General features: G+C 59.5%; 185 protein-coding genes and 3 tRNA genes (1 of these 188 cut by a window edge). 78 read left to right on the forward strand and 110 right to left on the reverse strand.

What is annotated here, in order from left to right; translation table 11 throughout:
* Positions 1-697: 697 nt before the first annotated feature.
* From I7X13_RS13615 to tsaB, 5 genes are all read right to left on the reverse strand, one after another.
* Positions 698-2,029: a serine hydrolase gene (locus tag I7X13_RS13615; RefSeq protein WP_317191576.1), complete on the reverse strand. Its 1,332-nt coding sequence runs from the start codon at positions 2,027-2,029 to the stop codon at positions 698-700.
* 67 nt (positions 2,030-2,096) lie between these two features.
* A complete protein-coding gene (locus I7X13_RS13620; RefSeq protein WP_198075923.1) occupies positions 2,097-3,362 on the reverse strand; it encodes a hypothetical protein in 1,266 nt (421 codons plus the stop codon).
* A gap of 112 nt (positions 3,363-3,474) precedes the next feature.
* Positions 3,475-4,818 (reverse strand): APC family permease, encoded by a 1,344-nt coding sequence (locus I7X13_RS13625; RefSeq protein WP_198075924.1) that lies wholly within the window; start codon positions 4,816-4,818, stop codon positions 3,475-3,477.
* Between the two features lie 98 nt (positions 4,819-4,916).
* Entirely contained in the window at positions 4,917-5,438 is a 522-nt protein-coding gene (locus I7X13_RS13630; protein ID WP_198075925.1) for a DUF2480 family protein, read from the reverse strand.
* Between the two features lie 69 nt (positions 5,439-5,507).
* On the reverse strand, positions 5,508-6,209 hold the full coding sequence (gene tsaB, locus I7X13_RS13635; RefSeq protein WP_317191577.1) for a tRNA (adenosine(37)-N6)-threonylcarbamoyltransferase complex dimerization subunit type 1 TsaB: 702 nt from the start codon (positions 6,207-6,209) through the stop codon (positions 5,508-5,510).
* 270 nt (positions 6,210-6,479) lie between these two features.
* On the opposite strand from tsaB, the gene I7X13_RS13640 reads away from it, so the two are divergent.
* On the forward strand, positions 6,480-6,794 hold the full coding sequence (locus I7X13_RS13640) for a suppressor of fused domain protein (protein WP_198075926.1): 315 nt from the start codon (positions 6,480-6,482) through the stop codon (positions 6,792-6,794).
* 50 nt (positions 6,795-6,844) lie between these two features.
* On the opposite strand, the gene I7X13_RS13645 is transcribed toward I7X13_RS13640, so the two are convergent.
* From I7X13_RS13645 to rpmH, 3 genes are all read right to left on the reverse strand, one after another.
* Complete coding sequence (locus tag I7X13_RS13645) at positions 6,845-8,539, reverse strand: S41 family peptidase (RefSeq protein ID WP_198075927.1); 1,695 nt, start codon at positions 8,537-8,539, stop codon at positions 6,845-6,847.
* Between the two features lie 30 nt (positions 8,540-8,569).
* A complete protein-coding gene (locus tag I7X13_RS13650; protein WP_198075928.1) occupies positions 8,570-9,019 on the reverse strand; it encodes a ribonuclease P protein component in 450 nt (149 codons plus the stop codon).
* Positions 9,020-9,192: 173 nt separating this feature from the next.
* Positions 9,193-9,351: a 50S ribosomal protein L34 gene (gene rpmH / locus I7X13_RS13655; protein ID WP_190928465.1), complete on the reverse strand. Its 159-nt coding sequence runs from the start codon at positions 9,349-9,351 to the stop codon at positions 9,193-9,195.
* Between the two features lie 143 nt (positions 9,352-9,494).
* Between rpmH and I7X13_RS13660 the strand changes: the two genes are divergently transcribed.
* On the forward strand, positions 9,495-11,228 hold the full coding sequence (locus I7X13_RS13660) for a M61 family metallopeptidase (protein WP_198075929.1): 1,734 nt from the start codon (positions 9,495-9,497) through the stop codon (positions 11,226-11,228).
* Positions 11,229-11,307: 79 nt separating this feature from the next.
* On the opposite strand, the gene I7X13_RS13665 is transcribed toward I7X13_RS13660, so the two are convergent.
* The 3 genes from I7X13_RS13665 to I7X13_RS13675 all read right to left on the reverse strand — a co-directional run bounded on the left by I7X13_RS13665 (position 11,308) and on the right by I7X13_RS13675 (position 12,819).
* Entirely contained in the window at positions 11,308-11,556 is a 249-nt protein-coding gene (locus I7X13_RS13665; protein WP_198069054.1) for a hypothetical protein, read from the reverse strand.
* 139 nt (positions 11,557-11,695) lie between these two features.
* Complete coding sequence (locus I7X13_RS13670; protein WP_198069055.1) at positions 11,696-12,637, reverse strand: PfkB family carbohydrate kinase; 942 nt, start codon at positions 12,635-12,637, stop codon at positions 11,696-11,698.
* Between the two features lie 108 nt (positions 12,638-12,745).
* A tRNA-His gene (locus I7X13_RS13675) sits at positions 12,746-12,819 on the reverse strand.
* Positions 12,820-12,989: 170 nt separating this feature from the next.
* Here I7X13_RS13675 and I7X13_RS13680 point away from each other — a divergent pair.
* Positions 12,990-14,399 (forward strand): DEAD/DEAH box helicase, encoded by a 1,410-nt coding sequence (locus I7X13_RS13680; protein WP_198075930.1) that lies wholly within the window; start codon positions 12,990-12,992, stop codon positions 14,397-14,399.
* Between the two features lie 126 nt (positions 14,400-14,525).
* Here I7X13_RS13680 and I7X13_RS13685 read toward each other — a convergent pair whose 3' ends face one another.
* The 3 genes from I7X13_RS13685 to upp all read right to left on the reverse strand — a co-directional run bounded on the left by I7X13_RS13685 (position 14,526) and on the right by upp (position 16,651).
* On the reverse strand, positions 14,526-15,245 hold the full coding sequence (locus tag I7X13_RS13685; protein ID WP_198075931.1) for a hypothetical protein: 720 nt from the start codon (positions 15,243-15,245) through the stop codon (positions 14,526-14,528).
* 127 nt (positions 15,246-15,372) lie between these two features.
* Positions 15,373-15,825 (reverse strand): small multi-drug export protein, encoded by a 453-nt coding sequence (locus I7X13_RS13690; protein ID WP_198075932.1) that lies wholly within the window; start codon positions 15,823-15,825, stop codon positions 15,373-15,375.
* A 115-nt stretch (positions 15,826-15,940) separates the two neighbouring features.
* Positions 15,941-16,651, reverse strand: a complete 711-nt coding sequence (gene upp / locus I7X13_RS13695; protein WP_198075933.1) for a uracil phosphoribosyltransferase — start codon at positions 16,649-16,651, stop codon at positions 15,941-15,943.
* 268 nt (positions 16,652-16,919) lie between these two features.
* Between upp and I7X13_RS13700 the strand changes: the two genes are divergently transcribed.
* The 5 genes from I7X13_RS13700 (at position 16,920) to I7X13_RS13720 (ending at position 23,724) form a co-directional block, all read left to right on the forward strand.
* Positions 16,920-18,935 carry a capsule assembly Wzi family protein gene (locus I7X13_RS13700; RefSeq protein ID WP_198075934.1) on the forward strand — a complete coding sequence of 672 codons (2,016 nt, stop codon included), beginning with the start codon at positions 16,920-16,922 and terminating at the stop codon, positions 18,933-18,935.
* Between the two features lie 75 nt (positions 18,936-19,010).
* The gene (locus tag I7X13_RS13705) at positions 19,011-20,855 is read left to right on the forward strand and encodes an ABC transporter ATP-binding protein (RefSeq protein ID WP_198075935.1); all 1,845 of its coding nucleotides are present in this window, start codon (positions 19,011-19,013) and stop codon (positions 20,853-20,855) included.
* A 38-nt stretch (positions 20,856-20,893) separates the two neighbouring features.
* Positions 20,894-21,403, forward strand: a complete 510-nt coding sequence (locus I7X13_RS13710; protein ID WP_198075936.1) for a hypothetical protein — start codon at positions 20,894-20,896, stop codon at positions 21,401-21,403.
* A gap of 34 nt (positions 21,404-21,437) precedes the next feature.
* A complete protein-coding gene (gene lpcA / locus I7X13_RS13715; protein ID WP_198075937.1) occupies positions 21,438-22,028 on the forward strand; it encodes a D-sedoheptulose 7-phosphate isomerase in 591 nt (196 codons plus the stop codon).
* Between the two features lie 160 nt (positions 22,029-22,188).
* Entirely contained in the window at positions 22,189-23,724 is a 1,536-nt protein-coding gene (locus I7X13_RS13720; RefSeq protein WP_198069062.1) for a YifB family Mg chelatase-like AAA ATPase, read from the forward strand.
* Between the two features lie 30 nt (positions 23,725-23,754).
* Here I7X13_RS13720 and I7X13_RS13725 read toward each other — a convergent pair whose 3' ends face one another.
* On the reverse strand, positions 23,755-24,441 hold the full coding sequence (locus I7X13_RS13725; RefSeq protein ID WP_198075938.1) for a DUF2306 domain-containing protein: 687 nt from the start codon (positions 24,439-24,441) through the stop codon (positions 23,755-23,757).
* A gap of 129 nt (positions 24,442-24,570) precedes the next feature.
* Positions 24,571-25,719, reverse strand: coding sequence for an acyloxyacyl hydrolase (locus I7X13_RS13730; protein WP_198075939.1), 1,149 nt, complete (start codon positions 25,717-25,719; stop codon positions 24,571-24,573).
* 199 nt (positions 25,720-25,918) lie between these two features.
* Here I7X13_RS13730 and I7X13_RS13735 point away from each other — a divergent pair, with 199 nt between their 5' ends.
* The 3 genes from I7X13_RS13735 to I7X13_RS13745 all read left to right on the forward strand — a co-directional run bounded on the left by I7X13_RS13735 (position 25,919) and on the right by I7X13_RS13745 (position 28,198).
* On the forward strand, positions 25,919-26,608 hold the full coding sequence (locus I7X13_RS13735; protein WP_198069065.1) for a porin family protein: 690 nt from the start codon (positions 25,919-25,921) through the stop codon (positions 26,606-26,608).
* A 202-nt stretch (positions 26,609-26,810) separates the two neighbouring features.
* On the forward strand, positions 26,811-27,410 hold the full coding sequence (locus I7X13_RS13740; protein ID WP_198075940.1) for a porin family protein: 600 nt from the start codon (positions 26,811-26,813) through the stop codon (positions 27,408-27,410).
* Positions 27,411-27,556: 146 nt separating this feature from the next.
* The gene (locus I7X13_RS13745; RefSeq protein WP_198069067.1) at positions 27,557-28,198 is read left to right on the forward strand and encodes a porin family protein; all 642 of its coding nucleotides are present in this window, start codon (positions 27,557-27,559) and stop codon (positions 28,196-28,198) included.
* A gap of 80 nt (positions 28,199-28,278) precedes the next feature.
* Here I7X13_RS13745 and I7X13_RS13750 read toward each other — a convergent pair whose 3' ends face one another.
* From I7X13_RS13750 to I7X13_RS13775, 6 genes are all read right to left on the reverse strand, one after another.
* A complete protein-coding gene (locus I7X13_RS13750) occupies positions 28,279-29,646 on the reverse strand; it encodes a dipeptidase (RefSeq protein WP_198075941.1) in 1,368 nt (455 codons plus the stop codon).
* A gap of 123 nt (positions 29,647-29,769) precedes the next feature.
* Positions 29,770-30,345 carry a hypothetical protein gene (locus tag I7X13_RS13755; protein ID WP_198075942.1) on the reverse strand — a complete coding sequence of 192 codons (576 nt, stop codon included), beginning with the start codon at positions 30,343-30,345 and terminating at the stop codon, positions 29,770-29,772.
* A 120-nt stretch (positions 30,346-30,465) separates the two neighbouring features.
* On the reverse strand, positions 30,466-31,056 hold the full coding sequence (locus I7X13_RS13760) for a hypothetical protein (RefSeq protein ID WP_198075943.1): 591 nt from the start codon (positions 31,054-31,056) through the stop codon (positions 30,466-30,468).
* Between the two features lie 118 nt (positions 31,057-31,174).
* Entirely contained in the window at positions 31,175-31,450 is a 276-nt protein-coding gene (locus I7X13_RS13765; protein ID WP_198075944.1) for a hypothetical protein, read from the reverse strand.
* 135 nt (positions 31,451-31,585) lie between these two features.
* Positions 31,586-32,233 carry a glycerol-3-phosphate 1-O-acyltransferase PlsY gene (gene plsY, locus I7X13_RS13770; protein WP_198069071.1) on the reverse strand — a complete coding sequence of 216 codons (648 nt, stop codon included), beginning with the start codon at positions 32,231-32,233 and terminating at the stop codon, positions 31,586-31,588.
* Positions 32,234-32,447: 214 nt separating this feature from the next.
* The gene (locus I7X13_RS13775; protein WP_198075945.1) at positions 32,448-38,045 is read right to left on the reverse strand and encodes a hypothetical protein; all 5,598 of its coding nucleotides are present in this window, start codon (positions 38,043-38,045) and stop codon (positions 32,448-32,450) included.
* Between the two features lie 334 nt (positions 38,046-38,379).
* Between I7X13_RS13775 and I7X13_RS13780 the strand changes: the two genes are divergently transcribed.
* Positions 38,380-39,411 (forward strand): Gfo/Idh/MocA family oxidoreductase, encoded by a 1,032-nt coding sequence (locus I7X13_RS13780; RefSeq protein WP_198075946.1) that lies wholly within the window; start codon positions 38,380-38,382, stop codon positions 39,409-39,411.
* Positions 39,412-39,491: 80 nt separating this feature from the next.
* On the opposite strand, the gene I7X13_RS13785 is transcribed toward I7X13_RS13780, so the two are convergent.
* The 19 genes from I7X13_RS13785 to I7X13_RS13875 form a co-directional block, all read right to left on the reverse strand.
* Positions 39,492-41,507 (reverse strand): alpha/beta hydrolase family protein, encoded by a 2,016-nt coding sequence (locus I7X13_RS13785; RefSeq protein WP_198075947.1) that lies wholly within the window; start codon positions 41,505-41,507, stop codon positions 39,492-39,494.
* A 4-nt stretch (positions 41,508-41,511) separates the two neighbouring features.
* Positions 41,512-42,522, reverse strand: coding sequence for a class 1 fructose-bisphosphatase (fbp, locus tag I7X13_RS13790; protein WP_198075948.1), 1,011 nt, complete (start codon positions 42,520-42,522; stop codon positions 41,512-41,514).
* Between the two features lie 93 nt (positions 42,523-42,615).
* Positions 42,616-43,083 (reverse strand): nuclear transport factor 2 family protein, encoded by a 468-nt coding sequence (locus I7X13_RS13795; protein ID WP_198069076.1) that lies wholly within the window; start codon positions 43,081-43,083, stop codon positions 42,616-42,618.
* A gap of 80 nt (positions 43,084-43,163) precedes the next feature.
* On the reverse strand, positions 43,164-44,528 hold the full coding sequence (locus tag I7X13_RS13800) for an MFS transporter (protein WP_317191578.1): 1,365 nt from the start codon (positions 44,526-44,528) through the stop codon (positions 43,164-43,166).
* A gap of 72 nt (positions 44,529-44,600) precedes the next feature.
* Positions 44,601-45,257: a beta/alpha barrel domain-containing protein gene (locus tag I7X13_RS13805; RefSeq protein ID WP_198075949.1), complete on the reverse strand. Its 657-nt coding sequence runs from the start codon at positions 45,255-45,257 to the stop codon at positions 44,601-44,603.
* Between the two features lie 12 nt (positions 45,258-45,269).
* The gene (locus I7X13_RS13810; RefSeq protein ID WP_198075950.1) at positions 45,270-46,280 is read right to left on the reverse strand and encodes a sugar kinase; all 1,011 of its coding nucleotides are present in this window, start codon (positions 46,278-46,280) and stop codon (positions 45,270-45,272) included.
* Between the two features lie 136 nt (positions 46,281-46,416).
* Positions 46,417-47,850 carry a glucuronate isomerase gene (gene uxaC / locus I7X13_RS13815; RefSeq protein ID WP_198075951.1) on the reverse strand — a complete coding sequence of 478 codons (1,434 nt, stop codon included), beginning with the start codon at positions 47,848-47,850 and terminating at the stop codon, positions 46,417-46,419.
* 148 nt (positions 47,851-47,998) lie between these two features.
* The gene (locus I7X13_RS13820) at positions 47,999-49,651 is read right to left on the reverse strand and encodes a UxaA family hydrolase (protein ID WP_198075952.1); all 1,653 of its coding nucleotides are present in this window, start codon (positions 49,649-49,651) and stop codon (positions 47,999-48,001) included.
* 140 nt (positions 49,652-49,791) lie between these two features.
* Positions 49,792-51,327, reverse strand: a complete 1,536-nt coding sequence (locus I7X13_RS13825; RefSeq protein ID WP_198069081.1) for a tagaturonate reductase — start codon at positions 51,325-51,327, stop codon at positions 49,792-49,794.
* Between the two features lie 55 nt (positions 51,328-51,382).
* Positions 51,383-52,498, reverse strand: coding sequence for a pectate lyase (pelA, locus tag I7X13_RS13830; protein ID WP_233454792.1), 1,116 nt, complete (start codon positions 52,496-52,498; stop codon positions 51,383-51,385).
* 91 nt (positions 52,499-52,589) lie between these two features.
* Positions 52,590-54,410 carry a RagB/SusD family nutrient uptake outer membrane protein gene (locus tag I7X13_RS13835; RefSeq protein WP_198075953.1) on the reverse strand — a complete coding sequence of 607 codons (1,821 nt, stop codon included), beginning with the start codon at positions 54,408-54,410 and terminating at the stop codon, positions 52,590-52,592.
* Between the two features lie 21 nt (positions 54,411-54,431).
* Complete coding sequence (locus tag I7X13_RS13840; RefSeq protein ID WP_198075954.1) at positions 54,432-57,707, reverse strand: SusC/RagA family TonB-linked outer membrane protein; 3,276 nt, start codon at positions 57,705-57,707, stop codon at positions 54,432-54,434.
* Positions 57,708-57,750: 43 nt separating this feature from the next.
* Positions 57,751-58,581, reverse strand: a complete 831-nt coding sequence (kduI, locus tag I7X13_RS13845) for a 5-dehydro-4-deoxy-D-glucuronate isomerase (RefSeq protein ID WP_198075955.1) — start codon at positions 58,579-58,581, stop codon at positions 57,751-57,753.
* Between the two features lie 93 nt (positions 58,582-58,674).
* The gene (locus I7X13_RS13850; protein WP_198075956.1) at positions 58,675-59,445 is read right to left on the reverse strand and encodes an SDR family oxidoreductase; all 771 of its coding nucleotides are present in this window, start codon (positions 59,443-59,445) and stop codon (positions 58,675-58,677) included.
* A 412-nt stretch (positions 59,446-59,857) separates the two neighbouring features.
* The gene (locus tag I7X13_RS13855; protein WP_198069086.1) at positions 59,858-60,814 is read right to left on the reverse strand and encodes a pectinesterase family protein; all 957 of its coding nucleotides are present in this window, start codon (positions 60,812-60,814) and stop codon (positions 59,858-59,860) included.
* Positions 60,815-60,879: 65 nt separating this feature from the next.
* Positions 60,880-62,508: a glycoside hydrolase family 43 protein gene (locus tag I7X13_RS13860; RefSeq protein ID WP_198075957.1), complete on the reverse strand. Its 1,629-nt coding sequence runs from the start codon at positions 62,506-62,508 to the stop codon at positions 60,880-60,882.
* A gap of 165 nt (positions 62,509-62,673) precedes the next feature.
* The gene (locus I7X13_RS13865; RefSeq protein WP_198069088.1) at positions 62,674-64,365 is read right to left on the reverse strand and encodes a sodium/sugar symporter; all 1,692 of its coding nucleotides are present in this window, start codon (positions 64,363-64,365) and stop codon (positions 62,674-62,676) included.
* 285 nt (positions 64,366-64,650) lie between these two features.
* Complete coding sequence (locus I7X13_RS13870) at positions 64,651-66,579, reverse strand: glycoside hydrolase family 88/105 protein (protein ID WP_233454793.1); 1,929 nt, start codon at positions 66,577-66,579, stop codon at positions 64,651-64,653.
* Positions 66,580-66,618: 39 nt separating this feature from the next.
* Positions 66,619-68,982 carry a glycosyl hydrolase family 28 protein gene (locus I7X13_RS13875; RefSeq protein WP_198075958.1) on the reverse strand — a complete coding sequence of 788 codons (2,364 nt, stop codon included), beginning with the start codon at positions 68,980-68,982 and terminating at the stop codon, positions 66,619-66,621.
* Positions 68,983-69,389: 407 nt separating this feature from the next.
* Here I7X13_RS13875 and I7X13_RS13880 point away from each other — a divergent pair, with 407 nt between their 5' ends.
* Positions 69,390-70,412 (forward strand): T9SS type A sorting domain-containing protein, encoded by a 1,023-nt coding sequence (locus tag I7X13_RS13880; protein WP_198075959.1) that lies wholly within the window; start codon positions 69,390-69,392, stop codon positions 70,410-70,412.
* Between the two features lie 265 nt (positions 70,413-70,677).
* A complete protein-coding gene (locus tag I7X13_RS13885) occupies positions 70,678-74,466 on the forward strand; it encodes a beta strand repeat-containing protein (RefSeq protein WP_198075960.1) in 3,789 nt (1,262 codons plus the stop codon).
* 271 nt (positions 74,467-74,737) lie between these two features.
* Here I7X13_RS13885 and I7X13_RS13890 read toward each other — a convergent pair whose 3' ends face one another.
* A complete protein-coding gene (locus tag I7X13_RS13890) occupies positions 74,738-77,260 on the reverse strand; it encodes a TonB-dependent receptor plug domain-containing protein (RefSeq protein ID WP_198075961.1) in 2,523 nt (840 codons plus the stop codon).
* Positions 77,261-77,654: 394 nt separating this feature from the next.
* On the opposite strand from I7X13_RS13890, the gene I7X13_RS13895 reads away from it, so the two are divergent.
* Positions 77,655-78,683, forward strand: coding sequence for a LacI family DNA-binding transcriptional regulator (locus tag I7X13_RS13895; RefSeq protein ID WP_198069093.1), 1,029 nt, complete (start codon positions 77,655-77,657; stop codon positions 78,681-78,683).
* Positions 78,684-78,752: 69 nt separating this feature from the next.
* Here I7X13_RS13895 and I7X13_RS13900 read toward each other — a convergent pair whose 3' ends face one another.
* The 6 genes from I7X13_RS13900 to uvrA form a co-directional block, all read right to left on the reverse strand.
* On the reverse strand, positions 78,753-80,534 hold the full coding sequence (locus tag I7X13_RS13900; protein WP_198075962.1) for a T9SS type A sorting domain-containing protein: 1,782 nt from the start codon (positions 80,532-80,534) through the stop codon (positions 78,753-78,755).
* A 236-nt stretch (positions 80,535-80,770) separates the two neighbouring features.
* Positions 80,771-81,601: a 50S ribosomal protein L11 methyltransferase gene (gene prmA, locus I7X13_RS13905; protein ID WP_198075963.1), complete on the reverse strand. Its 831-nt coding sequence runs from the start codon at positions 81,599-81,601 to the stop codon at positions 80,771-80,773.
* 113 nt (positions 81,602-81,714) lie between these two features.
* Positions 81,715-82,065 carry a hypothetical protein gene (locus tag I7X13_RS13910; protein ID WP_198069096.1) on the reverse strand — a complete coding sequence of 117 codons (351 nt, stop codon included), beginning with the start codon at positions 82,063-82,065 and terminating at the stop codon, positions 81,715-81,717.
* Positions 82,066-82,172: 107 nt separating this feature from the next.
* A complete protein-coding gene (tpiA, locus tag I7X13_RS13915; RefSeq protein WP_198075964.1) occupies positions 82,173-82,937 on the reverse strand; it encodes a triose-phosphate isomerase in 765 nt (254 codons plus the stop codon).
* Positions 82,938-83,024: 87 nt separating this feature from the next.
* Positions 83,025-83,906: a hypothetical protein gene (locus I7X13_RS13920; RefSeq protein ID WP_198075965.1), complete on the reverse strand. Its 882-nt coding sequence runs from the start codon at positions 83,904-83,906 to the stop codon at positions 83,025-83,027.
* Positions 83,907-84,113: 207 nt separating this feature from the next.
* The gene (gene uvrA, locus I7X13_RS13925) at positions 84,114-86,957 is read right to left on the reverse strand and encodes an excinuclease ABC subunit UvrA (protein ID WP_198075966.1); all 2,844 of its coding nucleotides are present in this window, start codon (positions 86,955-86,957) and stop codon (positions 84,114-84,116) included.
* 165 nt (positions 86,958-87,122) lie between these two features.
* Between uvrA and I7X13_RS13930 the strand changes: the two genes are divergently transcribed.
* The 4 genes from I7X13_RS13930 to I7X13_RS13945 all read left to right on the forward strand — a co-directional run bounded on the left by I7X13_RS13930 (position 87,123) and on the right by I7X13_RS13945 (position 92,101).
* Positions 87,123-88,517: an alpha/beta hydrolase family protein gene (locus tag I7X13_RS13930; protein WP_198075967.1), complete on the forward strand. Its 1,395-nt coding sequence runs from the start codon at positions 87,123-87,125 to the stop codon at positions 88,515-88,517.
* Positions 88,518-88,696: 179 nt separating this feature from the next.
* On the forward strand, positions 88,697-90,181 hold the full coding sequence (locus I7X13_RS13935) for an alpha/beta hydrolase family protein (protein ID WP_198075968.1): 1,485 nt from the start codon (positions 88,697-88,699) through the stop codon (positions 90,179-90,181).
* A gap of 109 nt (positions 90,182-90,290) precedes the next feature.
* On the forward strand, positions 90,291-91,346 hold the full coding sequence (locus I7X13_RS13940) for a ComEA family DNA-binding protein (RefSeq protein ID WP_198075969.1): 1,056 nt from the start codon (positions 90,291-90,293) through the stop codon (positions 91,344-91,346).
* Positions 91,347-91,480: 134 nt separating this feature from the next.
* Positions 91,481-92,101 (forward strand): nucleotidyltransferase family protein, encoded by a 621-nt coding sequence (locus tag I7X13_RS13945; protein ID WP_198075970.1) that lies wholly within the window; start codon positions 91,481-91,483, stop codon positions 92,099-92,101.
* A 20-nt stretch (positions 92,102-92,121) separates the two neighbouring features.
* Here I7X13_RS13945 and I7X13_RS13950 read toward each other — a convergent pair whose 3' ends face one another.
* On the reverse strand, positions 92,122-93,396 hold the full coding sequence (locus tag I7X13_RS13950) for an MFS transporter (RefSeq protein ID WP_198075971.1): 1,275 nt from the start codon (positions 93,394-93,396) through the stop codon (positions 92,122-92,124).
* A 134-nt stretch (positions 93,397-93,530) separates the two neighbouring features.
* Here I7X13_RS13950 and I7X13_RS13955 point away from each other — a divergent pair, with 134 nt between their 5' ends.
* From I7X13_RS13955 to nth, 3 genes are all read left to right on the forward strand, one after another.
* Entirely contained in the window at positions 93,531-93,941 is a 411-nt protein-coding gene (locus I7X13_RS13955; protein WP_198075972.1) for a hypothetical protein, read from the forward strand.
* 290 nt (positions 93,942-94,231) lie between these two features.
* Positions 94,232-94,870, forward strand: a complete 639-nt coding sequence (locus I7X13_RS13960; protein WP_198069106.1) for an RNA polymerase sigma factor — start codon at positions 94,232-94,234, stop codon at positions 94,868-94,870.
* A 382-nt stretch (positions 94,871-95,252) separates the two neighbouring features.
* On the forward strand, positions 95,253-95,930 hold the full coding sequence (gene nth / locus I7X13_RS13965) for an endonuclease III (protein WP_198075973.1): 678 nt from the start codon (positions 95,253-95,255) through the stop codon (positions 95,928-95,930).
* Between the two features lie 99 nt (positions 95,931-96,029).
* On the opposite strand, the gene I7X13_RS13970 is transcribed toward nth, so the two are convergent.
* Together I7X13_RS13970 and gldB are read right to left on the reverse strand one after the other, a co-directional pair.
* Positions 96,030-97,232 (reverse strand): glycosyltransferase family 4 protein, encoded by a 1,203-nt coding sequence (locus tag I7X13_RS13970; protein ID WP_198075974.1) that lies wholly within the window; start codon positions 97,230-97,232, stop codon positions 96,030-96,032.
* Between the two features lie 79 nt (positions 97,233-97,311).
* A complete protein-coding gene (gene gldB, locus I7X13_RS13975; protein WP_198075975.1) occupies positions 97,312-98,334 on the reverse strand; it encodes a gliding motility lipoprotein GldB in 1,023 nt (340 codons plus the stop codon).
* Between the two features lie 81 nt (positions 98,335-98,415).
* Here gldB and I7X13_RS13980 point away from each other — a divergent pair, with 81 nt between their 5' ends.
* Positions 98,416-99,108, forward strand: a complete 693-nt coding sequence (locus I7X13_RS13980) for a porin family protein (RefSeq protein WP_198069110.1) — start codon at positions 98,416-98,418, stop codon at positions 99,106-99,108.
* A 76-nt stretch (positions 99,109-99,184) separates the two neighbouring features.
* Here I7X13_RS13980 and I7X13_RS13985 read toward each other — a convergent pair whose 3' ends face one another.
* The 3 genes from I7X13_RS13985 to I7X13_RS13995 form a co-directional block, all read right to left on the reverse strand.
* Positions 99,185-100,792, reverse strand: a complete 1,608-nt coding sequence (locus I7X13_RS13985) for an Rne/Rng family ribonuclease (RefSeq protein WP_198069111.1) — start codon at positions 100,790-100,792, stop codon at positions 99,185-99,187.
* Positions 100,793-101,135: 343 nt separating this feature from the next.
* A complete protein-coding gene (locus I7X13_RS13990) occupies positions 101,136-102,056 on the reverse strand; it encodes a tetratricopeptide repeat protein (RefSeq protein WP_198075976.1) in 921 nt (306 codons plus the stop codon).
* A 128-nt stretch (positions 102,057-102,184) separates the two neighbouring features.
* Positions 102,185-102,526 carry an HU family DNA-binding protein gene (locus tag I7X13_RS13995; RefSeq protein WP_317170162.1) on the reverse strand — a complete coding sequence of 114 codons (342 nt, stop codon included), beginning with the start codon at positions 102,524-102,526 and terminating at the stop codon, positions 102,185-102,187.
* Positions 102,527-102,683: 157 nt separating this feature from the next.
* Between I7X13_RS13995 and mutY the strand changes: the two genes are divergently transcribed.
* The 6 genes from mutY to I7X13_RS14025 all read left to right on the forward strand — a co-directional run bounded on the left by mutY (position 102,684) and on the right by I7X13_RS14025 (position 114,067).
* Positions 102,684-103,766, forward strand: coding sequence for an A/G-specific adenine glycosylase (gene mutY, locus I7X13_RS14000; RefSeq protein WP_213019085.1), 1,083 nt, complete (start codon positions 102,684-102,686; stop codon positions 103,764-103,766).
* 141 nt (positions 103,767-103,907) lie between these two features.
* Positions 103,908-104,342, forward strand: a complete 435-nt coding sequence (locus tag I7X13_RS14005) for a single-stranded DNA-binding protein (RefSeq protein WP_198069113.1) — start codon at positions 103,908-103,910, stop codon at positions 104,340-104,342.
* Between the two features lie 156 nt (positions 104,343-104,498).
* Positions 104,499-105,083 (forward strand): gliding motility lipoprotein GldD, encoded by a 585-nt coding sequence (gldD, locus tag I7X13_RS14010; RefSeq protein ID WP_198069114.1) that lies wholly within the window; start codon positions 104,499-104,501, stop codon positions 105,081-105,083.
* Between the two features lie 9 nt (positions 105,084-105,092).
* Positions 105,093-107,192: an ATP-dependent DNA helicase RecG gene (recG, locus tag I7X13_RS14015; RefSeq protein WP_198075977.1), complete on the forward strand. Its 2,100-nt coding sequence runs from the start codon at positions 105,093-105,095 to the stop codon at positions 107,190-107,192.
* Positions 107,193-107,831: 639 nt separating this feature from the next.
* On the forward strand, positions 107,832-109,286 hold the full coding sequence (locus tag I7X13_RS14020; protein ID WP_198075978.1) for a hypothetical protein: 1,455 nt from the start codon (positions 107,832-107,834) through the stop codon (positions 109,284-109,286).
* A 215-nt stretch (positions 109,287-109,501) separates the two neighbouring features.
* Positions 109,502-114,067: a fibronectin type III domain-containing protein gene (locus I7X13_RS14025; RefSeq protein ID WP_198075979.1), complete on the forward strand. Its 4,566-nt coding sequence runs from the start codon at positions 109,502-109,504 to the stop codon at positions 114,065-114,067.
* Positions 114,068-114,146: 79 nt separating this feature from the next.
* Here the strand turns inward: I7X13_RS14025 and I7X13_RS14030 are convergent, their stop codons facing one another.
* The 9 genes from I7X13_RS14030 to I7X13_RS14065 all read right to left on the reverse strand — a co-directional run bounded on the left by I7X13_RS14030 (position 114,147) and on the right by I7X13_RS14065 (position 125,466).
* Positions 114,147-115,346: a fibronectin type III domain-containing protein gene (locus tag I7X13_RS14030; protein WP_198075980.1), complete on the reverse strand. Its 1,200-nt coding sequence runs from the start codon at positions 115,344-115,346 to the stop codon at positions 114,147-114,149.
* A 253-nt stretch (positions 115,347-115,599) separates the two neighbouring features.
* Entirely contained in the window at positions 115,600-117,390 is a 1,791-nt protein-coding gene (locus I7X13_RS14035) for an acyl-CoA dehydrogenase family protein (RefSeq protein ID WP_198069120.1), read from the reverse strand.
* Positions 117,391-117,579: 189 nt separating this feature from the next.
* Positions 117,580-118,119, reverse strand: coding sequence for a hypothetical protein (locus I7X13_RS14040; protein WP_198075981.1), 540 nt, complete (start codon positions 118,117-118,119; stop codon positions 117,580-117,582).
* A 30-nt stretch (positions 118,120-118,149) separates the two neighbouring features.
* The gene (locus tag I7X13_RS14045; RefSeq protein WP_198069122.1) at positions 118,150-119,334 is read right to left on the reverse strand and encodes an acetyl-CoA C-acyltransferase; all 1,185 of its coding nucleotides are present in this window, start codon (positions 119,332-119,334) and stop codon (positions 118,150-118,152) included.
* Between the two features lie 122 nt (positions 119,335-119,456).
* Entirely contained in the window at positions 119,457-121,862 is a 2,406-nt protein-coding gene (locus I7X13_RS14050; protein WP_198075982.1) for a 3-hydroxyacyl-CoA dehydrogenase/enoyl-CoA hydratase family protein, read from the reverse strand.
* Between the two features lie 84 nt (positions 121,863-121,946).
* Positions 121,947-122,426, reverse strand: a complete 480-nt coding sequence (locus I7X13_RS14055) for a MarR family winged helix-turn-helix transcriptional regulator (RefSeq protein WP_198069124.1) — start codon at positions 122,424-122,426, stop codon at positions 121,947-121,949.
* Positions 122,427-122,542: 116 nt separating this feature from the next.
* Positions 122,543-123,355: a carboxypeptidase-like regulatory domain-containing protein gene (locus tag I7X13_RS14060; RefSeq protein WP_198075983.1), complete on the reverse strand. Its 813-nt coding sequence runs from the start codon at positions 123,353-123,355 to the stop codon at positions 122,543-122,545.
* Between the two features lie 108 nt (positions 123,356-123,463).
* A complete protein-coding gene (locus tag I7X13_RS21760; protein WP_262895108.1) occupies positions 123,464-123,592 on the reverse strand; it encodes a hypothetical protein in 129 nt (42 codons plus the stop codon).
* A 74-nt stretch (positions 123,593-123,666) separates the two neighbouring features.
* Positions 123,667-125,466 (reverse strand): AMP-dependent synthetase/ligase, encoded by a 1,800-nt coding sequence (locus tag I7X13_RS14065; protein WP_198069126.1) that lies wholly within the window; start codon positions 125,464-125,466, stop codon positions 123,667-123,669.
* 199 nt (positions 125,467-125,665) lie between these two features.
* Here I7X13_RS14065 and I7X13_RS14070 point away from each other — a divergent pair, with 199 nt between their 5' ends.
* The 5 genes from I7X13_RS14070 (at position 125,666) to I7X13_RS14090 (ending at position 129,022) form a co-directional block, all read left to right on the forward strand.
* Complete coding sequence (locus tag I7X13_RS14070; protein WP_198075984.1) at positions 125,666-126,823, forward strand: formimidoylglutamase; 1,158 nt, start codon at positions 125,666-125,668, stop codon at positions 126,821-126,823.
* Positions 126,824-126,935: 112 nt separating this feature from the next.
* Positions 126,936-127,193: a cytochrome b5 domain-containing protein gene (locus tag I7X13_RS14075; RefSeq protein ID WP_198075985.1), complete on the forward strand. Its 258-nt coding sequence runs from the start codon at positions 126,936-126,938 to the stop codon at positions 127,191-127,193.
* 73 nt (positions 127,194-127,266) lie between these two features.
* Positions 127,267-128,064, forward strand: coding sequence for an N-acetylmuramic acid 6-phosphate etherase (gene murQ, locus I7X13_RS14080; protein WP_198076073.1), 798 nt, complete (start codon positions 127,267-127,269; stop codon positions 128,062-128,064).
* A gap of 59 nt (positions 128,065-128,123) precedes the next feature.
* Positions 128,124-128,363, forward strand: coding sequence for a hypothetical protein (locus I7X13_RS14085; protein ID WP_198075986.1), 240 nt, complete (start codon positions 128,124-128,126; stop codon positions 128,361-128,363).
* 74 nt (positions 128,364-128,437) lie between these two features.
* Positions 128,438-129,022, forward strand: coding sequence for a hypothetical protein (locus I7X13_RS14090; protein WP_198075987.1), 585 nt, complete (start codon positions 128,438-128,440; stop codon positions 129,020-129,022).
* Positions 129,023-129,092: 70 nt separating this feature from the next.
* On the opposite strand, the gene I7X13_RS14095 is transcribed toward I7X13_RS14090, so the two are convergent.
* The 3 genes from I7X13_RS14095 to era all read right to left on the reverse strand — a co-directional run bounded on the left by I7X13_RS14095 (position 129,093) and on the right by era (position 131,951).
* Positions 129,093-129,365, reverse strand: a complete 273-nt coding sequence (locus I7X13_RS14095) for a hypothetical protein (RefSeq protein ID WP_198075988.1) — start codon at positions 129,363-129,365, stop codon at positions 129,093-129,095.
* A gap of 158 nt (positions 129,366-129,523) precedes the next feature.
* The gene (der, locus tag I7X13_RS14100; protein WP_198075989.1) at positions 129,524-130,852 is read right to left on the reverse strand and encodes a ribosome biogenesis GTPase Der; all 1,329 of its coding nucleotides are present in this window, start codon (positions 130,850-130,852) and stop codon (positions 129,524-129,526) included.
* A gap of 202 nt (positions 130,853-131,054) precedes the next feature.
* Positions 131,055-131,951, reverse strand: a complete 897-nt coding sequence (era, locus tag I7X13_RS14105; RefSeq protein WP_198069132.1) for a GTPase Era — start codon at positions 131,949-131,951, stop codon at positions 131,055-131,057.
* Between the two features lie 215 nt (positions 131,952-132,166).
* Here era and I7X13_RS14110 point away from each other — a divergent pair, with 215 nt between their 5' ends.
* A complete protein-coding gene (locus I7X13_RS14110) occupies positions 132,167-132,853 on the forward strand; it encodes a hypothetical protein (protein ID WP_198075990.1) in 687 nt (228 codons plus the stop codon).
* On the opposite strand, the gene I7X13_RS14115 is transcribed toward I7X13_RS14110, so the two are convergent.
* Positions 132,810-133,826, reverse strand: a complete 1,017-nt coding sequence (locus I7X13_RS14115) for an AraC family transcriptional regulator (RefSeq protein ID WP_198075991.1) — start codon at positions 133,824-133,826, stop codon at positions 132,810-132,812. The two genes, I7X13_RS14110 and I7X13_RS14115, sit on opposite strands and share 44 nt — an antisense overlap.
* 104 nt (positions 133,827-133,930) lie before the next feature.
* Here I7X13_RS14115 and hemH point away from each other — a divergent pair, with 104 nt between their 5' ends.
* Complete coding sequence (hemH, locus tag I7X13_RS14120) at positions 133,931-134,977, forward strand: ferrochelatase (RefSeq protein WP_198075992.1); 1,047 nt, start codon at positions 133,931-133,933, stop codon at positions 134,975-134,977.
* A 131-nt stretch (positions 134,978-135,108) separates the two neighbouring features.
* Positions 135,109-136,302 carry a T9SS type A sorting domain-containing protein gene (locus I7X13_RS14125; RefSeq protein WP_198075993.1) on the forward strand — a complete coding sequence of 398 codons (1,194 nt, stop codon included), beginning with the start codon at positions 135,109-135,111 and terminating at the stop codon, positions 136,300-136,302.
* A 12-nt stretch (positions 136,303-136,314) separates the two neighbouring features.
* Here the strand turns inward: I7X13_RS14125 and I7X13_RS14130 are convergent, their stop codons facing one another.
* The 4 genes from I7X13_RS14130 to glmM all read right to left on the reverse strand — a co-directional run bounded on the left by I7X13_RS14130 (position 136,315) and on the right by glmM (position 140,426).
* A complete protein-coding gene (locus tag I7X13_RS14130) occupies positions 136,315-136,743 on the reverse strand; it encodes a PRC-barrel domain-containing protein (protein WP_213019086.1) in 429 nt (142 codons plus the stop codon).
* A 115-nt stretch (positions 136,744-136,858) separates the two neighbouring features.
* On the reverse strand, positions 136,859-137,542 hold the full coding sequence (locus I7X13_RS14135) for a hypothetical protein (protein WP_198075994.1): 684 nt from the start codon (positions 137,540-137,542) through the stop codon (positions 136,859-136,861).
* Positions 137,543-137,717: 175 nt separating this feature from the next.
* Positions 137,718-138,887 (reverse strand): cysteine desulfurase family protein, encoded by a 1,170-nt coding sequence (locus tag I7X13_RS14140; RefSeq protein WP_198075995.1) that lies wholly within the window; start codon positions 138,885-138,887, stop codon positions 137,718-137,720.
* A 141-nt stretch (positions 138,888-139,028) separates the two neighbouring features.
* Positions 139,029-140,426 carry a phosphoglucosamine mutase gene (gene glmM, locus I7X13_RS14145; RefSeq protein ID WP_198075996.1) on the reverse strand — a complete coding sequence of 466 codons (1,398 nt, stop codon included), beginning with the start codon at positions 140,424-140,426 and terminating at the stop codon, positions 139,029-139,031.
* Positions 140,427-140,501: 75 nt separating this feature from the next.
* Between glmM and mazG the strand changes: the two genes are divergently transcribed.
* The 7 genes from mazG to I7X13_RS14180 all read left to right on the forward strand — a co-directional run bounded on the left by mazG (position 140,502) and on the right by I7X13_RS14180 (position 147,977).
* A complete protein-coding gene (gene mazG / locus I7X13_RS14150) occupies positions 140,502-141,359 on the forward strand; it encodes a nucleoside triphosphate pyrophosphohydrolase (protein ID WP_198075997.1) in 858 nt (285 codons plus the stop codon).
* Between the two features lie 267 nt (positions 141,360-141,626).
* Positions 141,627-142,508, forward strand: coding sequence for a MotA/TolQ/ExbB proton channel family protein (locus I7X13_RS14155; RefSeq protein ID WP_211532025.1), 882 nt, complete (start codon positions 141,627-141,629; stop codon positions 142,506-142,508).
* Positions 142,509-142,597: 89 nt separating this feature from the next.
* Positions 142,598-143,230 carry an ExbD/TolR family protein gene (locus I7X13_RS14160; RefSeq protein ID WP_198069142.1) on the forward strand — a complete coding sequence of 211 codons (633 nt, stop codon included), beginning with the start codon at positions 142,598-142,600 and terminating at the stop codon, positions 143,228-143,230.
* A 53-nt stretch (positions 143,231-143,283) separates the two neighbouring features.
* A complete protein-coding gene (locus tag I7X13_RS14165; protein ID WP_198069143.1) occupies positions 143,284-143,820 on the forward strand; it encodes an ExbD/TolR family protein in 537 nt (178 codons plus the stop codon).
* Positions 143,817-144,644 (forward strand): energy transducer TonB, encoded by an 828-nt coding sequence (locus tag I7X13_RS14170; protein WP_211532026.1) that lies wholly within the window; start codon positions 143,817-143,819, stop codon positions 144,642-144,644. Before I7X13_RS14165 ends, I7X13_RS14170 begins: the two co-directional genes overlap by 4 nt.
* A gap of 642 nt (positions 144,645-145,286) precedes the next feature.
* Complete coding sequence (locus I7X13_RS14175) at positions 145,287-146,279, forward strand: PstS family phosphate ABC transporter substrate-binding protein (RefSeq protein WP_198075998.1); 993 nt, start codon at positions 145,287-145,289, stop codon at positions 146,277-146,279.
* Between the two features lie 54 nt (positions 146,280-146,333).
* Entirely contained in the window at positions 146,334-147,977 is a 1,644-nt protein-coding gene (locus I7X13_RS14180) for a tetratricopeptide repeat protein (protein WP_198069145.1), read from the forward strand.
* A 74-nt stretch (positions 147,978-148,051) separates the two neighbouring features.
* Here the strand turns inward: I7X13_RS14180 and I7X13_RS14185 are convergent, their stop codons facing one another.
* From I7X13_RS14185 to I7X13_RS14250, 14 genes are all read right to left on the reverse strand, one after another.
* Complete coding sequence (locus I7X13_RS14185) at positions 148,052-149,104, reverse strand: RluA family pseudouridine synthase (RefSeq protein ID WP_198075999.1); 1,053 nt, start codon at positions 149,102-149,104, stop codon at positions 148,052-148,054.
* Positions 149,105-149,176: 72 nt separating this feature from the next.
* Positions 149,177-149,818 (reverse strand): OmpH family outer membrane protein, encoded by a 642-nt coding sequence (locus I7X13_RS14190; protein WP_198069147.1) that lies wholly within the window; start codon positions 149,816-149,818, stop codon positions 149,177-149,179.
* A gap of 41 nt (positions 149,819-149,859) precedes the next feature.
* Entirely contained in the window at positions 149,860-150,537 is a 678-nt protein-coding gene (locus I7X13_RS14195; RefSeq protein WP_198069148.1) for an OmpH family outer membrane protein, read from the reverse strand.
* Between the two features lie 38 nt (positions 150,538-150,575).
* Positions 150,576-153,098 (reverse strand): outer membrane protein assembly factor BamA, encoded by a 2,523-nt coding sequence (gene bamA / locus I7X13_RS14200; protein WP_198076000.1) that lies wholly within the window; start codon positions 153,096-153,098, stop codon positions 150,576-150,578.
* 9 nt (positions 153,099-153,107) lie between these two features.
* Positions 153,108-153,854, reverse strand: coding sequence for an isoprenyl transferase (locus tag I7X13_RS14205; protein WP_198076001.1), 747 nt, complete (start codon positions 153,852-153,854; stop codon positions 153,108-153,110).
* Between the two features lie 132 nt (positions 153,855-153,986).
* Entirely contained in the window at positions 153,987-154,742 is a 756-nt protein-coding gene (gene porG / locus I7X13_RS14210) for a type IX secretion system protein PorG (protein ID WP_198069150.1), read from the reverse strand.
* Between the two features lie 48 nt (positions 154,743-154,790).
* A complete protein-coding gene (locus I7X13_RS14215) occupies positions 154,791-155,684 on the reverse strand; it encodes a DUF6089 family protein (protein WP_198069151.1) in 894 nt (297 codons plus the stop codon).
* A 139-nt stretch (positions 155,685-155,823) separates the two neighbouring features.
* The gene (locus tag I7X13_RS14220) at positions 155,824-156,717 is read right to left on the reverse strand and encodes an NAD kinase (RefSeq protein ID WP_198069152.1); all 894 of its coding nucleotides are present in this window, start codon (positions 156,715-156,717) and stop codon (positions 155,824-155,826) included.
* A gap of 80 nt (positions 156,718-156,797) precedes the next feature.
* Entirely contained in the window at positions 156,798-158,222 is a 1,425-nt protein-coding gene (locus I7X13_RS14225; RefSeq protein WP_198076002.1) for a BamA/TamA family outer membrane protein, read from the reverse strand.
* Positions 158,223-158,258: 36 nt separating this feature from the next.
* Entirely contained in the window at positions 158,259-158,933 is a 675-nt protein-coding gene (locus I7X13_RS14230) for a CBS domain-containing protein (protein WP_198076003.1), read from the reverse strand.
* 135 nt (positions 158,934-159,068) lie between these two features.
* On the reverse strand, positions 159,069-159,851 hold the full coding sequence (locus I7X13_RS14235) for an alpha/beta fold hydrolase (protein ID WP_198076004.1): 783 nt from the start codon (positions 159,849-159,851) through the stop codon (positions 159,069-159,071).
* An 11-nt stretch (positions 159,852-159,862) separates the two neighbouring features.
* Positions 159,863-160,459 carry an anthranilate synthase component II gene (locus I7X13_RS14240; RefSeq protein ID WP_198076005.1) on the reverse strand — a complete coding sequence of 199 codons (597 nt, stop codon included), beginning with the start codon at positions 160,457-160,459 and terminating at the stop codon, positions 159,863-159,865.
* Positions 160,460-160,533: 74 nt separating this feature from the next.
* Positions 160,534-161,064, reverse strand: coding sequence for a CvpA family protein (locus I7X13_RS14245; RefSeq protein ID WP_198069157.1), 531 nt, complete (start codon positions 161,062-161,064; stop codon positions 160,534-160,536).
* 92 nt (positions 161,065-161,156) lie between these two features.
* A complete protein-coding gene (locus I7X13_RS14250; RefSeq protein ID WP_198069158.1) occupies positions 161,157-161,618 on the reverse strand; it encodes a GatB/YqeY domain-containing protein in 462 nt (153 codons plus the stop codon).
* Between the two features lie 197 nt (positions 161,619-161,815).
* Here I7X13_RS14250 and I7X13_RS14255 point away from each other — a divergent pair, with 197 nt between their 5' ends.
* The 3 genes from I7X13_RS14255 (at position 161,816) to I7X13_RS14265 (ending at position 167,373) form a co-directional block, all read left to right on the forward strand.
* Positions 161,816-162,529, forward strand: coding sequence for a pyridoxine 5'-phosphate synthase (locus I7X13_RS14255; protein ID WP_198076006.1), 714 nt, complete (start codon positions 161,816-161,818; stop codon positions 162,527-162,529).
* A gap of 68 nt (positions 162,530-162,597) precedes the next feature.
* Positions 162,598-163,638, forward strand: coding sequence for a tRNA 2-selenouridine(34) synthase MnmH (mnmH, locus tag I7X13_RS14260; protein WP_198076007.1), 1,041 nt, complete (start codon positions 162,598-162,600; stop codon positions 163,636-163,638).
* Between the two features lie 141 nt (positions 163,639-163,779).
* Complete coding sequence (locus tag I7X13_RS14265) at positions 163,780-167,373, forward strand: T9SS type A sorting domain-containing protein (protein WP_198076008.1); 3,594 nt, start codon at positions 163,780-163,782, stop codon at positions 167,371-167,373.
* 81 nt (positions 167,374-167,454) lie between these two features.
* Here I7X13_RS14265 and I7X13_RS14270 read toward each other — a convergent pair whose 3' ends face one another.
* Positions 167,455-168,453, reverse strand: coding sequence for an AAA family ATPase (locus I7X13_RS14270; protein ID WP_198069162.1), 999 nt, complete (start codon positions 168,451-168,453; stop codon positions 167,455-167,457).
* A gap of 309 nt (positions 168,454-168,762) precedes the next feature.
* Here I7X13_RS14270 and I7X13_RS14275 point away from each other — a divergent pair, with 309 nt between their 5' ends.
* The 9 genes from I7X13_RS14275 to I7X13_RS14315 all read left to right on the forward strand — a co-directional run bounded on the left by I7X13_RS14275 (position 168,763) and on the right by I7X13_RS14315 (position 180,333).
* Positions 168,763-168,978: a PID-CTERM protein-sorting domain-containing protein gene (locus I7X13_RS14275; RefSeq protein WP_198069163.1), complete on the forward strand. Its 216-nt coding sequence runs from the start codon at positions 168,763-168,765 to the stop codon at positions 168,976-168,978.
* Positions 168,979-169,085: 107 nt separating this feature from the next.
* The gene (gene xrtX, locus I7X13_RS14280; protein WP_211532029.1) at positions 169,086-169,658 is read left to right on the forward strand and encodes an exosortase X; all 573 of its coding nucleotides are present in this window, start codon (positions 169,086-169,088) and stop codon (positions 169,656-169,658) included.
* On the forward strand, positions 169,651-170,157 hold the full coding sequence (locus I7X13_RS14285) for an XrtX-associated membrane protein (protein ID WP_198069165.1): 507 nt from the start codon (positions 169,651-169,653) through the stop codon (positions 170,155-170,157). The genes xrtX and I7X13_RS14285 overlap by 8 nt, the downstream gene beginning before the upstream one ends.
* A gap of 288 nt (positions 170,158-170,445) precedes the next feature.
* Positions 170,446-172,656 carry a T9SS type A sorting domain-containing protein gene (locus tag I7X13_RS14290; protein WP_198076009.1) on the forward strand — a complete coding sequence of 737 codons (2,211 nt, stop codon included), beginning with the start codon at positions 170,446-170,448 and terminating at the stop codon, positions 172,654-172,656.
* A gap of 148 nt (positions 172,657-172,804) precedes the next feature.
* On the forward strand, positions 172,805-175,036 hold the full coding sequence (locus I7X13_RS14295; protein WP_198076010.1) for a T9SS type A sorting domain-containing protein: 2,232 nt from the start codon (positions 172,805-172,807) through the stop codon (positions 175,034-175,036).
* A 277-nt stretch (positions 175,037-175,313) separates the two neighbouring features.
* Positions 175,314-176,573, forward strand: a complete 1,260-nt coding sequence (locus I7X13_RS14300) for a site-specific integrase (RefSeq protein WP_198076011.1) — start codon at positions 175,314-175,316, stop codon at positions 176,571-176,573.
* 22 nt (positions 176,574-176,595) lie between these two features.
* Complete coding sequence (locus I7X13_RS14305; protein ID WP_198076012.1) at positions 176,596-177,459, forward strand: hypothetical protein; 864 nt, start codon at positions 176,596-176,598, stop codon at positions 177,457-177,459.
* Positions 177,460-177,538: 79 nt separating this feature from the next.
* Positions 177,539-178,015 carry a helix-turn-helix domain-containing protein gene (locus I7X13_RS14310; RefSeq protein ID WP_198076013.1) on the forward strand — a complete coding sequence of 159 codons (477 nt, stop codon included), beginning with the start codon at positions 177,539-177,541 and terminating at the stop codon, positions 178,013-178,015.
* Positions 178,009-180,333 (forward strand): DUF3987 domain-containing protein, encoded by a 2,325-nt coding sequence (locus I7X13_RS14315; protein ID WP_198076014.1) that lies wholly within the window; start codon positions 178,009-178,011, stop codon positions 180,331-180,333. Before I7X13_RS14310 ends, I7X13_RS14315 begins: the two co-directional genes overlap by 7 nt.
* Positions 180,334-180,591: 258 nt before the next feature.
* Here I7X13_RS14315 and I7X13_RS14320 read toward each other — a convergent pair whose 3' ends face one another.
* Positions 180,592-181,008 (reverse strand): hypothetical protein, encoded by a 417-nt coding sequence (locus I7X13_RS14320; protein ID WP_198076015.1) that lies wholly within the window; start codon positions 181,006-181,008, stop codon positions 180,592-180,594.
* Positions 181,008-181,442 (reverse strand): hypothetical protein, encoded by a 435-nt coding sequence (locus I7X13_RS14325; protein WP_198076016.1) that lies wholly within the window; start codon positions 181,440-181,442, stop codon positions 181,008-181,010. The genes I7X13_RS14320 and I7X13_RS14325 overlap by 1 nt, the downstream gene beginning before the upstream one ends.
* A gap of 105 nt (positions 181,443-181,547) precedes the next feature.
* On the opposite strand from I7X13_RS14325, the gene I7X13_RS14330 reads away from it, so the two are divergent.
* Positions 181,548-181,793, forward strand: a complete 246-nt coding sequence (locus I7X13_RS14330) for a helix-turn-helix transcriptional regulator (RefSeq protein WP_198076017.1) — start codon at positions 181,548-181,550, stop codon at positions 181,791-181,793.
* An 806-nt stretch (positions 181,794-182,599) separates the two neighbouring features.
* Here I7X13_RS14330 and I7X13_RS14335 read toward each other — a convergent pair.
* On the reverse strand, positions 182,600-183,445 hold the full coding sequence (locus I7X13_RS14335; protein WP_198076018.1) for a hypothetical protein: 846 nt from the start codon (positions 183,443-183,445) through the stop codon (positions 182,600-182,602).
* Between the two features lie 445 nt (positions 183,446-183,890).
* Between I7X13_RS14335 and I7X13_RS14340 the strand changes: the two genes are divergently transcribed.
* The 4 genes from I7X13_RS14340 to I7X13_RS14355 all read left to right on the forward strand — a co-directional run bounded on the left by I7X13_RS14340 (position 183,891) and on the right by I7X13_RS14355 (position 188,113).
* Positions 183,891-184,943: a sensor histidine kinase gene (locus tag I7X13_RS14340; RefSeq protein WP_198076019.1), complete on the forward strand. Its 1,053-nt coding sequence runs from the start codon at positions 183,891-183,893 to the stop codon at positions 184,941-184,943.
* Between the two features lie 9 nt (positions 184,944-184,952).
* A complete protein-coding gene (locus I7X13_RS14345) occupies positions 184,953-185,720 on the forward strand; it encodes a LytR/AlgR family response regulator transcription factor (RefSeq protein ID WP_198076020.1) in 768 nt (255 codons plus the stop codon).
* Between the two features lie 154 nt (positions 185,721-185,874).
* Complete coding sequence (locus I7X13_RS14350) at positions 185,875-186,450, forward strand: RNA polymerase sigma factor (protein WP_198076021.1); 576 nt, start codon at positions 185,875-185,877, stop codon at positions 186,448-186,450.
* 85 nt (positions 186,451-186,535) lie between these two features.
* Entirely contained in the window at positions 186,536-188,113 is a 1,578-nt protein-coding gene (locus I7X13_RS14355; RefSeq protein WP_198076022.1) for a c-type cytochrome, read from the forward strand.
* 196 nt (positions 188,114-188,309) lie between these two features.
* On the opposite strand, the gene I7X13_RS14360 is transcribed toward I7X13_RS14355, so the two are convergent.
* The 10 genes from I7X13_RS14360 to mutS form a co-directional block, all read right to left on the reverse strand.
* Entirely contained in the window at positions 188,310-189,254 is a 945-nt protein-coding gene (locus I7X13_RS14360) for an alpha/beta fold hydrolase (RefSeq protein ID WP_198076023.1), read from the reverse strand.
* Positions 189,255-189,639: 385 nt separating this feature from the next.
* Positions 189,640-190,041 carry a hypothetical protein gene (locus I7X13_RS14365; RefSeq protein WP_198076024.1) on the reverse strand — a complete coding sequence of 134 codons (402 nt, stop codon included), beginning with the start codon at positions 190,039-190,041 and terminating at the stop codon, positions 189,640-189,642.
* Between the two features lie 331 nt (positions 190,042-190,372).
* Complete coding sequence (locus I7X13_RS14370; RefSeq protein ID WP_198076025.1) at positions 190,373-191,950, reverse strand: hypothetical protein; 1,578 nt, start codon at positions 191,948-191,950, stop codon at positions 190,373-190,375.
* Positions 191,951-192,014: 64 nt separating this feature from the next.
* Positions 192,015-192,185, reverse strand: a complete 171-nt coding sequence (locus I7X13_RS14375) for a hypothetical protein (RefSeq protein WP_198076026.1) — start codon at positions 192,183-192,185, stop codon at positions 192,015-192,017.
* 224 nt (positions 192,186-192,409) lie between these two features.
* Positions 192,410-193,132 carry a hypothetical protein gene (locus I7X13_RS14380; protein ID WP_198076027.1) on the reverse strand — a complete coding sequence of 241 codons (723 nt, stop codon included), beginning with the start codon at positions 193,130-193,132 and terminating at the stop codon, positions 192,410-192,412.
* A gap of 15 nt (positions 193,133-193,147) precedes the next feature.
* Positions 193,148-195,691, reverse strand: a complete 2,544-nt coding sequence (locus I7X13_RS14385; protein ID WP_198076028.1) for an N-6 DNA methylase — start codon at positions 195,689-195,691, stop codon at positions 193,148-193,150.
* A 38-nt stretch (positions 195,692-195,729) separates the two neighbouring features.
* Positions 195,730-198,276: a DEAD/DEAH box helicase family protein gene (locus I7X13_RS14390; protein WP_198076029.1), complete on the reverse strand. Its 2,547-nt coding sequence runs from the start codon at positions 198,274-198,276 to the stop codon at positions 195,730-195,732.
* 541 nt (positions 198,277-198,817) lie between these two features.
* A tRNA-Leu gene (locus tag I7X13_RS14395) sits at positions 198,818-198,900 on the reverse strand.
* 89 nt (positions 198,901-198,989) lie between these two features.
* A tRNA-Gly gene (locus I7X13_RS14400) sits at positions 198,990-199,065 on the reverse strand.
* Between the two features lie 131 nt (positions 199,066-199,196).
* Entirely contained in the window at positions 199,197-201,884 is a 2,688-nt protein-coding gene (gene mutS, locus I7X13_RS14405; protein WP_198076074.1) for a DNA mismatch repair protein MutS, read from the reverse strand.
* 250 nt (positions 201,885-202,134) lie between these two features.
* Between mutS and I7X13_RS14410 the strand changes: the two genes are divergently transcribed.
* Positions 202,135-202,668: an RNA methyltransferase gene (locus tag I7X13_RS14410; RefSeq protein WP_198076030.1), complete on the forward strand. Its 534-nt coding sequence runs from the start codon at positions 202,135-202,137 to the stop codon at positions 202,666-202,668.
* 41 nt (positions 202,669-202,709) lie between these two features.
* A complete protein-coding gene (locus I7X13_RS14415) occupies positions 202,710-203,120 on the forward strand; it encodes a hypothetical protein (protein ID WP_198076031.1) in 411 nt (136 codons plus the stop codon).
* Between the two features lie 95 nt (positions 203,121-203,215).
* Here I7X13_RS14415 and I7X13_RS14420 read toward each other — a convergent pair whose 3' ends face one another.
* Both I7X13_RS14420 and I7X13_RS14425 read right to left on the reverse strand, forming a co-directional pair.
* Positions 203,216-203,986: a TerC family protein gene (locus tag I7X13_RS14420; RefSeq protein ID WP_198069170.1), complete on the reverse strand. Its 771-nt coding sequence runs from the start codon at positions 203,984-203,986 to the stop codon at positions 203,216-203,218.
* 108 nt (positions 203,987-204,094) lie between these two features.
* Positions 204,095-204,586: a YajQ family cyclic di-GMP-binding protein gene (locus I7X13_RS14425; RefSeq protein ID WP_198069171.1), complete on the reverse strand. Its 492-nt coding sequence runs from the start codon at positions 204,584-204,586 to the stop codon at positions 204,095-204,097.
* Positions 204,587-204,690: 104 nt separating this feature from the next.
* Between I7X13_RS14425 and I7X13_RS14430 the strand changes: the two genes are divergently transcribed.
* Entirely contained in the window at positions 204,691-205,149 is a 459-nt protein-coding gene (locus I7X13_RS14430) for a GNAT family N-acetyltransferase (RefSeq protein ID WP_198069172.1), read from the forward strand.
* Here the strand turns inward: I7X13_RS14430 and I7X13_RS14435 are convergent.
* Positions 205,146-205,451, reverse strand: a complete 306-nt coding sequence (locus I7X13_RS14435; RefSeq protein WP_198069173.1) for a DUF962 domain-containing protein — start codon at positions 205,449-205,451, stop codon at positions 205,146-205,148. The two genes, I7X13_RS14430 and I7X13_RS14435, sit on opposite strands and share 4 nt — an antisense overlap.
* 111 nt (positions 205,452-205,562) lie before the next feature.
* Here I7X13_RS14435 and I7X13_RS14440 point away from each other — a divergent pair, with 111 nt between their 5' ends.
* Positions 205,563-206,042, forward strand: coding sequence for a PaaI family thioesterase (locus I7X13_RS14440; RefSeq protein WP_198076032.1), 480 nt, complete (start codon positions 205,563-205,565; stop codon positions 206,040-206,042).
* A 75-nt stretch (positions 206,043-206,117) separates the two neighbouring features.
* Here I7X13_RS14440 and I7X13_RS14445 read toward each other — a convergent pair whose 3' ends face one another.
* Entirely contained in the window at positions 206,118-207,125 is a 1,008-nt protein-coding gene (locus tag I7X13_RS14445; protein ID WP_198069175.1) for an NYN domain-containing protein, read from the reverse strand.
* Between the two features lie 387 nt (positions 207,126-207,512).
* Positions 207,513-208,253 (reverse strand): metal-dependent hydrolase, encoded by a 741-nt coding sequence (locus tag I7X13_RS14450; protein WP_198069176.1) that lies wholly within the window; start codon positions 208,251-208,253, stop codon positions 207,513-207,515.
* A gap of 282 nt (positions 208,254-208,535) precedes the next feature.
* Between I7X13_RS14450 and mfd the strand changes: the two genes are divergently transcribed.
* The 4 genes from mfd (at position 208,536) to I7X13_RS14470 (ending at position 214,665) form a co-directional block, all read left to right on the forward strand.
* Positions 208,536-211,955: a transcription-repair coupling factor gene (gene mfd, locus I7X13_RS14455; RefSeq protein ID WP_198076033.1), complete on the forward strand. Its 3,420-nt coding sequence runs from the start codon at positions 208,536-208,538 to the stop codon at positions 211,953-211,955.
* 9 nt (positions 211,956-211,964) lie between these two features.
* Entirely contained in the window at positions 211,965-212,654 is a 690-nt protein-coding gene (locus I7X13_RS14460) for a DUF6624 domain-containing protein (protein WP_198076034.1), read from the forward strand.
* Between the two features lie 9 nt (positions 212,655-212,663).
* Entirely contained in the window at positions 212,664-213,116 is a 453-nt protein-coding gene (locus I7X13_RS14465) for a GNAT family N-acetyltransferase (RefSeq protein WP_198069179.1), read from the forward strand.
* 70 nt (positions 213,117-213,186) lie between these two features.
* Positions 213,187-214,665, forward strand: coding sequence for a PAS domain-containing protein (locus I7X13_RS14470; protein ID WP_198076035.1), 1,479 nt, complete (start codon positions 213,187-213,189; stop codon positions 214,663-214,665).
* A gap of 65 nt (positions 214,666-214,730) precedes the next feature.
* Here the strand turns inward: I7X13_RS14470 and I7X13_RS14475 are convergent, their stop codons facing one another.
* On the reverse strand, positions 214,731-215,435 hold the full coding sequence (locus I7X13_RS14475) for a DsbA family oxidoreductase (protein ID WP_198069181.1): 705 nt from the start codon (positions 215,433-215,435) through the stop codon (positions 214,731-214,733).
* Positions 215,436-215,729: 294 nt separating this feature from the next.
* Between I7X13_RS14475 and I7X13_RS14480 the strand changes: the two genes are divergently transcribed.
* Positions 215,730-216,728, forward strand: coding sequence for an aldo/keto reductase (locus I7X13_RS14480; protein ID WP_198069182.1), 999 nt, complete (start codon positions 215,730-215,732; stop codon positions 216,726-216,728).
* Between the two features lie 94 nt (positions 216,729-216,822).
* Complete coding sequence (locus I7X13_RS14485; protein WP_198076036.1) at positions 216,823-217,308, forward strand: YdeI/OmpD-associated family protein; 486 nt, start codon at positions 216,823-216,825, stop codon at positions 217,306-217,308.
* Between the two features lie 9 nt (positions 217,309-217,317).
* On the opposite strand, the gene I7X13_RS14490 is transcribed toward I7X13_RS14485, so the two are convergent.
* On the reverse strand, positions 217,318-218,991 hold the full coding sequence (locus I7X13_RS14490) for a T9SS type A sorting domain-containing protein (RefSeq protein ID WP_198076037.1): 1,674 nt from the start codon (positions 218,989-218,991) through the stop codon (positions 217,318-217,320).
* A 209-nt stretch (positions 218,992-219,200) separates the two neighbouring features.
* Entirely contained in the window at positions 219,201-219,647 is a 447-nt protein-coding gene (locus I7X13_RS14495; protein ID WP_198069185.1) for a DUF2141 domain-containing protein, read from the reverse strand.
* 197 nt (positions 219,648-219,844) lie between these two features.
* On the opposite strand from I7X13_RS14495, the gene I7X13_RS14500 reads away from it, so the two are divergent.
* The 4 genes from I7X13_RS14500 (at position 219,845) to I7X13_RS14515 (ending at position 223,255) form a co-directional block, all read left to right on the forward strand.
* Positions 219,845-220,297 (forward strand): META domain-containing protein, encoded by a 453-nt coding sequence (locus I7X13_RS14500; RefSeq protein ID WP_198076038.1) that lies wholly within the window; start codon positions 219,845-219,847, stop codon positions 220,295-220,297.
* A 78-nt stretch (positions 220,298-220,375) separates the two neighbouring features.
* Positions 220,376-221,707 (forward strand): NAD(P)/FAD-dependent oxidoreductase, encoded by a 1,332-nt coding sequence (locus tag I7X13_RS14505; RefSeq protein WP_198069187.1) that lies wholly within the window; start codon positions 220,376-220,378, stop codon positions 221,705-221,707.
* A gap of 91 nt (positions 221,708-221,798) precedes the next feature.
* The gene (locus I7X13_RS14510; protein ID WP_198076039.1) at positions 221,799-222,266 is read left to right on the forward strand and encodes a DUF2721 domain-containing protein; all 468 of its coding nucleotides are present in this window, start codon (positions 221,799-221,801) and stop codon (positions 222,264-222,266) included.
* Between the two features lie 206 nt (positions 222,267-222,472).
* On the forward strand, positions 222,473-223,255 hold the full coding sequence (locus I7X13_RS14515) for an amidohydrolase (protein WP_198076040.1): 783 nt from the start codon (positions 222,473-222,475) through the stop codon (positions 223,253-223,255).
* Positions 223,256-223,487: 232 nt separating this feature from the next.
* On the opposite strand, the gene I7X13_RS14520 is transcribed toward I7X13_RS14515, so the two are convergent.
* Positions 223,488-225,794 (reverse strand): T9SS type A sorting domain-containing protein, encoded by a 2,307-nt coding sequence (locus I7X13_RS14520; protein WP_198076041.1) that lies wholly within the window; start codon positions 225,792-225,794, stop codon positions 223,488-223,490.
* A 107-nt stretch (positions 225,795-225,901) separates the two neighbouring features.
* Between I7X13_RS14520 and I7X13_RS14525 the strand changes: the two genes are divergently transcribed.
* Positions 225,902-227,200, forward strand: a complete 1,299-nt coding sequence (locus I7X13_RS14525) for a UDP-N-acetylmuramoyl-tripeptide--D-alanyl-D-alanine ligase (RefSeq protein ID WP_198076042.1) — start codon at positions 225,902-225,904, stop codon at positions 227,198-227,200.
* Positions 227,201-227,378: 178 nt separating this feature from the next.
* On the opposite strand, the gene rfbC is transcribed toward I7X13_RS14525, so the two are convergent.
* Positions 227,379-227,927, reverse strand: a complete 549-nt coding sequence (rfbC, locus tag I7X13_RS14530; protein WP_198069192.1) for a dTDP-4-dehydrorhamnose 3,5-epimerase — start codon at positions 227,925-227,927, stop codon at positions 227,379-227,381.
* Positions 227,928-228,086: 159 nt separating this feature from the next.
* Positions 228,087-229,202, reverse strand: a complete 1,116-nt coding sequence (locus I7X13_RS14535; protein ID WP_198076043.1) for a glycosyltransferase family 4 protein — start codon at positions 229,200-229,202, stop codon at positions 228,087-228,089.
* A gap of 151 nt (positions 229,203-229,353) precedes the next feature.
* Between I7X13_RS14535 and I7X13_RS14540 the strand changes: the two genes are divergently transcribed.
* Both I7X13_RS14540 and hflX read left to right on the forward strand, forming a co-directional pair.
* On the forward strand, positions 229,354-229,650 hold the full coding sequence (locus tag I7X13_RS14540; protein ID WP_198076044.1) for a c-type cytochrome: 297 nt from the start codon (positions 229,354-229,356) through the stop codon (positions 229,648-229,650).
* Between the two features lie 131 nt (positions 229,651-229,781).
* Positions 229,782-230,686, forward strand: partial view of a GTPase HflX gene (gene hflX / locus I7X13_RS14545; RefSeq protein ID WP_198069195.1) — the 5' portion only. It continues 427 nt past the right edge of the window; only the first 905 of its 1,332 coding nucleotides appear in the window; its start codon is at positions 229,782-229,784; its stop codon lies off the right edge, out of view.

Here is a 230,686-nt window from a genome sequence, read left to right on the forward strand (position 1 = left end):
TCATCCTGAGCCAAGATCAAACTCTCCATTGTAAAATATCTTCTACACCCAGGCGAACCTGGGCTGATGTCGAGTGCGAATCCGACTCGTATTGACGAGTTCAATGTATTCGTGTTACGCTTGTAATTTCTACTCCTCACATTGCTGTAAGAAGCCCTTACTATTTGTCTTTTCCAAACATTCAAAGAACGTGCATCAGCCCAGTTGGCGTGATAGTGCGACCGATAATCAGTCCGTTTTTCTTTCTTTTAAATCCCTCTCTTGCGATTGGGAGTGCAAAGGTAAGAAGAACTTTTTAATAGGCAAGCAAAAGGTGAAGATTTTTATTTTTCGCCGTTTCGCTTTTCAATTCATTTCCGCCTCCTATCGAAGCGGGGTGCAAAGGTAAGGCGCTTTTTTCGGCTTTCGCAAGAGCGGTCGAAATTTAATTTTCGCAGCTTCTGCGGAGCGGACACGGGAGGCAATACAAGACTGGCTGCCGTGAAGTTCCTGACCTGTCAAGTTTCTACTAGAGCAGCTGCTTTTCGCAGAACCCGATGCCCTGTTGGCGATTGGGAGTGCAAAAGTACGGGGATTTTTCCCGCGGGCAAGGGCTGCCGAACAACTTTTGTGGCTACGCAACGTATTCGGGCAGCTTTTGGCATGTCGCAGCATTTGGAATCAAGGACTTAGCGGGCGCTAACTTTTTTGAAAAAAGTTAGCGAATGGGCTCCGAGGCAAAAAATTCGGTGAGGGCTGGCCGATACTGGCGAGGGCGTTGGGCTTCGTATTGCTGGATGTGGCGCCCTAATTGGGCCAAAAAGGGCAGGCCGATACTCTCGTACTCGTAGGCGCCGTCGTTGATGATGCCGTCTTGGTTGACGTAGAGGACGGCGCTGAGGAGGAATTCGGACTGGTGGAGGGAATCGGCGAAGTAGGCGACATCGGCGAGGTAGCCGTGCGACATGCCGACGATGTTGTAGATGCGGAGGGCAGATTGGTGGGGAATTTCGGGGTTGCGGCCGTAGTAGAGGTATTTTTTGTAGGCGTCGAAATAGCGGGCGGGGGTGTAGGGATGGAAACCGGACTCGTGGGGGGTGGCGTGGAGGTAGCGGCGGAGGAAGGCGTAATCGTTGGGGGTAAGGTGGGGGCGCTGGGGGGTGGGGACGGATTCGGGGAAGAGGGTACTTTGGAGGAGGGCAGTGATATCGGGGAGCGGGAGGTGGTTGGCGGTGGTGAAATCGTAGGGCTCGGGGATGACACGGCGGCCGGCCTGGTGGGCGCGGCCTTTGAGGACGCGGCCGAGGGGGCTGCGGTAGGCGGTGGAGTTGTATTGGGCGGGCTGCTTATATATGGTGTCGCCCTGGGGGGTGTGGAAGCTGATGGGGTTGGTGTGGCGGTTGGCGGCGGTGTCGCAGGGGGCGAAGCGGCGGGTGATGCGGGCGTTAGGGTAGCCGAGTTCCTGGAGGCGCTGGTTGAGTGGGCGCTGGCCGAGGAATTCGTAGATGCGGTTGTAGGCGACGTTGTCGCTGACCAGGAGCATGCGCTTGATGTAGTTGCCGACGGTGGTTGTTCGGTCAGAATCGGCGGGGGCGGTGAAAGGGACGGGGGTCTGGCAACGCCAGGCAGTGCCGGTGGCCATGATGGTGCGGCGGTTAACGCCGGCTTGGTGGAGGTCGTTGAGCTTTTCGAGGGAGAGAACTACTACAGGAAGTTTGACCAAGCTGGCGGGATTGAAGTATTGCTGGGGATTGAGGTGATAGGTGTGCGGGATGAAAGTGGGACGGTTCTGGGCGTCGCGGTTGATTTGGGTATAGATGATTTGGAGCTCGTATTGGGGATTGGTGGCAACGCGCTTTAGCAGGGGATTGGTGTTTAGTAAGGAGTCTAGTAGTTGGGAGTCTGCTGGCGTTAACCTCCCCCCCCGGCCCCCTCTCCTTAGCAGAAGGGGAGTCAGACGAAATCCGTTGGCGGCCAAGGTTATTGTCAGTAAAAATGCTACTCCTATCATATAGTATATAGTGGCGCGAGATTGGCGGAGCGTTTTCATAGGATAGCAAAATAAAAAGGGCCGTGATGTTGCCACCACGGCCCTGTGGGGCTGTTTTACTGCGGAGTTAGTCGGCCAGGGGGACCAAGCGCTTGGCGAGGAGGAGGTTGGAGTCGGTTTGGCGCCAGTTGTAGCCGGTGCCGAAGGGGAGCGGTTTGGGTTTGTTCACCGTGTCGTGGTAGGCGGCGGTGAGTTCGGGCTGGTATTGCTTGGCGAAGAGGTTGATGGGACGCCGATAGGTGCCGTAGTAATTGAACTGCCAAGCGCCTTTCTGGAAGTATTTCATGGCGATGCCGGAATCGTCTTGCAGGATGTAGCGGCTGCGGCGAAGGACAGTGCGTCGGACTTTGTTGAAATACGACTTGTGCATGAGGTAGGTGGCCGACTTTACGTAGGTGGTGAGGGGACCGAGGTGACGTACGAACTCGAGCGGGGCGCTTTTGGAAGTGAGCTTCCAGTCGCTGAGGTCAGCGGAGAAGTAGTAGACGGTCTTAGGCTGGCCGTTGGGGTCGCGCAGCTTCATTTCGACGCCGGGGATGGATTTGGGGTCGATACGGGTAGTGTCTTTCGGTGCGTCTTGGAGCTGGCCGGCGGCATCGAGCTGGACCGGGCGGATGGCGGTGATTTGGTTGCCGGTGCGGGCAGCGAAGAGCATCATCAGGGGCAGGGCGCCGTCGAGTTCAACGGATTTCAGGTCCACGGCCATATCGTTGGTGCGGAAGAAACTGAAGTTGAGCACCGACCAGAGCGAGGTTTTGACGGCGGGCAGCAGCTTGGGGTTTTCGAGAGAAGTGCGGGCGGGGATGCTGCCCACGGGTTCGAGGCCCATCAGGACGTAGGTCTGGCTGGTGGGAAACATCGTGACGACGTTCAGAAAATCGGGGCCGCTGAAGGGGTAGAAGATAGTGGGGCTGCTAGCGTGCACCGAATCGAGCTCGGTATTGGCCCACTGCGTCATGCGGGCGGTGTGGGTGGCGCGGTACTTATCCCAGCTTTTGTCTTGGTCTTTGGCGAAGGCTTGCCAAGCGGGCGTGGCGGCCAGAGCAGCGAGGTCGCTGTGCTGGCTGGGCTGCAGGCCGCCGAGGAATAGAGCTACGTCCTGGGCGTAGGCCGTGTCGGGGGCGGTGAGGCGGTTGGGACGCGAGGTAGTAGCGGCGGTTTTAGCCGGCGTGGCGGCGGGCGACTTGGTGGAGTCGATGGCATCGGCCGTGGTGGCCATGGTTTCTTCCTTGGTGGAAGTCGCGGTTTCGGTTTTAGTGTTCGACTCGGAGCAAGCAGAAAGCAAGAGCAGAGCAGCGGGCAACAGCCGGAACGCAGCGGTGCGGAGGGACATCAGGTACAGGAATGATTGAGGGCGCAAGTTACGGCCGGTCGTTCTGACGGTGCGCCTCACCCCCCGCCCCCCTCTCCGATGGAAAGGGAGAGCCTGACGAGGCCGATATATTTTAATGGCTGCTTCGGCTGGAAGCTGGTTCAGCAGCCGGGCGGCCGAGGCGCGTGGTGATGAAATAGACCAATGCGCCAATAGCCAGCGTGGCCAGGCCATAGAGAGATTCCCACGGTTTGTCGCGCAGAATGAAAACCAATGTCCAGCCACTGAGGACCAGGAAAAGCAGTGGGGTGAAGGGGTAGCCCCAGGCGCGGTAGGGGCGCGGGACTTCGGGACGACGCCAACGAAAAATAAACAGACCGAGCACCGTGAGGAAGGTGAATAAGTTCAGAACGAAGCCAGCGTAGACCAATACGCCCTGGAAACTAGGCTTGAGGATGAAGGCCATGGTAATGCCGGTTTGAAGCAGCAGGGCGCGGATGGGAATGCCAGCCCGGCTTTTGGGAGCGAGAAAGTGCAGAGCGGGCAGGTCCTCCCCCATTGTCTGCACAATGCGTGGGCCGGCGAAAACCATTGAGCTGATGGTGGAAACCAACAGGGCTGCGATGACGCCGCCCATCAGCCGGCCGCCGAACGGACCGAAAAGCGAGGTGGCCGCCACAAAACCGACTTCGACCTGACCTTTCAAACCAGCTATTGGCGTGGAGCGCAGGAATACGTAATTCAACCCTACATATAATAGGAGTACCACGGCCGTACCAGTTAGCAGAATGCGCGAGAGGTTGCGCCGGGGGTTGTCGATTTCGCCGGTGACGTACACGGCCGCATTCCAGCCGGAATAGGCGTAGCTCACATACACCAAACTCACGGCGAAAGCGGGGCTGAGCAAGGCCTGCCAGCCGGCGGCATCGGGCGCGAAGCGGATAGGCTGCCCCTCTCCCACCACCATGCCGGCCCCGATGAACACAACCAGTACCCCAACCTTAAGGGCCGTAATGACGATTTGCAGCCGACTGCCGACGCGGGTACTGCTGCCGTGTACCAGCGTGAGGGCCAATACCACCGCCACCGATAGCCACTGCGGTTCCAAGCCCGGCCACACGCTTTTGGCGTACTGGCCCAGCGCCAGCGCGGCTAAGGCCGTGGGCGCCGCGAAGCCTACCGTGGCCGACACCCACCCCGACAGGAAGCCCAGCGCGGGATGGTAAATCTTGCTCAAATAATGGTATTCGCCGCCCGAGCGGGGCATGGCCGCCGCCAGCTCGGCGTAGCTCACGGCCCCGCAGAGCGCAATGAGGCCGCCCACCAACCACAGCATCAGCAGCGCGAAGCCACTTTCGATGCCCATTACCTGGAAGCCGAGACTGGTGAAAACGCCCGTGCCCACCATATTGGCAATGACGATGGCCGCGCCGGTGAGGAAGGGTATTTTATAGGGTGTACGGGTAAGCTCGGGCATGGTGCAAAGATGCAAACCAGTTGCCCCAAGAATTCAGTATAAAAAGAACGTCATGCTTCGACTCCGCTCGGCATGACGTTCTATTGTTCCAGTTTCCTTTATTGCGCTACGGCTTTCGGCTTTTTGTACAGCGGCACGGTGCTGCACGGCTCGCCATACATGATGCTGCTGGTGACGGGCAGCAGTTTTTGCATGATTGCCACGTAGGCGAAGGTGGGCACGGGCTTATCGCCGCAGCCTTTTACCACCACTTTGGCGTCGCGGTATTCTTCAGTGTCGATGGCAGCAATGGCTTCTTCGAAGAGCGACTGTTCCAGCGCATCGAGGTTACCGAAGACGTAGCGGTGAGCGTGGCCCTGCAGCTTGGTAGCGAGCAGCATGTAGGCCCAGGTGGGCACAATGGCATCGGCGGAGCAGATGATGGCGACGTTTTTGTCGTCATACTGCGTCCAGTCGTTGGTTTTGACGAACTCGCGGAAGTCCTTCTCGCGCAGCATCAGGCCGTGGAAGAGGTTGTCCTTAATATCATACACCACCCGCTCGCCGGGGTGAATGAACTCTTCCAAGTTGAGGGTAACAAGCCCGGAATTGGCAACGCGGTTGACGAAAAGGGGTTCCATGTAGTTTTTCGAATTTAGATAGAATGTCATGCTGAGCGGAGCGCAGCGAAGTCGAAGCATGACGGATAACTACTTCGCTTTTGGCGTCGTGGTGTACACTTCTTTCAAATAAAATGGCTCGTAGTAAGCCACGTCCTGAAATTCCTGCCGGTGGAATGCAGCTACGCCCAGTTGCCCCACCGAAATGGCTGAAGGCTCAATCCCCGCCAGAAATCCAGCGTTGGGATGCTCCCCCAGCACCGCCTGAAACTTCGCAGCACCATGACCGAAGAACAACACGGAACGGTGGGCCAATTGTTCGGCCAGCGTGTCAGCGTCGAGGATGAGCGGCGCGGGAGCTAGTACTTCCTGCCCCTCATGCGTGTAAAGCGCCGCGTACACCTCCTGCCGCCGGGCATCCAGCATGGGGCAGTACAGGTATTTTTCGGGCCGGGCCGTGACGGCTGCTACTTGCGCCGTCATTGCCCGCAACGTGCTTACAGCCACCAACGGAATATCGAGCGCGAAGCACAGGCCTTTGGCCGCGGCCCCGCCAATGCGCAGGCCGGTGTAGGAGCCCGGCCCGTCGCTCAGGGCCACGGCGGCGAGGTCGGCCAGCTGGTAGCCGGTATTGGCCAGCAGCTGCTCCATGAGCACCGTGAGGTGGGTGGAGTGCGACTTATCGAGCCGCAGTTCCGACTGACCGAGCAGGGAGCTGTCGTCAAGGCGGTGCAGGGCCACCGAGCAGACGGGGGACGAGGTTTCGAGAGAGAGAAGAATAGTACTGCTCACTGTAGCTTTGAAATTTCCGGCAAAGTTCGACAATGTATAATCTGGAATTGCTAAAGCAGGATTTGGAATCGACTTGGGGCTCAAGCACCGATAGGAAACTTCAGATACCTGACCCGCACAGAAAAATGGGGGAAGATTTTTCTGTCTTGGAATTTCCGCCGTCCGAGAAAACAGGCTGCTGGATTTACTCTACGTTGGGCATGTCAATAGACACACCAGATTCGCTAATAGAATTGCATGTCCTTTCCAACAAGCAAGATTCCTCTTTGATTGAACTGCCTAACCATTACCGCCTCATTTCATCGCAACGACACTTCGCTAGGTTTGCATCAGAGCGTCAATTTCGGCAAGCCTTGGCAAGATGATTCTTCCTGTAACCACGGCTTCATTTCGCTGCCGTATTTATTCGGAGAAGATTTAGAGATTTTCAATTTTGATAATAGGCATCTGAACAATCTATGGCTGCTGCCAATTACTAAAAGCGAGCGAGACTACAAGATGGAATTTGGTTGGGACGCATTAGAGGAGCGTTTTGACGATTGTGGACTAGATTATCTCAATCCGCAACGCCCAGCTTGCGCATAAAAAAGCAGGCACCTTTCAGCGCCTGCTTTCCTATTTAACGCAGTTCAAAATTACTTCGTACCAGCCGACTTGCGGGCGCTGGCTGCCTGGCCGGTGGGCTTCAGCAGGGCGGCGTAGCGGTTTGGGTCGTTGAGCACGGCCACAGCGGCAATGATATTCGGGTCGTCGTCGAAGCCGGCTTCGGTGCGACCCTTCTCGAAGTAGTAGCGCGACACGATTTCCTGCTCCAGCAGCTCCTTGATTTCGGGCTTGAAGCGTTGCAGGTCGTTGGCCTTGTTCACGGTCACTTTCTTGCGGATGGCTTCGAGTTCCAGCTTTACGTCGTCATAGTGCTTTTCCTCCTTCACCTTCTTGCTGAGGTCGGTGAGGGCCTTTTCGGCGTCGGTGCTGTAGCTGATGTTCTTGCCCTGCAGATAGGTCACGAACTTCTGGTAGTCCACGTCCGAGAGCTTGAACTGGCGGGCGGCGGGAATGGTGGTATGTTCGGCGCGGTAGCGGGTGGCGTAGTCAAAGAGGTAGCTTTTCTGGAGCAGGATGCGGGTGATATCCGCAATTTCGCGGTCCTGCACCTCAATGTCGGGCGCCACGCCGCCGCCGTCGTACACGGTGCGGCCGGCGGTGGTTTTGAAAGCCGTGCGCAGCGAATCGGGGAATTTGCCCAGCGTGCCGTCGTCGGCGCGGTGTGCATAGTCGATTTCCTGAATGCAGCGGCCGCTGGGGATGTAGTACTTGGCGGTCGTCACCTTCAGCTGCGAGTTGTAGCTGAGGGGGCGCGTGGCCTGCACAAGGCCTTTGCCGAATGTGCGCTCCCCTACGAGCACGGCGCGGTCGTAGTCCTGCAGCACGCCTGACACGATTTCCGACGCCGACGCCGAGCGGTTGCTCGTGATAATGGCAATGGGAATCTGGGTATCAAGCGGCACGTCGAGGGCCTTGTAAGTTTTGTTCCACTCCGTCACCTTGCCCTTGGTGCTCACCACGTCAAGGCCTTTGTCGATGAAGAGGTTGGAGATATTTACGGCCTCATTCAACAAGCCGCCGGGGTTGTCGCGGATGTCAAACACAATTTTCTTCGCGCCCTGCTCCTTGAGCTTGGTCACGGCCGTGCGTACTTCTTTGCCCGCGTCCACGGTGAAGCCGCCGAGCTGAAAGTAGCCCACATCGCCGGAAATCATGCCGGTGTAGGGCACATTGTCGACCTGAATTTTATCGCGGGTAATGTCGATTTCGATGGGCTTGTCCTGGCCGTAGCGCGTCACCATCAGCTTCACCATGGAGTTGGCCTGGCCCTTGAGCAGCTTGCTGATGTCGGCATTCGACTTCTTATCGACTACCACGCCGTTGATATCGAGGATTTCGTCGCCGGGGAGCAGGCCGGCTTTTTGGGCCGGGTAGCCTTCGTAGGCACTTTGCACCACGGTTTTGCCGTTGCGCTTCACCACCGAGGCCCCGATGCCGCCGTACTGCCCGGTGGTCATGGTGCGAAAATCCTCGATGTCGTCCTCCGGAATGTAGTTGGTGTAGGGGTCGAGCGAGCGCAGCATGGCGTCGATGCCCGTTTTCACCAGCTTAGCGGGCGTCACCTCGTCAACGTAATAGGTGTTGACTTCCTTGAAGAGCGTGGCGAAAATATCCAGGTTCTTGGCAATTTCGAAGTACCGCTCGTTATCGGAAGCGGCGCGGAACGATACCAGGCCCAGCGTGCCCACAGCCAGGGTAGCGAGTAGCTTTTTACGGATAGTCATACGGAATACGGGTAGCGGGTCAACAAGAATCTAGGGGGCCGGCGGTGAAGCGGGTGCTTCAATCGTCGTGCCCAGCAAACGATGGAACGCGGAAATTAATTTTTTTTCCACCAACGTTAGCGGACTTTTTTCCTTCCCCGTGAAGATAATACCCAGCAGAGCGATTTCGTGCCCGCCGGGTTGCTCCGTCAGCCGATATTTATTGAGCCGATACGCCTCGCGGATGAGCCGCTTGAGCCGGTTGCGGTCGACGGCCCGCTTGAAAGTGCGCTTGCTCACGCTGATGAGCACCTGCGGCGGGGCCGTGGTGGGCGCGGCCGCTTTTATCCAAACGATGCGCAACGGGTAAACGCCAAAAGAGGAACTCTGCTTGCTGAACAGCTCCTCGATGAGCTTTTTGCGGCACAGGTGTTCTTCTTTTGGGAAGATGTATTTTCTGTTAGCTGTTAGCTCGTGGCTATTAGCTGTTAGCTCGTTCACGTTGCGTATTGGTTGCGGCAGTTTCGCCAGCAGAAGTTGCTTTGAAAACGCCTAAAATAGCGAAGCCGCATTGCAGCGACAGGAATAACGCTGTCTCAGCAATGCGGCAATCTGCTAGCTAAAGGCTAAGGGCCGAATTACGGCTCCCGCTTTCAGCTAACGGCTAAAAAAGACTAGCGCTTGTGCTTGCCTTCGTCGGATACGGTGAGGCGCTTGCGGCCTTTGGCACGACGACGGGCCAGTACGTTACGGCCGTTGGCGGTTTCCATGCGGCTGCGGAAGCCGTGCTTGTTCACGCGCTTACGTTTCGAAGGTTGGAAGGTACGTTTCATATCAAAGAATCTTAAAAAGACGAGTTTCGAGTTGGGCCGGCAAAGGTACGGGCTTTGGTTGGAAAAGGCAAGGGCCTCAGCCACTTTTACGCGGGGGACGTTAGCGGGCAGTAGCTTTAGGCCCGTTTAACCCCGTTTTGGCGATGATTCACTACCGCGTTTCCTACGAAAACCCGCTCACGTTTTACCTGCAAATCCAGCTCACGCTGGATGTAGCCGCCAACGCCACCGCCCCGCTGGAGCTTCAGCTGCCCGCCTGGCGCCCCGGCCGCTACGAGCTGCAAAATTTCGCGCAGAAGATTCAACGCGTGGTGATTGAGGACGCCGCTACCGGCCAGCTTCTCCCCTACCGCAAGCTCACCAAAGACCGGTGGGAGGTGCCCAATGCCGCCGGCCGCACCGTCCGGGTGCGCTACAATTTCTACGCTCATCAGATGGATGCCGGCGGCTCCTGGCTCGATGAGACGCAGCTGTACCTAAACCCGGTGCAGGCGCTGATGTACGCCGAAGGCCGGCAGCTGGAGGAATGCGAATTGAAGCTGGCGCTGCCGGAAGGCTGGCAGCTGGCCTGTGGATTGAAGCAAACCGCGCCGAATGTGCTTTCCGCGAAAGATTTTGACCAGCTGGCGGACTCACCGCTCATTGCCAGCCCCACGCTCACGCATCAGCAGTACGAAGCGGGCGGACTGCCCTTCCATGTCTGGGTGCAGGGCGAGGCGCTGGTGAACTGGCCCAAGATGCTGGCTGATTTCAAAGCGTTTTCGGAAGAACAGCTGACGATGTTTGGCGGCTTTCCGGTGGCGGACTACCACTTTCTGAATCAGTTTCTGCCCTACAAGCACTACCACGGCGTGGAGCATCACAACTCCACGGTGATTACGCTGGGGCCGGCCGAACTGATTATGAGCGAGGGCCTGTACAAAGAGTTGCTGGGCGTGAGCTGCCACGAGTTGTTTCATACCTGGAACATCAAGAGCATTCGGCCGGCTGAGATGCAGCCTTACGACTACAGCCGCGAGAATTATTTCCGCACCTGTTTCATCGCCGAGGGCATCACCACTTACTACGGTGAGTACCTGCTGGCCCGCAGCCACGTGCGCACGCCGGCGCAGTATTTTGAGGAGTTGAACACCGTGCTGCGCAAGCACTACGACGATGCAGGCGGCGAAAATCTCTCGCTGGCCGACGCCAGCATGGACCTCTGGCTCGACGGCTACAAGCCCGGCGTGCCCGACCGCAAGGTATCGGTGTACCACAAAGGCGCGCTGGCGGCCATGCTCCTGGATTTGACCATCCGGCAGCTTTCCGTCCACGCCCGCAGCCTGGATGACGTGATGCGGCGGCTCTACGAGGAGTTCGGCAAAACCGGCATTGGTTATACCGAGGCGGACTACGTGCGCATCGTGAACGAAGTAGCTGGGCGCGACATGCACACCTATTTCGACAAATTCATCTACGGTACCGCGCCGCTACAGGAGCCGCTCGACCGGGTGCTGCACACGGTGGGCTGCCAGCTGCTGGTGGGCGAGAATGCTTCCGCTTCCGAAGGCCATTTCGGTTTCCGCACGGTGGTGAAGAACGAGCGCACGGAGGTAACTGCCATCTGGCCCAACTCGCCCGCCGCGACAGCCCTGACCGTTGACGATGAAATAGTGGCCGTAAACGGCCGCCGGGTAGACATGAACCTGCAAAGCCTGCTCAGCACCGGCGAAGCGGCTTACGAAGTGAGCGTGTTCCGCCAAAACCGGCTGCTGACGGTGACGCTGGCCGCCACGCCGGGCGTCAGCTTTGGGCAGCGCTACGCCATTGACCGGCTGGAAACGGCTGATGCAGCGCAGCAGCGCGGGTTTCAGCAGTGGCTGGGGTGGGAGTTTTAACACATTGATTCCAAAGCGCGAAAAGCCCCACCGGACGAATCCAGTGGGGCTTTTTCAATTATTGGCAAAGGATAATAGCTTAGTGCTTCGAGTCGCCGCCCTTGCCTACACTGCCCTTATCTACCGACATGGGCTTGTTGCCTTGGGGGTTGCTGCGGGTGTTGTGCACGCCTTTGCCGGCGCTGTTGCCGTCGGTGGTGTTGCCGTGGGCCGATACGTTGGTGGTGTTCGGGGATTGCACTTGGGTGCTCTTCCGTTTCGTATTAGCTGCTGGGTTAACGGACGTTTTATCGTTCTGCAGGTCGGTGTCTTTCTTGGCGAGTCCCATGGCGAGTTCAAGATTAGGTGGACGATGGAAAGGTGTACCCTTCTGCGACAAAAAAGTTGCGCCCCGGGGCATGCGTCGTAACGCATTGCCCCGGGGCGCATTCATTAAAATCAACCCGCCGGAACGGTGTCGGGCGTGCTTAGGCGGGCTGAGTGGTCAGTACCGAAGCCGGCATCACCTTCACCAGCTCGGCAAACTGCGCTTCGCGGGCCTCCACTTCCTCAGTCGAGAGATTCAGCAAACGCTCGGTGCCGAACTTTTCGACGCAGAACGAAGCCATGGCTGAACCGTGAATCACGGCACGCTTCATGTTTTCGAAGCTGATGTCGTCGGTAGCGGCCAGGTGGCCGATGAAGCCGCCCGCAAACGTGTCGCCGGCACCGGTCGGGTCGAATACTTCTTCCAGGGGCAGTGCCGGGGCATAGAAAATCTTGTTCTTGTGGAAAAGCAGTGCGCCGTGCTCGCCTTTCTTGATGATGAGGAATTTCGGCCCCATGGCCATGATTTTCTTGGCGGCCTTCACAAGCGAGTACTCGCCGGAGAGCTGGCGGGCTTCCTCGTCGTTGATGCTCAGCACGTCCACCATTTCGATGGTGGCGATAAGCTCTTCGAGGGCAATGTCCATCCAGAAATTCATCGTGTCCATCACAATCAGCTTGGGGCGGTTCACGAGGCGCTGGATGACGAGGCGCTGCACCTGCGGGGCCAGGTTGCCCAGCATGAGGTATTTGCAGTCCTGATAGGCATCCGGAATGATGGGGTCGAAATCGGCCAGCACGTTGAGCTCGGTCACGAGGGTTTCGCGCGAGTTCAGGTCCTTGGAGTAGATGCCCGACCAGAAGAACGACTTTTCGCCTTGCTTCACTTGCAGGCCTTCCACGTCTACGCCGTGCTCTTCGAGCAGCAGGATGTCGGACTGCGGGAAGTCATCGCCCACCACGGCCACCAGCTTCACGGGCTTCAGCGAATAGGAGGCCGAGAGGCTGATGTATGTGGCGGCGCCGCCGATGATTTTATCGGTTTTGCCGAAAGGCGTTTCCAGGGCGTCGAATGCAACGCTGCCGATGACGAGCAAGCTCATGTAAGTAAAATGTGGTGAATAAAAACGTCCAAATTAAAGCCGCATTAAAACGGATTCATTGCAAGCAACAAAAAAGTCCCCGGATAATTCCGGGGACTTTTTCTGATGGGTAAATAATGGGGCTCGAACCCACGACCTTCGGAATCACAATCCGACGCTCTAACCAGCTGAGCTATATCTACCAGGTTTGTTTTGGTGGTGCAAAGATAGAAAAAGAAGTGGAATGCGGCAAAAAAAGTTCTTCGTTGAGCAGTTGGTGCTTTCGAAAGAATGCCATGCTTCGCTGCGCTCTATACGACGTTCTTTTCTTTCGGCAGAAGAAAGCCAGCCGCAAAACCCCGACCTTTGCGGAATGGAACCCAATACCACCCCGTCGTTCAACGATTTCAAACTCAACAAACAACTCCTTACCGCCGTGGCCGCGGCGGGCTTCACTGAGCCAACGCCGGTGCAGGTGCAGACTATTCCGTTGCTGCTGGCCGGGCACGACGTGCTGGGCATTGCCCAAACCGGTACGGGCAAAACGGCCGCTTTCGGCCTGCCACTCCTAATGAAAGTGAAATATGCCCAGGGCACCAACCCTCGGGCGCTGGTGCTGGCCCCCACCCGCGAGCTGGCCATGCAGATTGAGAAGCACCTGAAAGCGCTGGCGGTGAACACCGACCTGCGCATTTTTGCTATTTACGGCGGCCTGGGACCGAAAACCCAGATTGAAACCATTGCCGAAGGCCTCGATGTACTGGTGGCCACGCCGGGCCGGCTGCTGGAAATTTACCTGAAAGGCGCCGTGCGCCTCACCGAACTGAAAACGCTGGTGATGGACGAGGCCGACAAGATGATGGACATGGGCTTCATGCCCCAGATTCGGCGGATTCTGGAGATTATCCCGCGCAAGCGGCAGAATGCCCTGTTCTCGGCCACCATGCCCGAGCGGGTGACGACGCTGAGCGAGGAATTTCTGGAGTTTCCGGTGCGGGTGGAGGTGAGCCCGCCGGCCAAAACGGCCTCCACGGTGAGCCAGGTGCTGTACGAAGTGCCTAATTTGCTCACCAAAATCAATCTGCTGCACTTTCTGCTTTACCGCGACGCGGAGACGATGACGCGGGTGCTGCTGTTTTGCCGCACCAAACAGCACGCCGACCAAGTGGCGCACTTTCTGGAGCGCAAGGCCCCGGCCGGCGAGGTGCGCGTGATTCACGGCAACAAGGGCCAGAATGCGCGGATGAACAGCATGGATTCGTTTAAAGCTGGCGAAGTGCGCTACATGGTGGCCACCGACGTAGCCGCGCGCGGCATCGACGTGCCGCAGGTGACGCACGTTATCAATTTTGATGTGCCAATTGTGCACGACGACTACGTGCACCGCATTGGGCGCACGGGCCGGGCGCAGCACACGGGCGCGGCCATCACCTTCGCCAACGAGGCCGAAATGGTGCACGTGGCCGAGATTGAGCAGCTCATCAACCAGAAAATTGAGTTGCTGCCGCTGCCCGAAGAAGTAAAGGTCGAAGAAACGCCGTTCGAGGAGAAGCAGAAAATGGGCCGCGAGCTCGACGACCGCCGCAAGAAGCTGGACCCGACCTTCAAAGGCGCTTTCCACGAGAAAAAGGAGTGGATTAAGCCCGGCGTGACGATTGACAAGCGCACCGGCAAGCCCTTTGTGGAAGGCCAGAAAAAGAGCACGAAAGGCTCGAAGGCCTTTGTAGGCAAGAAAGGTGGCTCGAACCCCGGCGTGAAGGCGCTGAAGCGGCGGGGACGGTAGGATGGGCTACTCCTTAAAGAGCTGTGGATGGCGCTTCTTTTGGTCTTCGTTTATCCGGTCCCAGGCCTTTTTGGTTATCACAACCAAGTCGTTCTTCGTGCAACCCCAGATAGAAATATATGCTTTTTAAATCACGTAGTATTGGTTCCAGCGAGGAAATTTCTCGTAGAGCATCAGCGTGCAAATATCTGTCGCAGTGATGTATGCGCCCGTTGAGGGCAGGTGGCTATGCATGGCTGACGTTTGTGCTTCGCCTTTGCCGTAATTAATGGCAATGATGTTCTTGTGCAGGCGAGTCATGCCAACGATGCTGTTATTTTTATCGAAATCAATTCGATAGTCATTACCAAAGACGACTACGCCTGACACTTGGGGTCCAGTCAGCGCATACACTTTCCGACCGGCCTCCGTGATGAGGGGAATAAGATTGAGGTTGGTATTCTTGAAATGTTTGAACAACGTGTCCTTGCTGACAACATCAAGCGCTTTGCGCCTGATGGCAAACAGATTCTTTTCAAGCTCATTGAGCGGCCGTGGCACACTGTCAATTTGCGCCGTTTGAGTGCTGAATGTGCTATCAAATGAGATGACAGCCAAGGTTTCCGGCTCGTCGCCCCTTGAGAAAAAAACACACCTGCCACCGGTGGCAATGGGATAAGAAAGGTAGCCACCTGAGTATTGCCTTTTGGTTTTCAGTTTTGCCAGGAAAATATCTGTTCCGTACCAAGAAGCTGCTTCCGAACGGTAAAGAAGCTTGCCTTCGGCAACAATTTCCTTGGGTGTCTTCTGACCTGAAGCGTGCAAGCTGCACCACAAACACAGAAACGCCAGTAACATTGCTCTCATAGCAAAACGGTCTGAGGGGGAAAATCGCTAAGGTAATTGCATTTCGCAGCCTCAATGCTTTACAAATGCCTAGCGGGCCTGCTTTGCACACGCCCTTCAGCCGAACGTACCAGCAAGCCTACTGTGCCTACTTACCGTGGTGTAGTAAATGCCCAAAGTGGATGCTGACGAAGGTGAGGGCCGCGCCCCAAAACACCGCGCTCAGAAACATGTGCAGCAGGATGCGCTGCCGCGGCACGCCCAGCAGCGTGGCGATGACCGTGCCGCCGATGGGCGACAGCAGAATGGGCGTGAGGAAGGCAATGCCACCCATCCCAAACTTGCGGAACACCTTGATGATATTGCGCGACTTCTTCGAGAAAATGGGCTCCCGGCGCAGGCGGCGCTGCTTCTGGCGGTGCTGCATCCAGACGCGGCCCACGCCGGAAAAGATGAACACACTGGTCATCATGCCGGCCACGGTGAGGGCCAGCGTGGGCCAGAAGTGCAGGCCCATGGAAGTACCGGCCAGTGGGCCGCCCAAAAACTTGACCGTGCTCAACAGGAACACGGACGCGCATTTAATGGCGGGGTGAAGCACGACGAAACGAAAAGGCAGGCGGGTGAGGGGGAAACGGCAACGCGGGGTGGGCGCCTTGCAAAGATACCCCGTTTGGCGGGGTAGGGTTCCATTATCAACTCCGGGAGATTGGGCGCTACAGCTTGCTGCCGTAGCTCAGGTCGCCGGCATCACCCAGACCGGGCACGATGTAGGCGTGCTCGTTTAGCTTTTCATCGATGGCAGCTACCCACAGCGTGGCTTCGGGAATTTCGCGGGCCACGTAGGCCAGGCCCTCGGGTGAGGCGATGACGGCGGCAATGTGCACCTGGCGCGGCGTGCCGAAACGGAGCATGGCGCGGTAGGTTTGCACGAGGCTTTTGCCGGTGGCTAGCATGGGGTCGGCCAGGATGAGGACCCGCTCGTCGAGGCTGGGAGCGGAGAGGTAGTCGACCTGCACCTGCACCTGGGCGGTGCCTTCGATGCGGTAGGCGGCCACGAAAGCGCTGGGCGATTGGTCGAAATAATTCAGGAAACCTTGATGAAATGGTAACCCGGCGCGCAGCACGGTGGCCAGAATAGGGAAGTCGTGGAGCAGTTTGCCGGTGGTTTCGGCCAGCGGCGTCTGGATGGCTTTGTCGGTGTAGCTGAGGTGGGCGCTGATGCGGTAGGCGATGATTTCGCCCAGGCGCTGCAGGTTGCGGCGAAAGCGGAGGCTGTCCTTTTGCACGTCTTTGTCGCGCAGCTCGGCCAGGAAGTGGTTGGCAATGCTGGGCTCGGCGCAGACGACGTGGATGCTGGCCCGGGCCTCGGCAGCATCGGGAGTAGCGGGGGCCGAAGCGGCGGAGGAAGAAAGCGGCGTGGCCATGCAAACGGGATTTTGGTGAAGATGGCCAGCCAAACGACTGGGCCGACACCCCGAAGTTGGCACAAAAACGGGCGGCAGGCAAGAAAGCAGGCCGGAATTCGTCTGCAACCTCCCAAGTCCATGGCGGGTTTGGGCAGGAACTGAAGCAGGACGACGGCCCCGCTTTTCCACCCACCAACGGCTTGCTGCGTAGGTTTGTTAAAAAATGGTGACGCCCGGCTTTTATCCCGGAAGCAGGACGTCGGTTTTATTCGGATTATCTGATTTTATGCCTAAATCTCTGCTACTAACGGCTATTGCGGCGCTACTAGCTGGCGCGGCAGCGGCCCAGACGCCGGCTGTGCCCCCCACTGAAACGCCCACGCCTGCTCCCGCCGCTACCGAAAAATCGCCTTGGCTGATTTTCGACCAGCCGCTGGATACAGTAGCTACCCCAAGTAGCAGGCGCCAACCCCGGGCAAAAGCGGGGCGCCCCGTCGCCGCGCCCCAGGCCCCACGTGCTGCTGCGCCGCGCCCGGCCCAGGTTTCGCGCAACGGGTTCGAGGCTACGCAGGGCACGACTTACGTGCCGCTCGACCAAGACACTTACCGGCTGATTGACCGCTACGCCATCAAGTTTGGCTCCGACTCGCTGCGCGACCCGCACACCAGCGTGCGGCCCTACACCCGCGCCGGGGTGGCCCACCTCGGCGAGCGCATTTTGAGCTCAGACAGCGCCCAGGCCTACCGCGCCGGCAGCCTCTCCCGCGCCGACCGCTTCAACGCCCAATACCTGCTGAAAGACAATTGGGCCAACTCAGCTCAGGGTGCCGACCTCAACCAGAGTACCCGGCCGTTCCTCAACTACTTCTACCGCGACCAGACCGATTTTTACCACGTCGACAACCCCGATTTTACGCTGCGCGTGAACCCGGTGGCGCTGCTGGCCATCGGCAAAGACAACAAGAACACCAACGGCACGAGCTACGTGAACACGCGTGGCGTGCAGATTGAGGGCACCATCGACCAGCGTTTGGGCTTCTATGCGTTTCTGGCCGATAACCAGGAGGGCGTGCCGCAGTACGTGCGCAACCGCGTAGAGCGCGACACCATTGTGCCGCACGAAGGCTATTTCAAGCCCTACAAAGTGGCGCAGCTGGGCCAGAACAACCAGTATGATTTCTTTTCGGCCCGCGGCTACGTGACCTATGCGGCTACCAAGCACATCAACGTGCAGCTCGGGCATGACCGGAATTTCATCGGCAATGGCTACCGCTCGCTGATTCTGTCGGACTACAGTGCGCCGTATTTCTTTCTGAAACTGAACACGCGCATCTGGAAATTCAACTATCAGAACCTGTTTGCGGAGCTGGCGGCCCAGAAGCGCAACGCCGACCAAGTGTACCCCAAGAAGTACCTGGCGCTGCACCACCTAAGCCTCGATGTGACTGATAATTTCAACATCGGCGTGTTTGAGTCGGTGATAGCCGGCTCGGCCAGCAACCGCTTTGAGCTGCAGTACCTAAACCCGATTATCTTCTACCGGGCCATCGAGCAGAATGTGGGCTCGCCCGACAACGCCATGCTGGGCATGGATTTCAAGTGGAACATTCTGCACACGGCGCAGCTCTACGGGCAGGTGGTGCTGGACGAGTTTAAGCTGAGCGAAATCCGCGCCGGCAATGGCTGGTGGAGCAACAAGCAGGCCGTGCAGGTAGGCGCCAAGTACATCGACGTGGCCGGCATCCGCAACCTCGATTTGCAGGCTGAAGTCAACTACATCCGGCCCTATACCTACCAGCACGTGTCGTATTACACGGCTTACACCAACTACCAGCAGCCCCTCGCCCACCCCATGGGCGCCAACCTGACGGAGGTACTGGGCGTGCTCAGCTACCAGCCCCTGCCCCGCCTGAACCTGGTAGCCAAGGCCATTTACACTGAGCAAGGCCTGGATTATGGATACGATGCCGCCGGCAGTATCATCACCGTTGGTCCACTTAGCAACGATGTTCCCGGCAGCGCCCTTACTACGGGCCGCCTGGCCAACTTCGGCGGCAACCCGCTCGTGCCCTACAACTCCCACCCGATGGACTACAACAACCGCACCGGCCAGGGCAATAAAAGCCGCCTGCTCCACACCGATTTCACGGCCACCTACCAGCCTCGCCTGAACCTGTTTCTGGATGCCAAGCTTATTGCCCGACACCAGACCTATTCCCTTACCCCGGCCGCCAACGTGAACGAGGTGTACGCCTCGCTGGCCGTGCGCTGGAACATTGCCCAGCGCCTGCATGAATTCTAAGCTGCGTTAGCCGCTGCCGAATTTGAAGTAACCGCTGCGTTTCGACGTCCTTCTTTCGGCTCGTCGCCATTATCTATGAAGACTTATTTAAGAATCCTTCAGTACGCCCGGCCGCTGCTGGCATTTCTGCCGCAGTATCTGCTGTACACGGTGCTCACTATTTTTTTCAGCATCGGCAACTTCACGCTGATTATCCCGCTGCTGAGCGTGCTGTTCGATAAAACAGACAAGGTGCCCATGCGCGCGCCCGACCACCTGCCCAGCTTCAAGCCCACCATTCAGTGGGTGACGGACACGTTCAACTACTTCTTTGCCGATGTGCTCACGGCGCACGGCAAAATGGGGGCGCTGGCCTTCGTGTGCGGCGTGGTGGTGGTATCGGTGCTGCTGAGCAACGTGTTTCGCTACATGAGTCTGCGGCTGCTGGCCAAGGTGCGGGCCCGCGTCATCCGCAACCTGCGGCGCGACTTGTACCACCGCATCATCAGCTTGCAGTTGGGCTTTTTTGCGGGCGAGCGGAAGGGTGATTTGATGTCGCGCTTCACGGCCGATGTGCAGGAAGTGGAGACTTCGGTAGTGAACACCTTCACGGCCGTAATCAAAGAACCGCTCACCATCATTGCCTATTTCCTGGTGCTATTCCACATGTCGGTGCCGCTCACGCTGTTCACGCTGGTGCTGCTGCCGGTGTCGGGCGGCATCATTGCTACCATTGCCAAGCGGCTGCGCACCCAGGCCAAGCAAAGCCAGAAAACGCTGGGCACGATGCTTTCGGTGATTGACGAGACGTTGGGCGGCATCCGGGTTATCAAGGCATTTAATGCGCAGGAGTACATCAAGGGCAAGTTTGAGGACCAGAACGACCAGTACGCCCGCACCTCGCGCAACATTGATAACACCCGGGATTTGGCCTCGCCGTTTTCGGAGTTTGCCGGGGTTTCGGTGGTGGCCGGGCTGCTGTATTTCGGTGGCACACTGATTCTGGGCGGGCAGTCGGCGCTAGATGGGGAGACGTTTATCGGCTACGTGATTCTGTTTTCGCAAGTATTGACTCCCGCCAAAGCCCTGTCCAGCTCCTTTGGCAACATCCAGCGCGGGCTGGTGGCCGGCGAGCGGGTGCTGAGCATCATCGACACCGAGCCCGCCATCCGCGACCGACCCGACGCCACCGTGCTGCCGCCCTTCGAACGCGAAATCGAGTTTCACAACCTGAGCTTCAGCTACGGCGAAACGCCCGTGCTCTACGACATCAACCTCCGCATCAAAAAAGGCCAGACCGTTGCCTTGGTGGGCGGCAGCGGCGGCGGGAAAAGCACCTTAGCCGACCTGTTGCCCCGCTTCTACGACCCCAGCGCCGGCCAGATTCTCATCGACGGCCACGACCTGCGCGCCTGCTCGTTGCACTCGGTGCGCGACCAGATGGGCATCGTGACGCAGGAAAGCATCCTGTTCAACGACACGATTTTCAACAACATCCGCTTCAACACCGCCGCCTCCGAGGCCGAGGTGATGGAAGCCGCCCGCATAGCCAACGCCCACGAATTCATCATGGCCAGCCCCGACGGCTACCAGACCGTCATCGGCGACCGGGGCTCGCGCCTCTCGGGCGGGCAGCGGCAGCGCCTGAGCATTGCCCGCGCCATTCTGCGCAACCCGCCCATCCTCATTCTCGACGAAGCCACCTCGGCCCTCGACACTGAGAGCGAAAAACTCGTACAAGAAGCCTTGCAGCGCCTGATGCAGAACCGAACCTCGCTCGTCATCGCCCACCGCCTGAGCACCGTGCAGCACGCCGACGAAATCGTAGTGCTCCAGCACGGCCGCATCGTGGAGCGCGGCACGCACGACGAGCTGCTGCGGCGCGAAGGCGGCGTGTACCAGCGCCTGAGTTCGATGCAAACCAACGCCGCGCTGGTCTGAGAAACCCCTATCTTTCGCCCTAAACCAACTTTTCCGCCATGCTCGCCCTCAAACGCATTGTCACCGTCGCCGTCATGATTTACCTGCTGCTGGCGCTGCTGTTCATTCTCGTTCCCGCCGTGCGCACCTCGGTAGCGGATATGGGCGCGGGCCTGTCGGTACCGGAAAAGGAACGGCAGTTTTTCTACGTCATGTTCGTGATTGGCGCCGTGCTTATGGCCCTGCATCTGCTCACCGAAAACCTCGACAGCGTGATGCTGCGCCGTACCGTAACGCAGCACGAAGGCAAAATCAACGAGCTAAAAGCCAAGCTCTACGACCAGCAGCAGCGTACCAGCATTACCGCCCCAGCTACCGGCCCGCGCACCACCGACGGCCGCAACCTCGACGCGCCAGTGGTGCGCGAGCAGCCCACCCAAAGCCAAGTGGCTGGCACTACCAGTACCACTGAGAATCGGACAGCTGACCACTTGCCCCAGCCTACCTTCCCCCAGAACGACCCCAGCCTGAGCAATACCGAGCCCGCTGACCGGCCGCCGCTGGCGTAATTCAAACAACTACCCGATATCGAATAATACAGTAGTGCCTGACGCCTCCCTCCCCGACCTCATCCGCGCCGAGCTAACCGAAGCCCGCGCCGTGCTCGACCGCTTCCTGGCCGACCCGGCCCACGTGGCCAGCATCGCCGCCGCCGCCGAGCTCATTGCTGCCAGCCTGCAGAGCGGCGGCAAAGTCCTGACTTGCGGCAACGGCGGCAGCCTCTGCGACGCCCAACACTTTGCTGAGGAACTCAGCGGCCGCTACCGCCAGAACCGCCGCGCCCTGGCCGCCATCGCCCTCACCGAAGCCTCGCACATGACCTGCGTGGCCAACGACTTCGGCTTCGAGTTCGTCTTCAGCCGCTTCGTGGAGGCCCTGGGCCGGCCCGGCGACGTATTGCTGGCCATCAGCACCAGCGGCAACTCGCCCAACATCCTCCGCGCCGCCGAGGCTGCCCGCGAACTGGGCATGACCGTAGTATCCCTCACCGGCAAGGATGGTGGCCAGCTCGCCGGGATGAGCGACGTGGAAATTCGCGCCCCCCACTCGGGCTATGCTGATAGGATTCAGGAAATCCACATCAAGGCCATTCACATCATGATTCAGCTGATTGAGAAGCTGGTGATTGGGTAAGCGTGGTTTCACGCAGTGTTTCGCAGGGTTAAAAGCGCGGTGTCCCGCAGTGTCGTTCAACGAAAACACTGCGGGACACCACGCTTTTAACCCTGCGAAACACAGCGTGAAATCTTCCTAGCTTTACAGTCTAACTCTACTGTGCCAATCCATTCCTACCATGCTTACCAAAACCTTCGGCTCGGCCGTGCAGGGCGTCAATGCCTACACCATTATTATTGAAGTGGTGGTTTCGGCGGGGACAGGTTTTAATGTGGTGGGCTTGCCGGATAATGCTATCAAGGAGAGCCAGCAGCGCATTGAGGCGGCACTGAAGTTTCGGGGATACCGCATGCCGCGCACCAAAACCGTGGTGAACATGGCCCCGGCCGACATACGCAAGGAAGGTGCGGCTTACGATTTGCCCATTGCGCTGGGCATTTTGCACGCATCGCAGCAGCTGATGACGGAGCACCTTCCCGAGTACGTGATTATGGGCGAAATGGCGCTCGATGGTGAGCTGCGGCCCATTAAGGGCGTGCTGCCCATTGCCATTCAGGCCCGCAAGGAAGGCTTTAAGGGCATTATCCTGCCCAAAGAAAACGCCGAGGAAGCCGCCATTGTCAACAACCTCGACGTGATTGCCGTGGGCAGCATGCAGGAGGCCATCGACTTCTTCGAGGGCCGGCTGGAAATCACGCCCACTGTGGTGGATACCCGCGACCTGTTTCAGCACACGGTGAACAAGTACACGGCCGACTTTGCCGATGTGCAGGGCCAGGAAAACATCAAGCGGGCGCTGGAAATCGCGGCCGCCGGCGGCCACAACGTGATTATGATTGGCCCGCCCGGTGCGGGCAAAACCATGCTGGCCAAGCGCCTGCCCAGTATTCTGCCGCCCCTGAGCATGCAGGAGGCCCTGGAAACCACCAAAATTCACTCGGTAGCCGGCAAGCTGGCGGGCGGCGGGCTGCTGAGCACGCGGCCTTTTCGGGCGCCGCACCACACCATTTCGGATGTGGCGCTGGTGGGCGGGGGCGGCAACCCGCAGCCCGGCGAAATCTCGCTTTCGCACAACGGCGTGCTGTTTCTGGACGAGTTGCCCGAGTTCAAGCGCACGGTGCTGGAAGTAATGCGCCAGCCGCTAGAGGAGCGCCGCGTGACTATTTCGCGGGCAAAAATCAGCATTGAGTTTCCGGCGAACTTTATGTTGATAGCCAGCATGAATCCTTGTCCCTGTGGCTATTACAATCATCCAGAGAAGGAATGCGTGTGCGGCCCCGGCGTGGTGCAAAAATATTTGAATAAGGTTTCCGGTCCGCTGCTTGACCGCATTGATTTGCACGTCGAGGTCACGCCCGTGACGTTTGACCAGATGACGGAATCGCGCAAATCAGAAACCAGTGCCGACATCCAGGCACGGGTGGACCAGGCCCGCGCGGTACAGGAAAAACGCTTCACCGACTACGTTGATATCCATTCCAACGCCATGATGCCGCCGCAGATGGTGAAGGACATCTGCCAAATCAGCGAAGACGGCCGTCAGCTCCTGAAAACCGCCATGGAGCGCCTCGGCCTGAGCGCCCGCGCCTATGACCGCATCCTGAAAGTGGCCCGCACCATCGCCGACCTAGCCGGCGCCGATGCGATTGAGATTAATCATCTGGCCGAAGCCATTCAGTACCGCAGCCTTGATAGGGAAGGTTGGGCCGGGTAACTTATTCGCTCATTCAGCTTTACCCCGGCCCTATTGATTAAGTGCTGGCGCTGGTGAGCCGGATAAACCGGGGCTTGGTGCGAGGCTGGCGCGCTGGGTGCGCACCCGCTGATGCCACCACCGGATGAGCGGTGCCCCCAGTACCGTGGGCCACAGGAAATTATAAGGAAACGGAATGAAGTGCAGGCTGGTGACCGAAAACGCCGATACCGCCGCGATATACGAGGCCAGAAAGCCCGAAATGTGATTCAGCAGCCACTGGTTTTTGGTCCAGTGGCCGGCGTTGGCGTAGCCGCGCAGCTGGCGGAAAGCCGTGCCCGCACCAAGGAAGCCGAACACGCCGACCGGGATATTGCGGGCGAAAACTGCATACCCCACCGTGCCCACGAACACCACCAGCCCCACACCCGCCACCGCCCAATCGAAGGCGGCCACGCGGGCATCCCAAGCCAGCGGTTTCAGGAACAAGGAGCGGTAGCCGAAGCCGGCCATGTACAGGCTGAACACGGCCGTGAGCAGCAAAAACAGGCTATGAATGTGCTGCGCACCCACCAATGCCGTGGTGCCGGCCACCGCCATGGCCCAGAAAAACACCCGCCCCCAGCGCCGATGCGCCGCCCCGCCCTTGCGCACGGCCAACGCCACCGGGGCCACAAAAAAGCCCGTGAAGCCGGCAGCAATGTGTATCCAGCGGTTGATTTCGAAAAGGGTTTCCATGGCGCAGTCGGCAGATGATGAATACTGCCGAAAGGTGGTCAGCGGAAACCCAACCGGGGAATTTCAGTGACTGAAACGCCGCTGGCGGCACCTGAAGCCGCGTTTTTCGCGGATAAATCTGGCCGGGCGTTAGCGTAAATCGACGGTAGGCTCGGGCCGGTGGCCGGGCAGCCGGGCTCCCACTTTAAACTCAATCACATCGGCCGCGCCGCGATGAATTTTCAAATCGACAGCGCCGAACACGGTGTTGGTGAAGTGGTATTTCAGGCCCAGCCGCTCGTAGTAGGCCGTGCTCGATTTGTAGGGCGCGTACACGTAGAAACCCAGGTGCGACACAAAGGCCAACCGGCCAAACAGCAGCTCGTGGCCCGCAAATACGCCCACTTTTTTCACGTCGGGCTGCTTGCCGCCGACGCGGGTAGTGTCCTCCAGCGTGGCTTTCAGGCTGCGGTCGTTGAAGCCTTCCACACCCAGCAGCAAGTTCGATTTGCGGTTGACGCGGCGCCCCACGGCCAGCGTCAGCGAGTTCACGAGGTACTTGTGCTTGTCGCCTTCGGTGCGCTGCTTGAAGCCCAAGCTGGTGCTCACGTTGATGAAATTGGTGCCGATTTCGGCCGGCAGCGGCCCGCCTGCATTGAACGTAGGAGCCGGGCGCAGCTCGTGGTAGTTCAGTCCCAGCACCACCGAGGGCAGGTTCACACCGAAGTTGGGCTTGGTGGTGGCCCCGTTGGAGTAGTGGTTGAGGCCCGCCCCTACCAGCAGGCCCAGATGCGGCGTGAGGGCGTAGTCGTATTCGAACCGGAACTGCAGCGTGGCGTTCAGGGCTGAGCTGGCAATGGTGTTCTTGTGGTTGGTTTCCTGATTATATGGGTTAGTGAGGTAGGCCAGCCCCGCCCCTAGCCGGAAGCTGAAATCGTGCTTCGGCCCGCGCGAAAACGTCTTGCTGATGTAGGGGCTGGCCGCAAAAGCGTAGCCCAGCACGGGGTTGTGAAAGTCGTAATACGTGAGCGCCAGCCCAATTTTGGGAAACCTATACCAGGCATGCCAGGGGGCCGCGCCGGTGGTCTGGCGCTGCAAATTGATTTCGAAGCCGGTGGGGTGCGAGGCCACCAAGTGCCGGATGGCGTAGGTGTGCGCCATGATAATGCTGCCCTGCGCATAGGCCCCCACTATAAACGGCGCGGGCGGGGCCACTCGCGCCACGGAATCCGGAGTCTGGGCGGCGGCCCAGGGCGTGGCCAGGCTCCACAGCAGCACCGGCAATATGGTATTCCTCAACTTCAAACTAGCGTCACCCTTCATTTCTATATCCTGGACCGGTGCCAAAAATAAGCTCCTGTAATGCTGATTGATAGATGCAAACCAAAAAAATAACGTGCTTTTCTACAACCCTGCGCAGCCGGGGCCGATATACACCCTGATTTTGAGCAAGGACAACAGATTGTCTTCAGAATTCATCTTATCATTTTTATCCCTCATGAAAAAAACCATCCTATCGCTGGCGCTGCTGGCTGGACTATCCAGCGCGGCGCAAGCCCAAACCGGCCTCAAACTCGGCCTCAAAGGCGGCTTCAATGGCGCCACGTTCTCCGGCAACGACTCGAAAGGCAACCAGTATAAGGCTGGCTTCGCAGCCGGTGGCCTTCTCAACTACGGCTTCTCGGACTTGATTTCGGTGCAGGGCGAATTGCTCTACTCCCAGAAAGGTGCTTCCATCGACGGCATCAATTACACTACGGCATCGGCCAGCACCACCAACGGTACGTTCAAATCGACCATTGGCTACATCGATGTACCGATTTTGCTGAAAACCACCATTGGCGAAGACGGCAAAGGCCTGTTCTTCGAGCTGGGCCCGCAGGGCAGCTTTGTTATCAACAACCGTGACTTCATTGAAGACGGCGGCGGCAAGCAGATTAGCTCTTCCAACACCAGCACCGACGACCTCAACAAGGTGGTGATTGGCTACGTGGGCGGCATCGGATACCAGATTACCAGCGGCTTCGGCCTGGGCCTGCGCTACGCCGGCGACATCTCGCAGGTCTACAAAGACGGGGCTTCCAAAAACATTTTCTCCTCGGCCGCCAGCGGGTTTAAAGGCAACAACCCCAGCGTGCGCAACTCGGTGTTCCAGCTCCAGGCGCACTACATGTTCGGCGGCAAATAGCCTTCGGTTCATCAGCTAAAAAGAGGCCCGACTTCCCCGTGAAGTCGGGCCTCTTTTTTTGCCCGATGGTCGGCGCTTTTTTTCTGCACGCCCGGTACAGTCAAATTCAGCAACCTATTTCCGATGCGGGCGGTATAAGCCCCATGCCTGATTATTCAGCGCTTTTAACCCTGACTATCAATATTTTCATCATTTCTTCATTATGAAAAAATTCATTCTTCCCATCGCCCTGCTGGCCAGCACCATTGGCGCAGCCCAGGCCCAGCAGCCGGCCAATACCATTGGCCTTAAGATTGGCTACGGCATCACCAGCTTGTCGGGGAGCAGCGCCGGCTATTCGTCCACAACCCACTCGGCCTACCAGGCCGGCCTGATGGGCGACGTGTACCTTGGAGAAGTCGTTTCCTTTCACCCCGAAGCGCTGTACACCAAACAGTATTTCGACACCAAAGACGTAGCCGCCTTCAATCGTGACATCGACTACATCAACGTGCCGCTGCTGGCCCGTTACCACGCCGATGGCCTGTTCTTCGAAGCCGGCCCGGAAGTAAACTTTGCCCTGTCGGGCAAAAACGAAGACGGCGCCGACATCAAAAGCCGCGACGTGACGTCGGTGGCCCTCGACTACGTGGTGGGCCTGGGCTACGAGCTGCCCGTGGGCCTCTCGCTGGGCGTGCGCTACGATGGCGGCATCAGCCACACCTTCAAGGATACGGCGGCCAATGGCCTGGGCACCGGCAATCTGCGCACCAGTACGTTCTGGTTCAACCTGGGCTACGCTTTCGGGGGCACGGGGCGCTAGCAGGCGCTTTCATAAGGCAAAAAGCCCGGGTTCCGCAATGGAAACCGGGCTTTTTGCGTTGCAATGGGCGTAGTAAACACTGAATGGTAAGCAAAATCACGCGCGGCCCAACCGTAGCTTTGCAGAATCACCTATCTACTTCGCTTATGAAAAAGACTCTTTTCACCCTCGCGCTGCTGGCCGGGCTTACGGGTGCGGCGCAGGCGCAGCGCAGCATTCGGGCGCGCAGCCAGCCCTCGAGCGGCTTGTCGTTGGGCGTAAAAGCCGGCGGCTCCCGTTCTATTCTGAGAACCTACGACGGCACGGCCTACGAAAGCATTTACGGCTACCACGCCGGCGTTTTTGCCAATGTGACGCTTAGCAAGCACTTTGCTTTTCAGCCCGAATTACTGTACTCGCAGAAGGGCGCTAAAATCCCGAATGATGCGAATTCGTTGGTTACGCGGCGCTTGCATTACGTAGACCTGCCCCTGCTTTTCCACGTCAACGCCCGCGGCTTCTTCCTGGAGGCTGGGCCGCAGGTGGGGGTGCTGGTGGCAGCTCAGGACAAGCTGGGCGAGGCCACCATCAAACTTAACCGGGAACAGTACTTCACCGCAGCCGACATTGGCTTTGCGGGCGGTCTGGGCTATCAGCGAAAGTCTGGCCTGGGCGCCGGCCTTCGCTATGTGGGTGGGCTCAGCAGCATCAGCAAAGCCACTTCACAAGGCGCCGTGACGATACAGCGAGACGCCCGCAACAGCGTGCTTCAGTTGTATCTGACCTATTCCTTCAATGCCACAAACTAGCCCTTGCGGGCACGCAGCAAAAAGCCCGGCTTCCACAATGGAAGCCGGGCTTTTTGCTGACTAAAAACGAACCCTCGCGACTACTGGGCCGCCGCGTAGTTGCGGTAGAAGTGCGGGATGGTTTCGATGCCCTTCAGGAAGTTGAAGACGCCGAAATGCTCGTTAGGTGAGTGGATGGCGTCGGAGTCGAGCCCGAAGCCGAGCAGCACGGTGTCGAGACCCAGCTCCGATTTGAACATGGCCACGATGGGGATGGAGCCGCCGCCGCGCGTGGGCACCGGGCGCTTGCCGAAGGTGGTTTCCATGGCATCGGCCGCGGCGCGGTAGGCCACCGAGTTGGTAGGCGTCACGACGGGCTCGCCGCCGTGGTGGGGGCGCACTTCTACTGTCACGCCCTGGGGCGCGATGCTTTCGAAGTGTTTCTGGAATTTCGCGGTGATTTCGTCCGAGGTCTGGTGGGGCACCAGGCGCATCGAGATTTTGGCGTGGGCCTGCGAGGCGATGACGGTTTTGGCGCCCTCGCCGGTGTAGCCGCCCCAAATGCCGTTCACGTCGAGCGTGGGCCGGATGCTGGTGCGCTCCATGCTGCTGTAGCCTTTTTCGCCGTAGCTGTCGGGCAGGCCGATGCTCTTTTTGAATTCTTCCTCCGAGAACGGGGCTTTGGCCATTTCGGCGCGCTCGTCGGCGCTCAGCTCGTCCACGTTGTCGTAGAAGCCGGGGATGGTAATGTGGCCGTTGGCATCGTGCAGGCTGGCAATCATCTCACACAAGGCGTTGATGGGGTTTTGCACCGCACCGCCGTAGAGGCCGGAGTGCAGGTCGCGGTTGGGGCCGGTCACGGTCACTTCGTGGTAGCTCAGGCCGCGCAGGCCCACCTCAATGCTGGGCACGTCGTTGGCCAGAATCCCGGTGTCGGAGATGAGGATGACGTCGGCCTTGAGCTTTTCCTTGTTGGCCTTCACAAAGATTTCGAGGTTGTTGGAGCCAATTTCCTCCTCACCTTCGAACATGAACTTAATGTTGCAGGGCACGCCGCCCTGGCCGTCGAGCATCATCATCTCGAAGGCCTTCACGTGCATGTACACCTGGCCTTTGTCGTCGCAGGCACCGCGGGCGTAGATTTTCTCGTCCTTGATTACCGGCTCGAAGGGCGGCGAGTTCCACAGCTCGTAGGGGTCGGCGGGCTGCACGTCGTAGTGGCCGTATACCAGCACGGTTTTGGCGCCGGGGCCGGCCACCAAGTACTCGCCGTACACAATGGGGTTGCCGGCCGTGGGGCAGATTTCCACGTTTTGCACGCCGGCTTCTTCGAGGCGGGTTTTGAGGTAGTCGGCGGCGCGCAGCACGTCGGCGTGGAACTTGGGGTCGGCCGACACAGACGGGATGCGGAGCCAGTCCATCAGCTCATCGAGGAAGCGGGTTTGGTTGTCGGCGAGGTAAGAGGCCATGCGGAGCGGGTATTAGTGGGGTTGGGAATGCGGCGGTAAAAGTAGCGAGTGCGGCGCGGGAAGTTACCGCAGAGAGCCGCAAAAGAGCCGCCGAGGTACGCTGAGCACAGCCGACGCGGGTGCTTACTGCCGGGCATCGAGCACCAGCTCGCGCACCATCACCTCGCCCAGCTTCCAGGCCTCGGCCCAGTCTTTCTCAGGGCTTTCAAAAGTGAGCAGGTAGAGCGTGTCGGTTTTGGCGTTGGCCAGGGCCATTTGATACACCACGCGGGGCTCGGCATCGGGCGGGGCGTCGCGGTAGCGCACGGTGCGTTTGTGCCAGGAGCCTTCGGTGGTGGCGGTTTTCTCCAATTGTCGCTGGCCGGGGCCGAAGCCGGTGCGCATCATCAGCAGCTCGGCGTATTCGGGGGCGGCGTGGCGGGTTTTGGCTTTGGCCTTGCGCACCACCTGCAGTGAGAGGCCGGTTTGATACTCGCCGGTTTCGCCCACCTCTTCCTGGGTGAGGTAGTAGGTGGGCACGCTTTTCTCGCCCTCGGCCTTGTAATACCAGCCGGCGGGCAGCAGCGCAGCAGCTTTGCTCTGGGGCAGCGGCTGCCAGCTGAAACCGGCGGGCGGAGCCGTCAGCCTGGCATTGTAGCGTTGCGCGGCAGCGGGCAGCGTGAGTAGTAGCGCTATCAGGGCCAGGAGGAAACGATGCATATTTTGGAAGAGACACTGACTGTAGAGACGCCTGTTTACGTCTCATCGTCGGCACGATGAACCACGAATGGCGCGCACGACGAGACGCAAACAGGCGTCTCTACCGCATACGTCCCTCCGCTACACTTTCGCATCGAGTCGGATTTGCTTTATCATCTCCTCGCCGAATTTCCAGGCCAACGGCCAGTCCTTTTCGGGGCTTTCGAAAAGCAGCAGGTAGAACGTGTCGGTGGCAGTGTTGGCAATAGCCCACTGCTGAATGATTTTGGGGCCGTCGGGCCCACTGGAAAGCCGGTAGCGCACGCCGTAGAGGCGCAGCGGCCCCTGCGCCTTGGTTTCCTGGCCCAACACCTGCTGCCCGGCCCCACGCCCGCTACGGGCCGCAAAGGCCCGGGCGTAGGCATCGGCTGGTTGTTTGGATTTAGCACTGATGCGCTGCACCACGTTCAGCGAAAGGCCGGTTTTGAACTGCTTGCCGGGCACAATCCGCTCGCGGGTAACGAAATAGGCCTGCGCGTCGCGGCTGGCTTCGGCCTTATAGTTCCAGGTGAAGGGCTTGAGGACGGCCGCGTTCACCTCGGGCAGCAGCTGCCAGTTGTAGCCTACGGGTGCCGCCACCGAGCGGCCAGCGGTGGGCGGTGGCAAGGTCTGGGCAGCGGCCGGGCGCATCAGCAGCAGGCTGCCCACGGCCAAAGCGAGGGAACGTAGCATAGGACAAGGCTCGAATGGTGGAGCTTGGCTATACGGTTGAGTTAGCCATTTGACCACGGGTTACCCAACCAGGCTAACGCTCTCGGGTAGTAATGCGCCCTTTGAACAGAATCAGTCTTTAAAGCGCAACCTGCTTGGTAGACTCAAGCAAACGGTTCCAAGTGACATTGAAAGGGAATTCGTGCAGCATCTCAAATTCCTCCTGCGAAAAGATGCGGTCAGAATCTGTCCACAAGCCATAATTGCGAGTAGTCGGAGCAAACAAAATGGGCTCGTTTTGCGCAGTGAATCCGATTTCGCGCATAGGGTATCCGGCTTCGTCTATCTCAACCAGCCAGTAACTCACTAAAAGAAGGCGCCTGTCGTCGTAGTCGGGACTGGCATTGAGCGGCATTATCTTCATTAAAACCCAAACAAGGGCTTACAGCAAGACGCCACCTTTTTCGGAGGGCTCCCTCTTTACTTCAGGCACTTTGATGACGGCCATTGAAAATCAGTTATTAACTGGTTCCTGCTCTCCCTTACTTATTCACTTCTTCGCCCACGGCAGCGGCACGCGGCTTTCCGTCCCGCTCCGCAGCCGCCCGATGTTGGCCCGGTGGGTGTAGATGAGCAGGGCAGCCAATAGGAAGCCTACGTACACCAGAAACGGCTGCGCCGGCCGAAACTGGGGCAACAATTGCAGCAACGCGAAGGTGACGCCCGCCGTCATGGAGGCCAGTGATACGTAGCGGAACAGCAGCAGCATCACGATAAACACAAGCATGCACACGCCCACCGTGGCCGGGGCCACGCCCAGCATCATGCCCAGGATGGTGGCCACGCCTTTGCCACCCCGGAACTGCGCAAATACCGGGTAGATGTGTCCCACCACGGCCAGCGCGCCGCAGGCCAGCCGGTAGTACAGCTCGTGCTCCGGCGCAATAGCGCCCTGCGTCACCAGCCACTGCGGCAGGAAATACGCCGCCACAAAGCCTTTCAACGCATCAACCAGCAGCACGAAGGAGCCGGCCTTGGGGCCGAGGACGCGGAAGGTGTTGGTGGCACCGGCATTGCCCGAGCCGTGCTCGCGAATATCGGCCAGGTTGAAGAAGCGCCGGCCCACCCACAAGGCTGTGGGAATGGAGCCGAGCAGGTAGGCGGCCAGCAGGGCCAGGGCAATGTAGAGAAGGTTCATAGAAGCGGGATGGGTGAGCAGGAAAGGCGCAAAATAATAGAACGTGGAGAGGAGCGCAGCCGCATAGCGGCGACCGGTTTGTAGAAGCAACGGGATTGGCTACGCAAAAGCCGCGTAGCGGCGACAGATTTACCCAAGGGTTCTGTCATCGCTACGCGGCTTTACATGATATGGCTAACCGACTGTTTGCTACAAACCGGTCGCCGCTACGCGGCTAGCTGTCGCCGAAGGGGTCATCCTCTTTTTTCTTTTTTGCCTTCTCTTCTTCCTTCTTCCTTTTTTCCTCTTCCTTTTTCGCCTTTTCTTCCTCCTTTTTTAGCTTTTCAGCTTCCTTGGCCTGGCGGTCGGCTTCTTTCTTAGCGTCGGCCGGGCTGGGGGTAGCATCGGCGGCCGGCGGGGTGGCCGCTGGGGTGGTGGCCGGAGTAGTAGCTCCAGCGGCAGCCGGCGTGGTGGCAGCCGGTGGCGTAGTAGCAGCCGGAGCCGGGTCATCGACCGCCTTTTCCTTCGTCTTCACCTTCTCCTTCACCACGGGCGGGGCGGGCTCGTCCAGCACACCGTCGCCGAAGGGGTCGTTGTCCTTAGCTTTCTTCTTCTTTTTGGAAGAAGTTTCCGGCGCGGCTTCGGCGGGGGCACTGCCGGGGTTGGCGCTGGCATCGGCGTCGCCGAAAGCGTCGTCGCCCTTGCCCTTTTTCTTCTTTTTCTTGTCGTCGACGGTGTCAAACTTCTCGGCTGGCGGCGGGGCCGATGGGCGGGCGGCCAGCTTCCCGCTCTTGCCCAGGAAATCCTTCTGGAAATGCGAGCGGAAGGCGTCCACGTCGGAGTAATCGCCCAGGAAGGCACCGTAGCTGGTGGCAGTCTGGTAGTCGCCTTTGGCCTTGCCGCCCACTTCGGCGTCGAAGGTTTCGTTCTGTGACTTGGCCAGCAGTAGGTTGTTGGCATACTTGAGGTAGTACCAGCTCTGGGGCTCGGGTTCGAGGTAAATCTCGACGAGGTCGGTGCCGTTTTCGCGGCGAATTTCAATCAGGCCGTCAATCATCGCATTCAGCGGCTGCTTGCCCACGCCGGCAATGCCAATCTGGCCCACCGAGTACCAAGCGCGCTTCTTCTCATTCCAGCGCAGGTTCACCTTGCTCAGCAGCAGGGTATGCATGAACTTGGGCGAAAGCTTCATGAGCGGGTCGGCGGTGCCTTTGCGCATGGTGTAGGCCTCCACGCCTTTGTCGCCGATGAACTGGCCTATTTTGTAGAGCTCGTTGGTGGAGCCGTCCTGCGCTTCGGGCGAGTTTTTGGTGATTTTGGCAATTTCCACGCCCATCGCATCAATGGCCTTTTGCGGCATGTTGATGTCGATGCCCAGCAGCGCGTCGATGGTGTAGCGGGCGCTATCGGGGTTGGCGGTGCCCACGCCGCTGCCCATCATCTTGTAGTCCTTGCTGGAATTGATGAAGGACATCGGCCCGCGGAAGCTGATGGTGTTGGTGGAATCGGCATAGGTGAGGGCCGCGCCTTCGTAGGCATTCACGTCGGTGGGGTCGTTGCGCGAGATGCTGTACTGGCCCTTGCGGTCGTCGTAACGCAGCTTGCCATCTACTTTGAAGATGGGCACGTCGGTGGTGTTGGGCAGGGTGGCCGCGTAGAGCGGGTACACCTTGTTGGTCTGGTCCGACATGAACAGGCCGGTCACGAGCGGGGTGCCGTCCTCGGCCTTGATGTCTTTCAGGTTCAGGCTGAAATTCTTGGGGTCGATGGAGTCCTTCACGGCAATCCACTCGGCCAGCGCGCGGTTTTTGCCGAACTGTAGCTGCACCTGGCCATCGAACACAAAGCCGCGGCGCTGCGAGTTTAACTGCACCGCGCCCCGGTAGCCAATGCGCGGCGTGAGCTTGAATTTGGCATTGGCGTCCACGTTGGCGCTGGCAATGGTAGCCGGGCCGGCAGCCACGTCGGCGTTGTCGTCAGCCTTTTTGCGGCCCAGCAGGCCCTTGCCACCTTTGCCGGTGCCAGCCAGCACGGCGTTGGGGTCAGGCTCGAAGTTGGTGAAGCGCAGGGCCACCGAGTCGCGGGCGGTTTTGAAGCTGTAGAGCGCGTTGCCGGTGAAGGCCACTTTCGACAATACTTCGATGCTGCCCTTGTAAAGTTTGTGGAACTTAGCCAACGAATCGAGCTCGATGCCGGCGTTCTTGAAGCGCTGCAAACGGCCGTTGGCCAGAATATTCACCTTGCCCGAATCGGGAATCACCCAGGCATCGGCGGCGGCGATGTGAGGTACGCCGCCCACCTTCATCTGATACTTGGCCAGGTCATACACGCCCGATGAGGCCTTAAACTTCAGGCCCTGCTGGTCGGGGTTGGTGGAGTAGAAATACGACTTGGTAGAGTCGGCCCCGGGGGCCACGCGCAGCTGCACCTGCTTCTTCTTGAAATCCCAGCGCCCGCCGCTAAGCGTGGTTTTGAACTTCGAGTAGGGCAAATCGATGCTGGCCTTGCTGCCTTCTTCCCGCTTAAAATCGGCAAAGCCGCGCTTCAAATCGTAGTCAAACGCCACGTCGTTAGCCGTAAGCGCGGGCTTGTTGGCCTCGGCCGATTTGATGCTAAGGGCAGCCTTTTTGCCCGAGTAGCTGTCCGATTTAAAGGTGAATTCCGGCGACTTGATGAAGGACTGCGGGCCATCGAGACGGCCGTTGCCGCCGGCATTGTGCGGCGTGAGCAGGGCCGTGCCTTTGAAACTGTAGCCGCCGGCCGTGGTAGGCGTTTTGCTCTTGGGGTCGGCCGTGGCCGAGTACAGCCGAATGGCCTCGCCCGAGCGCGGCGTGGTGAGGTACATCGAGTCCTGACGCACGTTCCAGTTCATGAGGTAGCCGGTGGGCAGGTTCATCTTGGGGATATCAACGCCCTCGGCCTTCTTTGCCGCGATGGCCCCGGTCTTGCCCACGGTCACCACCGAGTCGCGGTAAAACACGAACTGGTCAGAAGTAAACGTGCCGGTCTGATACGTAATAGTGCCGTTGGCCTGCAGGCCCTTACCGTCCATCTTCACCTTGTTGAACAAGCGGCCCCGGCCCTTATAGAGCGGGAAACCGTCTTTCGGCACGTCGTACACGAAGCCCAGCGAGCCGTCTTCCTGCATCGTGAGCTTGGTTTTGATGTCGGGGATGATGCCGCCGCTGCGGAAGGTGCCATCGAACCCAGCCGACGACTTGCCGATGCCATTCAGCGAATCGAGCTTGAACGGCGGAATATCGAACACCATCGTCGAGTCGTAGGCCCCGCCCAGCACGTCCTGCTTGCCGAAATACACGTTGGCCCCGCTCTTAGAGTCGAAGGACGGGTACTGGCCCTTCTTTTTGCGGCCCGATTTGTTCTTGGGGTCGTTCAGGTAGAGACGGCCGGTTGAAAATTTGCCCTTGTTGGTGAGAGCGAAGTCGGCGTGTTTGCCGGTGGGCTTGCCCTTGGCATTTTTGGCCTCGCTGCGAATAACGATGGAGTCAATTTTGGCCATGTCGACGTAAAACCCGTCGTAGTCAAACTTGAAATCGCGCCCCTTGAAGCGCATGGCCGATGCCACCACCGCGCCGCCGAAATTGATGTTCCGGTTTTTGCCGATGCGGATAATGGCGCTGTCCGGCTTCACGTACACTGTGGCCGAGTCGTCGGAGAAATTGAAGCGGTCCACGCCGCGCACCAGCAGCTCGTTGGTGTTCAGGTTGAGCGTGGCATTCCGGCCCGTGCCCGAGAGCGACTTGATGGCGATGTGGTCGTAGTCCTTTTTGTCGCGGGCCGAGGCCACGTAGTGCGAGCCTTTGGGCAGGATGGTCACGTCGCCGGTCTGGGAGTTCCAGGCCACGTAGCCGTCGCGGGCCAGGCCGGCCATGTCGGAGCGCATGTTGGGCACCGAGGTTTTCAGGTTGTCGGCCAGCTCACTCACGTTGATGGTTTTCACATCGCCGTGGGCCTGGCTGTAGCCCACTAGCATCTGGAGCGGGTGCAGCCGGTTGATGCTCTTGAGCTGCTGGTAGCGGTTGTTCGTGAAAAACTCCTTGCTCTCAAAGTCAGCCGAGCTCTGGTTTTTCGACGACAGCACCGCGAAGTCGATGGTAGGCTGGCGCAGGTTCCAGGTCAGCGCCTCCGTGCGGATGTCCATCTGATGATAAGAGTCGCTGTAGGGCGTGTTCTTATACAGCCCTTCCTCGCGCGAAAGCTTCAGCTGCTGCTTGCCTTTGAGGTATTTGAGCTGCGCGCCGGGGTGTGTCAGCGAATCTTTGGCCCCTTCGTAAATGGTGACGGCGGCCCGACTGGCCGTAATCACGGAGTCGCCGAGCACGTAGGCCCGCGAGGCGGCCTTGAACTTGGGCTTGCCGTCGAGGCTCACCGTAAGGTTGGCCAGTGAGCCATCCAGGGCCGCGCTCAGAATTTTGCCGCCGGCCATCGAAAGGCCGCCCCGGTACTGGATGTTGTCGCCCAGGTTTTTGATGCGGGCGTCGTTGGTGAGCGAAATGAAGCGCGGGTAGCCGGTGTCGGGCGCGCCGGGCTTACGCCGCACGCTCTTGTAGCTGAGGGCGCCTTTCACGGGCGCTTCCAGTACGGCCGGGTAGGTCAGAGTCACGGGTTGGGCCGTGAACTCGGGCTTGGTCATGTCGAAGTCGAATCCCGCCAGCTCGGCCGTCACCAGGTTGGTTTTGATGGACCACACAAACTGCCCACCCGTGGCAATGAAGCGGTTGGAATTAGGCACGGCCGTGCCGCTCACCTTCTTGATAAACACCGAGTCGCCGCCGGTGGCCATAAACAGGTCGGCATCCTTCACCACAATTACCGCGCCCCGGGCGGGCGGCGGCGCATACGCATCGTACACCGCCGAGGGCGTAAACGACGGAGCTGGCGCGTCAAAATCAGAGGAAGCCGGCGTGGTGGCAGTGGCAGCAGGTTTGGCGGCCGTGGCCGGGGTGGCCTTGGTAGCGGGCTTGGCGGCAGCCGTGGCTTTCTTGGCGGGCGCTTTTTTCACGGGCGCACCCCAGCCGTCGTCATCGCCCCAGCCGCCACCCGAGGGCGACGACCACATATCGGCCGTGTCCCAGCCACTGCTGCTGGCCTTTTTCTTGGGCGCGGGCTTGGCGGCGGCTTTCGCGGCAGGCTTGGCGGCGGTAGGCTTTTTGGCGGCGGGCTTGGGCGCGGCGGGCAGTGACTCTTCCTTCGGAGCGGGCGTGGGCGCGCCAAATTCGAGGTTCGATTCGGGCGCCGCGATGGGCGAGTAAGCAAACGAAACGGTGCCGGCCACGGCACGCAGCGTGTTGTAGCCCGAGCGGTAGAGGTAGCCGCCGTTGAAGAAGCGGTTGGTGCTAACGAGGAATTTTTCGGTTTCCTGCGGGGCTTCCTTGTCCAGGGTCTGGTTCAGTACGTCAAGGTACTGGTCCATCTGCTGGTCGTTGAGCTTGGCCAGGTTTTTCCCGTTCACGATGCTGGCAAACAGCATTTCGAAGTGGGGCCGGGGTTTGAACTTCTTGGCCAGCATGGTTTGCGACAGCGCCACGATGCGCGACTGCTGCGAACTGGTAAGGCTGTTGGAGGCCCACAGCTCCTTGAGGCGGGCGGCCGTCACGCGGGCCACGGCATTGTTGGTACTGGCCATCATGCCCTGCACGTCGTTGATGTACTGCGCGGGGTCGGTCGAGAGCTTGCCTACCTGGTAGCGCGGCGGGGTGGCCGCCGGGGCCGTGCCGGCGGGTACGGCGGGTTTGGTTTGCGCCAGTGCAGGTGCGGCAAAACCAAGCCACAGCCCCATCCACGCAGTTAAAACACCAATTACTTGCTTCATAAAGTCTGTTAATTCGAGAACAATGACCCGCTGGGACAGCTCTAGGCTGCGGCGCGTCGGGCGGTGCCGCCCTACGTCGCTCAGGCCCATCCTGCGGCGGCTCGCCCAGCCACACACGCAATCCAACGAGTGGTTTTTTCAACGCAAACGCCTGGCCCGAAGGATAGTGCCCGGCGCGGCACATAAAAACCCGGTACAAGTTAGGCACAATCAAAAAAGCAATCCGCCAACGGCTGGGCCTAAAGGGCTTTGCCTTTCGATTATCCCGTTTTTTCTCAGCAGTGTCCCTTTCCTTTTCTGCGGTCACCAGAGTAGCCGGCTTTACATTTGACGTATGACTTCCCCCTCCCCTATTCGCACCGCTTTGCTGGCCTACGGCATGTCGGGCAAGCTGTTCCAGGCCCCGTTTCTGGCCGCGCACCCCGGCTTCGAGCTCTACGGCGTGGCCGAGCGCACCGAGCAGCGCATGCGCCACGACTACCCCACCATCCGCAGCTACCCCAGCGTGGCCGAGGTGCTGGCCGACCCCAGCATTGAGCTGGTGGTGGCGAACACGCCCAGCAACACTCACTTCGACCTGGCCAGCCAGGCCCTGCGCGCCGGCAAGCACGTGCTGCTGGAGAAGCCCGTAGCCACGTCCGTCGCCCAGCTGCAGGAGCTGCTGGTGCTGGCGCGGCAGCAGGGCCGCCACCTGCTGGCCTACCAGAACCGGCGTTGGGACAGCGACTTTCAGGCCGTGCGCCGGGTGGTGGAAAGCGGCCAGCTGGGCCTGCTCTTTGAAGTGCATATTCGCTACGACCGGTACAAGCCAACCCTGAACCCCAAGAAATTCAAGGAGGAACCCGGCCCTGGCGCGGGCCTGCTCTACGACCTCGGCCCGCACATCATCGACCAGGCCATAAGCCTGTTTGGCAAGCCCTTCAGCGCCCACAAAACCGTAGGCAGCTACCGCCCCAACACCCAGGTCGACGACTTTTTCTCGCTGCACCTGCGCTACCCCGCCGGCCTAAATGTGTGGGTAAGCTCGGGCCTGCTCATTGCCGACCCTGTGCCTGCCTACGTGCTGCACGGCACCCAGGGCAGCTACCAAAAAGGGCGCACCGACGGACAGGAAGCCCAATTATTGCAAGGCCTCTCGCCGCTGGCCCCCGAATACGGCCACGAAAAGCCCGGCCAGGAAGGCCGCCTGACCCTGGCCGCGCCCGACGGCACCCTCAGCACCACACCCGACCCCGCCGCGCCCGGCGACTACATGGGCTTGTTTGAGTCCGTGTTCCAGGCAATTCGAAATGATGTTCCCTACCCTATCCGTGCCGAACAGCTGCTGTGGCAGAATGAGCTACTGGAGCAGCCCGCAACGCTGTAGAGACGCGACACTTCGCGTCTCGGCGTCCGCATCGTTTATCACGATTGCCGCTCAACGATGAGACGCGAAGTGTCGCGTCTCTACGGGGTCTTTCCTACCACCAGCCTATCGCCCAGCACCCGCTGCAAATCCGGCAAGTCGTAATGGCGTAGCACGCCCGGCAGCACTTCCGAATACACGTTTTTACCGGCCGGTTGCGTCAGTAGCTCCTGGTAGGAAGGCGGCATTTTATCCACCTTCAGGCGCGTGATGTCGGGCCCGAGCAGGGACACCTGCAGGGCCGGCACCACGGCTCGGCCGCTGGCGCGCAGCTCTACGGGTGTGCCGGCCAGCGGGTCGGCATTGCGCACGAATACCTGCAGGATGTCAATATCAGCGGCGCGCTGGAGGGGCAGCGGGCGGCCTTCGTGCAGGGCCAGCAGGGCGTTGCGGTACTCGCGGTTGTAGTATTTGGGGTCGATGGCGGCGCTGGGGTCGGCGGTTTCGCCCAGCCCGCGCAGGTCGGCCAGCACCACGGCCGTGCCTTGGCGAAGGTAGGCCTGCACTTGCGCCGCGCTGCTGTCGAGCACGGCCGCCTTGCCTCCATCGGCCAGCCAGATGAGGACTTTGGTGGGCCGCGCCAGGCCGGAGGGCAGGGCCAGCAGTAGCGGCAGCGGTGGCTCGCCCGGCCGGCGTAATACGAACTTTTGCAGGGTCAGGCCGGCCCGCCGCAGGGTGTCCAGCGGTCGGATTTCAACCCGAGCGGGCTGGCCGTCGCTGGTTATTGCCGAAGTATAACCCCGTTGCTGCTGCCGCACCGCCGCCACAATTTCGGCGGCGGTGGCTGGGCGGCGGGTGGCCAGTTTCTGAGCCTCGGCCAGATGCTGAGCAGCTAGCGCCACTTCATCCCGAAAGGCTGTATTGACCTGCCCGGTGGCTGTGCACTGCAGCTCTTTGGTGGTTGAAACCGGCAGATTCCCCTCCCGCACCGGCGCGGCATCGCCATAAAACCAGCGCCGGAACCACGCCACGGCTACTTCTCGCTTGGGCTGCGAAATGCCGTGGCCGTCGTCGTAGGTGAATAAATCGAGTTGCTCTGGCTTGCCGAGGGCGCGATAAATACGGCGGGTTTCGGTCGTGGCAGCTTCGATTTGGGTGTAGTCCACGAAATCGTAGCGGCCAGCCAGCACCAGCAGCGGCTTGGGAGCGAACATGATGGGCCAGTCGGCGATGTCGAGGCGGGCGCGGCCAGCGCCGGGCAGCTGCACGCAGCCGTCAGCGGGGCCGGTCAGTTCCAGGTTTTTTTCGCCGCTGGCCACGTAGCTGCACAGCGCGGCCACCTTCATGCGCGGCTCCAAGGCCATGAAGTAAGCCGTTTGGGTGGCGCCGCCCGAGTTGCCGAGGCAGCCCAGCCGGGCGGTGTCTATCTCGGGGCGGGTGAGCAGGTAATCGAGGCTGCGGGCGTTGTCCCAGAACTCTTCGCCGGGCGTGGTCTGGCCCAGCAGAGTCGCGTCGGCGTTTAAAAGCGTGTGCTCGGTGGTGCCACCACGGGTGAGCGCCTTGCCAGCAGCATCGGTGAGCTGCATTCGCTCGCCCTGCGAGATGGGGTCAATAACGAGCACCACAAACCCGTGTTGCGCTAGCAGAATGGCCGTTTTCTGGTACGAAACCGTGGCTTTCGATTCCTGCTCGTGCCCGCAGAACAGCAGCACGCCGGGCTTCTTGCCCTTGCCCGCTGGCACGTACAAATTGGCCGTAACGTGGTGTTTTGGCGTGCTTTCGTAGATGATTTTCTCAATCTGAAAGCCCGGCCGCTGCAGCTTGCCCGTCACCTGCGCCTGGAGCGGGGTGCGCGACGGCAGCGGCCCTAGCACCCGCCGGAAACGCGCCCGCACGCTGTCGCGGTAGGCGGTCGCGCCGGCCGCCGATTGCGCGGCCCGGTCCAGCTCGGCCGCGCGGGGCGCGTACTGCGCGTGCAGCTGCTGAAACAGGTAGGTGCTGAGGGTGGTCTGGGCCTTCCAGTCGAGCACGTTGGGGCCGGGCTGCTGGGCCTGGGCCGAGTGCGCAATTATCAGCCCCAGCCAGACCAGCAGCCCAATTTTTGCCCGCGTAGCCATGCTATCAGGAGGCAGCGACGGCCTGCAGCTCTTTCACCAAATCGGCGGAGCCCACAAAGAGAGGCGCGCGCTGGTGCAGGTCGGCAGTGGGCGGCACGTCGAGGACAACATCGGCCCCGGTAACGGCCATGCCGCCGGCCTGCTCGATGAGAAAGGCCAGCGGGTAGCATTCGTAGAGCAGGCGCAGCTTGCCGCCGGGCTTGTCTACGGTGGGCGGGTAGAGATAGATGCCGCCCGTGAAGAGGTTGCGGTGGTAGTCGGCCACCAGCGAGCCCACGTAGCGGGCCGTGAGGCGGCGCTCTTTGCAGGTGGTGAGGTAGGTCCGCACGAACTCGGGGTAGTCGAACCAGTTGCCCTCGTTGCAGCTGAACACCGGCCCGCGCTGCGGAATCTTGATGTCGGGGTGCGAGAGAAAAAATTCACCCAGCGAGTTTTCGTAGGTGAAGCCCGTCACGCCGTGCCCGGTGGTGTACACGAGCATGGTGCTGGAGCCGTACAGGATGTAGCCCGCAGCCACCTGTGCCCGGCCGCCCTGCAAAAAGTCCTCCTTGCGGGCCGGCCCGCCGATGCGCGACACCCGGCGGTAAATGCCGAAAATGGTGCCGATGCTCACGTTCACGTCGATGTTCGAGGAGCCGTCGAGCGGGTCGATGGCCACCACGTATTTGCCGTTGCGATTACCAGTTTCAACGATTTCCTCGTTTTCTTCTGAAAGAATAGCGCAGGCCTCGCCGCCGTTGGTGAGGGCGCGGATGAAGCGAATGTTGGCTTCCACGTCGAGCTTCTGCTGGGCTTCGCCCTGCACGTTTTGCCCGCCCATGGCCCCGGTGATGCGCGAAAGGCCGGCGCGGTTCACCTCACGGTTCACGATTTTACCGGCCAGGGCGATGTCGCGCAGCAGCTGGCTCAGCTCGCCCGTAGCGTACGGGAACTCGGCCTGCTTGCGCATGATGTAGCGCTCCAGCGTGGTGCCCACAGGCGTGGCGAGGGCGTTTTCAGTAAGGGTCTGGGACATGGGAATCAGTTGGCAGTTAACAGTGAGCAGTTAACAGTTTGTAGGAAATGTTTGGAAGGCTGTTAACTGCTCACTGTTAACTGCCAACTGATTTTAGCTGGCTTGTTTCTGGGCCTGCCAGAGCACTACCTGCCAGCCTTTTTTCTTGTCTTTGATTTGGACCACCACGTACTTGATGCGAGCCACGCTGGTGCTGCCATCGGGCTGGGGCGGCGAGGTGATGCGGATGGTGCCGTTCACGACGGCAGTTTTGTCGTCGTTATAGGCGCGCACGTTCAGGGCGTCTATTTCGATGTTGCCGTACTGGCTTTTGCCGTCCTTGATGCTCTGAATGTACTCGGTTTTGGTGTTCTGCACGCCGCTGCCGTGGGTGTACACTAGGTCGTCGGCGAAGGCCTTTTCTAGGAAAGCGTAGTCCTTTTTCACCTGCGCCTCAAAGCGCTGGCGTTCGAGAGCTTCGATTTCCTTGATAACAGCCATGTTTTTGGGTTTTGATACCTGAGAAAAGGCAAAGAGCGGCAAGGCCAGCAAAAAAGCCAGCAGCAACGACCTGGTTTTCATATAGTGAGAAATTGGAAGTACCCGAACGGCGCGGCCTTCGCGGCCGGTAGCGGAAAAGGCTGCGCGTTTGGGGGGTGTGTTTATTCGTCGTCGAGCTTGATGGGCTCCATGCGCGGCACCAGCGTGAACATCAGCACCCAGGCCAGCAGGTAGGCCGCGCCGCAAATGAAAAACATGATGTAGTACGCCTTGTCAATCTGGCCGATGCCTTCGTAGTACACGAACATGCGCTTCTGCACCAGCGCCGTGAGGGCAATGCCGCCCAAGCCGCCCGCCATGCCGCCAATGCCCGTGACTGAGCCCACCGCCCGCTTCGGGAACATGTCCGACACGGTAGTGAAGATGTTGGCGCTCCAGGCCTGGTGAGCGGCGGCCGCCACACCGATAACCAGCACCGCCAGCCACATATTCATGCCGCCCAGCCACTGCGCGGCGATGATGGGAAGCACACAGAAAGCAATAATCAGCATGGCCGTTTTGCGGGCCTGGAACGCGGGCATGCCGCGCTTGATGAAGCCCAGCGGCAGGTAACCGCCCCCGATGCTGCCGATGCTCGACAGGATGTAGACCGTGGCCGTAGGCAAGGCCAGCTCCGTGCCTTTCAGGCCGTATTGCTTGCCCAAAAAGTCGGGCAGCCAGAACAGGTAGAACCACCAGATGGGGTCGGTCAGGAACTTGCCCGCTACGAAGGCCCAGGTTTGGCGGTAGCCCAGCAGCGTAGCCCAGGAGGCTTTGGGCTTTTCCTCCGTTACGCCTTCGGCGGGCAGGCCGGCCGGAATATCCGCGTTGATGTAATCGAACTCTGCTTTACTCAGGCGTTTGCTGTTGGCCGGCGTATCGTACACCAGCATCCACAGCGCTAGCCAGATAAAGCCCAGCGCGCCGGTAATGACAAACGCCCACTGCCAGCCGTAGTGTGCGGCAATGAATGGCACGGTGAGCGGCGCCACAATGGCCCCCACGTTGGCTCCCGAGTTGAAGATGCCCGTCGCCAACGCCCGCTCGCGCTGCGGAAACCACTCGGCAATCGTCTTGATGGCCGAGGGGAAGTTGCCGGCTTCCATCACGCCCAGCGCCCCGCGCGCCACGCTGAAGCCGAGCGTGCCTGTGGTCAGGGCGTGGGCCATGGCGGCCACGCTCCACAGGGTGGTGGCCAGCGCGTAGCCCAGCTTGGTGCCCAGCTTGTCGATGACGCGCCCCACGCCGGCCATGCCCAGCGCGTAAGCTATTTTGAAGGTCAGCTCGATGTTGGCATAATCGGCCACGCCCCAGCCAAACGCCTTTTCCAGGTCGGGCTTGAGGTAGGAAATAACCGCCCGGTCGAGGTAGTTAATCGTGGTGGCGAAAAATACCAGCGAGCAAATGGTCCAACGGTATTTGCCGATGACGGCATTGGCCGTGGCCAGCGGAGAATCAGGCGGGGCCTGCGTGGAAGATGTCATCATCGAGTTCGGGAATTTGAAACCAGGGCACTACTCGGAATCAACCCGATGGTGCGCAAAGCACACCATCGGGCACTACTTTTTCAGGGTTTCGACCACCTGCATCAGCTGGCCAATGCTGGCGGCCAGGGCGTCGGTATCATCAGCGTTTTTAAACAGCTGCGAGCCCATGCCCACGGCATTCACGCCCGCACCAAACCAGGCGCTGAGGCTGGCCTCAGTGGGCTCCACGCCGCCGGTCACCATGAGCTTGGTGTGGGGCATGGGGCCGCGCAGGGCCTTCACATAGTCGGGGCCGACGAGATTGCCGGGGAAGATTTTCACCACGGCCGCGCCCAGTTCGCTGGCGTTGTAAATTTCGGTGGGGGTCATGGCGCCGGGCAGCCACGGAATGTCATGGGTGCGGCACACCTCTGCCACCTCGGCCGTGGCCAGGGGCTGCACCACAAACTCGGCTCCGGCGGTAATGAACTGCTCCGCCTCGGCAGCTTTATAAATAGTACCAATGCCGAGAATCATATCCGGGCACTGCTGGGCCACAAAATCCTGCAGTTCCATGAACACGGCCAGGGCTCGTTCGCCCCGGTTCACAAACTCGAACACGCGGATGCCGCCCGTGTAGCAGGCCTGCAAAATGCGCTGCGTGTAAGCGGTATCAGCGTGGTAAAACACCGGCACCACCGGATAGCGGAGCAGCGTGGCAAGAGTTTCGGCGGGAGTATGGCGGGGCATTGTTGGTTAATTTTAGCGCAGCAAACGGCCGCTGGTGTTGCCCTTCATGATTTCTTCCACCTCAGCCACGGTCACCAAATTGATGTCGCCGTGGATGGTGTGCTTGAGGGCCGACGCGGCCACGCCGAAGGTGAGGGCCTGCTGCGGGTTGTTGTAAGCCAGCGAGCCGTAGATAAAGCCGGCCATGAAGGCATCGCCGCCGCCAATGCGGTCCACGATGGGGTTGATGTCGTAGGTGACGGTTTCGAGAAACTGCTGGCCGTCGTAGAAAATGCCTTTCAGGCCGTTGTGCGAGGCGCTGTGGGTTTTGCGGCGGGTGGTAACCACCTGCTTGATTTGCGGAAACCGCGCCATCACCTGCCGGGCGACGGACACAAACTTGTTGTCGGTACCGGGCTCGGGCACGATGTCGAACAGGTCCTCGGCGTCGTTCTCGGAGCACACCACCACATCGCAGCCCGCCACCAGTTCCGACATCACGCTCTGGGCCGTTTGGCCGTACTGCCACAGGTTGCGGCGGTAGTTTACATCGGCCGATACGGTAATGCCCAGGCGGCGCGCGGCGGCAATGGCCTGGCGCGTAGCCTCGGCCGTGCGGGCCGAAATGGCGGGCGTGATGCCCGTCCAGTGCAGCCAGCCGGCATCTTTCAGAATTTCATCCCAGTTGAATTTGGCCGGGTCGAGGTTAGCAAAAGCCGAGTTGGCGCGGTCGTACACCACTTTACTGGGGCGCATCCCCGCTCCTACTTCCAGAAAATACAGGCCGAGGCGGTCGCCTTCGTACACGGTAGCGTCCATGTTCACGCCCAGGGCGCGGAACTGCTGGGCGGCGGCGTGGCCGAAATCATTGGCCGGGAAGCAGGTGACGTGGGCGGCGGGCACGCCCAGCCCCGCCAGCGAAGCACCCACGTTAGCATCGCCGCCGCCGTAGGTGATTTCGAGGTTTTGGGTTTGCGCGAACCGGTAATTCAGCGGCGGCGACAGCCGCATCATGATTTCGCCGAACGTGACAACTTGCTTCATTGATTAGGTGATTAGAACGGTGTAGAGACGCAACATTTTGCGTCTCGTCGTTGCTGATGTTGTTTAGTCTGCGGTGTTGCGCGGCATGAGCCGTTCAACGACGAGACGCAAAATGTTGCGTCTCTACACCGTTCGTCTAAGCGGTTACGGCAGCGGCTTCTACCACTTTGCCGAAACCGAAATACTCCTTGGCGTTGCCGTAGCAGATGTTTTGCACTGTGCGACCCAACAATTCCATGTCGGCCGGCAGCTCGCCGTTTTCCACGTCGTTGCCGAGCAGGTTGCAGAGCACGCGGCGGAAATACTCATGGCGCGGGTACGAGAGGAAGCTACGCGAATCGGTGAGCATGCCCACGAAGCGCGGCAGCAGGCCCATGTTGCTCAGTGCGTTGAGCTGCTTTTCCATGCCGTCCTTCTGGTCGAGGAACCACCAGCCGGAGCCGAACTGCATCTTGCCGGCCACCGAACCGTCGTTGAAGTTGCCAATCATCGTCGCAATCAGGTCGTTGTCGGCCGGGTTGAGGTTGTAGATGATGGTTTTCGCCAGCTTGTCCTGGCCGTCGAGCCGGTCGAGGAAGGTGGACAAGGCGCGGCCCTGCGGGAAGTCACCGATGCTGTCCCAACCCGTGTCGGGGCCGAGCTCGCGGAGCATGCGCGAGTTATTGTTGCGCAGCGCGCCGATGTGGTACTGCTGCGTCCAGCCTTTCTCCCAGTCCATCTCGGCCAGCAAAACCAGCACGGCGGCCTTAAACTGATGGTTTTCGGCGGGCGTCAGCTCACTACCACTCCGGATTTTTAGGAAGATGCTGGCGGCTTCGTCAGCCGTGTATTCGGCGGCGTAGATGTGCTCCAGGCCGTGGTCCGACAGGCGGCAGCCCACGCTGGCGAAGAAATCGTGGCGGCGGCGCAGGGCCGTTTCCAGGTCGGCGAAGGTGTTGATTTCCACTTCGGCCACTGCGCCCAGCTTGTCGAGGTAGGCGTTATAGCTGCGGGCATCGTCCACGGCCATTGCCTTATCGGCGCGGAAGGTAGGCAGCACGTTCACGCCGAAGCCGGCGGCGGCAATGGCCTGGTGGTGGTCCAGCGAATCGGCCGGGTCGTCGGTGGTGCAGAGGGTTTCGACCTGCATCTTTTTGAGCAGGTTTTGCACCGAATACTCCGGGGTCTGCAGCTTGGCGCTGCACTCGTCGTAGATGCGGCGGGCGCTGTCCTTGTTCAGCAGCTCGGTGATGCCAAAGTAGCGCTGCAGCTCCAGGTGTGTCCAGTGGTAGAGCGGGTTGCGCAGCGTGTAGGGCACGGTTTCGGCCCATTTCTCAAACTTTTCCCAGTCCGAAGTGTCGCCGGTGATGTAGCGCTCGGGCACGCCGTTGGCCCGCATGGCGCGCCACTTGTAATGGTCGCCGTAGAGCCAGATTTGGGTGATGTTCTCGAACTGCTTGTCCTCGGCAATCTGGTCGGGCAGTAGGTGGTTATGATAGTCGATGATGGGCATCTGCTTCGCATACTCGTGGTAGAGCGTGCTGGCCGTGGCGGTCTGGAGCAGGAAATCGTCGTTGAGAAAAGGCTTCATAATCAATCAGGAATGCAGCGTTGGCGCGCCGATAAATTCTTATGATTTCAGGGGTCGAAGGTAGGCCGGGGCGGGGCGCGGAACCCTCATGGGCCGTCCTGATTCCGGTATTTATTAGCGAAAACGGTTGCGTAGATTCTTTGGCAGGCTACAAGCTTACCCCGCGTTTCCACGGAATAAAATCGGTCTGGTCGTGGCGCATGGCAGCTACTTCCTCCCCGCTGGCCACCCGAATGACGTAGTCAAGAATGCGCTCGCCGGCCTGCTCGATGGTTTCTTCGCCGTCAATCACGGTACCCGTGTTCAGGTCGATGATGTCGGGCATGCGCTTGGCCAGGGCCGTGTTGCTGGCGATTTTCACCACCGGAGCAATAGGGTTGCCGGTGGGCGTGCCCAGGCCGGTAGTGAAGAGGACAATGTTGGCCCCCGACCCTACTTCGGCCGTCGTGGACTCCACGTCGTTGCCAGGCGTGCAAAGCAGGTTCAGGCCCGGCTTAGTCACCAGTTCGGGGTAATCGAGCACCGCCACCACGGGCGAGGAACCGCCCTTGCGGGCCGCCCCGGCCGATTTCATAGCGTCGGTAATCAAGCCGTCGCGGATGTTGCCGGGCGAGGGGTTCATGTCGAAGCCCGAGCCCACGGCCACGGCGCTGTCGCCGTAAGCCTTCATCAGGCTGCTGAACCGCTCGGCAGTTTCCTGATTCACGCTGCGGTCCACCAGTTCCTGCTCCACGCCGCATAGCTCCGGAAATTCGGCCAGGATGACCGAGCCGCCCAGCGCCACCAGCATATCGGAAACGTGGCCCAAAGCCGGGTTAGCCGAGATGCCGGAGAAGCCGTCGGAGCCGCCGCATTCCAGGCCGATGTTCAGGGCTTTGAGCGGAGCAGGCTCGCGACGGGCCTGGTTGGCAATCATCAAACCGGCAAACGTCTGGCGCAGCGCGGTACTGATGAGGGTTTCCTCGGTGCCGAGCTTTTGCTGGTCGAGGATGTAGAGCGGCTTGCTGAAGTTGGGGTCGCGCTTCGCGATTTCCTCCTGCAGCATGCTGGCCTGCGCGTTCTGGCAGCCCAGGCTGAGCACGGTGGCGCCGGCCACGTTGGGGTGCGTGATGTAGCCGGCCAGCAGGCCGCACAGCGTCTGGGCATCCTGGCGGATGCCGCCGCAGCCGCCCTCATGCGAGAGGAAGCGGATGCCGTCCACGTTCGGGAACGGGCGGCTGTTCTGGGTGCTGCCTTCGCCGGTCGCCAGGTCGGCGCTCAGGATTTCCTCCACCGATTTACCGGCCTGCAGCAGGCTGAGCAGCTGGCGGGTTTCGGGCTGGTAGGTTTTGCGGCGGGCGTAGCCCAGGTCAGTTATCAGGGCATCCTGCAACACCTGGATGTTGCGGTTTTCGCAGAATACCAGCGGAATCACCAGCCAGTAGTTGGCGGTGCCCACGCGGCCATCGGCGCGGTGGTACCCCTGGAAGGTGCGGTCCTGCCAGGCGGTCACGTCGGGCGCGGTCCAGGCGGCGCGCTGGTGAGCGTGCTCGTCGTAGCTGTTGGTAGCGTGCTTGATGTTGGCGGTGGTGAGGCGGCCACCGGGGCGAATGTCCTCGCGGGCGGTGCCCACGAGCACACCGTACATCGTCACGGGCTGGCCGGCCGTCAGGCCCAGGGGCGCGAGTTTGTGCTTGGCCGGAATGGCTTCGGCGGTGGTGACAAAGCCATTCTCCCACGGCACTTCGGTGCCGATGGGCAGGTCGACGAGGGCGACCAGCACGTTATCGGCGGGGTGAATGCGGGCAACCTGGTGTTTCATATCAATAGGTAATTATCGGGAAATCGTCGGGCTAAGCGCGGCCGCAGCATCTCTACCGCTTCGTTGCAGCGAAGGAAATTTCTTTCGTGGCAGAGACACTGGGGCTCACTCACTCAGCATCACGTTTTTCTTCGGCTCAATCAGGAATTAACAACCGCCGCTTTCCTGGTAAAAAACGCAGCCAGCGTGGCCGGCGCGCCTTCTTCCAGCAACTGCGTCAGGTAATGGCTCACCTTATCGGCAAAGCCGGGCAGGCGGGTAAGGTCATGGCCCCAGAGGGCGGTATTGCTCAAAGCGGCAGCGGTCAGCTCGGCGGGCGACGACTTGGCCCACAGTTCGGCGAAGTAGCCGGCGCGGTCGTCCTGAATGGTGTAGGGCTGGCCGTTGGCTTCGCCCTGGCCAGTGCTGGCGCCGGTGGCGGTGTTGCGCATAAACAGCAGGTAGGCCGCGAAGCCCAGCGCCACATAGTGCGGCACGGCGCGGTGCTGCTGGTAATAATGCAGCAGCGTGGGCACGTTGCGCATCTGCATTTTGGCGGTACCCTGCATGGCAATAGCCAGCCAGCGGTGCTCCAGGTAAGGGTTGCGGAAGCGGTCGAGGACCTGCATACCGAAGCGCTGGCCCACTTTTTCATCCACCGAAACGGGGATGCCGGGCAGCAAATCGGCCAGCATCAGGTTGTGGATGAAGCGCGCCAGGTCTTCGTTTTCCAGCGACTCGCGCACCGTGGTGCAGCCGGCCAGGTGGGCCAGGGCGTAGCTGAGCGTATGCGTACCGTTGAGCAAACGCAGCTTCAGCTCGCGAAACAGCGTGATGTCGGGCCGGATGACCACGCCGGCCGCAGCCGTGTGAAACGACAGCACTTCGCGTACCCGCTCGCCGCCCTCAATGGCCCAGAGCGAATAGGCTTCGGCCACCGTCAGCAGGTCGTCGCGGTAGCCCAGCTCGGCCTGCAGGGCCTCGTAGGCGGCGGGCTCGGGGCGGCCGGGCACGATGCGGTCGACCAGCGTATTGCAGAAGTCGTTGGCCGCTTCGAGCCAATCAATGAAGGCGCTGCCGAGGTCGTTGCGGTGCGCCAGTTCCAGTACAATAGCTTCGAGCTTGCGGCCGTTGTCGGGAATCAGCTCGGTGGGCACGATGACCAGGCCGCGGTTTACATCACCCTTGAAAGCTTCGAAACGCGCGTGCAGCACGGCCAGCAGCTTGCCGGGGAACGACGTGGGCGGCGTGAGGTGAATGTCCTCGTTCACCAGCTGAATGCCGACTTCGGTGGTGTTGGAAACCACGACCTGCAGGTCGGGGCTGGTGGCGAATTTTAGCACGTCGGCCCACTGGCTTTTGGCCGAGAGCACGCGGCTGATGCTGGCGCATACCACGTTTTCTTCCACGGGGCGGCCGTCGTCCACGCCGCGCACGCACACCGTGTACAGGTTGTCCTGGCGCTCGAAGGCCGTGGCGTCGCCGCCGTCGGTGCTTTTCACCACCACAATGCGGCCGTTGAACACACCCTGGCGGTTGGCCTCGTCAATCATGAAATCGGGCAGGCCGCGCAGCAGCACGCCGGTGCCGAACTGCAGGACCTTTTCGGGCAGCGTGAACAGCGCCGGAGCGGGCCAGGACACGGCGGCCGAAGTGTGAGGAGCAGCCAGTGCCAGTTGTTGGGTAAGCGTGTCCATGGAGAGGGGGTTGAAAATAAGGTTGGTGACTGAACGAAGCTAGAATTCGGGGCGGCTAGCGCCCTCCCGTACTCACCCGCTTCTGCCAGGCCGGATAGTCTTTTTTTAATAATTTTTCGGGCCAAACCCCGGCATACAGGTAGCCGGCGCGGCGCTCGTTTTCAATCTCGGTGAGCTGGTAGTGTACCTGGCTGTCGCGCCCCACGTAGATGGGCCGGTCGGTATCAAGCTCATAAAAGCGCGCCCACAACCTAGCGCCTGGCGTGGGCACAATGACGCGGTCTAGCACTTTTTTGGACGATGGCAGCGTGACTTCCTGCACCGCGTAACCGTCCATTTTCACCTTCTCGAACCAGGCTACGGCGCTATCAATGGCCTTGCGCACTTCCGGCGTGGGGTTTTCGATGCCCATCAGAAACCGCACGATGTCCACCGACTCATCGCCGCTCAGCGAAGCCAGCTCGAAGGCACGGGCCTTGGCCGGCTGCAGGGTTTTCTCGTCGTATTGGGCGCACCAGGCCGTGAGCTGGCCCCTGCGCACGTACTGCGTTTTCAGAATGCAGCTAATGCCGCGCTCCTCGGCCTTCGCGGCCTGGGGCACCAGCTTGGCATCGAGGCCGGTGAAGGGGGCTTGCTGGCGGGCCACTTTGCGCAGCACTTCCAGCACCCGCACCATGGCGTTGTCGTTGTAGGTAATCTGGTGGCGGTAGTTGCTGAAATCGGGGTAATACTGCGGGAAGCCGCCGTTGGCGTACTGCATTTTCAGCAGGTAGCGAATGCCGGTTTCGGCCGCCTGGCGGTAAGCCTGGTTGTTGGTTTTCTGGTAAGCCGCGGCCAGGTAGGTGATTTCGCGGGTCGTGGCGTTGTTGTCAATCGTGGCGTCGTTGCGGCCCTTGTCTTGGATGGTACTGGCCCGTTCGAAGGCACTCAGCGGGTGCGAGTAATCTACTTTTTTGTTGCCTACGGCTTTGGGCCAGCCGCCCACTGCCCGCTGGAATACGAGCATTTTTTCGGCAATGGTGTCTTGCACCACGGCTTGCGCTGGCACTGCCTGGGCGGCCCGGAAATGCTCCGAACCGCCCGTGGCTACCGCTTCCTGTTGGGTCGGCGTAGTTCCAAGTCCCACCTTGCCCAGCCCCGCCAGCAGGAGCAGTATTTGCAGCGTCATCATGCGTTGAAATGTGAAGGCCGAAGCCCGGTAATCAATCGTAGTTGCAGCGGTCAAAAAATCCCGACCTAACACCGGCCGGTATTCATCCCGATTAGTAGCCCATGTTCTGGCGCAGGCCAGGCGTTGCGTCGATTGTTTTTTGCGGAATGGGCAGCAGTTCCTTGCCTTTGCCGGGCACGTACTCAGCAGCCAGGCCGGTGCCGGCTGGGCCGGTTACGCCCAGGGCCGTGAGGCTGGTACCCTGCGTCCAGTTCACGCGGGTGGTGCCGGCAGGCGTTACGGATGGCAGCGCCTTGTAGAAGGAAGTAGCCCACTGTACTTCGCCGTTCACGGTTTTGTAGTAGGCGGAGGCAGGCAGCACCAGGTTGCCATAGAAGGTCGGCACGGCGGCCCCGGTAGCCATTTTGTTGATGCTGGCTTGCGTTTCAAGAATCTTGGTGCCCAGCAGGCCCCAGCGCAACAGGTCGTACTTGCGAATGCCTTCGCCGCCAAACTCCACCAGCCGCTCGTTTTGCAGGGCCGTGCGGAACGCAGCCTGCGTCGCGAGGTTGAGGTTGCGGGAAGCATTGGCCTGGTTTGCGCCAAAGCCCCGGCGGCGCACGCTCAGCAGGGCATTCACGGCGGCCGTGGTGGGGCCGTTCAGCTCGTTCTCGGTTTCGGCAAACATCAGCACCACGTCGGCGAAGCGGATGAGGGGCCAGTTGTAGCCCAGGTAGTTGCCGCTGCCCGTCACGGCCGGAATGTGCCAGTCGCGACGGAACTTGCCATCGTTGGCTTTGTCCAGCGCCACCCCGATTTTGTTATCGCTCGGGCCGCCCGTCGTGGTGGCCCGGTTGTAAGCCGCAATGGTCAGGTCACGGCGCAGGTCGGTCGAGTCGAAGGCGTAGAAGTAAGGAGGCGCCACCGTGATGGCCCCGCTCGAAGTCCCGTAGGTGGGCGAGTTCAGCTTCGGCCCGTTGTAGTAGCCCAGCTTGCTATCGGAGCTGGCGGCCGAGTTGGCGGTGCCGTGGCCCACTTCCAGCATCAGCTCGTGGGTGGCATCGGCCTGCTGATGGTTGATGCTCAGGAAAATATCAGAATAGCTAGGGTTGAGGCTGTGTTCGCCGGTGTGGCGGGTGCTCATCAGCTCCTGGCAGATGTCGTGGGCCAGCTGCAGGTAGGTTTTGTAGTCGCCCGCGCGGTTGTCCTCGCGGCCGTCTTTGGGGTAGTAGCCGCCGCGGGCCAGGGCCAGGCGGGCGCGCAGGGCCATCACCCCGCCACGCGTGAACCGCTCCCGCTCGGCCGAGCCGGCCGAGCGCCACAGCACCAGCTTGCTGGCTTGGTCCAGGTCGGCAATGAGCTGGGTGTAGGTGGCCAGGCGGTCTTCGTTCGGAAACTGCTTGCCCACGATGGAGGGCTCGCGCGGGGCCGGCACGTCGCCCCAGTTCCGAATCAGCTCGTGCATAAACTGCGCCCGCAGGGCCAGCACTTCGCCGTGCAGGTGGTGCAGGGTGGCCGAGTCGGGGCCGGCCGCGTACTGCGGCATCTGCGGAATGTACTTGATGCAGATGTTGGCCCGCTCCACGCCCTGGTAAAGCGCAATCCAGCCGTTTTCTACTTCTGCGTCGGTCGAGGATTCGGCGTAGCGCGCAATGGCGCGGCGGCCGGCCTGGCTGGCCCCCGATTGCCCGATGAATTCATCGGTATCGTAGGGGAAGTACAGGGAAACGGTTTTGCCGTAGGTGTTGTCGCCCGATAGCAGGTCATACACGCCCGTAACGGCCCCGCTGGCCCCGGACAGCGAGCTGAACGTGGCTTCGGTGGTGTTATAGGCCAGCGGCGTTACCTCCAGGTAGTCTTTGCACGACCACAGGCCCGCCATGCCGCAAACCACGGTGACGGCGGAGGCCAGGCGAAAAAGGGATGATTTCATAATCGGTGGGCGGATTATTGATTAGAAGGATAGGTTGGCCCCGAACAGGAAGCCGCGGCTGCGCGGATATGCTGCGTAGTCGACGCCGGGCGTGAGCGGGCTTTTAGGCCCCTGGCGGGTGTTGGCTTCGGGGTCGTAGCCCGAGTATTTGGTGAAGACGTACAGGTTGTTGAGCGTCACATACAGGCGCAACTGCGTCACCTTGGCCCGCGAGAGCACGGCTTTGGGCAGTGTGTAGCCGAAGGTGACGTTGTTGACGCGCACAAACGAACCGTTTTCGATGGCGTAGGAGCTCAGGAAGTTCTTGCGGGTGGGCGTCCAGATGCTGGCATTCTGGTTGAGGTTGCGCGAAGTTTCGGCGCTGGTGATGGTGGCACCGTTGGCATCAATGGTGCGGAACCGGTCGTTCATCGTGGCCAGCAGGTTGGCGTAGGCATAGCGGGACGTGGTGAACTCAATCTTGTTGGCATTGTACACGTCGTTGCCGTACACGAAATTCAGAAACACGCTGGCATCGAAATTCTTGTAAGTAAACTGCTGGTTGAGGCCGCCCACCAGTTTGGGGTTGGCATTGCCAATAACCTGGCGGTCGGCCTCGGTGATAACGCCGTCGCCGTTCAGGTCTTTGAGGCGAATGGTGCCGGGGGCCAGAGGGTTGCCGGTGGTGGCATTATCGTCCACTACGCCCGGCTTGGGCGTCCAGGTTTTGGTAGAGGCGTTGTAGCCCGTAAAGTCGTCGGCGGTATAGAAGCCCTTGCCGTTGCCGCTGGTGTAATCGACCACGTAGCCATAGAACTGGCCTACCGTGCCGCCCACCTGGGTGAGGAAGTCGTTGGAAATGTCGCTGCTGGCCCAACCCGAGTAGGAGAGAATGGACTGCGCATCGCCCAGGCTTTCAATCCGGCCGCGGTTCATGGCAGTGTTGGCAGTAGCCGTCCAGCTAAAGTCGGGGGTTTGGATGATGGTGCTGGTCAGCTGAAGCTCCAGGCCGCGGTTGGTGGTCGAGCCGATGTTGCGCGTCTGCGAGGTGTAGCCCGAAACCGAGGAGATGGGCACAGCCACCAGCAGGTCGTGCGTGGTGTTGTAGTAGGCGTCGGCAGTCAGCTGCAGGCGGTTATTGAACAGCGCCAAGTCAATACCTACGTTGCGCGAAGACGTCGACTCCCACTTCAGGTTGGGGTTGGGCAGACGGGTCGAAGCCGCGCCGTTGTAGGCCACGCCGTTGAAAACGTACTGGCTGTTGCCGGTCTGAAAAAGCTGCGAGTACAGGAAGTTCTCGATGCGGTTGTTGCCGGCTTCGCCCACGCTCACGCGGAGCTTCAGGTCCGAAATCTGGCTGATGTCCTTCATGAAGGCCTCGCGCGAGATGCGCCAGGCCGCCGAAGCCGCCGGGAAGTAACCCACCCGGTTGTTGGCCCCGAATTTCGAGGACCCGTCGGCGCGCACCGTGGCCGTGAACAGGTACCGCTCGTCGTAATTGTAGTTCAGACGGGCAAAGCCCGAAAGCAGGCGGTACTCGTCGCGGTCGGTGGTGGGCAGCGGCTGCGCAAACGTGCCCCCGGCAGGCAGCACGCCCTGGTTGATGTTGGCAATGGCCTGCTCAGGCGTGAGCTCCTTGGGCAGGTACTTGGTCTGAATATTCTGCTCGGTGCTCAGCTGCTGGTAGATTTCCTCGCCAATCAGGGCATCAAAGGTATGCTTACCCGTGATATAGTTGTAGCTCAGCACGTTCGAGTTGTTGATGCTCGTGGTGGCGTTGGTCAAAATGTTGGCGAAGGGCTGGCCGTTGAAGTTGCCCGCGGGCTGGCGCAGCGTGGGCGAATACTGCCCGTAGAAGGTTTCAATGGCCGAATTGGTGATGTCGATGCCGCCTGTCGAGCGGAAGGTCAGGCCCTTGGCCAGCTGCAGGCTGGCGTTGCCGGCCAGGTTCAGCACCTTGCGGCGGTTGCGGCGGTAGTCGTTGTCGATGGCCACCAGCGGGTTTACCAGGTTGCTGTTGGTCACGAAGTCCTCATCGAAAGCATTGGGGTCGTTCGAGCTGAGGTTGGGCAGCGTCAGAGGCGCGTAAATCACCGTGTTACGCAGACGGGTATTGATGGACGACGTGGACACGCCCTGCGGTGTGGTGCCGTTGGTAGAAGTGCCGGCGCCCTCAATAACTTGGTCGTTGTAGCGCACGTTGAAGCCCAGCCGCAATTTTTCCGTCGCTTTGTTATCGAAGCGGAAGTTGAGCAGGTTGCGCACGTAGCCCGAGCTCTGCTGAATGCCGTTTTCCTGGTTGTTGGTCAGGCTCAGCGAGTAAGTAGTGCCCTTGCTGCCCCCCGATACCGAGATGTTGTGCGTCTGCATCAGCGCCCGGCGGCCAAATACTTCCTGCTGCCAGTCAATGTCGGGCGCGTTGCGCAGGCGCTGCAGCGTATCGCTGCGGAAATTGGTGGTGCCAAACCGGGTTTTGAAAGCCGACAGGCCGGTGCTACCCAGCGAATTTGCCCGCTCGTACTGATAATCCACAAATTGCTGGGGGTTCATCACGTCCAGCGTTTTGGCCAGCTTCCGGAAGCCCACGAAGCCGTTGTAGTTGATAACCGTTTTGCCCTCGCGGCCGGTTTTGGTGGTGATGATAACCACGCCGTTGGCCCCGCGCGCACCATAGATGGCGGTTGCCGAAGCATCCTTCAGTACATCGACCGAGGCAATGTCCTGCGGGGCAATCACGGCCAGGGCGTTTTCTACCTGCACCCCGTCCACCACGTACAGCGGCGAGTTGTCCTGCGTTACCGAGCCGCCGCCGCGCACCCGCACCGTCACGTTGGCTCCCGGCGAGCCTTCCGAAGCCGTCAGCTGCACCCCGGCCAGGCGGCCGGTGAGGGCCTCCGCGGCCGAGTTCACCGGAATGTCCTTAATCTGCTTGGCACTCACCGACGACACCGAGCCGGTCACGTCGCGGCGCTGCACTTCCTGGTAGCCAATTACCACCACGTCGTCCAGCTGCTTGCTGTCCGAAGCCAGCGTAACGTTGATGGTGGACTGACTGCCCACCTTCACGGCCTGCGACACGTAGCCCACGTAGCTGAAACGCAGCGTGGCGTTGGCGCTGTTGGCGGGCAGCGTGATGTTGAAGTCACCATTTGCCCCGGTCGAGGCGCCGTTGGTGGTGCCTTCTACCAGCACGGTCACCCCTGGCAGGGTTTCGCCCTTGGCATCCTTCACAACGCCCTGGACCTGGCGGCTTTGCGCTGCGGCCAGCCCAATGCTCCCCAGGAGCAACAGCCAGAGCAGGAGAAGATGTTTTTTCATCACAATAAATAGATTTGGGTGGGAGTTTTTCTTAATCAGTTGGTTAGCGCAGCGTGTCGAGGGGCACGGCGTCCATGTCGGTGTATTCGCGGTTCTCGCCGGCCATGCCCCAGATGAAGGCGTAGTTGCTAGAGCCGCAGCCGGTGTGGATGGACCACGGTGGCGAGAGGATGGCCTGCTCGTTGCTCACCCACAGGGGGCGGGTTTCGGTGGGCTCGCCCAGCAGGTGCAGCACGCGCTGGCCCTGGGGCATGTTGAAGTAGAGGTAAGCCTCCATGCGCCGGTCGTGGGTGTGCGAGGGCATGGTGTTCCACACGTTGCCGGGCTTGAGCTGCGTGAGGCCCATCACCAGCTGGCAGCTCTGAATGCCTTCCTGGTAGATGTACTTGTAGATGGTGCGCTCGTTGGCCGTTTCCATGGCGCCCATTTCCACGGGCGTGGCTTCGGCCTGGGTGCGGCGGGCAGTGGGGTGCACCGCATGGGCCGGGGCCGAAAGCAGGTAAAACTTGGCCGGATTAGCCGCGTCGGCGCTGGCGAAAGCCACTTCCTTGCTGCCCATGCTCACATACAAGCAGTCCTGGTTGCCTAGTTCATAGACCGTGCCGTCGACGGTGATAGTTCCCGCACCGCCCACGTTCAGAGCGCCCAGCTCGCGGCGCTCCAGAAAGAAGTTGGCTTTCAGCGACTCTGGGCAGGGCAGCGTCAGCGCGGCCGTAGTGGGCTGCGCGCCGCCCACAATCATGCGGTCGTAGTGCGTGTAGGTCAGCTCGATTTCGCCGGCCGTAAAGATGTTTTCAATCAGGAAATGCTCCCGGATTCCGCTCGTGTTGAGCGTGGCAGTTTCGCGGGGGCCAATGGCAAAGCGCTGGGTCATTTTTAGTTAACAGTTATCAGTGAGCAGTGAACAGTTCTTCAGAAGACAATCGAACAAAACTGTTCACTGCTCACTGATAACTGTTAACTGGTTTTAGCGTCCCATCCAGCCGCCGTCGACGGTGAGGATGGTGCCGTGCACGTAGTCTGAGGCGGCCGAGGCCAGGAACACGGCGGGGCCGGCGTAGTCGGTGGGCAGGGCCCAGCGGCCGGCCGGAATGCGCGCGAGGATGGCGGCGCTGCGCTCCTCGTCCTGGCGCAGGGCAGCGGTGTTATCGGTAGCCACGTAACCGGGCGCAATGGCGTTCACGTTCACGCCGCGGCCGGCCCATTCATTGGCTAGAGCTTTTACCAGGCTGCCCACGCCGCCTTTGCTGGCCGCGTAGCCGGGCACGTTGATGCCGCCTTGGAAGGTGAGCAGCGACGCCGTGAAGATGATTTTGCCGCTGCCGTTTTTCAGCATCTGGCCGCCAATGGCGCGGGCCAGGCGGAAGGGCGCATCAAGGTTGATGCTGAGCACGGCATCCCAGTCTTCGTCGGAGTGCTCGGCGGCAGGGGCACGGCGAATGATGCCGGCGTTGTTGAACAGAATGTCGATAACCGGAAAGTCGGCCTGCACTTCCTTGATGAAGCCCTGCAATTCGTCGAGCTTGCCGAAATCGGCCTGGTAGCCTTTGTACTCGCGGCCCAGCGCCTGCACCGCTACTTCGGTCTCGCCGCCGGCGGGCATGTGGATGGATACGCCGATGATGTCGGCGCCCGCCTCGGCCAAACCGAGGGCAATGGCCTGCCCGATACCCCGATCGCACCCCGTGACGAGGGCACGCTTGCCGGCTAAGCTAAATGCAGAAGAAAATGCGGTCATAAAAGGGACGATGTTGAGACGATAGAGCAGCGCCGACGCCCTTGAAAATGCAGTTGGGGACGGTCCTGCTTCTTAAAGGTTTGGTGAAGCATCAGCCAAAAGCAAGAGTTGGACAATATTTTTTTGTGCAATCGTTGCCGGGAACGATGCCATGTGCCACTCCCCTGCCCATACCATCGCCTGAAATTGCTTCAGGAGCCGAAAAACCAATAAATTCGGCTTGCCTCCGCCACCACCAATGAGCAAGGCCCATTATTGAACTTTACCAATAAATCAAGTCTGTCGCAATTTCGCCGATGTCACTTATTGTCTCAACATACTTGTCATCCCAGGGCATAAAAAAGCCCCGGAAGTCAGCCGCTTTAAGGCAACCAGACTTCCGGGGATGCCGGTAAGAACCCGCTAAAATGGCTTATTGCGGCACGCTTGGCACCCAGCCGCCGAGCACGGTTTCGCGGGTGTAGAAAGCGGCCTGCTGCGGCGTGAGCTGGTGCGACCATAGGATGCGCGCTTTGGGTGCCGCCCCGGGACCGATGGACTTAAACTCACCAAAAAAAGCGTCCTGCTTGTTGCTTTCCTTGCCCCAGTGGTCCCAGCCTTTGGGCGTGATGAGATTGCTCAGCTCGCAGTTGAGCAGCACGGTTTTGGCGGCGGGTTTCCAGGGGCGGGCCAGGAACAGAGAGCCGGGCGTGCCCTCGCCCACAATCTTGCAGCGCTGCAGCACGAAGCCGTAGCGAATGCTGTCGGGTGTGGACGGGGCCATGATGACGGTACCGCCCGCCTTGCAAAACAGCGTGCAATCCTCGAACCAGGCCGTGGCCGAACCCAGGATAAAGTCGGTAGTGCCTTCGATGTAGCAGTTTTTGTAGTACTGGCGGCTGCCGTAGCCATAGGGGTACAGCGTGTCGCGGAAGCCCAGGAAACGGCAGTTCTCAAACTGGGCTTTGTCGCCGTACACCCACATGGCCGGGCCCTGGCCCACGGTGCCGGCCGTGTTCTCGAAGGTGAGGTTGGCGGCCGAAAACTCATTGCCAAACACACGGAAGCTGGCGGCTTCCGACGTGCCCAGGGGCTCGCCGTTGGCGGGGGTGCGGCCGTTGTAGTCGTCGTAGGTGAGCACGGTGGTGTTCACTTCCTCGCCCACCAGGCGCACCAGGTTCTGTTTTTTGGCCAGGTTGAGCTTCTCCTTGTAAACGCCCTTACGGATAAAGATGGTAATGGGCGTGGTGTTGTTTTTGGGTACTGCATCGAGCGCCGCCTGCACGGTGCGGTAGGCACCGCTACCATCCTGCGCCACTACGAATTGCTTGGTTTGGGCAAAGCCGGAAAAGCTCAGCAGTAACAGAACAAACAGTAAAAGTGCGCGCATGGGTAGGGGGTGGGATTAGGGAGAAAGAAGCGCCGGCGCGGTCAGCGCTTCCGGACCCTGCTAATTTATGGGGTTATTCTCCACCAGTCCAAATCAACATTGCCCGAATCATTGTTCTTGCCTATTCGACTGCAAAACAATCCTATTTTAGCCCCAATCCATTTTCCTTCCCGTGCCTGAAAGCTTGCACCAACAGGCTTGAATTCCTTGCCGTCGAGACTGTAGCTGAACTGACACCGCGCGCCAGCTGCCACCTGCACCCGCAAATAGACGGGGCCGGCGGCCGGTGCCAGGCTGATGGGTGGCGAGCCCGCTTCGAGCGTGAGCTTGTCGGCATCGTGGCAGGTAGTTTGGGCAATCTGCCACTGGCTGCCCTGGTTGGTAATGGCCAGGTAGGCGTAGTCCAGCCCCATCACGATGAGGCCCACCCGCTCGCCCTCGGTGCGCGGCGTGAAGGTGAGTTTGGTGGTGGCGGAGAACACCTCGGCGGGCAGTTTTTGCAGCAGCAGGTTGGGCACCTGCCAGAAGTTTTTGAAATCGGCGGGCAGCGGCTGCGCGTAGAGGCGTAGGAATCCCTGCGGGCCGTTGGGGTAGGCCCAGCCCATTTGGGGGTTAGCGTGCCACTGCCATTGCAGGCCCAGCGTAGTCGCGCTGAACTCGTCGGAAGTGGCGGGGGTGGCTAGCGGCTGGGGCGGCCCGGGCACGCGGGGCTTGCGGTGGGTGAGCACGGGCTGGCCCTTGCCGTCGCCATCCGGGTCGGTACCGATGACGGGCCAGTCGTTTTTCCAGACCATGGGCTCTAGGTGCACCACGCGGCCGTAGGCGCCCTGGTCCTGGAAATGCAGGAACCAGTCTTCTTTGCCATCCGGAGAATCAACCCACGCACCCTGATGCGGGCCGTTGGTGGGGGTTTTGCCCTGGTCCATCACAATCCGGTCTTCGTAGGGGCCGAACACGTGGCGGGAGCGCAGCACGGTTTGCCAGCCGGTGGGCACGCCGCCGCCGGGCGCGAATATGTAGTAGTAACCGTGGCGCTTGTAGAATTTTGGGCCTTCGATGGTGGGATGCTTGGCGTGGCCATCGAACACCAGCGCATCCTCGCCGACAACCTTCATTCCGTCGGCGCTGAGACGCGACACGGCGATGATGCTTTTGAACCCCGCCCGGCTGCCTGCGAAGGCGTGCACGAGGTAGGCTTGGCCGTTCTCGTCCCAGAGCGGGCAGGGGTCAATCCAGCCCTTCGCTTCCTTGATGAGGCGGGGCGTTTCCCAGAGGCCGGCGGGGTTGCTGGCCCGCGTCACGTAAATGCCGCGGTCGGGGTCGGGATAGTAGATGTAGAACTGCTTGTTGTGGTAGCGAATGGCGGGGGCCCACACGCCATTGCCGTGCTGCGGCAGCCGGAACTCGGCCACCGGCGGCTGCTCCCGAAACACGGCCCCGATGATAGACCAATTCACCAAATCTTTCGAATGCAGGATTTGCAGGCCCGGCACGCAGTTGAAGCTCGATGAAACGAGGTAGTAATCGGAGCCGACGCGCACCACATCGGGGTCCGAGTAATCGGCGTAAAGCACAGGGTTTTTGTAGGTGCCGTTGCCCAGGTCAGGCACCCAAACCTGGGATAGGGTCGATTGGGCGGCGGCCGGCAGGGCCAGGCTAAGCAACAGGGCCAGCCATTTAAAGGAGATTCTCATTTTTTGTATAGCTGGGTTAATGTCACTTCGCGCAGTGTTTCGCAGGGTTTGAAAACGCAGTGTCCCGCAGTGCTCCAACGGAAGACAACACTGCGGGACACTGCGCTTTTAAACCCTGCGAAACACTGCGAAACACTGCGTGAAACCACGCAGGTCGATTCGATACTACCAATAGACGGTGTAGAGCGTGGTGAGGATGACCAGAATAACGGCCGTACCGACGACGAAGCTGGGCTGTGGCCGGAACATGCTACGGTCCACTTCCAGGCCGTTGGTTTTCACGCCGCGGCTGGCTTCAAACAGGCTGATGATAATCATCCCAATCACGCAGAAGACGAACACGAAACCCATCCGGTCGAGGAAGGGAATTTCGTACACGCCGGCAGCATTTTTAACGGCGAAGCCAAATGGCGAGAGGAACGACAGGTCCATCATGCCGGGCAGGAACTTCAGGAAAATTGAGAGCAGGAAGCCGCCGATGGTAGCAAACAGCGCCGCGCTCGACGTCGTTTTCTTCCAGAAGAAGCCCAGGATGAACATGGCAAAAATGCCCGGCGACACAAACCCCGTGTATTCCTGAATGTACTGGAAACCGCCTTTTTTGTCGATGCCCAGGTGCGGCGCGATGAGCACGCCCAGAATCATGGCCACCACCACGGCAATTTTGCCGGTGCTCACCAGCGTCTTCTCGGAGGCTTCGGGGTTGATGATTTTCTTGTAAACGTCGAGGGTGAAGATGGTGGCAATGGAGTTGGCTTTGCCGGCCAGCGAGGCCACCACGGCGGCCGTGAGGGCGGCAAAGGACAAGCCCTTCAGGCCCACGGGCAGGATGTTGAGCAGCACAGGGTAGGCGCGGTCGGGGTTCAGCTCGCCGCCCGATACCATGGCCTTGCCGAATTCGCCGAAGATGTCCTGCTTGTAAAGCACGTAGGCCGCAATGCCGGGCAGCACCACAATCACGGGCATGAGCAGCTTGAGGAAGGCGGCGAACAGGATGCCGGCGCGGGCCGTGGGCAAATCGGCCCCGAGGGCGCGCTGGGTGATGTATTGGTTGCAGCCCCAGTAGTTCAGGTTCACAATCCACATGCCCCCGATGAGGACCGTGAGGCCCGGCAAGTCCATGTAGTTTTCGTTGTCGCGCTTGAAAATCATCTGGAAGTGGTCGCCGGCGTGCTGCGTCATCATGTTGAAGCCGTTGAGCACGCCCGAGGAGCCGTAGTGCTCTGCTACCAGGTTTAGGGCCAGGTACGTAGTAGCCAAACCGCCGAGAATCAGGAAGAACACCTGAATAACGTCGGTGAAGCCAATCACCTTCATGCCGCCGAGGGTGATAATGACCGCAAAACCGGCCAGCATGTACATGCAGAACGTGAGGTTGAGGCCGGCGATGCTGCTAATGGCAATGGCTCCGAGGTAGAGAATCGAGGTCAGGTTGACCACGATGTAGAGCGCCAGCCAGAACAAGGCCATAATCATGGCCACCGTGCTGTTGTAGCGCTGGCTCAGGAATTGCGGCATCGTGGCAATGTTGTTCTTCAGGTACACCGGGATGAAGAACACGGCCACGACCACCAGCGTGATGGCGGCCATCCACTCATAAGTGGCAATGGCCAGGCCCATCTTGAAACCCGAACCCGACATGCCCACAAACTGCTCGGCCGAGATGTTGGAAGCAATGAGCGAGGAGCCAATGGCCCACCACGTCAGCGAGCCTTCGGCGAGGAAGTAGTCTTTGGAATCGCCTTCGATGGTGCCGTCGTGGCCGGTTTTGCGCCGGTAAATCCAGATGCCGTAGCTGGATACGATGATGAAGTAGACGAAGAAAACGATGTAATCAATCGTAGCGAGCTGGTTCATTGAACGAGGACTGGAAATTTGAAGCAGCGCGACTACCCGCACTGGCGGGCGCAGCGTGGCGAGGCTATGGTAAAGTAATGTTCCGGCAAAAAAACCGCTTCTGAAAGTATTTTTTCAAATAAATGCCTGAGCGCAGCGCCAAGCGTACACAATCGGTTGTGTAAAGCATTTACCGGTTGTGCTTTGCCGCGGGGCGTGCGGCTTTTGGAGCCATTGGGGTATTTAACAAAAAAGACCGGGCAGGCCCGGTCTTTTTTGTTGATGCTTAACTAGGGGGCAATCTGCTTACTTGCCCAGCAGCCAAGTGGCCAGGTCCTTGCCAGCCTGGAAATTCTCGAACGAAGCCGGGATTTTGCGGCCGTCGGTGTATTCGTTGTACAGCCACGGGTCGCCGAGGACGAAGACTTTGCCCTTGCCCAGGCGGGCCGTGGCCATAATCACCTTGCCGTTGTTGGTGACCAGCGGCTGGGCCGGGGCTGCCACCGACAGCACCGAAAGCTCCTTGATGTAGGCCGTGGCGGCGTTTTTGAACACGGCTTTGCCGGAAGTCAAATCCACTTTGCCCTGCTCGAACTGCGAGCCCTGCACCATGTTCACGCTTTGGTTAGTGAACTGCACGCCGAAGTTTTTGGCCAGCTCGTTGAAGTGCTTGATTTCGCAGTTGGCCGTGTCATTGGCCAGCAGCACGAGGGTGCCGCCACCCTTCACCCATTCGGTGATGGCCTTGCTGTCGGCGGGCTGCACGTAGTTGGGCTTGGGCGACTCTTTGCGCGAGTCCGGGTCGACGATGATGTACACGCTCAGGGGCTTGAGGCTGGCGGCGGTGGGGGCCGTAGGCACGGCTACCGTCTTGGCACCCAGCTCGCGGAACTCATTGCCCCACAGCCAGAAACCGCCGTGCGTGCGCTCCTCCCAGGTGTAATGCCACTGCTCCTGCTCGCCCGTGACCGGGCTTTTGCGCGTCTCGTGGTTGAAGTAGTAATCCAGGCCCACGGTTTTGCCCTGGCCGAGCTTGTCTTCGGCCGCAATTTCCATCTCGGTACTGGCCAGAATGAACGGGCCGACGCCCTTCAAGTCATTCTTGCGCAGCGGCTCGGTGAGGTAGTATTCAAAGGAGCCGTCGCGGTAGGGCTTGCCGCCCAGGCCGCCCACGCTCACCGTGCCGTTGAATGCCAGCGCGCCGGTGGGCTCTGTTTCCACGAAGGTTTTCAGCAGGCCGTCGTAGCCCTTCTTGGCCACTTCGGCGTACTTTTTATCGAGGTAGCCCATTCGCACGCCCTTGGCCAGCGCATACACGAACATGCTGCTGCCGGAGGCTTCGGCGTAGTTCCCTTTGCGGCCTTCCTGGGCCATCACGAGGCTCCAGGTGCCGGTTTTGGGGTCCTGGTATTTGGCCAAGGCGGGAGCCAGCCGCTGCAGGGCCTTGATGAGCATGGGCCGCTGCGGGTGGTTTGCAGGGAAATAATCGAGCACGTCGACCAGCGCCATACCGTACCAACCAATGCCACGGTCCCAGAAGTTGGGGCTTTGGCCGGTGGTTTTGTTGGCCCAGGCCTGCTCCTTGCTTTCGTCGTAGCCGTGGTAGAGCAGGCCGGTTTTGGCATCTACCAGGTGCTTTTCGATGAGGGCAAACTGCTTGGCCACGTCGTCAAACCCGGCAGCCTGGTTGAAAACCTGGCTGTAGTTGGCGTAGAAGGGCTCGGCCATGTACAGGCCATCGAGCCACATCTGGTTGGTGTAGATTTTCTTGTGCCAGAAGCCGCCTTCCTTGGTGCGTGGCTGGCCGTCGAGCTGCTTGCGCAGATATTGCACCGCCTTGATATACTTCTCGTTGCCGGGCACCGACATCTGACTCACGAGCAGCAGGGCGCGGCCAGTGGCCATATTATCGAGGTTGAAATCCTCCTGCTTGTACCGCAGAATGCTGCCATCGGCCTGCACCGAGTAGTCGAGGTTTTTCTTGATGTAGTTGAAATATTTGGCGTCGCCGGTGCGCTCCCAGATGCGCTCCATGGCGAACATCATCAGGCCCTGCTCGTAGCCCCAGCCGGCCATTTTGTTCTTGCCGATGACCATCGAATCGGGGTGCCAGGTCATGAAGGCATCGGCCATGCGCTGAGAGTAAGCGGCCGGCCGCGCCGTTTGGGCGGTGGCGGTTTCGGCTAACAGCGCCAGGCCCAGCAGTGGCAGCAGAAATCGGGTGGTTGGTGTCATGGGGTGGGTATTTGGGTATTCGATAGAAGCAGAAGCCGTTTACCGCTGCGCGACGCTGACCGTTTTCTTGGCCACTTTGTCGCCCAGCTGCACGTCTTTCTTCGCCAGCTTGGTGTTGGTGTTCACTAGGCGAATGTCCTTGCTGCGGTCGCCGGTCACGCGCAGCAGCAGCTCCGCGCCATTGGCGTAGCGGATGCCGTCGAGAGTGATGTTGCGGCTGTTTTGCACTTCCATCACGGGCACGGTTTCGGTGGAGAGCAGGGTCACGTTTTTCAGGCGAATGTTTTCGGCCTCCTGGCACAGCAGGCCCTTTTTGCTTTCCAGCACCGCGTTTTCGATGCTGATATCCTTGATGCTCATTTCGGGCAAGCCACGTACCAGAATGCCGGTGGTGGCACCCTTGCAGGTGATGTTGCGGATGCGGAAGCCTTTGAACTGCGGCGTGCCCTCGTTCAGCGGCTTGGCGGCAATGACGGGCGGGGCGGTGCTTTCGCCGGCCAGCGGCACGGGGTCTTTGGCGGCGTAGTACATGTCGAACAGCACGGCCTCGCCGGCAATGTCGGTCATGTCCACGCCGTCCACGAAGATGTTTTCGACCACGCCCCCGCGGCCCCGGGCCGTTTTGAAGCGCAGGCCCACATCGGTGCCGATGAAGGTGCAGTTGCTCACGTACATGTTGCGCACACCGCCCGACATTTCGGAGCCAATCACGAAGCCACCGTGGGCGTGGTACACCTTGCAGTCGCGGATGATGAAGTTTTCGGTGGGCACGCCGCGCTTGCGGCCTTCCTCGTCGCGGCCCGATTTAATACACAGGCCGTCGTCGCCCACGTCGAAGGTGCAGCCTTCCACCAAGCCGTTACGGCACGATTCCAGGTCGATGGCGTCGGTATTCTGGCCGTACCAGGGGTTGCGGGCCGTCACGTTGCGCACCGTGATGTCTTCGCACAGCAGCGGGTGAATGGTCCAGGCCGGCGAGTTCTGAATGGTGAAGCTTTCCAGCAGAATCTGCTTGCAGCGCGTGAGGCTGAGCATGTTGGGCCGCAGAAAATCCCGGATATCATCGAAGTCGGCCGGATTCAGGCTTTTGCGCGGGGTGCCGGCCGCGGCCAGCATATTGCCCTTCAGCGAAGCGGCCGAGGGGTACCAGTAGTCCTTCTTCTCGTTGAGCACGCCGCCCGAGGCCACCAGTTTCTGCCACTGGCTTTCGTTGAGCTTGTTCTTCTTCACGGGCCGCCAGGCATCGCCCGCGCCGTCAAAGGTGCCGTTGCCAGTCACAGCAATGTTGGTCAAATCCACGCCCGAAATCGGGGCCTGGCTGCGTATGGCCTCCTCCCCTTCCCAGGTAGTTTTGATGAGCGGGTACTGGCTACGGTCGGCCGTGAACTGCACGAGCGCGCCGGTAGCCAGGTGCAGGTTTACGTTGCTTTTCAGCACAATGGGGCCGGTGAGCCACAGGCCGCGCGGCACCAGCACAGTGCCGCCGCCCACGGCGCAGGCGTCAATGGCCTTGCGGAAGGCGTCGGTGTTGAGGGTCTGGCCGTCGGCCACCGCGCCGTATTTGGTCAGGTTGAAGGTGTCTTTCTTGAAAGCCGTTTGCAGCACCACGGGCAGGTCGGCGGCCAGCTTGCCCTCGAACGGGGTACGGCTGAGGTGGCTGGCCAGCGCCAAGTGCTGGGTCTGCACGTCCTCGGCCACAATCTGGGCCACGCGGGTGGCGCCGTACTCCGAGAAGTGGGTATTATCGTTCTTGGCCGGGGCTACGGGATTGGGCTGGTAGTAGCCGTTGAGGTAGCTCCAGAACAGCGGGCGGGTGCCGGTTTCGCCCAGGGCCGAGTACATGGCCCAGCTTTTTTCGTGCAGGTCGATGAGCGGCACTTTCTGGGCCTTGGCTACTTCGCGCACCACGCCGGGGTATTCGCCGTGGTCGTCCTTGCGCTTGCCGGCATCGTCGAAGTAGCGCCGGCCCACCGGCGTGAGCAGTACAGGATTAGCGCCTTTGGCTTTGGCTTCCTGCACAAACTTAGTGAGAAGCTGGCGGTAGGCCGTCTGGGCCGGGGCCGAGCGCACGCTGTCCTCCACTTTCGAGTCGTTGTGGCCAAACTGGATGAACACCCAGTCGCCGGGCTTGAGGTCCTGCACCACTTTGGCCCAGCGGCCTTCGCGCAGGAAGCTTTTGGTGCTGCGGCCGTTCATGGCGGTGTTGCGGATGACCACGCCGCCGTCGAAATACTGGCCGAACTCCATGCCCCAGCCGCGCTCGGGCTTGCTGAGGTCGGCCTTGTCGGCCATGGTAGAATCGCCGACCAGGAAAATCTGCGTTTTCGGAGCATCAGCCGGGCGAAAGGCTGCCGTGAGGCAGGTGCCCAGCCCGGCCAGCAGCGCGACCAAGGTTGATTTCATCGGAGCAAAGGAAAGAGTGACACGGGCCCAAAACAGGCCCCGTGGGCAGTATCGCCCTATACAATATTAGGCCCCTTCCCCACCGCTACTCCCCTGTTCTCACCCGCTCAAGCGCTTTTTTTTGCGCAATCGTTGCCGGGAACGTTCTCAAATCGGCACCGGCCGATGGTGACCACGCCCTCATCGCAGCACTAACGGATGAATAAATATCCCTGGGGCTTTTTTCCAATATACAATGACAACGTTCCCGGCAACGATTGCGCAACTAAAGGCCACCGGTTGCTTGTGTTTTACCGTATAAGTGGCCAGATTGCAACGAATAAGCGTATTTCAGCGCTAGTTTGAGTACGGCTTGCACTCTGTCTTTTTGCTTTTGCATCCTTTCATTTTCACTTGCTAACTAAATTATGAAAAATCTTTTACTCCCGGCTTTGCTCCTAGCTGGCGGCCTCGGCCTGACGCAACAGGCAGCGGCGCAAACTACTCCTGTTTTCAAATTCTGGTCGCTCAAAGCCAATGCCCAGGACAGCGCGGCGCTTCGCTCGCCCAGCACCATGGCAGCCAGCAGCGTGACGCTGCGCAAGTTTGTGCTCTCAAACGGCACGGCAGCCGCGCCACCCAAGCCCTTTAGCTCGCTCTACGGCATGGCCTTCGCGCCGTCGGCCGATGGCGGTGGCTGGTCGACCGGTTCGGGTGGCACCGGCAGCACGCTGCGCCGTTATTACAGTGTGCAGGTGACGGCCACCGCGCCTACCGGCACCACGCTCCGGGCCGATTCCGTGGTGATGAACCTGACGTTTCTGAGCACTACCAGTGGCACCAACGTGGGCGTTGTGTACTCGAAGAACGGCTTTACTTCCCCCGCCGACTCGACGGAAGCTACTGGTAGCGCCCGCACTCCCTCGGGTACCATTGTGGGAGCAGCCAACGGCACCACGCTCTTCAACACCTTCCAGGTAACTCCCTCGATTGCCCTGCCCACCGCAGGCGCGGCTCCCGCTCCCAACAACCTGCGTTATGCCATTCCGCTGAACGGCGCAACCGGCGTAACCATCGCCCCCGGCCAGACGCTGACCGTGCGCATCTACGTGAGCTGCAGCAGCAGCAGCGTCGGCCGCTACGCTCTGCTGCGCAACCTGGCCCTCAAGAGCCAGCAGGCAGCTCTGGCTACCCGCGCCGGCCTGGCTACCACCAGCCTCGCCGCCTACCCCAACCCCGTGCAGAACCGCCTGAACGTGCCCCACACCGCCGCCGGCCGCGATGCCCGCGTGACGGTATTCAGCACCACCGGGGCCCGCGTGGCTAGCTTCAGCGCCCAGCCCGGCACCACCGAAACGGCCGTGGACCTGAGCAGCCTGAGCCGCGGCCTCTACCTGGTAGAGTACGCCGACGGTGGCCAGCGCAGCAGCGCTCGCATCACCAAAGAATAGTAAGCAGCGGCTTCCGTAATGCAAGGCGTCTCCGGGTTGACTGGAGGCGCTTTTGCTTTTGGGGCCAGCCGCATCGCACTACCGTGGCCTGGGCAACAACTTGTTGCCCAAACTATACCAACACGGTTACCAATCATCGGCATCGTTGCCGGGAACGATTGCACAAGTATTAGTCTGGCCTTCCTTTTTTTACGGCCTGATAATTTGATACTTCGCTGTTGTTTTACCTTTTCACTTCGTTTCCACCATTCAATTCCCACCGTACATGCTACAACAAATACCCGTTTCCACCAGGGCCAAAGCACCCAGCCGGGCTGGCTTTTTCCGCCGAGCTACTCCCCGGGTGCTCACCTGTCTTTCGCTGCTGCTGCCCGGACTGGCGTGGGGGCAGGTTCAAACCCCCACGGCCATTACGCCCATCAGCCTGGGCACCACGGCCTACACGCAGGATTTTAATACGCTGGCCAACACGGGCACTAGCTCAGCGGTGCCAGCAGGCTTCGGCTTTGTGGAAACCAACGTGGGCACCGGCACCACGGCCAATAACACGTACACGGCCATCACCATCACCTCCACGGGTTCGGGCAGCTCGGGCACCGGCGACACGTACAGCTACGGGAGCGGCACTACTGCTACCACCGACCGGGCTTTTGGCAGTGTGCGCAGCGGCAGCCTGGCCGCACAGTTTGGCTTTGCTTTCACCAACACAACGGGCGCTACCGTCACCAGTCTGGCGGTGAGCTACACCGGCGAAACCTATCGGCTGGCAGGTTCAAACCCCGCCCGGGGCGCTTCTGACCGCCTGGATTTCCAGTACAGCACCGATGCCACGTCCCTCACCACCGGCACTTTCACGGATGTGAACACCTTGGACTACGTGGGCCCGTTGAACAACGTGACCACCAGCACGGGCTACGATGGCAACGACGCGGCCAACCGCACCGCCGTGACCGGCACCATCACGGGGCTGAGTATTCCGGCGGGCGCCACCTTCTACATTCGTTTCGTTGACTTTGATGTGACCGGCGCCGATGACGGCCTGGCCATTGACGACTTCTCGATAACCGCATCTTCCGCTGTTGCCTGTAACGCCGCGTTCAGCTACAGCAATGCCTCGTACTGCGCCAGCGGCACCAACCCCACCCCAACGGTGACGGGCACCACCGGCGGCACTTTTTCTTCTACCACCGGCCTCACCATTGACGCGGCTACGGGAACCATCACGCTGAGCAGCACCACGCCCGGCACCTACACCGTGACCTACACGGTAAGCGCCACCTGCAGCAGCACGGCTACCGTCTCAGTATCGGGTTCGCAGTCGGCCGCTTTCAGCTATGGGGCATCGCCTTATTGCACAACCGTTACAGCCGGCCAACCGGCGGTATTAGCCACCGGCAGCACGGCCGGCACCTTTACTTCGACTACGGGCCTGACGCTGAACGCCACCACCGGTGCCATTACGCCTTCGACCTCAACACCCGGTACCTACACCGTGACCAATACTGTGGCAGCTTCGGGCTCCTGCGCGGCGGCCACGGCTACCACCACGGTAACTATCACAGCTCAGCCAACGGCCAACATCGGCTACGGGGCGAGCAGCTACTGCACCACTACTACGGGCAGCGTGGCACTAGGCATCGGCACGGGCAGCACGCTGGGCACCGTCACGGTGAACCCGGCCACGGGCCTGACCATCGCGGCCAACGGCGCCATCACGCCCTCGACCTCCACGCCCGGCACCTACTTCGTCACCAACACCGTGGCCGCCTCGGGCGGCTGCGCGGCGGCCACCGGCGGCACCACCGTCACCATCACCGCCCCCCAGACCGCCGGCTTCAGCTATCCGGCGGCTGCTTACTGCACCAGCGCAACAGGCGCAGTGGCGGCTACCCTGGCCACGGGCGCTACGGCGGGCACCTTTAGCTCGACCACGGGCCTGACTTTGAATGCTACTACCGGGGCAATCACGCCTTCGACTTCCACGCCCGGCACTTACACCGTGACCAATACGGTGGCGGCCAGCGGCGGCTGCGCAGCGGCTACCTCCACGGCTACCGTTACCATCAATGCCGGAACTTCGGCAGCGTTTGCCTACAGTGGCTCGACGTTCTGCCTGAGCGGCACCAACCCCACGGCCACGGTAACGGGCACCTCGGGCGGTACGTTCTCATCCACTTCGGGCCTGACAATTAATGCTACCACGGGTGCTATTACGCTCAGCAGCAGCACGCCCGGCACCTACACCGTGACCTACAGTGTAGCCGGTGCCTGCGCTAGCAGCAGCACCGCCACGGTCACGCTGACCAATGCGCCTTCGGCAACTTTCAGCTACCCCACGGCTTCGTATTGCACCTCGGGCACTACTGCGCCGGTACCAACTTTCCCCACGGGCAGCAGCACCGGCACCTTCAGCTCCACCACGGGCCTCACGCTTAACGCCACCACCGGGGCCATCACGCTGGCTTCGTCCACGCCCGGTACCTACACGGTGACCAACAGCATTGCGGCCGCCAACGGCTGCTCGGCCGCAACTGCTACTTCTACCGTAACCATTGTATCGCCGGCCACGGCCAGCATCAGCTACGCGGCCACGAGCTATTGTACTTCCACTACGGGTGCGGTGGCGGTGAGCCTCGGCACGGGCAGCACGGCTGGCACTTTCACGTCGGCCACTGGCCTGACGCTGAATGCCACCACCGGTGCCATTACGCCTTCCACTTCTACGCCCGGTACCTACACCGTGACCAACACGGTGGCCGCCAGCGGCGGCTGCGCGGCCGTGACCGGCACCGCCACGGTGACCATTACGGCACCAGCCACGGCCAACATCGGCTACGGGGCGAGCAGCTACTGCACCACTACTACGGGCAGCGTGGCACTAGGCATCGGCACGGGCAGCACGCTGGGCACCGTCACGGTGAACCCGGCCACGGGCCTGACCATCGCGGCCAACGGCGCCATCACGCCCTCGACCTCCACGCCCGGCACCTACTTCGTCACCAACACCGTGGCCGCTTCGGGCGGCTGCGCGGCGGCCACCGGCGGCACCACCGTCACCATCACCGCTCCCCAGACCGCTGGCTTCAGCTACGGCGCTACGCCCACTTTCTGCGCGAGCAGCACCACCAACCCCAGCCCCACGCTGAGCACGGGCGCTACGGCCGGCACCTTTAGCTCGACCACGGGCCTGAGCATTGCCACCAACGGCACCATCACGCCTTCGACCTCTACGCCTGGCACTTACACCGTGACCAACACGGTGGCGGCCAGCGGCGGCTGCGCGGCCGTAACCAGCACCGCTACCGTAACCATTGCTCCGGTACCGTCGGCGGCCTTCGCTTACGCCAACGCGGCTTATTGCGCCAATGCCACGGCTGCCACGCCCACCGTGACGGGTGCTACGGGCGGTACGTTCACTTCCACCACGGGCCTGACTATTAACGCCAGCACCGGGGCCATCACGCCCGCCACGTCCACGGCCGGCACCTACACCGTGACGTACACGGTGGCCGGCACCTGCTCGGCCAGCAGCACCCGCTCGGTGACGATAAACGCCGTGCCGGCTGCGCCCACCATCACGGTTTCGGGCACGCCGACTACGGGCATCACGCTCACATCGAGCGCCACCACCGGCAACCAGTTTTACCTGAACAACGTGCTGATACCCGGCGCTACGGCCCAGACCTACCTCGTCAACTCCGGCACGCGCAACGGTTCTTATACCGTGACCACGACCAATGCTGCCGGCTGCACTTCGGCCTTCTCGGCGTCGACAACGGTCACCGTGACGGCCGCCCGCTCGGCCGCGAATGGCCCGGAGCTTAGCCTTTACCCCAATCCCACCACTGGCCTGCTGCAGGTAGCCCTCACGGCTCCCGCCAAGGCGCTGGAGCTGTCGGTGCTCAATGCCCTCGGGCAGCGGGTGCTGGTGCGGAATGTGGCCGCTGGTGACCAGCACGCGGTGCTCGACCTGACGGCGCTGCCCGCGGGCGTGTACGTGCTGCAAGGCCGCACGGCCGATGGCACCACCACGCGTCGCTTCGTGCGGGAGTAGTCAGCCCGAAAGCTTGAAAAAAGGCCTGCCGAATACGGCAGGCCTTTTTTGTTTTAACCCAATTCGCACGAAGCATGTCAGTCGCCAGGTTTTGAGCATTGCTGGCACCGCCGACCAAGTATCTGGCGGGCGAGGTATCCGCCCCTTCGCTTTATCACATCCATCAAGCAAAAAGCCCTGCCGGATTTTCCGGCAGGGCTTTTTGCTTGATAGAGATAGTGAGCCCGAGCAAATACTTCCGCCATCCAGCGGATTACCCTTGTCACCAGGTTTACTTTCCTTTCACCGTGAGCGTGCCGCTGCCCATGGCGGGCGCACCATCGAGGCTCAGGCCTTCGGCCACGGCCTGAAAGGTGCCGCTGCCATCGGCGGTGAAGAAGTGCAGTTCGGCCTCGCCCTTGGCGTTGGTACGCACCAGGGGGTTCCAGTACAGGGTACTGGTGCGCGGGTCGGCGGGCGGGTTGGTGAGCAGGGCGTTGTAGCGGGGCTGATAAAACTCGCGCGCCTCGGAGAAGCCGGGCATCTTCACGATGGCAATGCCCGGCGCGGGGCCTTTGTCGGCACCCTTGTAGTTGGGGTCGGCGCGCTTGGTGTAAATGGCAATGGCCCCGCCCCCACCGCTGCCGCCAAAGATGGCCGCCTCGGCTCCCTTGAATACCTCCACCGACTCTACGTCGTTGGCCGGCATGTTGGCAATGAAGTCGATGTCGACCCGCTGCCCGTCCAGAATAAAGAGCGGCGAGCCCGAGTTTCGAATCTGGACCGACAGGTTGGGGGCCTGGCCCGTGATAACGAGGCCCGCCACGCGGCCCTGCAAAATCTGGAGCACGCTCAGGCCCGACTGTGCCGACGGAATATCGGTAAAGTCGACCACGGTGCCGCCCGTGGCCCCGTAGAGGCGGCGCGGGTCATCGGCCGGGATTTTAATGCGCTTGGCCGTCACGGACACGTTGCTCAGGGCCACGGTGCGCATCGCGGCGCGCTCGGGGTGCAGGTCGAGCTCGGCGGCCTGGGCCTGGCGGCTGCGGCGCACAAAGGCCGCCACCCCGGCCGGAGCAGCCGCCAGCGAGGGCAGCGGCGGCAGTACCTGGGCAGGAACGGCGGGGCCTTCATCGGGCCGGATGAGCACGTTGCTGCCGCCCTGCGACCGCCGCGCCTGGAGTGTGATAACGGCCGTGTCGACCACCGGAATGCCCACAAAACTGAAGCGGCCGTCGGCATTGGTTGTGCCGGTGGTAATGTTTTTGGAAGGCCGCGTTTGCAGGAAGGTAAGCTGGCTGTTGGGAATGGGACGGTTGCCGTGCTCGCTCACCACCTGGCCCACCAGGCTCAGGTCGTGCTCGGGGCCGAAGCGCACCGCTGGTGCCTGGCCGGCCAGCACCTGCTTCCACACAAAGCGCCGCCAGCCCTGGGTCAGCAGCAGGTCATCGAGGGCTTGGTTGGTGCCGGCCGTGGGGCTGCGGAAATAGTAGCCCGGGTTCTCCACGTAGCCCACCAGGTCGGAAGTCAGCAGCAGGTTCGAGGCAATGGTTTCGGCGTTGGGGTCGAGGGCGCTGAGGCCGGCATCGCTCACGCCGAGCGAGAAATTGGTGGCCACCGGCTGGCCCGCGGCATCGGTTACGCGCACAGCCAGTTGCACCGGCGCGTGCGGCCCGTAGCTGGGCTGGTCCGGGGTGATGCTGATGCGCAGCCCGGCCGGACCGTTCTGGGCAAAAGCCAGCCGCTCGCATTGTGGGGTGCCCTCGGCATCGAACAAGGTGAAGTGTACGATGCCATTGGGGTAATTCTTCTTGGGCATGCGCCACGCCGCGGGTACATCGCCGCTTAGGGTGCGGGGGCCGGGGTAGGCCACCACGCCGCGCACTTGGGTCATGAGCTGCACGGGGCCGGGGGCCGCCGCCCCGCCCACGCCCCGGTAGCGGGCTTCCACGATGAAGTTTTCGCCGCCGTCCACCACGTGCAGGGTGTAGCCGCTGGGCTGCACGGCGGGCAGCGGGTAGTCAGCGGTGCTGCCGTCGGGCAGGGTGAAGTGGGCGTGGTAGCGCTGGCCGCTGCCGGGCACAAAGGCAAAGCGCCCCATGCCCGCGTGCCGGCTGCTGAAGGCGGGCACCACCACGGCATTTTTATCATTCAGAATCTGGCCGCGCACGTCGAGGCCCCGGCCGCTGGCATCGGTGGCTTTGCAGGCCACCACGGCGGGCAGGCCTTCCACCAGGTAGCCGCCTTCGGGCATAAACTGCACGTCGGGGCGGGCGGCCGCCGCAGCGCGGGCGCGGGCGAAGGCCGTGGTGGGCGCGGCCGCCGCGCGGGGCTCCGAGCCAATGGGCGAGGCCGGCCACACGCTCAGCCGGCGGCTATACACGAATTCGTCGCCGGCGTTGCGCATCCAGTTGGTGTAGGCGCGCAGCACGTAGGTGCCGGCGGCCAGGGTGTCGGCAATGGCGAGGTCGCCGGCGGCGCGGCCGCCCTGCAGGCGCAGGGTGCGGCGGGCCACCACCCGGCGCTCGGGCGAGAGCAAGTCGACGTGCAGCACCTGATTGAGCGAGTCGAGCTCGTGCCGCGACGCATCCACCACGTAGGCGCTGAACCAGATGGTTTCGCCGGTGCCGTACACCGGGCGGTCCAGGTGCAGGTACACCTTTTCCTGCCGGGCAGCGGTGTAAAACTCGGCCACCTGCCGGGCTATACGGGGCAACAGCCCGTCTTCGGGCGGGTGCAGCCGAAACGCGGTGAGGCCAATGGCAACGGCTAGCCCGGCGGCCAGCACTCCTTTTTGCACACGCACTACTTTCATAGTTGAATTCAGTCGAAAACCGCTGGCCCACACGCACGGGCCAACCGCTAGATTACCGCACAAAGATGGCGACGACATGAAGCCCGGCCTACTTCTCGGCCTGGTTTTGGGGCTGCCAGTTGCATCAAGGAGCCCGGCAGCTTTGGTTTTAGCGGCACCTTGGCCAGAAAATCGGTGCTCTTGTTATAGATTTGGCCTGCTGAAGATTTCCTGAGTGCCCACCCGGCGGCGGCAGCCACGCTCATTCGCTGGCAGCCAAGACCGGGGCGGGCCTGCCGGCAAGCCGGATGCTTGCCCATTCAGGGAACCATTCGGCCCAAAAATCCGGTAGTTAGCCGGGGGCCGTTGGCTCTGGTGGCTGCGGCCGATACTTGTACTTCCTTACCCTACGCGCTTGGACCCCGTCACCATCAAGGATATCGCGCACGCCCTGAACCTGTCGACGTCGACCGTGTCGCGGGCCTTGCGCGACAGCTACGAAATCAGCCCCGAAACCAAGCGGCTGGTGATGGAATATGCCGAGCGCCTCAACTACCGGCCCAACCCCATTGCCCTCAGCCTGAAGGGCAGCAGCAGCAAGGCCATTGCCGTCATCGTGCCCCAGATTGCGAACAACTTCTTTTCGCAGGCCATCAACGGCATCGAGGCCATTGCCTACAACCGCGGCTACCACGTCATCATCTTCCAAACCCACGAGAGCTACGAGCGCGAAGTGGCCAACGTGCAGCAGGCCGTTTCGCGCCGCGTCGATGGCCTGCTCCTGTCGCTTTCCAGCGAAACCTCCGATGTGGCCCACCTCAAGGCGCTGGTAACCCAGGGCATGCCGCTGGTGCTATTCGACCGCGTGGCGGCCGGACTGGATGTGACCCAGGTGGTGGCCGACAACTTTGGCGGGTCCTACGCGGCTACCTCGCACCTGCTGCAAACCGGCCGGCGGCGCATTGCCCACCTCACCATTCCGCTCTACCTCAGCATTGCGCAGGAGCGGCTGGCCGGCTACCGCGCCGCCCTGGAGCAGTACGGTGTGCCTTTCGATGAAAACCTGGTGCGCTACGGCAGCTTCGGCCCCGACGAAGCCGGCACCCTAATCGACGAGTTGCTAGCCCTGTCGTCGCCCCCCGACGCGTTTTTCACGGCCAGCGACCGGCTGGCTCTGGGCACCTTGGGAGCCTTGCGCCAGCGCGGCATCGACGTGCCCGGCGAAGTGGCCCTGCTTAGCTTCACCAACTCGCAGTCGGCCCACCTGCTGAACCCGCCGCTGAGCACCGTGACCCAGCCGGCCCAGGAAATCGGTCAGCTCGCCGCCGAGCGCCTCATCGAGCTCATCGAGCGCAAGCACAAAAGCACCAGCCCCGGCGTGATGAAGCTGCCCACCACGCTGGTGGTGCGCGAGTCCTCCAGCTCGGTTCCTAAGCTGGTTTGAGTAAGGCATTCAGGAATGAAAAAGGCCCGGACGGTGATACCGTCCGGGCCTTTTTCATTCCTGAATGCCTTACTCGTGGGCGCACTTAGCGGTTAGGCTCACGTTGGCATCGGTGTACACCAACAGGTAGTTGCCCTTGGCCAGATTGCCGAGGTTCACCGGCGTAGAAACGCCGCCCACGGCGGGCGTGAGCGTAGCCACGCGCTGGCCCACGAAGTTATAAATCGTGAGGCGGGCTTCGGCGCCGGAGCGGGGGTGCTCCACGGTCAGTTGCTCGGCGGCGGGGTTCGGGAACAGGTGCAGGGGCTCCAGCACTGCCCCGGTGGGCTTGGTAGCCGTCACCGTAGCCACGAGGCCGTTGAGGTAGTTTTCGAGGTTGGTGTAGCCGTTGGCCGCGATGGTCTGGCGGTCGGCGGCGTTGTTGGGATTGAGGCCGTTGGCGGCTTCGTAGGCATCGGTCATGCCGTCATGGTCCGAGTCGGCAGGCGCGGGGCCGCAGGTCAGCACGGGCCAGGCTACCTGCGAGGTGCTGTAGGGCGTACCATGCGGGAAGCCGCCCTGCACGTCAATAATGCCGCCGGTGCGGTTCTGCACGTCGTTGATGATGCGTTGGTCCAGCGCATCGCGCACGGGCAGAATGCAGCCCACGCCCTGCAACACCGAAGTGTAGGCAGCCTGGGCGGTTTGGGTATTGAGGGGCGCAATGTTGAACGGCGTCAGGGCCTTTGACTGCACAGTATCGGCCAGGGTGCCGCCCTGCATAGTAGCGCCTTTCCAGTTAGCATTCGTGACCGCCGCATTGCCATCGAGGTAGTTGCCAGCCAAGTAAATCTGGGCGTAGGGCAGCAGCGGGGCCGTTGTTTGCTTGTACGGATTCACAACTTTAGAACGCGAGCCCGACGACGTGGCCGGGCCCGGCTTGTAGTAGTTGTTCACCATGTTGTAGTTGCCGCCCTCGCCACCATACACGTTGTTGGAGCCCCAGTCGTAGATGACGTTGTTGCGAAAATCGCAGTTCTCCGAGCCGATGGCCGCGCCGTAGCGGGTGCCGTTCCAGCGCGGGGTGCGGCTGTTGCAGTGCGCAAACAGGTTGTGGTGGAACGAGGCCCGCCGCCCGCCCCAGATGCCGCCGTAGCCGTGGCGCTCGTAGTCGGTGTCGCCGGTTTCGAAGTGGTAGGAGTAGTTCAGCGGCTCCGAAATCAGGTTCCACTGCAGGGTCATCGAGTCCGTAGCCGCGCCGTAGAACGTGAAGGCTTCGTCATCGCTCCAGCTCATGGTGCAGTGGTCGATGACAATGTTTTTGCGCTCCTGCATGCTGAAGGCATCGTCGTCGCCGCTACCATTCAGGGGGTTGCCGTTGGCGTCCACCAGCTTCTGGTACTGGTCGCCGAGGCGGAAGCGCACAAAGCGCACAATCACGTTGTCGCCACTCACCGTTACCTGCCGGTCGGCCAGGCAGATGCCGTCGCCGGGCGCAGTCTGGCCCGCAATGGTGGTGTTGCGCGGAATGCTCAGGCGCGCCGTGAGGTGAATGGTGCCGCACACCCGAAACACAATGGTGCGGTACTGCGCCACCGAGCTCGACTGGCTTAGTGCGTAGCGCAGCGTGCCCTGGGTGTTGGTATCGGCCAGGCTCGTCACCTCATACACCGTGGTAGGCGTGGCCGCTCGGCCCCGGCCGCCGCTAACAAACCGCCCCGCCCCTTCCACGCCGGGAAAAGACAGCTGCTGGGCCTGCACCGGCGCGCTGGCGGCCAGGCCGGCCACCGTGGCCACCAGGCCCAGGCCAACCCGTGCCACGGACCGGGTGGCAAAACGAAGCGAAGAAAATGGAGCGGATAGTAAAGTCATTGCGGGAAATAATGGGAGTCCGATAAAGGAATAACCGAACTAGCGCCGCTCCTTAACAGCAGCGTAAGCCCAGTAATTCGGTATGATAATATTACGTCCGCAATGGCCCGCAATATGCCGCAAAGGCCCTTTTTATTCGCGCAATCGTTGCCGGGAACGATGGCGCCCGCCCCGCCCAAACGCAAAACGTCCCGCTTCGGCACCGAAGCAGGACGTTCCTTCATTCTACCCTCATCCTATTCCTTCTCGAACACGGCCGATACCCAGCTGCGCAGCGTGCGGTGGCGCTGGTAGCGCAGGCCGTGCTTGCTGGCCTCGGCCTGGATTTTCGGGAGGTCTTCCTCGTAGAAGCCGCTGAACAGAATGGGCCGGCCGCTGGGCAGCAGGCGGGCGTATTCGTGCATGTCTTCCAGCAGCACGTTGCGGTTGATGTTCGCCAGAATCAGGTCGAACGGCTCCTCATTGGCGAGGGTTTCCACGCCGCCCAGGCGGCACTCAATGCCGTGGCAGTTGTTTTCGGCGGCGTTGTCGCGGGCGTTTTCCACGGTCCAGGGCTCGGTGTCGACGGCCAGCACCTGGCGGGCACCCAGCATTTCGGCCATGATGGCCAGAATGCCGGTGCCGGTGCCCATGTCCAGCACGCGCAGTCCCTTGTGGTCCACATCGAGCTGGTTTTCAATCATGAGCGCCGTGGTTTCATGGTGGCCCGTGCCAAACGACATACGCGGCATTATCACAATGTCGTAGTCGACGCCGGCCGGCTCGGGATGGAACGGTGCCCGCACCGACACGCGGTCAGCAATGATGAGCGGCTGGAAATTCTTTTCCCACTCGGCGTTCCAGTTCTGGCGGGTGATGACGCGGTGCGAGTGGCTGAGCTCGCCCTGGCCCTCGTAGCGGCTCATGACTTCGGCCACCGCGTCGGGGTTGAAAATATCCTCGGTAGTGTAGGCGCGGAAGCCGTCGTCGGTGTCCTCGAAAGTGTCGAAACCCACTTCGGCCAGCTCGGCCACCAGAATGTCGGCCAGCTCGCGCGGGGCTTCGACGGTCAGTTCAATAAAATCCACTTCGTTTAGTTATGAGTTAAAAGTCAGGCGTTAAGAGCTGTGAATCGAAAGAACTGAATTGAAACCGTTTATAAATTCAACTCATAACTTTTAACTCCTAACTCTTAACTCTCCTAATTGGTCTTGCAGCCGGCGAAGGAGCGCACGGTGGTGTAGTGAATGCTGAAATCGGCGCGGCTGCGGTCCGTGACCACCAGCAGCACGTAGTCGGCAAAGTCGCGGGCAGGCGCATCGGCCCACAGGCCGGCTTTATCGGCAAACAGCTTGTTGTTCTCCTTGAAAATCAGTACATCGGCAAAAGCTTCTTCCGGCTCCACGTACACCGTGCCGTAGCAATAGCTGCGCCGGCCGGGGTCGGTTTCGAGGTACACCGAGCCGTAGATTTTGCACGGCTCCAGCGGGCCAGCAGCCGGGCTTTTTGTGGGCAGCAGAGCCAGCAGAAGGGTGAGAATGAAGGAGAGCATGCTGGGAAGGATTGAGTTTTGAAGATTAAGGATTGAGCGTGGGATGTCAAATGCAATGCCGCGTTGCGCGTTCAACCCAACCCTCAACCCTAAAATTTCAACCCTGCTTAAAACGACCGGATAATCGTGGTGAAGTCGGCCGCTTTCAGGGCCGCGCCGCCGATGAGGCCGCCGTCCACGTCGGGCTGCGAGAACAGCTCCTTGGCGTTCTGCGCGTTGGCCGAGCCGCCGTAGAGAATGGTGGTATCGAGGGCGGCCTGGGCGTCGTAGGCGCGGGCAATCTGCTCGCGGATGAAGGCATGCACTTCCTGCGCCTGGGCGCTGGTGGCGGTGCGGCCCGTGCCAATGGCCCAGATGGGCTCGTAGGCAATCACAACCTGGGCAAACTCCTCGTTGCTGAGGTGGAACAGCCCGTCGGTGAGCTGCTTGCCGATGTAGCTGAACGTCTCGTCGGCTTCGCGGGTCTCCAGCGACTCGCCCACGCAGAAGATGGGCTTGAGGCCGGCCGCCAGGGCGGCTTTCAGCTTCTGGCCCAGCAATTCATCGTCTTCGCGGAAATACTGGCGGCGCTCCGAGTGGCCCAGAATCACGTATTCGCAGCCCACCGAAGCCAGCATCTTGGCCGAAACTTCGCCGGTGAAAGCGCCGCTTTCTTTCTGGTGGCAGTTCTGGGCCCCGAGATGGAAATTGGAAGCCTGGGGCAGCTGCTGGCCCACGCCGTGCAGGAACGGAAACGGCGGGCAAATAACGACCGTGGGCGCATTGGCTGCGCCCGATTCGCCGGCCAGGCTCGCGATTTCGCCTACCAGGGCCAAGGCCTCGGGGTAGGTTAGGTTCATTTTCCAGTTGCCGGCAACAAGTTTTTGGCGCATAATCGAGCGGGTCAGGTATGGGGGTTGGGACTGACCGCAAAGCTACGGGCCAAACCGGTGGCCGCGCACCTGCCTCGCGCCGCGCGCTTACTCGCTGGCGCGTACGGCGTTGCGGGCAGCAATTTCGGCCTCTACGGCGGCAGCGGCTTCGTCGCGCACCTGCCAGGCCGTTTTGCGGCCGCCCAGCCGCGAGAGCACGAAGCCCGCAATGGCCACCACCGTAGCGCCAACCAGCGCGGCCCAGCCCAGCTCGGGCACTTCGCGCAGCCGCACCACCCACACCGCCACCAACGCCCAGGCCACCACCAAGGGGAACACCATGTCGCGGAAGGCCCGGCCCATAATCAGCCCCAACGCCACCACCACGAAAATCAGCCCCAGCGTGAGCGTCACCGAAGCGCCCTCGGCCGTTTGCCAGCCCAGCTGCCGCAGCCCGATGGTGATATTAATAACCGAAGCCACCGAAATCCAGCCCAGGTACAGCGACAGCGGCACGCCCGCCAGCGCCGGGGCCGCATCGGCAAAAATGCGCCGCCGCGCCCGCCCATAAGCCACTACTAGACAGGCGAGAATGAGCAGCATCACACCTAGGCTGGGCAAAATCAGCTCGTAAGCAAACAAAACAACCCAGGCTCCCGTGGCAATATTGGCCAGCGTGAGCGGCTTGGCCAGGGCGTCGGGCAGCGATATTTGCCGCTGAGCCTGCAGCAGCTGCCACACCGCGTAAATGGCCAGGGCCAGAAAAATCAGCCCCCAGATGCTGAATGCGTAGCCCGCCGGCGTGAGCAGCGTGGGGTACTTGGCCGATACCATGCCCATCGTTTGCCCAGCGAATGGATGGGTATTCGAATAATAATTGAGGGCAATGTTGCCGACGATGGCCAAAGCTGTTAGCCAGCGCCACAGCCGGCCCGTGCCCGACCGATTAGCTGCAGCGTAGTGGTCCGGGGGCGTTGTAGCGGTGGGCATAATCACGGGGTGGGGTGAGAGGGGCGGCGAACTTACGTATTAATCCTAACTACTGGTTCTACGTTTCTTAGCCCGACCCGATTCACACGCTACAGTTCACAGCCATGGCATTGCCTGCCAACACATTAGCCGGCGCGCACCTAACAAACCGGCCCAACTGCAATAGTACATTTGGGCCGAGTAGTCAGTTGTCTTACTATCAACAGCTTAGGAAACCTTTTCCGCCAGAAAACGGGCCGTGTGGTTGGTGTCTTTCAGCTTCACCATATCCTCCGGTGTGCCTTCGAATAGCAGATGCCCGCCGTTCAGCCCGCCCTCGGGGCCGAGGTCGATAATCCAGTCGGCGCACTTGATGATGTCGATGTTGTGCTCGATGATGAGGACGGAATTGCCCTGTTCGATAAGTGCATTCAGTGCGCCTACCAGCTTGGCAATGTCGTGGAAGTGCAGGCCGGTGCTGGGCTCGTCGAAGATGAACAGTATTTTATCCTGCTGCAACGTAGCGCCTTTGGTGAGGAAGGACGCTAGTTTCACGCGCTGGGCCTCGCCGCCGCTCAGCGTATTGGCCGACTGCCCGAGGCGGATGTAGCCCAGGCCCACGTCCTCCAGCGGCTTGAGGCGCTCGGCCACTTTGGGCTGGCTCTGGAAGAACTGTACGGCGTCGGACACCGTCATTTCCAGCACCTCGTCAATTCCCTTATCCTGGAATTTGATTTCCAGAATGTCCTGCTTGAATTTGTGGCCGCCGCAGCCTTCGCAGGTCAGGTAGATGTCGGCCATGAACTGCATCTCAATTTTCACCTGGCCTTCGCCCTGGCACACCTCGCAGCGCCCGCCGTCTACGTTGAAGCTAAAGTGCGAGGGCTTCAGCCCCCGCGCCTTGGCCAGCGGCTGCTCCGAAAACAGCGTGCGAATCTGGTCGTAAGCCTTCACGTAGGTGACGGGGTTCGAGCGCGACGACTTGCCGATGGGGTTCTGGTCCACGAACTCGACGTGCGTCACCTGCCCGTTCACGCCCGTCAGGCGGTCGAATTTGCCGGTGCTCTCGCCCGCGCCGCCGCCCAACATCTTCATCAGGGCCGGCGCCAGGATGCGCTTGATGAGCGTGCTCTTGCCCGAGCCCGACACGCCCGTGACCACGGTCATCACGCCCAGGGGCAGCTTCACGCTCACGTTTTTGAGGTTGTTTTCGCGGGCGCCGGTCAGCTCCAGGGCGTTGCGCCAGGGGCGGCGCACCTTGGGCACCGGCACTTCCAGCCGGCCACTCAGGTACTGGCCGGTGTAGGTTTCGGTGTCTTGCAGCAGGGCATCCATGGTGCCCTGGAACATCAGGTTGCCACCGCCGCTGCCGGCCTCGGGGCCGATGTCGATAATCTGGTCGGCGGCCTCCATCATCTTCTCCTCGTGCTCCACCACCACCACGGTGTTGCCGAGCTGCTGCAATGAGCGCAGCACGCCGATGAGCTGCTCGGCATCCTTGGGGTGCAGACCTATGCTGGGCTCATCGAGCACGTACATAGAGCCCACCAGCGCCGACCCCAGCGACGTGGCCAGCGAAATGCGCTGGCTTTCGCCGCCGCTCAGCGTATTGCTCAGGCGGTTCAGGGTGAGGTAGCCCAGGCCCACGCGGTTGAGGTAGCCGAGGCGGTTGGTGATTTCCGTCACGAGGCGCTCGGACACTTTGGCGTCGTGCTCGCTCAGGCTCATGTTCTCGAAGAATTTCAGGGCCTCCGAGATGGGCAGCAGCACGATGTCGGCAATGCTTTTCCCGTCAATCCGCACGTATTGCGCGTCTTTGCGCAGACGCGTACCGCGGCAGTCGGGGCAAGTGGTGCGGCCCCGGTAGCGGCTTTGCAGCACGCGGTACTGGATTTTGTGGGTCTGCTCGCTCACCCACTTGAAATACTTGTCCAGCCCGTCAAAAAACTTGTTGCCGGTCCAGAGCAGGCGCTGCTCGGCTTCGCTCAACTCATTATAAGGCCGGTGAATGGGAAAGTCGAAGCGGATACCGTTTTTCAACAGCGGCTTCAGCCACTCGCCCTGCTTCTCGGTGCGCCAGGGCGCAATGGCACCTTCGTACACCGTCATGCTCTTATCCGGAATCACCAAATCCTCGTCAATCCCCAGCACCGAGCCGAATCCTTCGCAGGTCTGGCACGCGCCGTAGGGGTTGTTAAAGGAGAAGAAGTTGACGCTGGGTTCTTCAAACGTCATCCCATCCAGCTCAAATTTGTCGGAGAAGGTGCGGACGTCGTCACCGTTCAGGTGCACCACGCAGGTGCCGTGGCCCTCGAAAAACGCAGTTTGCACCGAGTCCGACAGGCGGAACAGCAGGTCCTCGTCGCCGGGCCGCAGCACGGCGCGGTCAATCATGATGTACACGTCGCCCTTCACCTCGGGCTGGCCCTCTCCTACCAGGTCCTCAATCTGAGACGTCACGCCATCCACCACCACGCGGCTGTAGCCTTTTTGCAGCAGCAAATCCAGCTCCTTGCTCATGGCGCGGGTCTTGTCGGCGCGATGCAGCGGAGCCAGAATCATGGCCCGGGTGCCTTCGGGCTGCGCGGCCAGAAAATCAACCACGTCGGCCACGTTGTCCTTGCGCACCTGCTCGCCGCTCACCGGCGAAAACGTCTTGCCCACCCGTGCAAACAGCAGCTTGAGGTAGTCGTAAATCTCGGTGCTGGTGCCCACCGTCGAGCGGTTGTTCTTGATGCTGACCTTCTGCTCGATGGCAATGGCCGGCGAGATGCCGCGGATGTAGTCCACGTCGGGCTTATCCATGCGGCCCAGAAACTGCCGAGCGTAGCTGCTCAGGCTTTCCACGTACATCCGCTGACCTTCAGCATAAAGCGTATCGAAGGCAAGGCTCGACTTGCCCGAGCCGCTCAGGCCCGTGACGACGATGAACTGGTTGCGCGGCAGGGCCACGCTGAGGTTTTTGAGGTTGTGAACTCGGGCGTTTTTGATGAGGATGAATTCGCGCGGGTCGAGATTATCAATGGCGTTGTCGGCGGGGGCCGAAACCTGCAAAGCGTCTTTTTTGGGCATAAACGAACTAACAGCGGAGAGGGGCCGGAAGGTTTCGGCCGGCGGCAATTGCTGTGGGTACGAAGGTACGGCCGGGGCGGAGGCAGGAATAAATTGTTTTTTCCATAATTAGAAATTTGTCTAATTATCTTCGTAACATTGCGTCATCGTCCATCAGCCCTTGCCATGCACACACTTACCCGCTTTTTCCTCGGCACGGCCGCTGCCGCGCTACTCAGCATCACCAGTGTCCACGCCCAAACCGCCCGCCCCAGCCTCACCGGCGACTGGGCAGGCACGCTCGGGCCGCTGGAATTCACCGCCCACCTCACCGACCCAGCCGGCGGGCCGCGCACGGCTACGCTGGATATTCCGGCCCAGCACGCGCAGGGACTGGTGTTGCAATTCACCGCACCGGCCGACAGCGTGTACCTGCGCCTGCGCCAGCCGGCTGCGCAGTTTGCCGGCCGCCGCTCGGCCGACGGCCAGCGCCTGGAAGGCGAGTGGCAGCAGGGCCTGCGCTCGTTCCCGCTCACGCTCAGCCGTGCCGCCGGCACTGCTAAGCCCACCGGCCCCAAGCGCCCCCAAACGCCGCAGCCGCCCTTCCCCTACCAGTCGGCCGAGGTCACCTTTAAGAATGAGAAGGCCGGCATCACGCTGGCCGGCACCTACACTCTGCCCGCCGACAAAGGCCCGTTTCCGGCCGTAGTGCTGCTCACCGGCTCGGGGCCCGAGGACCGCAACGAAACCATCCTCGGCCACCAGCCCTTCGCCGTGCTGGCCGACTACCTCACCCGCCACGGCATCGCCGTGCTGCGCTTCGACGACCGGGGCGTGGGCCAGAGCGGTGGCACGCTGGCCGGCACCACCAGCGCCGACTACACCACCGATGCCCAGGCCGCGCTGGCGTGGCTGCGCGCCCAGCCTGGCATTCGCAAAAACCAGGTGGGTGTAATTGGCCACAGCCAGGGCGGCACGGCGGCCATTGGGGCGGCGGGCCAGCCTGCGGGGCCTGATTTCTTGGTGCTGCTGGCCGCGCCGGCGCTGCCGGGCGATGAGCTGATTGTGCAGCAGTCGCTGGCCCTGGCGCGGCTGCAAACCTCGGACGCGGCCCAGCTGGCCACCACCGAAAAGCTGCAACGCACCATGACGCAGATTGTGCAGCAGAACCCCGACAATGCCCAGGCCCGCACCAGGCTGCTGGCGTATTACAACGGCATCAATCCGCAGCTAGCCGCCCAGGCCGAGCCGCAGTTGGCCATGCTCACCTCGCCCGACTACCGCCACCTGCTGGCCGACCGCCCCGCCCAGACGCTGGCCAAGGTAAAGTGCCCGGTGCTGGCCCTTGGCGGCGGCAAGGACCAGCAGGTGCCCGCCATCGCCAACCTGGCCGCCACCACCGCCGGCCTGAAAACCGCTGGCAACCGCGACGTGACCACGAAAGAATTGCCCGGCCTCAACCACCTGTTTCAGACCGCCCCCACAGGCAATCCGGCCGAGTACGGCACTATCGAGGAGACGTTTGCGCCCAGCGCCTTGGCCGTGATTGGTGACTGGATTGGGCTGCATACCAGGAAATAACACGCTTCTGCCTTCTGCTTATTCGCTTCCCTGACGGCCGCTCCACAAGAGCGGCCGTTGACATTTGTAACCGAGCCAATAAGCAGAAAATGATAATGCCGCTAAAAAACATTTGTTGTACTTTTCAACCTCCATTTGCCTCCCACTCCAAGTATCTACCCTTTTTATATTCCGATTCGATGATTAGATTATTACTTACCACCTTTGTTTTTCTGGGTTTAATAGCACAGCTACCCGCTACGGCTGTGGCTTCCCCTCCCACGCCTGCCCCCCTAAATGGCCAGTGGAAAGGCCCGCTGAAGCTGCTGGGCGGTGAAATTTCCATCATCATCACCATCGTGCCGCTCACCAACGGCACCTACTACGCCGCGCTCGATGCGCCCCAGCAGCGCATCAGCCGCATGCCGGTGGATGTGGAGCTGAAAGACGACAACCTGACCCTACGCATCGAGCAGGCTGGCAGCAGCTTCGTGGGCAAGGTGCTGGAAGATGGGGCCACCCTCAGCGGCACCTGGAAGCAGCCCGGCCTGACGGCCCCCATGGTGCTCACGCGGGCTGCTGCCTCGCCGCAGGCCGTCACCAAGTTCAAGGCCACGCCGCCCTACCGCGAGTCCGACGTCACGTTCACCAACCCCGTCACGAGAAATCGGCTGGGTGGTACGCTTACTATTCCGGCCGGCGAGGGGCCGTTTGCGGGCGTGGTGCTGCTGTCCGACTCCGGCCCGCAAACCCGCGACGTTGACGTGAATGGCTACCGCATGTTTGGCCAGCTGGCCGACTACCTCACCCGCCACGGCATCGCCGTACTCCGTTTCGATGACCGGGGCGTGGGCAAATCGACCGGCAGCTACGCCAGCGCCACCACCGCCGATTTCGTGACCGATGCCCAGGCCGCGATGGCCTTTTTGCGCGGCCAGAAGCTGGTGGCCGCGCACCGCGTGGGCCTGCTTGGGCACGGCGAAGGGGCCAACGTGGCCTTGCTGGCCGCCGCCGCGCCGGGCCGCGCGCCGGCTTTTGTGGTGTCGCTGGCCGGCTACGGGCAGCTCGGCAATGAAGTATTGCGCCGCCAGCAGGGCGAAATCATGCGCCTGATTGGGGCCGACCCCTCGCAGGTGAAAGCCGCTCAGGACGTGTACCAGCGCACGGTGGATGTTATTCGCCAGACGCCTGACAACGCCGTGGCCCGCCCCAAAGTAGCCTCGCTGCTGCTGGGGGCTAATATGGGCGTCGATGCCAGCATGGCCCGCGCCCGCGCCGTACAGCTCACCTCGCCGTGGTCGCGCTATTTTTTCGATTTCGACCCGCAGGCCAAGCTGCCCAACGTGCAATGCGCAGTGCTGCTGCTCAATGGCACTTCCGATTTGCAGGTTTCGGCCAAGCGCAACATGACGCCACTCTACAAATCTCTGCGCCGCTCCAAACGCACGGCGGCGGAGTACAAGCTCGACGGCATCAATCACCTGTTCCAACCCGCCCCAGCTCAGTGGCCCATGATTAACGGCGTGCAGCAAGCCGTCTTCTCGCCCGAAGGCCTGAAAATCATTCATGCCTGGGTGGCCCAGGAAACCCGCCCGCCCGGCGACCCGCTGCCCGTGACGGTGAAGCGTCCCGCCACGCAGCGCAAGGCCAGCCGCACGCCCAGCCTCAGCCGGGCGCGCAGCTAACTGGCTAGACAATCCGACGTTACCGTCGTTTTGCCTATACTTGCCCCCGCAAGCCGGGCCGCCTTTCTATACGTCGGTGACTTGCGGTTCTTCTTCCCTCCTCTACCCAATGGCTGCTCTACCCCCGCCGCGCCCAGGCTGGTCCTGGCTCAATTCGCGCCCCATTCGCTGGGTTCGCCACTATTTTGGCTATTCGCGGGGCGAAGCGCGGGGCATGGTGGGCATTTTGCTGCTCATGCTGGGCTTCATCATTGCCCCTATGCTCCTGCGGCCTGAGCTGCCGCAGTACCTGCCCGATGCCGACCAAAAAGGCCTGAACGAGTTGGCCGCGCAGCTCAAAGAGCACCGCGCCACCGACCAGGCTTACGCCAGCCGCTACCCGAAACGGGAATACAAGAAGTTTGAGCACAGCGGCTCGCGCTACCCTGCCGTGCCCCAAGTGCGCCTTGCGCCCTTCGACCCCAACGCCCTCACCGCCGAAGACTGGGAGGCGCGGGGCGTGCCGCACTTTGTAGCCAGCCGCATAGTGAAGTACCGTGAAGCCGCGGGCGGCTTCAAAGCCAAAGCGCAGGTGCAGAAAATGTACGGGCTGGAAGATTCCGTGTACCAACGGCTGGCCCCGTTTATGCAGCTGCCCGATGCAGCGCCCAAACGCGACTACGCCGCCAATAATAAACCCGGCCTGGATGGCAAATTCCCGCCCTTCGCCAGCACCGACGGCCTGCCCGCCAGGTTTCCCCGCAAACCGCGCAACCTCCAACCCTTCGACCTGAACCGGGCCGATACCACGCAGCTGATGCAGATTCGCGGCATCGGCTCGGGCCGCGCCAAGTGGGTGGTGAAGTACCGCAACCAGCTCGGCGGCTACCTGCGGGAGGACCAGCTGGACGAAATATTCGTGCTGAAGGACGCGCCCGACCTGCGCGACAGCCTAAAGAAATACACCTTTATCGCGCCCGGCTACGTCCCCCAGACGGTGAATGTGAATACCGCCAGCTTCGACGAAATGTACCTGCAGCCCTACATCGGCAAGCCCCGGGCACGTATCATTGTGGCTTACCGGCAGCAGCATGGCCCTTTCAAAACGGTGGAGGATTTGAAGCAGATTCCCATTCTGAAGCTGGCCGACTGGGAAAAGATGCGGCCCTACGTGCGCTGCGAGTAGCGGGCTGGGGATATTCTATCCAACGAAAGAGCGTTATCTAATTATTGGCAATGGTTGTATCGCAAGCTGTTAAACTTAACGGCTCGGCTTCCGACAACGGCCGCCGCTCCTTTATCAAACCGGCCGTTTAAGCAATGATTTCAGCTTCAATTCCCGACGCCCCGGTGCACATCTCGTCTGGGCCGGTGGCGTTGCTGCTCCTGGCGGCCGGGGCCTCCACCCGCATGGGCCGGCCCAAGCAGCTGCTGCCTTACCACGGCCGCACCCTCCTGCGCCACGCCGCCGAAACGGCCGTAGCCAGCGGTTGCGCGCCCATTGTGCTGGTGACCGGGGCACTGCATGAGGAGCTATTGACCGAAGTTGCGGGCCTGCCCATTCAGGCTGTTCACAACGCCGACTGGGCGACCGGCATGGCCTCCTCCATCCGCGCGGGCCTGGGCGCGCTGCCCGAAACCGCGCCCGCCGCCGTGCTCATCATGCTCACCGACCAGCCGTTGGTAACGCCGCAGCTGCTGCGGGAATTGATGGCCCGGCAGCAGCAGACGCAGGCCCCCATCGTGGCCGCGGCCTATGGCGATACGCTGGGCGTGCCCGCCATTTTTGCCCCAACCATGCTACCAGAGCTGCTTCAGCTGCAAGGGCAGCAGGGGGCCGGGAGGCTCATTGCCAGCCTGGGCGCGGCGGTGGGCCGCGTGCCCTTCCCCGCCGGCCTGCTCGATGTGGACACGCCGGAGGATTACGCTGCGCTACTGTAATACGCTATGTGTTAATCTTTTTACTTCGTACCCGACTCCAGCTTGCGCAGCTTATCGGCCCGCCAGGTGGTGATGGCCACCACCAGCAGCGTCATCAGCCCGCCAAATACCACCGAGCGTACCGTGCCCAGCAGCCGCGCCGCCGTGCCGCTCTCGAAGGCCCCGATTTCATTGCTGGAACCGATGAAAATATTGTTCACTGCCGATACCCGGCCCTTCATGTACTCCGGCGTGTAGATGTGAATGAGCGTGGAGCGCACAATCACCGACACGGAATCGAACACGCCCGTGAGGAACAGCAGGAACAACGACAGCCAGAAATTAGTAGACAGCGCAAACGCAATGGTGGCCAACCCGAAGCCCGCCACCGCCCACAGCAGCTTGCGCCCGGCCCGGCGTTTCAACGGGTAATACGTAAGGAACACCGCCATCAGCACCGAGCCGATGGCCGGAGCCGCCTCCAACTGCCCAAAGCCCTTGGCTCCCACCTTCAGAATATCCGACGCGAACACCGGCAGCAGCGCCACCGCCCCGCCAAACAGCACCGCGAACATGTCCAGCGACAGCGCCGCCAGCACCAGCTGGTTGCCGAAAATAAAGCGCAGCCCGCTCAGCACACTGTCTTTCAGGTTGAGGCGCTCGCCCTCCATGGGCGGCAGCGGCCGGTTGGCAATGCGCGCAAACTGGAACAGCGCCAGCGCCAGCAGCGCCGTGCTCACCACGTAGGAATTGGTGATGCCCACCGCCGCAATCAGGTAGCCGCCAATGGCTGGTCCCAGCACCGCCGAGCCCTGATAAGTGGTGCTGTTCCAGGTGATGGCGTTGGGCAGCAAGGCGCGGTCGGGCAGCAGCTGCGGCATAAAGGAAAACAGCGCCGGCCCCATAAAGCCCCGCGCCAGCCCACTCACAAAAATCACCCCGTAGAGCGGCAACGTGTACAGCGAATCCTTCGCCAGAAGGTGAATACCGTAGGGACTGGCGAGGCCAGCCAGCGCCGCCGCGCACAGCACCAGCACCGCCAGCGCCACCACCACAATGTTTTTGCGGCGCATCGAGTCGGCTACGTAGCCGGCATACAGCGACACCACAATGCTCGGAATGGCCTCCGACAAGCCAATCAGGCCTAGCGCCAGCGGGTTGTTAGTGAGGTGATAAATCTGCCAGCTCACCACCAGCCCCTGGATGCGCGTGGCCACCGTGAGCAGAACGCGGGCCGACACCAGCCGGCGAAAATCGGGCACGCGCAGGGCCGCGTAGGGGTCGTGGGCCGGCGAAGAATCAGCAGATGGCAGCATAGAACGAGCACAAAACCGCCTGTACGGCGGCCGGTGGCAAAGGTAGGTCCGTCCCGGCCGTGGCCGGTTGGTTTTGGCATACGGTTTCGCTTACCTTGTGACTTCCCATTCACCGTGACGCCCTGCCCCTGCTCATGCAAGATTTCGGCCTGGAAATAACGCCCCGCCCCGACTTGCCGGCTATTGTGGCCCGCTGGCAGCGCGAAATCACCGAATCGGAGCTGCAGCACGGCTACCTCGGCATTCTTGCGGCTGGCGACGCGCTGGGCTGCTGGCGCTGGCTGCTCGACCTGCGCCGCCGCGACGAGCTGGCCAGCCCGGCCCTCGCGGCTTGGGTCAACGCCGAGTTTTTTCCCCGGCTCCGGCACCGCTACGCCGCCCCCGTGCGCATTGCCTTCCTCATCTCGCCTCTGCGCGCCGCCACCGGGCAGTCGGCCAGCTCCGTCGCGGCCATCAGCGCCACTCCCCGCCCCGAGCAGGACTTCCAAACCGCGTTGTTTACCGACGAAGCCACCGCCTACCGTTGGCTTGCCATCGACCCGTAATAGTGAAGCCCGAATTTTATAGCTGCTCCGGAAACTTTTTTTCAAAAAAACGCCTAAACAAATTCCCTTAAAAACCGCCTAGATGAAGTTTTGAGGAAGGTTGCTCGAAATTTTCAAAAAGATTGTGGCATTTTTCCACCAATGCCTATTGCGTAATTGGATTCCGTTTCTCTACATTTGGTCTGATTCTAGCGGGGTAAAAACTACCACCGCCCGTCGCTCCCAATTTTTTTCTCGGTAACTGCATACTATGGCCTAAAGCTCTACGTTCTCCTATTCCGTAGCCCTTTATGGACCTCATGCAACCGAGCGACTCCGCGCTCATCTCGCTCTACCTGGCCGGCCAGGAATCCGCCTTCGCTATCCTGCTGGAGCGGCACCGCAGTCGTGTGTTCACGACCATCCTCCTCATCGTGCGCGACGAGGACGTGGCCGAGGACCTGTTGCAGGACACGTTCATTAAGGCCATCCACACCATGAAAAGTGGCCGCTACAACGAGGAGGGCAAGTTTGCGCCCTGGATTTGCCGCATCGCGCACAACCTGGCCATCGACTCGTTCCGGCGCGGCAAGCGCGTGCCCCACATCAGCCTCACCGACAACGAACGTTTAAACAACACCCTGACCATTGCCGACGACGGCCCGGACGATATTCTCGCCCGCGAAGAAACTCACACCCGCCTTCGGGCGTTAATCCAGGAACTGCCCGCCGCCCAAAAGGAGGTGCTACTCATGCGCCATTACGGCGATATGAGCTTCCAGGAGATTGCCGACGCTACCGGCGTGAGCATCAACACGGCGCTGGGCCGCATGCGCTATGCGCTGATTAACCTGCGGAAGAAGATGACCGCGAATTCCCTGCATCACTATGATTCAAACCTTACCCCATTCGACACTGCTCCAGTATGTGTACAACGAATTGCCGGTTGAAAGGCAGCGCGAGGTAGAGGAGGCATTGCAGCACGACCCGGACTTGGCCGCGACCTGCGCCGACCTCCTTTTGGCCCAGCGGGCGCTCGACGGCGTACGTCGCAACCCCCGGCCCGAAACCTCCGAGGCCATTTTGCGCTACTCGCGCACTTTCTTGAGCAAGTCCTGAGCCCATTCAATTTCTTGTGGCGGCCGCTCCACACCCCGCGCTGGCGGAGTTAGGCGGTTTACGCCTGTCATGCTGAACGCAGTGAAGCACCTTATCGCGTGAGAACGGCTTGTTCTGCCGTGATAAGGTGCTTCACTGCGTTCAGCATGACAGCCGAGAGCAGGGATAAGTGCGACTACCATACTTTTGTGGCATCCCCCACTCCCTCGCTGCATGACTCGCGCCAACCGGTTCCGCTACTTCCTCGATTACTTCACCACCAACTTCCCGGAGCCCAAAACGGAGCTGGAATACGGTAACCCATATGAGTTAATCGTAGCCGTAGTCCTCAGCGCGCAATGCACCGATAAGCGCGTGAACCTGGTGATGCCGCCGCTGCTGGCACAATTTCCCACCGCCGCGCACCTCGGTGCGGCCTCGGCCGAGGAAATATTTCCCTTCATCCGCAGCGTCTCTTACCCCAACAACAAGGCCAAGCACTTGGCCGGCCTGGGCCGGATGCTGATCGAAGATTTTGCCGGCGAAGTCCCGAGCCAGATTGACGAATTGCAGCGCCTGCCTGGCGTGGGCCGCAAAACGGCCAATGTGGTGGCTTCCGTCATCTACAATCTCCCCGCGATGGCCGTCGATACCCACGTTTTTCGGGTATCGCACCGCCTGGGCCTCGTGCCCAAAACGGCTACTACCCCGCTGGCCGTGGAGAAAGCATTGGTGCGCTACATTCCGGAAGAGCTAATCAACAAGGCCCACCACTGGCTGATTTTGCACGGCCGCTACATCTGCGTGGCGCGCTCGCCCAAGTGCAGCATTTGCCCGTTGGCCCCCAGCTGCGCCTACTTCGAGAAGCATTTCGGTAAGGCACTGGCCTATGTTCCCATCCCGGAGGCATAAGGCAGAATGGCTAAAAACGTAGGCTTAGCAGGTTTTTTAGCACACAAAGTTCCATTGTGAGTTCTAGAAAGCACAAAGGCATTTCGACCTGGCACAAAATCAGGTAGCGGCGGACTCCAGTATTCGCTGCACTTGGGCAGCCATTCGCTGGCGGTCGAATTCGCACGCTGCTAAAGCGCGTCCATTTTCCCCGGCCCGGGCCAGCATTTCGGGCTGGCGCAGCAGTTGCTGCAGCTGCGCGGCCAGTGCCGAAGCGTCGCCAGCCGGCGCGTACCAGCCGCAGGCATGTTGCTCCACCAGCGCTTTGGTCCAGCCCACGTTGGTCACCACCACCGGCGTGCCCACGGCCAGCGAGTCGTACAGTTTCGCCGGCGAGTTGGCATCCAGTACCGGCAGCCCCAGAAACGAAACCACCGACACATCGGCCAGTGCGAACCACCGGAAAACCTCGTGCCGCGCCTGCCCCCGCACCAGCCGGATGCGGCCCGGCCAGCGCACCGCCGCCGCCGCAATCAGCGGCTCAAAGAACCCGTGGCCCAGAAACAGCCACACCGTTTCCGCATCGGCCGTCACCATAGCCTCGGCGGCTGCCACCAGCGTTGGTATGTCGTTGGCGCGGCCGAAAGTGCCAGCATAGAGCACTACGCGCTTGCCAGCCAGGCACTGCTCCTGCCGCAGTTGCGCTACCGCCGCCGGCGTGGCACGGGCCGCCAGTGCCAGGTCGGTACCATTGAGCACGGTGGTCACTTTCGTGGCCGGTATGCCCAAATCCTTCACGTAGCGCGCCATATCCGGTGAGAGCGGCAGAATATGTCGGGCGCTTTTATACAGCCGCTTTTCCAGCTGATAAAGCTGCTGCCGGGCCAGCGCCGTGGGCACAGCCTCCATCGCAATGGGAAACGCCGGCCACAAATCCTGCACCTCAAACACCCACGGCACCCGCCGCCAGCGCGCCACCTGCGCCGCTGCCCAGGCCGCCGTCAGCGGCGTGCTGATGCCCCAAATCACGTCTGGCTTATCTATCCGCAGCCCCTCCCGCACGGCCCAGCCGGCGTATTGCGCAAAGGCCAGCGCCCGCCGGGCCGGGCCCATCTTGTTGTCATAGCGCACATCGGCTTCGCGGATTTCCACCCCTTCCGGCACCCAGGGGAATTGCTGTGTCAGCCGCTGGCCTTTCCAGGCGGGAGTAGTCAACAGCGTTACCCGGTGCGTTTTGGCGATGTGCGCCAGCAGCGTGTAATGCCGGCTGGTGGCCGGGCAGTCGGGGTTGGTGTGGTACTGGCTGAAAACGGCGATGTGCATGGGGCAATGAGTGAATGGGTAAGTGAGTAAATGAGTAAAGTGCTCTATGGAAACTTTACTCATTTACTCACTTACCCATTTACCGCTTGGGCCGGTAGTGCGAGTCGTTGAGAATGCGCTGGGCATTCTTTTCAGCCATCAGGCGGCCCAGCGTCACGTCGGGGTGCTCGGCCACGTACTTGCGGATAATTTGCAGGCCCACCCACTGGCCCACGCGGCCGGGGCAGGTTTTGTCGATTTCGGGCACGTTGGGCCGCTCGCCCACGTATTTCTGGAGCAGAAACGGCGTGGTATTGTAGAGCAGGTTTTTCTCCAGAAAATGTCCCCACACCCGGCCTTCGTTGGCATCGAGCCCAATCATCTCACGTTTGGTATAGCCCATCAGCACCGAATCGGGCGTGCAAGGCAGCACCAGACTGGCAAAATACAGCGACTTGCCCGCGTGTACCATGGCATCGAGCATAGTATTGGCCGTCAGCTCGTGGCGGTTGTACTTGCTGGCCACGTCCTGGGCCAACAGCGGCATCAGGCCGGCCGGCGTGTAGCGGCGCAGCATGTATTGGGGCAAATCGGGCCGTTTGCTGGCTTTGGGGCCGATAAACCAATCCAGGCTCATTACCAGCAGGCTATCATTCACATAGATATCTTTCGCCAGAAAGCCGCTCACATACGTTACCGTAGGCGGCACCCGGAAATCGGGGAAATAGTAATGCACCCGCCGAAACATCTCGCCCAGGTTGTGGCGCAGGGCGGCGCTATCCGGGAAGGCCGCAGCCGTTTCCCGGCCTACTTGCTGCAGCGCCGGGTTGGTAGCCAGATGCACCAGACTGCTATCCAGTTGCTTTTCAGTTGCGGGCTGTCGTTGCAAATAGTACCGCGCAAATGCCGGGTTGGCATCCATGAATTGCTGTGCCTGCGCTGGGGTTTTCAGCTGAAAAAAGGCCGGCTCCAAGCGCTTCATCCGCATGGGTACAGCGGCGGCATCCTCGGCCGCGTCGGGGCGGCAGCCTTCGGCAGGGCCGCTTTTGCAGCCGCCTAAGCCGAAGCTGATTCCTAAAAAGAGGGGCAGCCACCGCCGCCAGGCAAAATTATTCGTATTCACGCACGTTACTTTGAAGTAAAATTAGCCAAAAAACCTGTTGGCTGCCGGCAGTTGCCGACGGCAATTGAACGACAAACCCGTATGAAAAAACTACTGCTCGCACTTTTCACGCTCGCCGCTACCATTGGCAGCGCCTCGGCCCAGGTCGAAATTGGCCTGAAAGTTTCGCCGTCTATCACCAGCCTGCGGGCCGAGTCCACGTCTAAAAATAGCTTTGCCAGCGATGGCAGCCAGTTCGGCTTGAGCGGCGGCTTGGTGGTCGATTACTTTTTCGGCGAAAACTACGCTTTCAGCACGGGCCTGGAACTGGCGGGCAAAGGCGGCAGCATCCGCTACACCGACTACCTGAATAGTGGCGTCGGCAACGGAAACCCCGTTCCGGTTTCGATGAAAATCAGCACGCAATACTTGCAGCTGCCACTTTCGGTAAAGCTTTTCACCAATGAAATTGCGCCCGCCACGCGGCTTTATTTCCAGGTGGGCGGCTCACTTAACGTGCCCATTGGCACGCGCATCAACGGCAACAAGTTCTATACCGACCCGGTCACCGGCACTGAAAACAAAGCTGGCGACTACATCTACTTCTTCGACGCCGATGCCCTCATAGCAGCGGGAGCCGAGTATACCGTGGGGAAGAGCACCAAGCTTTTTGCCGGCCTCGGCTACCATCGGGGCTTGGTTGATATCGACCATTATTTTGAAAGCAAGCGCGGCATGAGCGACGTAACCATCAAAAACAGCTCGTTCGGTTTGGACTTAGGCATCAAGTTCTAACCCACCGCTAAGTCCTAACAAAAAGCCCCAGCCTCTAAAGAAGCTGGGGCTTTTTGGTGAAAAGTGATTCTACTCACTAATCCACAATCTCAACCTCGCGGTCCTGCAAGCGGCTCATGGCGGCGGCCGACGAGCGCAGTTGAATTTCCTCACCCCGCTCATCTTCGATGCGGTAGTCGGTGAGGCCCAGGCTGCTGTCATTCACCACTTTCACCCACTTATAATACTTCAGGTACCATTTCATTTGGCGCGAAATCAGCCCTTTGGTATAGTACGCGTACAAGAATGGGTGCACCGACAGCGTAATACCCGACTGGTTTTGGTTCACCAGCAGGTCGTCGATGCTGTTGTCGATATCATCCGTTACTTGGATAGAAGCCGAAATCTTGCCCGTGCCGCCGCAAGTGGGGCACACCTCGCCAGTCACGATGTTTTCGGCCGGTCGCACCCGCTGGCGGGTGATTTGCAGCAGGCCAAACTTGGTGATGGGCAACACGGTATACTTCGCCTTGTCGAGCTTCATTACGTCGCGCACGGCGTCTTCCACTTTCTTGCGGCTTTCGGCCGAACGCATGTCGATGAAGTCGACCACGATGATGCCGCCCATATCCCGCAGGCGCAGCTGACGGGCCACTTCTTTGGCTGCCAGCATATTAATCATTAGCGCGGTGGCTTCCTGGTCGTTTTCCTGGTTGCTCTTGCTGCCCGAGTTCACGTCGATAACGTGCAGGGCTTCGGTGTGCTCGATAACGAGGTAGCCGCCGCCGGGCACGGTCACGGTCTTGCCAAACAGCGTTTTCAGCTGCTTTTCAATACCGGTTTGCTCGAAAACCTTGATTTTCGAGTTGTGCAGCTTTAGCAAGCCGAGCTTATCAGGCGCAATTTTCTGCAGGTAGTCCCGCATTTCCTCGTACATCGCCGGGGCATCTACGGTAATGCTGTCGAACGACTCGTTCAGCATATCCCGCACCATCGACGACGTGCGACCCAGTTCGCCAAGCACTTTGTCGTTGGGCTTGGCAGTGCGTAGCGTGCTGTAGAGCTGCTCCCACTTTGCCACCATGTCCTGCATGTCCTTGTCAAGCTCCGCCACTTCGCGGCCTTCCGCCACGGTGCGGATGATTACACCGAAGTTCTCGGGCTTGATGCTGGCGATGAGGCGCTTGAGGCGGTCCCGCTCCCCTTTGCTCACAATTTTCTTGCTGACGCTGATGGTGTTCGAAAACGGCATCAGTACCAGGTAGCGGCCCGCCATCGAAATGTCGGTGCTCACGCGGGGCCCTTTGGTCGAAATAGGCTCCTTAATAATCTGGACAACAATCTGCTGCCCTTTTTTGAACACGCTTTCAGCCTTCCCTACTTTGTCGAGGGCGGGCTCAAACGTGAATTTCTCCAGCCCGGCGCTGGGCGCCCGGCCACTCTGTACCGTGCGCGCCCACTTCGTGAAGGAATGGTACTGCTCGCCGAGGTCGCCGTAGTGCAAAAACGCGTCTTTTTCGTAGCCAATGTCCACGAAAGCAGCGTTCAGGCCGGGCATCACCTTTTTCACGGTGCCCAGGAAGATGTCGCCTACTGAGTAGTTGGTGTCGTTGCGGTCGAAGTGGTATTCAATCAACCGCTTGTCCTGCAACAACGCTATTCGCTCGCCTTCCTGAGTAGAATTAATGACTAATTCATTACTCAAAGCCTTGATTTAGTTAAAGTAACCTACCGGTAATGCCATCGAAGGCCTACCCCGAAACTGGCAAAGGGAAGCCAGAACCTGACGGCTCTGGCTTCCCTCGCGAGCCACGGGAAAAGCATCTGGCGCGGCCCCACTCGGGAGGCTACGTGAGAGATAGGCGGCTGGCTCCCTTCCCGTTAGGAAAACTGCCGGCCGCCGCTACGCCCCGTGAGGCTTACTTCTTCTTGTGGCGGTTCTTGCGCAGGCGCTTCTTGCGCTTGTGGGTGGCAATCTTATGACGCTTTCTTTTTTTACCGCAGGGCATGATGCTTGGGGGTTAAGTTGGTGATTAATTGTGTCGTAGCTATTTCAGTTTGGCCATTTGCTCTTCCACCGAAGCGGCCAGCGCGGGGTCGTTGCTGAGGCTTTTGGCGGCGAGAAAGGCTTGTTTGGCTTCTTCTTTGGCGCCAGTCTGGGCCAAAGTTACGCCGAGGTAAAACTGTCCGTTCACATTTTTTGGATTGACTTTCACCAAATCCTGAAAACGCTTCACGGCTTTGTCGTACTGGTTGCTTTGCACCGCGAGGATGCCCATATTATACAGGGCTTTCTCGTTGCGGGGGTCGGCTTCCAGCACTTCGCGCAGGTAGGTAACGCCCTGCACGGGGTTTTCGGAGGCCATGTAGGCCATGCCGAGGTTGGTTTTGGCGTCGAGGTTGCCGGGTTGGTCCTTCAACACCTTGGTGTAAAGCTCCCGCGCCTTGCCGCCGAGCAGTTTCACCCGCTCGTCAGTAGCCGCAAAGCTAAACGCCTGGAAATAGGCATCGGCCGCCTGCTGCCAGTGTTGGGCGCTGGGTTTGGACAAGGCCACTTGCTCCAGGTAGTAGCCGGCGCTATCGAAACGTTCCACGTCGTTGTAGCGGCGGGCCAGGGTGGTGGCCACCGTGGCTTTGGCATCGGGCGTGGCAGCGGCCTGGTACTCGCCCAGCAACCGCGCCAGTTCCTGCCGTTGGGCGGGGCTGGTGGTGGTGTGCGGGGCGGCGTTGGGACCGTTGTTGTCGGTGGCGGTGGCGGGCACCGGCCCCGAGGAAGCCTCGGTTTTGGAGCCGTTGGTGGCCATACCGCCGCCGTCACGGTTGGCCGTGGCAGCAGCGTCCTTACTCAGCTCCGATTTACTCTCTTTCGGCTTCATGATGCCCTTGGGCAACACGTATAAGCCGCCCACCAGCGCGAGCGCGGCGGCGACGATTACCAATTGATGCGGAGCGGTGCGGGTAGTAGCCATTAGCTGAAAAAAGCCGGCCGCCGGGCTTTCCCTTGCGGAAAAGACACCGGCGGCGCGGCCGGCAATTCATTGTTGTTGTGAAACTGACCGGCAGTTAATCCGCCTGCTGGTTTCTTTAACCAACAAAATTAGGCTTTGGCCGCAACGGCTTTCACCTTCTTGCTGTTCTTAATCTTAGCCACGAAGGTTTTCGACGGCTTGAAGCTTGGGATGTAGTGCTCCTCGATGATGAGCGACGTGTTTTTCGAGATGTTGCGGGCTACTTTACGAGCACGCTTCTTGTTTACGAACGAGCCAAAGCCGCGCACATAAATGTTGTTGCCCTCGGTCATCGAATCTTTCACGACTTTGAAGAAGGCTTCAACAGTCATCAATACATCAGCTTTCTCGATGCCGGTCTTCGTGGAGATTTCGGCGATTACCTCAGCTTTAGTCACGTTGGTATGGTACTTAGAGTGGTTGAAAAAAATACAGTTTTAGGCAAAAAAGTCCCAAATTTCAGCGTAAGCCCTTGCCCGGTAGGCGGTTCGCCCTTGAATTGGGGCCACAAAGGTAACCCCATTTTTTTGTTTTACCAATCAACCTTCACAAACTAGGTGTTGGCCCAAATTATTCGCTTTCAAAATTTTGACCGCAAAAACCCATCAGCCTTCCTTCCTGGCCTCGGCCCTACTGGCCTGGTACCCACGCCACCACCGCGACCTGCCCTGGCGCCATACCCGCGACCCGTATGCCATCTGGCTGTCGGAAGTTATTCTGCAACAAACCCGTGTGGCGCAAGGCCTTCCCTACTACGAAACCTTCTTGGCGGCCTACCCTACGGTGCAGGCTTTGGCCGCCGCGCCCGAGGCCGAAGTGCTGCGCTACTGGCAGGGCCTGGGCTATTATTCGCGGGCTCGCAACATGCACCGCACGGCCCAGCAGGTAGTGACGGAATACGCCGGAAAGTTTCCTGGCACCTACGCCGAATTGCTGAAGCTGCGCGGCATCGGGCCCTACACGGCGGCGGCCATTGCGTCGTTTGCCTTCGATGAGGCCGTGGCCGTGCTTGATGGCAACGTGTACCGCGTGCTGGCCCGCATTTTTGGACTGCATTCCGATATCGTGGCGCCCAGCTCGCGCAAGGAATTCCAAGCCGTGGCCGACCAGCACATCCCCGCCAGCACGCCGGCCGATTTCAACCAGGCCATCATGGAGTTTGGCGCGATTCAGTGCACGCCGGCCAAACCGGACTGCCTCTTCTGCCCGCTGCAGCACCAATGCTGGGCGTTCCAGCACGGGCAGGTGGCGCTGCTGCCGGTGAAGAGCAAGGCCAAGGCCTCACGCACGCGCTATTTCCACTACTTCGTGCTGCGCCACGGCGAGCAGACATACCTGCGGGAGCGCCGCGAGAAGGACATCTGGCAAGGACTGTATGATTTTGCCCTGACCGAAACTACGGTGTCCGAGCTGCCGCCGGCGGAGCTGGCGCGGCAGCTGGATGCCTTGGGCGCTACCCTGGACACCAGCCAGGCGGCCGAGCCCAGCGCCGCCTACCGCCACGTACTGAGCCATCAGAAGCTGGAGGCGCGCTTTCACGATTTGCCTCTGGCGCAGCCGCTTCCTGCTACGACGCTTCGCGACCTGGGCCTGCGAGCGTACTCGCCGGCAGAGATTGAGGCCTTGCCCAAACCCAAGCTGATTGCTAATTATATTGAGCAGAAGCTTTAAGCCAGCCCCTCCCAATATTTTTGGATTTATTGGCAAAAATTATTAGCAAAAAGTATTGCTAATCGATTTTAAACTCTTATCTTTGAAGCAAGAACAAGCCGGGTGGCTCGTTCGACTGTGTATTTCCTAACGTGCAATAATATGGCCGGAGTGAACAAGGTGATTTTGGTAGGCAACCTGGGCAAAGACCCCGAAGTGCGCCATTTGGAAGGCGGTGTGAGCGTGGCTCACTTCACCCTCGCCACCAACGACTATTACAAGGACAAGCAAGGCAACCGCGTGGAGCGCACCGAATGGCACAACATTTCGGCGTGGCGCGGTTTGGCCGACATGGCTGATAAATTCCTCAAAAAGGGCCAGCAAGTGTACATCGAGGGCAAGCTGCGCACCCGCCAGTACCAGGATAAGGACCAGCAGACGCGCTACATCACCGAAATCATCGCCGATGAGATTTCGATGCTGGGCGGCCGGCCGCAAGGCGCGGCTCCGGCAGCAGGCGAGGCTAATGGTACGGCCGCTGCCGAGCCGCAGCACAGCTTCCGGCAAGAGCCGGAGCTGGACCAGCTGCCCTTCTGACTCCCGAATGGCGGACTGAGTGGCCTGTGGCTGCAACTGTCCAGAGCGATGATTGAGATGAAGCCCTGGCACTGTGCCGGGGCTTTTTTCGTTGCGATGGCAGTTACCTTTGAAACTACGTAGGCTGGGCCGTTTTGGGCCGGGGCCGCTTTTTGCATGAAATACCTTTCAACCTTGCCGGTGCTGACCGGGCTGATACTGCTGGCGGGCTGCTCGTCGGCCCCGGATTTTACGCCCAAGCCCAAGGGGTACAACCGCATCGACCTGCCGGCGCACCGCTACCGGATGCTGCCGGCCGGCCACCCGTATGAGTTCGAATACTCAACGCAGGCTGTCATTAAGCGCGATTCGTCGTACATGGCGCAGCCGCACTGGCTGAATGTGTACTACCCCAAACTGCACGCCAACGTGCAGATTACCTATATGGACGTGCAGCGCGACCGTCGCCTCTATAATAAGATGATGGAAGATGCCCGCAAGCTCACGGGCAAGCACGAAATCAAGGCCACGGCCATTGATGAGCGGATTTTGAAAACGCCGAGCGGCATGCGCGCCTCGGTGTTTGAGCTGCAGGGCGAGGTGCCGAGCCAGTTTCAGTTTTACACCACGGACAGTACCAAGCACTTCTTTCGGGGGGCGCTGTATTTCCGCACGGCCACGGCAAACGACTCACTGGCCCCGGTGATTGAGTACGTGAAGACGGATATGGTGCGAATGCTTAACACATTGAAGTATAAGTAGGGACGGAGAATGAGTAATTTCTTCAATACCCGGCTCGAATTTTTGCGCTCGGTGGGTAGCCTGCAGCGGGCGCAGTTGCTGGGCAAAGAATTGAACCTGTTTACCTACGGCGACCTGATTCAGCGCTACCCGTTCCGCTACCTGGACCGGACGCAGGTGTATAAGGTGGCCGACCTCAACGATGACTTGCCCTATGTGCAGGTGCGCGGCATGCTGCGCGGCAAGGAGCTGGTGGGCGAAGGACCGAAGCAGCGCCTGACCGCGAAGGTGGGCGACGGCACCGGCGAGCTGGAACTGGTGTGGTTTAAGGGCGTGAAATGGGTGCAGCAGTACACCAAAAACAACCAGGAATACATCGTTTTCGGCAAGCCGACGATGTTTAACGGGCGGCCGCAGATGGCGCATCCGGAGTTGGAGGAAGTGAGTGAAGCCAAGCCGGGCCAGAGCTTTTTGCAACCCGTTTACAACACCTCGGAAAAGCTTAAAAACTACCACCGCGTCGATAGCAAGGCCATTATGCGAATGGTGGCGGAGCTGTTGCGGCTGGCCTTGCCGCACATCACGGAGTCGCTGTCGCCGGCTTTAATTGAGCGGTATGGGCTGATGAGCAAGGCGCAGGCCTTGCAGCAAATTCACTTTCCGCAGAGTGCGGAGCTGCTGGCGGCGGCGCAGTTCCGGCTCAAGTTTGAGGAGTTGTTTTATGTGCAACTCAAGCTGCTGCGGCAGCGCGACCAGCGCAAGGTGACGCTGGCAGGCCAGATTTTTAATCAGGTACCGACGCTGGTGGACTTCTACAAAAACCACCTGACGTTTGATTTGACGGGGGCGCAAAAGCGCGTTATCCACGACATTTACAAGGACTTCTGCACTGGGCAGCAGATGAACCGGCTGTTGCAGGGCGACGTGGGCTCGGGCAAAACCATCGTGGCCTTCATCGCCATGCTGATGGCGGCCGACAACGGCGCGCAAAGCTGCATCATGGCCCCAACCGAGATTCTGGCCGACCAGCACTACGTGGGCCTGAAAGTGTACGCCGATGCGCTGGGCATCAAGATTGGCAAGCTTACGGGCAGCACCCGCACGGCCGAGCGGCGCGTGCTGCACGAGGAGCTGCGCAATGGCACCATGCACATGCTGGTGGGCACTCATGCCCTGCTGGAGGACGTGGTGCAGTTCCGCAATCTGGGGCTGACCATTATGGATGAGCAACACCGCTTTGGGGTGGCGCAGCGCTCGAAATTGTGGCAGAAAAACCCGCACGTCATTCCGCACGTGCTGGTGATGACGGCCACGCCCATCCCGCGCACGCTGGCCATGACCTTGTACGGCGACCTGGACGTGAGCGTGATTGACGAGTTGCCGGCCGGCCGGAAGCCCATCGTGACGGTGCACCGCTTCGATGCCAACCGCCTGAAGGTGTTCGAGTTTATCCGTGACCAGGTGAAGATTGGGCGGCAGGTGTACATCGTGTATCCGCTGATTGAGGAGTCGGAAACGATGGACTATAAAGACCTGACCGATGGCTACGAGAGCGTGGCGCGGGCCTTTCCGGAGTTCCAAATCAGCATCGTGCACGGGCGCATGAAGGCCGAGGAAAAGGACTACGAGATGCAGCGCTTCATCAAGCGGGAAACCCAGATAATGGTGGCGACTACCGTGATTGAGGTGGGCGTGAACGTGCCCAACGCCTCGGTGATGGTAATTGAATCGTCCGAGCGGTTTGGGCTGTCGCAGCTGCACCAGCTGCGGGGCCGCGTGGGCCGCGGGGCCGACCAGAGCTATTGCATCCTGATGTCGGGCTTCAAGCTGAGCAAGGACGCCCGCACCCGCCTCGAAACGATGGTGCGAACCAACAACGGCTTCGAAATTGCCGACATTGACCTAAAGCTGCGCGGCCCCGGCGACCTGATGGGCACCCAGCAAAGCGGCGTGCTCGACCTATTGATTGCCGACCTAGCCAAGGATGGCCGCATCCTGAGCGAAAGCCGGGCCGCCGCCCAGACGTTGCTTAGTGAAGACCCAAACTTGGCTAATCCGGAGAATGCCAATATCCGCCACCACATCGAAAGTCTACCGGCCACGGCCGTGAACTGGAGCCGGATTAGTTAAACGTTTGTGCTGAGCAGTGGGCAAAAAAAAACGACTTTGTAAAAAGTCGTTGGGGTGTTCTGCCTAGAACATCTCAGCAATGAGTCCGCTACCGCTCTGCTGCGGCTGGGCCTGCTGTCGGGTGGGCTGGACGGGCTCGGAAGTGAGCACCTGGTGAACCATGATAACCGAGGAGTTGGGTTTGGTAGCAGGTTCAACTGTTTTGGCTACGGTAGAAGGTGCTGACTCCTTAACAAGTCTGCCGCCAATGATAAGGGCCGATAACAGTGTGAACTTAAGTAGTGACTTCATAGGGATAGTAGATATTAGCGTTTGCAAAGGTAAGGCAAAACTGAAGTTTGTTCAAAAAATCCGTTAAAAAGGTCAAATAACTCGACCAAGCGTGGGGGTAACAGCTTGAAACGAGGCGCGCTCAATTGGTTCCGATTGAACCTTGGACGCTAACACGAAGTAAACGGGCTCCCTGTACGAAAGTGACTGCTGAAGTGTTATGCTTGAAATACTTTTTTGTTAGCAACCGCCTTCTCTTCCTGAAGGCATAACCGGCAAAAAGCAAAGTCGAAACTCAAAAGCAGGTACTTTTGGACACACAGGACCGTTGAAATCCATTTTTTTATGTTTCCAACACGCCAAAATTTTATGTTGCAGCGCGCAGTAATGGTCGGGCTAATGAGTGGGGTCCTGTTGGGCAACGCCGCATCGGCCGTAGCCCAGAAGGTGAAGTCGGCCCCTTTCAGCTACCTGCCCGAGCAGGGCACCGACCGCTACGACATGCGTGTGCCGTACAAGACGTTGGCGCTGGCCGATGGGTCGGGGTTTGTAATTCTGGCCCACCAGAGTGCCGGCGGCTATGCCGTAGAACGCTACGATGCCGACCTCAAAAAGCAGTGGACTACCACCATTCCAGTGGGCCCGGGCGAGACGCTGGAAGCCTTCGGGCGCGGCACGCAACAGGCCCTGGTGGTGCTGCACCACAAGGATGACAACGGCCAGAACCTGACCGTGGTACCCGTGAGCCTGCAAAATGGCCAGAAGGGCGCGGCCAAGATGGTAATGAGTGCTCCGGCCCGCGACCGCCGTCCCGGCGTGAGCATCTCGCCCGACGGCAATCGGCTGCTGGCTTTCCGTTACCTCACCAGCAACCAGCAGGTGAAGAGCATTGCGGCCACGCTCTTCGACCAAAGCCTGGCGCAGCTGGAGGAAAAAACGTACGATTTCCGGACGCTGAGCGACTTTTTCTCGCCGGCCGTGTATGTGGCCAATGACGGCACGCAGTACGTGACGCTCATCAGCGAGGGCATGAAGAAGCTGACGGTGCGCCGCTACCCGGCCGGGCCTTCCACCGAAATCAAGGTGCTGGGCGTGCCGGTGGGCGGCGTGTTTGGCGGCCGGCCGGTGACGGTGCGCGACGCCAAATTCACGGTATTGAACGACGGCAGCCTGTATGCCGCCGCGCTGTGCGCCGACTACCAAACCGGCGAATATTACAGCCTGAAGGTGGTGAAATACGATTTCAGCGGCAGCGGCGACATGAAATTCTCGCCGGAATTCCGCTTCACGCCGGCTTACCTGACGGAGGTGAGCAAGGCCAGCGGACTTGAGGTAAAACGACTCGATGACATCTACTTAGGCGAGTTGCTGCTAACGCCGGAAAAGCAGCTGGTGGTGGTGGCCGAAAAGCACTTTGAGGAAGGTGGCAGCGAAGCCCCGGTGCACGCGCGTGAGCTGCATCTATTTGGCTACAATGAGTATGGCGCGCCCACCTGGCACAGCATCGTGGCGAAGGACCAGGTGGCTCCGGCCGTGGATTCCTACACGGGCATTGGGTTTCGGGCGGCGGTGTTTGGCGGCACGGTGCAGCTGCTCACGCTGGAAAATATCAACAAAAAATCGGACCTGTACCTGCGCCGCGTGAACGCCCAAACCGGCGTGGTGAGTGCGCCTGAACGGCTGAAACTAAACGTGGCCGACGACCAGCAGCTGGCTTACGTGAAGGATTTCACTACTTGGCTGGACGAGAAAACCATCATTGGCGTGAGCCGACCCAGCAAGAAATCAGCGGCTTTGCAGCTGGAAAAAATTGTGGTGAAATAAGAACGAGGGCAATGCTATTGCATGGCCTGAAAAACAATAGTCAGGCACATGCATCATTGGTGCCGATTGGCGCAATCGTTCCCGACATCGTTCCCGGCATCGATTGCGAGAATATAGTTGAACAGGGGTATTGAGCTACGGTCGGGTTTGATTGACTTTGCCGGGAAGTCTTCTTTGCTGAAGATGCATTATCCCACCCTCTGTTCATCTTTTTCATGCTTAAACTTTTACTTGCTGCTGGCAGCACGACCGCCCGCAAGCGCGGTCTTGGCTTACACGTTGCCCTGCTCTTGCTGACGGGTGTCGGGCTGCCTTTTGGTGCGTGGGCGCAGTCGGTGCCCGTGGCGCAATGGGCGCTCACGAGCAACAACGCGTCGACTTATACCGCACCGGGCCTGACGGCCGGCACGCCTACACTCAAGCGACTGGTAGCATCTGCTAATGCTACTGTACTGGCCAATTCGGCCACTTACGGGCAAGCCACGGCTCCCACAGCCGATGGGCTATGGACGACGCCCGGGGGCACGCTGAGCCGCAAGTATTACCAACAGTTTACTATAACGGCGGGCACGGCCAGCAGCGTGCGGCTCGATTCGCTGGTGCTGACGGAAGCTTATTATGCGACGGGCAGCAATGCAAAGCTGGCCGTGGTATTCTCCAAAACTGGCTTCACGACCAATGATTCGACGGAAATAGCCGGTACTGGCACGGTGAATAATGGAGCATTGACCTTTCCCAGCACAGGACTGGGTGGCTTTGCCAAAGCGGTAGGAGTGGCGCAAAACAATGCGGGTCCGACCGCGCCCACTAACACCTACCGACTGGCGCTGAACACAACCGGCGGCGTTACCCTTGCCGCTGGACAGACGTTGAGCATCCGGCTCTACAACAGCTGCGGCAGCACCAGCAATGGCAAATATGTGATGCTGAAAAACCTGGCCGCCGTGGGACAGGTGCTCTCGGTTGGTACCATCACCACCACCACGGCTCAGGTATCATTTGCCACGCCGGCGGCGGGTGGCTATACCTACGGCATCAGCACTAGCCCGGCCGGAGGCACGGCCGCGCTGACTACTGCGCCCAGTGTCGGCAACAATTACGTAGCAACCTATACCCTCAGCGGGCTCACATCGGCCACGGCCTACGCAGCTACCGTGACGGCCACCCCGGCGGGCTCGCCGGCCGGCCCGACCGTGCCTGCCATCACCAGCCCCACCTTCACCACTACCAATGCCAACTGCCCCGACGTGAGCAGCGTGGCTGTGGGCAGCATTACCCAGACCGGGGCCAGCGTGAGCTTCACACCCGGCAGCGGCAACGCCTCGTTTGTAGTGACATACACGCCTTCGGGCGGTAGCACCACCACGGTGAGCCCTAACCCCACCGCCTCGCCGGTGGCACTGACGGGCCTGACGGGCGGCACCGCCTACACCGTGACGGTGCAGAGCGTGTGCGCTAGCGGCTCGGGCACGGCGCAGGCTACTACCTTCACTACCCTCACCTGCGCCGACCCCAGCGGGCTGGCCGTGAGCGGCATCACCAGCACCTCGGCCAGCCTGGCGTTTACGCCCGGCAGCGGCAACAGCAGCTACACCGTTTCATACTATCCCACCGGCTCGCCCGGCGCGGCCATGACGGTGAGCCCTGCTCCCACTGCCTCGCCGGTGGCCCTGAGCGGCCTGACGCCCGCCACCAACTACACCGTGACGCTGCAAAGCACCTGCGCCAATGGCGCGGTAGGCAACGTGCTCACCCGCACCTTCACCACGCGCCTGACCAGCTCGCCGGTATTGCAGCAATTTCCGCTCACGGCTAATGCCAGCGACGACCCAACCGTGCGCTCGGCGGGTGTGACGGCCAGCACCGCGACGCTTACCCCCTCGACCACGACCCCACTGGTACTGTCGGACGGCAGCTCTAAGGATGGAGAATCCACTTACCTGCCGGCCTATTCTGCTTTGGGCCAGGGCATTGCCCCTAATGCTGATGGCACCGGCTGGAATGGTACCGTGAGCCTGACCCGCTACGAGGAATTTACCGTGACGGCCGCCCCCGGCGGCAGTGTGCGCGCCGACTCGCTGGTGTTCAGCGCGGGTGGCTACGGCTCGACCATGAACGTGAGCGTGGCGTATTCGACCGACGGCTTTGCCACGGCCGGCACCTTCATCGCGGGTTCGCAGGCCACACCGGTGGCGCTTAATAAGGTGAGCAGCAACGGCTACTCGGTGCTCCGCCTGCCGCTGGCTGGCACGACCGGCGTGACCGTCGCGGCGGGCAACATTATTTCCTTCCGCCTCTATTACGCCCTGGGCACCAGCAGCAACCGTCATGCCCTCACCAAAAACCTGTACGTGACCGGAGTAGCCACAGCCGCCTGCCCGGCAGCTACGGCCCTCAGCATTAGCAATGTGACAGCCGCCGGCGCGCAGCTCAACTTCACGCCGGGCGCGGGCAACACCAGCTACACTGTAACCCTGACGCCGCAAGGCGGCACGACTACCACGCTGACGCCCGCGCCCACCGCCTCGCCGGTGGCACTTACGGGTCTCGATGCCTCAACTACCTACACGGCTACGCTGCAAACCAACTGCGGCGGCACGCCCGGCTACGTGCAAAGCGTGAGCTTCACGACGCCAGCCGCGAACTCGGCCGTGCTGCAGCAATGGCCCCTCACGGCCGATAACACCGATAATGCCGTGGTGCGCTCTTACGCCGTGGCGGCCAGCACGCCCACCCTCGCAGGCCTGGCGGCCTCTACCAACACCGCCAGCAGCTCACCCCCCATCCCGGCCAATTCCACCACCTATGCCCAGGCAGTTGCGCCGGCTGGCAACGGCGGTGGCTGGAGTAGTTCGCTCAGCAACACAGTGTATGAGGAGTTTACGCTGACGGCCGCCAGCGGCGACAATCTGCGGGTGGATTCGCTGACGTTCACAACGGCATTCTACAACACCGGCAATGGCCGCATTGCCGTGGCTTATTCGCTCGACGGCTTCGGCACCAGCTCCTTCGTGCTGGGCACGCTGGGCGCCCCGGTTACGGCCAACAACTACAACAGCAGCGGCTTCGGCACATACCGGCTGGCGCTAGGGGGCCTCACCCGCAGCAGCGGTCAGACGTTGAGCGTGCGCTTCTACTACGCGGCGGGCACTAGCAGCAGCGGCCGCTACGCGCTGCTGCGCAACGTGTACTTCTCGGGCGAGGGTTTCGTGAACAACCTGCCCAACCTGACCATCGGCGACACGCGCAGCGTGGCCAATGGCACCACTTACGGCAACGTGACGGTGCTGCCCGGCGGTACGGCCACCCTCGGCGGCCCGCTCGCGGCCCAGGGCGCTATCACGGTGCAAAGCGGCGGCATCCTCAACACCAACTGCCAGCCCGTGACGGGCCCGGCTACCTTCGCCCTGAACGCCGGGGCCGAGCTGCAAATCTGTGCGCCGGCCGGCATTGCGGCCAGCGGCAGCACCGGCGCGGTGCAGGTGACGGGCACCCGCACGTTCAGCTCCGATGCCATCTATACGTACACCGGCACGTTTACCAACGGGACCAACCAGCAGTCGGGCTCCGGCCTGCCGGCTACGGTGCGTAGCCTGAAACTCAACCTGGCCACGGCCACCGACTCGCTCCAGCTCAACAGCGACGTGACCGTGAACACCAGCCTCGTGCTCAGCCGCGGCGTGCTCAAAGGATACCTGCCCGATGGCTCGGGCGCGCACCTGCTCACGCTGGGCCGCAACGCCACCATCAGCGAAACCGCTACTAGCTTTGTGCTGGGCCAGGTGCAGTCGGCTACGCTCAGCTTCGTGGCCGATGGCAATTCCACCGGTTTTGGCGGCTTGGGGCTTACCCTCACGGCGCACACCGCCGGCGGCGCGGCCCTGCCCGGCAGCACCTACGTGGTGCGCACCACGGGCACGCCGGTTTACGGCGTCACGCCCGCGGCCGGGGCCAATGCCGGCATCACCAGCCGCAGCATCCGCCGCCAGTACCGCATCGTGCCCACCACCGAAACCGGCCTCAACATGGACCTGGTATTCGGTTACTCGCCCACCACGGCCGAACTGAACGGCATCCCCGCCGCCAACCTGCAGCTGTTCAGCCGACCCATTGCTGGCGGCCTGTGGCGGCCCGAAGGTGGCACCGCCAGCGCCAACAACGTCACCCTGACCGGTCTCACCCACCTCTCCGACTGGACGCTGGGCAACAAGGCTGCGCCGCTGCCCGTCACCCTCACCCGCTTTGATGCCGAGCGCCAGGGCCAGCAGGCCCTGCTCACCTGGGCCACGGCTACCGAGCAGAACAGCAAGGGCTTTGCCGTGCAGGCTTCGGCCGATGGCCGCGAGTTCCGCACGTTGGGCTTCGTGCCCAGCCGCCAAGCCAGCAGCAGCCAGGCCCAGTCTTACCAGTTCCTGACGGCTGCGGATAATCTGACCGGTACTGTCTATTTCCGTTTGCAGCAGGTCGATTTAGATGGCAGCAGCACCTTCACCGCTCCCAAAGCCGTGGTGTTTGGTACCGGCAACGCTTCTATCCTAATCGCCAGCCCCAACCCTTTTTGGGAAACCCTGACGCTGACCACTCAGGCTGCCTCGGCCGGGGTTGTTCCGCTGACATTCACCGATGCTACCGGCCGCACTGTCCTCAAGCAGTTGGTGGAAGTGCCCGCTGGTTTGGCCAAGCTGCCCATTATCAATCTTTCGTCCCTGCCCCGCGGGATATATGTGCTGCATATCACGCTGGACGGTAAGGCCCAGCATTTGAAACTAGTGAAAGAATGAGATTTATTTGCTGATACTTATTAAACAAAAGGCCGCTCCTGGATTCAGAAGCGGCCTTTTTGCTGGATTTATTTTTAGCTTACTCAACTGCCAGTTGCTGGCTGGCCGACTGCCCCCCTGCCATTACGCGCAGCGTGTAAAGCCCGGAAGCAACGCCCGATAAATCAAATGAAGCCCGGGTTTCGGTTCCAGCCAGTGGTAGGATGATGGTACGCACCTGCTGACCCAACCCATTCAGCAGCACCATCCGGGCCTGCGTGGCACCGGCCACGGCCGGCAGCACTAGGCTGACCGCGCGCTGCGCCGGGTTGGGGAATACTTCCAGCCTGCCGCTACCCAGCGCCGCTCGGGAGGCTAGTGCCCCCCGGAAGGAATAGGTGATGGGCGCGCCGGCCGTGTAGGTAACGGCAGTGCCGCTACCGCACAAGCTCCGTACCTGCACGGAATATGTACGGCCGGGCACCAGGCCGGTAATAATGATGGGTGATGCGGTAGAAGTCACCTGCCGCACCGAGTCGTTGGGCACGTAATACGTCACGGTGAACCGGGTATTGTTGGCTCCCGATGTGAAGCTGACCGCGGCCGTGGTGGCGCTGGTGGCCGTTACCACCACATTGGTAACCGCGCCACAGGGCACCGCCACCGTGGGGGTACGGAAGGTGAGGCCTGCTGGGACCGAAGTAGCGCCGCTGCAGTTGCTGAAAACCCGCACCACGTATTGTGTGCCGGGCGACAAGCCGCTGAGCCCGATTGGTGAGCCGGTCACGGTCTGCGTGACGGCATTGATGCTGTCGCCCCAAGCATAGTAAACTATGCGGTAGCTACCGGCCCCGGCGGCCCCATTAAAGGTGATGGACGCCGTCGTGGTAGTCAAGCCCGCAATGGCTAACCCGGTTGGCGCCGCGCAGCCCGTATTAGGATTGGAACCACTGCCCGTAGTCAGAAACCCAATCCAGGGCGAGGCCGTGGTAAGGCCGCCCGCGCAGTTGCTCTGCACCGACACCCGGTACCAGCGTCCGGCCACGAGGCCCGTCAGCATCACCGGCGACGTGGTGGTATTGACGTTAGTGATGCCCGCCGCCGTGCTGTCGATAGAATAAAAGCGCACCGTGTAGCTGGCGGCCGTGGCCGAAGGCGTGAAACTAACCACCGCACTGGTATTGGTTATGTTGCGGGTAATGACGTTGGTCGGGGGCGCGCAGGTCTGGGCTTGGGCGGCGGGTACCAGCCACCCCAACGCAACGGCCAGCATGACCAAAAAAGGCGTAAAGTTTTTCATAAGTACAGAAAAAAAAGAAGTTGAGGAACAATCATAAGCCGGGCGGCCGCGCTGTGCTTTTCTTCCAGACTAACCCGCACCGCAAAAGGCTTCCAGTTATATCGGATTCTTCCCAATATAGTTACCCAACGTCCTGTCCTTAAACCCGTTAATTAAATAACTTATCTAAAAAAAGGCCGCTCCCGAACTCGGAAGCGGCCTTTTTTAGATAAGAAATCCATGAAATATGCCGTTAATCCGGCAAATCCATGCTTTAAACGGCGTATTCGTTGGCGGTAATCAGCTTGGCAGCGATGCGGCGGCGCGACTCCTTCACGTTGATGAGCTCCGTTTTGGTGAAGCGCTTCAGGCCCATGAGCAGCAGGCGCTGCTCGTCGCCCTCGGCCATGCTGCCGATGGCGTCCTTGCCGGCTTTCTCCACGATGTCCACGGCATCGGCCAGGTACACGCGGGCGATATCAATTTCCACGGCCATAGCTTCTTCGCCTTTGGCCGCAGCTTCCTTCTCCACGCGGAGCAGGGTGCTCTCGGCGATGTAGGTTTTGATGGCCATATCAGCGATGTTCATCAGCAGCTCCTGCTCTTTGGCGAGGGTGGCGGTGAACTTCTGCACGGCCGAGCCGGCCACCATCAGGACGGCCTTTTTCAGGTTGGCGATGGTTTTCAGCTCCTTGCTGAACAGGCCGGTTTCCTCTTCCTGGCTCATGCTCGGGATGCTCATCAACTCCTGCTGCACGGCCTGGGCCGGGCCCATCAGGTCGATTTCGCCTTTCAGGCCCTTCTTCAGAATCATGTCAACGGCCAGCAGGCGGTTGATTTCGTTGGTGCCCTCGAAGATGCGGTTGATGCGCGAATCCCGGTAAGCGCGGTCCATCGGGTAGTCGGCCGAGAAGCCGTAGCCACCGTAAATCTGCACGCCCTCGTCCACCACGTAGTCGAGCACTTCCGAGCCTTCTACTTTCAGGATGGCGCACTCCACGGCAAACTCGCGGGCCGCGCCCAGCAGCGCCTCGTTGGCGCCTTTGCCCTCGGCCATGAGCTGCTGCTCCATGCGGTAGATGTCGGAACCTGCGCGGTAAATGGCCGATTCTACGGCGTAGATGCGGATGGCCTGCTGCGCCAGCTTGTAGCGAATGGCGCCGAACTTTGAGATGGGCATCTTGAACTGCACCCGCTCGTTAGCATACTTCACGCTCAAGTCGGCGGCCATTTTGGTGGCGCCCAGGCAGGCGGCGGCCAGCTTGATGCGGCCGATGTTTAGCACGTTGAAGGCGATGAGGTGGCCTTTGCCAATTTCGCCCAATACGTTTTCTTTCGGCACCTGCGCATCGGTCAGGAACACCTGACGGGTCGAAGAACCCTTGATGCCCATCTTGTGCTCCTCGTTGCCGAGGCTCAGGCCGGGCGTGTTTTTTTCCACGATGAAGCCGGTAAACTTGTCACCGTCAATCTGGGCAAACACGATGAATACGTCGGCAAAGCCGGCGTTCGTAATCCACATCTTCTGGCCGTTCAGCACGTAGTGCGTGCCCTCGGCATTGAGCACGGCCTTCGTCTTAGCGCCCAACGCGTCGGAACCGGAGCCGGGCTCGGTGAGGCAGTACGCGCCCATCAGGGTGCCGTCGGTGAGGCCGGGCAGGTACTTGGCCTTCTGCTCGTCGTTGCCGAAGTACAGAATGGGCAGCATGGCGATGCCCGTGTGCGCCGCAAACGCCACCGGAAACGAGTGGCCACCGCCCACGCCCTCGGTCACGCGCAGGGCCGTAGTGAAGTCCATGTCCAACCCGCCGTACTGTTCCGGAATGCTCACGCCGAACAAGCCCAACTGGCCAGCCTTCTCCATCAGGCCACGCATCAGGCCTTCCTCGTGGTTATCGAGGCGCTCGAGCAGGGGCTGCACTTCGGCGGCCACGAAATCCAGACAGGTCTGGTGCATCATGACCTGCTCTTCGGTAAAGTCGGCCGGGGTGAAGACGCTCTGGGCATCGGTCGGCTTGATAATGAATTCGCCGCCCTTCAGGGGGACTTGCTGCGTTACTTCCATGACGGTTTGGGGTGGGGTGTGGAGTTGAAAAGTATTAGGCTAGCCTACTAGTTAGAGAAACAAAAGGCCGGCGGGTTTAGTGTTGCAAGGTAAGAAAAAATGTTAGGCGTGCCTACTATATCAGCGAAAGAAAACCCCGGTGGGACGGGGCATTTCTTCTCGAACTTGTAATGTGGCAACCGCTTGGAATCAGGGTTTATCCCTTAACTCATCCAGAGCACCGCTTTTAATTTTCTCTTGGATGTCTTTGTATTGATACTGCATAAACGCTGCAATTGCCGACAAATAACTTACCTGGGTAGTCACAGGCAACTTATTCTGCTTCAAGAAGCCACTGTAATCAGCGAGAATCTCCGGCACCGACCCGTTTCTCAGAATTACGACCTTGCCTTTTTGATTAATGAAGAGCTGCCCAGAATCATGGACGTTCAAAATAAACATGTAGACACCGTCTGTAAACTGCTTCTGTGAACGGTTTAGGACATTGTAAACAGGAACATATACGTATGTCTCGCCTATTGTCATCGGGCTACCATCGCGCTTCTCGATGTATTGGTATAGTTGAGCAAGGGCAGAAGCAGGCAATTTAACTGCCTCTTTGGCGGCAAAATCAAAATGCTGTGCCTGCGCACTTTGTGCACCAAATGTTAAGAGCAGCAGTGAAACACCTCTATCGACACATGGTATTTGATTACTACTGCGGTAAAGATGCTTCACTGCGTTCAGCATGACGTTCCTTTTAGGGGACGATACAGAAAGCTACTTCAGCAGCTCGTAGATGCCGGCGACGCCCTGGCCGCCGCCCACGCAGGCCGTGACGATGCCGTACTTCTTGCCGCGCTCGCGCAGCTCATCGAAGAGCTGGATGCTGAGCTTAGCGCCTGAGCAGCCCAGCGGGTGGCCCAGAGCAATTGCACCGCCGTTCACGTTCAGCTTTTCAGTATCAATGCCTAGCTCGCGCACCACCGCCAGCGACTGCGAGGCGAAGGCTTCGTTCAGCTCAAACAAGTCGATGTCGTCGAGTTTGAGGCCGGCTTGCTTGAGCACTTTCGGCACGGCTTTGATGGGGCCCATGCCCATGATGCGCGGGTCGACGCCTTCGGTGGCATAGTTCACCATGCGGGCGATGGGCTCCAGGTTCAGCTCCTTCACCATGCGTTCCGACATTACGAGTACGAAGGCCGCGCCGTCGGAAGTCTGGGAAGAGTTGCCGGCGGTCACAGTGCCGTTGGCGGCAAACACAGGCCGCAGCTTGCCCAGGGCTTCTACCGAGGTGTCGGCGCGGGGGCCTTCGTCGGTATCCACCACGTAGGAGCGGTTTTTCTTCTTACCAGTGGCCTGGTCCAGGTAGGTTTCCTCTACCGTAATGGGCACGATGCTCTTTTTGAACTTGCCCGCTTCGATGGCTTTGATGGCCTTCTGGTGCGAGTTGTAGGAGAATTCGTCCTGGTCCTGACGGCTGATTTTGTAGTCGTTGGCCACGGCTTCGGCGGTGAGGCCCATGCCCATGTAGTAGTCGGGGTGCGCCATCGCCAGCTTGTAGTTGGGCACGGTTTTCCAGCCTACGGTGGGCACCATACTCATGCTCTCGGTGCCGCCCGCGATGATGCAATCGGCCATGCCCGAGGAGATTTTGCCCACCGCCATGGCGATGGTTTCGACGCCGGAACCGCAGTAGCGGTTCACGATGAGGCCAGATACGTTGATGGGCAGGGCCAGCAGCGAAATCAGGCGGCCCATTTGCAGGCCTTGCTCAGCCTCCGGCACGGCGTTGCCGACGATTACATCGTCGATGCGCGTGGGGTCGAGGGCCGGCACCTGGGCCACGAGGTGTTTGATAACGGCAGCGGCGAGGTCGTCGGGCCGGGTGAAACGAAGACCACCCCGGGGGGCTTTGCCCACGGCCGTGCGGTAGCCGGCTACGATATATGCGGTGTTAGACATATTATTTTGATTGTCATCCTGAGTGCAGCGAAGGACCTTATCACGCCGGCGCTGCGGAGGTTTAAGACGCTAACAAAGGCCGCCGTGATAAGATGCTTCCTTCGTCAGCATGACAAATTGAATTAATTGCGCAACGGCTTACCGGTAGTCAGAATGCTCTGAATCCGCTCCAGCGTCTTGCGCTCGCCGCAGAGCGACAGGAACGCCTCGCGCTCCAAATCCAGTAAGTATTGCTCGCTCACTTCGGTGGGCGAGGACAAGTCGCCGCCGCACATCACGTAGGCCAGTTTATCGGCAATAAGCTGGTCGTGGGTCGAGATGTAGTTGCCCTGCTGCATGGCGTACACGCCGGTTTTGAACATGGCGAGAGCGCCCTTGCCGTGCACCTTAATGTTGGTTTTCTGCACGGGCTGGGTGTAGCCGGCATCGGCCAGGTCAATGGCAGCCGATTTCGCGGCGGCGATAACGCGGTTGCTATTCAGCACCACTTCGTCGCCCCGGCGCAGGAAGCCCAGGTCGAATGCCTCCGCGGCGGAAGTCGAGACTTTGGCCGTGCTGATGGTCATGTAGGTGTTACGCAGCAGATTGAATTCGGGCTCGCCTTCCTCGTACTTGGCGGCCGTGCGCAGGGTCATTTCCTTGGTGCCGCCGCCGCCGGGAATCAGGCCCACGCCGAACTCCACGAGGCCGATGTAAGACTCAGCCGCTGCTACCACGCGGTCGCAGTGCAGGTTCAGCTCGCAGCCGCCGCCCAGCGTGAGGCCGTGCGGAGTGCCCACCACCGGGATGCTACTGTAGCGCATCCGCATCATAGCCTGCTGGAACTGCTGAATCATCATGTTCAGCTCGTCAAAATCCTGGTCGAGCGCCTGCATGTACACGAGGCCCAGGTTGGCACCGGCCGAGAAGTTCGGCGCGTCGTTGCCCACCACGAGGCCGCGATAGCCGGCTTCGGCCATCTCCACACCTTTCAGCAAGCCCTGAATAACGTCGGTGCCCAGCGAGTTCATCTTGGAGTGGAACTCCACGTTCAGGATGCCATCGCCGAGGTCGATAACTGAGGCCCCCGCGTTTTTCCACAGCACCTTGCCGCTGGCCCGCAGGTTGTCGAGAATGATGAAATTCTCCACGCCCGGAATGGCCTGGTAGGTCTTGGAAGCCTGGTCGTAAAACTTGCGCACACCGTCTTCTACCTTATAGAAGGTTGAATTACCGGCGGCCAGCATTTCTTCTATCCACGGGGCCACGGTGCGGCCGGCCGCTTTGGCTAGGTCTACGCCCGCCTGCACGCCCAGTGCGTCCCAGGTTTCAAACGGCCCCAGCTCCCAGCCGAAGCCGGCGCGCAGGGCGTCGTCAATCTTATACAATTGGTCGGAGATTTCCGGCACGCGGTTGCTCACGTAGGCGAACAGCCCGCCGAAGCTCAAGCGGTAAAATTCGCCCGCCTTGTCCTTGCCTGCCACCAGCACTTTGAACCGGTCGGCCAGCTTCTCGATGGTTTTGGTCATTTCCAGCGTGGCGAACTTCACCTTCTGGCTCGGCTTGTATTCCAGGGTGTTCAGGTCTAGCGCGTGGATTTCCGACTTGCCGCCCTCCCCTTTCACTTTCTTGTAGAAACCCTGGCCGGTTTTGTCGCCCAGCCACTTGCTCTCGCCCATCTTTTTCACGAAATCGGGCAGCACAAACACGTCCTTGGCCTCATCATCCGGCAGGCCCTGGGCCAGGCCGTTGGCCACGTTGATGGTCGTGTCCAGCCCTACCACGTCCGAAGTGCGCAGGGTGGCCGACTTCGCGTGGCCGATTACCGGGCCAGTCAGCTTGTCGGTTTCTTCCACGGTCAGGCCCAGCTTCTGCATGGTTTGCATGGCGTCGAGCAAGGCCCACACGCCCACGCGGTTGGCGATGAAGCCGGGCGTGTCCTTAGCCAGTACCACAGTTTTGCCCAGGTACAGGTCGCCGTAGTGTTGTAGGAAATCCAGCACCTCCGGCTTGGTGTCGGCCGTCGGAATGATTTCCAGCAGCTTCAGGTAGCGAGGCGGATTGAAGAAGTGCGTGCCCGCGAAGTGCTGCTTGAAATCCTCCGAGCGCCCCTCGGCCAGCAGGTGAATCGGGATGCCGCTGGTGTTACTGGTGATGAGCGTGCCCTTCTTGCGGAACTGCTCCACCCGCTCGTACAGGCTCTTTTTGATGTCCAGCCGCTCAATTACCACCTCAATTGTCCAATCGCAGGTGGCAATGTCCTTCAGGTTGTCGTCGAAGTTACCGGTCTTGATTTTGGCCGCGTCGGCCTTGCGGTAGAGCGGCGAGGGATTGGCAACGATTGCGGCCTGCAATGCGGCATTCACAATGCGGTTGCGCACGACCGGAGCCTCCAGTTTCAGACCCTTCTTTTCTTCGTCGGGCAGCAACTCTTTGGGGGCGATGTCGAGCAGCAGCACCTGCACGCCAATGTTGGCGAAGTGGCAGGCAATGCGCGAGCCCATGACGCCGGAGCCGAGCACGGCCACTTTCTTGATGGTTCGATTCATCCTCTTTGGGGGTGATGAGGTGGGGGTGGTAATGTAAGCGGTAAGCCCGTGCGCTAACGGCAGCGCCGCCAGGCTGTTGAGATTTTAAGACGCCGAAGACTCGGTGCGCGATGGCTTCAGCACAAACTCCTCAAAGAGGGTTTTGCTTTCAATCATGCTCGTAATCTGAGCCGAGACTTTGAAGAAGACATCGAGCTGGCTCTGCGGGATTTTTTCGCGGATTTTCAGGTTGAAGTGGCGCACTGTTTGGCGCGAAACTTCTTTTTTCTCCAGGCCCAGTTCGGTCAGGAAAATGCGAACCGAGCGTTTATCCACCGAGTCGGCCTGCTTATAAATCAGCCCTTTTTCCTCCATGCTGCGCAGGATGCGGGTGAGGCTGCGGGTTTCGAGACCCAGCAGCGGGGCAATTTTGGTGGCCGGCGTGCCGCGCTCCTGGTCGATATTGAGCAGCACGAAGCCGATGCTGGTCGTGATATCGTTTTGCGCGGCCTGGGTATTATACATCCGCGAAATCGCGTGCCAAGCCACTTTTATGTTGTAATCGACGGTTTCTTCGGGTTTCATGGGCGGGCTGATAGTGCGGTAAACTTACGAAGAATTTGTTAGGCTTGCATACTATATTCCAAAAAAAGAGGCACTCGTGGAGAGTGCCTCTGTCAGACGTCCTGTCGTCGCGCCGGTTACGGCACGATAAACGCAACCTGATTGGTTGAAGCGGCCGTCAGGCCATTATAAATTATGCGTCCGGTGAGGGGGTCGACGTAAGACGTCAGGACGGACGGCGCGCCATACGCTACAACGTAGACTGCTGTCCCGCTCGCAAAGCCGGCGCTGTTGAAGGTAGCTTTTGAAAAGCTAAAGCTTAATGGGCTGGTAGTCGTCGAAACGGTAGTCAGCAACGTGCCGTTGGCGGCCGTGGTACCGGGGCTACTGCTGGCGTATATCGCCAAACGAACAAAAGCGCCTTGCGCACCGGGGTTAGAGAACGGGACGTTCAGGGTTACCGAAGTGGTGGTTGGGTTGCTGACCGTGAGGGTGCCAAGCGTGGTAGTAGAAGGGGCCGAAATACTGCTGGTACCGAGAAAAGTTGGCTGGTCGCCGCCCACGTGGCCTACCCCGAGGCGACGCACGGTACCCAGGCCCGTGCGGCTGTAGCTTATATTGTAGGTGCCATTGCGCAGGTTAGTAAACTCGTAGCGCCCATCAGCATTGGTGGTGGCAGTGGCGGCCGGCGTCACGCCTTCCAGCGTAACTGTGACCCCGCTTTTGGGAAGTGCAACGCCGTATTCGTCGACGGGAGCGACAAAGCCGTAGAGCGAGCCCGTTAAATTTTGACCGGACGTGCCGTTGGTACCAGCCGCGCCGGTGGCGCCAGTAGCACCGGTAGCGCCCGTTGCCCCGGCAGGTCCCGGGTCGCCGTCTTTGCCTTTGCAGCCATTTAGCAGAAGCGCTGCGCTCAGGGCGAGGCAAGCAAATTTGGAGAAGTTACTCATGTATGAAAATGAAGTAGATGATGGAAAATAAAACTGTAAAGCTAAAACAAACAGCGTCCGCTTGATGCAAGCAGACGCTGTTTGTTTCATCGTTTCCTCATTTTCCGCCTACGAATACATCCCCTCAATCTCCTCCTTGCGGTTTTCGGTAATGACTTTGCGCTTCACTTTCATCGTGGGCGTCATTTCGCCGGTTTCCACGGTCCAGAGCTCGGGCGGGAGGGTGTTTTTCTTCACTTGCTCCCAGTGGGCAAAGCTTTGACTGTGCTTCGTTGCCAGTTCTTGGTTGGGCAGGGCACGTTGCCGCTTGCCTAGTGGGCCGTCCGCTCGTGCGGCTCCTTCTCGGCCCGGTCGTAGATGCCGGCAATCAAGTCCTTGTTGTTTTCGGTGATGACCTTGCGCTTCACTTTCATGGTGGGCGTCATCTCGCCGCTTTCCACGGTCCACAAAGTGGGCAGCAACTCGTGCCGCTTCACCTGCTCCCACTGCGCAAAGCCCTTGTTATACTTGTCTATTAAGTCTTTGTACAGTTTCACCACTTTCTCGTTTTTCACCAGTTCCTCGTTCGGAGCGTCGGGCACGCCGTTGCGCTTGCACCAGCCTTTTAGGTCGGGGAAAGACGGAATGACCAAGGCAGAGGCAAATTTCTGGTCGGCGCCCACCACCATGGCCTGCTCGATGAGCGGGTCCTCCTTCAGTTTGCCCTCGATGACCTGCGGGGCGATGTATTTGCCGCCCGAGGTCTTGAACATCTCCTTTTTACGGTCAGTGATTTTCAGGAACTTGCCATTCACCAGCTCGCCAATGTCGCCAGTGTGGAACCAGCCTTCCTGGTCGAACACCTCGGCCGTGAGGTCGGGCTTGTTGTAATAGCCCTTCATTACCGAAGCCGATTTGGTCAGAATTTCGCCATCGGCCGCGATTTTCACGTCCATGTTGTCGATGAGCGGGCCCACGGTGCCAATCATGTTATTCTCCGGCTCGTAGCCACCCACGGCAATCACCGGCGAGGTTTCTGTCAGGCCGTAGCCCTCCATCACCCGAATGCCGGCCGCCCAGAACACGCGCGCCAGCCGGGGCTGCAAGGCCCCGCCGCCGCTCACAATGCAACGTAGGTTGCCGCCCAGCGCCTCGCGCCATTTATTGAAGATGAGCTTATTGGCCAGCGCCAGCTGCGTATTATAGAAGAAGCCCTGGTCTTTCTGGGTGTCGTACTTCAGGCCCAAATCCAGAGCCCAGAAAAACAGGCTTTTCTTGATGCCTTCCAGCTCGTGGCCTTTCTGCACGATTTTATCATATACCTTCTCCAGCAGGCGGGGCACGGTGGTGAAGATTTCGGGCTTCACCTCGCGGAGGTTATCGGCGATGACGTCCATGTTTTCGGCGTAGTAGATGCTCACACCGTTTATCATGTACAGATACGTCACCATGCGCTCGAAAATATGGCAGAGCGGCAGGAAGCTTAGCGCTTTATCGTTCTTCGTGACGGGCACAAAACGCTGCGAGTTGCGGCAGTTGCTCAGGATGTTATCGTGGGTGAGCATCACGCCCTTGGGCTTGCCAGTAGTGCCGCTGGTGTAGATGAGCGTGAGCAAATCGTCGGGCTCCACGGCGGCTTTCAGCGGCTCCAGGTCAGCGGCGTTGCCTTTTTTGCCCAGCTCCAGCAGCTCACTAAAGTGGCGGGCACCCTCTACTTTATCGAAGGTGAAGATGTTGGCAGCGGGAATATCCAGGTCCTGCGTGGCTTCCTTCACCTTGTCGAACAGCTTTTTATCGGCCACGAACACGGCCCGCACGCCGGCATCGGTGAAGATGTACTTATAGTCCTCCACTGTGATACTGGGATACATCGGCACGCTGGTGGCCCCGATTTGGGAGATGCCGAAGTCGGCCATCATCCACTCCGGACGGTTCATGCTAATAATGGCCACCTTATCGCCACGCTTGAGGCCGAGCGACACGAGCCCGAGCGAGACAAGGTTGACCTGGTCCTGCAGTTGCTGGCTGCTGATGGGCACCCAGTTACCGTCGATTTTGGAGGCCAGGGCGTCGGACTTGGGCGACTCGGCAATTTGGTGGGCTAGGATATCAAAGGCGCGACGAACGTCCATGGGTGGGGTCGGATAAAGGCGTATTGCGTGAAATTCAGCTTAAATAAAGCGCTTTTTTTGGGTCTGCGCGATGGCGCAGTAACCACATCCGTGGCGCTGCTATTACGGCTAAAAACCAAATTGGCCGCGAAAACGCTCAAAAAGCCCCAAAACCCGGCTTTTTTCGGCGTAATTTTGGGCTCTAGCATTCCCGCTCCCAATGAATCTGGCCCTGTTTTTTGACCCGCTGCCGGAAACGCTGACCGAGGCCTCGCCCGCGCCTACCACGCTGGCTGCCTACGCCACCCGCTTCACCGAAACCTTCCCCGACTGGCGCACCGCCGACCTGGCCCTCATCGGGCTGGATGAGTGGCGCGGCAGCGCGGCCGGCCCACCCAATGCCCGCCGCCACGGCCCCAACGAAGTGCGCCAGCGCTTCTACCAGCTGCAAAAAGGCTCGGGCATGCTGCGCCTCGTCGACCTCGGCAACTTGCGCCCCGGCCTTACGCTGGAGGATACTTACCAGCGCCTGCGCGAAATCATCGGGGCGCTGCTGGAGGAAAACACAGTGCCTATTCTGCTCGGCGGCAGCCACGATTTGGACTACGGCCAGTTTCTGGCCTACGAAGCGCAGGACCGCACCATCAACGTGACGGTAGTGGACTCGCGGCCCGACATGGCCGAGCCCGGCCCCGGCACCCCGCCCGAAGAAAGCCATCTGCGCCGCCTGCTGGTGCACGAGCCCAACATCGTGTTCAGCTTGGCCCACCTCGGCCACCAGCAATACCTCACCCCGCCCGAGGTGATGGTGGCCCTCGAAAAGCTGCACTTCGACACCATGAGCGTGGGCGAGGTGCGCGCCGACCGCCGCCTGGCCGAGCCACTGGTGCGCCAGGCCGATTTCATGAGCGTAGACATTGCCGCCATTCGCTGGCAGGACTCGCCGGGCTACTACCCGGCCAATCCCTTTGGCCTGGGCAATGAGGAAGCGACGCAGCTCTGCTGGTATGCGGGTCATAATGAACAGCTCAGCTCGTTCGGCCTCTACGGCTACCGCGCCGACGTGGACCCGAACGGGCTGGCTGCCGCCACCATCGCCACCATGCTCTGGTATTTCGTGGAAGGATTCTACCACCGCAAACCCGAAACCGGCTTCGGTACCTTCCGCTTCCTCACCTACACCGTGGTGCTGCCCGGCAACCCCGACAAGCTGGTGTTCTACAAATCGCGCCGCGCCGAAAAGTGGTGGATGGAAGTGGAGCGCCTCGGCGACAACGCCACCAAGCGCGTGGTCCCCTGCACCTACGAGGATTACCTGAACGCCTCGCAGGGCGACCTGCCGCAGCGCTGGATTCGGCTTCAGGCGCTGTTAAGCTAGTTGAAACGTCACAAAAAGAACGGTCATGCTGAGCCTAGTCGAAGCATCTCTACCGCACAAGTAATCAATTTTGAACCAACGAAGCGGTAGAGATGCTTCGACTGCGCTCAGCATGACCGTTCCAGAAAACCAAACTGTAATTCCCACCTACACCAAAAACCAACTCGCTCTGCGCAATGGCCAGGACCGCGACGAAATCTGGGTGGCGTACCAAGGCCAGATTTACGACGTAAGCCGCTCGCGCCTCTGGCGGCGCGGCAACCACTACGAGCACTGGGCCGGCCAGGACCTCACCGCCGAACTGGACAAAGACGCCCCGCACACCGCCAACGTATTCGATAATTTCGCCGTTGTGGGGCAACTTCTATAGAACATGCTTTAGCTTGTTCGTCGCTTGAACTTTCCCTTTTTTCTGAACAAGCTAAAGCATGTTCTACACTATGATGACCACCGAAGCGCCCTCCGAATTCAACCACCTCGAAACGCTGTCGACCACCGAACTGCTGGCCGGCATGAACCGCCTCGACCACACCGTGCCCGATACCGTGGCCAAGGCCTTGCCGCAGATTGAGCGGCTGGTAGAAGCTACGGTGGCCCGGCTGCGCGATGGCGGGCGGCTGTTCTACATCGGGGCGGGCACCAGCGGGCGGCTGGGCGTGGTCGATGCCTCGGAGTGCCCACCCACGTTTGGCGTGCCGGCCGAAATGGTGGTAGGCATCATGGCGGGCGGTGATGGGGCCATCCGAGTGGCCGTAGAAGGCGCGGAGGACGATGCCGAGCAAGCCTGGAAAGACTTGCAGGTACACAACGTCACTGCCAAAGACGTGCTCGTGGGCATCGCCGCTTCGGGCCGCACGCCCTACGTCATTGGTGGGCTGCAGCGGGCGCGGGCGGCCGGCCTGGCCACCGGCTGCGTGGTGTGCAATGCAGGTTCGGCAGTGGCGGCAGCAGCTGAGTTTCCGGTAGAAGTGGTGACGGGGCCGGAATTTATTACGGGCAGCACGCGGCTGAAAGCCGGCTCGGCCCAGAAAATGACGCTCAACATGCTCACCACAGCCACTTTCATCCGCCTGGGCTACGTGCGTGGCAACAAGATGGTCGACATGAAGCTGTCCAACATAAAGCTGGTAGACCGGGGCGAACGCATGCTGATGGACGAGCTCGGCATTGAACAAGCCGAGGCGGCCGAGTTGCTCAAGCAGCACGGCAGCGTGCGCGCGGCGCTGAATGCTCGCGCATAGTATGCGTACCGTACATGGCCAGGCTTAGAATCAGCATTGGGCTACTCGGCTTGCTCCAGATGCTGCTTCTGCTGTGCCTGTATCAGCCGCTGCCCGAAACGCTGGACAAACCCTGGGTTGACAAAATTTACAATATCGTTTTCGCGGCCAACAGTATAGCACTGGTACTGACAGCATTTTGGGCTTTCAAACAGCGCCGAGCCCTGCTGGGCATCCTGGCGGCAGTGCTTGCTTTTCCGGGCCTAATGTTTTGGGCAACCGTTTTGACCAGCCTTTTAACGAACCGCAACGTGGAATAATAAGTTAGCAGGGAACACCTTTTGCGCTAAAACGGCAGCTGTTCCGGTAATGGCTGCCCCTGCCCTGCCAACCCATGCACACCATCGAGCCGCACTACAACTGGATTGAGCAATACTCGGCCTCCGAAGACCCTCGCTCCCCTCTCTTCGAAGCGGAAAATAGCCTCGAAACTTTCACCAATACCATCTACGGCTACTACATCCACCCGCAGTGGGACAGCCTGGGGTCGGATACACTGTTCTTCAAAATCCTGTTTGCCGATTATGAGGATGGTACCGCTGTGCTCGAATTCATCGGCGAGTGGAACGATGCCATCGAAAACGACATCATGGAGCTCAAGCGGAATATCATCGATATTCTGACGCATGAGGGCATTCGCAAGTTTATCCTCATCGGCGAAAACGTATTCAACTTCCACGGCTCCGACGACGACTATTACGAAGAATGGTACGAGGACGTGGAAGACGGCTGGATTGCGGGCATCAACTTCCAGGAACATGTGCTGCGCGAAATGAAGCAATACAACGTCGACAACTACATCAACTTCGGCGGGCAGCTCGACGACCTATCCTGGCGTACCTACGAGCCGCGCCGCCTCTTCGAAGTGGTCGATAACCTCCTGAACCGTCGCCTAGGCATGCCCGAGACTGAACTGTAGCGCTACAGCCTAAACACAAAAAAGCCTCTCCGTTGCTGGAGAGGCTTTTTTATTAACCAGGAGGCAAGAATTACTTCTTAACTTCTTCGGTCGTGGTGGTCGTGGTGGTGCCGGCAGCAGGAGCGTTAGCGTCCATTTTGTCAGCGTTGTCCTGGATGGCTTCGCCTTTGGCATCAGCCGAGTCACGTACGGCGTCAGCCTTGTCTTCCATGGCATCAGCTTTGGCTTCGCCAGCTTCTTTCACGTTTTCGCCAACTTGCTCCTGAGCATCTTCTTTCTTGCTGTCGCACGAAGTGAAGGTGAACGAACCGAGGGCCAGGGCGAGGAACAATACTTTTTTCATCTTGGGGTTTGTTTTAAATGTGGTTGATTTTCAAGCAACTTCCGAAGGTTGAGCCGAAGCTTAACTTCAAATTCGGGGCTTTATACTCTGGTTTGGAGAAGGTAACCCGCCGCCTGAAAAAAATTTGTGAAGAATGTGTGAGCCCGGCGTAGTCCCGCTTATTTCTTGCGGAACAGGATACCGATGGGCACGCCCGTAAAGTCGAAATGCTCGCGCATCCGGTTTTCGAGGTAGCGCGTGTAGTTGGTTTGCACGTACTGCGGCAGGTTGGCGAAGAAGGCAAACACGGGGTTGTGCGTAGGCAGCTGCGTCACGTACTTGATGCGAATCATCTTGCCCTTGAGCGCGGGCGGGCCGTATTTCTCAATCTCCTTCAGCATCACATCGTTGAGCTGCGAAGTCGGAATCTTGCGGCGCTTGTTGTGGTACACTTCAATGGCCGTTTCGATGGCCTTGTGCACGCGCTGCTTGTTCAGCACCGAGATAAAGATGATGGGGATATAGGAGATGGGCGCAATCTTTTCCAGGATTTTGGCCTCAAATTCCTTGGCCGTGTTGGTGTCCTTATCAGCCACCAAATCCCACTTATTCACCAGAATCACAATGCCTTTGCGGTTCTTATCGGCCAGGGTGATGATGTTCACATCCTGCGCCTCGATGCCGCGGCTGGCGTCCAGCATCACAATACACACGTCGCACTCCTCCAGGGCGCGCAGGCTGCGCATGTTGGCGTAGAATTCCACGTCCTCGCTCACCTTGGCTTTGCGGCGCAGGCCGGCCGTATCCACTAGGATAAACTCCTTGCCGAAGGCATTGTAGCGCGCCGAGATGGAGTCGCGGGTGGTGCCAGCAATATCCGTCACAATGCTGCGGTCTTCGCCCAGCAGCAGGTTCACGAGGCTGGATTTGCCCACGTTGGGGCGGCCCACCACGGCAATACGCGGGATTTCCGATTCCGGCTCCTCAATGCCGGGGTCGTCGAAGTTGGCTACCACGGCATCCAGCAATTCGCCGGTGCCGTGGCCGTTGGCGCTGCTGATGGCGTAAATTTCGCCATCGCCGAGGCCCAGCGAATAGAATTCGCCCACGCCGTTGGCGCGGAGGTTGGTGTCGGCCTTGTTAGCCACCAGGTAGATGGGCTTTTTGCCGATGTAGCGGCGCAGCACGTGCGCAAACTCCTCATCGAGGCTATGCACACCGGCATCAGCATCCACCATGAACAGCACCACGTCGGCCTCTTCAATGGCCAGCTTTACCTGCTTGTTGATTTCGCCCTCAAAAATATCTTCCGAATTGTGCACGTAACCGCCCGTGTCAATCACGGTGAAGTTCTTGCCAATCCAGTCGCCGTAGCCGTAGTGGCGGTCGCGGGTTACGCCGCTCTCGTTGTCCATGATGGCCTTGCGCTGACCCACGAGGCGGTTGAAAAGCGTGGATTTGCCCACGTTGGGCCGCCCAACGATGGCGACCGTGTTTTGCTTAGACATGTGGTGTTGGCCCCAGCCGCCGACCCGACCTAGATTCGGCAGTGCCCGGGGTATATTAGTTATAGATGGTCGGAATACGTGTTTTGTCTGTCATCCTGAGCGCAGCGAAGGACCTTATCACGCCAGCGCCGTTTTGCTTTTACCGCAAGCAGTTCAGGCGTGATAAGGTCCTTCGCTGCGCTCAGGATGACAGGCGGAGTATTTATTGATAGCCGAACCGACTCAGCGCTTTTGCATCGGTACGCCAATTCTCGTTCACTTTTACGTGCAGTTCCAGAAACACCTTTTTCAGGAAAAACTTCTCCATTTCCTCACGCGCCCAGGTGCCTACTTTCTTCAGTGCCTCGCCGCCCTGGCCGATGACGATGCCCTTTTGTGAGCTGCGCTCGACGTAGATGATGCCGCGAATGCGAATGATGGCGTCCTCTTCCTTAAACTCCTCAATCACAACTTCGCAGCTGTATGGAATCTCCTTCTTATAAAGCTTGAATATTTTTTCGCGCACCATTTCGGCGGCAAAAAAACGCTCGGGCTTATCGGTTAATTCGTCCTTCGGGTAATATGGCGGGTGGAGGGGCAGGCGCTCCAGCACCAGCTGCAGCACGCCGTCGGTACCGAAGTGGTTGAGGGCGGAAATGGGCAGAACTTCGGCGGCGTTGGGGAGCTGCTCTTTCCAGTAGGCCAGCTTGGCTTCCACCTCTTCCTGGTTGGCTTGGTCGATTTTGTTAACGAGCAAAATGATGGGGGTGTCCACCATCTTGCGCAGGCGCTCCACTACGGGTTCCTCGTCATGCTTCTCGTAGATGTCCGTTACGAAGAGCACCACGTCGGCGTCTTCGAGCGATGAGTACACGAACGACATCATGGCGTTGTGCAGCTCATATTTGGGCTGGATGATGCCGGGGGTATCGGAATAAATCAGCTGGAAATCATCGCCGTTGAGGATGCCCAGGATGCGGTGGCGCGTGGTCTGGGCCTTGCTCGTGACGATGCTGAGCCGCTCGCCCACCAGCGCATTCATCAGCGTGGACTTGCCCACGTTGGGCTTGCCAATGATGCTCACGAAGCCGGCGCGGTGGGGTTTAGTTTCGGGGTTCACGATGGATGGGTTTGATAATCAGGGCCGCAAAGGTACGGCTTGCGGGCCGGAAATGCTAGGATGATGCCGAAGTACCCAGCCGCGAAGGGCGTTTCAGCGGCGCAGAATTTCGCTTTTGGTCAATTCGATTTGCGGAAATCGTCAGCAAGAGCCTTTGGATGGGGCCGGACCTTTGTCAGGTTCTCCAACGCATCTGTCACCTAACCCGCAACCATATGTTTCTCGGCCATTTCGGCGTCGCTTTCGGCACCAAGACGCAACAGCCCCGCGTGTCGCTGGGCACCTTATTTCTGGCCGCGCAGCTGGCCGATTTGGTATGGCCCACCCTGCTCCTGTTCGGGGTGGAGCGCATGAGCATCGTGCCGCACGCCACGGCTACCAACGCCTTCGATTTTGTGCATTATCCCTTCACCCACAGCCTGCTGGGAGAATTGGTAGCGGGCCTGCTGCTAGGCCTGGTTTACTGGCTGGTGCGGCGCAATGCCCAGGGGGCGCTGCTGGTGGGCCTGCTGGTGCCCAGCCACTGGTTGCTCGATTTGATGGTGCATCAGCCCGATTTGCCGCTGTATCCGGGGGATTCGCCGCTGCTGGGATTTGGGCTGTGGAACCACTTTGCAATCACACAAGTGATGGAATTTGCGCTGTTGGGGTTGGGACTGTGGCTGTATGCGCGGCGAACCAGCCCGCGCAATGGCGTGGGCCGCTACGGTCTGCTGGGGCTGGTTGCCTTTCTGGTGCTGGTGCACTTGTCCAGCCTCTTTAGCCCACCGCCTGCTTCGGTTGCGTTCATCGGCTGGGGCGGGCAGCTGTTGTGGCTGACGGTGGCGCTGGCGTACTGGGTTGACCGCAACCGAGAATTTACCGGCGAAACGCGCCCGGCGTCTGCCCCGTCCATTTCTTAAAGGAGCGCACAAACACGCTCGGCTCGGAGTAGCCGAGCAGGAAGGCCACGTCGGTGATGCTTAGGTGCGGCTCGCGCAGGTGACGCTGGGCGAGGTCGCTGCGGACATTATCGAGTAGCTGCTGGTAGGTGTAGCCAGCTTCCTTGAGCTTGAGCTGCAGGGTACGCACACCCAGACAGAGCTGGGCGGCCACGGTGGTCAGGGTCGGCAATTCTCCTTTAAGCTGCCGCACAATTTCGCCCCGTACCCGCTCGGTGAGGGTGGGCGGCTGGTGCGTGGGTAGCTGGGCCAGCAGGGCCGCCGCGTGTTGTTCGAAAAGCGGAAACAGCGCCGGGTTGGCGTGTAGGACGGGTAGCGCCAGCGCGGCCGCATCGAAGGCTACTTGCGTCAGAAGCGTGTCGAATTCCAGATTGGCAGTACCAAAAGCTGCCTCGTGTTCCCGCGTATCGGCCGGGCGCGGGTAGGCCAAGCGCACGGCCTGCGGGGCTACGGGCTGGCCGGTGAGCGTAGCAAAAGCCGCCAGGTAGACGGACAGCTCCGAGTTCAGCACGTACTGCGGGTGCACGATGGCGGGACTGGTCAGCTCCAGCGTCAGCCAGATGCCGCCGGGCCACTCAGGGGCGGGCGTCTGGAAAGTGCGCACGCCCTGGCAGGCCACGTCCTGGTAGCGGCACAACTGCGCGATGGCCGCCCCCACGGTGGGCGCGTGCATCAGCACGTAGGCCAGCGTGCCAGCCGTGGCGAAATTAATATAGCCGCCGAGGTGCAAGTCGAAATACTGGTCGCGCGTAGCATCCATCACCAGCGGCCACAGGCGCTGAATGGTGGCTATTGGCACACGGGCGTCGGGGCCGGTAGTCGTAGCAGGTTCGAAACCAATGGCTTGGCTGAGTGCCGGCACGTCGGCACCGTGCTGGCCGGCCACCCATAGCAGCATATTGAGCGACGAGACGGCGAGGGTATCGGGCGGCATCGATAGCAGATGAATTTGGGTGCAATTACGGCCGCAGGGCCGAACCAAGCCCGCAACTGGCTGTTTCGTCCGCAATACGCTTGCTGCTCCCGAACTTTGCCCCAATGAATGCTCCTGCTACTTCCGGCCGCCGCATCGGCGTGCTCCTCGTCAACCTCGGCACGCCCGACTCGCCCAGCACACCCGACGTGCGCCGCTACCTCAACGAATTTCTCACCGACGGCCGCGTGATTGACATGGCCGCCGCCATTCGCTACCCGCTGTTTCAGGGCATCATCGTGCCACTGCGGGCGCCCAAATCGGCCAAAATATACCAGCAGCTCTGGGATGCCGAGCGGGGCTCGCCCCTGCTCTACCACGGACTCGATTTGCAGGCCAAGCTGAAAGAAGTGCTGGGCAAGGAGTACGTGGTGGCCTTCGGGATGCGCTACCAGAAGCCCAGCATTGAGAAGGCGCTGGAGGAGCTGCGCGACGCGGCCGTGGACCGCATCATCGTGCTGCCGCTGTTTCCGCAGTACGCGGCGGCCAGCACCGGCTCGGTGCAGGAAAAGGTGATGGACATTGTGAAAGACTGGTGGATAGTGCCCAGCATCAGCTTCATCAGCACCTTTGCCGACGACCCGGGCTTTATCAGCAGCTTTGGGGCGCGGGGTAAGGCCGAAATGGCCAAGCACGCCTACGACCACATCGTGTTCAGCTACCACGGCATCCCGGAGCGGCACGTGCTCAAGGGCAGCTTCAAGGGCTATTGCAAGCTGGGCACCTGCTGCGCCAGCTACAATAAGAACAACCGCTATTGCTACCGGGCACAGTGCTTTGCCACTTCGCGCCTGCTGGCCAAAGAGCTGGGCCTGCGCGATGACCAATACACCGTCACCTTCCAGAGCCGCCTGCAAAGCCGCCTGCGCGACCCCTGGCTCCAGCCTTACACCGACGAGGTGCTGAAAGAAATGCCCGCCAAAGGCATCCACAATGTGCTGGCCTTTTCCCCCGCTTTCGTGGCCGACTGCTTGGAAACGACCATTGAGGTGGGCGAGGAATTTAAGGAGATGTTTGAACAGGCCGGCGGAAAGCATTGGCAGCTGGTGCCATCGCTGAACTCCGAGCCGTACTGGGTGGATGCCGTGGCCGACATGATTCGGCAGAATTAGCGCGCTAATAATCGAATACCCAAGAGGGCGCTGTTGAGTATAGCTCGGCAGCGCCCTTTCTTATTTTTATATTTTCATTAGCAGGAGTTTCTGTAACTTTAAGGTTTCGTTCTCAAAAAATTCCCACCTAGATGCGCCTCCGTTACACTTTAGCACTTGCTTTTGGCCTATTGCCCGGTGCTCAGGCCCGGGCTCAACAAGCTGTCAAAATCCTATTTGATGCCACCAAAGCCCAAACTGCCGGCAACGCCGATTGGGTGATTGATTCTGATGTTTCGGGCAGCCCCCAGCGCCTGCCCACGCCCGCGCAAAGCACCGTGACGGCCAGCACGCCGGAAACGTACTGGACCGGCGCACTTTCTTCCTGGGGTATTGCGCTGGTGAAGCGCGGCTATCAGGTGGAAACCCTGCCCAGCAGCGGCCGCATTACCTACAACGACGCGACCAATGCCCAGGACCTGCGCAACTACGCGGCCTACATTGTGGACGAGCCCAACACGCGCTACACCGCGGCCGAGAAAACGGCTATTCTGAACTATGTGCGAAACGGTGGCGGCTTGTTCATGATTTCGGACCACACCATTTCGGACCGCAACGGCGACGGTTGGGACTCGCCCGCCATCTGGAACGACCTGATGGCCTCGGCCAGCCCCGCCAACCCTTTTGGCATCACCTTCGACCTGAACAACCTTGTGTTCACCACCGGCGTAGGCGCGGCCACCGCTCCCACTGACTCACTCCTGCACGGCCCGGCCGGCAACCCGGTGGCGATGGAATACCACAACGGTGCCAGCCTTACCCTCTCCCCCACTGCCAATGCCAGCGTGCGCGGGGTTTTGTTCCGGCCCGGCGCGGCCACTACCGGCACCACCGGGGCCATTGTGGCGCGGGCTCGCTACGGCCGAGGCCGTGTGGTGGCCCTCGGCGACTCGTCGCCGCCCGACGATGGCTCGGGCGCGCCCGGCAATAACCTATACGACGGCTGGGCCGCCGAGGCCAACGGCGACCATGCCCGCATTCTGCTCAATGCCACCATCTGGCTGGCCACGCCCAACCGCACCACTACCGCCACCCGCGGCGCCACCGAGGCCGATTTCAGCATTTATCCCAACCCCAGCACCGATGCCTTCTTCATCAGCGGCAATGTGCTGCCGACCGAAATTCGCTGCCACAATGCCGTGGGGCAGGAATTTGCCATAAGCAGTACGGCAGCCGGCGTTGGCGCCTTGCGGGTGCAAACGGCAGGGCTGGCTCCGGGCCTCTACGTGCTCAGCCTGCGCCTGCCCAATGGGCAGGTACTCACGCGCCGCATTGCGCGGCAATAATATCCGGCCGGTTTAAGAAGCCCGGCGGCGGCTGTAAAAGCTGTCGGCGTCGAACGAATCCTGCTCGTAGAAGCGCGGATTGGCCGGGGCAGCCTCCTTGCCCAAGGCCCGCAGCATGGCTTCTTCATACTCGCGGGTAATCTGAATTTCGACGTAGGGCGGGTAGCTTAGCACGGTCTCGGCATTGAGCGCGGGCACAAAAACATTATCCCCGTCCTCATCCAGCGAAGCGGCCCCAATGGGCAGCAGAATGTGGTTTTCATGCTCATTGATATGGAAGCTGGCGTCCAGCTCCACATCCAGGTAGCGCACTTTCATGGCCTCAGGCTCCACAATCAGCTCATACACGGTGCCCAAAGCTTGTCCGTCGGAGCCGCGCACGGTCCAGCCGCGCACGTCAGGGTTGTCGTCGGCTACTTCAAAATCGGTAAGGTCGCGCAAGCGGCGAAGGACGGGCGTTTCCATAAAACACTTTGTATTTGGCAGTGAGCATTCATTCGTTGGCTGACCGCAAGGCACCAGGCAAAGCCAGACGGCGAATGCCTGGCACGCGTTTCTAATTTAGCTGTTTCGGCTCGCTGAGGATGCGCACAGCGGCGGCGGCCTGGGTTAGAAACTGCTGGTTCTGGTGCTGCTCGACCGCCGTGGTGCTGCGGCCAGAGAGCTGGCCGGCAAGGCTTACCAAAGCGTTGGCTTGGGTTTCCAGGTCCGGGTAAGCCTTTTGCTGCATGGCCCGGATGAGCCCTGCCGCCGCCACGAAGCCGGGGCGCAGACTGGTATTAGGCTCCCCAAGGCGGGCGGTGGCACTGGTCAGGTTGTCGCGTTGCTCGGTGGTAGTGGGGTCGCGCAGGTCGTCGCGGTCGGTGAGGGACACCAGCACGCCGGTGAGCTTTTGCAGGCCGTTCAGGGCGTAGCCGGGGGCCGCCGGGTCGGAGGCCGCTTGCGTGGCCAGCGCGGAAGCCGTTTCGGAACCGCCTGCATCCTGCGAGGTATCCCCCTGCGGAATACTGTCAATGGCCGCCCGGCGCGTGGCCTGGTCTACAGCAGCGGCGGCAGCCAATGTGTCCGGCGCAGTAGCGGGTGCCGCTGCCTCCGGGGTCACAACGGGCGGCGCGGGCTCATCGGCCGGGTCGGGGCGCAGAAAGAAATAAGCGGCCACGGCCACCACAACGGCCGCCAGCAGCACCAGCAGCCACGGGCTGGGCGAAGATTTTTTGCGTTGAATGTTAATGTCAGCCATGCAGCAATGAGTTGTCGGCGTATTCTTACGGAAGGATTCGAAAAGTAGTCATCTCTGAACAAGACAGCAGTGTTTGCCCAAGCATCTGCTTCATTCTGCGCCAAAGGCACAAAAAAGTCCGGCCACATCTGAAATGCAGCCGGACTTTACCGTTCATTCAAGCGAACCAAGTCACTTACACCGCCACCGGCCGGTACAGCTTGGCCAGCACCGCTACGGCGTAGTCCACTTCGGCTTCGGTGTTCATTTTGCTCATCGAGAAGCGCACGGTGGCGCGGTCAGGGTCGCAGCCCAGCGCCTCTAGCACGTGCGAGCCGGCTTGCGCCCCACTCGTACAGGCCGAGCCACCCGAGGCCGCCACCTTGCTGATATCGAGGTTGAAAAGCAGCATCTCGCTGATGGCTGACGGCGGCAGGCTCACGCTCAGCACCGTGTAGAGGCTCTTATCGGCATATTCCGACAGGCCATTGAACTGCACGTCCTCCACCTCGGCGCGCAGCTTTTCAATGAAGCGGGTCTTCAATGCCTGCACATGCGCGTGGTGAGCGGCCAGGTCGCGTACCGCGATTTCCAGCGCCTTGGCCAGGCCCACAATGCCGTACACGTTCTCGGTGCCCGAGCGCACGTTGCGCTCCTGCGAGCCGCCATGGATGAGCGGGCTCACCTGCAGGCCACTGCGGGTGTAGATGAATCCCACGCCCTTTGGCCCGTGAAATTTGTGGGCCGAGCCCACCAGAAAGTGATTTTTCAGCTGCTGCACGTCGTGCCGGTAGTGGCCCATCGTCTGCACCGTATCGGTGTGGAAGACAGCATCGTACCGAGCGCAGATATCGCCGATAGCGGCAATGTCGTTCAGGTTGCCGATTTCGTTGTTGGCGTGCATCAGGCTCACGAAGGTGCGCGACTGCGTAGCCAGCAGCTCTTCCAAGTGGCCCAAATCCAGCGCGCCTTGCGCGTCGTGCTTCACGTAGTGCAGCTCAATCTCGCCGCTTTTGGCCAGCGCCTGCAGCGGGTGCAGCACAGCATGGTGCTCCAGCGGCGAAGTGATGGCGTGCTTCAGCCCCAGAGTCCGCACACTACCGAAAGCGGCGTAGTTGTCGGCCTCGGTCCCACCGCTGGTGAAGATGATTTCGGCCGGTGCGGCATTGAGTAAGTGGGCCACCGTCTTGCGGGCATTCTCAATGGCCGCGCGCACCTGCCGGCCCGGCCCGTGCAGGCTGCTGGGGTTGCCGTAGTGGTTCTGCAGAAACGGCAGCATGGCTTCCAGCACTTCGGGGTCGAGGGGCGTGGTAGCGGCGTTGTCGAAGTAGACGTAGGCGGGGGCGGTGGAGGAGTTTGTGGTCATAGATGTGATTTCAGCAGAAAAAGCCAGAAGCCGGGCGTGGGTGCACCCGGCTTCTGTTAAGCTATGCGCGAATACAAATTTCGGCTTTTCAACTGAAACCAGCCCACAGTAGCAGCTCCAATTGTGCAGAACACCGACTAATTAACTCTTTGCAGCGATAATCTCCTTGATGTCGCCAATGATTTTCTGGGCCAGATAATCGGCCGTGGAGTTCGAATCCGACTCGGCATAGATGCGAATGATGGGCTCGGTGTTGGACTTGCGCAGGTGTACCCACTCCTTGTCGAACTCAATCTTCACGCCATCAATCGTATTCACCGGCTGCTTGGCGTAGCGCTTTTCCATCTTAGCCAGCACGTCGTCGGTATTGATGTCGGCCGTCAGCTCAATCTTGTTTTTCGAGATGAAGTAGCTCGGGTACGAGTTGCGTAGGCGGCTCACCGTGAGGCCGGTTTTGGCCAGGTGCGTCAGGAACAAGGCAATGCCCACCAAGGCATCACGGCCATAGTGCAGCTCCGGGTAAATGATGCCCCCGTTGCCCTCGCCGCCAATAACGGCGCTGGTTTCCTTCATCTTCGTCACCACGTTCACCTCGCCCACGGCGGCGGCCGAGTAGCTGCCGCCGGCTTTCTCGGTCACGTCGCGCAGGGCGCGGGTGCTGCTCAGGTTGCTCACGGTGTTGCCGCCGCCCAGGCTGCGCAGCACGTAGTCGGCCACGGCCACCAGCGTGTATTCTTCGCCGAACATCTCGCCGTTTTCACTCACCAGCGCCAAGCGGTCCACGTCGGGGTCCACCACGATGCCGAGGTCAAAGCCACCTTTCTCCAGCACCTTGGCAATGTCGCGCAGGTGCTCGGGCAGCGGCTCAGGGTTGTGGGCAAAGTCGCCGGTGGGTTCGCAGTGCAGCTTCTCCACGGTGGTCACACCCAGCGCTTCCAGCAGCATCGGCACGGCGAAGCCGCCCGAGGAGTTCACGGCATCCACCGCCACCCGGAAATTACGGGCCTTAATAGCCGCCACATCCACCAGCGGCAGCGCCAGAATGGCCTTGATGTGCTTCTTCAGGAAATTATTGTCCGTAGTGTACTGGCCCAGCTTGGTCACGGGCGCAAAATCGAAGTCCTCGCTCTCGGCCGAAGCCAGCACCTGCTGCCCATCGGCTTCCGAAATGAATTCGCCGGTTGCGTTCAGCAGTTTCAGCGCGTTCCATTGCTTGGGGTTGTGCGAGGCAGTAAGAATGATGCCACCGGCCGCTTTCTTGGCGGGCACCGCCATTTCCACGGTGGGCGTGGTGCTCAGGCCAAGGTCGCACACATCAAGGCCAAGGCCCTGCAGTGTGGCGGCCACCAATCGGCTCACCATATCGCCCGAAATGCGGGCATCGCGGCCAATGACAATGAGCTTGCTGTCGGTGCTTTGGGTTTTAACCCAGGTGCCATAAGCTGCGGCGTACTTCACCACGTCGAGCGGCGTGAGGCCCTGGCCCACCGGCCCGCCAATAGTGCCCCGGATGCCGGAAATAGATTTTATTAGAGTCACAGAGGTAGGTAATTTGAAAGGTCAAAATTAGGCATTAGCAACCGGTTGGCGGCACAGAGTTTTATCTTTGGAATAATGGAAAACCTAACGCCCCCCACTAGTTCCCTCTTAGCCAGCACGCGCCGCCCGGCCCAACTCGAAGCCTTCGGCCGCCTGCTCGACGTGCTCGACCGCCTCCGCACCGAATGTCCCTGGGATAAAAAACAGACGCTGCAAACCCTGCGGCACCTCACCATTGAGGAAACCTACGAAATCAGCGACGCCATTTTGCGCGACGACCTGCCCGACCTGAAAAAGGAACTCGGCGACGTCATGCTCCACTTGGTTTTCTACGCCCGTATCGCCGCCGAAAAAGGCGCCTTTGATATTGCCGACGTGCTTAATGCCCAGTGCGAAAAATTAATTTACCGCCACCCGCACATTTACGGCGATGTGCAGGCCGACGATGAAGAAGCAGTAAAACGCAACTGGGAGCAGCTCAAGCTCAAGGAAAAAGGCAATACCAATGGGGTACTCGGTGGCGTGCCCACCTCGCTGCCGGCCCTGGTGAAGGCCATGCGAATTCAGGAAAAAGCCCGGGGCGCGGGCTTCGACTGGGAACAGCCCGAACAGGTATGGGCCAAAGTGCAGGAAGAATTAAATGAGTTTGGGGCCGAGTACCACCACGGCAATCCCGACCGGATGGACGCCGATAAAGCCGCCGATGAATTCGGAGACTTGCTCTTTTCACTGGTCAATTTTGCCCGCTTTGCCGGCATTAATCCCGAAGAAGCGCTGGAGCGCACCAACCGTAAGTTTATCAGCCGCTTTCAGTACTTGGAAACCGCCGCTGCAGCCAATAACGAGCGCCTTGCTGACCTTTCCCTGGCCCAAATGGATGTGTACTGGGAAGAAGCCAAACGCCGCTCAACTCAACCCAAAGGCACGGTTTAGCGTTGGGAAGACTTCATCAAACTTTCATTGCAATTCTGGCGGGTAGAGGGAAGTTTTCTTTGGTCAGGCCGCACTTTTTGGTTAGGTTTGCCCAGCTAAGACGGCTCGTCGGGTAGTTTAGACTTCGGTAAGTGCTATTTTAATCTCCTCATTACGGGATTATCGATTGTCTTTTTGCCGTTGCCTGCGCCCCCAACCAACTTTTTGCATTTTCTTTACCCACTCAATTCAACTACTTCACTCAATAACCCCTAACATTCCGGAACAATGGAACAGAAAAATGCCATGAATACGAGCCCCCGGCCCGCCGCTACGGCCGCTAAAGCCGAAGCCAAAAGCAGCGGTGGTGCCTCGCTGTTCTCCGTCCTGGTTATCATCCTGGCCTTCGTCATCAGCTATTGCGTTTACAAATTCGTTTTCGGCGATGCCAGCCACTTCCAAGGCGGCAACAACGAAAACAACCCCAACCCCGGCGACTACCTGGGCGTGGTATTCAAAGGTGGCTTCATCGTACCCTTCCTGATGACCATGTTCTTGTGCGTTATCACTTTCTCGATTGAGCGCATGCTCACCATCGCCAAAGCTAAGGGCTCGAAAGGTATCGAAAGCTTCGTACGCACCGTGCGTCAGAAGCTGAACGCCAACGACATCAACGGCGCACTGGCTGCTTGCGACCAGCAGAAAGGCTCGGTAGCCAACGTGGTGAAAGCCGGCCTGATGAAATACAACGAGATGGCCCGCGAGCGCGGCATGACCACCGACCAGAAAGTATTGGCCATCCAGAAAGAAATCGAAGAAAGCACTGCTCTGGAGCTGCCGATGTTGGAGAAAAACTTGGTTATCATTTCGACCATTGCTTCGATTGCCACCCTGACCGGTCTGCTCGGCACGGTATTCGGCATGATTCGCGCCTTCGCCGCTCTGGCGCAGGCCGGCACTCCCGACGCCGTAGCTCTCGCCAACGGTATCTCGGAAGCACTGATTAACACGGCTCTTGGTATCGGTACCTCGGCTCTGGCCATCATTGCCTACAACTACTTCACCAGCAAAATTGACGAGCTGACCTACAGCATCGACGAGGCTGGCTTCAGCATCATCCAAACCTTCGCTGGCCAGCACGGCCAGACCACGGCCACCCAGACGGTTTAATTCCGCTGGCGCAGCTACCGGCTGATGCACTAAAACGCGGGGCGATTCGTTCTTCGGAATGAATCGCCCCCTTTTAACCCCACCTCGCAATGCCCAAAGTAAAACCGCACCGTACCTCGCCGTCGCTTGATATGACGCCGATGGTGGACCTGGCTTTCTTGCTGGTGACATTCTTCATGCTCACCACCAAGTTTGCCCCCGAAGAGACTGTGGTGGTGGACACGCCGTCATCGACTTCGGAGCTTAAATTGCCCGAGAACAACGTTATTACGCTGACCGTCGACGCTAAGAAGCGGGTCTTCTTTGGTGTTGACGCTCCGCAAACCAAGATTCAGGCATTGCAGAAAGTAGGCGCTAAGTATGGCGTAAACTTCACCGCAGCCCAGGCCAAAGAATTCAGCAACCTGCCCAACTTTGGCCTGCCAATCAGCCAGCTGGGCTCTTACCTGAACATGGCCAAGGAAGACCGCAAGCAGGTAAATGCCCAGCAACCCGGTGTTCCGCTCGACTCGCTCAACAACCAGCTTATTGACTGGGTGCTGGCGGCTCGCACGGCCAACCAGGCCATCTTCCACAAGCCTACCTACATCGCCATCAAAGGCGACGGTAACGCTGATGTACCCACGGTGCAGCAGGTTATAAAGGTGTTGCAGGAGAAGGATATCAACCGCTTCAACCTCATTACGGACATGGAAAACAAGCCCGTAGCTGCTGCCAAGTAATATTGGTTGCTCTTACTGCTTCATTTTCTACTCTCCTCACTTAACTAAATCCCATGGCAGAAATTCAAGGCAAAGCCGACTCCGGTGGAAAAGGTGGGAAGAAGCGGGCCAAGAAAATGTCGACCAAAATCGACATGACCCCAATGGTGGACTTGGCCTTCCTCCTGCTCACCTTCTTCATGCTGACCACCACCTTCGCCAAGCCCAACGTGATGCAGCTCACGATGCCGGTGAAGAAAACTGACGATGTGGAGGACACGAAAATCAAGGCTTCGCAGGCCATGACCATCATCCTCGGCAAAGACAACAAGGCGTATTACTACTTCGGCCTGAATACGCCTAACGACAAAACCGTAGCCAAGCCTGAGTTGAAGGTGACGAACTTTGCTGCCAATGGCATTCGGCAGGTCCTGCTGGACCGCCAGCGCCAGAAGCCGGAGCCCATCATCCTCATCAAAGCGACCGAAGACGCCAAGTATAAAAACATGGTGGACATTCTGGACGAGATGAACATCACGAACCAGAAGAAATACGCGCTGGTGAAGGTACCCAAAGACGACCTGGACCTTATTAAAGATTCCGCCCTATGATGGACAATGCGCAAATTGCCAAGGCCAGCTTAAACGACATCGTTTTTGAAGGCCGTAATAAGGCATACGGTGCTTATGTACTGCGTCGCTTGTATCAGCGGCACGTTACCCGGGCACTGATTATCGCTACGTCGGTATTCGCGCTCCTCGTGTTTTTCCCGCTTATAGCTCAGTATCTGAAAGACAAGATGCCGAAGGAAGCGCCGAAGAACCTCAAGGAGAACGTACTGATGGACGCTCCGCCTCTTGATGAGACGAAGCCCCCGCCCCCCCCTCCTCCCCCCGAGGCTCCGCCGCCCCCTCCACCCAAGCTTACTACCATCAAATTCACCCCTCCGGTGGTGAAAAAGGATGAGGAAGTGAAGAAGGAAGAAGTACCGGACCAGGAAGAGCTGAAGGATAAGACGGTGGCTACCGTAACCGTAAAAGGTAACACGGATGCTCCCGACCTTTCCGAACTCTCCGGTACCGGCGACAAAGTGGTTGAAGAAGTAGTTGAGAACAAAGTCTACACCTATGTAGAACAGATGCCTCAGCTGCCCGGTGGTGGTGGCAACGCTGCTATCGTGAATGCCATCCAGAAAGCGGTGAAATACCCCCCGCTGGCGCTTCGCAACCAGGTTGAAGGTCGCATCTTCGTTAGCTTTACGGTGAACCCGCAGGGCGACGTTTCGGATGTGAAAGTGGTAAAAGGCCTGGGTTCGGGCCTTGACGAGGAAACGATTCGGGCGGTGAAAACCCTGCCCAAGTTTATCCCTGGCAAGCAGAACGGTCGGGCAGTAAGCGTTTCGTTTACCGTTCCGATTACCTTCAAAATTCAATAGGCTTTTATTCGGAGCTAATCTGAATTAATAAAAACCCTGGATTGAGCTTTATGGCTCGATTCAGGGTTTTTTATTGCACATAGGCTTAATGGCGCTTGGAGGAAATACTCTTTTCCAGATACTGGTAAATTGCATAAGCCGTTATATGGCTTCTAATAAAAGCATAGGCATCTGGGTTTGATAGATTCACTCATGAAACCAAAGCGAATAGTAGCCCGAATTCGTTAAAGACATAAAAGCACAGGCCTCTATGAAAAGCAGCTATTTTTCAGCTTTTTTGCAAACCGGTTCAAATGCGTCATTCTAAATAGCTGAACCTTTACCCACCTTTTCCGGGTTTATTATATATTCATTCCTGAATTTTCCTGTTTATGCTCAACCTACCTACTACCGAGGAGCGGCTCGGGAAGTCGCCCCAGCGGCTGGTGCGTTACTTTGTGCTCCTGATGGCCTTGGTTTACATGGGGCTCGGGGTGTGGCTCTGGTGGTCGGCCAATAGCCCTTCTGCTGGGGGTATAATTCAACTAGGCCCTGTTGCCCGACGGGTTCTGGGCTCCGTTTTTATCCTTTATGGACTGCTTCGCTTTAGCCGGGGCTACCAAGCACATTTTCGCAAACAACCAACTTCTGACTCTGACGATAATGATTAAGCGCGCTCACTTTTTGACTGCTGGCGTTACGGTGCTGGCCGGAGCTATTGCCATTGCTTCTTGCAACGGTCCAGGCTCGCCGGGAGCCCAGGATACCCCTACCAGCGGTAACGTTGCGGTGAGTGTCGATGAAACGTTTGCGCCTATTCTGCAAGCTCAGATAGATACGTTTGCCAAGCTCTACCCGAATGCTCATGTTAAGATGAGCTTTCAGCCGGAAGAGAAGGTGTTGCTGGACCTTATCAACGACAAGGTGAAGCTCGCCGTGGTATCGCGGGAGTTGAATGCAGAAGAGCAGGCCGACTTTGCCAAGCAAACCATTGTGCCACGCACCACGCGCATTGGCATCGATGGCCTGGCCATTATCCTTAATCGCAGCAATCCGGATTCGTTGCTGACAGTGGCGCAGCTAGCGGATATTTTTACGGGCAAAACCAGCAACTGGAGCCAGGTGAGCGGCAAAAAGGGGCTGGCAGCCATTAACGTAGTATTCGATGCGAACCGGAGCAGCACGACCCGTTTCGTACGCGACTCGGTGACGCATGGAGCCGCGCTTACCAATCGGGCTTTTGCGGCCTCATCGAACCCAGCCTTGCTCGATTATGTTGCAACCCACCCCAGCGCGATTGGGGTGGTGGGCGTGAACTGGATTTCGGACCGGGACGACCCCACCGCTATGAAGTTTGCTAACAAGGTGCGGGTGGCCAGCATCACGTCCCGTCCCAATCCCAAACCGAACGACTACATTCAGCCTTACCAGGTGTATCTGGCGGAAAAGACGCCTGAGCAACTGGCTCAGGACCCGGACTTGCAGAATTACCCGCTCCGGCGCAACCTTTACGTCATCAGCCGAGAAGCGCGGGCAGGATTAGGCACAGGGTTTGCATCTTTCGTGGCAGGCAAAAACGGACAACTGATTTTTCAGAAGTCGGGGTTATTACCGGCTCAGATGCAGGCCCGAATTATTACCACGCCTAAACTGTAAACACGCTTTTCGCGTACCAATTTCTCATTGCTTTTTCATCCTTTTTCTTCTCCTATGAGTTTCAAGCCCTGGAAACAGCCGCTGCTCGCTGCCGTTGCGATGGTAGCAGGTACTACGGCGGCCACCGCCCAAAACGTGCAAACCGCCCAACGCGATATTGAACTGGGCCGGTATAACGAAGCCCGCGCCATTTTGCGCCCCGGCTCTACGCCCGAAACTGCTTTCGAGCTGGGCCGCCTGTACCAGATGCGTGACATGCCGGATTCGGCTGCGTTCTTCTTTAATAAAGCTGCTGGCTCCACCCCTTTTGGTCAGGTAGCTGCTGGCCGTGCTTTGCTGGCCAAAGGCCAAGTTGCTCCGGCTGAAGCGCAGTTTGATGCTGCTGCCAAGGCCACGAAGAACAAAGACACCAAGGTGCTCACCATGATAGCACAAGCGTATGGTGAGTCTGACGGTAAAAACACTGGCAAAGCTCAAACATACCTGGATGCTGCTCAGGCCGCTTTCAAAAAAGATGACCCGGCGCTGATGGTAGCTCGTGGCGACGTGTTTCTGCACTCTGACCAGGGCGGTGGCGAAGCCATGACCAGCTTTGACCGAGCCATTGCAGCCAACCCCAGCTACGCGCAGGCTTACTACAAAAAAGGCGCTTTGAGCGTGCGTTCGCGCAACTTCAACGCGGCTCGAGAGAGCCTGAACAAGGCCGTAGAGCTTGACCCCAGCTACGCTCCGGCTTACCGGGAACTGGCTGATATGTACTACTACGCCGGCCAATATGACCTGGCTCTGAGCAGCTTTAAAAAGTATCAGGATTTGGCAGAACGTTCGTCAACCACTGACGCGCAGTATGCCTCGTTCCTGTACCTGACCAAGAAATACCCAGAAGCGCTTACGGAGGTAAACAAGGTGTTGCAGAGCGACCCGAACAACCTGACCATGAACCGTCTGAAGCCGTACCTGTTGTATGAAACCGGTGACTTCGCGGGTGCCAGCGCGGCCATGGACACATACATGAAAGTCGCTCCTGCCGACAAAATAATTTCGGAGGACTTGGCTTACAAGTATAAAATCATGAGCAAAACCGGCAAGGGTACCGAAGCCATTGCCGGCATCAGCGAAATCATTAAGAAAGACCCAAGCAAGGCTTGTGACTTCCAGAATGACTTGGCTGCTATCTATGCCAACCAGAAGGACTACAAAGGTGCTGCCCGCGTTTACAGCTACAAGCTGACCAATTGCAAAGGCGACCTGACCGACCAGTTCCGCCTGGCTACCGCCCTCACTGGCGACAAGCAGTACACCCGTGCCGACAGCGTTTACAACATCATCCTGACGGCGAAGCCTACGTATGGCCCTGGCTACCTGGCCCGCGCCAAGGTGAACTCGTACCTCGACCCCGAAGCCAAACAAGGCTTGGCCAAGCCGTACTATGAGAAATACATTGAGCTTTCGAAGGCTGAAGGTGCTGACCCTTCCAAGTTCAAAGAGGGCGTAGTAGAAGCCAATGGCTACTTGGGCGTGTATAGCTTCCAAAAGGGCGACAAAGCTGCTGCCAAAGGCTACTTCGAGCAAGTATTGGCTATGGACCCGGAGAACGCAGGTGCTAAGAACAACATCAAGATTCTCAGTGCTCCGACCAAGGCCACCAAGACTACTACCACGAAAACCGCAACAAAAACTACGGTTAAGAAGAAGTAATTGCTTCGGTAGTGATTGTAAAAAGGCCCCTTCGCAGCTGCGGAGGGGCCTTTTTTTATAGCCAAGGATGGTGTTTAGCTGGCCCAGGCCCGCCATTTTTCCAGTACGGCAGCAAAATCCTCTGGTAACTCGGCTTCAAACAGGAGTTGCTCACCGGAAGTAGGATGCACAAAGCCCAGGGAGCGGGCGTGCAATGCCTGGCGCGGCATCAACTGGAAAGCATTTTCTACAAATGCTCGATAAGCGCCATTGTTTTGGCCCACACGGATGCGGTCGCCGCCATAGGTTGCGTCCGAGAATAAAGGGTGGCCGAGGTACTGCATGTGAACGCGAATCTGGTGGGTGCGGCCAGTTTCCAACACGCAGCGCACCAGTGTCACCGGGCCGAAGCTTTCCAGCACCTCATAATGCGTTACGGCGGGCTTGCCTTGCTCGCCGCCGGGATAGACGGCCTGCACCTTGCGGTCGCGTACGCTGCGGCCGATATGGCCGGTAATGGTGCCTGTAGGGCCGGGTGGATTTCCCCACACCAAGGCCAGGTAGCTGCGCTGAATAGTATGATGGAAAAACTGCAATGACAGATGCGTCATGGCAAACTCAGTTTTGCCAATCACCAGCAAGCCTGAAGTATCCTTGTCGATGCGGTGCACCAGTCCGGGGCGGATTTCTCCGTTGCGGCCCGTGGGCAGGTTAGCAAGGTGATGTGCCAGTCCATTCACCAGCGTGCCCTGCCAATGTCCATAAGCCGGGTGCACTACCAAGCCAGCTGGCTTATTTACAATGAGCAGTTCTGCATCTTCATAGCGAATATCGAGGGGCATTTCTTCAGGTAATACCTTCCCCTCCCGGGGCGGCTCGGGCAACGTGACAGTGATAACATCTTGTGGCTTCACCCGGTAATTGGGCTTCACCGGTACCCCATTCACCTCCACGGCCTGCGCCCGGATGGCTTCCTGCACCTTATTGCGCGAAGTGTTGCGCAGCCGGTTGTGCAGGAATTTATCAATCCGCAGCATTTCCTGGCCGCGGTCTACTACAATGCGGTGATGTTCATAAAGCTCATCACCGCCTTCTTCGTCAGCTTCACTGTCGAGCAGCTCATCCGCATCAAATTCGTCGTCTATCATTTCCCAAAGCAGTGGTATATGAAAAAAGCCGGAGCGAGTGCTCCGGCTTTTTTGGCAGGCGGCGGTTGCCGCTTACTTCTTGGTCTTGGTCTTGGTCTTGTTCACACCAGGCGCCACCGGAGCGGTGGTAGCTGGCGAGGCCGGGCCCGATTTGATGGGAGCCTGAGCACCGGGTGTAATGCCCATTTTCTTCAGCACGAGGTCCGAAATGTCGCCGTCCTTAGGCGCGTGCAACAGCAGCGGGCTGCCACCACCATCGGAGTTGAAAACGTAGGTGAAACCGTTCTCGTCAGCCACGAGGTCGATGTTCTTTTGCAGTTTGTCTAGAGCGGGCTTCAGCAGCGTCTGCTGCTTCTGCTGCAACGACTGCTCGGCCGTGCGCTGGAACTCTTGAATGGATTGCTGCAAGCGCTGCAGTTCCTTTTCGGTGTCGGCCTTCACTACCTCCGTCATGGTGCCGGATTTCTGCTGGTAGTCCTTCACTTTGGTTTCAAACTCGGAGCTTTTGCTTTTCAGCTGAGCGGCAAGCTGGTCGTTGTAGGTTTTGAGTTCCGACTCAATCTGCTTGCTTTCGGTCATCTGGGATAACACGTACTGAACATCGGTGTAACCAATTTTCAGGGGGGCCTGGGCCTGCGCGGAAGTGGCAGCCAGGGTTCCGGCGGTCAGCAGAGCGGCGGCGAGCGTCAGACGAAAGATTTTCACGAGATTCATCAAAAGGAAAAAGGGTCAGAAAAATATTGGGGCAAAGGTAATTACTTCTTATTAGTCGGACGCGCTGGCTTGGTTACCGGCTTGGTACCAGGCGCAGCGTCGGGCGTACCCGAGTCCGATTCAAAGTTAGGGTCTACCGGTGTTTTGGGTGGGGCTACTGTTTTAACGGCGCCTTTGGGACCGGGCTGGTTGCGGTCTTCGGCGCCGAGGCCCAACTCTTCGAGCACAAATTCGGTGTAATCGTGTGCCGGATTGGTGTAGAGCATGGTTAGGTCGCCGGATTTATCGAAAACCACGGCCAGCGACTTCTTCTTGGCCACCTTTTCCACCGCCTCAAACACCTTGTCCTGCACCGGCTTGTTCAGCTCTTGGCGCTTCTTAAACAATTGGCCTTCGTAGCCAAACTGTTTATTACGGTAAGCTTTCAACTCCTGCTCCTTGAGCAGAATTTCATCCTGCCGCTTTTTCTTCATGGCCTCCGTCAGCACCACTTCCTCGTTCTGGTAGTTCCGATGGAGCTTGTCGAGGTCTTTTTGCAGGGTTTCTATCTCCTTCTGCCAGGTGTCAGACAGCAGGTTCAACTCCTGTTGAGCCTTGGCGTATTCCGGCATTTTGGCCATGATAAACTCCGAATCGACCCAGCCAAACTTTTGAGCGTGGGCTTCCGGGGCAATAATCAGCAACAATAAGGCCAGTAGCAGGCCACCAAAATTCTTCATACAGGAGGAAACGTGAAACTCCGCTTGCTAGTGCCTTGCTAGCGAATTTGCTGACCGATGATGAAGTGGAAATGGTTGGGGTCCTGTTTGGTGCCGGCGGCCGTGCCCACGGGCGGAATCACGCTGTCGAACCCGTGGCCGAAATCGAAGCCCAGCAGACCAAAGGCCGACATGAAGATGCGGGCCCCCACCCCGGCCGACCGGTACAGCTTATAAGGGTTGTAGTTCTGGTACGAATCAAAGGCATTACCGGCTTCGGCAAAGCCCAGCACGTACACCGTAGCAGCCGGGTTGAGGCTGACGGGGTAGCGCATTTCTAGCACGTATTTGTTGAAGGCAATGCCACCGGCTTGGTTGGCCTGCGCCGTCGGTATGGCGAAGGCCGCATTGGGGTCGTCGTAGCCGCGCAGGCCCACATAGTCGGTACCCACCAGGTAGTTGCCGCCGCCATTGTAGCCCAGGCCCGCGCCGCCCATTTTGAACCGCTCAAAAGGCCCGATTTGACGGTTTGAGTTGTACGTTCCCAGGTAGCCAAAGTGGGCCCGGGTATTCAGCACTAGCTTGCCCACAATCGGGGTAAACCACGAAGCGTCGAACATCCACTTGTGGAATTCAATCCACTGATTGTTGCTGGGATGGTCCGGATTAATCAGCGAATACGGCGGCGTCAGGTTCACGCTCAGGCTCAGCGACGAGCCCCGACGGGTGTAAGTCGGGTTGTCGATGCTGTTGCGGGCCAGCGTAGTGTTCAGGGTAATGTTATTGAACGTCCCCGTAGCAGCTCCAGCAATAACCGCGTAGTTCTGCGTCTGGTATTGACTGTACGACAGCGAGTTGCTGAGCGTAAAGTAGTCATCCGGCACGCGCAGCTGGCGGCCTAGGCCCACGGTGGCACTGTTCACCTTGATAAACTGGTCCGAAGCTGCATCCAACGCCGCACCGGTGCGTTGAACGCTGTGGTTCAGGCTGAACGAGAACGAGTTAGGCCGACGGCCGCCCAGCCACGGCTCGGTGAATGACAGCGAGTAAGCCTGGTATTGCAGACCATTGGCCTGCACGTTGAGCGACAGGCGCTGGCCATCGCCGGCGGGTACGGGCGTCCAGTTGCGCAGCGTACCGGCTTTGCGCAGCGAGAAGTTGTTGAAAACCAAGCCTACCGTGCCGATAAAGCCGGCGTAACCACCCCAACCGCCCGACAGCGTTACCTGGTCCGAAGGCTTCTCGACTACCGTGTAATTGATGTCAACCGTGCCATCGGCCTGATTTGGGATGGGATTAATGCCAATTTTTTCCGGGTCAAAATAGCCCAAAGTGGCAATTTCCCGCTGTGAGCGGATGAGCAGTTCCCGGTTGAATTTGTCGCCGGGCAGCGTGCGCAGCGTGCGGCGCAGCACGTGGTCGCTGGTTTTGGTATTGCCCGAGATGTTGATGTCCTTGATATGAGCCTGCACGCCTTCGTTCAGGCGCATCTCAATGTCAATCGAGTCGCCTTCAACTTTGGTTTCCACCGGGTCGATGGTGAAGAACAAGTAGCCGTCGTTGAGATACAGCGAAGAGATATCCTGCCCGGTTGGGTTGTAGTTCAGGCGCTTATCCAGTATTTCCTTGCTGTAAGTGCTACCGGGTTTGATGCCCAGCACGTTGGCCAGTGTTTTATCGTCGTAGAGGTAGTTGCCGTTCCACGTAATGTGGCGGAAGTAGTACTTGGGTCCTTCGTCCACGGTAATGCGCAGGGCCAGGCCTTTTTCGTCGCGCGTCAGCGTATCACTCACAATGGCGGCATCGCGGTAGCCTTCAGCGTTGTAAAACTCCAGCAGCTTCTTCTTATCCTCCTCGTACTCGCTACGCTGAAACTTGCCAGCAGTCAGGAACTTATAGGGTTTCCGCTCCTTGGTTTTCTTAAGCTTTCCTTTCAGCTTCCGGTCGGTAAATGCTTTATTTCCTTCGAAGGCAATTTCATGGATGCGCACTTTCGAACCCTTATCCACGTCGATGCGCAAAGCCACACTGTTCGATAAGCTCGAATCGGCAACCTGCACAATGTTCACCTTGGTATCGAGGTAGCCTTTATTTACGAAGAACTTGCGCACTTGCGTCCGTGCATTGTTCATCAGGGCATCCGTTACCACCTTGCCCCGAATCAGCGTAATCTTCTTGGTCAGGTCCTCGGTTTGCCCTTTTTTGATACCCGTAAAGGTGAATTTCGACAAGCGTGGCCGCTCCTTCAGGTTATAATCAAGGAAAATCTTGTTGCCTTCGATACGGGCTACCGTCACGCTTATGTCGCCGAGAATTCCCTGGGCCCACAGCTTGCGAATGGATTTGCCAATCTCCTCCCCCGGAACGCTGATAGGGTCGCCTACACGCAGGCCAGTCAGGCCAATCAAAGTATTGGGGTCGAGGTAACGGGCACCGCTAATGGTGATGCCCCCCAACTCATACTTTTTGGGCTCGTCGGCTCCAGGTTGCTGTGCCTGCGCGTGTATTGGCTGAGCTACCAAGCCTGCCAACACAGCCACCACAAGCGCACACTTGATAAAAAAATTACGCACAATAAACATTACAAAGATTTAAGATACAGTGATTTGCTCACTGGTTTTACCAAACCGCCGCTCCCGGCGCTGATAAGCCCGAATGGCCTCCTGGAAATGCTCCTTCCGAAAATCCGGCCATAGCAAATCGGTGATGTACAACTCGGTATATGCCAGCTGCCACAGCAAAAAATTACTAATTCGCTGTTCGCCACTGGTTCGGATAAGTAGTTCCGGGTCCGGCATTTTAGCCGTCACCAGGTAGCTCGCTACTATAGCTTCGGTCACTTGGCTGGGCTGGAGTTTGCCGGTAGCCACATCGTCAGCCATGCGCTTAGCAGCTTGGGTAAGGTCCCAGCGACCACTGTAGCTCAAGGCCAGCACCAGCGTCATGCGGCTGCCGTCTTTGGTCAGCTCCATTGCTTCGGCGAGCTCACGTTGGCAAGTTTTGGGCAATGTGGTTAGGTCGCCAATGGCCTCCAGACGAATGCTATTCTTCAGCAGCGTGGCCGTTTCCTGCCTGATAGTATGCACCAGTAGCTGCATCAACGCCATTACTTCCAGCGCCGGACGATTCCAGTTCTCTGTCGAAAAAGCGTACAGCGTCAGATATCGCACGCCTAATTCGGCCGCCTCCTCCACGGTTTCACGCACAGCTGTGATGGCGCTTTGGTGACCAAAGACGCGCAAGCCGCCTCGCTGCTTAGCCCACCGCCCATTGCCATCCATGATGACGGCAACGTGAGCGGGAATATTTTGAGTATCAATTTCGGCCTTGCCGGTCATCTTTGCGGTTTCGCTAAAAGAGCCCGCAAGTTACGGAAATGGTTGCATTTAGCAGCCGAATGCCAACAATGCCCTTCCTCTATTCTCCTCTTTCAGTTATACCTGTACCGGTTGCCAGAGTATAGCTAACTATTACTTTAACAGCTTCTTATTCTTCTTGTATTGGTTGGGGCAGCGGATTTTATAGAATGTATAGGATAAACTGACCCCACTATAATAATACCAATCCTGGTCATGAATATTTACCAGAAGCGGGTCTTGGGTACTTAAATGGTCGAGTTGGTCCGTAAATGTCTTGCGCACCCCCACTTCAAGTCCCAGATTCAGGTGTTCCGAAAGGGCATATTTTATGCCAGCCCCTGCCGGAATAGCCAACCCTAACATGCTGCCCTTTTGGTTAAAGCTTGCCTGTAGAAGGGGATTATTTGAAACCGTAGTGGTATTGGCGTAAAACCCTGCCAAGCCAGCGAACAGATATGGCGTGAAATGCACCTTATCGGTTCGATAATGGTAGTCCAGGAAATTGTATTCCACCACCGCTGATGCTTCGAACACGCTGCCTTTGGTATTGGCCTGCCGATAGGCCTGGAGCGGAGGCACTCCTCCATTCACGCCGGTCACGTTGTCGTCGGCTCCGCGCAGGAAGCCGGCCGTGAAACCGCCCCGCAATGTGATGGGCACCGACACATCCTTACGATAAAAGGCAGTGAAGGCGGGCCGGCTATTTTGCAGCTGAAAATCGGGTGATACTTCGCCCCTGTAATTGGTAGCACCAATACCAATACCTATTTCGCTGGTGTTCTGAGCATTAGCAGAACCACAAAAAAACGTACTCCCCGCCTGCACAAAGCAAGCGAGGAGTACGTTTTTGAAACCTGAATTCGTCATTTAGTAATTGCTGACTCGGAAAAAGAAACCTAAGCCAGCAGTCGCTGGCTAGCGGAATTTGGGGTTCTTGATACGGGGCGTCAAGATGTAGTTCAACGTTACACCTGTTACGATGTACCAGTCAGTTTTATTGCCCGTGTCACCACGTGCCTCGCCGGGATTAGTGAATCCGTTGAAAGTACCAGTGCCATCTTTCAAGCTCTTGGTGATGCCGCGGCCGAAATAGGCCGATGCGTCAGTAGTCAGCTTGGAAGGGTCAGCGTATTTGCCTCCCACGTCATCGAGGTAATCGGTGAACGTTTTGCGCCAGCCAATTTCCAAGCTGGCATCGAAGTTACGGTTGATACGGTAGCGGATACCGCCGCCGAATGGAATCGAAAACTGCGTCTTGCCATATGCAGTTGCCTGACCTTCGGTTCTCAAGGGCTGGAGGTCAACATAATTGCCCGTCCGGCTATCAAGACCTTGGGGATTGTGATAGAAGCCTGCTACACCGGCAAACACATAAGGAACAAAGTCCGGGCGCTTGAGGTAGTTGTTGCGGTTTTCGATAAGGTCAATAATAGCAACTGCCGAAGCTTCCAGAACATCGTTCCGGAAATTCATATTGCGATTGTTGCGGAAGCGAGCATCCGGGTCTTGGTCGTTGGCAAACGAGTCATCGCCCGAGATACGACCGTAGGACAAGCCGAAGCGGCCCGACAAACGTGGGTAGAAGCGACGGGTGATGGAAACGCCAGCACCAACCCGCGTAGCGCCCAAACGCAAGCTAGTGAAGCTAGTTACGGGCGTCAAATCCCCGAAATAGTTCATAGCATTCAGGCTGAAGCCTATGGAGTTGTATTGCTTCCGCTTGCTGAACTGCTGGGCATCCGCCTCCGGTGTTGCCACCAAGGCCAGCCCGAGCACGACGGCCGTAGAATACGTGAAAATATTTTTCATAAGGCAACTAAAATGATGATACTAGGTTCGGCGGGTAAGATGCAGTGCAGAGAGCGCACAGTTTCAGACGGTGACAAAAGTAGGGGTAATCGGGAACTAAAAAAAGTTTCGACAATTTTTTCAACAAAAAACTCTGTTTTCAAACCTGGATGCCGGCAGGGTTTCGGCGGTCGAGGCCCCAATTGAGTTTGCTGCGCAAGGTACTGAGGAAGTTAACGTGGTTAAGTTTTACTAGACGAGCATTGAAAGCTTCTCGGCGAACGGCAATCTGAACGGACGCTTCGACGGGCAGAGAGCGGGAATCGAGCGCCAGCATGTAGCTGGAGCTACGACCTTCTATTTCGAAGGAAATAACACTCTGGTCGGACACCACCAAGGGGCGCACATTCAGATTGTGGGGGCATACGGGAGCGATGATAAAATTGTTTGTCTGGGGCAGCATTACCGGGCCGCCGCAGCTCAGGGAGTAGCCGGTGGAACCGGTGGGCGTGGCTACCACGAGGCCATCGGCCCAGTAGGAATTCAGGTATTCGCCGTCAATATAGGTATGCACGACAATCATGGAAGATGTGTCGCGCTTGAGGACGCTGAACTCGTTGAGGCCAAAATTGAGGCTACCGAAGACGTCGGGGTCGGTATCGACGCGAATCAGGCTGCGCTCTTCGATGGTGAAATGGCCTTTGAAAAGTGCATCAATGGCCTGAGTGATGCGGTCGGGGGTTATGGTGGCGAGGAAGCCCAAGCGGCCGGTGTGGATGCCGAGAATGGGAATCTGGAGGCTGCCAACGTAGGTGACGGTGTCGAGCAGGGTGCCATCGCCGCCAATGCTGAGCACGAACTGGACGCCGCGCAGGGAATCGCCGCGGTGGAACTCGGTGGTGCCTGCGGGCAGGCGCAAGCGGTTGTCGAGGAAGGTGCGAAAGGCTTCGCCAATGCGGACCTCGGCCCGGCGGGCGGCCAAATCGTCGAGCAGGGCCTGAATGGCCGGGGCGGCTTCGTCGTCGAAAGGCTTACCGAAAATGGCGATTTTCATGCGGAGGAGCGAGCGGATTACGTAATGCGGCGGCGGGCTTACGTAACAAATAAATAACCTGGGTGGCGAAGTTGAAGCGGCTAAATCGGGAATTCTGCCCGAAAAAAATAGCCGGTTTGCCCTAATCCATTGAGGGTGTATTCGGCGGTGAACACCCGGTCGTAATAGGTGACGAGGTGCAAGCCGACGCCGACGGCACTCAGTAGCTGGTTGGGCAGGCGGTTTTGGGGCAAAGGATGGGGGGCGACGACGTAGCCGGCATCGGCAAAGATATTGAGATAGAGCGCGAGCGGGATGGTATTGACCTTGGGGTTGTCGATAGATGACAGCCGGATGGGCTGGGGCCGCAGCAGTGGGTACGAGACGCCTTGCTGCAATAGGGCGTAATGGCGGCCGTCGATAACGTACTGGTCGTAGCCACGCACCAGGTCGTCATAGCCGAGGGCACGGCTGTCGGCATAGGCGAGCCGCCGGGTGAGACGGGCCTGCCCGGTGAGGCCAACGCTGTAGTAGAACTGACGGCCGAGGGCCAGGTAGCGGGTGTAGTTGAGGTGCAGGGTGGTGATGCTGGGCGTGGTGCCGTCGAGGAAAATTCGATGCGTGAGTGCGGCCTGAGTATACTTGCCGGTGAGCGGGTAGGCAAAGGTGTTGCGCTGGTTGCGGGTACTGGTAAGGTTCAGGTCGAGGTATTCGCGCTGGGTACGGCCGAGGTAATAGGTGGGATTATAGTAATTGACCGAGTCACTGATTTGCTCGCGGTGGTATGAGACATTGATGGCCGTGAGAAACTGGACGGTGTGCCGGAAGCGCAGCCCGCCCGTGACGTAGAAGCGCTGAATAGGAAATTCGTCATCGGCCCGGAATGGAGTGAGACGGTCGGCTAGGGTGCGGTAATCGAGGGAGTGGCTCTGGTAATAGGACGCGCCGACGCCGAGGCCCAGCCGGCGGTAGTGACCCAAGCCGGGCGCTTCGTAGAACAGCTCGTATTTGCGATTGAAGCCCAACTGCAGATTGGCGATGAGCTGCTCGTTGCGGCCGCGAAAGTTGCTGCGCACCACGTGCACCCCGTAGTCGACGCGCCGCCAACGGTCGGCGCGGTCGAGCCAGGAGCGCAGGTTGCGGTCGGCCAATGAGAGAATGGGCACCGGGAAGGTGTACCACCGCTCCTGCACGCCAAACACGATGAGCAGCCGCCCACCGGTGCAGCTGGCCTGCACCACCACGGCGTGGAATAGCTGGAGGTTGAACAGGCGGCGGCGATTGGCTTCGAGGCGAGCCGGCAAATCTGCTAAGGCGAGGGTATCGCCTTCGTGAAAATCGAGTTCAGCCCGTAGAATACGCTCTTTGGTTACGGCGTTGCCGGCAAAAACAATGGTACCAACAGGCCCCCGGACAATGCCAGGACAGGGCACTATCTGCACAAGCGTATCGGCGGGAGCCACCACGGGACGCAGCGGGTGAGGCAAGGTATCGGCCTGAATCAGGCCCAAGGTGGCCAGCAGCATCCGCAACGAGAGAAGGATTCCGAACAGCACCCGACTTTACACGCTCAGGTAGCGCAGGAGAGCATCGTAGCGCTCCTGCTCGTCATCGTTGGCCACGGCGGTGCCGCTGAACTGAGCCGTAACCACGTAGCCAAACCGCTCCAACGTGGCCGTGATGCGGGTCAAGCTGTCAGTATTGAGCTTTAAGGTGAGGCGAATGCGATGGGGGTCGACTTCGTCCTGAGCAACCAGGGCGCTCATGATTTTCGCGTTGTTTTCCTCAACGTAACGGCTGATTTGAGTGAGCGAGTAGTCGCGCTCCTCCATAGTAAGGACGATGATGCCGCCCAGCCCGCCGGCCGGCTGCTGCCCGAAGGCGGCCAGCGCATCGGCGATGGTGACGACGCCGGCGTACTCGTGGCGCTCATCGACCACGGGCACGAGCTGAATTTTATTTTCAATGGCCAGCTCCATTACGCGGTAGAAATGCTGGTCGGGCCGCACGTAGGCATCGGCGTAGCCCAGGGGGAGTTGCGAAAGGGGGGTTTCGGGGTCGTCGAAATCGGCGAGGTCGGCTTCGGTGACGAGGCCGCGATATTGACGATTGTCGAGCACGGGCAGTTGGGCCACGTGAAACTCATCGAGCCAGCGCGCTGCCTTGCCCGCCGAATCGGTGCCCTTCAGGGGCGGAATCATTTCGTTGAGGAGGTCTTCGGCAAGCAGGGCGGGCATATGCGTAGCAGTTTAAGAGGGATGAGGTATAGATGCCGAATTGGGTGAAAAGAAATAATTGAAAGGCATAAATTATCACCGGGCAGGTGATGGAATAGTGAACAACAATCGAGCCGGCAGAAGGATATCGGCCTTTTAGGCAGCCAGGACCGGGGTGGCTTCGGTAGTACGCAGAAAATGCCGCAGGTAGGCATTGAAGCCGGCGGGGCGCTCCATCATGGGGGCGTGGCCGCAGTGGTCGAGGAAGCGCAGCTCGGCGTGGGGCAGCAGGCGCTCGAACTCGTGGGCCACGGGCGGCGGCGTGATGGTATCGTTCAGGCCCCAGACCAGGAGCGTGGGCACAGCGATTTTAGCCAGCTCCTTGCTTAGGTTGTGGCGCTGGGCCGAGCGTGCGATGGCAATGATGCGCAGGCACTTGGCGTTAGAATTGGTGACATTGAACACTTCGTCGACCAATTCCTGAGTAGCTACTTTGGGGTCGTAGAAGGTATAGCCCACCCGCTCCTGCACGTAGGCGTAGTTGCCACGCTTGGGAAAGGAGCCGCCCATGCTGTCCTCGAACAAGCCACTGCTGCCGGTGAGCACCAGCCGACTGACGCGGGCCGGGTTTTTCAGGGTGTAGACCAGGGCGATGTGGCCACCAAGGGAGTTGCCCAGCACGGTGAAACTGGCTGGCAAGGCAAGGGCCTTCACGAAGCCTTCGACGTAAGCCACCAGGCCCGGCACACCGGCCTGGGTGAGGGGCATGTCATAGACGGGCAGCAGGGGAATGATGACGCGGTAGTCAGGCGCACACTCCTGCACCACGTCCTGCCAGTTGCTTAGGGCCCCGAACAGGCCGTGCAACAGCAGTAGCACCGGCCCCTGGCCTTCATCCACAAATTCGTACCCGTGCTGGTGCTGGCGGCGCAATTCCATCTCGTTTTTCCTCAATTACCGGCGGTTTTGGCAATGATACAACAGCGGAGCCAATTGCCCAAAATTGCCAGTCCGTGCGGGGTGAGCAGGGCTTCGGGATGGAACTGGACGCCGTAGAGCGGCAGCGTGCGGTGGCGCAAGGCCATAAGCTCGGGCCGCGGGCCGGTGGTGTGGGCCAGGGCTTGGAGCACAGCCGGCAGGGGCTCGCTGAGAATGAGCGAGTGGTAGCGCGTGATGGGCTGCACAGCCGGCAGGCCGGCAAAAAGCGGCTCGGCGGTATCGCAGCGCATATCGGTGACTTTGCCGTGCATGGGGCGGGCGGCCCGCACCACTTCGCCCCCGAAAAACTCGCCCAGCGCCTGGTGGCCCAGGCACACGCCCAGCATGGGCACTTGCCGATGAAACGCTTCAATAACGGCCGGCATCACGCCGGCTTCGGCCGGGGTGCCGGGGCCGGGCGACAGCACGAGGCCATCGAAGGCGGGTACGTCCAGCTCAGCCAGCGGTACGTCGTTGCGGCGCACCACTACTTCGGCTTCCAACTGGCGCAGGTAGTCGGCCAGGGTGAAGGTGAAGGAGTCGAAATTATCGAGCAGCAGGAGACGCATTGATTATTTACGGAAAGGGAACAGAGTATAAGGAACGATGAAAAAACTTATTCCCAACCTCTTATTCCTTATCCCTAGTTTTTCACAAAGGCCGTCCGCATTCGGGCCAGCAGGTCCTGCCCGATGGGCAGCACGTAGCCCGTGATTTGCAGGGCCAGCGGGGTGGCTTGCCGCACGATGGGCAGCACCTCGGAGCCGGCCATCAGATTTGGGGAGAGCAGGTGCAGACCGGCCAGACCGGTGCCGTGCAGCAGCAGGCTGAGGCCGAGTATCCACTTGAGGACACCGGCCGCGCCGCCCAGCAGGTTGTCAAGCACGCCCAGCGGGGTGAGGTGCACGGCCGTTTTAAGCAGGCCGCCCAGCAGGTGCACGCCCCACATAATACCCACAAACACCAGCGCAAAGGACACCAGCGGCAACAGTCCGAAGGCATCGCCTACGTATTGCCGCACGAGCGGCACGGCCGCCGAAAGCAGGCTCAGTCCGCCCACCACTCCCAGCACGAAGGCCAGCAGCGAAACCACTTCCAGCACCAGCCCACGCCGGTAGCCTTTCACGGCCCCGATGCCGAGCGGAAGAAGCAGGAGAATGTCGAGGGCAGTCATGTTTGGGGTAAGAGGGTATGGGGATAGGAGGGCAGGCGGTATTCATAACAGGCAGCAGACTCCTGCCCTCCTACCCCCACACCCTCTTACCCCTACAAATTCGTGTTGTTTAGCAGGTGCCCTAGTACGTCGGATATGCGCTTGCCGTCGGCCTGGCCGGAGAGCTCGCGGGCGGCCACACCCATCACCTTGCCTAGGTCGGAAGGACCGGTGGCACCTACGCGCTGGATGATGTGGACCAGCTTTTCCACCAAATCGGCCTCGGTGAGCTGGGCGGGCAGGAATTCTTCGATGATGGCCAGTTCGGCCAACTCGGTTTCTTCGAGGTCGGAGCGGAATTGCTCTTTGTAGATGGCGGCGGCGTCGCGGCGCTGCTTGGCGGCTTTGTTGAGGAGCTTGAGCTCGGCTTCGGGCGTGAGGCCGGCTTCGCTGGCTCCCTCAGCGGTTTCGGCCAGCATGATTTGCGATTTGATGCTGCGCAGGGCGGTGAGACGCACCTTGTCTTTGGCGAGCATGGCCTGCTTGATGGCGGTGTCGATGGTGGTTTTGAGCATAAGGCGGGTTGGTGAATTAATGGATTGGTGGAATGGTGAGGTGGTGCCTGGAGCATACCCCACCGATGCAGGTCGGTGCGGACCGACGTAAATTTCGCCCTAAAGCTACGGCGGCCCACCCGCAAGCCTACTTTCCTGTTTTATTGGTCGCATTGGCTTCAGCTCGCCAATCCACCATCCCGCCAATTCACCTTCCCATGACCAAGCTCAGCGTTAACATCAACAAACTGGCCACCCTGCGCAACGCCCGGGGCCACAACCGCCCCGATATCCTGCAAGCCGCCCGCGACATTGAGCGCTTCGGGGCCGAAGGCATTACGGTGCACCCACGGCCTGATGAGCGCCACATCCGTTACCAGGACGTGCGCGACCTCAAGCACATTGTGACCACCGAGCTGAACGTGGAGGGCAACCCCACCCCCGACTTTGTGGCCCTGTGCCGCGAGGTGCGCCCCGAGCAGGTGACGCTGGTGCCCGATGCGCCCGACGCCATTACCTCCAACGCGGGCTGGGAAGTGGTGATGCACCAGCAGTTTCTGCGCGAAGTAGTGGCCGAGCTGAAGTCGTTCGGGGCCCGCGTCAGCATCTTCCTCGACCCCGACGTGAACCTGGTGGAAGCCGCGGCCGCCACCGGCACCGACCGCATCGAACTCTACACCGAAGCCTACGCCGTGCAGTACCTCGCCAACCGCGAAGCCGCCGTGGCCCCCTACCGCGCCACCGCCGCCCGCGCCGGCCAGATGGGCCTGGGTGTGAACGCCGGCCACGACCTCGACCTCGACAACCTGGCCTGGCTGCACCAGCAGCTGCCCGAGTTGGCCGAAGTGAGCATCGGCCACGCCCTGGTGTGCGATGCCCTGTACCTGGGCCTCGAAAACACGGTGCAGCTGTACCTGCGGCAGCTGAAGTAGCCCAACCAGAGCTGGCGCAGCCGCCCGACGGCCCGCCATCCTTCCCAAACCCACGTACCACCGCAGCTATGCCCCGCCACTCGCTTTCCGAATTCCAAAACCTCCCCTATCCGATTCTCGACGTGCGGGCTCCGATTGAGTTTGCGCAGGGCCACGTGCCGGGCGCGCTCAGTCTGCCGCTGTTTACGGACGAGGAGCGGGCCCGCATCGGCACCGCTTACAAGCAGGTGAGCCAGGAGCGGGCCGTGCACCTGGGCCTGGAGTTTTTCGGGCCGAAGATGTCGGCGATGGCCAAGCAGGCCAAAAAGCTGGTACCCGGCAAGGAGGTGCGGCTGCACTGCTGGCGCGGCGGCATGCGCAGCGGCGCGGTGCTGTGGCTGCTGGAGCTGGCCGGCTTCAAAGTGCACCTGCTCGACCACGGGTACAAGGAATACCGCCGGGCGGTGCTGGATTCGTTCGCGCAGCCCCGGCAGTGGCGGGTGCTGGGCGGCCTCACCGGCAGCGGCAAAACCGACGTGCTGCACGAGTTGGCGGCCACGCCCGGCCAGTACGTGCTCGACCTGGAGGGCCTGGCCCACCACAAGGGCTCCGCCTTCGGGGCCATCGGGCAGCCGGCCCAGCCCACGCAGGAGCAGTTCGAAAACAACCTGGCCGCCGCCCTGGCCCAGCTGCCCACCGATGTGCCCATTTGGGTGGAAGACGAAAGCCGGCAGATTGGCCGGCTCACCATTCCGGCCGCGTTGTTTACCCAGTTGCACGCCGCCCCGCGCTGGGTGCTGGAAGTGCCCCGCGCCGCCCGCGTAGCCAAGCTGGCCGCCGAGTACGGGGCCGAAGACCCGCAGCTGCTGGCCGAGGCCATTGAGCGGCTGCGCAAGCGCCTGGGTGGCCTGGCCACCCAGCAGGCGCTGGCTGCCGTGGCGGCCGGCGACTTCCCGCTGATGGTGGAGCTGGTGCTCGATTATTACGACAAGACCTACACCCACGGCCTGGCCCCACGCCCCGAAGAACCTCCCCGCACCTTTGTGCCCGTGGCCGGCTGCGATGCCGCCCAGAATACGGAGCACCTGCTCAGGGCTGCATCTGCAACAACGGCCTCAACGTCGCACTAAAAGAACTGTCAGTCGATAATGCGGTCGTGTTTCGGCGCGGCATCGTAATTTGTCCCCTGAATCAGCATTATTGCTCTTACCTTTCTTCCATCCTCCTGCCAGTTAAATCATCTCAATATTTCCCACTTTTCCTCTTTCTTCATGTTAACAAACTTACAGAGCCGGCTTAAACGCGCCGGGCGGCTGTTGCCGTTTGCGCTACTGCCGTTTGCGGCCCATGCCCAATTGGGCTACTCCTCAGCAAACGCGGTTAACACCGCAGGTACTTACACCGACCTGGGCACCACGGGCACGGTCATCGCCACTAGCAGCACCGATGATGCGAACTCGGCGGCCCAGCCTTTGGGCTTCACCTTCACGTTCAACGGCACGGCGTTCACGGATTTTGTGCTGAACACCAATGGCTACGTGAAATTGGGTACTGCGGCTCCTTCCGCGGCCACCCAGATTAACCCCATTGGCAGCGCCGACCCGCTGGATATTAACATCGTAGCGCCGCTCTCGAACATCGACCTGCAAACGTCGGCCACGGCTACGGCCGAATACCGCGTCTTCACTTCCGGCACCGCGGGCAGCCGCGTAACCACCATCCAGTGGAAAAACGTGGCGGATAAGCTTTCGGCCAGTGCTCCGGCACAGTTCGCGTCGATGCAGTTTCAGTTGAAGTTTTACGAAACCTCTAACCGAATCGAATTTGTGTACGGCACTTGGGTGGCCGGCACCGGTACGGCCACCGGCCAGCCGTTCCTGGTGGGCCTGAAGGGCACGACCAACGGCCTCGCCGACCGCCTGCTGGGTTCCAAAACCAGCAGCGCAACGGCCTGGACGACCACGACCTTCACGCCTGGCACCGTGGCCACTACGCTGCCCACGCACTTTGTGCGAAACACTTTCCCGCCCGATGCCGGCCGGACCTACCGTTTCCTGCCCACATCGGCCAACGATGCGGGCGTAGTTAACATCCAAACGCTGGGCACCGTGTCAAGCACCTACGGGTCGCCGGTGACGGTTAGCGCTTCTATCCGCAACGCGGGCAGCAACGCCCTAACCGCGCTGCCCGTCACGCTGACGGTAGCCGGAGCCACTACGTTTACCAACACCCAAACGGTAGCCAGTCTGGCTGCCGGGGCCAGCACCACCGTTACGTTCACGGCCTATCCGGTAACTACGGCCGGGGTGAATACGCTGACGGTAAGCGTACCTGCTGATGACAATGCCACCAACAACTCGGCTACTTACAGCCAGACTGTAACGGCCGCCAGCCAGGGCTATGTCGACACGACCCAGCCTTTTGCAAGCACCGCCGTTGGGATTGGTGCTGCCAACGGGGTATTGGCCGTTAAATATTCTACTTCGACTGCTGCCGCTGTCACCAGCATCACGCCTACTTTCACGGGGGCTGGCTCAGGTGCTACCACCTATCAGCTGCAGGTGTACGCGGCTGCGGCCACGGGCCCTGGCGCACTGCTTTATACCTCTGCCACGCTCACCCGGCCTACCGTTACGGGCCCGGTGGCTACTGCCATCCCGAACATCCCGGTTACCGGCAGCTTCTACGTAGCCATCAAAGAGCTTGACAACAACCTGGGCCTGGGCAACCAGGTAGAAGACCCGCTGCGCGCTGGTACGTTCTTCTTCACCACCACCGGTGGCACTACCTGGAATGACATCAGCGCCACCACGCTCAAAACCCGCCTGGCCCTGGACGTAACCCTGGGCGCCCCGGCGTCGTGCGGCACCGCCACGGCCCTGACCACTACGGGCATCACCAGCACGGCCGCTTCGGTTGGCTTCACCGCTCCTAGCGGCGCCACCAGCTACACGGTAACGTACACGCCCACCGGCGGCCCCGCTACCACCGTTACTCCGGCCCCTACTGCTTCGCCTATTGTCTTGTCCGGCCTCTCCCCAGGCACGACTTACACGGTAAGCATCATCACGAACTGCGCCGCCGGCCAGACCTCGTCCGCCGCTACCACCACTTTCACGACGCTGCCCACCGCACCCGCCAACGATGACTGCGCCAACGCCATTGCGCTCACGGTTGGTACTACCTGCACCAACACCCTCGGTACCAACCAGGGCGCTACTGCCAGCACGTCTCCAATCCCCGCGCCTTCGTGCGGTGGCCCCGCCCTTGGCCCCCTGGCCGACGTGTGGTACACCGTGACCGTGCCCGCCAGCGGCAACGTAGCAGTAACCACGAGCGCAGCCACCGGTAGCCCGGTGGATGACACCGTGATTGAGATTTACTCCGGAACCTGCGGCGCCCTCACTTCGCTGGGCTGCAACGACGACAACCCCGCTGGCACAGACGGTTTCTCGGCCCTGAGCGTGACGGGACAAACTGCTGGCGCCGTCCTGTACGTGCGTGTGCGTAGCTACAATGCTACTGCTACCGGCCAGTTCAACATCTGCGTTACCAACCCGGTTACGCTTGCTAACGACAACCCGAGCGGTGCCATCACCCTTCCGCTTGCTGCCACCTGCACGCCCACCAATGGCACCAACGTAGGCGCTACCACCACTACGGTAAGTGGCTATGTCAACCCTGGCTGCGGTATTGCTGCCAACCCGAAAGACGTATGGTTCAAGTTCACCACGGCTGCTTCCGGCGTGGGTAGCACCTCTGTTAACATCACGGTAACCGGCGCACCCGCCGGGCAGGTACGGGTATTCTCGGCCGCAAGCGCCGCGGGTCCTTTCACCTCGGTAGGTTGTGCCGCCGGCACTACCAACAACACTGTAGCGGCTCCTCTGCGCGTGGATGGCCTTACCCCCAGCACCACCTACTACGTTTTCGTGTCGGGCTACGGCTCCAACGATACCCAGGGTGCATTCACCATTTGCGCCGTAGGCCTGGCGCCACTGGCCACGCCCACCTATGTCACCCTGCCCTACACCGAAGGGTTTGAGGCTACTTGGGCAGATGATGCCTTGGCAACTCGCGATATCCCAACAGTTAACTGGCGCAACACCCCGGCTACCGGCAACAACTCCTGGCGCCGCGAAGACGACGGTTTTGCTACGCTGAGCGGCTCTTCGGCAAACTGGAGCTACCCCGACAACGAGCAGCCCACTACTGCCTTCCCCACCCCGCCCTACGTTACTCGTTCCAGCGTAGGCAGCCACTCGGCCCGCTTCCACTCGTTTGGTGCCGTTGACACGACCATTCCTGGCAAGCTGGACCTGTACGCCAACCTGAGCGGTACGGGTAACAAGCAACTGAGCTTTGACTTCATCAACCCGAGCGGTACCGACAAAGTCGAAGTTTTCGTGAGCACCGACGGTGGCCTCACGTTTGGTGCCACTCCGGTGCTCACCGCTACCACCAGCACTACTTTCACGAATAAAACCGTTACCATCGCCAGCACTTCGGCCACTACGGTTATCCGTTTCCAGGCCACTTCGGACTATGGCAACGACGACATGGGCATCGACAACCTGCGCCTGGCCGTGGTAACGGCTACGCAGAACGCTGCCCTGGCCGCTACCGTGAACCTGTACCCCAACCCGGCCCACCAGAGCTTCCAGCTCAGCGTGCCCACCAGCCTGCGCGCCGCTTCGGCCTCGCTGAGCAACACCCTGGGCCAGGTAGTACAGTCGCGTCAGCTGAACCTGCCCGCCGCTGGCGGTACCGCCGACTTCAACGTGAGCAGCCTCGCTCCCGGCGTGTACACGCTGACGCTGAAATCTGGTACTGACCTGGTAGTGAAGCGCGTGGTAGTGGAATAACTTCCACCCGCTCCGCATTCCATCGAAAAGGGCTGACCAACTGGTCAGCCCTTTTTTTGTAGCCCTTGCTTTGCTGAGCCCCTAGCTAATGGGCACTTTGCGCAGAATAGCCTCAATCAAATCCTGGGTCCGAATGCCATCGGCTTCGGCCTCGTAGGTGAGCAGGATGCGGTGGTTAAGAACATCGGCGGCTACTTCCTTGATGTCTTCGGGCAGCACGTAGTCGCGCCCTTCGAGGTATGCCACAGCTTTGGAAGCCCGGTGCAGGGCAATGCTGGCCCGGGGGCTGGCCCCGAACTGCACGGCCTGGCCAAATTCGGGCAGGTCGTAGTCGGCCGGCCGGCGGGTAGCAAACACCAGCTCAATCAGGTAGTTTTCGAGGGTATCCGAAATTTGCACCTGATTGATTTGCTGACGAATACCGAAAATATCGTCTTTGGTCAGAATAGGCTGCACATCCTCCACAAAGCTTAGGTTGGCCATGCGGCGCATCACCTCCAGCTCGTCGGCCTTTTTGAGGTAGTCAACGTGCACCTTCAGCATGAAGCGGTCTACCTGCGCCTCGGGCAGCGGGTAGGTGCCCTCTTGCTCCACAGGGTTTTGGGTGGCCAGCACCAGAAAAGGCAGGTCAAGCGGGTACGTGGTGTCGCCGATGGTGACCTGCTTTTCCTGCATGGCTTCGAGCAGGGCACTCTGCACCTTTGCCGGCGAGCGGTTGATTTCATCGGCCAGCACGAGGTTGGCGAAAATCGGCCCTTTCTTCACCTCGAAAACCGACTGGTTCTGATTGTAAATCATCGTACCCACCAGGTCCGACGGCAGCAGGTCGGGCGTGAACTGCACCCGCTGAAAGTGCAGATGCAGCACCTTGGCCAGGGTCGAAATAGTGAGGGTTTTAGCTAGGCCCGGCACTCCTTCCAGCAGGATGTGCCCGCCGGTAAACAGCCCAATCAGCAAGCGGCTGAGCAGGGGCTGCTGCCCCACCACCACCTTGCCCATCTCCGAAAATACCTGGCGAATGAGGGGATGATAGTCGACGGGAGACGTCGGCGCGGGGGGAGTATCAGAAGCAGGATTCATATGTAAGATAATGGGCAAAACAGTGGCTGCAAGGTAGGCACAAGGCCGGGGCTGTCCGGCACCTGCGCCCCAGATTCACTCAGCTATGCCACGCCCTCCGCCTTAGCACCTACATCTATTAAAACAATACGCATTCCTTTTGCATCATACTATAAATCAAGAATAAAGCCCTGTTAACGCATTCTAAACAGTAAAGCCAACGTAGAATTTGGCATCATTTAGAGGTATAATTAAAAGATTCTTCTACTTTTACATCCTCCTACTTTCACGTGCATTTATCAATTTACCCCACTGTCTGGCACCATCTTTATGAAGTCACTTTTCCTCAAGCGTTTACTTCCAGCCATGGCGCTGGTAATTGCTGCCAGCGCCATCGCCCTGGCACAGCCCAATAACGGTGGTCCGGGGGCCGACCCCGACCCGGACCCCACCAACACGCCCATCGACGGCGGTGTTTCGCTGCTGCTGGCCGGCGGCGTTGCCTACGGTGTCAAGCACTTGCGGGCGCGGCGCAAGAAGGTCTAGCTACTTTTATTTATTCCTTTAGCCGTCAGCAACACACTACTTAACGCCCCCGCCACTGGCTGGAGTGGCGTTAGGTAGTGTGTTGCTGACGGCTTATGCCTGGTTTTATGCCTACCTCTCCCGCCATTCGTGATTACGGTAGCCGGCAGTTGCTCCGCTTTTTGCTGCTAACCGGGGGCATGTACCTACTCTGGTTTTTTGGCTACGAACAGTGGCTGGCCCTCGATGGCCGCCTGGATTTGGCCCTGTGTGCCAACATTGCCCAAACCAGCGCCCGCCTGCTGCAAACCGCCGGTTTCGACGCAGTAGTGGCTCCGAACAATGCCTACCTGCTGCTGATGAGCGGCCACCCCTCCGTCATTGTAGGCATTCCCTGCAATGGACTGGTACTTTATGCGCTTTTCGGTGGGTTTGTGTTGGCTTTTCCTGGCCCTTGGCGGCGCAAGCTATGGTTTATTCCGGCGGGCATGGTGCTCATCTGGGTACTAAATATATTGCGCGTAGCAGCGCTGGCCATCAACCACAGCTATGCCTACCAGTCCGTCTATTTCAACCACCATTACACCTACACCTTCGTAGTGTACGGCTGCATTTTCGGCCTGTGGATGCTGTGGGCCAAACGCCTGGCCGTGTACGACCGCCAGCATTCCGCCCCATCTACGACTTTTGCAGGTGCCTGATTCTCTTTATAGCCAGCCTGCAACACGCTCCTCGCAGGTGGGACGCTGGACGCTAATAGCGCTGCTGCTGCTGGCCCTTCTGCTCATTGGCATCTACGACGACCCGACCCTCACCTTTCTGACGGTGATGTGGGAGCGGCTGCTGGCCGCCAGTGGCCTGCACCGCTTGGCGGCAGCTATGCAACAGGGCATCAATGGCGGTATTACCAAACGCCTGCTGCCCGCTGTGGCCACCTACGCAGTTCTTTACCTTGGCATCTGCCTGCTGCTGCTGCGACTGGTGCTAGCCCCGGCCCAGTGGCGTATGGCCGTGAAGCTGTACGCCGGCATTCTGGCCGTATATGTGGGCATTACCCTGGTGGGCAAGTTGGCCGGCGATGCCGTGTGGGCCTACCGGCTCAGCCGCCAGATTCTGGATTTTGTGGTGAGCCCGCTGCCGGTGGCGGGGCTCTACGTGCTGTTCCGGGCCGGCTTTGGCCCACGGGTTGCCCGCACTTAGGGTAAGGCAACGGCGCATCGGGCTGAGAGTAAGGACCTGTGCTGAAACAAAAACAGCTAAATATTTTTCTGTTTTTCAATCACAAAACCTCATTGCCGAGGCGCTGAGGCCGGTTGTGCATAAACCGAACAAAAAAACCGGGTTTAATTCCATCTTTTTGGAACCAAAATTGCGCACTGCATAAACACCTTAACCTGGGCCCTTTATCGTTCGATACGCTTGCCTGTGCCACCGCCTGTGCGGAAGGCGCCCGGGACCATTTTGTCCATTTTTTTCCTTCTGTTCAGCATGAAAAAACACTTACTTCTGGCCTTCCTTTTCATGTTCGCCGGCAGCCTGTTGGGGCTGACGCCGGCCCGGGCCTCGCACCTGCTGGGGGCCGACATGACGTACACCGCCCTGGGCAACAACCAATACCGCGTCAACCTGCGGGTGTACAACGAATGTTCGGGCATCCCAAACCCCACCTACACGCTCGAATGCCGCAATGGCGGCTGCAATGCCACGGCTACCGTAACGGCCACGCTCGTGGCGCAGGGCAGCCCGGTGATACCGCTGCCCCTGTGCCCGGGCACGCCCGGCAGCTGCGCCAGCCCGTCGTCGGTTTATTCGCTCTACAATTTCACTACCTACCAGGCCACCGTCACGCTACTTCCCGGGCAGTGGACGATGAGCACCAGCAACGCCGCCCGGCCCACGGTAGCCAATATTGTGGGCTCGCCCGACCTGTACACAGAAGCGTATCTGGACAACCGGGGCACCAACATTACCAACACTTCCCCGCAGTTTGATGCCCAGGATGTTCCGATTCAGTACGTGTGCGTGAACCAGCGCACCACGTTCGGCTTTTCGGCTATGGAGCCCGATGGCGACTCAGTGGTGTATTCGCTGGCAGCGCCGCTGATGGCTTGTGGGACACAGGCCACTTATACCTCGCGTCCGTACACTGGCACGCCTATCATCACTCTTACTACCAACCCTTTGTGTGTAATGGATGTTTCGGCATACCAAAGCGGCACTTTGTATTCGCCCACACTGCCCATGCCAGTAGGCTTCGATACGACAGGCACTTGCCCAATCAAGCAGGGGGTACCAATCTTTCGGCTGAACCAGGAGGCCCGTACGGTCACGTTTTTGCCGAGTTACTATGCGCCACCCACCTCAACAGCCGACGGCCGCAACAAGTATCAGGTAGCCATTGAAGCCACAGAGTACCGCCGCGTAAATGGGGTGCGCCGCGTAGTGGGCCGGATACGCCACGAGGCCATGCTTATTGTGATGGATTGCGGGGCGAACACCGTGCCCAGCCCGGCCCGCCTAAGCAGCGCCACGGCAGCCTCCCACGCCGTGGCCGTAAATACCGCCGACACCACCAAACTCACGGTTTATACCTGCAACTACGCCCGGGTCCGCCTCAACTTCACCGACCCCGACAACCTGCGCACGCCCAGCGCCCACCAGCAGCTCACCGTCACGCTGCCCACCGACCTAGCCACCAATTCGCAGCTGCTGGCCGGCGGCGACGTAGGTACCTTCAGCCTGAGCGGCAATGGCACCGAAAATCCGGTGGGCACCTTTTTCTTTCAGCCGGCTCCGACCACGGCGGGCAGTATCATTCGCATCAATGTGCGAATTGAGGACAACGCCTGCCCCGTGAAAGGCCGCCAGAACCGCGTCATCGTTATCAAAGTGCTGCGCCGGGGCTTTGCCGCAGCGGTGGCCGCCGGCGGCAACCCCAATCCCTTCATCTACACGGGCGGGTCGCTGGCTATCCAGGGCCTGGCCCAGCGGCCCGATTCTGTACGGCGCATTGCCCAGAACATGACGGCCGCGCAGACTTACACCTACCAGTGGCGCGTGCAGGGCGATGGCCTGAATACCGCCCAAGCTTCATCGCCCAACATCACCGTGACCCCGACGGTTACCAGCCGGTATTTCCTCACGGTGACTCCCACCATTGGTGGCAGTGGCTGCGGCGATACCACCTCCGTGCTGGTGCAGGTATTGTCGCCGCTGGTAGCGCCCGTCATTTCGCGGGCCGGCAACGTGCTCACCAGCAACTTCCCCACCGGCAACCAATGGTACCTCAACGGCCAGCCGATTGCGGGAGCTACGGGCCAATCCATTGTTGCCACCACCAGCGGCACCTACACGGTGCGGGCTACTGTCGTGGTGGGCGGCACCAGCTACACCACGCCTATGTCAGCGGCGCAAACGGTGCTGTCGGCGCAGCGGGCGCTGGCCGGGGCCAGCCTGAGCGTGGCCCCCAACCCCACGCCCGACGGCCGCCTCAGCGTGGTGCTCACCGGCTACCGCCTGCCCGTCGAGCTCACCGTGCTCGACGCCCTGGGCCGCACGGTGGGCCGCGCCGCCATTGCCAGCCCCAGCCCGCAGGGCGCCGCCCAGGCCCTGGACCTGACCGGCGTAGGCCCCGGCGTCTACGTGCTGCAGGTGCGCACCGCCGCCAGCCTCGAAACCCGACGCATCGTCCGCGAATAACTTCTGAAGTGGCCATTTGAGTGGCTGAGTATTCCCAAAGGTTGTCTTTGGGAATACTCAGCCACTTCTTGCTATTTCACTGAAATTCATTGATATATTACCCCCGATTTCAATCACCCGTTTCCTTCCACTTTTTCAATTTTTACCCATGAAGAACCGTTTACCCATTGTTCTATTCATCCTGCTTTTTGCGTGTGGTCTGCTGGGCGGGCTGCCGTCGGCACAGGCCTCGCACCTTTTGGGCTGCGACATGACCTATACCTCGCTGGGCAACAACCAGTACCGGGTGAAATTCCGCCTCTACCGCGACTGCTCCGGTATCCAGGCTTCGCCCTTCGTGCTGGAGTGCCGCAACGGCGGCTGTAATGCCACGGCCACCGTAACGGCCCCACTCGTGCAGCAGGGCCCCACTGTTACCGCTAATCCACTGGGACCGAACACGCCCGGCACCTGCGCCAGCCCGTCGGCCCTCTACCCGCTCTACGACTTCACTACCTATGAAGCCACCGTCACGCTGCCCCCCGGCCAGTGGACGATGAGCACGAGCCAAGGCTCGCGCCCCACCATCGCCAACATCGTTGGCTCGCCCGACCTGTATGCCGAAGCCTTCCTCGACAACCGCAGCAGCGGCAGCACCACGGTGGCCAACACTTCGCCCCAGTTCGACCCGCAGGATATTCCGATTCAGTATTCCTGCGTGAACCAACTCAATTCCCTCGGCTTCTCTTCCATTGAGCCCGACGGAGACTCGCTGGTATATGCCCTGGTGGCTCCACTGGGGGCTTGTGGCACGCTCATTTCGTATGCTCCTTACCTCAACCAGCCCGCGCCTGTGCTCATTAGCTCGAATCCGGTCTGCTTGTTCAGTCCGGTAGCATCGGGCAGCAACAATTTCTCTCCTACCCTGCCCCTCCCGGTAGCACTGGATACAACCGGCAGCTGCCCTCTGCTCACCGGGCGCCCACGCTTCAGACTCAACCAGACGGCCCGCACCATCACGTTCATGCCGAACGTGTACACCCCAGCTACATCGGCCGCCGATGGGCGCAACAAGTACCAGGTAGTGGTCGAAGTGACCGAATACCGCCGCATCAACGGCGTGCGCCGCGTAGTGGGCCGTGTGCGCCGTGAGGCCGTGGTTATCGTTATCGATTGCGGAGCCAACAATGTTCCGCGCCCAGTGGTGGCCGTGGCTCGCACTATCAACTCCGGCACCAGCACCTACAACTCTGTCGACTCTACGCAAATCAATGTTGCCTCGTGCAGCTTCTCCCGTGTCTCGCTCAACTTCACCGACCCCGACAACCTGCGCACACCCAGCGCCCACCAGCTGCTCACCGTTACGCTGCCGGCCGATATTAACACTAACTCTCAGCTGCTGTCCTCGGGCGACATTGGCTCGTTCTCCATTACCGGCAATGGTACCGAGAACCCGGTTGGTACGCTGTATTTCCAGCCTTCGCCCAGCATGGTAGGCCGGCTCATTCGCCTCAACTTCCGGGTTGAAGACAATGCCGCGCCCGTGAAGGGGGTGCAAACCCGCGTGGTAGTGGTGCGGGTTGTGCGCAACAACGCCGCCTCGCTGGTAACGGCCGGGGTGGCCGGCGGTGGCTCGGCCGACCTATGCGCCGGCGGCACGCTAGTGCTCCAAGCCAACGCCATGCGCCCGGACTCGGTGCGCCGCCTCTCCAACAACACCACCGTGCCCCAGACCTACGCTTACTTGTGGACGGTGCGCGGCGACGGCCTAAACCAAGCCCAGGCCACCAGCGCCACCATCAGCGTGGCCCCCACGCGCACCAGCCGCTATAGCCTAACCGTGTCGCCTCTCACCGGCTTCGGCACCAGCTGCAGCGATACCACGTCGGTACTTGTGCGGGTGCTGCCGGCCGCAGCCGCTCCGGTGGTTACCCGCAACGGCCTTGTGCTCACCAGCAGCTACGCCACGGGCAACCAGTGGTACCGCGACGGTTTGCCCATTGCCGGTGCCACCGCCCGCACCCTCACAGTTACCGCCAATGGGTCTTACTCGGTGCAGACCCTGGTAGCGGGCAGCGCCCTCGGTAGTTGCCTGTCGCCCTTCTCAGCGGCGCAAACGGTGCTGTCGGCACAGCAGGCGCTGGCCGGGGCCAGCCTGAGCGTGGCCCCCAACCCCACGCCCGACGGCCGCCTCAGCGTGGTGCTCACCGGCTACCGCCTGCCCGTCGAGCTCACCGTGCTCGACGCCCTGGGCCGCACGGTGGGCCACGCCGCCATTGCCAGCCCCAACCCGCAGGGCACCGCCCAGGCCCTGGACCTGACCGGCGTAGGCCCCGGCGTCTACGTGCTGCAGGTGCGCACCGCCGCCAGCCTCGAAACCCGACGCATCGTCCGCGAATAGCGTAATTTAAGACATAAAAAAAGCCGGTTCACTTCGCGAAGTGAACCGGCTTTTTTGCACTCTGAACTTAGTACCGGAGACGGGAGTACACCATTCAGTAAAGCAACGAAGGCTTTCATATACAAAACACGCCCTATTGTCCCAAAACAGCATAATCAACAAGTCGTCCCTCATTCTTTACTTTACTTTTTACGGTCTTATAAGGAATGTTTGTCCCCTATGTTGCCCCCCATTCCCCGATTAACCTTAACTTTACTGGAGCATACAAGCTCTAGTTATGGCTACAGTTTCTTTTGAACTCAAAGACCCTAAGTCGGAAAAGCCGACTGCAATCCGTATCCTTTTCAACCGACAGGATGGACGGCCCAGAATAAAAATCTATACGGGCGATAAGATTCTGCCAGCGTATTGGTCGGCAGGAGATATTCAACGCGCTATAACCAAGGCGCGAGGGATGGATGATGACGTGAAACGCGCTAACGAACTGATTAACCTCAGTAACGAGCGGATGGGCAAACGACTCCTAGATTTTTGGGGAGAGTGCCGTGCCAAAGGCTATTTACCCACTGATGCCGAACTACGTGCTGTTGTTGAGCCGGAAGCCACACAGGAAGTATTGGCTGAGCGGCCACGCCCATTACCTGATTTTTTGGCTTATAAAGAGCGCAAAGCCCGCACCCTACGTCCTAACACAATCAAGGCCATTGGCACGCTCTATAATCATCTGCAACGCTATGAAGAGGCTATTGGCAGGCCATTGGAGTATTCACACTTCACAGTGCAGTTCTGGCACGACTTCACCAGCCACCTGCTCGATGTGGGCAATCTGGTTGACAATAGTATCGCCAAGCATTTAGCCCATTTCAAGCCTTTTCTGAGCGATGCTTTTGAACAAGGTCGGAATCCCTTACAGGACTATAAACGCTGGCGGTGGAAGCGACGCGACCCCGACGTAGTGGCACTGACCCGCGAAGAGCTTCGTGACCTTGCAGGCGTGAATCTAACTATGCTGCCGGATGCTGCACGGTTAGAAAACGCCCGGGCACTGTTCTTAATTAGTTGCTATACTGGCCTCCGCTTTTCCGATGTAGCAGCACTCAAGCCCGAGCACCAAAAAGGCGAGTGGTTGCAACTCACAGCACAGAAAACAACTGAGAAGCTGACTGTGCCTCTACGGGGCAACTTAGCTCTGCCGCTGTTAGCCGATTTGTGGGCTGGGAAAATACGTGCCATTTCCAATCAAAAACTTAATAAGTATATCAAAGACGTGGCGCGTATGGCCAAGCTGAACGCCCCTACTGAGCAGGTAGAATACCGGGGCAGCCAACGCACAAGCACCACGCTTCCCAAACACGAAATTATCAGTTCGCACACAGGCCGCAGAACATTTGTGACGCTTTCGCTCGAAGGGGGCCTATCGTGGGAGACAATAATGAAGGCCACGGGCCACCGCGACTTCAAATCATTCCGCCGCTACATTCAAGTAACACCCGAACGGCTGTTGGCCGACTTTGCGCGAGTTTGGGCTGAACAGTAATCAGTTAACGCTCTCAACACCTATGGACATTTCTGTCAAGAGCCTTTGGTATAAAACCATGCGAGAACTGGGCCAATCCCCAGAGTATTATTCGCCGGAGATGCGGCAAAAGTATGCTGTACTCAAAGAGCAATTAGAAAGCGGGACTGATGGCCCTGATTTCCCCTGGGATGAGTATGAACGGTTAGTGGAAAAAGATTGGCACAGCAGGCTGCATGAAGGCGGAATGGCTAAGCGTTTTTTCCTCGAAATTAAAGCAGAGCTTGCGGCCTACACTGATGAAGTCAATCGCTTCAATAAGTACCCTCTGACTCGTGCCAATGAGCACAAACAGCTTGTCATCATTAACCGACTTGAGAAAAAAAAGGCGCTACTGGACGCCCAAATGGATTCACTGGACCGAATAATAAAGGCTGAACAGGAGTTGTTTGGCCTGCACTTGCCCCCATCTGCTCCGTCAACGCCAGCAAGTAGTGCATCCATCATTATCACCCTGGAGAGCCTGTGTTATGGCGAGGACATTCAAAGCCAAGAGGACCTAGCCAAAAAAATTGACAAAGTCTGGGGGCACGTAAAGGGCAAACTCACAAGAGTTGCCAATTCTCCCGCAGCATGTGCAGGGGTTTATAAGTTGCTCGTATGGTTAGGCAAGCTCCATTATGAAACTCCATCGAGCGATTGGAAGGCCGCGATTCAGGAGCGGTATGGGGTAATCATCCCTAAAGGCGTTGACGGCTACCGCATAGAACCAGCACCAAATTCTAAGCCTTTCACACGTGCCGTATGGCAGGCATATTCCTTTATAAAAGCAACTTATCCTGGTTGGGTTGCTGGCAAGAATTTACCACCAGTTTACCGCAATTTGCCAACGCTGGGGAAAGGGTAAGAAAGGCCCTTAATGTTGTACTGTAAGCGCAGCCAAGAGCAACTCAGTTCGGGCTTTCAACGCAAGCACCAACATATTAATGGCTACTGTAAGCCAAAATCACCAATCACCTTTGGGGCAAAGCCCTGCCTTGACGGCCTATACTGGAGGACCCGATTTTAACAGCTCAATTGCTGACTTGGCAGCTATTTTCTCTCAGTTCCAGTTTGTTCTTGAGCAGCGCGTTCGGCACATCGCCCGCGAAGAACACACACAGTTACTAGCTGAAATGGCCGCAGACGCTGTCTGCATGGACCGCAGTGAGGACAATTTGACGGTCAACCAGACTGCCGACATTCTTGGTATTCGTCCTCAAACCGTGTATGAATGGATTCAAGTTGGCAAGCTGAAAGCTCACCGTATGGGTAAGGGCAATCGCACCCTACGCCTCAAGCGAGGGGATGTGGATGCTGCGCTACAGGCACAGATTCAGCCCTGCGGGCGTCGCAAATACGCGCGTCGCGTCAATGTTTCACTTATGCGGAAGGATACCAAGGCAGGGGCAGCAGTATGCTAAATCGTGATGAGGTTTTCCGACGCACTAACAACGGGCGCGACGTTTTCTGGCACTACTTCGGCCAGGAACCCAAGGCAGGCCGCAACTTTCAGAATCCGTTTGTAGGCAAGCAGCAAACTCCTTCGTTTAACCTCTACCCCAATGAGGCAGGCGAATGGCGCTATAAGGATTTTGCTACTCAGGATGAGGGCTCTTGGCTTGACTTTGTGATGAATCTGCATGAACTTAACATGCCCGAAGCTCTAATCCGCATCGTGCAGGACTTGGGGCTGACGGACGGTGTGCATTACGAGGCGAAAGAGCCTCAGCCCTCTGTGGTGGCACACCGCAATACGGCGCGGCTTTTCCACGCGACGTACCGTGCTTTCACCGGCGAGGAACTGGGATATTGGCAACAGTACGGTATTGGTCCCGGTATTTTGGGAAAATACGGTGTTCGGGCGGTAGAGCAATACAACGGTACACGGGCAAATCAGACAGCCTATACCATTACCGCCCGTACTAACAACCCAATTTTCGCATATGATATAGGCGAAGGTTTTGTTAAAATGTATGCGCCTTATGCGGCCAACAAAGCCTACAAGTTCACCTGGCCTACCGGGCAGCCTACTGGCTATGTCTTCGGCTTGACAGAATTGAGTTCCCGGCAGTCCGTCATTTTACTGGCGGCAGGAGAAAAGGATGCCATGGCCTTGAGCGCCCATGGCTACGCAGCGGTCACCGTTGGCAGTGAGAATGTTCTGATTCGACCAGAATTGGTTACCGAATTAAAACGTCGTTGCGACGAATTACTCATTTGCTACGATGCCGATGAGACAGGCCGCCGCCGCGCTGCCGAACTAGCCGAGGAACATGGGCTTCGCTGGGTTGAATGGCCTGCCGAATTGCTACCGTATGGCAAGGATGCCGCCGATTTCTTTCGAGCCGTTCATCGCCAAGAACTCTCGCCAGATTTACTGCGGCATGCCATTGACAATGCACGCTCACCACTACCAGAGGCAAGTGTAATTGATGAGCAACAAGCTGTAGAACACACCCTACCCACGTTTGCGCTTGATGCCTACGAGCAATTGCCCGATTTCCTACGACGGGCTTGCGCTCCATTTGAAGGGCACGAAAAGGCAGTGATGCTGATGAGCTTGTTGGGCATATTATCCGGCTGTTTTTCAGGTGTAGGCGGATACTATGACCAACGCCGTTTCGGGTTGAACCTGTTCACGTTCGTTATTGCTCCGGCTGCAAGTGGCAAAGGAGTGATGAGTTTCGCGCAACGTGTGGCACGTCCTTACCACAAAAAGCTGCTGCACAAAAGCAACGAGGCCCGAACCGCCTACGAAGCCGAATGGCAAGCCTACAATGCCGCTGGCAAAGGCAAAGCGATACCTCCTTCGTCTACCCCGCCTCCGCATCAAATGCTTTACCTGCCTGGAGATACCACTGCTGCTGCGCTGATGCAAGCCTTGGCCGATAATGATGGACGTGGCATTATCTGCGAAACCGAAGCAGATACTCTCACTTCGGCCATGGGAGGTGAACACGGTAAGTTTGGTGACAAATTGTGCAAAATGTTCCAGCATGAGCCTACTCCCCTCATGCGTAAGGGTGATAAGTTGTATTTGGAATTGGAACGCCCGACCGTATCGATTGCACTAACCGGAACGCCTGGCCAACTACCCCGCCTCATGCCGAACGCCGAGAACGGGCTAACGAGTCGCTTTCTGTTCTATTCCTTTTTCCAGCCTCACATTTGGCGCAGCGGTGCTCCTAATGGCCGGCGCCCGCTTGAGCCATACTTCGACGAAATGGGCGAAGAATTAATTCGCATGATTGAGGCCACTCCAACGCTGGACGAAATGGGCACGGGAGGGGTTAATATCACCTTGTCCGAAGCAGATTGGAACCGTCTCGATGTAGCAGGGCAGGCCGGACTACTTGAGGCCGTTGAGGCCGCTGCTGACGCAGGTGCCAGTTCCGCGTATCGACTGGGTCTGATTGCCTTCCGAGTTATTGGGCTTTTAACAACCTTGCGCTGCTATGAGCACGGCGAGGTTCCGAGTGGCCAAATGCAAGCAGACGCACAAGATGTCACGACTGCCCTGCATATTATGGAAGTTGCCCGTGCTCATGCCCTGCACGTTTTGGCTACTTTGCCCGCAACTAAGTCGGCGCGTCCGGTGGGGAAACACATGCAAAAGGCGGGGCTAGTTGCTCAAGCAGTTTCTATGAAACGAGAAGGCATGAGCGTTCGTCAAATCGGCAAATCCCTGAACGTTCCACATTCAACGGTACAGGATTGGTTTAAGGCCGAAGCTGCATAGTGTACGGAAATACGTTGTCCGAAAAACCGGACAGCGAACAAACCGGACAGGCCATCGCCTCACTTTGTCCTTCAAACTCAAATCTGTATCAACATAAGCCCGGCCATTCGCTGGGCTTTTTGTTGATATGACAAACTCGACTGCATATCCTCCATGCCGGCGGAAAGCAAGGCCAGGCTGGACTTGGCCGATGTAATGTGCTGCGTAAAGCCCCAGCAGCGCCTTAGAGAAACAGCACAGGCTAGGCACTTCTAGTGCTCAGTCATCGTCATCCATTTGGTCACCTTCTTGGTACTCTTCGAGTTCTTCCATCCCAATCTCCTCTCCCTCTACCTCATAGATGAGTTGCATTATTTCTGAAGAGAAGCTGGTAAACAAGATTCGTTTCGTAATACGAAGTCCCGGATAATAACTACTGGGCTCGCGGAGCATCGAATGCAATTCGTCTCCTGACACAGGGTAGCTCCCCGTTAAAGCATAAAACCGCTTTACTTGCTCGTAGGCAGCATCTTGTGTCTCTCCCCAGTGTGCGTACTCTTCCCGCAGTTGGTCAGTCGCTTCGGGAAGGTTATGCATCGCTGCCCAGTATCGCTTGCGCATGGCCTTATTCATGCGTTGATTCCAGTAGATGATGAGACTCAAATTGGGGCTGAGGTGAAAGGGTTCTAGTCTCATTACACAAAAAATGAAGAAGACAAGGGCTGCATACCACCCAAGTTTGGTGAGGCTTCGTAACGGTACCGCTCGATACCCAGGGCGTAGGCAATGGTGACCTGCCGAGTTAGGCCGGAATGGCTCACGGTGATGCGCCGCGCATCGACACGCAGTTCCAGAGCTTCGACCAATAGGATGTCACCCAGTGCCGGTAGCAAGCCGCTCACTTGGTACAGGCCGGTCAGCGCCTGCGGCACATAAAAAGCGCCTTGTTCGATGTGTCCCAAAACGGATGAGGAAGCAAGTGCCGTATAGGCCAAGTCCTTTATTGGAGCTTCTTCTGCCAAACGCCCCCGGTGCTCCCACTCCTGTACAAAATCGGCTACACGAGGTGACCACTGCACGCTAACCATGAGGTCATGAGCTAGAAGCCAAGATTCATCTAAGTGAAGCATATTAGGAGTAATGAGCAATGAACAGGGACGCAAAAATACGCATTATAATCAAAATGCCACATTTATGATGCGTTTTGCACTTAGGTTGCAGCGGAGCTTGCCACCGTGAAATATGCAGCCGGCATCAGGGCTTTTGGCCACCACCTCCGGAGGCTACGACGAGCGCGGAAGCTCACGCAGGAGGCCCTGGCAGACTACGCCGACATTTCCCGCCCTACTGTGCAGCGCATTGAAAAGGGAGAAACTGCGGCTACACTAGAAGTGATGCTTGCCTTAGCTAATGCCCTGCAATTACCCTTGCGCGAATTAGTCGATGCGCCTGGCATTGATAGCATTGACCCAATACCGTAATAGCAGTTCGCTTTTCCGCTAGCCATTTCTGAAGGACAGCGATGCACACCCGGGGGCTAAGTGGTAGAAAGGCGGGGGTGGTCAGGCCCAAAAGAAACGAAAATGTCCGACCGGGTGGGGTCATTTTCGCACAGAGCCAACCTATTCGCATACGAAAAGCCTCCTACACTCCCTAAGAGTTGTGAAAGGGCGAGGAAACGGTGCGTAAACAGCCCGGTTATTCTTCGATAGAATAACCTAAATGGCCTCTATAGGCTCCTTTTCAACCTTTTTCAAAGGATGCGCTCAGAGTTGCGCACAACCTCGCGCAGAAACTAGCATAGTGCCACTCGAATGATTCGAATGGGTGACGCTCCCACAATAAAATTCTATGAGCACCCTACACACACGTAGCTGTTATGCTCACAACTAAGGCCTCTAATGTTTCCCAAAGAAATAAAAGGAGTCAAAACGGCGTATCCAGCCTTATCACCCTTTTCAACTATCATAAAATCTGATTGTTGTCAATAAATTTCAATAGGCAATCTACTGCAACTGCAAATGTCAGCTGAATCATCAATTACCAGCTTGAGCAAGTCAAAGAATCAGTCAATTACCCATTATTTTGACTATTATCATTCGACTTGCTTATAATACCTCTCGCCTCTTGTCCTTACTATATCAGTGCGGTAAGGACTCGCATCCAAGTATCCTGAGTTGCCTTAATCAATGAACACGGGCGTAACAGCCACCTTCACACCATTTGACTACTTCAATTGAATGTAGCGCGTTTATACTACCACCGTTTTCGTAGACTATTCCATGCCCTAGAGCGGGCTGCCGAAGAGGGCGTGGGCCCGTTGCCGTCCGGCGCCAAGGGAGGGGGCAATCAACCCCGGGGCGACGCCGATTTCTTGCAAGGCTTGTTCATTCCAGCAAGAGGCAGGGGCCGTCACCCAGACAACCCGCGCATTGCGCTGAAGCAGGGCCTTGAACAACGGGTAGCAATACCCGAAGTCCAGGTGGAAATTGCTCACGTCGAGCAGAAGGGGCTGGTCGGAAGGCAGCCCCTCGACGAACCGGGCCAGGGTGTCTTGCTGGCGCATGGCAATCGTCCCGTACATCCGGGCCTCAAAGGGCGCGCGCCGGGTAATCTTGCAGGGCAGGGGAAAGGCAAAGTATTGCTCCAAGTCTTCCACGTACTCCTGGTGCTGACGGGCCGGAAATTTGCGGCGGACCACCCCGAGCACGGCTTCCACCACGCGGTGTTCGGGCGTTTGGGGCCCGGGCGACCAGAAATGAAAGGCGTTCTGCTGGCTGTCCCGGGCGACCGTGTTGTACACCGTGACCCCGTCCGTCCCCGGGCGGGGGTGAGGGTCCAAGCGAAGCAGGTCCACCGGGTCCAGCGCCGCGAAAAACTGGCCCAGTTCCCGGGCCGTGAGGGGTACGCTGTCCGCGGCCAGCACCGGGCCCTCGTCCAGGGCCTGCGCCACGGTCAACGAAACCTGCCCCGCGCCGTTGGCCGCTTGGATGCGAACCCGGCAACCCGGCATAAAGGCTGGATAAAAGGCACCTTCGTACCGAAAGTGCTGGGGGAGGGCAGCGGGCGGTTCCCGCTCCGGCAAACAAGCGGATAGCCAGGCAACCGGCAGAAGGAACAGCAGACGTTTCATGTAGGAGGCGCGGGGCGGATGGCCACCGTAGGGGCTGTATAAGCCAAGACTGGGGTACGGAGAGAAGAATAACGAACAATAGTAGTTTCTAATGCTCCTTACCGTGAACCGCTGCCCATGGCCGCTTATCTAGCTTAGCTAAGTGAACCGACTGTCCGGATAAAGTTTAAAAAACTCGTCTACGATTGAAAGTTTACGAAACGCGCATTGGAGATGAGTTTCGTGAACGTCTTTGGAATAGATGCCTTCATCCGCGCGGAAGTCTTATTGGGTAACACAGTCGTGATAGGCTAGTCCCATTTGGTATGCGAAACGAGCGGACCAACTGGCCCGCTCGTTTCGTTCCCAGCCATCCAGACAGTTCGGACGGCCCGCCGGACCCGCTACCCCTTTTCAACTCTGAGGAGTATTTCCCGTTGAACGGAGCAGACCGTCGACTCGCCCTATGCTCTTACTTTCCCGCATTTCCTGGCTGCGCATGGTAGCCGCTTGGGGCGTTTTTGCCTTCCTCATGCTGTTGGTTGCCTACGGGCAGGCCATCACGGGTACCGGGCCGGTGTTGTGGCGCACGCTGCTGCTGGGGCCCTTGCTCTACGGGCTGATTGGGGCCCTGCTCACGCCGGTGGTGTTTATGCTCGCAGCGCGCTTCGACCTCACGGCGGGGCGGGCCCGCTGGCTGCCCTATCTGCTGGTGCACGCGGCCGCCAGCGTGGTCATCACGGTGGCGTACCGGGCCTTGTTCATGGCCACGCTCTACCTGGTGGGCGGCTCGGACGCGCCCGTGTCGTGGGCCACGATTCTGGCGGGGTTCAATTTCTGGATTCCGCTCTACTGGATGCTGCTGTTCGTGGCCTACGCCCTGGACTACCACGACAAGTGGCAGCGCCGCAACCTCGATGCCGTGCGCCTGGAAATGCAGCTGGTGCAGGCCCAGCTGCACGCCCTCAAGCAGCAGCTCAACCCGCACTTTCTCTTCAACACCCTTAACGCCATTGCCACGCTCATCGGCGACGAGCCCACCGCCGCCCAGCGCATGATGGCCAAGCTCGGCGAGTTCCTGCGCCTCGTGCTCGACCACACCGACGCCCAGCAGGTGCCGCTGGCGCAGGAGCTGCACTTTGTCGAACTGTACCTGGACATCGAGCAAGTGCGCTTTTCCGACCGGCTGGCCGTGACCTACGACGTAACTCCGGCCGCGCTCCCGGCCCTGATTCCGCACCTGCTCTTGCAGCCCCTGGTCGAAAACGCCGTGCGCCACGGCCTAAGCGCGGGCGGCACCGGCCGGCTGCACATCGCCGCCGACCGGCAGGGCCAGCAGCTGGTGGTGCAGGTGCGCGACTCCGGCCCCGGCCCCGCGCAGGCCGGCCCCCGGGGCGTGGGCCTGGAAAACACCGAGCAGCGCCTGCGTGCCCTCTACGCCGACCGGTACGTGCTGCGCCTGCTGCCCGCGGACGGCCAGGGCACCGTAGTCCGCATCGAATTACCCTTTCTCGTTTAAACGTTGGCCATGGACCCCATTCGTACCCTCGTTGTGGATGATGAGCCGCTGGCGCGCCGGCGCATTGCCCAGCTGCTGGCCGACCAGCCGGGCTTCGCTATCGTGGGCGAGTGCGGCACCGGTGCCGAAGCCGTGGCCGCGCTTTCCCACGGGCCAGCCGTGGATTTGGTATTCCTCGATGTGCAAATGCCTGATTTCAACGGCTTGCAGGTCCTGCAACAACTACCGGCTCAGCCGTTGCCGTTGGTCGTATTCGTGACGGCCTACGACCAATACACCTTGCAAGCGTTTGAGGCCCACGCCGTGGACTACCTGCTCAAGCCGCTGCACCCCGACCGTTTCACCCGCTGCCTGACGCACGTCCGCCAGCGGGTCAGCCAGGTGGCCGCGCCGGCGTGGGAGGGGCTGGTGCAGGCGCTGCCCGCGCCGCCGGTGGCCTTTTCGACCCAGCTGCTGGTCAAACAGCCCGGCCGTTTCTACTTCGTGCCCGTCGAGCAGGTGCACTACCTCGAAGCCACCGGCAACTACGTGACGGTGCACGTGCCGGGCGCCACCCACCAGCTGCGCGCCACGCTGACCCAGCTGGCCCGGCAGCTCGACCCGGCCCGCTTTCTACGCATTCACCGCTCCCTGATAGTGAATACCACCCACATCAAAGAGCTGCGGCCCTGGACGCACGGCGAGTACCTGCTCACGCTGCACGACGGTACGCACCTGACGTCCGCACGCAGCTGCAACGAAGGCATTCAGCAGTTCCTGCGGCAATTCGTCTCCTAAGTCCAACTATTAGCCGGACCAATCGCCTCAGACATAGTGCTATTCGTCCCGCTAAAAGGCCACTTCGTCACGGAGAATAGCCGTTGCCTAACTTTTGCCCGTATGAGCGAGGGTCGCGCTTTATGAGTGGCGCGGCTTCGCTTACCCGGCCTACATGTCTGCTACTACTACCCCGCTACCTGGTGCTGTTCCTTTCCTTCCGGCCACGGCCGAGCAAGCGTTAGTAGAGCGCCTGCTGGCCCGTGACGAACGCGCCCTGGGGCAGTTGTACGAGCAGTACGCCCGGAACCTGTTCACCGTCATTCTGCGGGTGGTGCAGGACGAGGCGCTGGCGCAGGATGTGCTGCAGGAAGGCTTGCTGAAAGTCTGGCTCAGCATTGGCAGCTACGAGGCCACGCGGGGCCGCCTGTTTACCTGGATGGTGCGGGTGTGCTGCAACCAGGCCATCGACGCCCTGCGCAGTCCGCGTTACCGCTTCCACCGCCGCAATCCGTCGCTGGAAGCCGCCGGGGCCCAGTACGCCCCGGCCCCCACGGCCTTTCATCCCGAGCACATTGGCCTGCGCGAGCTCATCGTTCAACTCAAACCCCGGCAGCGGGAGGTCATCGACCTGCTCTACTTCGGGGGCTGCACCCAGGCCGAAACGGCGGAGCAGTTAGCCATTCCCCTGGCTACGGTGAAAACCCGGGCGCGGGCCGCCCTAGTGGTGCTCACCCGCCTAGCCCGCTAGCGGCACCGGCTGGCCAATTAACCCGTCTTTTCTCTCATTTTTTACTTCATTCTCTGACCCGATGGCCAACCTGTACCGCTTTCGAATGCCCGCCCTCCTTGTTTCGGGCTTAGCCGTGGTGGCGGCCGCTGCCTGCCAGGGCAGCTCCGACACCAAGACCAGCACTGAAACCGCCATCACCCAAGCGGCGACGGACACCGCTGGCACTGGGGCCACGCCGGTTGCGCTGCGCACCGGCAACGCCGAGGCCGGCCGCGACGTGTACCGCAACGAAACCTTCGGCGACGAAGGCTTCTGGACCGATGCCGTGCGCATGCCCCAGGGCATGAAAGCCGCCAAGCTGACGGTACTCGACGCGCTGAAAGCCGGGGTCAGCTTCGACGTGGACGCCATGCCGGCCGACCTGAAAGCCGCCTTCGCCAGCGAGCTGAAAACCGACCACTCGCCCGCCCACGCGCCCAAACTCAACGACCCCGCCACCCTGGATGCGCTGGTGAAGGCCAACGCCGTCATCGGCATGGTGCCCAAGGGCGGCAAAGTGGGCGTGACCTGCGCCCTGTGCCACGCCATCACCGACAAGTCCATGTACGAGCTGACGGGCAAGGGCACGATTGGCCGGCGCATCGACGGCCCCACGCCGCACGGCCTGAACGTGGGCAAGCTGCTGGCCACGGCCGCCAACTCGCGCGCCCTGTTTCCCACCTTGCAGCTCCAGCAGCCCGATGGCAGCACCATTGGCCGCGCCCCGAAGGGCCTGACCGCCAAATCGACCGAGGCCGAAGTAGATGCTTACCTCAGCAACCCCAAGTTCTACCCCGTGGGCACCTTCGACGACTCGCCCGATGGCAACGGCAACTCCGTGCACATCACGCCTTTCTTCCGGCAGGATTTGGCCGCGCCCTACGGCTCCTCGGGCCAGAACGATAAGCTGGACGACTTCAACAACACGGTCTACACGGCCCTGTTCGACCAGAGCAACCTGCTCTCGCCCGGTGGGCGGCAGTTTATGCACGCCCTCGGCGCAGCGGGCGGCGACTCCATCGTGGCCGGCTACGCGAAGGTGCTGGCCGCCACGGGCGTCACCGGCTACCCGTTCGTGACGGCCCACCTGCAGGGCAAAGCCGGCGACCCGCCCACGCCCACCGGCAAGCGCGTGGACGAGCAGAAGCTGCGCGACCTGAACGCCTACGTGTCGAGCCTGCAAGCGCCCAAGGGCGTGGTGCACAATGCCGCGCAGGTGGCTACTGGCCGGGCGCTGTTCATCGCGCAAAACTGCACCTCCTGCCACAACACCAACCAGGGCGTGGCCGTGCAGTCCAAGCTCGTGCCGATGAACGTCATCTGGCCTGGCTACGCGCCCAAAGTGCTGGCCCAGCGCCAGGCCCCGCTCACGCCCATTCAGAATGCCCCCGGCACCTTCGATGACAAAATGGTGGTGGTGGATGCCAGCCCCGGCGGCGGCATGCGCGGCAACGCGCTGCCCCTGCTGCTGGACCTGGCCCGCAAGCCCGTGTTCCTGCACGACGATTCCGTGCACAGCCTCGAGGAGCTGCTGAACCCCAAGCGAGGCAAAACCGCGCCGCACCCGTTCTACGCCGTCACCCCAGCCGAGCGCACCGCGCTGATGGCCTACCTGAATAGCCTGGATACCGACAGCAAATAAATCATTACCCATCAAGTTATTGCCTTGTTAGAGGCGCGTCTAATTCGGTTGTTCCCCATTCTCCCTTCTCATGAGTTACTTCAAAGCCGGACAGGACGGCTAGGCGGGTGCTCAAACCAAAAAAGCCCCGGTCCTGCGAAGGGCCGGGGCTTTTTTTGGTGTGGTAGCGGGAGCCGCCCACTGGCTTACGGCCGGTTTACTCCCCGGGCGACCGCTGCGGTTTTCGCCGCGCCGACAGCAGCCACAGGCCGCCGGCCAGCAGCGCCACCGCGGCCCCCACGACGGCGGCTTTGGCCAACCCCGGGGCCGGCCCTTCTGGTCTCACCCGGGCAATGGAAGCGTCCGTGAAGGGCTGCCGGTTGGTGACGGCCAAAATCAGGCGCGCGGCTTCGGCGGGCTGGTCCCACTGCGGAAAGTGGCCGCAGTGCTCAAACCAATATAGGCGGGCGTCGGGGAATTTCGCCAGCGCCAGGGCCGACTGGCTGGGCAGGCACACCCGGTCCTGCCGGCCCCAGCCAATGACCAGGGGCGCGGGGATGCTGCCCTTGGGCGCGGGCCGCTGCACTTCGCCGTGCGCCAACTGGTCGAGCAACTCGTCGAAGGCGGGCGAGTGGGCGAAGCTGTACATCTCGTCGCGGGCCAGCTGCGCGTCCACGGCCCAGGGCCGGGCCGAAAACTGCGGCAGCAGCACGGTGCGTCCCACGGCCGAACCGGCCAGCGCCGGCATCACCGGCTGCAGGGCTGTCACCAGCTTCCCGGACAGGGACACCGAGTGATAGAAAACCGGAATCTGCCAGCCCTGCCAGAACCCGCCCGGGTCCAGCGACACCACCGCGCCGAGCACGCCGCCGCGCCGGGCCAGCTCCAGCACCAGCCGCGCGCCCATCGAACTGCCCACGGCGTCGATGCCGAGCAGGTCGTGTTGGGTGAGAAAGTCCGTCACCGCATCGGCCAAGGTGGCGATGGAGTGGATTCCTTTCAGTTTGGGGGTATCGCCGTGGCCGGGCAAGTCGACGGCAATGACGTCGCGCTCGGCCGCCAGCGGGTCGAGGATGGCGTTCCAGGACCGCCAGCTGCCGCCGATGCCGTGAACCAGTAAGAGGGGGCGGCCGGTGCCGCGGCGAACGAAGTGCAGGTCCATAATTGAAGAAGGGAAAAGTGTAACCCCTTAACGCAGGACCGTGATAAACGACTCACCGCATTGGTCCGCCTGATGTTTAAGAAAACGGTGGTTATTCTTAGCAAGAATAGCCAAACACGTCTCATTTGGCTAAAATCGCGTATTTATTAATTATGCGCGCAATATCGCGCACAACTGGTGCCTCATTATATTTACTAAGTCCCAATGGGCACTTTCACTATCACCTCTAGAAGCATTACTAGCAGCTCTGTATTCAAACTTTCTATATACTAATAATGACGTGTCTACTACTGATGCTAGTCAAGCCTATAATGAAAGCCAACGAAATGGTATTCGATTGGCCTGATGCTTTCGTACAATAGCAGTCGCAATGGGAAAAATATATTTATTTAAATATTCCAATAACTAAGTAAACAATTATAGTTGTAAGCCCAGCAAGAAGGCATAGGGCTGCGCTCATTAGCAACCTGTACCTGGTTTTATATGCCATTCTCTTGTGCTCTTTAAATACCTCTATATCAGCCATATCTATTACCTGGCTATTCGGAAGCAATCCAAGGAAACACTGAATTACAGAAGCAGCAAAAAACAATATTACAAGCAGCTTAACACCTTCAGCGTTTTCTAGCACTTTATCATAGAACACGCTAAGCCCCAATAAAGCAGAGCTTATTGTCAATATTTGCCTAGTAATATCATTGATAACAGCTAGGTTATCCTTGATTGACTCAGCCATCCATTCAACATAGAACTCCTCCTCTTCTGACAACTTTTGTCCCGTCTGCATACTATGGCATTTATTAATGGACGTTGGGCGTTATTGCTCAACCTTATTAGTAGCACCGCATTCTTTACATTTTAAGTACAAGTACTTCGGACTGCTTGAGCTGCTATTTATCGGTTTTTTAGGTGTCCACGCAAAAACAGTTTCCTCTCGGCTAGTGTCTTTAGTGCGGTAATCATTTTCCTCTCCACATCCGTGGCATTTGTACTTTGGCATCTTTCAAGTAGGTTTATTGAATTAATGTGCAATAAAGGAATAAAATACTGATTGACTTAGCCTATGCTACTTTTTATCGTCTAGCCGGTTCGAATCCAATAAAATGTTATTTGCTTAGTTAGGATAACACAACTACTCCAACAGCAGCAAATAACAGCGGAAAATAACGGCTATCAAACCGAGCTGTGTCCTTTAGAACTCTTTGTATATCAGCATCGCTTAGCACAATAGACAGGGGATTATATAATGGTGAGTATACACTGACTAACTGACAAAAGAAGCCTGTATGTAGGTCAGTGGCGTCAAATACCATGTCTATTACCACAGCCCCTCGCAACGATGCACGCGCTATCCAAACGTATTTAGGCAAAACTAAACCAGCCGTCTGCCGACGTTTTTGAGCACTTCCCACTTGACTTTGGAGAAGCTCTTCTTTGTATTTATTACTGAAAGACAAATAAATATCCCAAACTAATGGTGCTTTTGGTTCTGTTGGCAAGAGAATAGGAAGTAGAATACTAAATAAGTCATTAAATGGAGCAGCTTGCTGGTAAATCTGTTCGTATTGAATCCGGATTTCACTCACGAGGGGCACGGCAGCAGCCATCAACCATGCTTGCTCACGTACATCCCAATTACTGTTCTGAGGCCAAGCTGTTTCCAACATTCCGGTTTCTTCGTTGAAACCCAATCGGGAATAAGGACCGATACCATCGTCATGAACATACATGCGTTTGATTCCGTCGGATAGCAAGACCATGCTGTTTCCTGAAAAATCATAATCTGGTTCGGGAGAGCGGTAGCCGGTGGCTGTCACCAAATGCCCACCGAGGTTTTCAAACTTGATAAATAGAAGTACTGGCAGCCCCATACGTAAGTAAGCATGAATGAATGCTTTTGCCTCTCGTAACTGCTGGCCTCGCTCCTCCTTCTCTAATTCGTTTGGATATTTATATGTATTGCGCAGCTCTGACACCAGCCCTACAGACCGAATGGCGTTCAGAATCTGAAAAGTATCGAGTCCTTTGTTGGGAAAGCTGCGGCCACTGTGATTGAACAGGTTACCAGCTGCCTCGGTGATGTAGTAAGGTGAAGGCAGTGCCGTTTGGAATAGAAAGGCTGTTTTATGAAATGCCATCCATAAGGCGGTAGTGGCACATGCGCTCACATTGGTATCCTGCTGCTGGAAAATCAGAGTACTGACGGTGAGCGGCTGTCCCAGCAGGTTTAGATGATAGGGGCGCTGCACGGGGTAGTGGCGCTCCTTCTTATCGCCGTTTTGATAAGGACGTAGCAACGTGGCTCCTATAGGAGCAGGCAGTGGTTTCACTACAATATAGCCTATATAGGAGGCCCAGATAAGATGCTGCGGGTCGCCAAGGGCTGCCGTTAGCTCCTCCTCAGCAAACGCCTGCCTAAAGAAATGGATTCGCTTGCACCACCGCTCGTAGCGGGTGAAGCACAGAGCGTAGTAGTTAGCATAATCCGTCAGATATGACTGGCTCATGTAGGGCACCTCGACCAAGATGGTTTGCGCATTCCAGCCATCATCCTTAGGCCCTAGGTACTCGCGGAAACAGGCATAGTGCTGGCTGTGGCGAGTATCTGCCGGCGTTACCCAGTCGTTGCTAAGGGCTTCGGCTAAAGCATCTTCTGTGTAAGGAACGATTTGGTGAACTATCTGGGTAGCGGGCATCGGAAGGGAGAAAAAAAAACGGCGCCCCAATAATGGAGCGCCGTTCAAAAGTAGTAAGTACTGATTAGAAAGAAACCGGTACGTGTAGGCGAGTGCGGTCGATAACGGCCTTTTCCTGAAGCGATTTTACCTCCCGGAACGTTTGCTCTACGCGTTGCTGGTATTTGTGGCTTTGCAACTGCGCCTTCACCCGGCTCAGGTCGAGGGCAGTGCTGGACTTCGGGGAATTTGCCATAGGGAGAAGGAAAAGAGAATTACGAAAATGGAGTGCAAAGGTACGCATTACCTGGCGATAAATGCGTTACGGGAAGCAAGTAACGAATAAACCGCCGAAAACCAACCGCATTACAGTAGGCTTACGGTCAGCAACCAAGCGGGTTCAGCGACTGCAACCCGTTGTACGAATACCCCCGGTGACTGCCGACTGACAATTCATGAAAGCAGAGTAACAGTACTGTGTTATACCTCTTCAGCATAAGCTGTGCAGAGGCTCTCGAACAAGGACTTCATTGCTTCGAAGTGCTCATGCTCCCGTAGTGACTCTATATCGAATTGGAGGCAGCAAGCAATATCATGGGCTGAGAAATAGTTGGCATGAATCAATACCTCTCGAATCTGGTCCTCATCCAACGAATATTCACGTTCTTCAGGGTTGTGGCTTTCAAGCAAGAACTGGCTTAGACAGCTATGAAGTATCGGGCGCATCAATTCTTGGATGACCGCAAGCTGACGCAACACTTCAGCAATTTGTATGTCAGCTGCCGGCTTAGTCTGGTAGAAGATGTTTCCGTTGGAGTGGGCGATACTGTTACGGTCTTTTACCAGCTTAGTGAACTTGCCGATGTGTTGTTTCTCACAGTCTATAAGCCGCATGAACTTAAAGACGTTACTCTCCTGGGCTTTGCTGAAGACGAATGGCGAAGTAGCTTCCAGCATCACCTCCTCATCTTGATGGAACAGTAGAGCATTGGCGAATAAGCTTTGGCGACTGGTACGGATTTGCCACAGCGAACAATACACACCACTCATAAACAGCATGTGGTAGGCCAGTAAGGCAAATTGGTATTGGCCGGCTTCATAGTTGCTCGCAAAAGCATCCCAAAGAAAGCTCACGTAGTCCTGTTCGTTCTGATGCTTGAACGAGTTGGGTAGATAGTCCATAATTGGGGTAGCCTCTTCCATGATATGGCCTCCCAACTAGCTAACAGATTCTACTTGTTGAACGGCTGCGCCCCACACCCGTCCGATAGCAGACTGTATCCGCGTATCCATTCGCTCAATCAGTTCTCGGTTGGCGGCCACTAGCCGCTGCTCGGCTTCGATTTCAGCCACCAGCTGGCGCTGGATAGTAAGGTCGGGAAGGGGAAGCTGATATTCTTTGAAGAACCCACTCTGTACGCTTTCAACTGTTACGCCTGGCTTGATAGCGCGTCGCAGAATGTTCTCGCTTTCGCTTTTCATGAAGTAGAACAAAAACTCGACATCAAGCCCTTCTTTTTTGGGTTTAAAAGCCGTAATATCCTGATTAAAGCACATATCTTTGGTTGTCAATGCCAAAGGCAAGGCGTGCTTCAGAATACTAGAGCGTACAACACATAAAAGCGTATTGGCTGGCACTAGACGAGTTGCGCTTGATGCAACAGCCTCATTACTCACATGGTCTTCCGTATCAACCAGGAAGTCGCTTTTCATGTCTTTAGGCGAAACCCACGGAATACTTCCAGACCAGAAGGCTGCTTCTGCCTTAGAAGGTGTACCGCCGGAACTTGTAGCATAGTACTCCCCTAACTCCACCACGGGCCATTCCGGCTGCACGGCGATACGGGGTTGGTATGCAGTCAGCACCTGCTTTGCCCCGTTTATTACCCGCTGGTAACCCGTTATTTCCGCCACAATTTCCTGCTGCACCACCAGCGGAGGCAGGGGGATTTCTAGGGTACAGAGGGCACTCTTTGAAATTTCCTTAAATGTGCCGCCTGTAGCCATTGCTTCCATTTGCGGCACCAATTGCGTCATCATCAGAGCCACGAACTCAGGAATAGCCCGTGCTTCATCCACAATGCTGATATTTTTGAAGCCCTGATTAGTAGCCAACGGTACACGGGCAATGCCAATGCGGCCAATTGTAGCGCGGGTAGAAACTATAACGGTATTCAGGGGCAATACTTTAGCCGATGAATTGCGCAAGCCCTCCTCACTAATAGTGCGCTTTGTGTGCGTAATATCAGTGATAAAGTCATTCTGGGGTAAGTCTGCTAGTGTGGCCCAATTAATGCCGCCGTTCCAGTAGGCTTCTTCTGTTGATGAAGGGGTACCGCCGCTATCAACTTGAAATACCTCCTTGTTACCTAAGCTAACTAACTCAAAATCGGTAATCCGCGCACTACCATCTCGGTATCGCTCCCCACTAAGATTCCAGTCAACGTTTTCACCGATTCGGCTTTTCTCCACGAGGTGCAGCCCGTCCAGTTTAGAAGTCGTAGGTCCAATAGCAGTTTTGCGCAGGTGGTGAAACCAGGCTCGGAGCTTGGCCTTAGCTTCGGGCAGTTCCGACCCAATAGTTTCGCGCCGCTGGGCTCCCAGGCCAAAGCCGTCGTTAGTGATTTTGACAAACAGCACTTCCTGAGCGTGTCGAGCTAGGCGCTTATCGAGAATCAGCACCGAAGTTTTCACGCCGCTATACGGCTGAAATACGCCAGCCGGCAGGCTCACTACGGCTACTAGAGAGGTACGCACCAACTCCTTGCGTAGTGCCCGGTAGGCGGTGCCACTTTGGAAAATGATACCCTCAGGCACGATGATAGCCGCCCGGCCTTGAGGCGAGAGATGTTCAGCAATGTAGTCCACGAACAGCACTTCGGAACGATTGGACTGTATTGAAAACTGCTTGTGAGGTCGAATAACACCTCCGCCCTTCGGCGACATAAAGGGTGGATTTGCCAGAATTACGTCGAAGGTATCGTTCCAGTGCTCTTCGCTCGTGAGAGTATCATATTCTTCTACCGACGGATTGGGGAAGCCGTGCAGGTATAAGTTGGCTAGCGAGAGGCGCACCATGTCAGGCGAAATGTCGTAGCCCTGGAAGTTGCTCACCAGACGGGTACGCTCGTCGGGCGTGAGGGTATCACCGGGGCGTTGCTTCTGGTTGTTGGCTAAGATATGCTTGTAGGCCGAAATCAGGAAACCGGCAGTGCCGCATGCAGGGTCGAGCACGGTTTCATTTTTCTGCGGGTCGATGACATCCACCAAAAAGTCAATCAGGTGGCGCGGGGTCCGGAACTGCCCTGCGTCGCCCTGCGCACCCAACACCGAAAGCAGGTATTCGAAGGCATCGCCTAGGCGTTCGGAGTGGTCATAGCTGAAGGAATTGATTTCCTTGAGGAAGGCCCGCAACGTTTCGGGGTCGCGGTAGGGCAAGTAGGCATTCTTAAAGATGTCGCGAAACAGCGTGGGTATGCCGGGGTTCTCGTTCATCTTAGCAATGGCCTCCGAATACAGGTTAAGTATATCCTGCCCACCCATGCCGGGTGCCATGAGCTGTGACCATCCAAAGCGGGCATAAAGCCCCGCAAAATACTGGCGCTTACCGCCCAACAATTCTGAGTTGGCGTCCATGTCGTCCATGAACTTGTAGATGAGGGCAATGGTAATCTGTTCTACCTGCGACTTGGGGTCGGGCACTTTGCCCACCAGAATGTCGCGGCAGGAATCTATTCGGCGTTTGGTTTCGGTATCGAGCACGGGGAAACAGAAATGAGAAGTAGGAACGTGTTGCTGGCTTACAAAAAGCGGTTCAGCGGCACATAGTCTTTAATGTAGTTGGAAATGCGGTTGCGCCAGCCCTGGGGTACGGCTTCATAGTCCATCATGCCAAAACTGGGGTTGGTGTAGAGGCCGTTAAGATTCTTATCGTCGAGGATAGTGCGTAGGTGTCCATCGGTGATATAAGCTTTGAAGAAGTACTTCATGGCTACAATATGCTCGGCATCGGCTGGTTTGTAGTCTAGCACAAACCGGTCGAACTCTTCTTCTAACAGCTCATCCTTTGATTTGAAGGACGGAATACGGCCGAAAGCTTTTTCCAGCACTTCGCGCACGGTCAGCCGTCGGTCGAGGCCCGCCGCCCGGCGCAGCTTTTCAAGGTTAAAATATTCCTGGGGCTTATCGAAGAATACTTTAATCAGGTGTTCGGTGGCCTGTTGCCACTGGCCGGTTTCTACTTGGCGGCGTAGCTCATCATCGGCCTGCACTTGTTCCTCAAATTTCTCGAAGAACATCCGGTCAATCTTCATTCCTTCCAAGCCGATATGCTGCTCCTGTAAGGTGCGTACCGCGTCGGGGTCGAGGTGCTCATAGTTGCCGACCGTGGGTTGCCCACCGCCGAAATCATCATCCCGTTTGGCACTGGTGGTGCGAGCCGGCAGTTTCAGTACCTCGTCGTAGTTGAACCGCTCTTCGAAGTATTCACAGTTGGCAAAGAAGTCGAAGAGCTTAAACCGGGTTTTGTTGGGCTCGCGCATCAGCTCCTTCTGGTCCTGGTCGAACAGTTGTTCGAGGAAGTTGTGCTTACGAGTCCCCCGGCCCTTGATTTGCACAAAATCGGAGGGGGAGAAAATGGGCCGCATCAGCGCCAGATTCAGAATATCGGGGCAATCGTAGCCGGTCGTCATCATGCCCACCGTCACGCACACGCGGGCCTTACTGGTTCTGTATTCAGGCAGAACGTTAGCTGTGCCCAGCAGCCGATTATTGGCGAAGTTGATGGTGTACTGCTGTGCTCCCGGCACTTGGGAAGTTACCTGCACCGCGAAATCGGACTGGTAGCGACCAGGGTAGAGCGTATCGGCCATTTCATTGAGTAGCTGCGCCAACTTAGCCGCATGCGCCTGGCTCACGGCAAACACAATGGTTTTTCCAAACTCCCCGCTCACAGGGTCGCGTAGTCCGTGCCGCATCAGGGTTTCACAGAGCACCCGGTTGGTACCTTCCGAAAAGAACTTCTTTTCAAAATCGCGCTGGAAGTAGGTTTCTTCGTCGTCGTCGTTTTCCGTTTCACTGGCATCCAGCACGGCATATCCTTCATCTGAAAGCAGTTGCGTAGTAATATCGGTGCGAGCATCCACCACCACGGGATTTATCAGGAACCCGTCGCGCACACCATCCAACAGCGAGTAGCGAAACGTTGGCTGGCCCGATTCACAGCCGAATGTGCGGTAAGTATCCAGCATCATGCGGCGCTCCAGTTCACGCGGGTCGCGGCTTTTGGATTCCGCCGCGTCGAAGCGTTTGAGGTAGTCGCGGGGCGTGGCCGTGAGGCCCAGCTTATAACCGATGAAATACTCGAACACAGCCCGCGCATTGCCCCCAATGGAACGGTGGGCTTCGTCAGAAATCACTAGGTCGAAATCAGTCGGCGCGAACAGTCGCCGATACTTCCCATTAAACAACAGCGATTGTACCGTTGTCACCACGATTTCGGCCTTACGCCATTCGTCGCGCTGTTCCTTGTATATGATTGATTTAGCGTCGTCCTTCAGCAGCTTTACAAAGGCTTTATTAGCTTGGTCTTCCAGCTCCAGTCGGTCCACAAGGAATAGCACCCGCCGTGCATTGCCGGTGCGCAGAAATAGCTTGATAATAGCGGCTGCCGTGAGCGTTTTACCGGTGCCAGTAGCCATTTCAAAGAGAAAGCGGTTCTGTCCTTCATCCACTGCTACCTGCAACTGCTGAATGGCCCGCATTTGGTAGGGCCGCAAAAACCGCAGATGATTCTTCTCAATAAAATCCGGCCGCTCCGCTTCGTTCTTCCAGCCGGCTTCGTTGGCATAGTTCGGCAGCTGCGTGAGGGTGATGTAATCCTTGCCAACTACTTCGGCCACCAACTTTGTGGGGTTCGGCTCAAACTTCTTGTAACCCGCCACGGAGTCTGGTCCCGGAAACCGTGAAATAACGTAGGGACTGCCCTGGGTCAAATCCCAGAAGTAATGCAGATTGCCATTGGAGAGCAATACAAAACGGCAGTTCTGGGCACGCGCATACTTGCGGGCCTGCTCTTTACCCACAAGCGGGTCCTTATCCTCAGCCTTGGCTTCCAAAACGATTAGCGGGGCGCTTCTCTCATCCAGCAGCAGAAAATCAATAAAGCCGTTCTGTGTGCTCTCAAAATCATCACCCAATGCAGATACCTGCGACGTGGTAAGTTTGACATTCGGCTCAAGCACAATGTTGGCTTTGCCTTCATTGGAATCGAAGAAGCGCCATCCGGCTTCCTCCAATAGCTTATTGATTTTTATTCGGGCAGTAGCTTCTTTATTAGCATTAGCCATAGAGTAGATAGGCAAAGGTTAGTCGGGTACAGCTCTGTATGCTCAAATTTAGGTTCGAACTGCCGAGTTCAACACGAATTGCGCGCCATAATGAGCCAAGTACAAGTTACGCAAGTCAACCAAGCAACACTTCGTATCATACTCGGTCAACTCTATTCCCAGTCTTGGCACCGATGCCGACCGAGCGGTATATCCAGTGCTGATGTCTGCCTAGTTCAGTTCTATGGCACACACTGTGGAGACAATACCGATATGGTTTCCATCTTTATCCTACAATACTGGCAACTGTAGGTTAGCAAGAAATCACATGTGTAATTAAACGTGTAATTGAAAAACAAAACAGCCATCTGGCATCAAGAATAAATTACTGTTAATCAATGAGTTAGCGGCAAGATTCAAACTCGCGACTCTTAGCCTGGGAAGCAGTTGGGTTGAATCCAATGGCGGATTGAGGAATAAACGCATTTAACTACTTTGCCCCCTATGCTGTCCCCTAATACATAAAAAACCCCCTCTATGCTATAATAAAGGGGGTTTTGCGTACCGGAGACGGGACTCGAACCCGTAAGCCCGTGAAGGCAAGGGATTTTAAGTCCCTCGTGTATACCATTCCACCACTCCGGCGGGCTTGGCGAATGCCAAAACTACTTTAAAAAATCTGGACTCTGTTTAAACAAAAAACGCTGCCCGAGGACAGCGTTTTTTCGAACTTTTGGAGCGGGAGACGAGGTTCGAACTCGCGACCTCGACCTTGGCAAGGTCGCGCTCTACCAACTGAGCTACTCTCGCTTGAGGTTCAGAACAAGTGGCCTTGTGCTGAATGGTGCGACAAAGGTAGGGGCATTTTTTGGAGAAGCAAGTACCAAGTGTAGAAATATTCACGCCAAGGTTCTTTCTACTTCATTTTCAGGCCGAAAAATTTAACCTTTTCCTAACGTCAGCTTCAGCTCGTTCAGCTTCATCAGTGCCTCGATGGGCGTGAGCGTGTTCACATCAAGGTGCTGCAGCAACTCGCGGATGCGCTCCAGCGCCGGGTCGCTCGGCTCAAAGATGCTGAGCTGAGCGCGCGGCGCGGTGGCCACGGCCGCCGTGGTGCGGGGCTGCGGCGTGGCGGGCTGCCGGGGCGGCGGCACGGCAAGGCCGGTTCGCCCGTTGCCGGATTCGATGCCGGCCAGCACGTCATCAAACTCGGTGGCTGCATTGTTGTCAGCCCCCGCGCTGGTGCGCTCCACCTCGAGGTGGTGCATGATTTCGTTGGCCCGCAGCACCACCGAGGTGGGCATGCCGGCCAGCCGGGCCACATGGATGCCGAAGCTGTGCTCGGAGCCGCCGGGCTGCAGCTTGCGCAGGAACAGCACGCGGCCGTCGGCCTCCTTCACGGCCACGTTGTAGTTGCGCACGCGGGCGCAGTCGTCGGCCAACTGGTTAAGCTCATGGTAGTGGGTGGCGAAGAGGGTTTTGGCCTTGGCTTTGGGGTAGTTGTGCAGGTGCTCCACAATGGCCCAGGCAATGCTGATGCCGTCGTAGGTACTGGTACCGCGCCCGATTTCGTCCATCAGCACGAGGCTGCGGTCGGAGAGGTTGTTCAGGATGGAAGCGGTTTCGGTCATCTCCACCATGAAGGTACTTTCGCCCTTGCTCAGGTTATCGGAGGCGCCTACGCGGGTAAAAATCTTGTCGATGATGCCCACGGTGGCCGCGTCGGCGGGCACGAAGGAGCCGATTTGGGCCAGCAGCACGATGAGGGCCGTCTGGCGCAATAACGCGGACTTGCCAGCCATGTTGGGCCCGGTTATCACCACAATCTGCTGCTCGTCCTGGTCGAGGCAGATGTCGTTGGGGATGTAGCTTTCACCGGGCGGCAGTTGGCGCTCGATGACGGGGTGGCGGCCGGCTTTAATATCGAGCAGAGTACCGTCGTTCACCACGGGCTGTACGTAGCGCTGCTGCCGCGCCGTGAGGGCGAAGCTGGCCAGACAGTCCGTGACGCCAATGGCACGGGCGTTCTGCTGAATCTGGGGCACGAAATCGAGCGCCGCCAGCACGAGGTCGTTGTAGATTTTCTGCTCGATGACGAACAGCTTTTCCTCGGCGTTGAGAATTTTCTCCTCGTAGGTTTTCAGCTCCTCGGTCACGTAGCGCTCGGCGTTCACCAGCGTCTGCTTGCGAATCCACTCGGCCGGCACCTTGTCTTTGTGCGCGTTGGTGACTTCAAGGTAGTAACCAAACACCTTGTTGTAAGCCACTTTCAGCGACGAAATACCCGTGTTGCGCTGCTCCCGCTGCTGCAGTTGTAGCAGGAAATCCTTGCCCGAAAAAGCCAGCGCCCGCAACTCATCCAACTCGGCATCGACGCCGCTGTTCAGCACACCGCCCTGGTTGGTGAGGATGGGCGCGTCGGGCTTGATTTTGGTGAGGATTTCCTGGCGCAGGGTGGCGCAGGGATTGAGCTGGTCGGCCAGCTTTACCAGCGCCTTCACGCCAGAGGCGACCAGCCGCTCGCGCATGGGCGCCACGGCTTCGAGGGCGCGGGCTAGCTGCAGCAGCTCGCGCGGGTTCACACGGCGCACGGCTACTTTGGAAATCAGGCGCTCCAGGTCGTTTATCTGGCGCAAGTGCTGGGTGAGGTCGCCCAGCAATTCCTCATCGTCTACTAGGGCGGCCACGGTATCGAGGCGGCGCTGAATCTGGCTTACTTCCTTGAGGGGCAGCACTATCCACTTGCGCAGCAGGCGGGCGCCCATCGGCGTCAATGTCTGGTCGAGCACATCGATGAGGGGAACGCCGCCGGGGTGCTGGGCCTGCACCAGCTCTAGGTTGCGCACCGTGAAGCGGTCGAGCCACACGTACTTGTCCTCCTCCAGCCGGCCCAGGCTGGCGATGTGCTGGATGTCGGTGTGCTTGGTTTCGGCCAAGTAGTGCAGAATGCAGCCAGCCGCGATGACGCCTTCCTTCAGGTTATCGACGCCGAAGCCCTTGAGTGAGGTGGTGCGGAAGTGGCGCGTGAGGGTGTCGTGGGCGTAGTCGGCCCCGAAAACCCAGTCATCGAGCGCATACGTGCAGTAGTCGGGGCCGAAATGCAGTTCGAAATCCGAGCGGCTTTTCTTGCAGAACAGCACCTCAGCGGGGCTGAAATTCTGCATCAGCTTGCCCAAGTAATCGAGCGTGCCCTGGGCGGCCAGAAACTCGCCGGTGCTGATGTCGAGGAAAGAAATACCAGCTTCCTGCTTGCCGAAATGAATGGCGGCGAGGTAGTTATTCGAGCGGCGTTCGAGCACGTTGTCGTGCATGCTCACGCCGGGCGTCACCAGCTCGGTGATGCCGCGCTTGACGAGGCCCTTGGCTTCCTTGGGGTTTTCGAGCTGGTCGCAGATGGCCACGCGCTGGCCGGCGCGCACCAGCTTGGGCAGGTAGTTGTCGAGCGAGTGGTGCGGGAAACCGGCCAGAGCTACTTCGCTGCTGCTGCCCGCGCCGCGCTTGGTGAGCGTGATGTCGAGAATGCGGGCGGCCGTGACGGCATCCTCCCCGAAGGTTTCGTAAAAATCGCCCACCCGGAACAGGAGCACCGCGCCCGGGTGCTGCTGCTTGAGCTGGTAGTACTGCTTCATCAGCGGCGTTTCACTCACGGCCGGAATGGGCACGGTGAAGTGGTCGGGGCCGACGGACTTGATGACGAATTCTTTTTTGGGTGCAGGCAAGGCAACGGCGCGCGACCTTTGCAGGCCGCAGCATTTTGAAGTGAACAAGGAAAAGGCAATGGCTTCCGCAGCTGCGGACGCGGCCTGACGAAACACATCAAACCAGCGGGCCACGCTATTTTAAACCGACAAAGCGAACCGCAAAGTTCGCGCTATTTCGATGCGAAAACTCACAATGGCCGAGCTGAATCGGGCCTCGGTGGACGATTTCAAAAGTACGCCCAAAAGCCCCGTGGTTTTGGTGCTCGACAACGTGCGCAGCATGCACAACGTGGGCGCCATTTTTCGCACGGCCGACGCCTTTGCGCTTGAAAAAATATACCTCTGCGGCTACACGCCGCGCCCGCCCCACCGCGAAATCACTAAAACGGCGCTGGGCAGCGAAGAATCCATGGCTTGGGAATATGCCGCCGAAACCACGACCGCCGTGGCCTCCCTCAAAGCTGCCGGTTACCAAATAGCTGCCGTGGAGCAAACCACCGGCAGCGTACTCCTGCCGCAGTTTCGGCCCGAAGCTGGCCGGCCGCTGGCGCTGGTGCTGGGCAACGAGGTGTTCGGCGTAGAAGATGCCGTGCTCGCTCTGTGCGACATGGCTGTGGAGATTCCGCAGTTCGGCACCAAGCACTCGCTGAATGTGGGCGTAGCGGCCGGCGTGGTACTCTGGGATGCGCTGGTGAAACTGGGCGTGGTGTAAGTGCTGCCAAAACCATTGGCGTGCTGGCTCGTTTTCGGGCCATGCCCTCTCCCACCCCATCCGTCCGCCCCGACGACGCCCTGCGGGCTCTGCGCCCCCAAGTACCTGCCGAAACCACCGACGCCGAAGGCACCGTGGGCGCCTTCCTTCACGCCACGCTGCGCCCGGTGCTCAAGCTGCAAAACGACCTGCTACTTGCCGTAGTGGCCGATTTTGTGCGCGACCACCACATCAGCCTGCGGCCCACCGACCAGCATCACCAGCTCAGCGAACTATTAACCCGCAACACCAAGCTGCGCTACACCGTGGTGGGTCTGGTCAGCGGCCAGTTCACTGCTGACGAGTATGCCTTCTACCGCCAGCACCGCGCCGAACTGAACCGCCGACTGCTGGAAATGGCCCTGCGCCGTGTGCTCGACCAGGCAGACTCGGTGGTGGCTTTGGTCGGTTAGCGACTTCGCCGCAGAAGGCGCAAAAAGGGAGCGGAGGAATCGCAAAACGTTCTGCAATTCCTCCGCTCCCTTTTTGCGCCTTCTGCGGCGAAATTCTAGTCGTACTGCGAATCGCGCAGGTGCACGGGCTTGGTTTTCTTGCGCAGGCGCAGGTTCAGCATTTCCACCGTCAGCGAGAAGGCCATGGCGAAGTAGAGGTAGCCTTTTTCGATTTCCTTGTGGGCGGCTTCCATCACCAGCATGAAACCAATCATGATGAGGAAGGACAGGGCCAGCATCTTGATGGTGGGGTTGTTGTTCACAAAGTTGGCCACCACCCCGCTGAAGCTTAGCATGATGCCCATGGCGCAAATTACGGCCGCAATCATCACCAGCACGTTGTCGACCAAACCCACGGCCGTGAGAATGGAGTCGAAGCTGAACACGATGTCAATCACCACGATTTGCAGGATGATGCTCATCATCGATGCGCCCTTGCCGCCCATGGTTTCTTCCTCTTCCTCGCCCTGCAGCTTGGTGTGAATCTCGGTGGTGCTCTTGTACATCAGGAACAGGCCACCGGCCAGCAGAATCAGGTCGCGCCCGGTCACGCCAAACGGCTGGTCAAGCCACGGGAAATCGGGTAGGTTGAACAGCGGGTTGCGCAGGCTCACAATCCAGGAAATACTCAGCAGCAGGCCTATGCGAAACAGCAGCGCCAGCAGCAGGCCAATGGTGCGGCCGCGCGCCTGTTGTTCTTTCGGCAGGCGGTTGACGACGATGGAAATGAAGATGATGTTGTCAATCCCCAGCACGATTTCCATAAACGTGAGGGTGAGCAAGCTAACCCAGGTAGCAGGGTGGGCAAAAGCCGAAAAATCGTACATTATGGTGGGAAGAAGGGGCAGGGTATACGGTATAAGGCAAATGGGCTGGAGTGAGAACGGACGCCACTGTCCCCTATTCCCTTGCCCATTTTTCTTATTCCCTTTTTTCTAGGATTTCATGTTCACGAATTGCAGCGGCAGGCCGATGTCGGCCTTGCGGAGCACGGCAATGGCCGCCTGCAAGTCGTCGATTTTCTTGGACGTCACGCGCACTTGGTCGTCCTGCATCTGGGCTTCCACCTTCACCTTGGCGTCTTTGATGGCCTTGATGATTTTGCGGCCGAATTCTTTGTCCACCCCAGCGCGCACCTTGATGGTTTTCTTGATGAGCTGGCCGCTGGGCTGCTCATCGGCCGTGAAGTCGAGGCTGGTGCCGTCAATGCCCTGCTTCACCACGCGGCCGAGCAGAATGTCTTCCAGGGCCTTGATGCGCATGGAGTTTTCCGACGACAGCAGAATGGTGTTTTCCTTTTTGTTGAGCTCGATGCCGCCCTTGGTGTCGCGCAGGTCGTAGCGGGTTGCGAGTTCTTTAATGGCCGTGTTTACCGCGTTTTCGAGGGTTTGCGGGTCAACTTTGCTCACGATGTCGAAAGATGCCATGGCGGGATGGGATGTAGTTTTGAGAAGATAAACCGGGGCTGGCCGGGCCGTAAAGGTAACAAGCCGCATCGGCCCTGCTTGCGCCCGCACTTCACGTTTCCCTCATGAACCCAACTGCCGCCGTTCACGCGCCCCGCACGCCCGCCGAGTGGGCCGCCTACTACCAGCTGCGCTACGCCGTGCTGCGCCAGCCCTGGCAGCAGCCCCCCGGCTCCGAGCGCGTGCCGGCCGACGACGAGCCCGGCACCATCCACGCCCTGCTGCTGGCCGAAACCGCCGGCCCGCCGGCCGCGCTGGCCGTGGGCATGCTTCAGCCCACCGGCAACGGGCAGGGCCAAATCCGCTTCATGGCCGTGGCACCGGCGGCAGCAGGCCAGGGCCTGGGCCAGCGTGTGGTAGCGTATCTGGAAGCGCAGGCGCGGGCGGCAGGCCTGCGCGAAATCGTGCTACACTCCCGCGATAAGGCCGTCGGGTTCTATGAAAAGCTGGGCTATACGGTAGTGGAGCCTTCGCACCTGCTGTTTGGTGAAATCCAGCACTTCCTGATGCGGAAGCAGCTTTAGAACTTCTCGCGGCCGCGCCACAAGTCGAAGTACATCCGAAAATCGCCCAGCAGCGAATACCACGGGTGCTGAAACGTGGCCGGCCGGTTGTGCTCAACGAAGAAGTGACCCACCCAGGCAAAGCCGTAGGCCGCCACCACGCCGGCCGCCAGCCAGTTCCAGTTGCCGGTGCGCAGCAGCAGCGCCAGGCAGATGATGAACAGCGTGGTGCCCACAAAATGCAGCACCCGCGTGCCCCGCCGGCTGTGCTCGCGCAGGTAGCGGGGGTAAAACTCGGCAAACGTGAGCGGCTGCAAGGACATGGTGGAAATCAAGCAAGAAGTGAAACCACGGCTTCTCAACGTTGAAAATGCCGCCTTCAGCAAATGAAGCAATTTTTTCGGCAAACTTGCCAGGGCAATTCCCCCACCGCTATGTCTGACAAAGCTCCACTCATCACCGACCTCGCCACCATGGTGGCCGCCTACAACCAGATGAACCACTACGGCCGCGCCAACGGCATGGCACTGACGGTGAACACGCCTGGCCAGGCAGAATACCGCATGCGCATCCGCGACGAACACCTCTCCTCCCCCAACACCTGCCACGGCGGCGTGCTGGCCGGCCTCATGGACGCCGCCCTGGGTGCGGCCGCCCTCTCGCTGGCCTTCACCAAAATGGAGCTGGTGTCCACCGTCGAGTTCAAGATGAATTACCTGCACGCCGTGCACCTAAATGATGAGCTGGTGGCGTGCGGCACCGTCGACCACAGTGGCAACTCGCTGGTGGTGAGCAGCTGCGTGGTCTACCGCGTGAAAGTGGGCCACGACGACGTGGCCGTGGCGCGCGGCCTGGGCACTTTCAACCGCTACCCGGCCTCCAAGCGCGACTTCGCGCAGCTGCTGATGGGGTAGGAATTATCAGTTAAGACAAAAGAAGCCCGCCAGAATCATCTGGCGGGCTTCTTTTGTCTTAAGTAGGTAGCTGAATTACAGCTCGGCCGTGGCGTGTACACCTACGGGCTCGTACTCGTCGTCGCCGTCGGTCATTTGCGGAGCGGGCACTTTGCGCACGTTGCGGGCGCAGTCCTCGTCGCGGTGGTTGCGGCCCACGGTGAATTCCACCCAGTCGCCTTCGCGCAGGTCGTTGAAATCACCCTCGGTCAGGTCGGCGTAGCTGAAGAACAGGTTGTTCGGGGGCATTACCACGAAGCCAAAGCCGTTTTTCAGGTTCTTGATGGTGCTCATGCCGAGCGTGCCCACGGGGCCGGCGGCGGTGGGGCCGGTGGGGCGGGCCAGCTTGGGCGCGGCAGCCGTGCTAGGCGCAAAAGCAGCCGGCTCGGCCTGGTTCACGAACATGGCTTCCACCACCTCGTCTTGCTGCTGCAGGCCGCGGTCAATCACGTCGTGCATGGCCACGGGGTAAGTCACCTGCTCCAGCAGCTGCTGCGAGGCGCGCGTCACGCGGGTTTCGCCCTTGAAGTCTTCGTATTTGAAGTCCCAGTTCAGCAGCATCACGCGGGTACCCACGGTGTTGAGCTTGCGGATGAGGGGCACGTAGTCGGAATCGCCGGCGATGAGCACGACCACATCGAGGGTTTTGTGCAGGGCCAGTTCGAGGGCTTCGAGGCTCAGCCACACATCGATGCCTTTTTCCTGGAGGCGGCCGTCGCGGGTTTTGAGGGCCATGTAGTGCGTCTGCACGCCCAGGTTCATCAGAATGTCGTCGAGCAGGCGGTCGTGGAACAGGCGGTCCTTGTCGCGGGCTTCGGTGGCCGAGAGGCGGCCGCGGAAAAAGTGGGCATCGGTGATTTGCGCCAGGCGCACATCTACGTCTTCTTCTTCAGCTACTTGGTGGCGAATGTACTCGTGCAGGCCTTCGAGGCTAATGCGGGCCTTGCGCTCGTGCTGGAAATAATAATAGTCGCTAATTTTTAAGAAATAGTTGCCGTCATAAAAGACACCAACCCGAATCAAAGGGCTGTTCATCTGGTTCATGGGATGCGTTAAGTAAAGTTAGAGAAGTGTTTTGAGTGGGACTAAGGGTGTGAATCAAAGTAGAAACGCCGAAGCAACACGCGACGAATCATTCGTCGTCCGCTCCAGCTTTCAGTATAGTTCAGCAGAGAAACCCCGGGAAGGCCGGCCGCGCAAAGGCAGCAGCTTATTGGGATAAAAATTTAGCGTAATTGATTTTTAAAGATGCCGGCTGGCGAAAACGATTGAAAACGCAGAATAATAACACGGTTCAATACTAAATCGACCCTAATTTACCAGCATATCTGCTGCGAAGCTAACGGTATAAGCTGACTTATGCAACAGTGCCTGCAATCAGGCGGATGGCGTTTCTGGCGCCATAGCGCCAGCCAGCAGAGCTGTGCCGGGCTAAAAGCCCATGTGCCCCACTACCAGCCCCAGCACCAGCAGCGCATACCCTACGCAAATGCCTACTTCCAGCACGTTGCCGCTGGCTGAGCCAGTGCTGATAAGCGGAACCTTAAAGGAGTATTCGGAGACGGGTAAAAACCACCGCACGCCCGATTTGGTGAGGGTATCGGCCACCAGATGCGAAGCGTAGCCGGTGCCCGCGTACAGGGCCACGCCGCGCCAGCCGAGGTGCTGGTCGGCGAGGTGGCCGATATAGGTCCAGAGCGCGGTGGCCCAGATGGTGTGCGTCCAGGAGCGGTGCGCGGTGAAGGGGGCCAGTGCCACGAAAGTGCCCAGCAGGCTCAGCCAGAGCTGCTCGGTGTAGAGGCCAGCCACCACCGTGCCAAGGCCCGTGAACAGCAGCGCCAGCCGCCGCGCCGAGCCGCCCTGCATGCCCACCCCAATCAGCCCAAAGGCCAGCGCCACCGTGTAGTAGAGACGCTGCTGGGCACTGGCCGACAGCTGCAGGTAGGCAAATGCCCCAATAAGCACGCCGGCCCCGACGAAGGCCCAGCGCACGAACTTCTGGGTGAAGCCGAGGCGCTTGCTGAGGCGGCTTTCGGGGTGGTCGAGGTCGGGGGCGAGGCTGGAAAAGCCAGCCAGCGCAATGCCGGCCAATGAAAACGGAATGCCCGGGGCCAGCCCGGCCACGGCCACGCCAGTGATGAGGCCGATGGCCAGGTGGGAAGAGCCGCGCATAGAAGTGCAAAAAGATAGGTAGGAACGCGCCCTGGCGCGTTCGGCGCCAGGGCGCGATAAGGAAACTGGCTGCAATTTGGCGCCGTGCTGGCGTAATACAGCCATGATGCGGGCCATATCTGACGCAGGCCATGCGCATTTCAACGATTGAACGCGCCGTGGCGCGTTCCTACGGGCAGGCCCGGAAACCTTCGCCACCTTTGCCGTGTATTTACCCCGCTGCCCGACCGGATTTTTATCTGGCCGGGCTACTTCATTTGCCCTGTCTTAGCCCGATTTCTTGTGCAAGTAGCTGATTTTCTTCGCCTCTATCGCCTTTCCCCCGAACTGCAGGTGCTGGCCTCCCGCCTGCGCGGCGTAGCCAAGCCCGACCCTGGCAGCCTGCGCCTGCACCTGCGCGGCCTGGTGGGCAGCCAGGATGCCGTGGTGGCGGCAGCCGTGGCGCACGCCCAGCACCCGCACGTGTTCATTATGCACGACAAGGACGAAGCGGCGTATTTCCTGTCCGATTTGCAGCACTTGCTGCCCGAAGGACCGGAGGTGCTGCTATTTCCCAGCTCGTATAAGCGTCCCTATCAGTTTGATGAGACGGAGAATGCAAATGTGCTGATGCGTGCCGAGGCGCTGAACCGCATCAACACCACGCGGGCGGCCAGCACGAGCAACAGCGTGTTTATCGTGACGTATCCGGAAGCGCTGACGGAGAAGGTAATTAACCGACAAAGCTTGGTTAAAAACACGTTCAATGCCAAAGTGGGCGACAAGCTGGACGTGAATTTCCTAGGCGAATTGCTGGGCGAATACGATTTTGAGAAGACGGATTTTGTGTACGAGGCCGGGCAATATGCGGTGCGCGGTGGCATTGTGGACGTATTCAGCTACGCCAATGAATTGCCGTTTCGCCTCGAATTATTCGGCGATGAAATTGAGAGCATTCGGACGTTTAATCCGGAGACGCAATTGTCGGTGGACCCGCGGCCGAGCATCAGCATTATCCCGAACGTGCAAACCAAAATGCTGACCGAAACCCGGGAGGCATTCTTCGAATTTCTGCCCCGCACGGCCTGTATCTGGGTGAAAGACGTACGCCAGACCCTGGATGTGGTGACGGAATTATTCGAAAAAGCCGAAGCCAATTTTCAGCAGATGCTGAGCGAAAGCGGCGGCATGCAAATCGTGAGCAAGCCCGGCGATTTATTTGAATCGGGCAAGAACTTTAAGAAGGTGCTGGATGAATTTGCGGTAGTTGAATTTGGCAAGCGCTTTCACTTCAAAAACGCCGAGACGTTCCAATTCACCGCCAAGCCGCAGCCGAGTTTCAACAAGGAATTCGAGCGCATGGTGAAAAATATCAAGGAAAACCAGCTGCGGAATTTTGTCACGATAATTACCGCCGATACTGTGCGACAAGCCGACCGGCTGCGCACGATATTCGATGAATTAGACAACAACGTGCAATTTCAGCATTTGCTATTGGCGCTGCGCGAAGGCTATGTGGATGAGCAGCTTGAGTTGGCAGTTTACACCGACCACCAGCTATTTGAGCGATACTACCGGGCGCAGGAAGCGCGGAAATTCTCGAAGAAAAAAGCGCTGACGTTGCGCGAATTAAAAACGCTGCAACCCGGTGATTACGTGACGCACCAGGATTATGGAATTGCGCGTTTTGCGGGGCTGACGCAGGTGGAGATAAACGGGCAGATTCAGGAAGCAATTCGGCTGGTTTACCGCGACGATGACTTGCTGACGGTCAGCATTCACTCGCTGCACAAGATTGCCAAGTATAGCGGCGCGGAAGGCGCGCCGCCCACGATGAGCAAGCTGGGCTCGCCGGAGTGGGAGAACAAGAAGAAGTCGGTGAAGAAGAAGGTGAAGGACATTGCGGCCGACCTGATTCGCCTGTACGCCAAGCGCAAGACGGCGCCTGGCTTTGCGTTTTCGGTGGATGGTTTCTTGCAGGCTGAGCTGGAATCGAGCTTCCTGTACGAGGATACGCCCGACCAGGCCAAGGCTACGGAGGACGTGAAAAACGACATGCAACAGCCCCACCCCATGGACCGGTTGGTGTGCGGCGACGTGGGCTTTGGCAAGACCGAAGTGGCCATTCGGGCCGCCTTCAAGGCGGTGGCCGATGGCAAGCAGGCAGCTGTGCTGGTGCCTACTACCATTCTGGCCATGCAGCACTACAAAACCTTCCGCGACCGGCTGGCCACGCTGCCGGTAACGGTGGAATACATCAACCGCTTCAAATCAACCAAGCAGATTAAGGAGACGCTGCAGCGCGTGGCGGAGGGCAAAACCGATATTCTCATTGGCACGCACCGGCTTACCAATAAGGACATTAAGTTCAAGGACCTCGGCATTCTCATTATCGACGAAGAGCAGAAATTCGGCGTTAAGACCAAGGACAAGCTCAAGGAATTGAAGGTGAACGTGGACACGCTCACGCTCTCGGCCACGCCCATTCCGCGCACGCTGCACTTCTCGCTGATGGGCGCGCGCGACTTGAGCGTGATTGCCACGCCGCCGCCCAACCGCCAGCCGGTGAATACGGAGCTGCACGTGTATGACGAGCTTTTGATTCGGGACGCGGTTTCGCGGGAGCTGAAGCGCGGCGGGCAGGTATTTTTCGTGCACAACCGCGTGAAGGACATTGAGGAAATGGCCGGCACGATTCTGCGGCTGGTACCGGATGCCAAAATCACCTTCGCCCACGGGCAGATGGACGGCGAGATGCTGGAAAAGCGCATGATGAAATTCGTGGAAGGCGAGTACGACGTGCTGGTGAGCACCAACATCATCGAATCGGGCCTCGACATTCCCAACGCCAACACCATTATTATCAACCGCGCCCACCTGGCCGGCCTTTCAGATTTGCACCAGATGCGCGGCCGCGTGGGTCGTTCCAACCGCAAAGCTTACTGCTACTTGCTGACGCCGCCAGTGGCGCAGCTGCCGGCCGATGCCCGCAAGCGCCTGAGCACACTGGAGGAGTTTTCGGACCTCGGCGCGGGCTTCAACGTGGCCATGCGCGACCTGGATATTCGCGGCGCGGGCAACCTGCTGGGCGGCGAGCAGTCGGGCTTCATCAACGACCTGGGCTACGAAACCTACCACCAGATTCTGGACGAGGCGGTGACGGAGCTCAAGGAAACGGAATTCCGTGATTTGTTTTTGGGCGATGCGAATTCGCAGCAGCGGTTGCAGGCGGCGGCTGGCGCGGGCCGCGTGCAGGAATGCAACGTGGAAACGGACCAGCAGGTGCTCATCCCGGAGAAGTACGTGAGCAACGTATCGGAGCGCCTGCAGCTTTACGCCAAGCTCGACCGCGCCCAGAAGCCGGAGGAGCTACGCAAGCTGCTGGCCAGCATGGTGGACCGTTTCGGGCCGATGCCGCCCGAAGTGGAGCAGTTGGCCGATATCGTGCGGCTGCGCTGGCAGGCCTGCAAGGTGGGATTCCACAAAATCACGCTCAAGCGCGACACGCTGAAAGGCTACCTTGCGGCCGACGACGACCACAAGGCTTACTTCCAGGGCGAGCAGTTCGGCACCATCCTCAACTACGTGCAGACGCACCCGCGCACCGCCAAGCTGAAGGAACACAAGGAACAGCTGATTGTGACGTTTGAGGAAGTGCGGTCCATTCAGCAGGCCAAGCGCGTGCTGAGCGAGCTGGGCAGCGAGGAGGCGGTGACGGCTTAATTTGACGGCATGAAATCTCTGTTTTTCGGACTGCTGCTCGGGTTATTGCCGTACCTGGCCGCCGCCCAGACCACGCCACAGAACCTGCGCCTGAAGCACGAGCTGGACAGTATTTACGCCGTGGACCAGAAGTGGCGCAGCCTGTTGTTTGACCCGCACCGGCGGCCCCGGCCCGACTCGCTGGCCCGCGCTTTGGGCGTGACGCGCGAGAGCCTGCCCACCTACCTCCCGCGCCAGATGATGCGGACGGATTCGGCCAACCAGGTGCGCGTGAAGCAGATTCTGAAACAATACGGCTACCCCGGCAAGACGCTGGTGGGCGAGCCCACGAACGAGGCCGCGTGGTACGTTATTCAGCATTCCGATGCCATTGACCAGTACCTGCCGCTCGTCAAAAAGGCGGCTGGCAAGGGCGAATTACCGTTTTACCTCTACGCCCAGATGCTGGACCGCCAGCTCATGCGCACCGGCAAGGCGCAGCTATACGGCACGCAGGCGTTCGGCTACAGCGTGCTGAACCCCCAAACCGGCCGGCGTGAGGCCCAGCCGCCCTTCGTGTGGCCCATTCGGGACGCGGCCGGGGTGAACGAGCGGCGGAAAAAGGCCGGCTTCCCGACCACCGTGGAGCAGAATGCCGCTAATTTGGGTATTCAGTACCGTGTGTTGACGTTGAAGGACGTCGAGAAAATGCCCAAATAGAACCCGCTTATGACCATTCGCTGGCACTGCCTGCCCTTCGAAGCCCTTCCAAGCCTGATTCTCTACGACCTGTTGCGCCTGCGCTCCGAGGTGTTTGTGGTGGAGCAAAACTGCGCTTTTCAAGACATTGACCGGCTAGACATGGACGCCCACCACCTGCTGGGCTACAACGAGGCCGGCGAACTGGCCGCCTACGCCCGGCTGTTCGACGCGGGCAAGAGCGGCGAGCTGGCCAGCATCGGCCGCGTGATTGTGGCGCAGCCCTTCCGGCAGTACGGCCTGGGCCGCGAGCTGATGCGCCAGGCGCTGGCTTTCTCCGATGCATTGTTTGGCCCGCAGGCTAACAAAATCGGGGCTCAGCAGCACCTGGAGAATTTCTACAATAGCTTTGGCTATGAGCAGTGTGGACCGATGTACGTGGAGGACGGCATTCCGCACATCCCAATGTTGCGGCCTGCATAGCCAAATCATCCGAATCTGCGTATTTCGCACTCCGTCGTTTTTTATTTCCTGCTGCCTTCCATTCTGAGCTATGCCCGCCCTCGCTCCGGACCTGATATCCGTCTTTAGTGCCCTGCCCAGCGCCTGCGTACTGCTATCCCCCGAACTCATAATTGAGGCCGCCAGCGACAGCTTCGTCGCCATATCCAACCAGTCGCGCGCCGACATTGTGGGGCGGGCGCTGGCCGATGTTTTTCCCGACAATCCCAACGACCCGGTGGCCCATTCCGTGGCCGATGTGCGGGCCGCGCTGCAGCAGGTGGTGGCGAGCGGCCAGCCCAACGAGTTGCCCGCGCAACTCTACGCCCTGGCCGACCCTGAACACCCCGGCCAGTTCATCGAGCACTACTGGCAGGCCCGCCACACGCCGGTGCTCGACGAGCAGGGCCGCGTGACGCACCTCATCCAAACCGTGGTCAACATCACGGCCGAAACCCAGGCTGCCGCACAGCTGCACGATGCCCAGGTGCGTGAGAAGGCCGCCCGCGACGCCGCCGACTGGCAGCGCGGCGAGCTGGCCCGCATTTTCGAGCAGGCCCCGGTGGCCATTGCTACCTACCGCGGCCCCAATTTTGTGATTGAGCTGGCCAACCCGCTGGTGCTGGAGCTCTGGGACCGCACGCCGGCGCAGGCCATTGGCACGCCGCTGTTTGAGCTGCTGCCCGAAATCACCGGCCAGGGCTTCGACGACCTGCTGAACCACGTGATGGCCACCGGCGAAAACCACGTGGCCAAGGAAATGCTTTCCACCATCGTGCGCAACGGCCAGCCCGAATCCGTATACTGGGATTTCGTGTACCTGCCCCTGCGCGAAGACGACGGCACCATCACGGGGGCTATGGTGGTGGCCACCGAAGTGAGCGCGCAGGTGCAGGCGCGCCAGCAAATCCAGGACCTTAACGACCAGCTGGCGGCCGTGAACCGCGCCCTGCACGAAAGCAACGCCGAGCTGCTGGCCAACCAGGAAGAAGTGCTGAAAGTGCAGCAGCTGCTCGAAGGCAACGTGGCCGAGCGCACCCGCCAGCTCGAAAGCGCCCTGACCGAGGCCGAGCAGCACCGCACGGCCCTGACCCAGCAGCAAGGCCTGCTGAGCCAGATTCTGGGCCAGGTGCCGGCCGGCATTGCCACCCTTATCGGGCCAGAACACCGGTTTTCGTTCGTCAATGAGCACTACCAGGCGCTGTCGGGCAGCCGGGCACAACTGGGGCTGACGGCGGCCGAAGTCTTTCCCGAAGCTGTGGAACAAGGCTTCATTGGCCTGCTCGACCAGGTATACACCACGGGCCAACCCTTCCAGGGGCGCGACATGCCCATCGTTCTTACCGACCCCGCCACCGGCCAGCAGATAAACCGTCACCTCGATTTCAGCTACCAACCCCTGCTCAGCGACCAGGGCCAGACTTTGGGCATTCTGGCTTTTATCGTCGATGTGACGGATAAAGCCCTGGCTCAGCAACAGGCCGAAGCTTTGCAAGCGCAGCTACGTGGCGGGACCCAGCCAATTCATTAACCATGAAAAAGCCTCAGCAACAGTTGCTGAGGCTTTTTTGTCAGATGTGTTACAGGCTCTTTCTGCTACACCGCGCACCCTTCGGGGCCGCAGGCATCGCCATCGGCCACCACGGTAAGGGCTGGCTTGGCGGGCTTAAACTCCTCATAAACTTTTTCTAGCACCTCAGCAAATAGCTCGCTGGGCTGCGCGCCAGATACCGCGTATTTATCCTCAAATACGAAAAAGGGCACGCCGCGCACCCCGATTTGCTGGGCCTGATATTCATCGAGGCGCACCGCATTGGCGTAGGTACCAGCAGTGAGGGCTTCGCGGCTCTCGGTAGCGTCGAGGCCCACTTCGGTGCCAAGTTTCACCAACGTATCGAGGTCGCCGATGTTCTGGCCCTCGAGGTAGTAAGCGGCCATCAGGCGCTCTTTGGTAGCGTCTTGCCGGCCGTGGTGGGCACCGAGGTGAATGAGCTGGTGCGCCAGAAAGGTATTGGCCGGAATGGCTTTGTCGAACTGGTAATTCAGACCTACTTCTTTGGCGGCGTTGGTCATGTAGTCGTTCATGCGGCGGCCTTCCTCCACCGAAACGCCCTTTTTCTTGGCCAAGGACTCGTGGATGCTTTCGCCGGGAATGGGCTCGAAGTCGGGGGTGAGCTGGAAGCTGTGCCACACAACTTCTACTTCGTCGCGGTGCGGAAAGCCCTTCAGGGCGTTTTCAAACTTGCGCTTGCCGATGTAGCAGAACGGGCACACCACATCGGACCAGATTTCAACCTTCATATCGTTGGGGATTTTTTGCAAGGAGATACGTAAGGAATTAGAAGAAGCTGACGGGACGAAAAGTTTCGAGGGAGAAGAACAGTTGGATTAGCCCGTCATGCTGAGCGAAGTAGAAGCATCTCTACCGCAGTAGTAAACCTGATTACTTGTGCAGTAGAGAGGCTTCGACTTCGCTCAGCATGACCGTTCTTTTCACCCAGCAGTATTTATAGTCACAACCTTCGCCCCCAAAGCCCGGTTAACGACCCCGGCCCCAACGCGGTCAATTTCCATTCAACCCGACCACCACTACTCATGGAATATCAAAAATTAGGCTCCTCCGACGTTTCTGTTTCGCGCATCACCTTTGGCAGCTGGGCCGCCGGCGGCTGGATGTGGGGCGGCACCGAGCAAAACGACGCCGTGGGCGCCATCCGCGCCAGCTACGAGCTGGGCGTGACCAGCATCGACACCGCGCCCATCTACGGCATGGGCTTCAGCGAGCAGATTGTGGGCGAGGCCATTAAGAGCCTGCCCCGCGACAAGGTGCAGATTCTGACCAAATTCGGCATGCGCTGGGACCTGGCGAAAGGTGATTTCGCCATGAAAACCAAGGACAACAACGGCCACGACCTCGACGTGTACAAATACGCCGGCCGCGACAGCATCATCAAGGAATGCGAGGACAGCCTGCGCCGCCTCGGCACCGATTACATCGACCTTTACCAGCAACACTGGCCCGACGTGACCACTCCGATTGATGAGACGATGGAGGCCGTGAGCCGGCTCATCGAGCAGGGCAAAGTGCGCGCCGCCGGCGTGAGCAACTACTCGGTGGCTCAGATGCAGGAAGCCGAAAAGACACTTAGCATTGCCTCTAATCAGGTGCCGTACAGCATGGTGCGGCGCGACATCGAGGCCGACGTGGTGCCATACTGCCTCGAAAACAACAAGGCTGTTCTGGTCTACAGCCCTTTGCAGCTGGGCCTGCTGACCGGCAAGATGAAGCCCGGTCAGGAGTTCGGCGAAGGCGACCTGCGCCGGGGCCATCGTCTCTTCACCCCCGAAAACGTGAAACGGGTGAACAGCATACTGAACAAAATCCGCCCGCTGGCCGAAACCAAAAATGCCACCCTCGGCCAGCTCGTGCTGCGCTGGACGCTGGCGCAGCCCGGCATCTCGGTGGCGCTGGTGGGCGCCCGCAACCCCGAACAGGCCGTGCAGAATGCCCGCGCCATGGACTTCCAGCTCACATTTGAAGAAGTGGACTTCATCAATAAGCAGTTGCGTGAATTGAAGGAGCCCGCGGCTTAACCGATGCTATCCTTGCCCATCTTGAAAGGCGCTGCTCTTACGGGCAGCGCCTTTTCACTTTTTTTGTGGTCATTGATTCCTCCTTTCCATCATTATGGCTAATTCTATTTCTTTCCGGGCCGTGCTGGAGCCGGGCGGCCCCAGCTTCATGCCCACTCAAACCATTGTGGTGCCGGCCGAAGTGCTCGAAGCCCTCGGCGGCAAGGCGGCCAAGCGCGTCATCGTCGGCATTCGCGGGCAAGCGCTGCGGCTGGGACTGCTGCCGCTGGAAGGCGGCGGGCGCTACCTCATGCTGAACAAGGACGTGTGCAAAGCCGTGGGAATTGAGCTGGGCCAGGAACTGGAAATCAGCATCGGACCGGACCCGAACCCCGACCACGTGGACCTGCCCGACGAACTGGCCGAAGCCCTTGCCGCCTGGCCCGAAGCCGAAACGGCCTTCAACAACTACAGCGGGGCGCACCGCCGCGCCATGGCCCGGGTGGTGGCTGAAGCCAAGCAGCCCGCCACCCGGGCCCGCCGCGCCGTAACGCTGGTCGAGCGACTGGGTCGCGGGCTGCATCCATTTCGGGGCGACTGAGTGGGGCGCCTAGCGCTTCTCGATGCGCTGCACTGCGCTGCCCACCTTCAGCACGTATAGCCCGGCGGGAATGCCGGCCAGCGAAACCTCCTGCAGCTGTCCGCCCGTCAGGGTTTCGTGGCGCAGCAGCTGGCCCGTCAGGCTCAGCAGGCGCACCTCGCAGGGCGCGGCCGCCACGGCGGTCAGGTCGAGGGTGAGGCGGTCGGTGGCGGGGTTCGGGTAGAGGCTGATGGACTCGTAGCTGGCCTTCCGGCTCACGGTTATGACCGGCGAGTATTCGGCGCTGCCATCCAAATCAACCTGCCGCAGGCGGTAATAGCTCAGGCCGGCCAGGGGCGTGGCGTCGGTGGTGGCGTAGGCAGTGGCGGTGGTCGAATTGCCCTGGGCCGCCACATCGCGCACGGCGCTGAACCCCTCGCCGGTGGCGCTGCGCTCTACCACAAACTTGGCGCTGTTGCGCTCCGAGGCCGTATTCCAGCGCAGTTGCACCTTGCCATTCTCCGCTTCAGCCGTGAACGAAGTGAGCTCGACGGGCAGTGGCCGCAGCGAACAGAAAGTAGTGCTGCCCCCCACGCTCCCCGTTTGCGCGTCGAACCCGATGGCATTGCCGGAATCGCAGAAATCGAGCCGGCCCACCACGCCGAAAGCGCCTGCATTGGACGAATAGCCGGAAGTTGTGAAGCTGCCCCGATACGGCGCGGCCGGGCCCGTCATTTTTCCACTGCCCATATTTGAGAAGTTGGCAGTGGTCGAAACCACGCCGGCATTGCTCACGGTGCCGTAGTTCACGAGCTGGCCCGTCACCCGGAACGTGGCCCCGCGGCTGTTGGTCAGCAGCGAGTTGGCGCTGATGTCGCCCATGCCCTGCGTCAGGGTCATATCGCCGCTGTTGGTGATGGTGGTGTTATTGCCCATGCCCAGGGCGCGGTCGAGCGTAGCGGTAGCGCCCGCGTTGTTAACGAAGCTATTGGGACCGGTGCCGGGGAAGTTGAAGCCCCGCGTCCAGGTCGCGTTGTTATTGATGGCCAGGGCCGTGCCGGGGTTGAGATTCGCTGTCCAGCTGCCGCTGAAGTGGTTGATGGTCAGGCTACCGGTATAGTTCAGGTCAGAAGCCGTCCAGTTGCCTCGATTGTTGATGATAGTGGTGCCGGTGGGCGTGAAATAAGCCGTCCAGTTGCCGTCGTTGTTGATGGTGCCACTGGAAAGGTCGTTAATCTGACTGCTCCAGTTAGCATAGTTATTGATAACGATGCCGCTGGCTGCAAAGCGGTTGCCCACGTATCCGGTCCAGGTGGCATTGCTCACCGTGGTGCTGCCGTTGTTGATAGTAGTTGGGGCGTTAAGCGTAATATTTTGAGACGAGACATCGCCCAGGTTGGTTATCACTGTGCCGAGCACGCCACTTTTCACTATCAACGCCCCGGTTATGTCGCCCCCGTTGTTAGTGATAGTCGTGTTGTTGCCATCAACGGTTATCGTGCCTTCATACTTCACGTTGAATCGAATGGAAAGGGATTCGCCGGCTTTCAGGCTGAAGTCAGTTTTTTTAGCCGAGTTGCCCACGTCATACGTCTGAGCCTGAGCTGCACCGGCCATTGCCAGTAGCACTACCCCGATGTGCCCGCAACGACGGGCGCCCGTCATAAAAGAGCCTAAGCGGAAACCAAGTAAAGTCTGCATCATAAAGCCAAAAGAAAGATTGAAAAACCCTATTCAGTCCAAAATTAGGCACAAGTATTATTTATAATTGCATCAAGAATTTGTTTGAAATATTAAATACAATTCAATCATGCCAACTATTCTATATACCTCGATAGTGCTCGAAAAAATCATAAAAAAAAGCCCCTGCGAATGCAGGAGCTTTTAGAGTAAGGTTATGATTCCCTTTGCGTTTAGTCCTTGAGCACGATGCTAACCACCTTGCCGGGCTCGCTCACGGTGAACTTGCATTCGTCGAAACCGGGCGCGGCCACGGTGGGGCGCACGTTGTTGGAGAAAGCATAAGGCTCGGTGGGAATGCCGAGGAAGTTTTTATCGATTTTGTCGTTGTTGTTCAGGTCCTGGGTGATGGCCACGGCCCACTCGCCCTTTGGCAAGTCGACGGGCAGCGTGAACTCACTCTTGCCCATAGGCTTTACCGATTTGAAGAAAGCCCATTTGCCGCTTTTCAGAAAGCCTTCGCGGGTATTGTAGAAATACAGCCGGACAGCGGCTGTGGTGGATACCAGCGACGAAACGACCACCGTGACGGAGGAGGTCTCGGCGGGCGGCGGGGCGGGCACTGCGGCTCCCAACAGGCGGCTGCCAATCAACAACGAGCAAAGCGATAACACGTTCATAAGCGAATGAATTGACTGGTGACGAATGGAGGACGATGCGAACCCAACGCCCCTGCTTACGCAAAGGGTTCGATAACAACCGATTTCGCCCAGTTAAATCGTCTATTCACCGAGATTATGCGGCCTTGTGCAGCAATACCAGTCACCTCGTTCGTTTTCCGGTTACTATTGTGTTCCCACGCTTGCTTACCATCCCAATGACTGTCCGCCGCCTTTTCCCCCTGGCTTTGCTGATGACCTTCGCGCTGGCCAGCTGCGAAAAAGAAGAGACTGCCCTGCCCGCTCAGCCCGCCGCGCTGCTACAAAGCCGCTGGCAGCTGACGCAGATTGACAATTTTCCGGTAACGGCGTCCAGCTACTCTGAAACCGGCAAATCCTACCTCGAATTTGTGGAGCTGGGCACCTGCACCGTGGGCCTGGGGCCGTGCAATAATTTCAGCGGGCGCTACAGCCTGGCGGGTGGCGGGCAGGAGCTGCGCATCACGCCCCAGATTGCGACCCGCGCCGCCTGCCCCGTGCAGGACCTGGAAACGCGCTACCTCGATAACCTGGCCCTGACCAGCCGCTACGAAATCAGCGGCGACGAGCTGCGGCTGTACGATGCCACCGCGCCCGCGCCGCGCCTGCTGTTTCGGCGCACGGCGCCGTGAGGCGGGCAACCCCGGACCGGTAAAGTAGGTAAGCAGCCCGAATAGGTGGGCCAGCGTCTGGCCTGCATCTTTACCGTCATGGAAGGGTTAACGAAAATTGACGACCTCGGCAAGCCGCGCGTGGTGATTGTGGGCGGTGGCTTCGGCGGCCTGGAGCTGGCCAAGGCCCTAGCCGATGTGCCGGTGCAGGTGGTACTGATTGACAAGCAGAACTACCACGCATTCCAACCGCTGCTGTACCAGGTAGCCACGGCCGGGCTGGACGAGGGCGACATCGTGTCGCCGTTTCGCAAAATCCTGAATCAGCAGGACAACTTCTACTTCCGGCTGGCCGAAGTCACCAGCATCGACGCCGAGGAACAGGTGGTGGAAACCACCATTGGCCTCATCCGCTACGACTTTCTGGTGCTGGCCACGGGTGCGAACACCAACTACTTCGGCGATGCGGTGATGGCCAAAAACGCCATTGCCATCAAGACCGTGGAAGATGCCCTGGAGCTGCGCAACACGGTGCTTTCCAACTTCGAACAGGCCCTGCAGCTCGGCGATTATGAGCAACTGAACAGCATGCTGGACTTCGTGATTGTGGGCGGCGGCCCCACGGGCGTAGAAATTGCGGGCGCGCTGAGCGAGCTGCGCACCCACGTGTTCCCGAAGGACTACCGCGAAATCGACTTCAAGGAAATGGACATCCACGTGGTGCAGAGCGGGCCGGTGCTGCTGAAAGGCATGTCGGCCAACGCTTCGGCCAAGTCGCTGGAATACCTGAAGAAGCTGGGCGTGCAGGTGTGGCTCGATACGCGGGTGAAGTCCTACGACGGCTACACCGTGACGCTCAACAACGGCCAGCAACTCATTGCGCGCACCCTGATTTGGGCGGCGGGCGTGACGGGTGCGCCCATCGCGGGCCTCAACGCCGAGTGCCTGGTATCGGGCAACCGCTACCTGGTGGACGGCTACAACCGCGTGCACGGCTACGAGAACATCTTCGCCATCGGCGACATTGCCATCATGAAAACCGAGGCCACCCCCGAGGGCCACCCCATGGTGGCGCAGCCCGCCATTCAGCAGGGCGACTGGCTGGGTCGCAACCTCAAACGCCAGCTCAACGGCCAGCTCATGGAGCATTTTGTGTACCACGACAAGGGTGCGATGGCCACCATCGGCCGCAACCACGCCGTGGCCGACATCAAGCTCTTCGGCCGCGAATACCACTTGGACGGCTTCATTGCCTGGCTGGCCTGGAGCTTCATCCACGTCATGTCGCTGGTTAGCTTCCGCAACCGCGTGGCCGTTTTCTTCTCCTGGGCCTGGAATTACTTCACCCAAGACAAGGGTCTGCGCTACATCATCGGCAAAACCAAGGCCCCGCTGGTGGAGAAGGACATGGAAGAGAAGGCTATTGTGTAGAGACGCAATATTTTGCGTCTCGTCGTTGAACGTGAAGACGGAATGCAAACATAGAGACGCGAATACGTGTCTCTACAAAAACCCTCTCCCCATGCCCCTCACCGGCACGCTCAGCATCCTCACCGATATGTTTGCGCCGGCGGTGCTGGTGTCGGCCTGTGCGTCGCTCATCCTCACCACGTCGCAGCGCCTGAGCCGCAGCGTGGAGCGGCAGCGCGAAGTGGCCCGGCTGCTGCATCACCACCAGCGCCACCAGCCCGCCCCGGAGCCGGCCGAGCGCACCCACCTCCGGCTGCAATTGTCGTTTGCTATCCGGCGGGCGCGGATGCTCCAGCAGGCCATGACGGTGCTGCACCTCACGCTGGGGGTGTTCATTGCCAGCATCCTTAGCATTGGCGTGTTCGAGCTTACGCACAGCGCCGCTACCTGGGTGGTGGCCGCGCTCAGCGTGCTGGGGGCCGGGCTGCTGCTCGTGGCCAGCGTGCTACTCATCCGCGAGTCGCGCCTCGCCCTGGCCGATGTGGCGGAAGAAACCGCGTACCTGACGCGGCTGGAGTAGTGCGAGAAGCTACTGACTGGCATGCCTGTCCAACAACTATCCATGCAGCGTGTAGCTGAGGCCTTTCGACTACGTTGTCATGCTATCCGCGAGCAAGATGCCTCGACTACGCCCGGTATAGCGTTTTCTATGCCGGACAACGTGCTTTTGTCCGCCCGCAAATGCGCCGCGCCGTAGCTTACGGCCCGCAAACCCCTCCCCTACTCATGCCCGACCTCACTGTATCCTTTATCCAGACCGCGCTGCACTGGCACGATGCTGCTGCCAACCGCGCCGCCTTCGACCAGTTTTTAGCCCAGCAAACCGTTCCGGCCGACGTGATTGTGCTGCCCGAGATGTTCACCACCGGCTTCAGCATGGACGCCGCCGCCCAGGCCGAAACCATGCAGGGCGCCACCGTAGCCTGGATGCGCCAGCGCGCCGCCGACCATGACGCAGTCGTCACCGGCAGCGTCATCATCGAGGAAGACGGCCATTTCTACAACCGCCTGCTTTGGGTGCGCCCCGACGGCAGCCTGCGCTGCTACGACAAGCGCCACCTCTTCACACTGGCCGGCGAACAGCACACCTACACCCCCGGCCACGAGCGCCTGGTGGAGGACTGGCGCGGCTGGCGCATCTGCCCGCTGGTGTGCTACGATTTGCGCTTCCCGGTCTGGAGCCGCAACCAGCCCACGGCGCCCTACGACCTGCTGCTCTACGTGGCCAACTGGCCCGCTGTGCGCCGCACCGCCTGGATGACCCTACTCCGCGCCCGCGCCATCGAGAACGTGGCCTGCACCCTGGGCGTGAACCGCATCGGCGAAGACGGCAAAGGCTACGCTTACTCCGGCGACTCGGCTTTGATTGATGCCAAAGGCGAATACCTGGTGGAAGCCCACGCCCAGGACGGCATTTTTACTAACACGCTAAGCCGGACCGAGCTGGATGATTTCCGCGCTAGGTTCACTGCGCTGAATGACGGAGACGCGTTTGAGTTGCTGGGGTAATAAAGTCTGTCATGCCGGGCACCGCCTGTCATTGCGAGTGGAGCGTAGCAGAACGCGGCAATCCGTCCTCCAGATGCGACCAGCCTTGATATGTGACAAAGTATTTTTTTTAACAATAGGAAGCCCCGACACTGTGAAGTATCGGGGCTTTCTGGTAAAAGAAAAGGTCTGGTTTCGACAGGACGGATTGCCGCGTTGCGCTGCGCTCCACTCGCAATGACAGGCGGTGCCCCTACCGCACCAGCAAGCGCTGCACGGCGGCGGCTCCGTCAGTGCCTTCGGCGCGCACCAGGTACACGCCGGCGGCCAGGCCGGTGAGGTCGAGCGTGTGGCGGCGCTGGGCCGCATCAGCAGCCTGCACCACGCGGCCCGTGAGGTCGAGCACCGAAACGCGGGTGGGCAACGCGGTTTCGACGGTGGCCGTGGCGGTGGCGGGGTTGGGGTAGATGCTCAGAGCCAGGGCGCGGGCCGCTTCGGTACGGGTGGCCATGACGGTGCGGTTGCGAGTGCCGTAGCTCAGCAGGCCGCCAGCCTCAGTGCCTACAAATAGCTCGGGCGCGCCGTCGCCGTTGAGGTCGTTGGCGGCCAAGCCGTAGTGCGAGTAGTCGCCCAGGCCTAAGCGGGTGGGCTCGTAGAGCGTGGTGAGGGGGTTGTACTGCAAATCGGTGCGCTCCGCAAACAAAGCGGGCGACTGGTTGCGGTAGTCGGAAAACAGGCGCAGGTAGCCAGTGGCATCGGCCGTGAGCAGGTCGGGGCGGCCGTCGCCATCGAAGTCGGCCACGGTGGGGCTCAGGTTGGCGGGCCGGTCGCCCGAGGCGGTGCGAATGTGGCCGTAGTCGTTGTTCACCAGCACAAAAGCGCTGTCCAGCGGGCCGCGGCCACGGTTGCGGAAGTAGCGCAGAGCCATGCCCGGCTCGCGCACCTCGTTGGTCCCGATGAGCAGGTCGACGTAGCCGTCGTTGTCTACGTCGGTGAAGCAAGGCATGTCGTCCTTGGTATAAGGTAGCAGGCCGGTGCCGGTGGTAGCAAACTGGGGCTTGAAGCTGACGGCATTAGCCGCGTTGAAAGCCACGGGCCGGCCGGCGGCGGCCGTGTTCAGGATGTAGTAGATAATGTTGGCGCCCCGGTCCCAGGCGGCATAGGCCAGGTCGATGGCACCGTCGCGGTTCAGGTCAACGAGCACAGGCTTGAGGCCTTCCAGGCCCAGGGCAGCCAGGCCCAGGTAGTCGCTGGTCACGAACTGGAACACCGGCCGGGTGCGGGTGCCCACGTTGCGATAGTAGGTGAGGTTGGCGCGGTACACGTTGTTCACGCGGTCGGCGTGGTTGCCGATGAGCATATCGGGCAGGCCGTCGCCGTCGATGTCGCCGAAAGTGGGCGCGGCCCCCTCGCTCACGTCAATCATGTCGTTTTGCAGGAAACCGGCCGGCTGGTTGGTGTAAACTGGGGCGCCGCTGGTGGCCGAGTTGATGAATAGCTGCACATTGTTGCGCATGCTCACCAGGTCCGACACGTTGTTGAGCATGTTGGACGCCACCACCAAATCCAGCTTGCCGTCGAAGTTGGCATCGAACTGGTAGCCAGCCGGAAAGACAGGCACTCGCGCCGGCGTGGCCGCCGACGGAAAGCTGGCGCTGATGCCGGCCTGCGTGATAACCGGCACCGCTGTGGTGCCCATATTCAGCAGGCGGGCCAGTTCGGGGCAGTTGTCGCGGCCGTCAAGCAGGTCCTGGTCGCCGTCGCCGTCGAGGTCGACCAGCAGCAGGCTGTGGCCGCCGGTGTGGGTGGGCTTGCCGGCCGTGAAACACTGCTGGCCGGTGAGCTTGAACTCGGCACAGCCGCCACAGGACTGCACATCGCCCCAGTGGTCGGTGGTGAGCGTGAAGGTGAGGGCGCTGCCGCAGGTGCCGGGGCTGGTATTAATGTATTGCTCGATGAACGTGGCGCTGATAAAATCATACGTCATAATGTCGAGCTTGCCGTCGCCGTTCACGTCCTGAATGGCCGGCATATTATAGCCTCCGATGGTGAGGTTGGCCGTGCCCGTGAAGCTGCCGCCGAAGCGAATCTGGTTGGTGGCGAGGGCGAAGCTGGGCCGGCCATTCACCAGGGTATTGCGGAACACCCGGATTTCGCCCCCGTTGATGTAGGTAAACAAATCGGGGCGGCCGTCGCAGTCGTAGTCGCGCAGCAAGGCCCAGCCGCGGATATCGCTGGGGAAGAGGCTTTCGTACTGCGGGGCATACTGCCAGCGGCGGCCGTTGGGGGCCGTGGGCGCGGCCACGCTCAGGAAAGTATAGCAGCGGCTGCTTTCATGGTCGAAGGCGAACAGGTCCGGCTGGCCGTCGTTGTTCAGGTCGATGGTGCTGAACTGGGGCGTGTTGAAGCCACCGGCCCAGGCATTGCGCAGGGTATCGGTGCCCTGCACGACTTTGGCCGTGGCCCGGCTCTCAAACCCAAAGGCCGCACTGCCCGACTGGGCCCGGGCCACCCCGGAAAAAGCCAGCGAAGCCAGCACCAACGCGTAAAAACGATTCATCAGAAAGGAAGTGGTTAAAGGTGAAAAAGGATTCGCAGCGCGCGGTACAAAAATCACGCCCACCTTTGCAGCAAGTTACACCCGGTTTGCTTTTCCAGTTCCGCAGCATGTTGCTCTATTCCCGTTATTTGGCCGCCGGCGGCCTTGTCAGCACCGATTCGCGCCAGCCCCAGCCCGGCACCCTGTTCTTCGCCCTGAATGGCCCCAGCTTTCGCGGAGCCGATTTTGCCCCGCAGGCCCTGGCCGCCGGCGCCAGCCACGCCGTGGTCGACGACGTGCTGCTGGCCGCTTCGGACCCCATCCACTACACCTACGCCCCCGACCCGCTGGTGGCCCTGCAGCAGCTAGCCCGGCACCACCGCCGGCAATTCCACATTCCGGTGCTGGCCATTACGGGCTCCAACGGCAAGACCACTACCAAGGAGCTGCTCACGGCCGTGCTGGCGCAGCATTTCAAGGTGCTGGCCACGATAGGGAACTTCAACAACCACATCGGGGTACCGCTCACGCTGCTGCGCCTGCGCCAGGGCGAGCACGACTTCGCCGTGATTGAGATGGGGGCCAACCACCGGGGCGAAATCGCGGCCTACTGCGAATGGGCCGAGCCTACCCACGGCCTCATCACCAACATCGGCAAGGCCCACCTCGAAGGCTTTGGCGGGGCCGAGGGGGTGGCCCTGGGCAAGGGCGAGCTGTTCGACTACCTCACCCGCACCGGCGGCACGGCCTTCGTGAACACGCTGGATGCACGCTTGCCGTCGCTGGCGGCGCAGGTGCCTGTTATCCGCACCTACCCCCGCGTGATGGACGACTACCCCGCCACGCTGCTCTCGGCCGCGCCGGCCGTGGCCCTGCGCCTGGGCGACAATACCGAAGTGGTGGCCCAGCTCACTGGCGATTACAACTTCCCCAACCTGGCCGCCGCCGCCGCCGTGGGCCAGTATTTCGGCATCTCAACCGATATGATTGCCGCGGCTCTGGCCCGCTACAACCCACAGAACAACCGCTCGCAGCTGGTGCGCACGCCCGCCGGCAACGAGTTGGTGCTGGATGCCTACAACGCCAACCCCAGCAGCATGAGCGCGGCCCTGCGCAGCTTCGCGGCCCGCCCGGTGGCAGCTGGCCAAACCAAGCTGGTGTTGCTGGGTGATATGTTTGAGCTGGGCGACGACAGCCCCGCCGAGCACCGCAACCTCGGCCAGCTGCTGGCGGAGCTGCAATTGCCACAAGTATTGCTCATCGGTCCGGAAATGGCGCGGGCAGCCGCGCAAGCCGGCTCCGCGCAGCACTTCGCCACCAAAGCCGAGGCGGCCGAGTGGCTCCGCGCCCACCCCGTGCGCAACCGGCAGGTGCTGGTGAAAGGCAGCCGCGGCATGGCCCTGGAAACGCTGGTGGAGCTGCTGTAGCCTGTTATTGCGAGGAGGCACTACGAAGCAATCCGTCCTGTTCTCAGCAACAAGCCCTAAAATGTGATAAGCCCTGGCACTGTGCAGTACCGGGGCTTGTCACTTTATAAAATGGCTGGTTTTGGCAGGACAGATTGCCGCGCTCCACTTCGTTCCGCTCGCAATGACAGGCGGGAACTCAGAACGGGCTGTCGAGTTGGGCCAGGGTGGGCTGCACGGCGTCTTTAGGGGAAATTATGGCTTCCGACACGCCCCACTCGATGCCCAGGGCCGGGTCGTTCCAAAGCAGGCCGCCTTCGCTGGCGGGCGCGTAATAGTCGGAGCACTTATATAGAAACAGCGTGTCTTCCTCGAGCGCCACGAAGCCGTGGGCGAACCCGGCCGGCACAAACAATACGTTTCCCCGGGCCTCGCTCAGCTCGACTTGCACGTGCTGGCCATAGGTAGGCGAGTCGCGGCGGATATCGACCACTACGTCGAGGGCGCGGCCTTTGGCCACGCGCACCAGCTTGGCCTGGGCATGGGGCGGGCGCTGAAAATGCAGGCCGCGCACCACCCCGGGCTGCGATTTTGATTGATTGTCCTGCACCCAATCGAGGTCGGCGGGCAGGCCCAGGCTTCCCATCAGGCGGGCGCTGAAGGTTTCGTAAAAAACACCGCGCGGGTCGCCGAACAGACGGGGGGTGAATTCAATCAGGCCGGCGATGGGGAAGGTTTTGGTTTCCATTGGGGCAAAGGTAGAAGGTTAGGCAAGATGGTGTGGCGGGGTAAAGGAGGAATTAATGTTCGGCTGCCATCCTAAGCGCAGCGAAGGACCTTCTCACGTGAGCATTAGTCGCTCAAACGTGAGAAGGTCCTTCGCTGCGCTTGGGATGACGGAAGGGCGCTACCTCCGCTGCACGGCCGCCACCGCCGAGATGTATTTATCCAGCACCAGCCGCTCATCGAACTTGGTTTCGGCCAGGTAGCGGCTGTTCTGGCCCATGCCGCGCAGGTCGGCGTCGCTCAGGCGCAGCACCTGCAGCATTTTGGCGGCCAGGTCTTCGCCGTTGCGCACCTGGCAGAGGTAGCCGTTGCGGCCATCTACCACGGTTTCGCGGCAGCCGGGCACGTCGGTGGTCACGATGGGCTTGCCCACGGCGGCCGCCTCAAGCAGGGTTTTGGGGGTGCCTTCGCGGTAGCTGGGCAGCACGACGCAGTCGGCGCGGTGCAGGTGGGCGGCCACGTCGTCGGAGCGGCCCAAGTATTCGATGTCGCCGCTCTTGAGCCACTCCTCAAACGTGGCGCGGGGCACGCCCACGCCGCCGGCCTCATCGAGCCCGCCCAGGAGCTGGATGCGGGTGCCCGGCACGGCCTGCCGGATAATCTTAGCCGCCTCGAAGTATTCGACCACGCCCTTCTCATACAGCACCCGCGCCACCATCAGGAACACAAACGGCTGGTTACGCCGGAACTCGGCCGCGGGCTTGAACTTGTTGGTGTCGACGCCGGAGCCGGGCAGCAGGTCGGTGATTTCGCGCTTTACCAGGCCGTTATCGAGGAACAGCTGCCGGTCGTCGCCGTTCTGAAAAAACACCTTAGCCGGGAAGCGGAACGCGAAGCGGTAGAGCCCCAGCGCGATTTTGCTCACGAAATTTTTGACAATGAACACCGTGCCCAGCCCGCTCACGTTGTTGATGCTGGGGATGCCCGCGATGCGCGCCGCGATGCTGCCGTAGATATTGGGCTTGATGGTGTAGTGAAGCACCACATCGGGCCGCTCGCGCCGGTAGATGCGGTAGAAACGGCGCGTGAGGGCGGCGTCCTTGATGGGATTGGTGCCCTTATTTTCCATCAGAATGGGCACGAAGCGGCAGCCCAGCTCGGTTTCGAGGCGCGCCGAATAGTCATCGGGCGGGGCAATGGCCAGCACTTCGTGGCCGGCAGCCTGCAAGGCTCGCACGAGGCTGGCGCGGAAATTCCAAATATTCCAGCTGGTATTGATGACGATGGCGACGCGCAAGGGAGTGAGGGAGTGAGGGAGTGAATGAGTGCAAAGGTCGGGCCTACGAGGGTTAGAGTCGTGCGGTTATTTCACATGCTCGCTCAGTCACTCCCTCACTCATTCACTCTTTCGCCGGTACTTTGTGGGCTCTTTGCGTGTTGTGCCTGCTATGAATCTTCGTCTTCCGGTCTTTTTATTTCTTTTGGCGCTGGTGCCGCAAGTAGCGCCGGCCGCGCCGCCGGTGCTGCCCGGCCAGGCCATTTTCCAGAAAAACTGCGTGCGCTGCCACGGGGCCAACGGCAGGCTGGGCCTCAACGGCGCGCACGACCTCACCAAAAGCAACCTCAACGCTTTCGGCCGCACTTACCTCGTCACCAATGGCATGGGCAAGATGCCGGCGTTCGGCAAGATGCTCACGCCGGCCCAGGTGCAGCAGGTGGTGGCCTATTCGCTCACGCTGAAGTAGGTGCGGGGTCGCACCCGGTAGGGCTTGCCCCCGCCCGTCGTTGTACGGCCTTTGTTAGGTTTGCAACGTACCCCTTATTTGTTCAACGACGGGCGGGGGCAAGCCCCGCACCCTACTCAGACTCTTTACCTATGGCAACCACCCAATCCGGCGGCCGCAAGCACACCAACAGCACCCGCCACATCGGCGCCGTCGACGGCGTGAAGGGCCGGGCCGGCCGCCTCCTGCTGAAAGCATCCGACAACGGCACTTACGAAACCGCCAAAGAGCAGGAAACCGCCGTGCTCGTGAGCGTGCCCCCGCGCCGGCAGTCCGAAGCCCAAACCACCGAATACCTTGACGAGCTGGCATTTCTGATTGAAACGGCTGGCGCCACCGCCACCAAGCGCTTCGTGCAGCGGCTCGAAAAACCCGACATCCGCACCTACGTGGGCGAAGGCAAGCTGGCCGAAATCAAAGCTTACGTGCAGCACGAAGGCACCAGCATGGTGGTGTTCGACGATGACCTCTCCCCTTCCCAGTTGCGCAACCTGGAGGCCGAGCTGCTGGTGAAAATCGTGGACCGCTCGCTGCTTATTCTCGACATTTTTGCGCTGCGGGCCAAGTCGGCCACTTCGCGCACCCAGGTCGAGCTGGCGCAGTACCAGTATTTATTGCCCCGCCTCACCGGCCTGTGGACTCACCTGGACAAGCAGCGCGGTGGCGTGGGCATGAAAGGCCCGGGCGAGACGGAAATCGAAACTGACCGGCGCATTGTGCGCGACCGGATTGCCTTCCTCAAGGAGAAGCTCGAAGACCTTGACAAGCAGAGCCACACCCAGCGCAAGTCGCGCGGCGGCAACATCCGGGTGGCGCTGGTGGGCTACACCAACGTGGGCAAAAGCACGCTGATGAACGTGCTGGGCAAAGCCGAAGTATTCGCCGAAAACAAGCTCTTCGCCACCGTGGACGCCACCACGCGCAAGGTGGTGCTCGACAACACGCCGTTTCTGCTCTCCGACACCGTTGGGTTTATCCGCAAGCTGCCCACCAAGCT

It is taken from the genome of Hymenobacter negativus, assembly GCF_016056375.1.
GTDB lineage: Bacteria > Bacteroidota > Bacteroidia > Cytophagales > Hymenobacteraceae > Hymenobacter > Hymenobacter negativus_A.

Coding starts and splice junctions, on each gene's coding strand:
- I7X13_RS13825 (WP_198069081.1), bottom strand. CDS start 51,327: ATGGACACGCTTACCCAACAACTGGCACTGGCTGCTCCTCACACTTCG.
- I7X13_RS14510 (WP_198076039.1), top strand. CDS start 221,799: ATGCCCCTCACCGGCACGCTCAGCATCCTCACCGATATGTTTGCGCCG.
- I7X13_RS13740 (WP_198075940.1), top strand. CDS start 26,811: ATGAAAAAATTCATTCTTCCCATCGCCCTGCTGGCCAGCACCATTGGC.
- I7X13_RS14205 (WP_198076001.1), bottom strand. CDS start 153,854: ATGACCGGCAAGGCCGAAATTGATACTCAAAATATTCCCGCTCACGTT.
- I7X13_RS13860 (WP_198075957.1), bottom strand. CDS start 62,508: ATGAGAATCTCCTTTAAATGGCTGGCCCTGTTGCTTAGCCTGGCCCTG.
- I7X13_RS13805 (WP_198075949.1), bottom strand. CDS start 45,257: ATGCCCCGCCATACTCCCGCCGAAACTCTTGCCACGCTGCTCCGCTAT.
- I7X13_RS13620 (WP_198075923.1), bottom strand. CDS start 3,362: ATGTCCCTCCGCACCGCTGCGTTCCGGCTGTTGCCCGCTGCTCTGCTC.
- I7X13_RS14060 (WP_198075983.1), bottom strand. CDS start 123,355: ATGAGTAACTTCTCCAAATTTGCTTGCCTCGCCCTGAGCGCAGCGCTT.
- plsY (WP_198069071.1), bottom strand. CDS start 32,233: ATGAACCTTCTCTACATTGCCCTGGCCCTGCTGGCCGCCTACCTGCTC.
- I7X13_RS14050 (WP_198075982.1), bottom strand. CDS start 121,862: ATGAATCGAACCATCAAGAAAGTGGCCGTGCTCGGCTCCGGCGTCATG.
- I7X13_RS14290 (WP_198076009.1), top strand. CDS start 170,446: ATGAAAAAACACTTACTTCTGGCCTTCCTTTTCATGTTCGCCGGCAGC.
- gldD (WP_198069114.1), top strand. CDS start 104,499: ATGAAATACCTTTCAACCTTGCCGGTGCTGACCGGGCTGATACTGCTG.
- I7X13_RS14230 (WP_198076003.1), bottom strand. CDS start 158,933: ATGCCCGCCCTGCTTGCCGAAGACCTCCTCAACGAAATGATTCCGCCC.
- I7X13_RS14240 (WP_198076005.1), bottom strand. CDS start 160,459: ATGCGTCTCCTGCTGCTCGATAATTTCGACTCCTTCACCTTCACCCTG.
- I7X13_RS13990 (WP_198075976.1), bottom strand. CDS start 102,056: ATGGCTACTACCCGCACCGCTCCGCATCAATTGGTAATCGTCGCCGCC.
- I7X13_RS14040 (WP_198075981.1), bottom strand. CDS start 118,119: ATGCTGAACGCAGTGAAGCATCTTTACCGCAGTAGTAATCAAATACCA.
- I7X13_RS14430 (WP_198069172.1), top strand. CDS start 204,691: ATGAACCCAACTGCCGCCGTTCACGCGCCCCGCACGCCCGCCGAGTGG.
- I7X13_RS13840 (WP_198075954.1), bottom strand. CDS start 57,707: ATGAAAAAACATCTTCTCCTGCTCTGGCTGTTGCTCCTGGGGAGCATT.
- I7X13_RS13980 (WP_198069110.1), top strand. CDS start 98,416: ATGAAAAAACTACTGCTCGCACTTTTCACGCTCGCCGCTACCATTGGC.
- I7X13_RS14355 (WP_198076022.1), top strand. CDS start 186,536: ATGCCCGCCCTCCTTGTTTCGGGCTTAGCCGTGGTGGCGGCCGCTGCC.
- I7X13_RS13880 (WP_198075959.1), top strand. CDS start 69,390: ATGAAAAATCTTTTACTCCCGGCTTTGCTCCTAGCTGGCGGCCTCGGC.
- I7X13_RS13705 (WP_198075935.1), top strand. CDS start 19,011: ATGAAGACTTATTTAAGAATCCTTCAGTACGCCCGGCCGCTGCTGGCA.
- I7X13_RS13750 (WP_198075941.1), bottom strand. CDS start 29,646: ATGGCCTCTTACCTCGCCGACAACCAAACCCGCTTCCTCGATGAGCTG.
- der (WP_198075989.1), bottom strand. CDS start 130,852: ATGTCTAAGCAAAACACGGTCGCCATCGTTGGGCGGCCCAACGTGGGC.
- I7X13_RS14170 (WP_211532026.1), top strand. CDS start 143,817: ATGATGGACAATGCGCAAATTGCCAAGGCCAGCTTAAACGACATCGTT.
- I7X13_RS14325 (WP_198076016.1), bottom strand. CDS start 181,442: ATGCTTCACTTAGATGAATCTTGGCTTCTAGCTCATGACCTCATGGTT.
- I7X13_RS13955 (WP_198075972.1), top strand. CDS start 93,531: ATGCAAGATTTCGGCCTGGAAATAACGCCCCGCCCCGACTTGCCGGCT.
- I7X13_RS13940 (WP_198075969.1), top strand. CDS start 90,291: ATGGCTGCTCTACCCCCGCCGCGCCCAGGCTGGTCCTGGCTCAATTCG.
- I7X13_RS13950 (WP_198075971.1), bottom strand. CDS start 93,396: ATGCTGCCATCTGCTGATTCTTCGCCGGCCCACGACCCCTACGCGGCC.
- rfbC (WP_198069192.1), bottom strand. CDS start 227,927: ATGGAAACCAAAACCTTCCCCATCGCCGGCCTGATTGAATTCACCCCC.
- I7X13_RS13760 (WP_198075943.1), bottom strand. CDS start 31,056: ATGCTACGTTCCCTCGCTTTGGCCGTGGGCAGCCTGCTGCTGATGCGC.
- I7X13_RS14190 (WP_198069147.1), bottom strand. CDS start 149,818: ATGAATCTCGTGAAAATCTTTCGTCTGACGCTCGCCGCCGCTCTGCTG.
- I7X13_RS14215 (WP_198069151.1), bottom strand. CDS start 155,684: ATGAAAAATATTTTCACGTATTCTACGGCCGTCGTGCTCGGGCTGGCC.
- I7X13_RS14295 (WP_198076010.1), top strand. CDS start 172,805: ATGAAGAACCGTTTACCCATTGTTCTATTCATCCTGCTTTTTGCGTGT.
- I7X13_RS13850 (WP_198075956.1), bottom strand. CDS start 59,445: ATGACCGCATTTTCTTCTGCATTTAGCTTAGCCGGCAAGCGTGCCCTC.
- I7X13_RS13795 (WP_198069076.1), bottom strand. CDS start 43,083: ATGAAAACCAGGTCGTTGCTGCTGGCTTTTTTGCTGGCCTTGCCGCTC.
- I7X13_RS13900 (WP_198075962.1), bottom strand. CDS start 80,534: ATGACTTTACTATCCGCTCCATTTTCTTCGCTTCGTTTTGCCACCCGG.
- I7X13_RS14420 (WP_198069170.1), bottom strand. CDS start 203,986: ATGTACGATTTTTCGGCTTTTGCCCACCCTGCTACCTGGGTTAGCTTG.
- I7X13_RS14360 (WP_198076023.1), bottom strand. CDS start 189,254: ATGGACCTGCACTTCGTTCGCCGCGGCACCGGCCGCCCCCTCTTACTG.
- I7X13_RS13680 (WP_198075930.1), top strand. CDS start 12,990: ATGGAACCCAATACCACCCCGTCGTTCAACGATTTCAAACTCAACAAA.
- hemH (WP_198075992.1), top strand. CDS start 133,931: ATGAATGCTCCTGCTACTTCCGGCCGCCGCATCGGCGTGCTCCTCGTC.
- I7X13_RS14415 (WP_198076031.1), top strand. CDS start 202,710: ATGCCCTCTCCCACCCCATCCGTCCGCCCCGACGACGCCCTGCGGGCT.
- rpmH (WP_190928465.1), bottom strand. CDS start 9,351: ATGAAACGTACCTTCCAACCTTCGAAACGTAAGCGCGTGAACAAGCAC.
- I7X13_RS13685 (WP_198075931.1), bottom strand. CDS start 15,245: ATGAGAGCAATGTTACTGGCGTTTCTGTGTTTGTGGTGCAGCTTGCAC.
- I7X13_RS14005 (WP_198069113.1), top strand. CDS start 103,908: ATGGCCGGAGTGAACAAGGTGATTTTGGTAGGCAACCTGGGCAAAGAC.
- I7X13_RS13630 (WP_198075925.1), bottom strand. CDS start 5,438: ATGGAACCCCTTTTCGTCAACCGCGTTGCCAATTCCGGGCTTGTTACC.
- I7X13_RS13625 (WP_198075924.1), bottom strand. CDS start 4,818: ATGCCCGAGCTTACCCGTACACCCTATAAAATACCCTTCCTCACCGGC.
- I7X13_RS14345 (WP_198076020.1), top strand. CDS start 184,953: ATGGACCCCATTCGTACCCTCGTTGTGGATGATGAGCCGCTGGCGCGC.
- I7X13_RS14195 (WP_198069148.1), bottom strand. CDS start 150,537: ATGAAGAATTTTGGTGGCCTGCTACTGGCCTTATTGTTGCTGATTATT.
- I7X13_RS14235 (WP_198076004.1), bottom strand. CDS start 159,851: ATGGAATTGCGCCGCCAGCACCAGCACGGGTACGAATTTGTGGATGAA.
- I7X13_RS14265 (WP_198076008.1), top strand. CDS start 163,780: ATGTTAACAAACTTACAGAGCCGGCTTAAACGCGCCGGGCGGCTGTTG.
- I7X13_RS14085 (WP_198075986.1), top strand. CDS start 128,124: ATGCTGCTTCTGCTGTGCCTGTATCAGCCGCTGCCCGAAACGCTGGAC.
- I7X13_RS14245 (WP_198069157.1), bottom strand. CDS start 161,064: ATGACTGCCCTCGACATTCTCCTGCTTCTTCCGCTCGGCATCGGGGCC.
- I7X13_RS13665 (WP_198069054.1), bottom strand. CDS start 11,556: ATGGGACTCGCCAAGAAAGACACCGACCTGCAGAACGATAAAACGTCC.
- I7X13_RS14520 (WP_198076041.1), bottom strand. CDS start 225,794: ATGAATCGTTTTTACGCGTTGGTGCTGGCTTCGCTGGCTTTTTCCGGG.
- I7X13_RS14495 (WP_198069185.1), bottom strand. CDS start 219,647: ATGAACGTGTTATCGCTTTGCTCGTTGTTGATTGGCAGCCGCCTGTTG.
- uvrA (WP_198075966.1), bottom strand. CDS start 86,957: ATGCCCAAAAAAGACGCTTTGCAGGTTTCGGCCCCCGCCGACAACGCC.
- I7X13_RS14460 (WP_198076034.1), top strand. CDS start 211,965: ATGAAATCTCTGTTTTTCGGACTGCTGCTCGGGTTATTGCCGTACCTG.
- I7X13_RS13780 (WP_198075946.1), top strand. CDS start 38,380: ATGACTTCCCCCTCCCCTATTCGCACCGCTTTGCTGGCCTACGGCATG.
- nth (WP_198075973.1), top strand. CDS start 95,253: ATGACTCGCGCCAACCGGTTCCGCTACTTCCTCGATTACTTCACCACC.
- porG (WP_198069150.1), bottom strand. CDS start 154,742: ATGACGAATTCAGGTTTCAAAAACGTACTCCTCGCTTGCTTTGTGCAG.
- I7X13_RS14390 (WP_198076029.1), bottom strand. CDS start 198,276: ATGGCTAATGCTAATAAAGAAGCTACTGCCCGAATAAAAATCAATAAG.
- I7X13_RS14070 (WP_198075984.1), top strand. CDS start 125,666: ATGAATCTGGCCCTGTTTTTTGACCCGCTGCCGGAAACGCTGACCGAG.
- I7X13_RS14065 (WP_198069126.1), bottom strand. CDS start 125,466: ATGGACGTTCGTCGCGCCTTTGATATCCTAGCCCACCAAATTGCCGAG.
- I7X13_RS13910 (WP_198069096.1), bottom strand. CDS start 82,065: ATGCTCTCCTTCATTCTCACCCTTCTGCTGGCTCTGCTGCCCACAAAA.
- mnmH (WP_198076007.1), top strand. CDS start 162,598: ATGCCCCGCCACTCGCTTTCCGAATTCCAAAACCTCCCCTATCCGATT.
- I7X13_RS14125 (WP_198075993.1), top strand. CDS start 135,109: ATGCGCCTCCGTTACACTTTAGCACTTGCTTTTGGCCTATTGCCCGGT.
- bamA (WP_198076000.1), bottom strand. CDS start 153,098: ATGTTTATTGTGCGTAATTTTTTTATCAAGTGTGCGCTTGTGGTGGCT.
- I7X13_RS14075 (WP_198075985.1), top strand. CDS start 126,936: ATGACCGTTCCAGAAAACCAAACTGTAATTCCCACCTACACCAAAAAC.
- I7X13_RS13970 (WP_198075974.1), bottom strand. CDS start 97,232: ATGCACATCGCCGTTTTCAGCCAGTACCACACCAACCCCGACTGCCCG.
- I7X13_RS14425 (WP_198069171.1), bottom strand. CDS start 204,586: ATGGCATCTTTCGACATCGTGAGCAAAGTTGACCCGCAAACCCTCGAA.
- pelA (WP_233454792.1), bottom strand. CDS start 52,498: ATGATGACGCTGCAAATACTGCTCCTGCTGGCGGGGCTGGGCAAGGTG.
- I7X13_RS13775 (WP_198075945.1), bottom strand. CDS start 38,045: ATGAAGCAAGTAATTGGTGTTTTAACTGCGTGGATGGGGCTGTGGCTT.
- mazG (WP_198075997.1), top strand. CDS start 140,502: ATGGAAAACCTAACGCCCCCCACTAGTTCCCTCTTAGCCAGCACGCGC.
- I7X13_RS13875 (WP_198075958.1), bottom strand. CDS start 68,982: ATGAAATCAACCTTGGTCGCGCTGCTGGCCGGGCTGGGCACCTGCCTC.
- I7X13_RS14300 (WP_198076011.1), top strand. CDS start 175,314: ATGGCTACAGTTTCTTTTGAACTCAAAGACCCTAAGTCGGAAAAGCCG.
- I7X13_RS14435 (WP_198069173.1), bottom strand. CDS start 205,451: ATGTCCTTGCAGCCGCTCACGTTTGCCGAGTTTTACCCCCGCTACCTG.
- uxaC (WP_198075951.1), bottom strand. CDS start 47,850: ATGAAGCCTTTTCTCAACGACGATTTCCTGCTCCAGACCGCCACGGCC.
- I7X13_RS14045 (WP_198069122.1), bottom strand. CDS start 119,334: ATGTCTAACACCGCATATATCGTAGCCGGCTACCGCACGGCCGTGGGC.
- I7X13_RS13700 (WP_198075934.1), top strand. CDS start 16,920: ATGCCTAAATCTCTGCTACTAACGGCTATTGCGGCGCTACTAGCTGGC.
- xrtX (WP_211532029.1), top strand. CDS start 169,086: ATGCCTACCTCTCCCGCCATTCGTGATTACGGTAGCCGGCAGTTGCTC.
- I7X13_RS13835 (WP_198075953.1), bottom strand. CDS start 54,410: ATGAAATCATCCCTTTTTCGCCTGGCCTCCGCCGTCACCGTGGTTTGC.
- I7X13_RS13615 (WP_317191576.1), bottom strand. CDS start 2,029: ATGAAAACGCTCCGCCAATCTCGCGCCACTATATACTATATGATAGGA.
- I7X13_RS13735 (WP_198069065.1), top strand. CDS start 25,919: ATGAAAAAAACCATCCTATCGCTGGCGCTGCTGGCTGGACTATCCAGC.
- I7X13_RS13670 (WP_198069055.1), bottom strand. CDS start 12,637: ATGAGCTTGCTCGTCATCGGCAGCGTTGCATTCGACGCCCTGGAAACG.
- I7X13_RS14350 (WP_198076021.1), top strand. CDS start 185,875: ATGTCTGCTACTACTACCCCGCTACCTGGTGCTGTTCCTTTCCTTCCG.
- I7X13_RS13710 (WP_198075936.1), top strand. CDS start 20,894: ATGCTCGCCCTCAAACGCATTGTCACCGTCGCCGTCATGATTTACCTG.
- I7X13_RS14305 (WP_198076012.1), top strand. CDS start 176,596: ATGGACATTTCTGTCAAGAGCCTTTGGTATAAAACCATGCGAGAACTG.
- I7X13_RS14515 (WP_198076040.1), top strand. CDS start 222,473: ATGCCCGACCTCACTGTATCCTTTATCCAGACCGCGCTGCACTGGCAC.
- I7X13_RS14025 (WP_198075979.1), top strand. CDS start 109,502: ATGCTTAAACTTTTACTTGCTGCTGGCAGCACGACCGCCCGCAAGCGC.
- I7X13_RS14270 (WP_198069162.1), bottom strand. CDS start 168,453: ATGAATCCTGCTTCTGATACTCCCCCCGCGCCGACGTCTCCCGTCGAC.
- I7X13_RS14175 (WP_198075998.1), top strand. CDS start 145,287: ATGATTAAGCGCGCTCACTTTTTGACTGCTGGCGTTACGGTGCTGGCC.
- I7X13_RS14485 (WP_198076036.1), top strand. CDS start 216,823: ATGGCTAATTCTATTTCTTTCCGGGCCGTGCTGGAGCCGGGCGGCCCC.
- I7X13_RS14370 (WP_198076025.1), bottom strand. CDS start 191,950: ATGCCCGCTACCCAGATAGTTCACCAAATCGTTCCTTACACAGAAGAT.
- I7X13_RS14035 (WP_198069120.1), bottom strand. CDS start 117,390: ATGGAAGTAACGCAGCAAGTCCCCCTGAAGGGCGGCGAATTCATTATC.
- I7X13_RS13765 (WP_198075944.1), bottom strand. CDS start 31,450: ATGCCGCTCAATGCCAGTCCCGACTACGACGACAGGCGCCTTCTTTTA.
- I7X13_RS13645 (WP_198075927.1), bottom strand. CDS start 8,539: ATGACTATCCGTAAAAAGCTACTCGCTACCCTGGCTGTGGGCACGCTG.
- I7X13_RS14365 (WP_198076024.1), bottom strand. CDS start 190,041: ATGCAGACGGGACAAAAGTTGTCAGAAGAGGAGGAGTTCTATGTTGAA.
- I7X13_RS14335 (WP_198076018.1), bottom strand. CDS start 183,445: ATGAAACGTCTGCTGTTCCTTCTGCCGGTTGCCTGGCTATCCGCTTGT.
- mutS (WP_198076074.1), bottom strand. CDS start 201,884: ATGAAGCAGTACTACCAGCTCAAGCAGCAGCACCCGGGCGCGGTGCTC.
- tpiA (WP_198075964.1), bottom strand. CDS start 82,937: ATGCGCCAAAAACTTGTTGCCGGCAACTGGAAAATGAACCTAACCTAC.
- I7X13_RS13920 (WP_198075965.1), bottom strand. CDS start 83,906: ATGCCCACCGCTACAACGCCCCCGGACCACTACGCTGCAGCTAATCGG.
- I7X13_RS14375 (WP_198076026.1), bottom strand. CDS start 192,185: ATGGCAAATTCCCCGAAGTCCAGCACTGCCCTCGACCTGAGCCGGGTG.
- I7X13_RS14475 (WP_198069181.1), bottom strand. CDS start 215,435: ATGAAGGTTGAAATCTGGTCCGATGTGGTGTGCCCGTTCTGCTACATC.
- I7X13_RS14500 (WP_198076038.1), top strand. CDS start 219,845: ATGACTGTCCGCCGCCTTTTCCCCCTGGCTTTGCTGATGACCTTCGCG.
- I7X13_RS13865 (WP_198069088.1), bottom strand. CDS start 64,365: ATGAACCAGCTCGCTACGATTGATTACATCGTTTTCTTCGTCTACTTC.
- I7X13_RS14480 (WP_198069182.1), top strand. CDS start 215,730: ATGGAATATCAAAAATTAGGCTCCTCCGACGTTTCTGTTTCGCGCATC.
- fbp (WP_198075948.1), bottom strand. CDS start 42,522: ATGTCCCAGACCCTTACTGAAAACGCCCTCGCCACGCCTGTGGGCACC.
- I7X13_RS13885 (WP_198075960.1), top strand. CDS start 70,678: ATGCTACAACAAATACCCGTTTCCACCAGGGCCAAAGCACCCAGCCGG.
- I7X13_RS13725 (WP_198075938.1), bottom strand. CDS start 24,441: ATGGAAACCCTTTTCGAAATCAACCGCTGGATACACATTGCTGCCGGC.
- I7X13_RS14380 (WP_198076027.1), bottom strand. CDS start 193,132: ATGGAAGAGGCTACCCCAATTATGGACTATCTACCCAACTCGTTCAAG.
- I7X13_RS14275 (WP_198069163.1), top strand. CDS start 168,763: ATGAAGTCACTTTTCCTCAAGCGTTTACTTCCAGCCATGGCGCTGGTA.
- I7X13_RS14055 (WP_198069124.1), bottom strand. CDS start 122,426: ATGAAACCCGAAGAAACCGTCGATTACAACATAAAAGTGGCTTGGCAC.
- I7X13_RS14440 (WP_198076032.1), top strand. CDS start 205,563: ATGTCTGACAAAGCTCCACTCATCACCGACCTCGCCACCATGGTGGCC.
- I7X13_RS14490 (WP_198076037.1), bottom strand. CDS start 218,991: ATGATGCAGACTTTACTTGGTTTCCGCTTAGGCTCTTTTATGACGGGC.
- I7X13_RS14525 (WP_198076042.1), top strand. CDS start 225,902: ATGTTGCTCTATTCCCGTTATTTGGCCGCCGGCGGCCTTGTCAGCACC.
- I7X13_RS13945 (WP_198075970.1), top strand. CDS start 91,481: ATGATTTCAGCTTCAATTCCCGACGCCCCGGTGCACATCTCGTCTGGG.
- I7X13_RS13745 (WP_198069067.1), top strand. CDS start 27,557: ATGAAAAAGACTCTTTTCACCCTCGCGCTGCTGGCCGGGCTTACGGGT.
- recG (WP_198075977.1), top strand. CDS start 105,093: ATGAGTAATTTCTTCAATACCCGGCTCGAATTTTTGCGCTCGGTGGGT.
- I7X13_RS14470 (WP_198076035.1), top strand. CDS start 213,187: ATGCCCGCCCTCGCTCCGGACCTGATATCCGTCTTTAGTGCCCTGCCC.
- I7X13_RS13870 (WP_233454793.1), bottom strand. CDS start 66,579: ATGACACCAACCACCCGATTTCTGCTGCCACTGCTGGGCCTGGCGCTG.
- I7X13_RS14095 (WP_198075988.1), bottom strand. CDS start 129,365: ATGAAAAAAGTATTGTTCCTCGCCCTGGCCCTCGGTTCGTTCACCTTC.
- I7X13_RS14185 (WP_198075999.1), bottom strand. CDS start 149,104: ATGATAGACGACGAATTTGATGCGGATGAGCTGCTCGACAGTGAAGCT.
- I7X13_RS14445 (WP_198069175.1), bottom strand. CDS start 207,125: ATGAACCAGATGAACAGCCCTTTGATTCGGGTTGGTGTCTTTTATGAC.
- murQ (WP_198076073.1), top strand. CDS start 127,267: ATGACCACCGAAGCGCCCTCCGAATTCAACCACCTCGAAACGCTGTCG.
- I7X13_RS14255 (WP_198076006.1), top strand. CDS start 161,816: ATGACCAAGCTCAGCGTTAACATCAACAAACTGGCCACCCTGCGCAAC.
- I7X13_RS14320 (WP_198076015.1), bottom strand. CDS start 181,008: ATGAGACTAGAACCCTTTCACCTCAGCCCCAATTTGAGTCTCATCATC.
- I7X13_RS13930 (WP_198075967.1), top strand. CDS start 87,123: ATGCACACACTTACCCGCTTTTTCCTCGGCACGGCCGCTGCCGCGCTA.
- I7X13_RS14450 (WP_198069176.1), bottom strand. CDS start 208,253: ATGCGCGGCTCTTCCCACCTGGCCATCGGCCTCATCACTGGCGTGGCC.
- I7X13_RS14250 (WP_198069158.1), bottom strand. CDS start 161,618: ATGCTCAAAACCACCATCGACACCGCCATCAAGCAGGCCATGCTCGCC.
- I7X13_RS13855 (WP_198069086.1), bottom strand. CDS start 60,814: ATGCGCGCACTTTTACTGTTTGTTCTGTTACTGCTGAGCTTTTCCGGC.
- I7X13_RS14505 (WP_198069187.1), top strand. CDS start 220,376: ATGGAAGGGTTAACGAAAATTGACGACCTCGGCAAGCCGCGCGTGGTG.
- I7X13_RS14030 (WP_198075980.1), bottom strand. CDS start 115,346: ATGAAAAACTTTACGCCTTTTTTGGTCATGCTGGCCGTTGCGTTGGGG.
- I7X13_RS14160 (WP_198069142.1), top strand. CDS start 142,598: ATGCCCAAAGTAAAACCGCACCGTACCTCGCCGTCGCTTGATATGACG.
- I7X13_RS13660 (WP_198075929.1), top strand. CDS start 9,495: ATGATTCACTACCGCGTTTCCTACGAAAACCCGCTCACGTTTTACCTG.
- I7X13_RS14165 (WP_198069143.1), top strand. CDS start 143,284: ATGGCAGAAATTCAAGGCAAAGCCGACTCCGGTGGAAAAGGTGGGAAG.
- I7X13_RS14315 (WP_198076014.1), top strand. CDS start 178,009: ATGCTAAATCGTGATGAGGTTTTCCGACGCACTAACAACGGGCGCGAC.
- I7X13_RS13935 (WP_198075968.1), top strand. CDS start 88,697: ATGATTAGATTATTACTTACCACCTTTGTTTTTCTGGGTTTAATAGCA.
- I7X13_RS13810 (WP_198075950.1), bottom strand. CDS start 46,280: ATGAAGCAAGTTGTCACGTTCGGCGAAATCATGATGCGGCTGTCGCCG.
- I7X13_RS14410 (WP_198076030.1), top strand. CDS start 202,135: ATGCGAAAACTCACAATGGCCGAGCTGAATCGGGCCTCGGTGGACGAT.
- upp (WP_198075933.1), bottom strand. CDS start 16,651: ATGGCCACGCCGCTTTCTTCCTCCGCCGCTTCGGCCCCCGCTACTCCC.
- I7X13_RS14225 (WP_198076002.1), bottom strand. CDS start 158,222: ATGCTGCTGGCCACCTTGGGCCTGATTCAGGCCGATACCTTGCCTCAC.
- I7X13_RS14140 (WP_198075995.1), bottom strand. CDS start 138,887: ATGACCACAAACTCCTCCACCGCCCCCGCCTACGTCTACTTCGACAAC.
- I7X13_RS14220 (WP_198069152.1), bottom strand. CDS start 156,717: ATGAAAATCGCCATTTTCGGTAAGCCTTTCGACGACGAAGCCGCCCCG.
- I7X13_RS13890 (WP_198075961.1), bottom strand. CDS start 77,260: ATGAAAGTAGTGCGTGTGCAAAAAGGAGTGCTGGCCGCCGGGCTAGCC.
- I7X13_RS14180 (WP_198069145.1), top strand. CDS start 146,334: ATGAGTTTCAAGCCCTGGAAACAGCCGCTGCTCGCTGCCGTTGCGATG.
- I7X13_RS14115 (WP_198075991.1), bottom strand. CDS start 133,826: ATGCCGCCCGATACCCTCGCCGTCTCGTCGCTCAATATGCTGCTATGG.
- I7X13_RS14310 (WP_198076013.1), top strand. CDS start 177,539: ATGGCTACTGTAAGCCAAAATCACCAATCACCTTTGGGGCAAAGCCCT.
- I7X13_RS13960 (WP_198069106.1), top strand. CDS start 94,232: ATGGACCTCATGCAACCGAGCGACTCCGCGCTCATCTCGCTCTACCTG.
- I7X13_RS13720 (WP_198069062.1), top strand. CDS start 22,189: ATGCTTACCAAAACCTTCGGCTCGGCCGTGCAGGGCGTCAATGCCTAC.
- I7X13_RS14465 (WP_198069179.1), top strand. CDS start 212,664: ATGACCATTCGCTGGCACTGCCTGCCCTTCGAAGCCCTTCCAAGCCTG.
- I7X13_RS14020 (WP_198075978.1), top strand. CDS start 107,832: ATGTTGCAGCGCGCAGTAATGGTCGGGCTAATGAGTGGGGTCCTGTTG.
- I7X13_RS14135 (WP_198075994.1), bottom strand. CDS start 137,542: ATGGCTGACATTAACATTCAACGCAAAAAATCTTCGCCCAGCCCGTGG.
- kduI (WP_198075955.1), bottom strand. CDS start 58,581: ATGACCCAGCGCTTTGCCATTGGCCCCCGCGAAACTGCCACGCTCAAC.
- I7X13_RS14090 (WP_198075987.1), top strand. CDS start 128,438: ATGCACACCATCGAGCCGCACTACAACTGGATTGAGCAATACTCGGCC.
- I7X13_RS13785 (WP_198075947.1), bottom strand. CDS start 41,507: ATGGCTACGCGGGCAAAAATTGGGCTGCTGGTCTGGCTGGGGCTGATA.
- I7X13_RS14540 (WP_198076044.1), top strand. CDS start 229,354: ATGAATCTTCGTCTTCCGGTCTTTTTATTTCTTTTGGCGCTGGTGCCG.
- I7X13_RS14340 (WP_198076019.1), top strand. CDS start 183,891: ATGCTCTTACTTTCCCGCATTTCCTGGCTGCGCATGGTAGCCGCTTGG.
- I7X13_RS13755 (WP_198075942.1), bottom strand. CDS start 30,345: ATGCATCGTTTCCTCCTGGCCCTGATAGCGCTACTACTCACGCTGCCC.
- I7X13_RS13800 (WP_317191578.1), bottom strand. CDS start 44,528: ATGATGACATCTTCCACGCAGGCCCCGCCTGATTCTCCGCTGGCCACG.
- I7X13_RS13820 (WP_198075952.1), bottom strand. CDS start 49,651: ATGAAACACCAGGTTGCCCGCATTCACCCCGCCGATAACGTGCTGGTC.
- I7X13_RS14155 (WP_211532025.1), top strand. CDS start 141,627: ATGGAACAGAAAAATGCCATGAATACGAGCCCCCGGCCCGCCGCTACG.
- I7X13_RS14110 (WP_198075990.1), top strand. CDS start 132,167: ATGTTTCTCGGCCATTTCGGCGTCGCTTTCGGCACCAAGACGCAACAG.